The sequence below is a fragment of the Comamonas odontotermitis genome, from assembly GCF_014207855.1.
GTDB classification, from domain to species: domain Bacteria; phylum Pseudomonadota; class Gammaproteobacteria; order Burkholderiales; family Burkholderiaceae_C; genus Comamonas; species Comamonas odontotermitis_A.
The window spans coordinates 1-230686 of record NZ_JACHKZ010000001.1 but is presented as its reverse complement, the minus strand read 5'-3'; the positions used below and the strand labels follow the sequence as shown (position 1 = coordinate 230686).

Below are 230686 nucleotides of genomic sequence, written 5' to 3'. Positions count from 1 at the left end.
TACAATATGGCCCATGCCATTTATCGACCAGCTGCGCGCCGCAGCCACCCAAAACAACTCCATGCTGTGCGTGGGCCTGGATCCGGAACCCAGCCGCTTTCCAGGCGGAATGAAGGGCGATGCGTCCAGAATCTATGATTTCTGCGCCGCCATCGTGGATGCCACCCACGACCTGGTCAACAGCTTCAAGCCCCAGATCGCGTATTTTGCCGCCCATCGCGCCGAAGACCAGCTGGAAAAGCTGATGGCCCACATGCGTGCCGTTGCGCCCCATGTGCCAGTGATTCTCGATGCCAAGCGCGGCGATATCGGCTCGACCGCCGAGCAATACGCCAAGGAAGCCTTTGAGCGCTATGGCGCTGATGCCGTGACCTTGTCACCCTTCATGGGCTTTGACTCCATCACGCCCTACCTGAAGTACGAAGGCAAGGGCGCCTTCCTGCTGTGCCGCACCTCCAACCCGGGCGGTGATGACCTGCAGGCACAGGTTCTGGCCGATGTTCCTGGCAAACCTCGCATGTTTGAGCATGTGGCGCGGCTGGCCCAAGGCCCGTGGAACACCAATGGCCAGCTTGGCCTGGTGGTGGGCGCCACCCGCCCGCAGGAAATCGAGCGTGTACGTGCAGTTGCGCCTTCGCTGCCCTTGTTGATTCCTGGTGTGGGCGCGCAAGGCGGCGATGCGGTGGCCACGGTCAAGGCTGCCCGCATGGGCGGCGGCCCCATCATCATCAATTCCTCGCGTGCCGTTTTGTATGCATCCGGCGGTGACGACTTTGCGCAGGCGGCGCGCTTGGCAGCCATGCAGACCCGGGACGTGTTGAACGCAGCGGGCTGAGGCGCACTGTCCAGCGCCTGTCGGCTCTCTGTCGTGCGGATGGCGGGTCGCTGGCGTGGCGCTGCGCACCCGAGCTTGGCACATTGCAGTGGCGATGTTTCAGGAGAAATGACATGCTGGTTCAAAAACTGCGTTTGCAACGAGGGTGGTCCCAACAACAACTGGCCGAACTGAGCGGCTTGAGCGTGCGAACCATTCAACGTATCGAGCAAGGCAGTGGTGCCACGGTCGAAACCTGGAAATCGCTGGCGTCCGTCTTTGAGGTGGACTTTCAGCAATTACGAGGAGTTCCGGCCATGCACGCATCCGAACAGACAACGGGTATTCCAGACGTTGACGGCACTTTACCGCCAGCCCCAACGCCCATTACCGCTGCAAGCGACCAGCAGCGCGCGCAAGAGGAATGGCTGGCAATGCGCCATGTGCGCAAGCTTGGCCGCTTTTACCGGCAATTGATGCTGTATGTCGCCATCATTGCGATGTTGGCGGTGATCAACGCTTTTACGCAGCGCGATTACTGGTGGGTGGTATGGCCCGCATTTGGTTGGGGCCTGGCATTGCTTTTGCAGGCCAACCGGCTGTTCCAGTGGGTGCCGTTTCTCGGCTCGGATTGGGAGCGCCGTCAGGTGGAAAAACGGTTGAACCGGCCGCTATAGCGTCTGGGGCGCAATCCATCTTTTTGGATTGGCCTGCGACCCCTTTCTAGGCACAATGAGGGCCATGCATTACTTTTTGAAGCGTCGGCACATGATGCCGGTTTTCTGCGCTGCGGCGCTCGGCGCTCTGGCGATCCCGGCGCTGGCGGCAGACAACTACCCCAGCAAACCCATCACCATCGTGGTGGGCTACCCGCCCGGTGGTAGTACCGATCTGGTGGGGCGCCTCGTGGCGACCGAACTCTCCGACCGATTGAAACAACCGGTCGTGATCGAGAACCTGGGCGGGGCGGGCGGTGCAATCGGTGCGCAAAAAGTAGCCAAGGCCGCAGCGGATGGCTATACCCTGCTGGTATCGGCCAATAACGAGATGGCGATTGCGCCATTGATCAACAAGGCCGTCAAGTACGACGTGTTCAAGGATTTTGCGCCGATCGGCCTGGTGGCCACGCAGCCCATGGTGCTGGTGGCATCCCATTCCACCGGCGTCAAGAATGCGAACGACTTTATCCGCCTGGTGGCGGCGCACCCGGGCAAATACAGCTATGGCAGCTCGGGTGTGGGTACTGCATTGCACCTGGCCGGAGAAATGGTCAAGCAAAGCGGCGGTCTGGACATGATCCACGTACCCTACAAAGGCGTGGCTCCGCTCACAAACGATCTGGTGGGCAACAACCTGGAATTCGGTGTGTTCGTGCTCTCATCGGGTCTGCCGCACATCAAGGCGGGCAAGGTGGTGGCACTGGGCACCACCGAGGCGAAACGCTCCAGCGTGACGCCGGATATCCCGGCTCTCGCTGAAAACCCGCAGTTCAGGCATGTGGATATCAACAGCTGGTTTGCGCTGATGGGGCCAGCCAAGCTACCGGCACCGGTGGCTGCCAAACTCAAGGCTGCGCTGAATGACACCCTGCAATCGCCCGCCTTCCGCGCCAAGATGGAGGCAACCGGCAATGTGCTGTCATCGCCCAAGGTCGACATGACAGTCTTCCTGAAGACGGAAGTTGCCAAGTACAAGAAGATCGTCGACGCCGCCAACATCGAGGAGTGACGGAAAGGCGTGGAGCTGATAGCGTACGATTCGCTATAAAATAAATAGCATATTGCGTTTTATGGTCCAGCGCAGGAGGCTAGTTTACAGGCGCTTCCTGCGCGCGGCCTCCACCAGCCTTCCGCCCCAGATCACCACCACCAGCGCCAGCACCACCAGCACGGCGCCAGCCCATTGCCAGGGGGTCACCTTTTCACCCAGCATCAGCATGCCGGTAGACAGGCCGATCACCGGTACGCACAGGCTGAAAGGCGCTACACGATTGGCTGAATAGCGCTGGATCAACTGCGTCCACAGCCCATAGCCGATGGTGGTTGCAATCCAGCCCAGATAAGCGATGGATGCCCAGGCCAGCAGCGGAATCTGTTGCCAGGTCTGCAGCTGCGTCCACTTGCCAATATCACCGTCGTCCAACCAGGCCGAGAGCGCGATGAACGGAATGATCGGCATCAGGCTACCCCAGGTGATGAAGGCCACCGGGTCGTAGCTGGCGTTTTCTTTCTGTGCAAGGCGTACCACCACGTTGGAGCATGACCACGAAGTGGCCGCGCACAGCACCAGCAGCAGTCCCGCCAGTGTGGTTCCGCCCGTGCCATTGCTGCGCAATTCATTGATCAGCAGGCACCCCAGGCCCAGAGCAGCAATGCACATGCCTGCAATCAAAGGGCGTGCAGGCTTGCCACGCAATAGCACCCAGGTCCACACCGCTGTCAAAAACACCTGGGTCTGCAGAATTACGCTGGCCAGCGACGCCGTCATGCCCACCTTAAGCGCCGTGAACAGAAAGCCGAATTGCCCTACGCCTTGGAGCAGACCAAACAGTACCACCCAGCGCCAGTGCACCTTGGGCGGCTTGATGAACAGCACGAGCGGAAAAGCCGCGCAGATGTAGCGCATGGCGCCCAGCTCAAAGGGCGTGAGGCTGCGCAGGCCCCATTTCATCACCACAAAATTCACCCCCCAGATCACAACGACTGCCATGGCGAGCATCAAGTCCCGCGGGCTGAATGGGGGGGACGACGAAGAGGAAGAAGACATGGCGGCAGAGCTGTTGTTGTGCTGTTTTTGCCCAGTGTAGAGTGGGGTGCAGTGCCGTGCTGGCACTGCGGTATTGCTGCCAAAGGCGGTACTTGTGGGCACCTCGGCATGCGGTTGCTGGCGCTCCATGAACGCCTCGGCGCTTCTTGCGTTGCTGCGCCCCTTGGGTTTGCCGCTTTTCGCTGTTTCTACAGCTTTTGCGGTTGCTGCAGTCGCTGTGGCGACAGCGCGGCGGGCTGCACGCCCTGCTGCTGCAGCACGGGATCGAGTGGCTCGTTCAGGGCCAGGTTTCGTGCGAGCAGCGAATAGCCATACGCGCTCTGGATGCCATAGCCGCCCTGTGCGGCCACCCACAGAAACGCGGGCGCCTGGGTATCCCAGCCAATCACCATTTCTCCGTCGGCTACAAAGCTGCGCAGGCCTGCCCAGGTATGTTTGGGGCGGCGTATGTCGAACTGCGTGGCCTGCGTGATGCGGTCAATACCGATGGCAATGTCCAGCGCTTCGGGCTGTACATCGTGCGGCGTAGTGGCATCCGCATTGGCGGGAGAGCCGAGCAACTGGCCCGCATCGGGCTTGAAATACCACTGCTCATCGATATCGATCACGGCTGGCCAGGCGTGGCCGTCCATGCCATCGGGCATGGCAAAGGTAAAGGCGCTGCGCCGCTTGGGGGTCAGGCCAATGGCCGCGGCACTTGCCAACTGCCCCATCTCATCGGCCCAGGCACCGGCGGCGTTGACGAGGTGGCGCGCCTGCGCGCTGCGGCCATCGGCCAGCTGCACGATCCAGCGCTGCGCCTGGGTATTCCATTGCAGCGTTTGCACATCGGCATCGGTCCACAACTGGCCGCCGCGCTGGCGCAGACCGCGCAAAAAGCCCTGGTGCAGGCCGTGCACATCCATATCGCGGGCGCCATCATCGGTAAAACCGGCTACCAATACCTCGGTGTTCAGCGCGGGCAGCAAGGCCTTCAGGGCTGCGGCATCCCGCCAGCGGGCATTGGGGGAATGCCGCTGGGCGTTCTCAAATTCCTTGCGCAACTGCGGCAGTTGGTCGGTGCTTGCCACATACAGCACACCGCGCGGGCCCACCAAGGGCTGCTCGGCAAAGTCTGCTGGCGGCTGCTCGTAAAACGTGCGGCTGGCGCGTGTGAGCGCTTGTACCTGGGCAGGGCCGTAGTGCTCTTCAAAGAGTGCGGCCGAACGCCCCGTGGTGTGGTAGCCGGGCTGCGATTCGCGCTCCAGCACCAGCACGGATGCGCGCTCAGCCAACTGCCAGGCGGTAGCGCTGCCAGCCATGCCGGCGCCGATGACGATGAAATCCCAGAGAGGATCGGATGCGGTAGAAGGGGAACTGGGGTGCTGGTGCATGAGTGCCATGGTACTGTCTGGAGTCGACCAGGAGGAGCACCCATGGCACCAAAGTTCTTGTCACTGTCGCCTAAGCCACTGCGCTGGTGCATACCGCGCCAACTGGCGGTTTTTGCTGGTGTGTGTATGGCTGCGGGCGCGGCACTGGCGCAGGCTGCCTTACCCAAGCCCGAGGTGCTGGCAAGCGGCCTGGCCAACCCATGGGCGATTGCGCCTCTGCCCGACCAGCGCTGGCTGCTGAGCGAGCGCACCGGCAAGCTGTGGCTGCTGAATGCCCAGGGCGCAAAGCAGGCCGAATTGAAAGGCGTGCCTGGCGTGGCATTTGGTGGGCAGGGCGGTTTGCTGGACGTGGTGGCCGACAGCCAGTTTGCCAGCAACCGCCGCATCTATTTTTGCTACAGCGAACCCGGGCAAGACAGGGACACCAACAGCACTGCGCTCGCCAGCGCGCGTGTTGCAGCGGATGAGCGCCAGCTCGAAGATGTGAAGCAAATTTTCAGCCAGCGCCCCAAGGTCAAAAGCAGCGCGCATTTTGGTTGCCGTATTGCCCAGGCGCGCGATGGCACGCTGTTCCTGAGCCTGGGCGATCGCTACGCATACCGCGACGATGCGCAGAAGCTGGACAACCACCACGGCAAACTCGTGCGCATTGCAACAGATGGGAGCGTGCCCAAGGACAATCCCTTCGTCGGCAAGCCGGGCGTGCTGCCTGAAGTCTACAGCTACGGTCATCGCAACAGCCAGGGTCTGACGATGGGGCCTGATGGTCAGCTTTGGCAGCATGAGCATGGCCCCCAGGGAGGCGACGAAGTGAACCGCCCGCAGGCCGGAAAGAACTACGGCTGGCCCGTCATCACCTACGGCGAGGAGTATGGTGGCGGCAAGATTGGCGAGGGCACGCAGAAAACCGGAATGGAGCAGCCATTGCACTACTGGATGCCCAGCATTGCGCCATCAGGCATGGCCTTTGTCACCAGCGATCGATACGGGGCGGGCTGGAAAGGCAGTTTGCTGGTGGGCGGGTTGAAATCTCGCAGTCTCGCCAAGCTGCAGGTACAGGATGGCCGAATCACCGGCGAGCAGCGTTTGTACGAATCGCTGGGCGAGCGCATCCGCGACGTACGCCAGGGCGGGGATGGCTTGGTCTATCTGCTGACGGATGGGCCTGACGGCAAACTGATTCGCCTGGTGCCTTGAAGTAGTGGCTTACAGTTTGCGTTTGAAGCCCAGGTGGCTGGGCTCGAAGCCGAGCTTTTGGTAAAAGCGGTGCGCATCGGTGCGGCTTTTGTCGGTGGTTAGCTGCACGACTGAGCAGCCCCGCTCACGGCACTGCGCCACCGCCCACTCCAGCATCTGCTGGCCAGCGCCAATGCCACGCAATGCAGCAGCGATGCGTACCGATTCGATCTGGCCGCGCCATGCTCCGGTGTGCGACAGGCCGGGCACAAAGGACAGCTGCAGTGTTCCCACGACCTGGCCCTGTAGCTCGGCCACCACGAGGCGTTGATTCGGATCGGCACAGATGGCTTCAAATGCCGCCGTGTAGCGCGAATCTGGCGGGTCGGCCAGCACCTCGCGCTCGCGGCCCAGGGCATCGTCTGCCAGCAAGGCAATGATGGCGGGCAGGTCGGCAATGTGTGCGGTGCGAAAAATCAGGCTCGCGGACATAGGCGCAGTGTGGCGTTCCTGGGTATTGGTCATCGGATGGCAGGCTGCGTCTGAAAGTGATGGGCTCAGGCCTGAAGGTAAGGCGCCAGATACCGCCCGGTATGGCTTGCCGGGTTGGCTGCCACTTCTTCGGGGGTGCCCTGTGCTACCACCTGGCCGCCGCCTGCACCGCCCTCGGGGCCCATGTCGATGACCCAGTCGGCGGTTTTTATCACGTCCAGGTTGTGCTCGATCACGACGATGGTGTTGCCCGCGTCGCGCAACTGGTGCAACACCTTCAGCAGCAGGTCGATATCGGCAAAATGCAGGCCGGTGGTGGGCTCGTCCAGAATGTAGAGCGTGCGGCCGGTGTCGCGCTTGGAGAGCTCCTGCGCGAGCTTGACACGCTGCGCCTCGCCACCCGACAGGGTGGTCGCGCTCTGGCCCAGGCGAATGTACGACAGGCCGACATCCAGCAGGGTCTGCAGCTTGCGCGCGATGGTCGGCACATCCTTGAAGAAGGTGTGCGCATCTTCCACCGTCATGTCCAGTATCTGCGCGATGTTCTGGCCCTTCCACTGGACCTGCAGGGTTTCGCGGTTGTAGCGCTGGCCGTGGCACACGTCGCAGGGCACGTATACGTCGGGCAGAAAATGCATCTCCACCTTCACCATGCCATCGCCCTGGCAGGCTTCGCAACGGCCACCGGCCACGTTGAAGGAAAAGCGCCCCGGGCCATAGCCGCGTTCCTTGGCGGTGTTGGTTTCGGCCATCAGCTCGCGGATGGGCGTGAACAGGCCAGTGTAGGTGGCCGGGTTGCTGCGCGGCGTGCGGCCAATGGGGGACTGGTCCACGTTGATGACCTTGTCGAAGTAATCGAGCCCCTCGATTTCGTCATACGGCGCCACATCGCCTTGCGCGCGGTTGATCTTTTGCGCCGCCGCAGCGTATAAGGTGTCGTTGACGAGTGTGGATTTGCCCGAACCCGAGACGCCGGTCACACAGGTGAACAGGCCTACCGGAAAATCCACCGTCGCATGGTGCAGGTTGTGGCCGCTGGCGCCTGCCACACGCAGGGTCTGTACGGCGTGCGGATCGATGCTTTTGATAACGGATGCGTTGCTGGCGTTTGATTGGCGAGCGCTGGCTGCTCCTTTTTTGGGAGTTTTCTTGGCAAGAGAGGCTTCCACGGTCGGAAAATGCGATTCCGCCTTGGCCCCCACGGGCTTGCCCGCAGGCGCTCCCACCGTGCCCTCCAGCACCGGCAGCCAGGGGGTGCGGCGCTGGGGCACGGCAATGGTCTTTTTTCCGCTCAGGTACTGGCCGGTCAGCGATTGCGCATTGGCGCAGATGTCGGCATAGCTGCCCTGCGCCATCACGCGGCCGCCATGCACGCCAGCGCCCGGGCCCATGTCGATGATCTGGTCGGCCGCACGCATCATGTCTTCGTCATGTTCGACCACGATCACGCTGTTGCCGATGTCGCGCAGGTGCATCAGGGTGGCGATCAGGCGGTCGTTGTCGCGCTGGTGCAGGCCGATGGAGGGCTCGTCGAGCACGTACATCACCCCTGTCAGACCGCTGCCGATCTGCGATGCCAGCCGGATGCGTTGCGCCTCGCCGCCCGAGAGCGTTTCGGCGCTGCGGTCCAGGCTGAGGTAGGTCAGGCCCACGTCGTTGAGGAACTGCAGGCGCGTGCGGATTTCGTGGATCACGCGCGCGGCGATATCTGCCTTGGCGCCGGAGAGGTGCAGGTGGCTGAACCAGTCATAGGCTTCGGCCAGGGTGACATGGCTCACATCCTGAATGGCGCGGGCTTCGTCCCCTTCGCCCACGCGCACAAAGCGGGCCTCGCGGCGCAGGCGCGCGCCATGGCAATCGGGGCAGGGCTGCACGCTTTGGTAGCGCGAGAGCTCGTCGCGCACGATGCTGGAATCGGTCTCCCGGTAGCGCCTGGCCATGTTGGGCAGGATGCCTTCAAAGGGGTGTTTCTTGGTGATCAGCTTGCCTGCGTTTTCGCCGCTGGCCAGCTCGTACTTGAAGGCAATGTCTTCGCTGCCCGACCCGTACAGCACCACCTGGCGTACGTTCTCCGGCAGATCTTCGAAGGGCTGCTCGATATCGAACTTGTAATGGCGGCCCAGGCTCTCCAGCATTGCAAAGTAATAGCCATTGCGCCGGTCCCAGCCCTTGATCGCGCCGCTGGCGAGGCTCAGCGAGGGAAATGCCACGACGCGGTCAACATCGAACACCTCATGCACGCCCAGACCGTCGCACGATGGGCAGGCACCGTTGGGCGAGTTGAACGAGAACAGCCGTGGCTCCAGCTCCGCCAGCGCGTAGCTGCAGATCGGGCACGAAAACTTGCTGCTGAACAGGTGTTCCTTGCCGGTGTCCATCTCCATGGCCAGCACGCGGCCATTGCCTTCGTTGCCGCCTACGCGCAGCGCCGCCTCAATGCTCTCGGCCAGGCGCTGCTGTACATCGGGGCGGATCTTGACGCGGTCGATCACCACGTCGATATCGTGCTTCTCGTTCTTGGCCAGAGGCGGCAGCGATTCGTGTTCGTACATCTGCCCATCGACCCGAAAGCGCACATAGCCCAACGCCTGCATCTGCGCAAACAGCTCGACGAATTCGCCCTTCTTGCCGCGTGCCACGGGGGCGAGGATCATCAGCTTGGTATCCTGCGGCAGCGCCAGGATCGCATCCACCATCTGGCTCACGGTCTGTGCTGCAAGCGGCAGATTGTGGTCTGGGCAGAACGGCGTGCCGGCGCGGGCGTACAGCAGGCGCAGGTAGTCGTGGATTTCGGTGACTGTGCCGACGGTGGAGCGTGGGTTGTGGCTGGTCGCTTTCTGCTCGATGGAGATGGCTGGCGACAGGCCTTCGATCAGGTCGACATCGGGTTTGTCGAGCCTGCCCAGGAACTGGCGTGCATAGGCCGAGAGGCTCTCCACATAGCGGCGCTGCCCCTCGGCATACAAGGTGTCAAACGCCAGGCTCGATTTGCCCGAGCCCGACAGACCGGTGATCACCACCAGCTGGTGGCGCGGGATGTCGAGATCGATGTTCTTGAGGTTGTGGGTGCGTGCGCCACGGATGGCGATGCGGCTGTGCGCCAGGCGCGCACCCAGGTAGCGGCCGTCGTCCTGCGCCAGGGGTTCACCCAGTTCGGCGTGCAGATCGAGGGCGGCAGTGGGGATGGTCGGAGTGCGTGGTGGCATGGGCGGCGCGGAGAACCAAAACTCCCCATGATAGCCAGCCAGCAGGTTTTGTGTGTGATCGGCACACTTTGGCGCCAGGGTTGTGCAGGGCAAATGGGCCATGCCAAGGCGGGAAAAAGATGTTGATGTCGCGCAAGTACATTGATAAAAGATGGTGTTTGTATAAGCCAAATCAGCGCATGCAGCTATTGATTTGGAAGCGTGTTGTTTCCTGTTGTCTGTAAGGATTGCGGCGCCGCCCTACACTTGCCGCTGGCGATAATTCTTGTCGCGCTGCGGGCTGACTGTCCGCTTCCCCGCTTTTTTGGCCCATCTTCTGATTTCTCCCTTGCCGCGTTCCTCCCGCCCATCCTCTTCTTCATCCGCCATGCTGCCCGCCGAGCGGCGTGCCAGTGTGAGCCTGGCGCTGATCTTTGCGCTGCGCATGCTGGGGCTGTTCCTGGTGCTGCCCGTGTTTGCGCTGGAAGCGCGCAAGTACCCTGGTGGCGATGATCCGGCGCTGGTGGGGCTGGCCATGGGCATCTATGGGCTCACGCAGGCGGTGTGCCAGTTGCCGCTGGGCATGGCCTCCGACCGGTTCGGCCGCAAGAAGGTGATCGTGCTGGGCCTGCTGGTATTTGCTGCGGGCAGTCTGCTCGCGGGGCTGGCGGGCAATCTGCACACGCTGCTGATCGGCCGTGCATTGCAGGGTGCTGGCGCCGTGTCGGCTGCGGTGACGGCGCTCCTGGCCGACCAGACGCGCGATGCCGTGCGTACCAAGGCCATGGCGCTGGTAGGGGCCAGCATTGGCCTGATGTTTGCGCTGGCCCTGGTGATCAGCCCGCTGCTGGTGGTGCATATCGGCCTTTCGGGCCTGTTTCTGCTGACCTGTGGCCTGGCGCTGGCCGGGATTGCTGTGGTGCTGTGGGTGGTTCCGCCTGAGCCGGTGGTGCACCACGATGGCCCGCGCGGCGGCTTGCGCGATGTGTTTCGGCACGCCGATCTGCTGCGCTTGAACGGCGGCGTGTTTGTGCTGCACACCGTGCAGATGGCCATGTGGGTGGCGGTGCCTGCCATGCTGGTGCAGGCAGGCCTGCCCAAGGCGGAGCACTGGCATGTCTACCTGCCGGCAGTGGTGCTGTCATTTGTTGCCATGGGGGCGCTGTTTTCGATGGAGCGCAAGGGCAGGCTGCGTGCCGCCCTGCTGGGCGCCATCGCCTTGGTGCTGGTGGTGCAGGTGGGGCTGGGCATGCTGGCGGCTGGTGGCTCCATTCCCACCATCTGGTGCATGGCGCTGTTGATGTTTGTGTTTTTCTGTGGCTTCAATGCGCTGGAGGCCACGCAACCCAGCCTGGTTTCTCGCATGGCGCCAGCGCCGCTGCGTGGCGCAGCGCTGGGTTGTTACAACACCTTGCAGTCGCTGGGCCTGTTTGCAGGCGGCGCATTGGGCGGCGCGCTGGCCAAGTGGGCCGGGCCAGCGGATCTGTTTGCTGTCACTGCGGTGCTCACGCTGCTGTGGTTGGTGGTGACCTGGCCACTACGGCCAGTGGCGCGTGCAGACGACAGTGGCGACGCGGGAAAAGTGAGTGCTGGCAATGGTTCGGGCCGCTGAGTGGGCCAAGCCCTGTTTTTCTGTCGGCTCTGCCGCGCACCCGTGCTGCGCTTTGGGGTAGGATACGAACCTGTTTTTCACCAGTGATGGGCGTTTGAAGGCCGCAGGGCCAGCAAGGCTGCCAACGCATAGTAGGCGCTCATTTTTCAAGGACTCATTTCCACCATGGCATCCGTCAACAAAGTCATCATCGTCGGCAATCTGGGCCGCGATCCTGAAATCCGCACCTTCCCATCGGGCGACCAGGTCGCCAACGTCACCATCGCCACCACCGACCGCTGGCGCGACAAGAACACCGGCGAGAACAAGGAGGCCACCGAATGGCACCGTGTGGTGTTCAATGGCCGTCTGGCCGAAATCGTAGGGCAGTACCTGCGCAAGGGCAGCCAGGTGTATGTGGAAGGCAGCCTGCGCACCCGTAAGTGGACCGATCAGGCCACCGGCCAGGAGCGTTACGCCACCGAAATCCGCGCTGACACGATGCAGATGCTGGGCAGCCGCCAAGGCCAAGGCGGCCAGGGGCAGGGCGGTGGCGATGACTACGGCTATGGCGACAGCGGCTACGGCGATCAGGGCGGTGGTGGCCAAGGTGGCGGCCAAGGCGGCTACCAGCAACGCCGCGCACCGGCTCCTGCGATGGCCCCTCGCCAACAACAGGCGCCTGCGCCGCGCCCCGCGCCCGCACCCATGCCAGCACCGGCTCCGCGCGCGGCTTCGGGTTTTGACGACATGGACGACGATATTCCGTTCTGATCTGCGCCTGCCGCGCGCTCATCCATGAACGATCCAAGGCCTGCATTCCTATTTGGTGCAGGCCTTTGTTTTTGAAGAAAGCCTTGCCATGACTGCTGGTGCCGACATCGTTTCCGCCTTCGCTCCCACAGGCCGCGTGCGCGCTGCCATCAATGTGGGCAATCCGATCCTGGCGCGCCTGCAGGCCGATGGATCGCCTGCCGGTGTTTCGGTGGATCTGGCGCAGCGCCTGGCTGCACAGTTGGGAGTGCCGCTGGAGCTGCAGGTGTTCGAGGCGGCAGCCAAGTCGGTCGATGCGGTGACAAATGGTGAGGCCGATTTCGGCTTTTTTGCCATCGATCCGTTGCGCGGCGCAGGCATTGCGTTTTCTGCTGCTTATGTGCTGATCGAAGGGGCGTACATGGTGCGCAGCGATTCGCCGCTCACCGACAACGCGCAGGTCGATGTGCCGGGTCATACCGTGGTGGTAGGCCAGGGCAGCGCGTACGACCTGTACCTGTCGCGCGAGCTCAGGCACGCCAGCATCGTGCGCGCGCCCACATCGCCTGCGGTGGTTGATGTGTTTCTGGCGCCCACGGGCGATGTGGCCGCAGGCGTCAAGACCCAGCTGGAGGCAAGTGTGGCGCAGCGCGGTGGCCTGCGCATGCTGCCTGGACGCTTCATGGTGATTCAGCAGGCCATGGGCGTGCCAAAAACACGAGGTACGGCCGTGGCCCGATGGCTGTCCGATTTTGTGGAAGAGATCAAGGCAAGCGGCTTTGTGGCCGAGGCGCTGGCGCGCCACCAGATACAGGGCGCCATCGTTGCGCCAAGCAAGGATTGAGTGATGGTGTTTGATCAACTGGTGCAACTGCTTGATGGCCATGGCGCGCGCTACCGCGTGCTGGAGCACCCGGCAGAGGGCAAATCGGAAGAGGTGGCGCGCATCCGTGGCACTGCCCCGGGGCAGGGTGCCAAGGCCATGCTGTGCAGAACCAAAAATGGATCGGCAGGAGAGAACTGGGTGCTGGCCGTGCTGCCCGGCGACCAGAAACTGGATTTTCGCAAGCTCGCTGCCGCCCTCGGGTTGCCCAAGATGACACTGGCGAGCGCTGAAGAAGCCACGCAGCAGACCGGCTGCGTGATCGGCGCAATTCCTCCATTCAGTCTGGCGCCGCAGATCACGCTGGTGGTGGATCCGGGCCTGGTGGCGCGTTTTGGTGAAATCGCCTTCAATGCTGGCAGGCTGGACCGCTCGATGGTGCTGAACAGCGAGGACTATGTGCGCATCGCCCAGCCAGCGCAGCATGCGATCTGCACGGAGGCGGTTTAAGCAAAAGCGCTGCTGGCGACCAGTTCATAAGCGCAGCAACTCTCTTTTTGATAGCGAGCGTTGAGGTGAAGGGGCATTCGTGCCCCTGTCGGGTTGCGGAGTGAGGCGCAAAAATCCAACACTGTGGCTACTGCGCTGGCGCTGTTGACAGCGTCGCAGCCCTGCCAACGCACAATAGGCGCCATGTTCATCGCCATCCCCCTTGAAAACAAACCCTCCTGGCAGTCTCCACCATGGATGACCGTGCTGTTGATCGTCATCAACTGCCTGGTGTTCTGGGTCTGGCAGGAAGGCGAAGAGCGGGGCGCAGAGCGGGCCGCCAAAACCTACGCGCACACGGCACTTCCTGCGATGGAGGTGCCGGAGTTCGTGAAATACCTGGATGAGCAGAGCCAGAACAAGGACAGCCGTATCACCAAGCAACTGGTGCGCATGACCCAGGGCCTACAAAAATCCCATGATTACGAGCAGTTGTACATGCTCATGTGGCAGGAAGGCAGCTTTCGGCGCCAGTTGCTGGCGGGTGAGGTGATCAAGCCTGGCGATCCGGCCTATGCCGAATGGCAAGCCGCCCGCGCCCGCTTTGCGCCGCAGGAGCCCAAACCCTTCACATCACGCTGGGCCATGAGCTACGAGCCCGGCGCAGGTCTGCAGCCCGTGCAGGCCTTTACCTCCACCTTTTTGCATGGCAGCACCGGGCATCTGGTGGGCAACATGGTGTTTCTGTTTCTCTTCGGCTTCACGCTGGAGATGGCGCTGGGTGCGGGGCTGTATCTGTGCTTTTACGTGGTCTCCGGTATCAGTGCATCGCTGTTTGCGGGCCTGTTCTATGCGGGCATGGGCAGCTATGGTCTGGGTGCATCGGGCGCGATTGCCGGGCTGATGGCCATGTACGTGGTGCTCTACCGCATGCGGCGCATCCGGTTCTTCTACATGCTGGCGTTCTATTTCAACTACGCCACCTGGCCCGCACTGGTACTGCTGCCGGTGTGGATGGGATTCGAGCTGGCGCAGCACTGGATGGGCGGGCGTGGCGTGGCCTACATGGCGCACTTTGGCGGCCTGGTGGCGGGGGGCATTCTGATGGCGCTGTACCTGCAGTTGCGGCGCAAGGAGTCGGTAGTGGAGGAGGCTGCGCGCGACAAACAGGTGGCCAAGGCACAGGCCGATGCCTTGCAGGCTGCCGTGCAGCGGGCCCAGCAGCATACCGATGCACTGGCGTTTGACCGTGCGGCCCGTGCCTGGCGCGAGGCAGCCAAGCTGGCGCCCACCGATCCCAAGATTCTGCGCGCCTGGTTCGAGAGCGCACGCCATGCCCCTGCCAGCGATGATTTCCACCTGGCCGCGCGCGCCATTTTCAAGCTGCCCGCCAGGACCGATGCCGATCGTCAGTTGCAGCACCGCAGCTGGCGCACCTATTGCGAGCGCGCCCAGCCGGTGCCGCGCATCAGCAGCAACACACTCCATGCACTGGTGCTGTGCTTTGTCCGCCTGGGCGAATGGGACGACGCCCAGAAGCTGTGCCAGCAACTGGAAAAGGCTGCAGACCACCCGCAATGGCCGGGCACTCTGGCATTGCTGGCCAATGGCCTGACAAAAGCTGGCCGCATGGACGATGCGCGCCGCTGGCTGCCTGCACTGCAGCAGGCGGCACCGAACGAGCCGGTGACACGCTGGCTGGGTGGAGCCGTGCGGTAAAGCATGAGCCTCCGCCTGGGCTGTGTTTTGTAAAGAGATTGTGAAGTTATGGCTTATGATCGTTTCTGACAATACATAAAGTTGCGGACTGCCAGTTTCGCAATGGTCTACAGACAACAGGGGCGGCCATGGGCCTATCGCGTTCACAACCGGAAGTCGACAACGACAGCGCCAACTGGAACATTCCTCCTTTCTGGCACAAGCTCAACAGTTTTTTCCTGTTTCCCTTTCAGCGCACACCGTTCATGTATGCGGTGGTACTGTCGCTGTGTGCGTATGCCATGTTCATGGGGTTGCTCATCGGGATTGCGGTGTTTGTTGGTCTGATGCTGGCCGTCAGCCGCTATGCCTTCAAGGCCGCAGCCTATGCATCGCGCGGCGTGCTGGACAGCAGCGACTATGACCACTACCCGCTGGACGCCGATCTGAAGGTGCTGCCCTGGAAGTTCTTTGGCGTGCTCCTGGTGCATGGTTTTGTCATCGGCATGCTCGCCCAGGCCAGCCTCAAGCTTGGCGTGCTGGGCAACCTGGGGTCGTCATTCCTGATTCCCGTCACCTTGATGGTATTGATCAGCACGGGCAGTCTGTCGTCGGCCATCAATCCGTTCATTCTGCTGGGTACGATTGCCGGTATCGGGCTGCCGTACTTTCTGTTGTGCCTGTTCTTGTTTCTGCTGATGCAGGGCGCGCCCATGGCCATGGGGTTTTTGCTGGTGCTGGTGCCTAAGGCCATGCTGGCGCCGCTGATGGCCTTTGTCATCATCTACTTTCTGTGGGTGATTGCGGCCATGATCGGCTATGTGATGTACCAGAACCATGCGGAGTTCGGCATCGAGCCCGACAAGGCGCCCGAGGCCGAAGGCGGCAGCACGGTGCAGATCGACCCGCAGGCCGCAGAGGCCAAACGGCGCGATGCCGCTGTTGCCCAGCTGGTGCAGAACGGCGACATGCAGGCCGCGCAGGATGAGGCGCGCGAATGGCAGCGCCTCAACTACGACAATGTCGCCGACCAGCGGCGCTACCACCGCGTGCTCAAGCTCACCGACAAGACGGCTGAACTTGCGCGCCATGGCCAGCAGTTCATCGACTTGTTATTGCGCAAGCAGCAGGCCAGCGAAGCCTTGGAGGTATGGGGCAGCTGCTACAAGCGCATGCCGGGCTTCAAGCTGGAGTCCGCCGAGGCGACCCTGGCATTGGCCAGCACCGCCTGGAAGCGCCAGCAGGTATCGCACGCGCTGGCGGTGCTGCAGAATTTCGAGAAGAACTACCCCGGCAGCCCGGTGATCCCGCAGGCGCAGGAGTTGATCGTGCGCGTGCTCAAACAGGGACTGGGCAAGCCCGATCAGGCGGTGCGCGTTTTCATGCGCATGAAGATGCGCCACCCCGAGCACCCCAGCACGCAGGAGGCGGCATGGATTCTGCGCGACGAATTGCCGCAGGATTCCACCAAGCCAACAGCACCCGTTGCGCCAGTGTAGGCGCTCTAGAGAGCTGCGGCATGCGCCACCCCTGCCTCCGTCCCCACCTGGGCGATGATGCCGCCGCCCAGGCAGACCTCGCCGTCATACAACACCGCTGACTGGCCGGGGGTGACCGCCCATTGCGCCTCTGGAAAATCCAGGTGGAAGAGGCTGTTCGTTGCATCGGCGCCGATGATGGCTGGCGAATCGGGCTGGCGGTAGCGGGTTTTGGAGCCATAGGTGCCCGCAGCTGGCGGGTGGCCTGCGATCCAGCTGGTGTTGTCGGCATCGAGGGCATGCGACAGCAGCCAGGGGTGGTCGTGCCCCTGCACTACGCGCAGGATGTTTTTTTCCAGATCCTTGCGTGCCACAAACCACGGCGCATGGTCGCCCGCGCCGCGCGCGGCACCCTTTTCCTTGACGCCGCCGATGCCCAGGCCCGAGCGCTGGCCCAGCGTATAGAACGACAGCCCCACATGCTTGCCCAGCTTGCGGTTGCGGTCGTCCAGGATCAAGCCGGGCTCCTTGCTGATGTAACGGTTGAGGAAATCGCGGAATGGGCGCTCGCCGATGAAGCAGATACCGGTGGAATCCTTTTTCTTGGCGTTGGGCAGGCCAATTTCTTCGGCGATGCGGCGCACCTCGGTTTTCTGCAGTTCGCCCACGGGGAACATGGCCTTGGACAGCTGCGCCTGGTTCAGGCGGTGCAGAAAATAGCTCTGGTCCTTGGCGGGGTCGAGCCCCTTGAGCAGCTCGAACAGCCGGGTTTCGGGGTTCTGGCGCACGCGCGCGTAGTGGCCGGTGGCAATCTTTTCTGCGCCCAGGCGCATAGCGTGATCCAGAAACGCCTTGAACTTGATCTCGGCATTGCACAGCACGTCGGGGTTGGGCGTGCGGCCCGCCTGGTATTCGCGCAGGAACTCGGCAAACACGCGGTCCTTGTAGTCGGCCGCAAAGTTGACGTGTTCGATCTCGATGCCGATCACGTCAGCCACGGCGGCGGCGTCGACAAAGTCGATGTTCGACGAACAGTACTCGCTGTCATCGTCATCTTCCCAGTTCTTCATGAAGATGCCGACGACCTCGTGCCCCTGCTTCTTGAGCAAATACGCGGTGACGGCCGAATCCACGCCGCCACTCAGCCCCACTACGATGCGCTGTTTAACCATGGGCGTAATTATCCGCCCCGGCCGCTGGCGCTTGCTGCGCTAGGGCTATGGGATGCTTGCGCTCTATCGTTCATTTTTTTGAACGATGAATGCAAATTTAGGTGATTTATCTTTGATCGTTCCAAAATTAATATTCATTCCAGGCGTTAGGCACGAATCTTCGTTGCAGACGCTCCAGGCAGGTAGGCCTGCCCAATGATCTGAAAAGGAACGACCATGTCCCACAAGCCCTATGTTCGCCTCGACAAAGACAATGCCGCCGTGCTGCTGGTGGACCACCAGACGGGATTGCTCTCGCTGGTGCGCGATATCGATCCCGACAAGTTCAAGAACAATGTGCTCGCGCTGAGCGACCTGGCCAACTATTTCAAGCTGCCCACCATCCTGACCACCAGCTTTGAAGACGGCCCCAACGGCCCGCTGGTGCCTGAACTGGTGCAGGCACACCCCAAGGCGCCATTCATTCCACGCCCTGGCCAGATCAATGCCTGGGACAACGAAGACTTCGTCAAGGCCATCAAGGCCACCGGCAAGAAGCAACTGATCATTGCCGGCGTGGTGACCGAGGTGTGCGTGGCCTTTCCAGCGCTGGCGGCCATCGAAGAAGGCTTTGAGGTGTTCGTGGTGACCGATGCATCGGGCACGTTCAATGAAATCACCCGCGATTCGGCCTGGCGCCGCATGGAGGCAGCGGGTATTCAGCTGATGACCTGGTTTGGCGTGGCCTGTGAACTGCACCGCGACTGGCGTAACGATGTGGAAGGACTGGGCACCCTGTTCAGCAACCACATCCCTGACTACCGCAATCTGATGAACAGCTATTCGCGTGCCAGTGCCACCAAATAAAGCGCCAATGGATATTGCATAGATAGCAATACAAGCCAGCGCTGCAAGATGACCGCTGTCGAGTCTGCAGATGGCAAAAAGGCGATCCTGGGATCGCCTTTTTGCTGCCGCCCGAAGGCTGGGTTCATTGCGGTGTCAGCGCAATGCGCTCGCGCGTGGCCTTCTCTACTGCGCTGCGCGAATAGGCGAGCGGAAAGTACTGGCCTGCCGCCCAGGTGTTGGCCAGGTCACGGTAATGCGGGCTGGCAGGGTTGCCCGATTGGCCAGGCGTGTTGACCACGCGCGAGGCATCCCAGTTGCCCACATCCACCACCATGCGGAAGGACGCGCCGGATGTCAGCTGGTAGGTGTCCGCGTTGTAGCTGGTGGCCATGGGCGTGGCCGACGATCCGCCGATGCCGCCAGCCCCGACATTGAGCTTCTGTCTGGTGGCGCTGTCCACCACGCCCGCCAGTGGGTGCACGAAGATCGCCTGGTGCAGATCACCCCAGGCCCAGCTCTTGGCATCAGCCCCCAGCTTGCCCTGCAGCCACTGCATGGCAGGTGCAATGGAGGACAGCAGCACCTGGTCACGCTCGGTGGGGCTCATCCAGCCCTGGGGATTTTCCAGCACCGTGATCATGCGGGTGGGGCTGGTGTCCTTGGCAAAGCTGCGCTCGCCTGCGGCCAATACGCGGTCGGTGAGTGCTTTCTTCAAGGTGGCATTGCTCCAGACCTCGTACAGCGCAGCGGCGGCGCTGTCCTTGGCCATGGTGCCGTCCCAGCCCTGCAGCATGGCCAGGCCTTGCGCGGTTTGTGCGTCGCTGCTCTTGAGCGGTGCCAGCAGCTTGAGCAGGCGCTGAGCCGGCACGGCCACAATGTCGGTCTGCCAGGCTTCGGAGTCGGCAACGCTGAGCTTTCGGCCTTCCTTGGCCGCCTTTTCGAACAGCCCATGCAGGCGTTGCGCGCGGGCCGAGTCGGACCATTCGTAGCCAATGCCTTTCTGGTAGAGCGGATGGGCAGGCGGCACATTGTTTTCGTTGGCCGTCACCACATAGCCGCGCTGGGGGTTGAACTCCCAGGGCAGCTCGTCGCCATTGCGGTAGCCCGTCCATTCAAAGCGGCCGTCACCGGGCACGGGCATCAACCCATCCCAGTTGGGGCGGATGGGCGTCAGGCCGCCGGGAATCCAGCCAATGTTGCCACTGCTATCGGCGTAGACCTGGTTCTCGCCCGGTGCGCCCCAGCGGTTCATCGCCGCGCGGAACTGGTCGAAGTTCTGCGCCCGCATGTAATCCATCGAGCCGAAGTAGGGCGCCATGCCCAAGTCCAGCCAGGCTGCGCGCAGCGCGTAGGCTTTGTTGTTTTCGGCGGCCAGCACCGGGCCGTGGCGGGTGTACCAGTTCTCCACGATCACGGGCTTGGCCGCACCTTTGACAGGAATGGTTTCCGTGACGCGGGTCATGGGCTCCCAACGGCCCTGGTACTTGTATTCCTTGCTGTTTTGCGGGTTGGTCTCGTACACGTACAGGTCTTCCTGGTCCATGTAGAAGCGCGTCAGGCCAAAGGCAATGCGGCCGTTGTGGCCGATGGAGATACCGGGCAGAAACGGCTCGCCCGCGCCGATCACATCCATGCCGGGGGCCGAGATGTGCGAGATGTAGCGCAGGCTGGGCGCGCCGTGCGCGCGGTGCGGGTCGTTGGCCAGAATGGGGCGACCGGTCGTGGTCATGCCGGGCGCAATCGTCCAGTTGTTGCTGCCATAGCTGGCCAGGGTGTTGGCATCGGGCTGGTTCAGCGTGGATTCGGACAGGGCCTGCAACTGCTCGGGAGGCAGTGCCTGTGCCAGCACTTTCACGTTCTCCTTGGTAAAGCGCGGGCTGGCGGTGGCCAGCGCATAGGCGCGCTTGAGCTCCTTGCCGGGCAGGCCGCACACCTCCAGCCCCTCTGGGATCTGCGGTTTCACATCAGGCACCAGTTCGCGGCGCAGCCAGTCCACGCGGGCGCCGTTCTGCTTGCCATCGCAAAAGGCCTGGGCGCGATCCACCTCACCGGTGAAGTTCAGCGTGAGACCGTGGTGGCGGATGCGCACCGTGTCTTCTGCGGCCCATTTGGCAGGCTGGTAGCCCAGCAGTTTGAACTCCTCCGGCAGCAGGCTGGGGTCTGCCTGGGTCTGCGCCACAAAGGCATTCACCCCTGCGACAAAGGCTTCGGCCACTCGCTTGGAGTCCGAGCCATAGGCCAGCCATTCGCGGTACATGTCTCCGCGAAAGAGCACGGCCCGCGCCGCCTTGTCGCTCTCGACCCAGGCCGGGCCAAAGTCCCGGGCCATTTCGCCCAGGCCGCGCTTGCGCCACAGATCCATCTGCCACAGCCGGTCGCGGGCGGCCATGTAGCCCTGCACCACAAAGGCGTCGTAGGTGGTGCCGGCATAGATGTGCGGCACGCCCCATTGGTCGATCAGCACTTCAGCCGGTTTTTCCAGCCCGGCGATCTTGGCCTGGCTCTGCGAGGTGGGAGCGGTTCCCAGCGAGCTGCAACCTGTAGCCACAAGCGCGGCAGCAAGTGGCAGTGCCAGAAGCCGCGCGCGGCGCGGTATGGAGGAAGGGAAGGCAGGGTGTTGGCGTGGCACGGCGTCGTCTCCTCGTTGTGAGGCGTCCACATTGCCACGAGGCGGCATGCCGCGCTATCGCCTGCGCGGCAGTGCTGGCGTCAGGAGATCGTCAACACGTTTTAAGCGCCCGTCTCCGGCTCTACCAGTACTGACGCATCGGTGTAGATCAGCCCCAGCGGAAAGCGCTGCCCGGCCAGGTAATCGTTCAATGACTGCAGCACCAGCGGGCTGCGTAATTGACCCGCATCATGGGCAGCCTGTATCTCGTCCTGGGTCATCCATACTGTGCGGCGAATGCCATCGTCCAGCGGTTGGCCTTCGTGGAAGGTGCCCAGGGTGCCGGTGAAGGAAAAGCGCATATAGGTCGTGTCCGTGCCAGTCTTGGTGCGGACAAACCGGTTCATATAGATGCCTAGCAGGGCCGTGGGCTTGAAATCGAATGCGGTCTCTTCCAGCACTTCGCGGGCGCAGGCCTGGATGGGCGATTCGCCAGGGTCCAGATGCCCGGCAGGGTTGTTCAGGCGAACACCGTCCGAAGTGTCTTCTTCTACCAGTAAAAAGCGGCCATCACGCTCGATAACGGCGGCCACGGTGACATTGGGTTTCCAGCGGTGGGGCATGCGCGCATTATGGGTGAAGTCGAACGGGGCGCGCTGCCAGTGTGCGGTTTTTAAGGTAAAAACCAGAGCTGGCGCCTGTATATACAGCACGAATTGCTATTAAATTATGAGCGATGGTATTTACCCCAATTTCCGCAGGCGGGGCCGCGTTATGGCTGCAGGGCTTTGGGAGCAGCGCTAGGATAGAACCATGCAGAACAACAACGTCCCCGCCATCCCCGCCCAAGCCATTTATGCCGAGCGCCGCGCACAGGTTGCGCGCCAGCTGGGTGAGGGCGGCATTGCCATCATCCCCACGGCGCCGGAACACCCGCGCAACCGCGACAGCGATTATCTGTATCGCCACGACAGCTATTTCTATTACCTGACGGGTTTTACCGAGCCGCACGCAACGCTGGTGATCACGGCCGATGGCAAGAGCACCTTGTTCTGCGCGCCCAAGGATCTGGCGCGCGAGATCTGGGATGGCTACCGCCTGGGGCCCGATGCCGCCGTGCCCGCGTTGGGCGTGAGCGAAGCCTTTGCCATCAACGAGCAGGATGCGCGCATGGCCAAGATGCTGGAGAACCGCACGGTGGTGTGGTACCCGTTTGCCATCCATCCGGGGCTCGAAGGCGTGGTTGCCAAGTGGCTCAATGCGGTGCGCGCCCGCACCCGTTATGGCGCCCTGGTGCCCGAGCAGCAGCGCGATCTGTGTGCGATCCTGGACGAGATGCGTCTCATCAAGGATGCGCACGAGGTCGCCATCCTGCGCCGCGCCGGTGCCATCAGTGCGCGCGCCCATGTGCTGGCCATGCAGCGCTCCGCACGCATGCTGCGCGCGGGCAAGGATGTACGTGAATACCATCTGGATGCCGAGCTGCTGCAGGCCTTTCGTGAACATGGCTCGCAGTATCCGGCGTACGGCTCCATCGTGGCAGCAGGCGCCAATGCCTGCGTGCTGCACTACCGCGCAGACGCTGCGCCTGTCAAAAACGGCGATCTGGTGCTGATCGATGCCGGCTGCGAGCTGGACGGCTACGCCAGCGACATCACCCGTACCTTCCCGGCCAATGGCAGGTTCAGTGGCCCGCAGCGCGCGCTGTACGACCTGGTATTGGCCAGCCAGGATGCGGCCATTGCGCGCGCCATGCCCGGCAAGCGCTTCAACGACATGCATGACGCCACGGTGGCCGTGCTGGCACAGGGCATGCTGGACTTGGGCCTGCTGGACGGCAACAAGGTCGGCAATGCGCAGGATGTGATCGAGAACCGCAATTACTTCCAGTTCTACATGCACCGCACCGGCCACTGGATGGGCATGGACGTGCATGACTGCGGCAACTATGTGGAACCCAGCGAAGTCGGCCACATCAGCGAGCGGCGCGATCCGCTCTCGGGCGAGCTGATCATCAACCGCCCAAGCCGTATCCTGCGCGCGGGCATGGTCACCACCATCGAGCCTGGCATCTACGTGCGCCCCGCTGAAGGTGTGCCCGAGCAGTTCCACAACATCGGCATCCGCATCGAAGATGACGCACTGATCACCGAAACGGGCTGCGAGCTTTTGACGCGCGGTGTACCAGTGGCTGCCGATGAGATCGAGGCCTTGATGCGCGACGGCTGATCTGTAAACAGCCAGTGGCAAGCGCATGCATGCAATTCGCTATAGAAGAAATAGCTTATCGTGCATGCTACGCCTGCATAAGCAGGTGTTTATGCTTGCTGCGTGGCCAAAGTACATCAATTGTGCAGGCGCACATCGAATGAAACCCGTTGGTAACCGCAAACGGGGACTTTGGTGTCAGAATGGAAACTCGATTACAGAATGAAGCTGTATACAGTTACATGAAACAGCTCCAGCCTCCCGTTTGAGACAACCCCAACGCTCAGGAAAACATCCATGGCTTCCTCCAAGATTCGCCGCGCCACCAAGATTGTTGCCACCTTAGGCCCAGCCTCCAGCGATCCGGCGCTGCTAGAAGAGATGATCCGCTCGGGGGTGAATGTGGTGCGTCTCAATTTCAGCCACGGCAAGGCGCAGGACCATGTGGACCGCGCCCGCATGGTGCGGGATGCGGCCCAGCGCGCTGGCCGCGAAGTGGCCATCATGGCCGACTTGCAGGGCCCCAAGATCCGCGTCGGCAAGTTTGCTGAAGGCAAGGTGATGCTGGAGCCGGGCGCCAAGTTCGTGCTCGATGCCAGCCGTACCGAGCCAGGCGATCTCGACGGCGTAGGTCTGGATTACAAGGAACTGCCGCGCGATGTGCGAACGGGCGACGTGCTGCTGCTGAACGATGGCCTGATCGTGCTGACGGTGGACAGCGTGCGCGGCGATGCCGTCCACACCACGGTCAAGCTCGGCGGCGAGCTGTCCAACAACAAGGGCATCAACAAAAAGGGCGGCGGCCTGACGGCGCCAGCGCTCACGGCCAAGGACATGGAAGACATCAAGACTGCGATGAGCTTCCAGGCCGACTATGTGGCCGTCAGCTTTCCCAAGACTGCCACCGACATGGAAATGGCGCGCCAGCTGTGCATGGTGGCTGCGGCCGAATACCGCCACCGCCCCGGCCTGATTGCCAAGATCGAGCGGGCCGAAGCCATACCGCACCTCGAAGACATTCTGCGTGTGTCCGATGGCATCATGGTGGCGCGTGGCGATCTGGCCGTCGAAGTGGGCCACGCCGCCGTGCCTGCGCTGCAAAAGAAGATGATCAGCCTGGCGCGCGAGATGGACAAGGTCGTCATCACCGCCACCCAGATGATGGAGAGCATGATCACCAACCCCGTGCCCACGCGCGCCGAGGTGAGCGACGTGGCCAACGCCGTGCTCGACGGTACCGACGCGGTGATGCTGAGCGCTGAGACCGCAGCTGGCAAATTCCCGCTGGAAACCGTGCAGGAGATGGTTGCCATCTGCGCTGCTGCAGAGGCTTCGGCAGACTGGGCCGCGGACACCGATTTTGTCGGCAAGACCTTCCAGCGCATCGATCAGAGCATTGCACTGGGTGCGCTCTTCACCGCCACGCACCTGGGCGCCAAGGCGTTGGTGGCCATGACCGACAGTGGCTCCACGGCACTGTGGATGAGCCGCCACCGCACGCAGATCCCGATCTACGCGCTCACCCCCAAGGTAGCCACGCAGCGCAAGATGGCGCTGTACCGCAACGTTCGCCCATTGCTGATGGATACCAGCGCTGACCGCGATACCGCACTGGGCCAGGCCGAGGTACACCTCAAGGCGCGCGGTATTGTGCAAAGCGGCGATATCTACGCCATCACCTGCGGCGAACCCATGGGCTCACCCGGTGGCACGAACATGATGAAGATATCCCGGGTGGTGTGATACCGGGCGTGGCAAACGGCTTCAAAAGTGTTTGCTATTGAAAGATGAGCTGCTTGCGCCTGCCAAATGGGCGACAGTGGCTCTTTTTGTTGACGGGATGGTGACGGCCTGGGGCGCAGAAGCTGCGACAAGAATACCGCTTGCAGGCACAGCAAGCACCGACAGCTATTGACCCATACCGATATGCGTCAACCCTGCACGGCCTTGCGCCGCTGAACCACGGCATCCACGGCCAGGCCTGCTGTCCAGCACAACCAGGCAGTCCACAGCGTGTGGCTCATGTAATGGGCGCCGCGCATCTGCTGGCCAATGCCAAGGGCGAAGCCCACCACCAAGGCGATCGCCAGCCACCAGCGCGCAGCGCGCGGTGCATCGCGGTACAGCGCAAAGTAGCCGCCCAGGAAGGCAAAACCGGCGGCTGCATGGCCTGCGGGAAAGCAATGCCCGCCGCCGCCATCCCGCACTCCCCAGCGCCAGTGGGACACATACTCGGCCACGCCGCCAAACAGCTGCATGTCCCAGGGGCAACTGGTAGCGCTGCTGCGCTTGATGATGGCCACCACGGCCAGCGACACCAGAATGGCCACCACCAGCTGCACGCGACGGGCCATAGGCATGCGGCGCAGCGGGCCCCATGGAAACCACACCCCGATGCTGAGCAAGACCACGATGATCCAGCCAAGCATGCGCATCACCTCGTGCATGTAGTTCACCAGAAAATGGTTGTCGCGCAGCGCAAAACCCTGGGCGGTGCCCCACCAGCGGGCCATGGCGACATCCTGCCCGGCCAGATCCCAGAGGGAGGCGAGCACGAAGCCGATCAGGGAGATGACGATCCAGCGGGGAGAGGGTGTGGAACTGGTGTTGGCGGGGAGCGGAAGACGCGTTGGCGATGGCATGGCATGCAGCATGCGCGGTTGGGCTTAAGCATTTCTTAATGTAGAAGTGGGTTGCCCTCATGCACAATGGCTGGCATGCGAATACTTCTGGTTGAAGACGATGCCGGCATTGCCGAAGGGCTCAAAGCCAACCTGCAGCAACGCGGCCATGCGGTGGACTGGTGCAGCACCATTGCTTCGGCCTGGACGGCGCTGACCACGGAGGGTTTTGACGCGGTGCTGCTGGATCTGGGGTTGCCCGACGGTGACGGCACCAGCGTTCTGCAGCGGCTGCGCAACGCGCCTGCGCCCACGGGTCTGGCCAAGACGCTGCCAGATCCGGCAACGCCCGTGATCATTCTGACGGCGCGCGATGGCGTCCACGACCGTATCGAAGGGTTGGACCTGGGGGCGGACGATTATCTCTCCAAGCCATTCGATGCCCAGGAACTGCAAGCCCGCCTGCGGGCCTTGGTGCGCCGCGCAGCCGGACGCGCCAACCCGCTGATCCATTACCGCGACATGGTGCTCGACCCGGCGCAGCACCAGGTGCGCCTCCAAGGTGCGCTGGTGGAGATGTCGCCGCGCGCCTACGCAATTTTGCTCATCTTGCTGCAGGCCCATGGCCGGGTGCTTTCGCGCCAGCAACTTGAAGAAAAGCTCTACAGCTTTGATGCATCGATCGAGAGCAATGCGGTCGAGGTGCACATCCACCACCTGCGCAAGAAACTGGGCGCAGACTACATTCAGACGATGCGCGGCGTGGGCTACTTCATGCCGCAGGATGCCGGGGCATGAATGCATCTGCCGCATCGCAGCGGCTGCCGCGCCTGCAGACGCGTCTGCAGGTATGGATACTGGGGGCGCTGGTGGTGGTGTGGGCCAGCTTCGTGTTCTGGGGCTACCAGGCAGGCGTGGAAGAGGCCGATGAGTTGACTGATGGCCATCTCGCCAGCGTGGCGGCCCTGGTGCTGAACCTGCCGGTCTCCGACGCCTTTGCCCAGGGCAAGACAACGCCGCGAGTGGCGCTGCCCGGCCTGCGCGCCCACGATTACCAGCAATCCATGAGCATGCAGCTGTGGGACGACCAGGGCAATATGCTGCTCAATGTGGGCAGCGCGCCCCGGCTGAAGTTCGCTGATGAGCGCGAAGGTTTCTTCGATGCGCAGTTGGGCGAGAAAAAGCAGTCGTGGCGCACCTTTACCCAATGGAACGCTGAGCACACCCGCAAGGTGACGGTGATGGTGGCCCTGCAGGAGCGCGATGATCTGGCGGACGACATTGCTGGCCAGATGGTGCTGCCCGGCCTGTGGCTGCTGCCGGTGGTCACCCTGGTGCTGGGGCTGACGATACGCGCAGGCCTCAAGCCGCTGCACCAGCTGTCCCAGGATGTGGAAGAGCTGCAGCCCGAGCAGGGGCAGCGCCTGTCCACCGGCCACGACTGGCAGGAATTCCGTGCGGTCACCTATTCCATCAACACCTTGCTCGACCGCAACGACGAGGCCATGGAACACGAGCGCAAGCTTGCCAATGAAGTGGCCCACGAGCTGCGCACGCCGCTCGCGTCGATCAGCCTGCACGCCCAGGCCTTGCAGGGCGGCCTGCCGCAGCCGCAGCAGGCGCAGGCGGTGGAGCGCATCCGCAGCGATGCCCTGCGTGCTGGCCATGTGCTCAACCAGATTCTCGCGCTGGCGCGCAGCAGCCGGGTAGCGCTGACACAGCAGGCCCAGCCTGTGGATGTGGCCCAACTGGCGCGGACGGTTGCGGCAGAGTACGCGCAGGCTGCCTGGCAGCACGGCGGTAGTCTGGCGGTGGAAATGCCCGATGCCCTGTGGGTGAGGGGCCATGCGGTATTACTGGAAGTGGCGCTGCGCAATCTGGTGGAAAACGCCTTGCGCCATACGCCGCCCGGAACGCAGATCGAGGTGCAGGGCGGCCTGGACGTCTCGCCCGAGGGTGGCCGCTGCTGGCTGCAGGTGTGCGACGACGGCGGCCGCGCCGGGCAGGCCGCGGCCCCGGAGCCCGTAGACAGCCTGCACTTGGGGCATGAAATCACCCAGCGCATCATGGCTTTGCACCATGGCAGTTTTGGCCAGGTGGCAGCCCCTGCGCCCTATACCACTTGCTACCGCCTCGGTATGCCAGCCATGCCGGCCGTCTGAGCTTGTTAAAATAGGCAGTTACCAAGCGGTTACCGGCCTTGTTTTTGCCTTTTCACGGGCCTGTTGCCTGCCGCCTGGAGTTGCTGACATTGCCTTGAGACGCCGCCGAGCCTTGCCTGCCGGCCATTTGTCTTTTTCGCAAACCCTGCGTTTTGCGAGGCGGTGCTGGCAGTGATGAGATAAATCGAGGGTGCTGCAGCAGCGGCTGTGGCGCTTTTTCTTTGTATTAGAACGGACCCGACGACCATGCCTTTGATCTCGATGCGCGAAATGCTGGACCATGCTGCCGAAAACGGCTATGGCATCCCCGCTTTCAACGTGAACAACCTCGAACAGGTTCAGGCCGTGATGTCGGCGGCTGACGAAGTCGGCGCGCCCGTGATCCTGCAGGCCAGCGCTGGCGCCCGCAAGTATGCTGGCGAGCCCTTCATCAAGCACCTGATCCAGGCTGCGGCCGAGATGTACCCCCACATCCCCCTGGTGATGCACCAGGACCACGGCACCACGCCCGAGATCTGCCAGGGCGCGCTGAACCTGGGCTTTGGCTCGGTGATGATGGACGGCTCGCTGATGAGCGACGGCAAGACGCCTTCGTCCTTTGACTACAACGTGGATGTGACCCAAAAGGTCGTCGCCATGGCGCACAAGGTAGGCGCCACCGTGGAAGGCGAGCTCGGCTGCCTGGGTAACCTGGAAACCGGTGATGCGGGCGAGGAAGACGGCATTGGCGCCGTGGGCAAGCTGGACCACAGCCAGATGCTGACCGACCCGGAGGAAGCTGCCGTGTTCGTGAAGGCCACGCAGCTCGATGCGCTGGCCATTGCCATCGGCACCAGCCATGGCGCCTACAAGTTCTCGCGCAAGCCCACGGGCGACATCCTGGCGATCTCCCGCGTCAAGGAAATCAACGCCCGCATTCCCAACACCCACCTGGTAATGCACGGCTCCTCTTCGGTGCCCCAAGAGCTGCTGGCCATCATCAACCAGTACGGCGGCAAGATGAAGGAAACCTACGGCGTGCCCGTCGAGGAAATCCAGGAAGCCATCAAGTACGGCGTGCGCAAGATCAACATCGATACCGACATCCGCCTGGCGATGACCGGCGCCGTGCGCAAATTCATGGCCGAGAACCCCGACAAGTTCGACGCCCGCGAATGGCTCAAGCCCGCCCGCGAAGCCGCCAAGCTGGTGTGCAAGACCCGTTACATCGAGTTTGGCTGCGAAGGCCAGGGCGCCAAGATCAAGGGTTACAGCCTGGAGCAGATGGCCAAGAAGTACGCCGGTGGCGAGCTGGCCCAGCTGGTCAAGTAAATCCTGCTGTTTTCATAGCTGCTGGCGCATCTGTGATGAGCGCCAGGGCCTTGAGAGCCACCAAACCTGCAGCATGCTGCAGGTTTTTTTATGGCCTTTGCGGCTGTGCGGCTCGCTCTCCAGCGCACCCGATGTCCAAGGGGGCCGTATACCGGAGATGCCCCCGCACCGGCAGGCGCTTTGCAAGGCTTGCGGGCGGATTGGCGCGCTCTTTTGCCAGAATGGGGCAGTCATACGAAAACGCAAGGAGTGTCCCCATGCTGCCCCAGCACGAATGGAATTTTGATGTGATCGTCATCGGAGGCGGCTCAGGCGGCGTGCGTGCTGCGCGCATGGCTGCCAAGCGCGGCGCCCGGGTGGCGATGGTCGAATCGGGCGCCATGGGCGGAACCTGTGTCAATGTGGGTTGCATTCCGAAAAAACTCTACAGCTACGCCGCGGGCTACCACGACGCCTTTGCCGAAGCGCGAGGCTACGGCTGGCAGGTGCCCGATGGCATTGCGCTGGACTGGGCGCAGCTCAAGGCCGCGCGCGCCAAGGAGATCACCCGCCTCAACGGTATCTACGAAGGGCTGATGACCGGTGCCCAGGTGGAGCGGCTGAGCGGCCATGGCCAGCTGGCCGATGCGCATACGGTGGTGGTGCTCCAGGCGGGTGTTGAAGTGCGGCGCCTCACGGCGGCCCATATCCTGATCGCCACCGGCGGCACCCCTGCATTGCCGGATGTGGAAGGCAGGGAATGGGCCATCGTGTCTGACGACGTGTTCGATCTGCCCGTGCTGCCGCGCCGCATGGTGGTGGTGGGCGGCGGCTACATCGGCTGCGAAATGGCAAGCATCTTCCACGGCCTGGGCGTGGAGGTCACCTTGCTGTACCGTGGAGAGCAGATTCTGCGCGGTTTTGACGACGAGGTGCGCGCCTTTGTGGCTGAGGAAATGCGCAAGGCCGGTGTGGATGTGCGTGTGAACACCGATGTGGCGCGCATCACCGCAGATGCCGCAGATGGTGAGCGCGTGGTGCATTTGAACGACGGCAGCGTGCTGCGCGCAGACCAGGTGCTGTACGCCACGGGCCGCAAGCCCCATGTGGCCGGACTGGGGCTGGAGGCGCTGGGCATTGCACAGTCCAGGAATGGTGCCATTGTGGTCAATGAACATTTCACCACCAACCTGCCGAGCGTGCATGCCCTGGGCGATGTGGTGGGGCGGATGGAGCTCACCCCCGTGGCGCTGGCAGAGGCCATGGCCTGGGTGGACCATGTGCTGGGCCCCACGCCAGGCCAGCAAGCGCGGGTGATGGATTACGGCAACATTCCCACGGCGGTGTTCACGCACCCGCAAATCGGCACGGTGGGCCTGTCGGAAGCACAGGCGCGGGAGCGCTGCGGCAAGATTCGCGTCTACCGCAGCGATTTCAAGCCGCTGCGCCACACCTTGTCGGGCAGTAGCGAGCGCAGCCTGGTCAAGCTGGTGGTCGATGATGCGAGTGACCGCGTGGTCGGCCTGCATGTGGTGGGGGCCGATGCGGGTGAAATTGCCCAGGGCTTTGCTGTGGCGATGAAGGCTGGCGCCACCAAGGCGGTGTTTGACCAGACGATCGGCATTCATCCGACCATGGCCGAGGAGCTGGTGACCTTGCGTGAGCTTTCACGAACCTGACAGTTGTTGCGGTGCAACGCTGCTGCATCGCCCTGTTCTACCTTTTGTAACTTGATGCATGATGGCGCATCTTTACAAAGGAGAAACATATGGGGGACTTGGTGTACCCGCGCGAGAAATCACTGGGCCTGATCACCCTGGTGCTGGGGTTGATCGCCTGGCTGGTGATCATTCTCGCAACGCTTGGCACGGCGTTGATCTACCTGCTGTTCGGCTTCATCTTCTACCTGTTTGCGCAATCGGGCTTGATTGCCTGGCTGCGCGGCACCGGCGTGCGGCTGTCGGACGAGCAGTTTCCCGATCTGTACCTGCAGTACCTGCAGTGTTGCAAGAAGCTGGGCATGGTGGAGCCGCCCGAGGTCTACATCCTGCAAGGCGATGGCATCATGAATGCATTTGCCACGCGCTTTCTGGGCCGCAACTTCGTCATTGTGCTCACCGATACGCTGGACGCCATGCGCGAGCAGCCCGATGGCATCAATTTCTACTTTGGCCACGAACTCGGCCACATCAAGCAGGGTCATTTGACCGGCCACTTCTGGCGCATGCCGGTGCTGTGGCTGCCGCTGATCGGCGCCGCATATTCGCGTGCGCAGGAATACACCTGCGACATGCACGGCCGTGCCTGCTGCGACAACCCCGAATCGGCGGCGCGCGCGCTATCGGTGCTGGCTGCAGGTGCTGAAAAGTGGAAGAACATCAATCTGGTGCAGTATGCGCGCCAGACCATGAAGAACCGCGGCTTTCTGCCTGATCTGCATGAGCTTCTGAGCGGCTACCCCTGGCTCACCAAGCGCGTGGCGCGCATGATCAGCCCGACCACCAAGATGCCTGGCCGCAATTGGTTCAGCTATCTTTTTGCGTTGTTCGTTCCATACGGTGGGCGTGCTGGCGGTGCATTTGCAGGCATCATCATCGTGGTGGCCATTGTTGGCATCCTGGCTGCCATTGCTGTTCCGGCCATGAAAGGCGCGGGCACCATGGGGGGCGCAGGAGGCGGGGGCCTCACCGACATGCTGATGCAGGGCATGCAGGAGAAAAAGGGCAAGGAAGCCTTCAGCAAGGAGTGGAACCAGGCCGAGCAGGCGCGCAATGCACTCGCACGCTACTACGAGCAAAAGGAAGAAGTGCCCGATACGCTGGCTGAGGCTGCGGTGCCCGCGCAACTGGCGGCCAGTCTGAGCTATGACAGCAGTGACATGTCGCTCACGGCCATCACCCGCTTTGGCCGCTTGGGCATGACGCCATCGGTCGGTGATGACGGCAAGGTGCAATGGCACTGCGTGGCGGAAGGTAAGGCAGAGCGCTACTTGCCTGATTCCTGCCGCGAGGACTGAAACCCGCTGCCGCCTGCGCGTGGCTTCTGCAATGGGCAGGCGTGGTTGCGAAGTGAATACATCTGGAAACATGTCATGCCAATGTCTCCAGATTCGCGCAGGGCGGGGCGGTCAGAATTCAGGGCGCTCTTGCTATGATGCGGGGCTTGGCAGTGCCTTGGCTGCCGCCGCCTTCTGGATCCGTTCTATGTCTTTTTCCGCTGCCCGTTCCCCTTCGCTGGTCCTGCTGGCCTGCAGCGCCGCTGTTGCGCTGCTGACTGCATGCGCACCCCTGTCCCCCAACACGGCGCAGGTGGGGCGCACCCAGGTGTCGCTCGACAGCAACCCCGATATGCAATGGAAGTACTGGGGCACGGACAGCGAAATCCTGAACGTGCTGCCCGAGGACCTCTCCAAGAACAAGCCCCTGACGGCCAAGCTCTGGCAGATGCGCACCACGCTCGGCGAGCTGGTGGGCGTGATGTCGGTGCGCTCCAACGTGGACAGCCTGGACAACCGCAACACCGTCTGGACCGAGGACTGCCCCAAGCAGAAGGGTGTGCTGGTGGAGCGTACCCAGGGCCTGAATGTGGGCCGTGTGGACTGCCTGCGCATCAAGCGCACGGCCAACAGCATGGATTGGCTGGCTGCGAACGATCCGGCCATGGCTGCGCGCCTGGAGGCCGCTGGTGTGTTCTTCGCCCGGCCGGTGTCCTATGTCTCCTACCAGTACACCACCAGCAATGGCGGTTATGTGGAGGTGCAGGTGCTGGCAGACCATCGCCTTGTGCGTCCGCAAACGCGCAACAGTGTTGATTTTCTGGCTGCCGGCCGTCCGTTGGTGGATTGGTCGCAGGAGCTGGCGCTGTCCGTGCGGCAAAGCACGGGTTATCTCAACGGGGTGATGAACGTGCCCCCGTTTCCCTACGACATCGACACCAAGCCTTATTACGAAACCAAGACCGTGGATTCGGACGTGCTGATCAGCAAGGACACGTTCAAGAAGGATGCCCCTGCACCTGAGGCCGAAGCGCCAGTCAAGCCGTAACGCCGCTGAGGCGCAAGGGCAAGACCCATCTGCTTGAAAAAATGCCATGGCACAAACCATGGCATTTTTTTCGTCTGTTTCAGGGTATATCCAGACCCGCAGGCGCCGCAAACTCCGCACAATAGCGCAGATACCAATCAAAGACGGTGCGGTCAAACCGCATCCGCAGGAGACTTGTGCATGACAGATCGCCCCTGGCTGGCGGCCTATCCGGCCGAAATGCCAAAGGACATTGACCGGGACCATGTCCCCACCCTGGTGCAATTGCTGAACCAGGCATTCATCCAATACGCAGACCGCACGGCACTGCATTTCATGGGGGCGACCTTCAGCTACCGCCAGCTCGACCAGTGCAGCACGGCACTGGCGGCCTATCTGCAGACGCTGTCGCTGACCAAGGGCGACCGGGTGGCGCTGATGATGCCCAATGTGCCGCAATATGCGGTGGCCGTGGCGGCGGTACTGCGCGCCGGGCTGGTGGTGGTCAACGTCAATCCACTCTATACCTCGTCCGAGCTAGACCACCAGCTCAAGGACAGCGGCGCCAAGCTGATGATCGTGCTGGAGAATTTTGGCGCCACGGTGCAGAATTGCCCGGCCCACCGCCAGCTCGACAAGGTCATTGTCTGCAGCATGGGCGATATGCTGGGTTTCCTCAAGGGCAATATCGTCAACTGGGTGGTGCGCCACAGCAAGAAGCTGGTACCACCGTTCCAGATCGATCGCAGCATTGCCTTCAATGATGCGCTGCGCGAAGGCGAACGCCACCAGTTCTCGCCCGTGGATGTGGGGGCGGACGACATCGCCGCGCTGCAGTACACCGGTGGTACCACCGGCGTGGCCAAAGGGGCCGTGCTGCTGCACCGCAACCTGGGCTCCAACGTCATGCAGGTGCAGGCCTGGTACGGGCCGGCGCTCAAGACCATTCCGGCAGGCGAGCAGCCGCTGTGCGTCTGCGCACTGCCGCTCTACCATATCTTCGCGTTCACGGTCTGTTTTCTGCTGTCGATGCGCCTGGGCCACCAGGTGCTGCTCATCCCCAACCCGCGCGACATGAAGGCGGTGCTGGGCGAGCTGGGCAAGTATGAATTTCACACCTTGCCCGCCGTCAACACCTTGTTCAACGGCCTGATGAACCACCCCGATTTCGACAAGGTGAACTGGAAGAACTTGCGCGTGGTGGTGGGTGGCGGCGCCGCCGTGCAGCATGCTGTGGCAGAGCGCTGGCTGCAGCGCACCGGCCAGCCGATTGTCGAGGGCTACGGCCTGTCGGAAACCAGCCCCGTGGCCAGCTGCAACATCGTTGGCACTGGCAAGGAATCATCGGGCTCCATCGGTTACCCGATGCCGGGCACCGATCTGGCGATTCTGGACGATCTGGGCCATCCGGTAGCCCAGGGCGAGCGAGGTGAAGTCTGCATTCGCGGCCCGCAGGTGATGGCCGGGTACTGGCAGCGCCCGGACGAGACGGCCAAGGCCATGACCGAGGACGGGTTCTTTCGCAGCGGTGATATCGGCATCATGGAGGCCGATGGCATGTTCCGCATCGTGGACCGCAAGAAGGACATGGTGCTGGTGAGCGGCTTCAACGTCTACCCGAACGAGGTGGAAGATGTGGCAGCTGCCTGCCCTGGCGTGGCTGAATGCGCGGTGGTAGGCGTGCCGGACGAAAAGACGGGCGAGGCCATCAAGCTGGTGGTGGTGCGCAAGTCGCCAGACCTGACCGAAGCGCAACTGCGCGCCTTCTGCGCCGAGCGTCTGACAGGCTACAAGCGGCCCAAGTACATCGATTTTCGGGATGCCCTGCCCAAGACCCCTGTGGGCAAGATACTGCGCCGCGAACTGCGCGATGAGACCCCCAAGGCGTGAGCGCGTGAAAACGTTCTAAAAGCCAAGGCGGTTGGCAAAGCGGAGATTGCGGCGACAATCTCCGCTTTGTTTTTGCGTACTTCAGACGTGACCATCGCCATTCTCAGCGCCCTGCCGCAGGAGCAAGCAGGCATTGCCAACCTGTTGACCGAGCTGTCCATCACCGACCATGCCAGCCGCCGCTACACGTGCGGCAAGCTGCATGGCCACGCCGTGGTGCTGGCGCTCTCGGGCATTGGCAAGGTGGCTGCTGCCAGCACCGCTGCCACCTTGATGGAGCGCTTTGGCGTGCGGGCCATCGTATTTACCGGCGTGGCCGGCGGTCTGGGCGAGGGCGTGCAGGTGGGCGACGTGGTCGTGGCCAGCAGCTATGCGCAGCATGACATGGACGCCTCGCCGATCTTCCCGCGCTACGAGGCTCCGGGTTATGGCAGAGCGCGTTTTGATTGCGATGCGGCATGGAGCGCACAACTGGCCCGTGCTGTGCAGCGCTGCGTGGAGGAAGAGGCCGCGGCGTGGACTGCCGAGCTGGGGCTGCCCGCCCCGCGCATGCACCAGGGCCTGATCGTCAGCGGCGACCGCTTTGTCAGCAGTGCTGCCGAAGTGCGTGTTCTGCAAAGCAGCTTGCACGCCGCAGGGCTGCACGCCATGGCGGTGGAGATGGAAGGCGCCGCAGTGGCCCAGGTCTGCGCCGATCATGCTGTGCCGTTTGCTGCCATGCGCAGCATCTCCGACCGCGCCGACGACAGTGCGCATATGGATTTTCCACGCTTCATCAGCACCGTATCGAGCCGCTACGCCCAGCACATCATCGGCAGTCTTCTGCAGGATCTGCCTGCAGCCTGAACGCATGCAGCCGGTAGCGAGGGTGACTGTGCACGGCGGCCATGCCCGGCAAAATAGCGGGCTGGTTTGATGCGCGCCTATGCCGACAATGTCCCTTTTTTCGCCCAATCCCGGTGCTGAGCGGCCGGTGCTGACCACCTGCAAGCTCGGCGTGGGGCAGATGCTGTCGTGGGGTTCAGCGTTCTACCTGCCGGCCATCCTGGCGGGCGCGATGGGCGGGAGTCTAGGCGTGCCGGCATCCCGTGTGTTTGCCGCGTTTTCGCTGGCGCTGCTGGTGATGGCCTTTACCGGCCCGGTAGCGGGTCGGCTCATCGACCGCTGGGGCGGGCGCCCGGTGCTGATGGCGACCAATCTGCTGTTCGCCTTGGGCCTGGTGCTGCTGTCCCGTGTGCAGACGGCGGGCCAGTTGTTTGCCGCCTGGCTGCTGCTGGGGCTGGCCATGGGTGCCGGCTTGTACGAGGCTGCGTTTGCCACTGCCGTGCGCCTCTACGGTAAGGAAGCGCGCGGTGTGATTGTGGGCATCACCTTGTTCGGCGGCTTTGCCAGCACCGTGAGCTGGCCCATCACTACCTGGCTGTTGCAGTCCGTAGGGTGGCGCGATGCCTGCCTGGTCTGGGCCTGCGTGCAGTTGCTGGTGCTGTTGCCGCTGCATGCCACGCTGCCGCGCGCCCAACCCCGGCAGGCGATAGAGCCCGCGCCTGCGTTGGATGACGCTACCAGGGCCTCCGGCCCGCCGCCAGTGGTGGCCCTGCGCGGCCAGTTGGGCACGCTCGCGCTGCTGGCGCTGACATTTGCCTCCGTGTGGTTCATCGGCACTTCCATGATGTCGCACCTGCCGCGCCTGCTGGCCGTGAGCGGCGCCACCGCCACGGCTGCCGTCGCGGCTGCGGCGCTGGTGGGGCCTGCGCAGGTGGCGGGCCGCATTGCCGACTATGCATTCCTGCGCCGCGCGCACCCGCTGTGGTCGGCGCGGATCGCGGTCATGGGCTACCCGCTGGCAGCCTTGGTGCTGGTGGGGTTTGGAGCTGCTGGCGGCTGGGGCTATGCCGTGGCCTTCGGTCTGGGCAACGGCATCATGACGGTGGTCATCGGCACCCTGCCGCTCGCCATGTTCGGCGCGCAGGGCTACGGGCAGCGACAAGGCCTGCTGATGGTGCCGGCACGCATGGCGCAAGCCAGCGCGCCTTTCCTCTTTGGCCTTGCGCTGGAGCGCTGGCACCTGGGCGCGCTGTGGGTGCTGGTGGCCGCTGCCAGCACCGCTGCCACGGCACTGTGGTGTCTTCGCCCCAAACAGGCCTGATGGGTGACCGGTGGCAGCGCGCCCCGGACATATCACCCTGATTCGATAGCGGATCGCGCATACGCAGTGCGGTCTGCGGGCTGATTTCTATCGCCATTACCGCATTCGACGAGGCCAGGCTCCGCGTCATTTTCCGCTCCATTGAGCCCATTTCCTAGGGTTTCCCCTCTGAATTACCCCCCTGGAGTGATCGCTACACTTGCGTTGTTTCAGGAATTAATCATTGTTTCTTAGGTGAAACGAATCATGAACCTCACACCCATGCCGCAAATTGGCCAGTTGCAAGGCCGTCGCATTCTGGTGACCGGTGCCGCGCGTGGCCTGGGCTTTGCTTTTGCACAGGCCTTGTGCGAGCACGGCGCCCATGTGGCGCTGGCCGATCTGCGTGCAGACCTGCTGCCGCAATCGGTGGCTGCGCTGCAGGGGCGTGGCTTTTCTGCCATTGGCATTCGCGTCGATGTCTCCGATCCAGCTTCGGTGCAGCAATGCGCGGAGCAGGCGGTGCGCGAACTGGGCGGGCTGGACGGCCTGGTCAACAACGCGGCAGTGACCGATTCCGGCGGCAAGGGCATGGACGACATTGAACTGGCCAAGTGGGACCAGGTAATGGATGTGAATGTGCGCGGCACCTGGCTGATGACCCGCGCCTGCCGCCCCGCGTTGCGTGAAAGCGGCCGTGGCGCTGTTGTGCATCTGGCCTCTGACACCGCGTTGTGGGGCGCGCCCAACCTGATGGCCTACGTGGCCAGCAAGGGCGCCGTGATTGCGATGACGCATGCCATGGCGCGCGAGATGGGCGCCGACGGCATCACCGTCAACGCCGTGGCGCCGGGCCTGGTGCTGGTGGAGGCCACGCAGTACGTGCCCGAGGCGCGCCACCGGCTCTACATCGACCAACGCGCACTGCAGCGTGAGCAGATGCCCGAGGACGTGGCGGGCGCTGTGGTCTACGCCATGTCGGACGGGGCGCGCTTCGTCACGGGCCAGGTTCTTGCCGTCAACGGCGGCTTTGTCATGAATTAACCGCAAGGAGCGAACCATGAGCGAACAGCAGAATATTCCCCCCACCTGGGATCGTCCCGCAGGCGCAAGCCTCAAGGACTGGATGGAGACGCGCATCGCGCGCTTCTCCACCCGCAAGTACGATTTCGACGCGCTGAAGTTCCAGGCCGACTTCGACCCCAAATACCGCCGTGGCCAGATGCGCTACATCGGCACTGGCGGCACCGGTGTTGCCTCCGACAGCAACACCATCCCCTCCGAGCACTTCACCTTCTCCACGATGGTGATCCCCGCTGGCAATGAAGGCCCGCCGCATATCCATGTGGATGTGGAAGAGGTGTTCTTCCTGATGCGCGGCAAGCTCAAGGTGGTGCTGACCACGCCCGAGGGCGAGCGCTTCGAGACCGTGATGACCGACCGCGACGTGATCTCGGTGCCCCCGGGTGTGTACCGCGAAGAGATCAACATTGGCGACGAAGACGCGCTGATGTGCGTGATGCTGGGCGCCAAGAAACCGATCACGCCGACCTACCCGGCCGACCATCCGCTCGCCAAGATCAAGCGCTGATCCAGCAAGGCCTGCACCATGACGACCGACACCGCCACCCTCTGGAGCGAAGCGCTCATGCGCAAGGCGCAACAGCTGGAATCGCAGTTCGCGCAGCGCTCGGTAGCGCTGCCCGATGGCGTGCAGCTGGCTGTGCGCGAGCGCCCGGCCGCCGGTGTTGCCGCGCAGACCGTAGTGCTGCTGCATGGCATCAGCTCGTCGGCGGCCTCGTGGCTGGATGTGGCATTGGCGCTACGCCCTGACTGGCGCGTGCTGGCCTGGGATGCGCCCGGCTATGGTGCGAGCACAGCCCTGCCGCAGACCCATCCGCACGATACCGACTATGCCGCACGTCTGGGCGCCTGGCTGGCCGCAGAGGTGCGGGGCCCAGTGGTGCTGGTGGGCCATTCGCTGGGGGCGTTGATGGCAGCGGCCTGCGCTGCGCAATACGCACCCCAGGCGCTGGCAGGCGTGCTATTGCTCAGCCCTGCTGGCGGCTATGGCTCGCACGATGTAGCTGCCCGCGAAAAGGTGCGCAGCGAGCGCAATGCCTCGCTCGACACGCTGGGCGTGGCGGGCCTTGCGCAACGCATCGACCAGCGACTGCTCAGTCCTGGCGCGGACGCACTGGCGCGCGAGTGGGTGCGCTGGAGCACATCGCGCATGCACGATGGCGGCTACCGCCAGGCCGTGAACATGCTGTGCGACAGCGACCTGGGCAGGCATGCGCCGCTGCCCGTGCCTGTGCACATTGCTTGTGGCGAGCACGATGTGGTCACCACCCCTGCAGCCTGCCGCCGCTGGGCCGGAGCCTGGCAGGTGCCTTTTTCCAGCATCGCTGATGCAGGCCATGCCAGTCCGGTTGAAAAACCCGGCGCGGTGGCCGAATGGATCGAAGATAGAGCCTTCTTACTTTGAACCAGGAATACAGCAATGACACAGACCAACCCTTCCGAAACCGGCTCTGAAAAGTACGTGGTGCCAGCGCTGGAGCGCGGATTGCGCCTGCTGCAGGAGTTTGGCCGCGACAGCCGCACCCTGGGCGCCCCGGAGCTGGCGCGCCGACTGGAGCTGCCCCGTGCCACGGTGTTCCGCATGCTCAACACGCTAGAAGGCATGGGCTTTCTGGAGCGCATCGACGGCGGCACCGAATACCGTCTCGGCATGGCCGTGCTGCGCCTGGGCTTCGAGTACCTGTCGTCCCTGGAGCTGACGGAGCTGGGCCAGCCTGTCATCGCCCGCTTGTGCGACGAAATCAGCTACCCCTGCAATATCGTGGTGCGAGACAACCGCTCGATTGTCTACGTCGCCAAGGTCACGCCGCCGCGGCCTCTGGCCAGCGCCGTGCACGTAGGCACCCGGCTGGCGGCGCACGGCACGGTTTTCGGCCGTGTGCTGCTCCTGGACTTTTCATTGGCGGAACTGCGCGCGCTCTACCCGGAAGAGCATCTGGAAGCGTTCTCGCCGAACACCCCCAGAACCGCGCTCGACCTGTTCAACCTGATCGAGGTCGACCGCGAGCGCGGCTACGTCTTCGGTGAGGGCTTTTACGAAACCTCGATCTCCACCGTCGCGGCGCCCGTGCGTGACCACAGCGGTCGCATCGTGGCTGCGCTGGGCTCCACGATTCCGTCACCGCATGCGGGTCAGGCCAAGGCAGCAGGCGTCGCCGAGCGTGTATGTGCAGCAGCCGATGAGCTCTCGGGCCTGCTGAACTACCGCCGTGAGGCACAAGCCGGTGCCCGGGTTCTGTCCATGCCGGGACATTGAAGGAATATTGCAAATGAGTGCTTTCCAGATCAAGGATGTGGTGGCGGTGGTCACTGGCGGATCGTCCGGTATTGGCCTGGCGACAGTGGAGCTGCTGCTGGAGCAGGGCGCTACCGTGGCCTTCTGCGGGCGCAACGAGGAGCGCCTGCGCACTGCCGAAGCTGCCCTGCGCGAGCGCCACCCCAAGGCCCGTCTGCTGGCTGCCGTCTGCGACGTGCTGAATGCAGAAGACGTGCAACGCTTCGCCACCCAGGCGCAGCAGGTGCTGGGCACAGCAAGCATTCTGATCAACAACGCAGGCCAGGGCCGTGTGTCGACCTTTGCCGATACCTCCGACGAAGCCTGGAGCCAGGAACTGCACCTGAAATTCTTCTCCGTCATCCATCCCACGCGGGCCTTTCTGCCCCAGTTGCAGCAATCCGCCCAAGGGCGCGATGCCGCCATCGTCTGCGTGAATTCGCTGCTGGCATCCCAACCCGAGCCGCACATGGTGGCCACCTCGGCTGCGCGCGCTGGTCTCAAGAACCTGGTGCGTTCCATGGCCACCGAATTTGCGCCGCAGGGCGTGCGCGTCAACGGCATCCTGGTGGGTCTGATCGAGTCGGGCCAATGGCGCCGCCGCTTCGAGGCGCGCGAAGACAAGTCGCAGGACTGGGCCGCCTGGACCGGTGCGCTCGCCACCAAGAAATCCATTCCGCTGGCACGCCTGGGCCTGCCCCGTGAGGCCGCGCAGGCCATCACCTTTCTTGCCAGCCCCCTGTCGTCGTACACGACGGGCAGCCATATCGATGTGTCCGGAGGTCTTTCCAGACATGTGTAACACCCCCTGTGCGGCTGACGCCGCTTCCCCCTCTCTCGCTTCGCGGGAGGGAGACGACGCCCTCGCTGCGGAGCGGCCCTTGCTTGGCGTCCCGCCGATGAACTGCGCCGGTGGCATGCGCAGCGCCTGCTATCACTAATACGGATCTGACAAGACCATGACATCTACCGCACCACAAATCACTGTCGGCGCCGCCGTTGCCGAATTTCTTGAGCACTGCGGCGTGAAGGCTGCCTTCGGGGTGATTTCCATCCACAACATGCCGATCCTTGACGCGATGTTCGCGCGCGGCAAGGTGCGATTTGTGATGGCGCGCGGCGAGGCGGGCGCTGGCAACATGGCGGACGCCTGTGCCCGCTCCACTTCCAGCCTGGGCGTATGCATCACCAGCACCGGCCCGGCAGCAGGCAACATCGCAGGCAGCCTGGTGGAGGCCTACACCGCAGGCACTCCGCTGCTGCATATCACCGGCCAGATCGAGACCCAGTACCTCGACCAGAAGCTGTCCTATATCCACGAGGCGCCCGACCAGCTCACCATGCTGGGCGCCGTCTCCAAAGCCGCATTTCGGGTGCGCAGCGCCGAAACCTGCCTGTCCACCTTGAAGGCCGCGGTACAGGCTGCGATGACCGCGCCCACGGGCCCGGTGAGCGTCGAAATACCCATCGACATCCAGCAAAGCGTGATCGACATGCCCTCCGACTGGTCGCCTTTGCCGGTGGCTGTTCTGGCACCCAACGAAGCGGCACTGGACGCGCTGGCAGACACGCTGGCCAAGGCCCGACGCCCGCTGCTGTGGCTGGGCGGCGGTGCGCGCCATGCCGGTGCTGCCGTGCGGCGCCTCAAAGCCCTGGGCTTTGGCATTGTCAGCACGGGCCAGGGCCGCGGCATTGTGCCTGAAGACGATCCGGCCTCGCTGGGCGCCTACAACATCCAAAAACCTGTCGAAGCCTTCTACCAACGCTGCGACGCCATGCTGGCCGTGGGTACGCGCCTGCGCAGCAACGAGACGCTGAAGTACGAGCTCCAGCTGCCGCGCCCGCTGCTGCGCATTGATGTGGACGCTGCCCAGCAAGGCCGCTGCTACATCGACGATGGCTTTGTCTGCGGCGACTCGGCCCTGGCGCTGAACGGTCTGGCTGATCGGCTGGAAGCGCGCGGCTACCGGGCCGATCCCGAGCTGCTGGCCGATCTGCGCCAAGTGCACGATGAAGTTGTGGCCACCATGCGCGATGGCCTGGGCCCCTACAGCACTTTGGTGCAACAGCTGCAGCAGGTGGTGGGTCGCAACTTCAACTGGGTGCGTGACGTGACTGTCTCCAACAGCACCTGGGGCAACCGCGAGCTGCGGTTTTTCGAGCCCAACGCTGGTGTGCACGCCACGGGCGGCGGCATTGGCATGGGTATGCCCATGGCCATTGGCGCGGCCATCGGCGCGGCGCAAAGCGGCTCGGGCCGCAAAACGCTGGGCCTGGCGGGCGATGGTGGTTTCATCCTGAACCTGGGTGAGCTTGCCACGCTGGTGCAGGAAGAGTGCGACACGCTGATCGTGCTGATGAACGACCAGCGCTACGGCGTGATCCAGAACATCCAGGATGCCTCCTATGGCGGCCGCCGCTGCTATGTGGAGCTGCACACGCCTGACTATGCGCAGCTGTGCGCTTCGATCCACCTGCCCCATGCCCGGGTGCAGAACTTCGATGAGCTGCCAGCTGTGCTGGAGTCTGCATGGAGCAAAAAAGGGCCTTTCCTGCTGGAGATCGACATGCGCTCCATTGGCAGTTTCAAGACCGCATTCTCCGGCCCTCCGGTGAACAAGCTGGACCAGATTCCGGCCACCAAGACCCAGTAAGACCTGACAAGACCGGATAAAACCTGGAAGGACCCACACCATGCAGATTGCTCTGATCGGTTGCGGCGCCATTGGCACCGCCTTGCTGGAACTGGTGAAGGACGATGTCGGCCTGCAGATCGCTGCGGTCGTGGTGCCAGCTGAAGGCGCCGAGGCCGCGCGTGCCGTGGCCCAGCGCCTGGCGCCGGGTGCGCAGGTTGTACAGGCCGTGCCGGCAGATGGCATTGATCTGGTGGTGGAAGCAGCAGGTCACGCTGCCATCGAACAGCATGTGCTGCCTGCACTGCGCCGAGGCGTGCCCTGCATCGTGGCATCGGTGGGCGCGCTGTCTGCAGCTGGCCTGCCTGAGCAACTGGAGGCTGCTGCCCGCGAAGGCCGCACGCAGGTGCAACTGATTGCTGGCGCCATTGGCGGCATTGATGCCTTGGCTGCAGCCCGCATCGGCGGCCTCTCCACCGTGCGCTACACCGGTCGCAAGCCGCCACATGCCTGGAAGGGCACACCGGCTGAGCAGGGGCGCGATCTGGATGCATTGGCGAACGAGACGGTGATTTTCGAAGGCACGGCCCGGGAGGCGGCCGCGCAGTTTCCGAAGAACGCCAATGTGGCCGCCACCGTGTCGCTGGCCGGCCTGGGCCTGGACCGTACCACCGTGCGCCTGATTGCCGACCCGGCGGTGCGCGAGAACCTGCACCAGGTTGAAGCCGCAGGCGCCTTTGGCAGCTTCGAGCTGACCATGCGCAACCAGCCGCTGGCAGCCAACCCCAAGACCTCGGCCCTGACCGTGTTCAGCGCGGTGCGCGCGTTGCGCGGCAAGGTGGCACCTCTGGTGATCTGACAACGAAAGAGTTTCATCATGTCGAATCTTGAACTGCTCCCCATCAACATCGGCGGCGAATGGCGCCTGGGCGGTGGCGACGAATCTGCCACGCTGTATCCGGCCACCGGTGAGGTGGTGGGCCGCCTGCGCGCGCCCAGTCTGCAGGATGTGGAAGAGGCCATCCAGAAGGCCGACCACGCATTCCGTACCAGTGGCTGGGCACAGAAGAAGCCGCACGAGCGCGCCGCTGTGCTGCATCGCGTGGCGCAGCTGATCCGCGAGCGCGCCGAGCCGTTGGCCCAGTTGCAGCGCCTCGACAACGGCAAGCCCATCAACGAAACGCGCGCCCTGGTGGCCAGCGCCGCCGGTACCTTCCAGTATTTCGCCGCTGCCTGCGAAACCATGGAAGAGGCGATCACGCCGCCCCGTGGCGATTTCATGACCATGAGCGTCTACGAGCCCATGGGCGTGGTCGCTGCCATCACCCCGTGGAATTCGCCTATTGCGAGCGAAGCGCAAAAGCTAGCCCCCGCGCTGGCGGCTGGTAACGCCGTGGTCGTCAAGCCCGCCGAAGCCACGCCACTGCTGGCGCTTGAGCTGGCCAAGATCTGTGAAGAAGCCGGTGTTCCGAAAGGTATCGTCAGCGTGCTGCCCGGCCGTGGCTCGGTGATTGGCGATGCCATCACCAAGCATCCACTGGTCAAGCGCGTGTCGTTCACTGGCGGCACCTCCACCGGCAAGCACATCGCCCGCATCGCGGCCGACAAGATGATGCCCGTCTCGCTGGAGCTGGGCGGAAAATCGGCCACCATGGTGCTGGAAGACGCCGACCTCGACCATGCCGTCAACGGTGTGCTCTACGGCATCTTCAGCTCGTCGGGCGAATCGTGCATAGCGGGCTCGCGCCTGTTCGTGGCACGCAAGCTCTATGGCAACTTCATGGAGCGCCTCACGGCCAAGGCCGCTCAGCTGCGTGTGGGTGACCCGGCCGATGAGCGCACCCAGATGGGCCCGCTGATCACCGCCAAGCACCGCGAATCCATCGAAAGCTATGTGCAGCTGGGCCTGTCCGAAGGCGGGCAGTTGCGCACTGGTGGTCATCGCCCCGAGGGCGCACTGTACGAGCGCGGCTACTACTACCGTCCCACCATCCTCGAAGGCGTGCAGAACGACTGGCAGATCTGCCAGCAGGAAATTTTCGGCCCCGTGCTCGTGGCCATGCCTTTTGACAACGAGGAATCGCTGCTGGAGCAGGCCAACGACAGCGTCTACGCGCTGGCCGCCGGTATCTGGACGCGCGACTACAAGGCCGCATGGCGCATCGGCCGCGCGGTGCAGGCCGGCACCGTGTGGATCAACACCTATAAGCAATTCTCCATCTCCACACCGTTTGGCGGCTGGCGCGACAGCGGCCTGGGCCGCGAGAAGGGCCGCATGGGCATCCAGCAGTACATGGAGCAAAAGAGCCTGTACTGGGGCCTGAACGAATCACCCCTGGCCTGGGCCAATTGAGATGCAACACCCCCTGAGTCGCTTCGCGCCTTTCCCTCTCTCGCTGCGCGGGAGGGGGACGACACCTTCGCTGCGGGGCGGCCCTTGCTTGGCGTCCGCCGATGGGCCGCGCCGGTTGCAGGCGATGTGGGCAGCGCGTGGCGCGTGATCGGGTGAAGAAAGGATTTTTTATGAGCGTACTGGGCATTGACGAAATCAGCTACGGCGCAGGCGATCTGGCGGCCTGCCGCCAGTTCTTCATCGACTGGGGGCTGAATCTGGTGACAGAGCAGGCCGATCGGCTGGTGTTCGAGACCCTGAATGGCTGCCGCGTCATCGTGGCCGCCACCGACCACCCTGATCTGCCACCGGCCATCGAAACAGGCCCCACGCTGCGCGAGGTGGTCTGGGGCGTGGAGAGTGCTGCCGATCTTGCGCTCTACGAAAGCCGTATCGCACAGCTGCCGGGCTTTGTGAAGCAGGGTGCGCGCATCGGCTGCACCGATCCCAATGGCCTGGCTGTGCGCCTGCAAGTGACGAAAAAGCGTGATGTGGAGGTGCAGAGCGCTGAGTACAACACCTGGAGCCGCAAAGGTCGCATTGACCAGGCGAGCCCGGCCTACGAGCGTGCCCAACCCATCGAGGTCGGCCATGTGGTGTTCTTCGTCAAGGACGTTCAGGCCTGCGAGCGCTTCTATGTGGACAATTTCGGCTTTGCGGCCTCGGACCGCTACCCCGAGCGCGGCGCCTTCCTGCGCACCGCACCCGACGGCGGTCACCACGACATTTTTCTGCTGCAGCGCCCCGATAAGCACGCTGGCCTGAACCATGTGGCCTTCACCGTACGCGACATCCACGAGGTCTTTGGCGGCGGCATGCACATCTCGCGCTGCGGTTGGGATACCCAGCTGGGCCCGGGGCGTCATCCGGTGTCGTCGGCCTATTTCTGGTACTTCAAGAACCCGGCTGGTGCGCTGGTGGAGTACTACGCTGATGAGGACCAGCTGACGGCCGACTGGCAGCCGCGCGAGTTTGAGCCAGGCCCTACGGTGTTTGCCGAATGGGCGATTGATGGCGGCCTTGACGGCAATACCCGGCGCCAAAAGGGCGTGGGCGGTGCCGACGGCAAGTTTCTGACCGACAAGCGCCACTGATCCCATCCGATACGGAGTTCAACGCGATGCAACGACGCATGCTCATCCCCACGCTGCTGACACTGGCCGCAGCCGCTGCACTGCCTGCTGCCCGTGCGCAGACGCAGGATGCCCATCAGGCGCTGGCGGCGGGGCAGTTCACCATCATTGCGCCGTTTCCTCCCGGAGGGCCAGTCGACACGCTGGCGCGCATGCTCTCGAATGGTCTTGCCGCACAGTACAAGCAAGCCTCCATCGTGGACAACCGCACCGGCGCCAACGGCAATATCGGCATCGAGGCGGCCCGGCGCGCCAAGGCCGATGGCCATACGCTGCTGGTGGTGCCGCAGGGCAACCTCACGATCAACCCTACGCTGATGCCCAAGCTGCACTACAGCGTGGAAGGGGACTTCGTGCCGGTGGCCTCGCTCGCGCGCACCGCCAACGTGATTGCGGTGAACCCGGCTGTGCCAGCGAAGAACATCGCAGAGCTTATCGCGCTGGCCAAGAGCAAGCCCGGCACCGTGAGCTATGCATCGCCCGGGGTGGGCAGCAGCCTGCACCTGGCAGGCGAGCTGTTCGGCCAGCAGGCGGGTGCGGATTTTCTGCACGTGGCCTACAAAGGCACGCCCCAAGGTCTGAACGATGTGATGGGGGGCACCGTGCCGATGATCATCGGCAACCTGCCAACGCTGCTGCCGCACATCCAGTCGGGCAAGCTGCGTGCGCTGGCTGTTACCGACGCGCAGCGCACACCCGAGTTGCCACATGTGCCCACGCTGGCAGAGGCTGGCGTCAAGGGCGTGGCGCTGTCGTCCTGGTACGGCGTGATGGCGCCCAAGGGCACACCGGCACCCGTGCTGGCCCAGCTGCAGCACGACATCGCACAGATCTTCAACGACCCGGCAAGCAAGGCGCAGCTGCAAAAGCAGGGCCTCAGCGTCTGGATCGTGGAAGGGCAGAAATTCGGTGACCTGATCCGCACGGAGACGGCGGCTTGGGCGCCCATCATCAAAAGCCGCGGGATCGAGGCGCAATAGACGGCAGGCAGCCCGCTAAACCAACCACCCACCACCACAAGAGCCCACCATGAAAACCTCTCGCCGCCAGATTTGCCTGGCCGTTGCCCTGCTGGCCACTGCCTTCGCCGGCAGCGCCATGGCCCAGGCCTACCCGAACAAGCCCATCACCATCGTTGTGGCCTATCCGGCCGGCGGTGACACCGATGCCATGGCACGCCTGTATGCCGACAAGCTTTCGCAGCGGCTCGGCCAGCCCGTGGTGGTGGAGAACCGCCCCGGCGCCAGCGGCACCATCGGCACGGTGCATGTGGCCAAGGCCGCGCCCGATGGCTATACGCTGCTGCTGGCGCCCAGTACCTTCTCGATCGCGCAGTTCGTGCTCAAGACTTCGGCGGCGTCGAGCTATGACGTGTTGCGTGGCTTCGTGCCTGTGGTGCAGACCAGCGTGCAGCCGCTGTTCGTCGCCACCAGCCAGGCTTCGGGCATCAAGGATCTGGCAGGTCTGACCACCCAGGCCCGCAAGAGCGAGCTGACCTATGCCAGCCCCGGCAGCGGTTCGCCCATGCACATTCTTGGTGAAATGTTCAACAAGGCTGCAGGCGTCAAGCTCGCGCATGTGCCCTACAAGGGCGTGGCGCCCGCTGTCAACGACCTGATCGGTGGCCATGTACCCGCTACTTTCATGACCTGGGGGCCGATTGCTCCCTACGCTGGCACCAAGGCGAATGTGCTGGCTGTGGCCGACGCCCAGCGCAGCCCGCTCGCGCCCAACGTGCCCACACTGGCCGAGCTGGGCGTCAAGAACGTGGAAATGACCGCCTGGCAAGGCCTCTTTGGCCCCAAGGGCATGTCTGCCGAGACCGTGAAGCTGCTGAACACCCACCTCAACGAAATCCTGAAGATGCCGGAAGTGGCGACCAAGATGGCCACCTTCGGCGCACTGCCTGCCGGCGGCGATGCGGCCCGGCTTGAGAAAACCAATGCGGCCGACTACGAGCGCTTTGGCAAGCTCATCAAAGACCTTGGCATTCAGGCCGAGTGAACCGTTTTAGAAGGAGACCCCACCATGGCTGTTGACCGATACCTTGAACCGCACCAGGCACGCCAGCGCCCTGCAACCCTGTTTGAAGACCTGCTGGGCGATGCGATCGAGCGCGCCTTTGGCGAAGGGGTGCAGACGCTGCCCGAGCTGGTGGCCTACATCAACCGAAGTGGCCCCGCCGGAGAGAACGGCGAAGCCTGGACGGAGCAGAGCTTTGGCGCCCTGATGGCGCGCCTGGGCCATTGAAGCAGGAAAGGAGCACTCCATGAACGTACAAACCATCGCCATCGATCCCGTGGACCGCTTGCTCACCAAAGGCCTGAGCAACCTGTGGTACCCCGTCTGCCCGTCTGATTTCGTGCAGGAAAAGCCCATCTCGCTGCGCCGCTTTGGCTACAAGATCGCGCTGTGGCGCGACGCCGCAGGCCAGGTGCATGCGCTGGAAGACCATTGCCCGCACCGGGGTGCGCCGCTGTCGCAAGGGGTGATCCTGGGCGACCGGCTGGCATGCCCCTACCACGGTGTGGAAGTGCGCTGCGATGGCACGGTGACCAAGGTGCCCGGCAGTCCCGGCTGCAAGCTGGAAGGCTCGCGCGCCGCGCTGGATTTTCATGTGCATGAAGCGCACGGCGCCATCTTCCTCTTCAACAGCGACAAGCATGTGGATGCGCCGCCTGCGTTCTCCATGCCAGAGGAGCTGACCTCGCCCGAGTATTCGAGCTTTCTGTGCTATGCCGAATGGCGCGCGGATTACCGCTATGCCATCGACAACGTCATGGATCCGATGCACGGCACCTTCCTGCACAAGCAGTCGCATTCCATGTCCGAAGGCGACAGCAAGGCCACGTTCCAGGTGCGCGATACCGACACGGGCTTCGTCTTCGAGAAGGCAGGCCAGCGCGGCGTGAACTTCGACTGGACCGAGTGGGGCGAGACCGACATGCACTGGATGCGTCTGGAAATTCCGTATCCCAAGACCGGCGGGCCTGGCGGCAACTTTGCCATCATCGGCTGCGTCACGCCCATCAGCCCCGAGCTGTGCGCGGTGTTCTTCTGGCGGTGCCGCCGGGTGCAGGGCTGGATGCGCGATACCTGGCGCTTTCTGTACCGCAACCGCCTGGAGGCCCGCCATTGGGCGGTGCTGGAGCAAGACCGCGTGATGATGGAGCAGATGGAGTTTGACGCCAACGAGCGTGAAAACCTGTACCAGCACGATATTGGTCTGGTGCGCCTGCGCCGACGCCTGCGCAGCCTTGCACAGGAGCAGCTTGAGGAAAGCGCCGCACCATGAGCAACAGCTTGCAGGCCTTCGTGCACACGTTGCGCTTCGAGGCCCAGGACACCATCAGCGTAGAGCTGCGCCCGGTGGATGGCGGTGAGTTTCCGGCTTTCACAGCGGGCTCGCACATCGACCTGCACTTGCCCAACGGGTTGGTGCGCAGCTACTCGCTGTCCAACGACAGCAGCGAGCGCCACCGCTATGTGGTGGGCGTGCTGCGCGACCGCGCCAGCCGTGGCGGATCGCGCTGCGTGCATGAATCGCTGCGCGTGGGGCTGCCCATCACCATTTCCGAGCCGCGCAACCATTTCGCCCTCGACGAGGGCGCTGCGCATTCGGTGCTGGTGGCTGGCGGCATCGGCATCACGCCCATGCTGTGCATGGCGCGCAGGCTCCAGAGCCTGGGCCGCTCGTTCGAGATGCTGTATTTTGCGCGCGAGCGCAAGAGCGCGGCCTTTCTCGCCGAGCTGCAGGCCCTGGGCATGCCGCTGCATCTGCATTTCGATGCCGAGGCAGGCGGCCCGCCTGATCTGCGAGGCCTGCTGGCGCAGCGCACGCCCGATGCGGGCCTGCACCACTATGCCTGCGGCCCGACGCCAATGCTCGATGCTTTCGAGAAGTTCTGCGGCGAGCTGGGGCACGCCAACGCTCACATCGAGCGTTTCACACCGGTGGAGGTCAAGGCAGCGACCGATGCCCTCGCCAACTACACGGTGGAGCTCAAGCGCAGTGGCCGCTTCATTGCGATCACGCCCGAGAAATCACTGCTGGACACTTTGCTGGAGGCTGGCGTCGATGTCGACCACAGCTGCTGCGAAGGCGTCTGCGGCTCCTGTGAGACACGCGTGCTCGCAGGCGTTCCCGATCACCGCGACTCGGTGCTCAGCCCCAAGGAGAAGGCGAGCAACAAGGTGATGATGGTCTGCGTCTCCGGGTGCAAGAGCGAGACGCTGGTACTGGATCTTTAACGACACACAAAGAGAGACAACACCATGAAAAAAATCGTGATTGCCGCTGGCCTGGCCAGCCTGGCAGGGGCAGCTGCAGCCCAATCCAAGGTCGAGATCTTTGGGGTCATCGACACCAATGTCACCCGGCTTTCGGGCTCGGGCTCGTCCAGCAAGGTAGGCCTTGCCACGGGCGGCGCCAACATCAGCCGCCTGGGCTTTCGGGGCACCGAAGACCTGGGGGGTGACCTGAAGGCGGGCTTCTGGCTGGAGGCGGGCCTCGATTCGGACACTGGCGCAGGCAAGGCTGCGGGCACCAGCGGCCTGGGCTTCAACCGCCGCTCCACCGTCAGCCTGCTGGGCAACTTTGGGGAGCTGCGACTGGGCCGTGACGATTCCGCCACCTTTCTGAGCACGCTGATCTTCGATCCCTTCCTCACCAACGGCGTGGGCGGCACGGGCGCATTCACTATTCTGGGCATTCCCGGCTCCGGTACCGCCACGGGGGGCGCGCCGATCCAGATCAGCAATGCGGTCAGCTACTTTCTGCCGCACAACTTGGGCGGGTTCTACGGCCAGGCCCAGGTGGCATTTGGTGAGCACACCAAGAGCGAGCCCAACAAGAACCAGGGCGATTACCGGGGCCTGCGCGCGGGCTACCGGCAAGGCGCCTTCCATGGCGCGCTGGCCGTTGGCCGGTTCTACGGCGACAGCTCGGACAACAACATCACCGCCAGCAATGTGGGCCTGAGCTACGACCTGGGCATGGTCAAGCCGATGCTGCTGTGGGCCAGTGAAAAGCGCGGTTCGCTGAAAGTGACGGTGCTGCAACTGGGCGCCACGGCACCGCTGGGCAATGGCGAATTGCGCGCCTCTGTGGGCCACTACAACACATCGGGCAGCAATGCGGACTGGAACAAGATTGCCGTGGGTTACGGCTACAACTTCTCCAAGCGCACACAGGTCTACGGCACGCTGGCCTATCTCAAGAACAAGGACGGATCGAGCCGCGCCATCGGCGTGCAGGGTCTGAGCGCCACGGGCTCCACCTTGGGCGGCAAATCCACCGGCATGGAGCTGGGCATCCGCCATTTCTTCTGATCGCGGGCCATGCCCCACGCGCAGCCTTTGCGCGGCGCGCAGGGGCTGGCGCGAGCGTGCTCTTTTATCTCTTAGGAAAGTCGCACCATGAATGACTCCCGTTCAATGCGCTGGTGGGGCGTGATCACGCTGTTCGTGATCGTTGCCATCTCTTATGTGGACCGGATCAATATCTCGGTTCTGATCACGGACCGCGATTTCCTCTCGCACATCGGCCTGACGGCGGATGATCGCACGCGCCAGGGGTTGCTTGCCACCGCATTCATGGTGGGGTACGGGGTGTCGTCGCTGGTGCTTACGCCTTTTTGCGCGGCGCTGTTCGGCGTGCGGCGCAGTCTGATTGGCGGGCTGCTGCTGTGGGGTGTGGTGACCTTCCTGTCGCCCGCGATGAGCAGCTATGGGCTGCTGCTGGCTTCGCGCATTTTGCTGGGCGTGTCGGAAGGGCCGCTGTTTTCGCTGGCGGGCAGCTACATCAAGGCGCATTTCGAGAGCCGCGAAAACGGCAAGCCCAATTCGCTGGTCAACATGGGGACGGGGGTCGGGCTGGCTGTGGGTTATCCGCTGGTGGGGTATCTCGTGGCAGGGCACGATTGGGAAACGTCCTTCCATGTGCTGGGTCTCATCAATGTGCTGCTCGGCATTCCGCTGGTCTGGGCCTTCGTGCGCATGCCCAAGGTGGAAACCGGCATGCCCAAGCCGCAGTCTCTGGGCCAGGCTGTCGCTCAGGTGGGCACGATCGTGCGCGGCGCCATGCATACGCGCTATCTGTGGCTCATCACCATTCTGACGGCGGCCTTTCTGTCCTACCTGTGGGGCAGCAGCAATTGGCTGCCTGCCTACCTCAAAGAGTCGCGCGGCTTCTCGATGCGCGAGATGGGATGGCTGGCCTCGCTGCCGCAGTACGCCAGCGTGGCGGCGGTCTTTGTGGGTGGCATGATCATCGACCGCATTGCACGCCGCCAGGTGCCACTGATCTTCGTCTTTGGCAGCTTGGGTGTCGCTGCCGCCGTATGGCTGGCCATCCATATGGAAGACCGCTATGCGGCTGCGTATTGCCTGATTGCCGCCAATTTCTGCTGGGGGCTGATGAGCCCGGCCATCCCGAGCACCGTGCAGTACTGTGCGCGGCCCGAGCACATCGCCAGCGCCTATGGCGTAGTCAATGGCGCGGGCAGTCTGGTGGCAGGCTTCATGCCGGCCATCATGGGGGCTGTGATTGGTGCACTGTCAGCCCGTGGGGGCGTGGGCGCAGGCTTTTTTGCCGGTTTTGCGGCGCTGATCGGCACGCAGGTGGTGGTGATGCTGTGCGGCATCATTCTGTGGGTGCGCGAGCGCAACGCCACGCAGAAGTCATAAAAAATGAGCGCCTGGCGCTCATCTCTCGTCGATTCCAAGGTGATTCATGCTTGAAGTGCTTTTACAGCAGGTGCTTCAAGCATCTTTTTTTGATAGCGCCTGCTACTTCAGCCAGCCACGCTTGCGGAAGTACAGCATGGGTATGAGCGCGCTGCACACCATCAGCAAGATGCCGTAGGCATAGCCGTATTCCCAGTCCACTTCGGGCATGTACTTGAAGTTCATGCCGTAGACGCTGGCGATCAGCGTAGGGGGCAGCAGGGCGACGCTGGCCACGGAGAAGATCTTGATGATCTTGTTCTGATTGATGTTGATGAAACCGACGGTGGCATCCATCAGGAAGTTGATCTTGTCGAACAGGAAGGCCGTGTGGTTGTCCAGCGATTCGATGTCGCGCAGGATCTGGCGCGCATCCTCGAACTGGTCGGAGTTGAGCATCTTGCTGCGCATCATGAAGCTGACGGCGCGGCGCGTGTCCATCACATTGCGGCGAATGCGGCCGTTCAAGTCTTCCTGGCGGGCGATGGCCGACAGCACTTCGCTCGCGTGGGTGTCCGTCACATTGCCGGCCAGCACCTGGGTGCTGACTTTTTCCAGGTCGTCGTAAATGCCTTCGAGCGTGTCGGCAGAGTATTCGGCGTCTGCGTCAAACAGCTTGAGCAGTACGTCCTTGCTGTCCTCGATAAGCCCCGGCGCGCGGCGCGCGCGCAGGCGCAGCAGGCGAAAAACGGGCACATCCTCGTCGTGGATGGAAAACAGCACGCCGTAACTTTTGAAAGCGGCGTTGTTCAGGTTCATGATGAAGGCCACGCGCACGCTGCGCGGGTCTTCGTCGTCATCGATCAGAAAGTCGCTGCGAATGTGCAGATCGCCATTGTCTTCTTCATAGAAGCGGGCGGATTCCTCAATGTCCTGGTCCATCGCGTCTTCGGGGATGGACAGGCCGTAGTGCTGCTTGACCCAGCGCTTTTCTTCCAGCGTGGGCGATTCCAGATCGACCCAGATCGGCTGAAAGCGCGCAAGATCCTGCAGCGACTCGATCTCTTCCTGCACCAGGCGGCCATTGGCGAGCGTAAAGATGTTGAGCATAGGCTCACTTCCTTGTTGTTTTTGGTCTGCAAAAGGGGGAATGGGGCGCTTCCAACCCGTGTGCAACAACGCGCGGCCAGGGTGGAAGCTACCAACTAGGGTAGGGATCCAAGGAGATTGCTCCGATTGATGGAATGGGCGCCATTATGGCACTGCAGCATGGCCCGCGTACGGCGGTGCGCAATTACAGCCGGCTACCCGGGCGCCTGCGTTGCCATTGCCCCACGGCATGGCGAAGGCATGGGGTGGTGGCGGCTTTCAGCGGCCTGCGTGGGCCAGCGCCAGGCACAGATCGGCCCAGGTTTCGCCCTTGGCCTTGGGGGCGCGCAGCAGATGTGACGGATCGTAGGTAACTACGGCAGGCAGCTGGCAGGCGCCCACCTGGTGCAGTTGCTGGCGCAGGCGGGAAAAGGGTTGATCGCCTCCCAGCAGGTGGCGGGCCGCAGGCAGGCCCAGTACCAGGGCCATCGCGGCCCCCGTGTCCTGTACCAATGCGTCGATGCTGTGGCTGGGCGGTTCCTGCGCTTCGCCTTGCGCCGCATCCTGGCCAGGGGCCAGACGCTCCAGTGGTACCCAGTACACCAGGGTGTCGGTCAGGCGCATGGCGCGCAGCATGTTGATGACAAGCTGGCCCGCCTTGCCATGGGGCGGCGCGCCTTCGGGCAGCTCGGCCACCACCAGCCAGGCGGGTTGGCTGCTGGGGGTGGCGGGCTCGGCCTGCAGCTGGGCCTCTCGCAGATCAAGCGGCACCGGCGTGCGCAGCGCAAAGCGCACACGCGGAAAATCTTCTGGCATCGCCTGCGCCGCAGGTGCAACAGGTGCTGCCGAGGGGGCTGCCGCAGTGCGTGCAGGCCGTGGCGCGGGGGCGGGCACTGCAGGGGCTGGTGATGAGACCTCTGCGACAGAATGGGTTGCAGAGGGTTGATCTGCTCTGTTTTCAGGAGCTGCTGACGCTTTATGGACAGGTGCCTGAGGCTGTTCTTCTTCTAAAGCCTGCGCAGGCGCTGCCGGTGCTTCGGGTGCCTCGGTGGCTGGGGCCGCCACGGGCGCGGCAGACTCAGGCCACCACAGCGGGTGGCCCATCTCTTGCAGCATGGCGCGTTGGCGGGCATCCAGGTTCAGGCTCATATGGATCAGGCAGAAACAGGCAACAGGTAACGCATCACCATGGCGTCTTCGCGCTCCAGGTGAGACACCGGATAGTAACCCTTGCGCAGCCCCACGGCTTCAAAACCGAAACGCAGGTATATCTGCTGCGCGCGCATGTTGCCCTTGCGCACTTCCAGCCAGATGGTGCCAGCGCGCACGCTGGCGGCCCAGCTTTTGAGCTGCTCCAGCAACACCTTGGCCCAGCCCTGGTGCTGGTGGTGCGGGTTGACGGTGATATTGAGCAGATGCACTTCGTCCACACCCTGCATTGCAACAAAATAGCCCACCAGCTGGGAATCGATCCACAGCAGCTGTATGGCATAGCCCATGGCCATCGAGTCGATGAAGTTGCCCCGCGTCCATGGATGGCTGTAGCACTGGTTCTCGACAGCCAGCAGGGCATCGAGGTGGTCGATCTGCAGCGCAGACCAGCGCAGCTGCGGCTGCGCTGCGGGCTGCCTGTCCATTGCCAGTTTCGTACCTGGCGTCATGCCTGGGGCGCTGCCTGTTCGGGCACGGCGTGCTGGCTGGCCTTGATGGCTTCGCGCTCTGCCGTGGTTTTGGCGACCTTGTCGCGGATATAAAGGGGCAATGCATCCTGCGCCGCTACTGCGTGCCCCTGGGCGAGCAGCGCGGGCGCCAGGTTCAGCAAGGCGCTGGCGGTGGGCATGGCATGCACATGCGCCAGCGTGGGCAGCAGGCGGTCGCCATAAGGGGCCTGGGCGTTGCCCGCCACGGTAAAGCCGCTGATCGCTGGCACATCCTGGGGCGGGCCCACAGTCAACTCGGTCTGCAGCAGCCACTGCGCATCGGCATCCGCATAGGTATAGGCTGCGCTGTAGACCTCGTCCATGCGCGCGTCGATGCAGGCCAGCACCTGCGTGCAGCCATGCTGCAGGCGGGCCTCTTCGGCAACAGCCATCAAGGTATCCACCGGCAGCACAGGCACTTGCCGGCCCTGGCTGCTGGCGGCAAACGCCAGGCCCTGGCTGATGGCGCAGGCCGTGCGCAGTCCGGTGAACGAGCCTGGGCCCCGCCCAAACACGATGGCATCCAGCTCGGTAAAGGCAAGGCTCGCCTCTGCCATCAGTGCACGCACGGCGGGCAGCAACTGGCTCGACGACTGAGCGCCACCCGCACCGCTGTGCAGCCAACGCTGGCTGCCGCGCGCCACGGCGATGGAAAGGGTGTCGGTACTGGTATCGAGGGCAAGCAGATTCATGGGGAGGGAGGCGGCGCCATCAACCGGGCGCCACAAGGCAGGCCTGCAGGCACAAAGGCAGGCAACGGGCCATTATCGTGGCAAAGCCAAGGCTGCACGCTGGGCTTGGGCATAGCGGATAGACTGCTGCAATGCAACAGAACTGCAGCATAGCCAACAGATAAGCCGGAACAATGCAACACCAGGTTCGTACCGACACACGCCTCCGTTCACCCCTCCATTTCACAGGCAGCCCCAGCAATGGCAGCCGACCGTGGCTGCAATCCATCGCTGTTGGCGTGATTGCGCTGGGCCAGGTGGCCTGCGCGCAGACCACCGCCACGCAAGGCGCCGAGCGCACAACGCCTGCGGCAGTGGCAGTGCAAGTGGCTCCCAATCCCTCTCCTGCCGTCCGCGCACCGATTGCACAGTCTGCGCCTGCGGCGCCCATGCAGCCCGCCAGCACCATTGCCACGGGCCGCCTGCCCGCCGAGGTTGAGGCCGCGCTGCAACGCGGCAAGCTGGCGCCCGATGCCGTATCGGTGGTGGTGATGGATGCCAGTGGCACCCAGCGCCCCTTGCTGGATGTGCGCAGCGACGTACAGCGCAACCCTGCATCGGTGATGAAACTGGTCACCACCTTTGCCGCGTTGGAGCTGCTGGGTCCCGCCTACACCTGGGACACCTCCGTCAGCACCGATGGCAGCATTGCCAAGGGCGCGCTGAACGGCAACCTCTACATCCAGGGCTCGGGCGACCCCAAACTGGTGATGGAGCGGCTGTGGCTGATGCAGCGCCGCCTGCAGGACCGTGGCGTCAAAGTCATCGTAGGCGACGTGGTGTTGGACCGCAGCGCCTTCCAGTTGCCACCCATCGACCCGGCTTACTTTGACAACGAACCCTTCCGCCCCTACAACGCGGTGCCCGATGCTCTGCTGGTCAACTACAAATCGATGACCATGAGCTTCATGCCCGACGCCGCTGCCGGTGTGGCGCGCATCGCCTATGAGCCCGCCATTGCCAACATGAACCTGCCGGCCACCGTGCCGCTGGTGAACACCAAGGGCGGCTGTGGCAACTGGCGCGCCGCGCTGAAGGCCAATTTTGCCGTTGCAGGCCAGATCCAGTTCGCAGGCGGTTACCCCGCGGCCTGCGAGGAAAACAGCTGGTCCATCGCGCCCGCAGCACCGGAGAGCTTTGCTCCGCGCGTGTTTGAAGGCATGTGGCGCGAGGCCGGTGGCAAGATCACCGGCCAGGTGCGCTTTGGCACCGTGCCGCAGGGCGCCACGCCGCTGATGCGCTTTGATTCGCCCAGCCTCACCGAAGTGGTACGCGACATCAACAAATACAGCAACAACGTCATGGCGCAGCAGGTCTTCCTCACCCTGGGCAAGCAGCGCGCCGGTGTCGGCACCTTTGAAGGCGGCCGCCAGGCCGTGGCCCAGTGGTGGAGCGAGCGCATGGGCGGCATGAGTCAGCCCACGGTGGACAACGGCGCGGGCCTCTCGCGCGATGCGCGCGTCACCGCAGGGGGGCTGGCCAAAATGCTGTCCGTCGCGTGGACCAGCAATGTCATGCCCGAGCTGATGGCCTCCATGCCCATTGTGGGCGTGGACGGCACCATGAAAAAGAGCAAATCGAGCGCCGTGGGCGGCGCCCACCTCAAAACCGGCACCTTGCGCGACGCCTCAGCCATTGCAGGCTACGTCAATGGCGCCAACGGCCGCCGCTGGGTGGTGGTCGCCCTCGCCAACAGCGACAACGCCCCAGCGGCACGGCCCGCCTGGGATGCACTGATCGACTGGGTGGCGGCGCAGTGATTCTGTCGATGAAATAGTGCCAGCGTTTTTAGCCAAAGTACGAGCGGGCTGCTTGGTCGCATGGCCACTGTGCTGAGTGGCTGGGGTTGCGAGCGGACGTAAAGCCTGCAAACGACCCAAAGCGGCTATTGCACCTCATTAGTTATCAGTCCATCGGACGCAGATTGCTGCAAAGTTGGCGCAGACCTGACTCAAAGATCCCGGCGAATGAGTGCCCCCTTGAACAGCACTGGACCAGTCGGCCCCGTTGAGCTGGGTACGCCGCCTTTGGGCTCAAGACTGATAGCTAGCACCGGAATCGCTTTCACATCGGTTTCCTGCGCCGTGAGTTGCTCCAGTTTGCCCGCCCCCATGACGCCCAATGAACGCGGCGCGCCTTGTTGAGGCAATGCCCACAGTTGCAGGGATTTGTTGTCTGCCTCCTTAAAGCCGCTCACGCGCTGCAAAACCAACTGGTTATGCCGGGGGTCGAACGTCACCAGCATGGAGGCATCGGCTTTGACGTCGGCTAACACCGCTACATATTGGATCTGGGGCGCCTCCTGCAATGCAGTCTGCGCTATCTGGAGTTGGGTTTGCAGCGAAGCCAGTTGCTGCTGTGAGGCCTGTTGAAGCCCTTGATGGGCCCACAGGCCCACCGATATCGCACCCGCAGCGGTCAAGCTACCTGCCAAGGCCAATCCGCGCCACCATGCCAGCGCGCGCCCAGGCGATTTGGGCGCAGCATCGCGTTGCTGCGCTAACTTGGCGTTGTTCTTTTCGGCTTGCAGCAGGTTGTCGATGCGAATCCAGACTGCCTCATCGGGCGACACGGGTTTTTGCACCTCGGAGAAGGCAGACCAGCGGCCTTGCCACAACAGGGCAGCAGCCCGCACCTGGGGGAACTCGCGAGCGAGTTGCTCAAAGCGCCGACGAGCCCCTGCGCGCAGCGTACCGAGTGCGTAGGCTGCAGCCAGGCGGTCCAGCAGTTCAGGGTTTCGAGTCAGATTCATGGTAGGAACTCCTGACACTCAAACATGGCGCGCCATGCATTTGCGCAGTTGCTCCAGGCTGCGGCGCACCCAAGTTTTGACGGTCCCCAGCGGCAACTTCAGATGGCTGGCCAATTCACTATGGCTTAAATCCCTCAGATAGGCCAAGCTCACCACCTGGCGCTGGGGCTGCTCCAGCTTTTGTAGGCACTGGTGCAGTACTGCAGCTTGCTCACTGGCCTCCACCCATTGCATCGGGCTTTGCGCCTCCCTGTCCTGTAGCAACTCTTCAACGTCATCGATCGGAACATTGAGATGCAGGCGCTCGGCTCTGCGCCGACGCAGAAAGTCCAGCGCGCGGCTGCGTACCAGCATGCCCATCCAAGCCAGAGGCGGGCTGAGCGAGTCCCGGTAAGTTCCCGCGCTGCGCCAGATACCCAAAAAGCTGTCTTGCAGCACATCCTCGGCCCATTCCTTGTTGCCAACGATGCGCAAAGCAAGCCCATACAGCCGCGAAGCGGTCCGGTCGTACAAAAGCTTGAGAGCGGCTTGCTCTCGGGCTGCTATGCGGTCGAGTAGTTCCATCAGTTCACTGTCCGGTGTATTGGCGCTCATGCAGTCATTGTGATCAGAAGCACCTCCTTCATACGGTGCTGTTGGATAAATGCCAAGGCGTATTGCCCATCCTGCCTATTTACCTGTACGCAGCATCTCGGCTACTGGATGTGAGCACCCAATAAATTACCGAAAAAATCTTCAAAAACTTGAATCCATCGACTCAGCGGCTGCGTATTACAAGCGTCGGACACAGCAAATGGTCGACACAGCCCCACAGCTAATTAGGAGTTGTCATGAGTATCAATCTGTTTGAAGGTCGTTCTTCCCCCATGGCCTCGCGTCGTGGATTTCTGGGCACCACAGGCACCTTGTCAGCCGTGGCAGTTGCCATGCTCGCCGGCAACGAGGCCCTGGCACAGGGTATGGGCAACGATCCGGCCAAGGATGTCTCTATCCTCAACGTGGCCCTGGGACTGGAACACGAAGCCATCAATGCCTACCAACTGGGGGCTGGCAGCGGTCTGCTGCAAAAGCCTGTGCTGGATGTGGCCTTGCTGTTCCAGAGCCACCACAAAGCCCACCGAGATGCCCTGATCGCGACCATTCAGAAAATGGGAGGCAAACCGATAGCCGAAGCCTCCATGCAGACCTACGCTGAGTCTCTGAAGGCCGCCACCCTCAAAAGCCAAGCCGATGTACTGGCACTGGCAGCAAGGCTGGAGCTTGGGGCGACCAACGCTTACCTCGGCGTCATTCCCGCTTTTGAGAGTCGTGACCTGGCCAAGGTGGCAGGACGTCTGGCGGCCGACGAAACCATGCACTACACCGCACTGATTTCGGCTTTGGGCCGCACTTTGCCCAGCAACGCCTTGTCCTTTGGGGCCTGACGCGCACTAGCTTCGGGTACCGAGCACATCTGCTCGGTACGCTTCTTCTCCATTTTGGTCGAGGACATTCTCATGAAACATCTACCAACCCGCTCTCTGGCCGCCCTTTGCGTATCAGCGCTGGGCCTGACTGCCTGCTCATCCATGTCTACGCATTCCACCTACTCACAAGCCGAACTCCCAGCCACCGTGCAGGTGCCTGCTGGACACAAGGTGGCCATGGAAACCGTCGGCGTTGGCCAAATCACCTATGAGTGCCGAGCCAAGAAAGATAAGGCTACCGAGCACGAATGGGTGTTTGTCGGCCCTGATGCCAGGCTGCAAACGCGAAGTGGCACGGTCATCGGCAAATACTGGGGCCCACCAGCCACTTGGGAGAATCATGATGGCTCCAAAGTCACTGCGACACAGGTTGCAGTGGCTCCCGCTGGTACTGGCAACATCCCACTGCAGCTGGTCAAGGCCAATCCGGCCAGTGGCATGGGAGCCATGCAAGGTGTGACCTATATCCAGCGCGTAGCAACCAAAGGGGGTGTTGCACCAAGCATGGCTTGTGAAGCCAGCAATCTGGGCAGCAAACAGGTTGTGCAGTACCAAGCCGACTATATTTTCTGGAAAGCGGTCTGAAAGACTGACCGATGGTGCGCCCATCCTGCCGAAAGCGGGAGAGGGCGCCATTTTCAGAAATAGCCAGTCGGCGCTTCTCGACGAGCGCGCTCCATAGCGTCGTTAGAAGGCACAAACCCCAGCTTTGCAAAGAACGCAGGCGCTTGCGCGCGCGATGCGCGAAGGACCCAGGTGATGCTGTCGTCGTCTTTCACAATCTCGTCCACCAGGCTTTTGCCGATGCCCCGGCCACGCCATTGTGGGGCGACGACCACCATGGAGAGGTAGCCGTTGGAGAGACCATCGGTGATGGCGCGGGCAAAGCCGATGACCTGGCCCTGTGAGGTGGCGACAGCTACCCGCTGCGATGCGGTGATCAGGCGTTCCAGAAAGGGGCGGTTCGGTATGCGGTGGGCCCAGCCGTGGGCGGTCAACAGTTCAAATGCGCCTTCCAGATCGGTTGCGGCAAAGCTGCGGATTTGCACAGGGCGGTTTTTCATGGCGATGTATGCCTTTCATCGTTTTTCATCCGTGCCCAGCATTCTCCACAGCCCCGGATATTCTGATACTGCGCCGAAATCGGTGACTTCCAGCCTGGCGCGGTAGTGGTGCTCGGGGGATGCATAGTTGTAAGCGTGTGGGCTGACGCGGTGGTAGGTCTGGTACAGCCTTTTCACCTGCCAATCATCGGCGTCCAGCCACACGGCAATGGTTGACGCAGTCTCAGAGGTTGGCAGGTTCAAACGCCGTATGGCGTTGGTATTGCTGGCCGGGGTGAAGCCCAGGTCGATGTCGGCCAGTCCGTCAAGGGTGTGATCGGGTTGTGCGTTGATGAGCCATGTCCCGCCGGTACCGCGGGTGATGTGCAGATCAATGTTTCTGGTGCTCACCCAACCTTGCAGGGTTGCCTCCTGGCTGGCCCAGTTGCTGTCGCAGCGCAATTGGTAGCGCAGGTTTGCGGTATCGCCCTGGTGTTGGAATATGGCCGTGCCTTCGATCGTCCAGCCGTCTGGGCCTTGGGTGATGCGGCAGGCGTCCAGGCCTTCCTTGTCCAGGCATTTCCAAAGTACGTTGTACATGGGTGCACTCCTGTTTCTGGTGGTGGCGGCCTCCATGGTGAACGTGCCATTCGTTCGCCGCTTTCAACATTCCACCTTGGCAAATTCCACTGCCAGGTGGTCGATCAGTGCGCGCACGGCGGGCAGCATGCCGCGGCGGCTGGCAAATACGGCATGTACGGCTTCTTCGCGCGGGCCCCATTCGGGCAGTACGCGCACCAGGGTGCCAGCGGCAATCTGTTCGTGGATCATGATCATGGGCAGCTGCACGACGCCCAGGCCCGCCAGCGCGGCGCCGCGCAGGGCCACCATGTCGGTGGTGATGAGGCGGGGCTGGTGGGCAATGCTGATGGCCTTTTCCTCTGCGTGCTGCAGGTGCCAGACAAACTGCTGCTCGGGTGAGCCGAGCCACAGGCTGGGCCAGGTCGAGAGATCCTGCGGCGCGCGCGGCTGGGCCTGGCGGGCCAGCAGAATCGGGCTGGCCACGAGGTGCTGCTTGTGTACAGAGAGCATGCGCACGGACAGATCGCTGTCTTCGAGCGGCATGGTGCGCACGCGAATGGCCAAGTCCAGTCCTTCGCCGATGACATCGACGCGGCGGTTGGTGGCATCGAGCTGCACGGTCACATCGGGGTACATCACCATGAAGTCGGTGAGCATCTTGTGCGCCAGCTCGTGCAGCAGGGTGATGGGACAGGAGAGCCGCACCACACCGCGCGGCGTGGCCTGCACGGCTTCCACGCTGCGCTGGGCGGCATCGGCCTCCACCAGCATGGCCTTGCAGTGCTGGTAGTAGGTGTGGCCGATTTCGGTGACGGCAAATTTGCGGGTGGAGCGCAAGAGCAGGCGCACGCCCAGGCGCTCTTCCAGCAGGGCAATGCGGCGGCTGAGCTTGGATTTGGGCATGCCGAGCGCGCGGCCGGCCGGGGCAAAGCCACCGTGGTCCACTACCTGGACAAAGTAATACAGGTCGTTGAGGTCTTGCTGCATGAGGGTACTCTTTATCGTTCTTTAAATAGAACGAATTGGGCAAATTATGCCCTCTAGTGCAGGCAGTGTTCCATCTCCATAATTGGAATACGGCCTCCAGCACGATGGATTGGCAGGCCCTAGAAGGAAACACTCCCATGAAAAACGTTCTGCAGGTTCAAGACGCACCCCGCCAGCATTGGGTGGGCGATGGCTTTCCCGTGCGTTCGCTTTTTTTCTACCAGAGCCATGGCAAGGCGCTCAGCCCCTTTTTGCTGCTGGATTTTGCCGGCCCGGCCGAATTTGCGCCCGCCAGCACGCCGCGTGGCGTGGGCCAGCACCCACACCGGGGTTTCGAGACGGTGAGCATCGTCTACGACGGTGAAGTGGCGCACCGCGATTCGACCGGCCAGGGTGGCGTGATCGGGCCCGGCGATGTGCAGTGGATGACAGCAGGCGCTGGCATTCTGCATGAGGAGTTCCATTCGCCTGCCTTTACAAAAAAGGGCGGCCCGCTGCGCATGCTGCAGCTGTGGGTCAATCTGCCAGCCAAGGACAAGAGTGCGCCTGCGGGTTACCAGGGCATTGCCAATGCGCAGATTCCTGCGGTGGCGCTGCCCGGCGATGCGGGGCAGGTACGGGTGATTGCCGGCAGCTACGCAGGGCAAACGGGCCCGGCCCGCACTTTCACGCCGATGAATGTGTGGGATGTGCGCATCCGCGCCGAGCAGACGGCCACGCTGGAGCTGCCCGATGGCTGGAGCACGGCGCTGGCCATGGTGGAGGGCGTCGCACTGGTCAATGGCGAGCATGTGGCCCGCGAAGCGCAACTGGTGGTGATGGAGCAGTCCGGCACCACCGTCACCATCGAGGCCAACAGCGATGTGGTGCTGCTCTTGATGAGCGGTGAACCCATCGATGAGCCCATCGTCGGCTATGGCCCGTTTGTGATGAACACGCAGCAGGAGATCGTGCAGGCAGTGAACGATTTCAACAGCGGCAAGTTCGGCAGCATGCAGGCGTGACTGGGTTTTGCAGAAAATGGCTGCTGGCACTTGCCAGATAAGCGCTTGCAGCTATCAAAGCCCTAGAGCGTGATGGACACGCAAAAAAACGGACACCTCGGTGTCCGTTTTGCTGTGTGTGGCGCTTTGCCATGGCCTGGCTGCCTCTGACCATGGAAAGACGGCCAGCTTGCCCGCCGATTACCAGTTGGCCTTCATGCGGTCATAGACCCAGTCACCGAAGCGGCGATGCGCTTCGGGCGTGTAGTTGATCTTGTCCGAAAACACGTACTGCGAGATCTTGCTGCTGTCGACCACGGTGTCGATGGTGCACAGCGACGAATTGATCTGGCCAGCACCGATGCCGATGCCGTTGGTGGCATCCACGGTGGTGCACAGCGGGTCGGTGTTGTTGGTGAAGTTGAAGTTGCCGGGGTTGCCGGTCATGGAGTTGAAGTAGTACTGCACGTCGGAGTACAGCACCTGTGTGCCATCCAGATCGACCAGGGAGACCTGCATGGTCTGGTTGAACGCATTGGTGGCGTCTTCCAGTGTTTTGGTGGGCTGGGGGTCGGCCGCAGGGTTGGCAGTATCGAGGCCCTTGGCCCACAGGGTGCGCGAGACGTTGGGGGTGCCAATGGCCAGCACGCGCGGCGCGCCAGCCACGTGCAGGCGGCGTACCTGATCGGCCATCTGCTTGCCTGCGGTTCTCATGTTGGCCAGGTACTGGTCAACGGTGGTGGTGCCAGCCAGCACTTCGTTGTAGCCCGCAATCACATCGCTCATGCCGCCGCTCAGCAGCACAAACTGCTTGTCGGGGAACTTGGGGTTGGCGGCCAGGTAGCTGTCGATCTGCGAGGTGATGGACGGCGCATTGGTGCCGGTGGCATCGGGCAGCGCCACGCGGGCATTGCCTTGGGCGTAGGCCGTGCCGCCTGCTCGTGCTGCCGTCAAGGTCAGGTCATAGCGGTAGGCGATCTCGCGCGTCCAGTTGTTTTGGAGGCCGTCGGTGGTGGTGACGGAGTAGGGCCTGCCATTGGAGTTCTGGCCCAGATCGGACATTGCGTCGCCGAAGGTGATGATGCTGTCGGGGCGAACGCTGTTCGCTGTGGTGCTAGAGCCGCAAGCCGCCAGCAGAGCCACCGAGGCAGCTGCCGCGGCGGTCAACAGGGTACGGTGCATCCAGTTTTCTGCCATGTAGGTTCTCCAAATTTGTAGTGCGTAGTGTAGCGAGGCTGGGGGGGACCACCAAAGCACTGAGGTAAAGAGTGGTAAACCTGTATGGGCACCGCGGGGACGCAGTCGTACGCTTGGGTTCTAAGAACGTGTTTACGATCTCTACGCTGCCGCGTTGGAGTGCAATCGGGATGAGTTCGAAGCGATGGGACGCAGCTTGCACCGGGGTGCAAGCAAGGGCCAGCGCGCAGAAATTGCCCGATTTCGCTCCAACCCAGAGGGACAGTGGCATTGCGGGCGGTCTGCGTTGTTGCAAATCCTCGCAATAGCGGGGCTATTGCTGCGGTATTGCGCCTAGCATCCCCTCCCTAGCCGGGCGCCCCGCAAAGCCACTGTCGCGGCGCGAGGAGATCGTAAACACGTTCTTTCAACCAACAGCGACAGGAGACAGCATGCGCACGCAACGATTTCAAGCCGCCCGTTGGGCGCGGTGGGCCCTATGGACGGGGGCGGCCGCTGCCGCCGCATTGCTGAGCGCCTGCGGAGGGGGCGGCAGCGATGACGACGACACGCGGGTGACCGCCGTGAAGGTGATGGGCGACAGCCTGGCCGACAGCGGCACCTTTGGCTACAAATTCACCGTGCAGGCAGCGCAGGCGGTGGGCGCGGGATCGACCCCGCTATGGGTCGATCAGGTGGCCACGCAGTACGGCACCAGCGTGTGCGCGCACTACCGCTTCAATGGCAGCAGCTTTGCCGCGCAGGCCAATTGCACCAACTACGCCATTGGCGGGGGCCGCATCAACTATGTGCAGTCGGCCAGCTCACCGTTGTCTATTCCGCAGCAGCTGCGCGACGCGGCAGCGGCAGGCTTCGGCAAGGGAGACTTGTTGTTGATCGATGGCGGCGGCAACGATGCTTCGGATCTGGTGACCGCCTATCTGGGTGCAGCCTCCGATCAGGGGGCTGCCTACCGGGCCCTGCTGTCCACCCAGCTCGATGCCGCCACGGTGCAAGATTTGATGGGCAAGGGTGCCAGCGGGCTGGCAACAGCTGGCGGCGCCTATCTGCAGGCGCTGGCCAAGAACTGGGCAGGCACCATCCGCAGCCAGACGGTAGACAAGGGCGCGCTGCGGGTTGCGGTGCTCAATATGCCCGATGTGAGCCTGACGCCCAAGCTCCGCGTGGTGCTGCAGGCCGTGGCTGCGCAGCAGGGCGAGGCGGCTGCGCAGCAGTTGCAGGCGCTGATCTCGGGCTGGGTGCGCGCTTTCAACCAGCAGCTGGCCAACAGTCTGGCGGGCGATACCCGTCTGGCGGTGGTTGATTTTTACGCTGCCTTGAATGACCAGGTGAGCCTGCCGCAGAAGTACGGCTACACCAATGTGACGACGCCCGCCTGCCCCGCCAGTGGCGCAGATGCCAATGGCCTGCCGCAGTACGATCTGTCAACCTGCACGGCTGCAGGGCTCTCGGCCCGCATTCCCGCAGGCCAGACTTCGGCGGATTGGTGGCAGAGTTATGTGTTTGCCGATAGCTTTCACCCAACGCCGCGCGGCCATGCGCAGTTGGGAGCCGCCGTCAGCGCGCGTCTGGTGCAGGCGGGGTGGTAATTTAGCTATTGAAAAAAGAGCTGCTGGCGCCCTTTCAATAAGCGCCAGCGGCCTTTTTTATCAGAGGTTCCGTTGTGCGCCGTATCAGCCAGCTGCTGCGGCGCGTTGCAGCCGGTCGGCCACGCCTTCCCAATCGGCTGTCTCGGGCGGTGTCTCGATCCAGATCAGCTTGGCGCCCCAGTCGTCAAAATTGCGCAGCATGCCAAAGAGCTCGCGCGCCACGGCCAGCGGTGCGGTTGGCATGCGGCGCAGCAGCAGGTGCGTGCTACCGGCTTTCAGCGGGCTGCGGTGGTAGATGGCGATGTTCTTGCCATCGGCGCCCAGAATGTCGAGGGCCGATTGCAGCTGCTTGGCATCCATGAGCCGTACCTTGGCATTGGGCGCATAGTGGGCCAAAAGCGTTCCCGATGCACGAGGGGTATGTGCGGGTAGCTCTTCTTTGGAGAGCGGCTGCATGCCGCAGGCGCGTGCGATGTCGTCGCGCGTGATGGCGCCGGGGCGCAGCAGCACGGGCACACCGCGCGTGCAGTCGACGATGGTCGATTCGATGCCGACCTCGCAGGCGCCGCCATCGAGCACCAGAAGGTCGTCGCCGAACTCATCGGCGACATGGCGGGCCGTGGTGGGGCTGACGCGGCCAAACTTGTTGGCGCTGGGCGCGGAGACACCCCAGACGGGAGGATCGAGCTGCTGGCAGGCCTGCAGCACGGCATGGGCCACGGGGTGCGACGGGCAGCGCAGGCCCACGCTGTCCTGCCCGCCGGTCGAGGCCTTGGCGGCCTGCGGCAGGCGCGGCAGGATCAGCGTCAGCGGGCCGGGCCAGAAGGCGTCGATCAGCTGCTGGGCAAATACCGGCACTTCCTTGGCGTAGCGGGTGATGGCGTCTGCGCCCGCCACATGCACGATCAGCGGATGGTTGGCGGGCCGCCCCTTGGCCGCGAAGATCTGCGTAACGGCGGCATCGTTGTCGCTGTCTGCTGCCAGCCCGTAGACCGTTTCGGTGGGCAGGCCCAGAAGCTGGCCCGCCTGCAAGGCTGCGGCAGCGGTGCGGACCGAGGTGTCCAGCGTTCCATCCAGAATCACATCAAGTCCTTAAAACGCTTCGATACCCAGGATGGCGGTGGCCTTCAGCGCCGTCTCGCGCGCCTTCTCGGGCGTGGCGGCGGTGATGTTCAGGTGCCCCATCTTGCGCCCGGGTTTGGCATCGACCTTGCCATAGAGGTGCAGGTGGGCGCCGGGCAGCTGCAGAATCTCGTCCCAGGCTGGCGTTTTGGCCACACCGCCGCTGAACCACAGGTCTCCCAGCAGGTTGAGCATGATGGTGGCGCTGTGCTGGCGCGGCTGCACCAGCGGCAGGTTGGCCATGCAGCGTACCTGCAGCTCGAACTGCGACACATCCAACGCGTTCTGGCTGTAGTGGCCGCTGTTGTGCGGGCGTGGCGCAATTTCGTTGACCACCAGCTGGCCGTTTTCCAGCACGAAGAACTCTACGCAGAGCACGCCCACGTAGTCGAGGCCGATTGCTACTGATTTTGCAGCTGCAATCGCCTGCTCGGCTTGCACAGGGGGCACATTTCCTGCAAAAACCTCGGTCACGGCCAGAATGCCGTCGCGGTGCAGGTTGCGCTGCACGGGCAGGTTGACGATGTCGCCACTGCGGCTGCGCGCCACGATGACCGAGCATTCGTGCGCCAGAGGCAGCATTTTTTCGAGCACGCAGGCCACCTGCTTCAGCTCGTCCCATGCGGCCACCAGCTCGGCGCGGGTCTTGACGCGGATCTGGCCTTTGCCGTCGTAGCCCATGCGGGCGGTCTTCAAGATACCGGGCAGCAAGGCGTCGTTCACGGCCGCCAGCTGCGCTGCGGTCTCGATCACCGCATAGGGCGCGCAGGGCACTCCGCATTTCACGAAATGGGCCTTTTCTGCAGCGCGGTCCTGCGCAATCGCCACGGCAGAGCCTGCGGGCGATACCGGCAGGCTGGTTGCGAGCTGGTTCAGGGCACCTGCGGGCACGTTCTCAAACTCGGTGGTCACGGCGTCGCACAGGCGCGCCAGCTCTGCCAGGCCTTGCGGGTCTTCGTAGCCGGTGCGGATGTGGTGGTGGCTCACGAGGCCCGCGGGACTGGTTTCGTCCTTGTCCAGCACGGCGGTGAAGTAACCCATGGCCTGTGCGGTCTGCACGAACATGCGGCCGAGCTGGCCGCCGCCCAGCACGCCGAGGGTGGCACCCGGCAGGATGGGGGCAGTGTCCTTGGTGGCTTGCTTGGAGGTATGGCTCATGCGTTCACCGGCAAGGTCATGTTGCGGGCCGCTTCGGTCTGCTCGGCGCGGAAGGCGTCGAGTTTCTTGCGCAGCGCGGCATCTTCATTGGCCAGCAGGGCCACGGCAAACAATGCCGCGTTGGCGGCGCCTGCGTTGCCGATGGCAAATGTGGCCACGGGTATGCCCTTGGGCATCTGCACGATGGAGTGCAGCGAATCGACGCCTTGCAGGTGGCGGCTGGCCACGGGCACGCCCAGCACCGGCACGGTGGTTTTAGCGGCTATCATGCCCGGCAAATGCGCGGCGCCGCCTGCGCCTGCGATGATGGCCTTGAGGCCCCGGTCCGCTGCGCTCTCGGCAAAGCGGAACATATCGTCTGGCATGCGGTGCGCCGAGACCACCTGGGCTTCAAAGGCGATACCGAATTGCTGGAGAATGGCAACTGCGTGCTGCATGGTGTCCCAGTCGCTGCTGGAGCCCATGACCACGCCAACTTGGATGGGTGTCATAGTGTGCGTTGGCGGGTGCCCCAGGCAACAATGCCGGCCCCGCGCCAGGATGGAACCCGCCATTTTACTTTTTGCAGTGAAGCTGCCTGATCAACACGGATTTTTAGCGACATGATCGACGTCACCATTCAGACTTTTGAAGCCGAAGTCATTGCAGCCTCGATGCAGGTGCCAGTGCTGGTGGATTTCTGGGCGCCCTGGTGCGGCCCCTGCAAGACCCTGGGCCCGATCCTGGAAAAGCTCGAAATCGAGTACGCGGGCCGTTTCAAGCTGGTCAAGATCGATTCCGATCAGGAGCAGCAGCTGGCGGGCATGTTCGGCATCCGCTCCATCCCCACCTGCGTGCTGATGATCGCGGGCAAGCCGGTGGATGGCTTCATGGGCGCGCAGCCCGAAGGCAAGCTGCGCGAGTTTCTGGACAAGCATGTGCCCTCGGAGGCCGCGCTGGCCGCCGAGGCTGGTGCGGACGAGGCCCAGGCGCTGCTCGACAGCGGCGATGTGCAATCGGCCCTGCAGATGCTGCAGGAGGCGCTGGCTGCCGATCCGGCCAATGACGATGCGCGCTTTGACTATGTGCGCCTCTTGATCCAGACCGGCGCGCTCGATGAAGCCGAGGCCCAGCTGGAAGAGCCGCTCAAGCGCATCCAGCACCCGCTGCGCTTCGAGGCGCTCAAGGCCTGGGCGCAGGCCATCCGCTTTGTACACGAAGACGACCGAGGTGAATGGCCCCTGGAGCAGTTTGACGCCTTGATTGCCGCCAACAAGCGTGATTTTGACACCCGCTTTGCCAAGGCCCGCGTGCTGATGGCCGAAGGCCAGTGGATGGCGAGCATGGACGAGCTGCTGGAGATCATCATGCGCGACAAGACCTGGAGCGAGCAGGCGGCCCGCAAGCTCTACATTGCCATTCTTGAATTGCTCACGCCGCCCAAACCCAAGGACGCAGGCGCCGTACCGGGTAAAACGGCAGGTGGCATCGAGCTGACCGGCAAGGCTGGCAAGCAGGAAGACGAGCTGACGGCCATGCTGAGCAGTTACCGCCGCCGCCTGAGCATGGCGCTGAATTGAGCCCTTGCGGATGCTCCGCTACAGGGCCAACCCTACACCCCGTTGCAACTGCGGCGGCGTAGGGTTCTGGTTTGCACCTATACTGATAGCAGCAAAGCGGCAATGGGCGCGCGCAGGTGCCCTGTTTGAGCGTGCGATGGCCAGCAGGGATTGGCAGACACGGCGCTCGGTGCGCATGGGGCGCGCCGCGATCGCAGGAGAGCAAATACCATGGGACTGTGGCAAAAACTGTTCGGCTGGCTGAATCCGTCGGCGCCAACGGCTGCCCACACAGAGGCGGGCGCAGCATTGCAGACCGCACCGGGCGCGTCGCCGCCTGGTTATCAGGCTGCCCATGAGCCGGCATTCGACCCCCATGCCGAGCTGGTCGCCCCCACGCCTGTGGCGGATGAGCGCGAGATGCCCGGCAGGGCGGATGGCGCGCAATTCCAGGACGCAGAAGACGCCGCTGCGCAGGACTCCAACCAGCCCGATCTGTTTGAAGCTGCCGCGCAGGCCGAGGCGGCGCGCCTGGCTGCCATTCCCCCGGTCATCAACAACCCGGGCCTGCGCGATGCGCTGTCCACCTACGCCGGAATCGCCTGGGATCGGCAGATTGACTTTGCCGAAAAGGTGGGCGACCGCCCCTGGTCGGCCGACACCAGCCAGGGCCTGATCGCATTTGGCGATGATCTGCGCTTTCGCATGCAGGTGCTGGGCTCGTATGCGTTCGAATCCGGAACATGGCAATGGATCTGGGCCAACACCCAGGCCGAGGTGGCGCCTGCATTCACCGAGGTGGCCCGCCAACTGCTGGGTTTTGGCAATGCCCAGCAACTGGCGCTGTTCACCCAGCCGCGCTCTGCGCTGCGCGAGGAAGATCTGCATACCATCGGCCTGATTGCCGCTGGCGCCGACGAGAGCGCGGGCTATTACCTGGGCAATTACGGCGAAGGCATTCTGCTGGCGCTGATCGACCCCGGCCACGGCCTGCCTGCACCCGCAGCCAGCAAGCCCGAGCGTGTGCTGACCGTTGTGCCCCAGCTTATCAGCGAGTTTGAGCTGAACCACCGCCTGCTGCTGCGCCACTACCTGGAGGCCAAGGGCTTTGCGGTGCAGGACGAGGATGGGCAGATCACTGCGAGCCAGGGCGCCAACCGCGTGAACGCCAAGCTGGATGCGCAGGGCCGCATCACCGCCATCAACGGCAGTCTCCATTGATGTTTGATGCGAAAACGGCTGCTGGCGTTTACCCCACCAGCACACCGTTGTCAAAATAGATAGCAAATCTGCTGTGAGGCAGGTTGTCAGAAGCGGAAATCGAGCGATTTGCTGCTCGCGCCAACATCGACGGTCTGGCTTTTCTCGCGTCCATCCTTGGTGGTGGCCGTCACGGTGTACTTGCCTTGGGGCAACTGCAGCAGACAGACCGGGCCGGTGGCAGTGAACTCTGCCGTGCTGGCGCCGCTCAGGCGCACAGATAGATCGGCGAGGTATTCACCCCCTGCGGCGGCGAACAACAGGGCCAGCGGATAGCTGGGCATGGCGCTGCGCATGGCAGTGGATTCGTCCAGCCCAATGCCGCCGCAGCGGTATTGCACGGCACCGGCACTTTGCATGGGCGCCGGTTGCTGCGCCTGCACGGCGCCGCTGGCAGCCATGCCCATTGCCATGAGGACGAGGCCAACAAACGGCCGTGGAGAAGAGGAAAACCATTGCATGCTGAACTCCTGGAGACAAGGGCGCGGGTGATCCCTCCAACACGTGCTGCAGCTACGCGGCAAGCAGCATTGGTGCCATGGTGAGAGCTTTGCATGCCCAGGCACTGCACCCTGTCAGCCGCCGCGCATGCAGCAGGTCAGCCATGCCAGGGAATTGGCGGAGCAGGAGGGCGCGCGGGTGCCTCTCCGCGAGGGCTGCTGGCAATGCAATGAAAACGGCGCCCGAGGGCGCCGTTTGGTTGGAGGATCGCATCGTTGGGCGCTAGAAGCGTTCCAGTTCCGGGTGCTTGATTGCGCCGCCGCGCACCAGCATCTTGCCGTATTCGGCGCAGCGGTTGAGCGTGGGGATGACCTTGCCCGGGTTGAGCAGCCCCTCTGGATCGAATGCGGCCTTGAGGGCCAGCATCTGCGCGTTTTCCTCGGCAGAGAACTGTACGCACATGCTGTTGAGCTTTTCCACGCCCACGCCATGCTCGCCGGTCACGGTGCCGCCCATGGCCACGCTGGTCTCCAGAATGTCGGCGCCGAACTGCTCACAGCGGTGCAGCTGGTCGGGGTCATTCGCATCGAAGAGGATCAGTGGGTGCAGGTTGCCGTCGCCTGCATGAAAGACGTTGGCGCAGCGCAGGCCGTACTTCTTCTCCATCTCCTGAATCGATAGCAGGATATCGGCCAGGCGCTTGCGCGGAATGGTGGAATCCATGCACATGTAATCGGGGCTGATGCGGCCGCTGGCGGGGAAGGCGTTCTTGCGCCCGCTCCAAAAGCGCAGGCGCTCTTCCTCGTTGTTGCTCACGCTGATGGCTGTGGCGCCCGCCTGGCGCAGCACCTGGGTCATGTGGGCGATTTCTTCGGTCACTTCCTCGGGGGTGCCGTCACTCTCACACAGCAGGATGGCTTCGGCTGTCAGGTCATAGCCGGCATGCACAAAGTCTTCGACGGCGGCGGTCATGGGCTTGTCCATCATCTCCAGCCCGGCAGGGATGATGCCCGCAGCGATCACGGCGGCCACGGCGTCACCCGCCTTGCGCACGTCATCAAAGCTGGCCATGATGCATCGCGCCAGCTGCGGCTTGGGAATGAGCCTGACGGTCACCTCGGTTGCCACAGCCAGCATGCCTTCGCTGCCGATCACCGCGGCGAGCAGGTCGTAGCCTGCGACATCGAGCGCCTCGCTGCCGAATTCAATCGGCTCGCCCGCCACGGTAAATCCCTTGATCTTGAGCACGTTGTGCACGGTGAGGCCGTATTTGAGGCAGTGGACGCCGCCCGAGTTCTCGGCGATGTTTCCGCCAATCGTGCAGGCAATCTGGCTTGATGGGTCGGGCGCGTAGTACAGCCCGTAGGGCGCTGCCGCATCGCTGATGGCCAGGTTGCGCACGCCGCACTGCACCACGGCCGTGCAGGCAGCGGGGTCCACGCGCAGGATCTGGTTGAAGCGCGCCATCGACAAGGTCACGCCCAGCGCAATGGGCAGCGCGCTGCCCGACAGGCCAGTGCCCGCGCCGCGCGCCACCACGGGCGCCTGCAGCGCATGGCAGGTCTGCAGCACGGCTTGCACCTGCTCATACGTCTCGGGCAGGCAGACGACCAGCGGTCGCTGGCGGTAGGCCGTCAGGCCATCGCATTCATAAGGGGTGGTGTCCTCGTCGTGCCATAGCAGGCAGTCATCGGGCAGCACCTTGCGTAGCGCGGCAACAACTTCGCGCTGGCGCGCGGCGCGGTCTGCGGTCATGGATGGAGGAGCGGTAGAGGACATGCCCCAACTGTATCCCCATTGGCGCGGGCTGTGGGAGCGGGTGGCTGGATGGGTGAGTCAGGAAATCAAAAATACGGGCTGCTTGCGCCTGATGCGCGAGGCCGTCCACCAGAAATTACATCCGGCGGCCAGTGAACTGCATCTGCGGCGCAGCGATCATGACGCGGCAAGCTTGCTGATGTAGGCCATGGCGGCCTGCCCATGCGGCTGCAGGAACAATTCCACGTCCTGCCCCGACTGGGGGAGGCGCAGGCGGTGGATGCCTTCGGTGACCGGCTGGCTGCACTGGAATTTCAGCGTCCATTGGTCTATACGGCGGTCCACGGCTGCGTGGGTCACATTCACCAGTGTGAGCACCGTGCCATTTTCCAGCGTGAATACCGTCCCTGCGAATGCCACGGGGTTGTGCATCAAGGCGTCTGCGGAAGAGGGCTGCGATACCAGCGCGGCGAGCACGGGCGAGCCACTGGCTGCCACCGCCACGCCGGTCAACGCCCGCTTTGCAAAATTCCTGCGATCCATGGCGGCCTCCTTGAGCCTTGTAAAGAGTGAAAGCCGATGACCGGCTCTGCAGACATACATGCCATTTTGACAAAAAATGATGCAAAATGCTTCTAAATATTTCTTTGGTTGGTGTGTGCCTTGGACATGGCAGGCGTGATGCCTGATTGGAAGGAGATCCGATGAGCGATGTTTTTATAGGGCAAGTCATGATCTCTGGCTTCAATTTCGCGCCCAGGGGGTTTGCGCAATGCAACGGCCAACTGTTGCCTATTGCCCAGAACCAGGCCCTTTTTTCGTTGCTGGGTACACAATATGGCGGCAATGGCATCACCAATTTCGCATTGCCGGACTTGAGAGGCCGCACCCCCATTTTCTTTGGCAACGCTATGGGGGAGTCTTTCGTCATTGGTCAGACGGGGGGCGTTGAAAATGTCACGCTGCTGCCCAGCCAAATGCCACAGCATACGCATACCCTGCAGGCAACGACGGCGACGGGCACGACCCGCATCCCCAAAGGCAATGCATTGGCAAGCAGCGCTTCAACGGCCATTTACGCCGCAGCACAGTCCACGGTTTCCCTGTCGCAGCAATCTATTTCGCAGACGGGCAACACCCTGCCGCATGCCAACATTCAGCCCTATGCGACGCTGAACTTCTGCATTGCCCTGCAGGGAATCTTTCCGTCACGCAATTGAGCTGCATGATGCAGATGCCGAACTTTCAAGACGATTCACGAGGCCCTATCCATGAGTGAACCCTATGTTGGCGAAATACGCATGTTTGGCTTTGCGCGCACTCCAGAAGGCTGGTTTGCCTGTGACGGAAGCCTCAAGCCCATTGCCCAATACGAAACGCTTTACACACTTTTGGGCACTACCTATGGAGGTGATGGACAAAACACCTTCGCAGTCCCCGATCTGCGTGGGCGGTTGCCGATTCATCAGGGTACGGGGCTGGGGCTGAGTCCGTACTTCATCGGACAAACAGCGGGTACCGAATCCGTCACGCTGCTGTCTCAACAGATGCCAGCCCATACCCACACTTTGCTGGCAAGCACAGCCGCTGCTACGTCGCAGTCACCGGCATCCGACCGGGTGCTCGCAGCCATCAGTGGTGATGGACTGTATGCCACCGAGGTTGCGGGCAGTGCCATCGCAACCTATCCGCAGACAGTGTCTGCCGTCGGAGGCACCCAGCCCCACGAAAACTTGATGCCGACCCTGGCAGTGAATTTTTGCATCTCCTGGGCTGGCATTTTCCCTTCGCAGGGGTAAGTGGCAGTGCCCAGCTGTGCACCTGAGACCTTTCAGAGGTAATACACCATGTCTGAACCATATATTGGCGAGATCCAGATTTTCGGGTTCAACTTTGCCCCCCGTGGCTGGGCATTCTGCAATGGCGCCATAATGCCCATTCAGCAAAATACCGCGCTCTTTGCGTTGCTGGGCACCCAGTATGGTGGTAACGGGCAAACCACCTACCAGTTACCCGATCTGATGAACCGGGCAGCTTGCAGCCAGGGACAAGGGCCGGGCTTGACGCCTCGAACGATTGGCGAGACTTTTGGCTCCAGTACGGTCACCCTGCTGCAGCAGGAAATGCCCAACCATACCCATACTCTGCAGTTCTTCAACCAGGGTGATCCCGCCAAAAGGCTGTCCACACCGCAGGCGAATGCGGCGCTCAATCTGCCGTCGCAAGCTGCGTCCAAATTTTTTGCTCCGGCCGGGGGGATGACTGCGCTTGCGCCTACTGCGCTCCAGCCCGCGGGCGGCTCTCAACCTCATGAAAACCGCCAGCCCTACCTGGCCTTGAATTTCTGCATTGCACTGCAAGGGGTGTTCCCCTCATTCGGGTAATGGCGCAGTAGCAGCAAGGGCGGACGGGGGTGCAGCAGCTTCCATCATTTCCAAGCTCCCGGTACGCCATCCCACAACCTGCGGCATGGGCGGCGCGGGGCCTTTCACTGCGGCACGCCGGTGATGAAGACCTGCCCTGGCTACAGATGCTCTATGGCCAGTCACGCGAAGCCGAGCTGGCCGCAGTGCCTTGGCCTGCCGCCGTCAAGGCTGCTTTTCTGGAGAGCCAGTTTGCGCTTCAGCACCGGCACTTTGTGCAGGTGGGAACCAGCGGCGCCTGGTGGATCGTGTGCCGGGAGCAGGCAGGCACGGTTCAACCTATTGGCCGCCTGTACCTTGCCGAGGGTGTGCACACCGTCACGGTGGTGGATATCTGCCTGCTTGGCGCGTACCAGTCACAAGGCCTGGGTACGGCGCTGCTGCGCCAGGTGATGGATGAAGCGGCGCTGGCCGGGCGCTCGGTGGGCCTGCATGTGGCGCATGGCAATCCGGGTGCATTGCGGCTCTACCTGCGGCTGGGGTTTGCCGTACAGGAGGATATTGGCAGCCACCTGCGGATGCAGTGGCTGCCGCCAATGGCAGGTTCGGCGCTTTCCTAGTTGAAGACCGCCTGGTACAGAAAGCCCGAGGCATCGCGCGCAACGGGCACCACGAAGATGGCTTGCTCGCCCATGCCCGGATGCCGCATGGAATAGATTTGCTGCGGAAACAGAACGGCCGATTCGTTGCGAAACACCAGGGAAAATGGCTGGCGGTACTGTTGCGCCCCCGCTGACGATTGCAGAGGCTGCACCTCCACCAGCTGGAAAGGCACTTCGGAGTCAGCCAGCTGTCCCACGAATACGGTACCGACATGGGGCTGGAAATCTTCCAGCGTCAAGAATCTCACTCAGAGCTCCCGTTGTTTGTTGTGCATGGCGCTGCCCTTGCGGCGCGGCGCCTGGCGCCACGCCATCGCCGTTAGCAGCAGCGCGAGCAAGGCCAGCATCCATTCCGATTGGCTTGGGACTGGCACTGCCTCTGCGCTCGCTTGCGCAACACCAAATCCACCCGGATCGGCAATGACGCCGTTGGCTGCCAGATCGTCGTCGCCGGTCAGCCCGTCTGTCAGCGTGTAGGTGACGGTGTTGGCGCCAAAGGTCGCAGGGTATGCGTACCATGAAGGTGCCTTGTTGGGTTGTGGGCCGTATTTCCAGTACTGCGCGCCGGCGGGTATGGCCGTTGGGTAGGTCAATTCCACCGTGATGGCCGATCCCACATCGCAGCCCGTGGTCTTGAAATCGAACAGGCCATGGGGGAAGCTGACCCCTGCCAGGGGCGTGGCCATGTCGGATGCTGGCAGGTAGCGGCTCGTGTCGAATCCGCAACCGGCTCCGCCGCCGCTGAGCGTGGCGGTGATGATGCCAGTCCCGCTGGGCGATGGCGCAGAGTAGCTCTTCGCGCTGGGTATGCCGGTTTGCGCGGCAGACGCAGGGCCGGGCCCCACCTCATTGGTGGCGCTGACGGTGCAGCTGTATGTTGTGCCATTCGTCAGCCCCGTGATCTTCAAGGGAGAGCTGGTTCCGCTGACCGTGGCGGTACTTGCGCCGCACGAGGCGCTGTAGCCCGTGAGGGCGCTGCCGCCATCAGAGGCGGGTGGTGCAAAGGAGATGGACAGCTCTGCATTGCCCGCCGATATGGCTGTGATGGACGGTGCATCGGGCACGGTAGCCGGTGTAACGCTGACTGCCGCAGACGCCGGGCTGGGGCCGATGGCATTGCGTGCGGTGACGGAGCAGCTGTAGGCTGTGCCGTTGGTCAGGCCTTGCACCAGGATGGGGCCCGATGCAGCGGTGGCAGATACCGGGCCCGGCAGGCAACTGGCCGTGAAGTCGATCACGGCAAGGCCATTGGGGGCGGCGGGAGTGAAATCAATAGATGCCTGCCCATTGCCTCGCGTGGCGAGCCCGATGGTTGGCGCATCCGGCACGAGGCCTGGCGTCACGCTCACCGTGGCCGATGGCGCTCCCGGCCCAGCGGGGTTGCTGGCCGTCACGGCGCAGTCATAGGCGGTGGCATTGACCATGCCTGTCACCACCAGCGGCGAGCTGGGGCCGCTTTGCGTGCGGGTGGGAGCGCTTGCAGAGCTGCAGCTGGCGGTGTAGCTGGAGACAGGGCGGCCGCCATCCATGGCCGGGGCTGTGAATATGACCGTCGCCTGCGCATTTCCCGGCGTTGCACTGGAGATCGTGGGCGCTCCGGGCGGGCCAAATGGCGTGACCGATGCAGGGGTGGATTCGGCTCCAAAGCCCGCAGCATTCTGCGCTGCGACCGTGCATGCATAGGGGGTGCCATTGCTCATGCCGCCGACCTCGATCGGTGAGACCGGCCCGTTGGCAGTCAGGCCTGCGCTGCAGCTGACGCGGTAGCCGAGGATGGCAGAGCCTCCATCATTGGCCGGCGCAGTGAAGGCAATCGATGCTTTTCCGTTGAGTGGGTCTGCACTCGTGATGCTGGGAGCTGCTGGCGCGGCTCTGGGCGTCACGCTCAAGGCGTTCGACGATGTGCTTCCGAGCGAGTTGCTGACCGCCACCGTGCAGTTATAGGCCGTGCCGTTGATCAACCCTGTCACGGTGATGTTCGGCGGGGTGCCGCTGTGGACGGTCACGCCCTGGTCGCAGGTGGCTGCGTAACCGGTGATGGGATCGCCGCCATCGGATGAGGGCGCGCTGAATGTCAAGATCGCAGCAGAATCGGCAGGCTGAGCGCTGGTCAGCGAGGGCGCCAGCGGGGCGCCCTTGGGCATCACGGAAACATTGCCGGAGGCGACACTGGACCCGACGGCGTTGGCAGCCGTGACGGAGCATGTATATGTGACACCGTTGGTGAGGCCGGTCACCTCGATGGGCGATGCGGGGCCTGTCTGGCTGGCCGATCCACAGGTGGCGGTGTAGGACTGGATGGGGCTGCCACCATCGGAGCTGGGCGCTGTGAACGAGATCTGGGCTGTACCATTGCCGCCGATGGCGGTGCCGATGACCGGCGCGCCTGGCACGGTGGCATTGGCCACCACAATGGTCAAGGTGTGTATCTCGTAGTAGTCGGTATTGGGGGCGACAGGGTTCACCGAGGCGTCGCTCACCAGCAACTGCACGGCGTAGCTACCTGGCGCAGTAGGTGTTCCGGTGATGCTGCCGGTGGGCGAGAGCGACAGGCCTTGCGGCATCACATTGTTGGGTTGCAATGAAAGCGTCAATGGCGCTACCCCGCCAGGAACGGGCACTTGGGCAGAGGCCGGCATTCCAGTGGCGAGGTGAATCGTTGCGGGCGAAATCGATAGATTGGGGTTGGCGAGAATGCCGGCATAGGATTGGGTGCCGCTGGCTGACTGGCTGTCTGTTGACCTGACCGTAAAGCTGTAGTTTCCGCGCACGGTCGGGGTACCGGAGAGCAATCCGCCCGCAGATAGCGTCAATCCGCCAGGCAATGTGCCGGTACTGATCACATAGCTATAGGGCGCAGTACCGCCGATAGACGTGAGCGTGGTGTTGACGGCTGCGCCGGTTTGCAGAGCCAGGCTGCCTGGTGCAACGGTGATGCTGGAGCCGGAGGCGGTGATATTGATGTTGAAAACCAGCCAATCTCCTTGGGGGTCTTCCAGTGTGAAGGTGTCGGAGGATGTGGCAGAGCCGTCATGGCTGTAGGTCACAAACTGCTGGCCGTTGATGTCGGGGCCGACCACGGCCGTGCCATGCAGCGGGGCGACGGGTTGATTGGGCGGGGTTACCAGGCCTTCGCCAAAGCCAAAGTTGTCCGGGCCGTCAAACGTCGAGATATTGATGGCGATACTGCCACCGGATGCCACAGTAGCGGATTGCGGAGAATAAATGGAAGGCGCGGCCCAGAGCCGCGCGAGCGGCACCAGGCACAGGGCGCAAAGTAGAAAAAATCCCCATATCGGCTGTCGATAAAGTGGCTTCACGGCTGCGCTTTCCGAAGTAATGGATTGCAGGTGGCGCAGATGAGGCTGTTACGGGATATTACTCAAATGCGTCAAATTGTGAACCGAGTATAACAATGCGACAAATTGAGCGCGACTTATTTTTTCGCGGCTGCAGGCGCCATTGGGTGCCCATGCAAAAAAGCCAGCAGATGGCTGCTGGCTTGTTAGGGAGCGTTGGTGGTCAGCGGAAGACCACTGTCTTGTGGCCGTTCATCAGCACGCGGTGCTCGCTGTGCCACTTGACGGCACGGGCCAATACCTGGCTTTCGGTATCGCGGCCGATGGCCGTCAGGTCTTCCACGGTGCGTGAGTGGTCCACACGGGCCACATCCTGCTCAATGATCGGGCCTTCATCCAGGTCGGCCGTTACGTAGTGGGCGGTGGCACCGATCAGCTTCACACCGCGCTCGTGCGCCTGGTAGTAGGGGCGTGCGCCCTTGAAGCTGGGCAGAAAGCTGTGGTGGATATTGATGGCACGGCCTGAGAGCTTGCGGCACAGATCGTCCGACAGAATCTGCATGTAGCGCGCCAGCACCACAAGATCGGCTGATTCCGCCTTGATGATCTCGAACTGCTTGGCCTCCACCTCAGCCTTGTTGTCCCGGGACATTGGCAGATGGTGGAAGGGAATGTTGTAACTGGCCGCGAGTTGGTAGAAATCGCGGTGGTTGCTGATGATGGCGCGGATGTCGATGGGAAGCAGGCCTGATTTCCAGCGGAACAGCAGATCATTGAGGCAGTGGCCTTCGCGGCTGACGAAAATGACGGTGCGCATGGGCTCGCTGGCCGAATACAGGCGCAGCTTCATGTCCAGCGGCTTGGCAAACTCCGTCAGGGCGGCGCGCAGGGTGTCGTAATCGGCATTGGCGCAGGCAAAGCGCACACGCATGAAGAACAGACCCGTGGTGTGGTCATTGAACTGCGCGGCCTCTTCAATATTGCCGCCTTGCTCCAGCAGGAATCCCGACACGGCATGCACGATGCCGGTGCGATCAGGGCAGGAAAGCGTGAGGATGTAAGCGTTGGTCATAAGCTCGCCATTGTCGCAGGACTAGGGAATAACCCGGCAAACTCTGATATCCATTTTTACCTTGGTAGAAATGGTGCTGCCGGATGTAAATGAGTGTTAAAACAAAAGTTAAAAATCATAGCGTTTTTTCGATTGACGGTTGCGCGAGAAACAAAAAACTCCAACAAAATCAAGTGCCTTCCTGTTTTTGTGGAAATGCAAAAATGATAGCAAAGAAGCGAACTACAATAATGTCTCCGCCCCTTGCAAGGGGGCTCCGCAGGGGGCGTTGTGCTGCCATTGCGACAAGCCGGGCATCGGGCTGCGGCCACACAACAGTGGTGGTCTTCGCGGTTTTCAAGCCCGGCTTTTGACGTTAGATTTGAGTGTGCCGAGCCGATGCAAGAAAGTTTGTATCGGCCAATCGATTTCATAAAAATTCCCCTCATCCACGTGTTGACCAGCGCCCGGCGCAATGGCGCCCATGGTTGCGGGGAATTTGTCTGAAAAGCAGGTGAGACCCGCAGCGGTGTGCCTGTTTTTTGGGCAGGCATGCTGCCCGCTTGCCACTGCAGTACCGATTTTTTGAGGAAATACAACATGAAGCGCGACAACATCACCCAGCCACACCAGGCGCTGGCGCCCCAGGCCATCAGCATGGATGTGCTCAAAGAAAAATACTTCAAGGGCGATGAGTCGACGATTGATGACCTGTACGCCCGCGTGGCGCGTGCGCTCGCTTCGGTAGAGAAAAAAGAGATTCGCGCCGAATGGGAAGCCAAGTTTGCCGCCAATCTGCAGGCGGGCGCCATTGGCGCGGGCCGCATCATGTCGGCTGCGGGCACCGACATCCAGGCCACCCTCATCAATTGCTTTGTGCAGCCTGTGGGCGACTGCATCCAGGGGTTTGATGACGAAGGCTATCCAGGCATTTACGAAGCACTGCGCGAAGCGGCTGAAACCATGCGCCGCGGTGGCGGCGTGGGCTACGACTTCTCGCGCATCCGCCCCCGCGGCGCGGAAGTGAAGGGCACTGCCTCCATGGCGTCTGGCCCCTGCAGCTACATCAACGTGTTCGACCAGAGCTGCTCGACCGTCGAATCGGCTGGCGCCCGCCGTGGCGCGCAGATGGGCGTGCTGCGCATCGACCATCCGGATGTGATGGAGTTCATCACCGCCAAGCGCACGCAGGGCCGCTGGAACAACTTCAACGTCTCGGTCGGCGTGCCTGATGCATTCATGCAGGCCGTGGTGGACGATGCCGACTGGCAGCTGGTGCACAGCGGCCGCCCCAATGCCAAGCTGCGCGCTGAAGGCGCCGTGCAGCGCGAGGACGGCAAATGGGTCTACAAGACCGTGCGTGCCCGCGACATGTGGGACACGATCATGACGTCCACCTATGACTTCGCAGAGCCGGGCATCCTGTTCCTCGACCACATCAACGACGACAACAACCTGCGCTATGTGGAGCGCATTGCCGCCACCAACCCTTGCGGCGAACAGCCATTGCCCTCGTACGGCTGCTGCGACCTGGGCCCGATCATCCTGACCAACTTCGTGCGCAACCCCTTTGGTTTTGGCGGGCTGCCCAGCTTTGATTTCGACAGCTTTCAGCAGGTGGTGGCCACGCAGGTGCGCGCCCTCGACAACGTGCTGGATGTGACCTTCTGGCCGCTGGAGCAGCAACGCGAAGAGTCTGCCGCCAAGCGCCGCATTGGCGTGGGCTTTACCGGCATGGGCAACACCCTGGCCATGCTGACCCTGCGCTACTCCGACCAGGAAGGCCGCGACATGGCTCGCCGCATTGCCGAGTGCATGCGCGATTCGGCCTACCGCGCCTCGGTCGAGCTGGCCAAGGAAAAGGGCGCCTTCCCCAAGTTCGACGCCAAGGGGTATCTGGGCAAGGGCACCTTCGCCAGCCGCCTGCCCAAGGACATCCAGGACGACATCAAGAAGCACGGCATCCGCAACAGCCACCTGCTGTCGATCGCGCCCACAGGCACGGTCTCGCTGGCCTTCGCGGACAATGCCTCGAACGGTATCGAGCCGCCATTCTCGTGGACGTACACCCGCAACAAGCGCGAAGCCGATGGCAGCAAGAGCCAGTACCAGGTGGAAGACCACAGCTGGCGTCTGTACCGCGAGCTGGGCGGTGATGTGAACAACCTGCCTTCGTACTTCGTCTCGGCGCTGGAAATGTCCGCCACCGAACACCTGGCAATGATGGAAACCGTGCAGCCCTATGTGGACACCGCCATCTCCAAGACGGTGAACATTCCTGCCGACTATCCGTACGAGGACTTCAAAAACCTGTACCTGCAGGCATGGCGCGCCAATCTGAAGGGACTGGCCACCTACCGCCCCAACAGCATTCTGGGTGCCGTGCTCGAAACCACTCCTGCTCCCAAGGCAGAGACGCCTGCCGCAGAAGCTGCTGCTCCTGCTGCCGCCGCCATTGCCGATCCGATGAAGGTCGTGATCGAGCGCCGCCCTGAAGGCGAGCTGTCCGCCGTGGCAGACAAGGTCGAATACTGGACGCAGGAAGGCCAGCAGCGCCTCTACATCATCGTCTCCTTCCTGCCGGTACCAAGTGCAGACGGCAAGAGCATGGTCGAGCGTGCGGTCGAATTCTTCATGCCCGTGGGCCAAAGCGGCGAATCGCAGCAATGGATCACCTCCAGCATGCGCCTGCTGTCGCTGGCGGCGCGCGGCGGCTTCCTCGAGCGCGCTCTGGCAGACATGCGCAAGGTCGCCTGGGACCGTGGTCCGGTGCGCCTGGGCACCTACCAGAAGGCCGACGGCACCCATGTGCCGATGTGGCACGACTCGGAAGTGGCCGCCATCGCCTATGCGGTGCAGCAGATTCTGGAGCGCCGCCGCCAGCAGAACCTGCCCGGCGTGGCCAACACCACCTGGACCCCTGTGGCCGCAGCCCCCGTGGTGGCCACCGGCATGCAGACCATGGCCGGCAAGAAGTGCGCTGAATGCGGCGCACACGCCGTCATCCGCAAGGATGGCTGCGAGTACTGCACCTCCTGCGGTGCGGTAGGCTCCTGCGGCTGATCAAGCATCGGCAAGCCATGCTGCAAGCCAAGCCCGGCCCTGAAAGCCGGGCTTTTTTTCGCCTCAAACCGGATGCGGCGGTGAAAAATAAGTACTTGGGATAAACAGGCATGCATATGCCTGCGTGTGTGAAACGGATCTTTTTTGGGGAGAACGCGCCGTGCCGGTTTTTTTCAGATCACTCTGGCTGATGTGTCTTGGTTTCATGCTGGCAGGCTCGCCTCTGGCGCATGCGGCGTGCGAAAGCCAGTCGCAGACGCGGTACAACAAGGATGGCTCGCAGATGCGGCTGACGCAGACCCGGTGCGATACCGATGGAGACACCGCCGGGGATAGCGAGGCAGCGAAAGAGGACGGCTCCTCCACTTTCGTGCTCTCCATCAAGCTCAAGGGCGGCAACAGCTTCCGCACGGTGCTGACGCCGGACGCCTTGCCGGAGGGCTGGCGTATGGCCAAGCTGCGCGATCTGGAGGGAGACGGCAACTGGGTGCTGGAAGTGACGGGCACCAACTGCGGCGCCGGGCCCAATTGCCAGGGCTCCATCTACAAGCCCACCGCAGACCGCAAGGGCGTGTACCTGTTCTTTGACGGCGGCTACGCCGAGTTTCTGAGGATTCCCGGCTATTACGTGGAATCGGGCCGGGCCAGTTGCTGCAGCTGGGAATACCACCTCTACACACCACCGGCGCCCGGCAAGGCCATCACCCAGCAGAACTTCCGCTACCGAGTGGTGGTAGGCGGCATCAGTGACGAGACAGCCAACGCCTGTGTGATGACCGATGTGCGCCGCGAAAAGCGCGTGCCCATCCGCGACGCGCACATCCGCAAGCTATGCAAGGTGTATGACTGATGATTCACTCTCGAAAATAGAGCTATTGACGCTTTTGGGGCATGCACTAGCAGCCCTTCTACCAACTACTTGCGCCCCACCTTGGGCAGCAGCACCGCCACCATTCCCAGAAGCGGCAGGTAGGCGATGACCTGGTAGACGTAGGCGATGCTGGTGCGATCGGCCAGCACGCCCAGCACGGCGGCGCCCAGGCCCCCCATGCCGAAGGCGAAGCCGAAGAACAGGCCCGACACCATGCCGATCTTGCCGGGAATCAATTCCTGCGCATACACCAGGATGGCCGAGAACGCAGACGAGAGCACCAGGCCGATGATGATGGTGAGCATCACGGTCCAGAACAGGTTGGCATGCGGCAGGATCAGCGCAAATGGTGCGACGCCAAGGATCGATGCCCATATCACCGGCTTGCGGCCGATGCGGTCGCCCACCGGGCCGCCCGCCAGGGTGCCGACCGCCGAGGAGAACAGAAACACGAACAGCAGCAGCTGTGCGTTCTGCACGCCCACGTCAAAGCGCTGCATCAGGTAGAAGGTGTAGTAGCTCGACAGCCCCGCCACATAGAAGTACTTGGAAAAGATCAGCACCAGCAGCACCGCCACCGCGCCCAGCACCTGCTGGCGTGAGAGCCCGTTGCTCACGCGCGCAGGCGTCGTCTTGGCTGTACGGTGCTGCTGCATGTACCAGCGGCTCACATGTGAGAGCAGCACGATGCCCACCACGGCCGCCAGGCCAAACCAGGCGGCGCTGTGCTGGCCAAACGGCACGATCACGGCAGCCGCCAGCAGTGGGCCGAGTGCGCTGCCGGTGTTGCCACCCACCTGAAACAGCGATTGCGCCATGCCATGCTGGCCGCCCGAGGCCATGCGTGCCACCCGTGAGGATTCCGGGTGGAAGATGGACGAGCCGGTGCCAATCAGTGCAGCGGCTGCCAGCACAGTGGTGAAGTTGGGGGCAAACGCGAGCAGCAGCAGGCCGCACAAGGTAAAGCACATGCCTGCGGGCAGCGAATACGGCGTGCTGCGCCGGTCGGTGTACAGGCCCACCAGTGGCTGAAGGAGCGACGCTGTCAGCTGGTAGACCAGGGTGATCAGGCCGATCTGCCCGAAGCTGAGCTGGAAATTGCCCTGCAGCACCGGGTACATGGCCAGGATCAGCGACTGCATCATGTCGTTGATCATGTGGGAGAAGCTGATGGCGCCCAGAATGCCGAAGGCCGCGCGGGGCGCGGTGGCCTGTGGCGGGCTGACGGGGGGCGAAGAAGCAAGCGAAGGGTTCATGGCGGCGTGGCGCAAAGAGTCTGAATGCCAGCCATGCTACGGATGGCGTGCGTGCCTGTCTTGCGCATTTTGGGTTAGAGTCTTTGCAAAAAGGACATTGCATGCCCTATTACTTTCAAACCCTGGAGGACATGGAGCGCAGCCCCGTGCCGGTGGCATGCCATGCCACCGACTACGCTGCGGGTAGCACGACCGGCCAGCACCGGCACGCGTTTCATCACCAGCTGATCCATGCCTTGCACGGCGTGATGGTGGTGGTGGCCGATGCCGGCCAGTGGATCGTGCCGCCAACGCGCGGCATCTGGATGCCTGCAGGCACGGTGCACCAAGTGCGCCATATTGGCGATGTGCAGATGCGCAGCCTGTTCGTGCGCCCCCATGCCGCTCCCGGGCTGGCAACGCAGGCCCAGGTTGTCGGCATTTCACCATTGTTGCGTGAGCTGATCCGCGCTGCCATGGAGGTGGATCTGCCTTACCAGGAAGATTCGCGCGACGGCCGCCTGATGCGCTTTTTGCTTGACGAGCTGCATGCCTTGCCGGTGCTGCCCATGCACCTGCCCCGGCCTGCCGATCCTCGCCTGCAGCGCATCTGCAACCACATCCAGCAGCGTCCCGATGACAACGCGACCCTGTCCGACTGGGCGGAGCACCTGGGCGTAGACCCCAAAACCCTGCAGCGCCTGTTTGCGCGCGATACCGGCATGGGCTTTGCCCGCTGGCGGCAGCAGGCGCGCCTGCTCAAGGCGCTGGAGCTGCTGGCGCATGGCGAAAAGGTGATCGATGTGGCGCTGGCTTTGGGCTATGACAGCCCGGGTGCATTTGCCACCATGTTCAAGCGCCAGTTCGGCCAGACGCCGACCGGCTTTTACCGCTGAGATGCAAAAAAGCTGCCTGCGCGCAAACGCAAGCAGCTTTCGATGTTTTTGACGCCGGAGTGGCTCTGCGTGGCTTAATGCACGACCACGGGTTGCTGGGCCAGGCCGGTGTAGCGGTCGAGCGTGGCTTCCACTTCTTCTTCGGTGGGCGCGTTGGCCTGCCAGGCCTGGATCTGCTGGTGAAACATTTCGGCCCAGGCACCGTCCAGGTACAGTTCCTTGCCGCTGCGCTTGTCCACGATTTCAAAGCCTTGGCGCTGCAAATGGCGAAGGGGCTCGGTGACGGGTAGCGCACTTACGGTTGCTCCGTCGGTAGACAGGGGCAATTCTGGCGTCAGGTGCAACACCACAAAAGAGTCCGAGTCGTAAATCATTTGCATGATGTTCCTCCTTGTGAACCGTAGGTGGTGGCAGACCGCCGGTTTGCAAGCCTGCGTCCACAACTCCGTTGTAGCAGGTTTTGGTGGCAGGCAATGCAAACTAAGGCAGTTTTACGCAAAAAACGTAGCAAACGGGGGACAAAGAAGCGGGATTTTTCCGCAGCTTTACGTCCTCAAACATCTTTTTCTTACGGTTTGAACAAAGTGCTCATTGCGATGCCTTTTCGACCGTGGCAGATTGCAGCTGCAGATCGGCAAAGTCGCCATTGGCCTGCGAGATGCGAATACGCACGGGCAGGTACTGCATGGCCGGGTCGATCCACAGGTGGGCCACCTGGTCGTAGCGCTTGCGCGGCTGGCGCGTGAGGCGGATGGTCTGCCGGGTGCCTGCAGGCAGCTCCAGCGTGTCCGGACCATCGACGGTAAAGGTCCAGACGTCGGTGGTACGTGCGCTGGTCACATTGATGTGGATGAGGGTGCCCGGCGGGTAGCGCTCGGGGCCCGCCGCGATCATGCTGGCCAGTTGCAGAAAGATGGAGAGCCGGTCTTGCACGCCAGCGCTCGCGGCCTGGGGCTCATCATTGCCGCTGTAGGTGATCTGGCCTTTGTCCACATCCAGGTGCGCAGCCCGTTCGCTGCGGGCCTTGTCGCCAAAACGCTGGGGCGAGAGGCCATGTGGCGTGATGCGGCCTGTGCTGGTCTGCGAACGGCTTCCCACCAGAAAGGCCGAGACCTCTTGCCTGGCCTGGTAGGTGAGCCCATCGGTCTTGAAGCTGAGCTGCGCCTTGGCCGAGTACTGAAAGCCTTTGGCCGAGCCCTTGGCCTCGAATTCCAGATGGGCCGAGGGCGGCACGCGCACGGGGGGCATCGGGCCGTTGTAGCCGGGGCTGCCTATGCCGATGGGAGCCGGTGGCTCTTCGCTGCTTTTGGCGTCGGCGGGGGCTTGTCCATCGCCAGTGCCGCTGTTTTCTCCACCTGCCGTGGTCGCAGGCTGGCCCGCGTCAGAGGAGTCTTGCGCATCGGATGCAGTTGCGGCGGTATCGCTCTGCGCGGCAGGTGTGGAATCGCCGGGCCCATCGCCGGACAGCAGGCCGTCCAGTGCGGTGGTTCTGGGTTTGGGGGCCGGTGGGGTGGGGCCGATGACGGCAAGGCTCTCCGGAGCCTGCTCCGGCGGAGCCTTTTGAGGCTGCGCTTTCGGTGGCGGGGGCCGGGGTTTGGCGGGCTTGGGGGCCGCAGGCGCTGCCTTGATGCGCGGTGCCTCGGGCGCTGGCGGGGCTGGCGGCTCGGGCGTGATCTGGCGGGTTTCAAACCGCAGCTCTTGCGGGCTGCTGCCGGTAATGCGCGCGGTGCGCCATATTTCCTGCATGCCTGGTCCGGCCAGCAGCGCCACATGGGCGGCCAGAACGGCGGAGGTCAGCAGAATCAACGGGCGTTGGCGCATGGCAGATGGCGAAGATTGCCAGTGTAGCGCTGGCGCTGGGCCGCGTGGTCAACCTCGGGTAAAGCCTGTTGCGTCGCCTGCCTTGCGGTAGCCCAGGTCGTGCGACAGCTGCTGCGCCATGGCTTGCAGGCGCTGGTCCATGGCACCACCAAAGCTGGGATCGAATGTGGCAACGGTGCCCAGGGTGGTGATGGCGAGTACCAGCTGGCCACGCGCATCGAACACCGGGGCGCACAGCGCGACCACGCTGGGCAGCAGGGTATCGACCACGCGCGCAACGCCGTAGGCGCGCACATCGGCAAACAGCTGGGCGGCGGCGGCTTCGGTGTGGGGCAGATCCTGGCGCTGGGCGCGGCGGGCCTGCTCCAGCTCCAGCTGCAATGGCTGCGCAATGCGCCCTGCGGGCAGCCAGGCGCCAAAGCAGCGGCCTGTTGCGGAAGACAGCAGCGGCATTACATCGCCCAGACGCAGATGGCCGGTGGTGCCATGCGGAGGCTCTTCCCAATGCACCACGGTTGCGCCATGGTTGCCCCACACGGCCAGCGCCACGGTATGGCCGAGTGCGTCGATCCAGCCGGGCATGCGCTCGCGCGCCAGGCGCACTGCATCGGTACGGCGCAGCGCAGCCAGTCCCAGCTGCAGGGCCATCGGGCCCAGGTCGTAGCGGCTGGTGGCCGCATCCTGCCGAACCAAGCCGCTGCGCTGGTAGCTGACGAGATAGCGGTGCGCCTTGGCAGCGGGCATGCCGGCTGCGGCCGCCAGATCCTTGAGCGCCAGCGGCCCGGGCGCATCGATGAGCGCCTGCAGCAGCGCAAAGCCGACTTCCACCGATTGGATGCCAGCACGGTCTTTGTCCAGAGGGTTGTCCATTGCGGCAGTTTACGGTATTCTAAATAAAGGAATGAATTTCACTAATCGTAATTAAACGGTGTGGCACAGGCTCTGCAGCCAGGCCGACAAGGTCTGGCACGATAGAGGCATGTTTGACTGCGGAAACCCAGCATGAAGCTTGCAACCTACAAAGATGGATCGCGCGACGGCCAATTGGTCGTGGTGTCGCGCGACCTGCGCACCGCCCATTACGCCACCGGCATTGCCCACCGCCTGCAGCAGGTGCTGGACGACTGGGCGTTTTACGCGCCGCAGCTGCAGGATCTGTACGACGCGCTCAATGCCGACCGCGCACGTCACCCGTTCGATTTCAACCCTGCGCAATGCATGGCGCCGCTGCCCCGCGCCTACCAGTGGCTTGACGGCTCGGCCTACCTCAACCATGTGGAGCTGGTGCGCCAGGCGCGCGGCGCGGAGGTGCCTGCCTCGTTCAAGACCGATCCGCTGATCTACCAGGGTGGCAGCGACGATTTTCTCGGCCCTTGCGACGATATCGTCGCAGCCAGCGAGGCCATGGGCATCGATTTCGAGGCCGAGATCGCTGTCATCACCGGTGATGTGGCCATGGGCACCAGCCCCGAGGATGCACTCGATGAAGTGCGCCTTCTGATGCTGGCCAACGATGTGAGCCTGCGCAACCTCATTGCGGCAGAGCTCTCCAAGGGCTTTGGCTTTGTGCAGAGCAAGCCTGCCACGGCGTTCAGCCCGGTGGCGGTCACTCCTGATGAACTGGGCGATGCGTGGCGCGGCGGCCGTGTGCACCTGACCTTGCAGACCAGCTGGAATGGCCGCAAGGTTGGCATGTGCGAGGCGGGGCCGGACATGACCTTCCACTTTGGCCAGTTGATGGCCCATGTCGCCAAGACGCGCAATCTGCGGGCAGGCACGGTGGTGGGCAGCGGCACTGTCAGCAACCCGGGCGTGGAAAAGCACGGCCGCATGGATTGGCCCAAGGGTTACGGCTGCATTGCCGAAAAGCGCAGCATGGAAATGATCCAGAACGGAAAATCGACCACCGAGTTCATGCAGTTCGGCGACAGCGTGCGCATCGAGATGAAGGGCAAGGACGGCCACAGCATTTTTGGCGCCATCGACCAGAGCGTGGCATCGCTGCACGAAGCCCGCGAGGATGCGCAGCGCGAGGCCCAGGCGGAGGCGGTGCAGGGCACGGATGCCTCTGTGGGCACCGGAGAGGACGCCTGATGCCTGCGCTGCATGCGACCCATGGACATGTGCGTGCCAGTTGCACGCAAGGCCCGGAGCATGCAGCGATTGGTCTGAAGTTTGCTGCTGAAGTTATAGCATCTGGCGTGTGCCAGATGTGCGCCTGTGGCCCAAATGGCCCAAATCTCCTTGGGCGCGTGGATGCGGATGCACCCAGGCCGCCAATGGCTGGCGGCCCGGCACGTCCCTTACTCGGGCAGGCTGGTCTTGCGGGCGTGCTGCAGCAAACGGTCCAGCAGCACATCGAGCTGCGCCTGCTCATCGGCTGTGAGCCCGGCCAGGATTTCCTGGTTGCGGCGCGCCACCACCTCCATCACCTTGACCCACTGCTCCTGGCCCTTGGGCGTCAGCGTCAATACCACGCCGCGGCCATCCACTTCGCTGGCCAGCTTGAGCACCATGCCCTGGTCCACCAGGGCCTGTGTGGAGCGGCTGGCCTGCGCCTTGTTCAGGTTGGCGCGCATCGCCAGATCGTTGACCGACAGCGGATGGAACGCGCCGATGGCCGCCAGGCATCGGCCTTCGCTGATGGGAATGCCGACGTCTTCCTCGTATGCCTGTTGCGTGGCGCGGTCGGTGATCTTGGCCAGCGCATGCAGGCGATGGGTGTAGGTGCGATCCAGCGGCGTGTTCACCACAATTCCTTTGGTCAAAAAGTATCCCCAGCTTGCGCACGCGGGGCGGCAGTCGCTCGGCCCGGTGGCAATAAAAGCCGGGGAGAAAAACAAGTATCGCGACTATGTCACGGCCGTCCGCTTTTCGGAAGGGCCAACGTTGCGCACGCATCTAGTGCTTTCCCTAGCCTAGGGAAAACCCATGGCAGGCGCTTTGCACCATCTTCGATAATTGTTGCGCGTGCAACAAAATATCGCTCTCCAACGCTGCACGCACCATCCGATGGACCTGGTGCAGCGTGGCCGCAGTGCGGCTCTTTTTCTGGCAGCACCAGCTTTTGCACGAGGTTGTGATGTCTGCTGCTTACGAATTTGTTCCTTATCCTTTTACGGCGCGTACCTACGGCGCGAGCCTGCCGCCGCTGCACGATGGCCGCGATCCGCAGCGCCGCCCGGTGGTGGTGGTGGGCGGTGGCCCGGTCGGCTACTGCACGGCGCTGGGCCTGGCCAACCACGGTGTGCCCGTGGTGGTGGTGGAGGCCGATGATTCGGTGTGCTTTGGCAGCCGCGCCATCTGCATTTCGCGCCGCAGCCTGGAGATCGTGGAACGGCTGGGCGCGCTGCCCGGCTTTCTGGCCGAAGGCCTGCCGTGGACTGGCGGGCGCAGCTACTACCGCGACCAGGAGGTGCTGCATTTTCGGATGCCGCAGGACGCCCACCAGAAGCTGCCCCCCATGGTGAACCTGGCGCAGTACAGCATCGAACAGTTCCTGCTGGATGCATGCGAAAAGCGCTCCGACCTGATCGAGATCCGCTGGCAGAGTCGGCTTGTCGGCATCGACAGCCGCGATGACGGCGCGCGCCTGCAGGTGAGCACGCCCGAAGGCGATTACGCCATGGACGCCGACTGGGTGGTGGCGGCCGATGGCGGGCGCAGCTTTGTGCGCGACGCGCTGGGCCTCAAGCTCCAGGGCACCAGCTACGAAGGGCGCTACGTCATCGTCGATATCCAGATGGAAAGCAGTCGGCCCACCGAGCGCCTGGCCTATTTCGACCCGGACTGCAACCGCGGCTCCACCGTGCTGGTGCACAAGCAGCCGGGCAACGTCTGGCGCATCGACTACCAGCTGCAAGAAGGTGAAGACCCGGATGCGGCCATCCTGCCCGAGAACGTGCTGCCGCGCGTGCACAGCCTGCTGGCCATGATGGGCGAGACCGCACCCTGGAGCCCGATCTGGACGGGCATCTACAAGGCCAATGCGCTCACCCTGAACCGCTACCGCCACCAGCGCGTGCTGCTGGCGGGCGACGCCGCGCACCTGGTGCCCATCTTTGGTGTGCGCGGCGCCAATTCGGGCATCGACGATGCCGACAACCTGGCCTGGAAGCTGGCCTACGTTATCCAGGGCAAGGCGGGCGAAGGCCTGCTGGACAGCTACAGCGACGAGCGCGTCTACGCCACGCACGAGAACCTGAGCTACGGCACCAAGAGCACCGAATTCATGGCGCCGCCGTCCTTTGCCTTCGACCTGATGCGCCGCGCCGTGCTGAGCCTGGCGGTGGCACACCCGCAGCTTGCCAGCCTCATCAACCCGCGCCAGACATCGGCCATCACCTACCTGCGCTCGCCGCTGAACGCGCAGGATGACGGCGCACTGTTTGGCGCAGGCCCGGTAGCGGGTGCGCCGCTTGCTGAATGCCCGGTGCAGCTGGTAGCGCCGTCCACGTCCGCAGAGGGGCCGCGAATGTGGGCAGGCCATGTGACCGATGTAGTCCAGAACCGCTTCACCCTGCTGGCGTTTGCACCGCAGCCCACGCTGTTGCAGGCCCTGCAGCCGCAGGCCGAGGCGCTGCTGGCCAGGGGCATTCCCATCGTTGTGCTGCCGGTTCTGGATGCAGCGCCCGCTGGCGCAGCAGCGGTGGTGGATGCGGAGGGGCAGCTCGCCACTCTGTATGGCGCGCTGCCCGGAGCGGTGTATGTGCTGCGCCCCGATGGCCATGTACTGGGCCGCTGGCAAGGCGGCTTGCACGCACCGGCCGATCTGGCCGCCACCGTGCGCCACGCCATCGACAAGGCGCTGGCCTGATCGCACGCCCACACAACAGCCAAGGATTGCAGCATGAACACCACAGCCCCCCGCCTGACCGATACCGAACTTGACGCCGCCTACACCCAGTTTTGCCGCCATATGACGGCGCTGGGCGAAGCCCAAGCCCCTTTATTCATGGCTCGCTTTGCACTGTTGGCGATGCACCGCATTGGCGACGCCGCTGCGGTGCAGACGCTGATTGCGCAGGCAGCCGAGGACATGGCGCCTGCGCAGGCCGCATAGCGCCTTTTTCACCCAAGGAGACATCACCATGACCGACCCGCAGGCCAGCGGCGCAGCCAAGCCGCACGACACCCGGCATTACATGACCGGCTTTGCCAACGAATGGGCCACCGAGGCGATTGCCGGCGCCCTGCCCGTGGGGCGCAACTCGCCGCAGGTGGCACCGCTGGGCCTGTATGCCGAGCAGCTGTCGGGCACGGCCTTTACTGCGCCGCGCCACAGCAACCGCCGCAGCTGGCTCTACCGCATCCGCCCCGGCGCCATGCATGAGCCGTTTGCCGCCATGCAACTGCCGCTATGGAAAACCCATGCCATTGGCGGGTTTGATGAGGTGGCAACACCCCCCAACCAGCTGCGCTGGGACCCGCTGCCCATGCCGGCTGCGCCACGTGATTTCATCGAAGGCATGGTCAGCATGGCGGGCAATGCAGCCTGCGGCATCCACCTGTATGCTGCCAACCGCAGCATGGAGGGGCGCTACTTCTACAACGCCGATGGCGAACTGCTGATCGTGCCCCAACAGGGGCGCCTCACCATCGCCACCGAGCTGGGCGTGCTTGATGTCGAGCCGCAGGAAATCTGCGTGGTGCCGCGCGGCGTGCGCTTTGCCGTACACCTGCCCGACGGCACTGCGCGTGGTTATGTGTGCGAGAACTATGGCGAACTGCTCAAGCTCCCCGACCTGGGTGTGATCGGCTCCAATGGCCTGGCCAATCCGCGCGACTTTCAGACGCCCGTGGCCGCCTACGAAGACAAGGAGGGCGATTTCGAGCTGGTGGCCAAGCTGCGCGGCCATTTCTGGACGGCGCGCATCGGCCACTCGCCACTCGACGTGGTCGCCTGGCACGGCAATTACGCGCCCTACAAGTACGATCTGCGCCGCTTCAATACCATTGGCTCCATCAGCTACGACCATCCCGATCCGTCGATCTTCCTGGTGCTGCAGTCGCCCACAGCGGTAGCGGGCGTTGATTCGCTCGATTTCGTCATCTTCCCGCCGCGCGTGCTGGCCATGCAGGACACCTTCCGTCCACCCTGGTTCCACCGCAATTTTGCGAGCGAATTCATGGGCTTGATCGAAGGCGCCTACGATGCCAAGGCCGAGGGCTTTGTGCCCGGTGGCGCATCGCTGCACAACTGCATGAGCGGCCACGGGCCCGATGCTGATACGTTTGAAAAGGCCAGCCGCGCCGACACCACCAAGGCGCACTACATCACCGATACGATGGCGTTCATGTTCGAGACGCCTGCCGTCATCCAGCCAACCCGGTATGCGCTGGAGACCGTGCAGCTCCAGCACGAGTACTACCGTTGCTGGCAAGGGCTGAAAAAGCACTTCCAGCCGCAAGGCAAATAACCACAAGGCGCGCGCAGCCAACGGTGTACAACAGGCATCTGCGCCTGTAAAACGCCTTGCCTGCGCTGCAATTGTGGCAATCAATCATTAAATTGAATAGCTGCTGGCGCTTGATGAGTAAGCGCTGGCAGTTGTTTTTATCTGAAAGAGACAAAGCATGAGCATGCTGAACGAAACCCACGACCCCGCCCTGCAAAGCTGGGTGGCCAGCGCCAATGTGGCAGGCTGTGATTTCCCGATCCAGAACCTGCCGTTTGCCAGCTTCAAGCGCAAAGGCAGCAGCGAAGCCCTGCGCTGCGGCGTGGCGATTGGCGACCAGATACTGGACCTGAAGGCGCTGGCAGCGCTGGGCGCCCTGCAAGGCGAGGCCCAGCGGGCCGCTGAGGCAGGCGCCCAGACGCAGTTGAATACGCTGATGGGTCTGGGCCCGCAAGTCTGGAGCGCACTGCGTCTGGCGCTCTCGCGCGGCCTGCGCACAGGCGCTGCCCAGCAAGGCGTGTGGCAAGCGTGCTTGGTGCCGCAGGCCGAGGCCGAGTTTGGCCTGCCCGCACGCATTGGCGACTACACCGACTTCTACACCTCCATCTACCACGCCACCAACATCGGCAAACAGTTCCGTCCGGACAACCCGCTGCTGCCCAACTACCAGTGGATTCCGATTGGCTACCACGGCCGCTCGTCGAGCATCGTGGTCTCGGGCCAGCCCTTCAAGCGCCCGGTTGGCCAGACCAAGGCACCCGACGCGGCGCAGCCCACCGTCAAGGCCAGCGCGCGCATGGATATCGAGCTGGAGCTGGGCGTGTTCATCGGCACCAGCAATGCGCTGGGCGATCCGGTGGCCATCACCGAGGCCGAAGACCATGTGTTCGGCCTGTGCCTGCTCAACGACTGGTCGGCACGCGATATCCAGCCCTGGGAGTACCAGCCGCTGGGCCCATTCCTGGCCAAGAACTTTGCTTCGCACATCTCGCCCTGGATCGTGACGATGGAGGCGCTGGCGCCTTACCGCACCGCCTTTGTCCGCCCCGAAGGCGATCCGCAGCCGCTGCCTTACCTTAACAGCGCGCACAACCGTGAGGCAGGGGCGCTTGACATCCACCTGGCTGTCGATCTGCAAACCAGCCAGATGCGCGCGGCAGGCGACAAGCCCGTGCAGATCACCAGCACCAACTACCGCCACGCCTACTGGACCGTGGCGCAGATGGTGGCGCACCATACAGTGGGTGGCTGCAATCTGCAGCCCGGCGACCTGCTGGGCACCGGTACCTTGTCCGGCCCCTCGCTGGACCAGGCGGCCGCCCTGATCGAGCTGACCACCGGCGGCAAGAACCCCATCAGCCTGCCCAATGGCGAAACCCGTACCTGGCTGGAAGATGGCGACTCCATCGTGCTGCGCGGCTGGTGCGAAAAGCCGGGCGCCGCCCGCATTGGTTTCGGCGAATGCGAAGGCACCTTGCTGCCCGCGCGTAAGCTGTGAACTAGGAACTCCTGAAAGAAACGCGCCATGCAGCTTTTTACCGATGCCCAGTTTCTCAGTCCCTATGCCATGTCGGTCTATGTGGGGTTGCAAGTCAAAGCCGTGCCGTTTGCACTGAAGACGGTGGACTTGTCCGCCGGCGCCCAGCGCCAGAGTGCTTATGCCGCGGCTTCGCTGACCCAGCGCGTCCCGCTCCTGGAAGATGGTGATTTTCAGTTGTCCGAGTCCTCGGCGATCACCGAATATCTTGATGAACGCTTGGAGGGGCCAGCGCTTTATCCATCTGCTCCCCAAGACAAGGCCCGCGCACGCCAGGTTCAAGCCTGGTTGCGCAGTGATTTGCTGCCGCTGCGTGCGGAGCGGCCGACGACAGCAGTATTTCTGGGGCAAAAATTTCCAGCGCTGACTCCCGCAGGCCAGCAGGCGGCGGACAAACTGATCGCCGCAGCCAGTGCATTGCTGCCCGAGGAGGCCCCATCATTGTTTGGAGCCTGGTGTATTGCTGATGTGGACTTGGCCATGATGCTGCAGCGCCTGGTGCAGCACGGCGATCCGGTTCCGGCGTCTTTGGAGCGCTATGCCCGCGCACAATGGGAGCATTTTGCGGTCAAGCGCTGGTTGCAATTGCCGCGCTGACGATGGCTGATCTGATTGATAACGACCGGCGCCCTGTTGCGCCTCACTACACGATTCCACAATAAGGAGACACTTCATGTCCTTGCGTTTTTCTCTGCGCCACGTCGTGGCTGTGGCCGCTGTTGCGCTGCCTGCCGTCAGCTTTGCCGCCTATCCTGACCACCCGATCGAATGGGTGGTGCCCTATGCAGCCGGTGGCGGCTCGGACGTGGTGGCCCGCGTGGTGGCCGAACCCATGGCCAAGGCCCTGGGCCAGTCCATCATCATCATCAACAAGCCTGGTGCCGCCACCAATATTGGTGCCGACTACGCAGCGCGCGCCAAGCCCGACGGCTACACCGTGCTGACCGGCGACACTGGCACCCTTGCGGCCAACCCGTACCTGTACAAGAAGCTCAGCTACAGCGCCGAGAAGGATTTCTCCTCGGTCGGCCTGCTGGTGCGCTTTCCGATGATCCTGGTCGTCAACCCCAAGCTGCCGGTCAAGAACCTGCAGGAGTTCGAGGCCTGGGCCAAGGCGCAAAGCGGCGGCGTGAGCTATGCCACACCGGGTGCTGGCTCGCCTCACCATCTGGCCACCGAAATCTTCCGCGAGCGCGCCCATCTGAACCTGGTGCATGTGCCCTACAAGGGCGCGGCACCGGCCGTGCAGGACGTGATGGGCGGCCAGGTGCCGTTCATGTTTGTCGATTCGGTCACCGGCTACCAGAACATCCAGGCGGGCAAGCTGCGGGCGATTGGCATCGCCACGCCCAAGCGCTCCAAGGTCTTTCCCGACATTCCGACCCTGGATGAGCAGGGCGTCAAAGGCTATGAAGCCTATGCCTGGCAAGGCGTGGTCGTTCCCAAGGCAACGCCTGCAGATCGCACTGAATTGTTGAGCAAGCAACTACAGGCGACTTTGAAAGAGCCTGCCGTGACTAAGCGCCTTGAAGAGATGGGCCTGGAGGTGACGCCTTCGAACAGTGCCGAGATGGATAAATTCCTTGCCGCAGAGCGCGCCAAGCTGGGGCCTGTGATCAAAAGCAACAATATTCAACTCGATTGAGTAAAAAGTGAACAAATGCGATAAAATAGATTCGCCAGTAGGTTAACCATTCCATTGGTTGAAAAAGTTGAGTCACCAAGCGCGATGTCATAGACATCGCGCTTTTTTTGTGCCCAATAAACGCGGGAAGGCATCAAGACACCAGGGCGATAGGGCGGTGTTTCCTTTTGCGGCATGCTGCATCCATCGATCTTTTGCAAGGAATGGCGATGGCGGCTGCAGTTCTCCCAACTCCCCAGGTGTTGGCGTTCGATGTGTTCGGCACGGTTGTGGACTGGCACGGCTCCATCCTGCGCGAGATGGCGCAGCGTTATCCACAGGTCGATGGCGATGCCTTTGCCTTGGCGTGGCGCGAAGGCTACAGGCCTGCGATGGAGCAGGTGCGCAACGGCACTCTGGGCTGGATGCGGATCGATGCGCTGCACCGCCGCATTCTGGATGGCATCCTGCCGGAGTTTGGTCTGGGTCATATGCCCGAGGCCGAGCGCGCGGAGCTCAATCGTGTCTGGCATCGGCTCTCGCCCTGGCCGGATGCCGTAGCGGGCCTGCAGCGGCTCAAGAAGCGCTTTGTCATCACGCCGCTGTCCAATGGCAATATCGCGCTGCTCACCCACATGGCCAAAAACGCTGGTCTTCCCTGGGACTGCGTGCTGTCGGCCGAGGTTTTCAAGGCCTACAAGCCCGACCCAGCCGCCTACCTGGGCGTGGCCGATGTGTTTGAGCTGTCGCCCGAGGCGGTGATGCTGGTGGCCGCCCACCACAGCGATCTGGCAGGTGCGCGTGCCTGTGGCCTGCAGACGGCCTATATCGAGCGCCCGCAGGAGTTTGGGGCGGCGCGCCCCAAGGATGTATCGCCCAAGCCCGGCAACACCTACCACTGCCGCGATTTTCTCGATCTGGCAGAGCGCCTGGGTTGCTGAGAAGGGTTGGCACCGGGCCTCAGTGCGCCGCACCGTCGACCGAAGATGCAAAAACAGCGCCCGCAGGCGCTGTGGTCGTGATGCGGGCGCGGCTTATTTCTTGCCCTGTGCCAGCCATTTGGTGGCCAGTTGCACCCAGTAGGTGGCGCCCAGTGGAATCAGGTCGTCGTTGAAATCGTAGCTGGGATTGTGCAGGGTGCAGGGGCCGCCGCCGTGGCCGATAGCGCGGTGGTCGCCCTCGCCATTGGCGATGAAGCAGTAGGCACCGGGCTTGGCCTGCAGCATGAAGGAGAAATCCTCCGCCCCCATGGTGGGCTCCTGCACATTCACGCGGTCTTCGCCAACGATGTCGACCATCACCTGGCGGGCAAATGCGGCCTCGTCAGGGGTGTTGATGGTGGCAGGGTAGTTGCGGTTGAAGTAGAAATCGCACTTGGCGTTGTTCATCGCGCAGCAGCCTTCGGCAATCTGGCGCATGCGCGATTCGATCAGGTCCAGCACCTCCACGGTAAAGGCGCGCACCGTGCCTTGCAGCTCCACGCTGTTGGGGATCACGTTGTTGGCTTCGCCGCCATGGATCATGGTGACCGAGATCACGCCAGTGTCCAGCGGCTTCTTGTTGCGGGTGATGATGTTCTGGAACGCGGTGACGATCTGGCAGGCGATGGGCACGGGGTCGTTGCCCATGTGCGGCATGGCGCCATGGCCGCCCTTGCCGGTGATGGTGATCTTGAAGTCATTGCTCGACGCCATGACCGGGCCGGGGCTCACGGCCATCTGGCCAGCAGCCATGCCGGGCCAGTTGTGCATGCCGAACACGGCCTGCATGGGGAATTTCTCGAACAGGCCGTCCTTGATCATCTCGCGCGCGCCGCCGCCACCTTCTTCCGCAGGCTGGAAGATCAGGTACACGGTGCCTTCAAAATCGCGGTGCTTGGCGAAATGCTTGGCCGCCGCCAGCAGCATCGCGGTGTGGCCATCGTGGCCGCAGGCGTGCATCTTGCCGTGGTGCTGGCTGGCATGGTCAAACGTGTTGCTCTCCTGCATGGGCAGCGCGTCCATGTCGGCGCGCAGGCCCACGGCGTAGCCGCTCTTGCCGCCATCCTTGCCGTGCACGATGCCCACGACGCCGGTTGTTCCCATGCCGCGGTCGATAGGAATGCCCCACTCGGTGAGCTTGGCGGCTACCAGATCAGCCGTGCGTACTTCTTCAAAACACAGCTCGGGGTGGGCGTGGATGTCTTTGCGGATCTGGGCAATGCTGGCCGCATCGGCCACGATGGAGTCAATCAGCTTCATAGCGGGTATGTCCTGGTAAAACAAGCGCTGGCGCTCGTCTGTCGCCAATGATTGCTTGATTTTCGATAGCAAAATGGACGCTGGAGCGCCAAGCCTTCTATGGTGCAGCAAAGCGAATGACCGCTGGTGACAAATGGCCTGGGAATAACCCTCAAGAGGGGCTCCAACTGTCACCTTTGGCACTTCTGTTTCGATTGCTAAATCATCCGATGACTTGTCGGCTTCGGTCGCTGTGCGCCGCACGGTCATCACTTTGCCTTCACGTGCTCTGATGATGGACGGAATGGAATGTCGCCTTTGCAGCAGCGGGCGCACAGACGTGCCGATCCCGCGCTACGATGAGCGGGCAGATCGCCCGCCGATCCATCACGACTCCAAACCCGCCACCATGAACACGCCTACTGCCTCTTTGTCCGTCATCGGCGCCTGTCCGCATGATTGCCCCGACACCTGCTCACTCGTCACTACGGTGGTGGATGGCGTGGCCACCAAGGTCAACGGCAATCCGCAGCACCCGCAGACCGGTGGCGTGCTGTGCGCCAAGGTGAGCAAGTACACCGAGCGCACGTACCACGAGGGCCGTGTGCTCCGGCCGCTCAAGCGCGTGGGGCCCAAAGGAGCAGGCCAGTTCGAGCCAGTGAGCTGGGACGAAGCACTTTCAGACATTGCGGCCCGATTGCGCGCGATTGCTGCGCGAGACCCGCAGGCCATTCTGCCGTACAGCTATGCAGGCACCATGGGTTTTGTGCAGGCCGAAAGCATGGACCGGCGCTTTTTCCACCAACTGGGCGCCAGCCTGCTGGATCGCACCATCTGTGCGAGCGCGGGCAGCGAAGCGCTGCTGCATACCTATGGCGGCAAGCTGGGCATGCGCGTGCAGTTTTTCGCGGAGAGCCAGCTGATCCTCATCTGGGGCAGCAACAGCATCACCAGCAATCTGCATTTCTGGCGCTATGCGCAGGAGGCCAAGCGCAATGGCGCCAAGCTGATCTGCATTGATCCGCGCCAATCGGAAACTGCCGAAAAATGCCACGAGCACATCCAGATACTGCCCGGAACCGATGCGGCGCTGGCGCTCGCGCTGATGCATGAGCTGATCGTGCACGATTGGCTGGACCACGACTACATTGCCCAGCACACCCTGGGCTGGGACGCGCTCAAGGCCCGGGCGCTGGAATGGCCGCCCGAGCGTGCCGCATCGGTGTGCGGCATCACGGTGGAAGAGATCTGCAACCTGGCGCGTGATTACGGCACCACCAAGCCAGCCGCGATACGCCTGAACTACGGCATGCAGCGCGCGCACGGTGGCGGCAATGCCGTGCGTGCCGTGGCCTGCCTGCCAGCGCTGGTGGGGGCATGGCGCCACCGGGCTGGCGGTCTGCTGCTGTCCACATCGTCCACCTCGCCCGCGCGCCGCGCTGATCTGCAGATGCCGCAACTGTTGGGCGCGCGCCGCCCGCGCACCATCAACATGAGCACGATTGGCGATGCGCTTTTGCACCCGGGCGGAGCCGGTTTTGGCCCTCAGGTCGAGGCACTCATCTGCTACAACAGCAACCCGGTGGCCGTGGCGCCTGAGTCGGCCAAGGTGGCGGCGGGCTTTGCACGCGAGGATTTGTTCACCGTGGTGCTGGAGCATTTCATGACCGACACCGCAGACCATGCCGACTATGTGCTGCCAGCCACCACGCAGCTGGAGCACTGGGATATTCACACCACCTATGGCCACACCGATGTGCTGCTGAACCGCCCGGCCATCGCCCCGCAGGGACAGGCGCGTAGCAATGCGCAGATCTTCCGCGATCTGGCAGCGCACATGGCGCGGCACGACGCGGCGTTTGCCGCCGAGCACTTCCGCACCAGCGATGAAGACCTGTGCCGCGCGGCCACGGATGCCAATTGTGTGGATTTCGACACCTTGCTGGCGCAGGGCTTTGCTGTGCAGAACCTGCCCGATGCGCCTTTTGCCAAGGGCGGCTATGCCACCGCGTCGGGCAAGTGCGAATTTTTCAGCAGCGCTCTGGAAAAGCAGGGCGTGAGCCCCTTGCCAGACTATGTGCCCAATTACGAGACGCCGACCGCCGCGCACCCGTTGGCCATGATCTCGCCACCAGCGCGCAACTTCATGAATTCGACCTTTGTGAACGTGCAGAAGCTGCGCCAGGCCGAAGGCCGCCCCACGCTGGAGATGCATGCCGATGACGCGGCCGCGCGCCAGATCGCTGATGGCGATGCGGTGCGCGTGTTCAATGCGCGCGGCACCCATGTCTGTCACGCCAGCATCAACGGCCGTGCCCGGTCGGGGGTGGTGGTGGGCCTGGGCGTGTGGTGGCGCAAGGACGGTGCCAACGGCACCAATGTCAATGAGCTGACCCACCAGCAGCTCACCGATATGGGGCGTGCGCCGTCCTTCTATGACTGCGCGGTGCAGGTGGAGAGGCTGTCCGCAGCATGAAGTCTCGTGCTTTGCCAATTTGCTTCAAGAGCATCGCTTATCGCGCTCTTTGTGATTGATTTTTAATGCTAAAAGGTGTTGAAGTTCAATATGGCCAACTGCCATGCGCTCTCTTTTTTTGATGAAGATTGCCCAGCGCGACAGACGCCTCTTTCGGGTGCGCCGCGATCCGAAACCCGGTGAGGCGCGTTGAGGGCCATTTTTCCAACCACCACCAACAGGGGGCAGACATGATGGGTATCCGCGATGCGTTTTCCACCAGCTACGCGAAGGCGCGCGTTAAATTTTTGGAGGCCGCTGTGCTGGCGGGGTTGCAGGTCGAATCGCACAACCATCCCGAAGATGGCGCCGAAGACGAGACGCTGGCGATGGATGTGGCGCGCGCTGGAGTCCTGGATGCGGAGAGGCTGCTCATCGTCAGCAGCGCCTGCCATGGCATCGAAGGCTATTGCGGCAGTGGCGTGCAGGTGTATGCACTGCATGACGAGGAATGGCTGCAGAAGGCACGTGACGCGGGCGTGGCGGTGCTCTATGTGCATGCGCTCAACCCGCATGGCTTCTCGTATGGCCGCCGGGTCACGCATGAGAACGTCGACCTGAACCGCAACTTTATCGACTTCAACCAGCCCCTGCCCACCAATCCCGCCTATGACGAGGTGCAGGACCTGATCCTGCCCGCGCAATGGCCACCCACGCCCGCCGTGCAGCAGGCGATTGACCGCTATATCGCCGAGCGTGGCCAGCGTGCGTGGCAGGGCGCTGTCGGCCAGGGCCAGTACCAGCATCCGACGGGCGTCTTCTTCGGCGGCCATGCGCCTACCTGGAGCAACCGTACCATCCGTCAGGTGCTGCGCAAGCATGGTGGCCAGGTGCGTCAGCTGGCCTGGATCGATATCCACACCGGCCTGGGGCCCAACGGCTATGGCGAGCGCATCTTCACCGGACCGAATGACGCGCAGATGCTGGCGCGGGCGCGCCGCTGGTGGGATGGCGGTGGTGCCACGCCCGTCACTTCGCTGGACGATGGCAGTTCGTCATCGCCGCCTCTTACGGGCCTGCTGTGGAACAGTGCGGTGCAGGAATGCCCGCAGGCCGAGTTCACCGGCATTGCGTTGGAATACGGTACCGTGCCGGTGCTTGAGACCACGGGCGCCATCCGCGCCGACCACTGGGTGCACAACCACCCTGATGCACCGAGCGCGCAGCGCGTTGCCATTCACCAGCAGATGCGCGCGGCGTTCTATGACGAGCGCGAGGCCTGGATGGCCCAGATCGTGAGCCAGGCGCGGCAGGCAATGTTCCAGGCGGTGGATGGCCTGTCTGCCTGATTATCTGGCTATCTGGTGGCCTGGTCGTGGCTTTCCTCCAGCACTGCCAGGGTCTGCATGCCCCAGTGGTGCAGGCATTCGCGCACGATGATGAGCAAGGCAATCTGCGCATGGCTGAGTGCCAGGCCCCGCTGCGGGCCGCCCATGACCGTATCGGCGTAACGGTTAAACCAGGCCTCTACCGCATCGATGGAGTACAAAAGCAACGCCGCTGTTGCCTCGGAGACATCGGCAGGCGTGGCCAATTGCTGGACCAGTGACGCCATCTCGGGCGCGGTGCACAGCAGGCTTGTCTGGGGCAAGGGTGCAGGCCAGGCGCGTACCAGGGGCATCACCATGTCTTCCACGGTGGCGATCGCCGCTTCCACATCGGCATCATCGGGCGGGTTGTGGCGCAGGCAACGCCTTGCCAGGCTGGCGCTGCCAATGGGCAATGCGTGGGCAAGAGCGTCATCCCTGTGTTGGCGCCTGACCGTGCTGTGATCGGCACCGATGTCCAGCCAGACCCAGTCGCGCGTGGGCCATTGCGCCATGCAAAGCGCCAGCAGATCGTCGCAAGGGTGTGTGAATGAGGTCATGGCTGCAATGTAGCGTGGCAATGTCAGACAAATGCCATTGACGGGACATGTTTGCTCACCAAAATGAGGTGCCATGAACATGCTGCAGTCCCAATTGGAGGCGAAGCTGTCGGGCCTGCCCGTGGCAGTCGCCATTGCGCTTCCCTCGGGCGAGTGGATCGCCAATCCCCATGAAGCACAGCTGCGCCTGCATTGCCGCAGCGCCAAATCGCTCGCGGCGCTGGCGTCTGGCGATATTGGAATCGTAGGCTCTTATATCGTGGAAGGGGATGTCGAGATCGATGGCAGCATGCGCGATGCCATGGCTGCGGCCGTGGCGCTGATGCCGTCGGACCCGGTGGCGGCTCGCTCCACCTGGTGGAGCCGCCTGCTGGCGCGCTCACGCTCGGCGGCCCTGCACACCCTGACCAAGGATTCGGAGCAGATCCAGTTCCATTACGACGTCTCCGACGAGTTCTATGCGCTGTGGCTCGATCCGCGCCGTGTCTACTCGTGTGCGTATTACGCCCAGCCCGATTTCACTGTGGCGCAGGCCCAGGAGGCCAAGCTCGATCTGATCTGCCGCAAGCTGCGCCTGCAGGCCGGAGAGCGCTTTCTGGATGTGGGCGCGGGCTGGGGCGGCCTGCTGTTGTGGGCAGCAGAGCATTACGGCATTCAGGGCACGGGCATTACGCTGTCCAGAAACCAGCATGCCTACGTCAACCAGTTGATTGCACAGAAGGGCCTGCAAGACCGTGTGCAGATGCTGCTGATGGATTATCGCCAGCTCAAGACGACCGAGCCGTTTGACAAGGTTGCCTCGGTTGGCATGTTCGAGCACGTGGGCCGGGCCCACATGCACGAGTACTTTGCCACCCTCAAGAGCCTGATCAAGCCTGGGGGTCTGCTGATGAACCATGGCATCACCGCCGGTGGCACTGACAACGAACAGCTGGGCGCGGGCATGGGCGAATTCATCGAGAAATACATTTTCCCCGGCGGCGAGCTGCTGCATGTGAGCGTGGTGCAGCAGGAGATGGCCAATGCAGGCTGGGAGATGGTGGACGCGGACAATCTGCGCCCGCACTATGCCAAGACGCTCTGGGCCTGGTCCGACGCGCTGGAGGCGCAGCTGGAGTCGGCGCTGCAGGTGCTGTCGCAAAAAAGCAGTCCCGAGCAGGCCGCCAAAACCCTGCGCGCCTACCGCCTCTATCTGGCCGGTTGTGCGACGGGGTTTGAGCGCGGCTGGACGGCCCTGCACCAGATGCTGGCCGTTGTGCCGGACGGATCCATGACCACTGGTAGCATCCGTGGTGCACAATCGCATTACCCATTCACCCGGGACTATATGTACTGTTAAGAACGTGTTGATGATCAGGAGTGTGGGAGCGGATTGGGGCGGTTTGCGCCTGGCAGCCCATCCTGACCTGCACCCACACACCTTTACGAAAGATCGTGGGCTCGTTCCAAGGAGAAGAATTTGGTCTATAAATTTGTATCGCGTGCCACAGCCGACATGATCATGCTGGAAGCGGATGCGCAAAAAATCCTGAAGATCATTGGCAAGGACGCATCGCCCGCGGGCATCATCACCGTGGCGCAGATTCCGGCTGCCATCGGGGCCTTGCAGGCCGCCGTTGCGGCCGAGGATGAGCGCAGCAGGCAGCCCGCCGAACCAGTGGACAAGAACGCCGAGGACGAAGACGGCGACGATGTGAAGGCCACCGTGGGCCTCAAGCAACGCGCCGTGCCGTTCATCGTGATGCTGCAGCGCAGCGAGGCCGAAGGCGCTGATGTGGTCTGGGGTCACTAAGACCCGCTAACACAACCCTTGATACGTCGTTGCTTCTTCGGGGGCGCCTCCTCTCAACCGTAAATCTGCGATTTTGGGGTTTTGTTTGCGACGCCAAGCCTTTCACCCGCTGCTGCAAAAAAAGCGACTGCATGGCAGTCGCTTTTTTCATGGCCGCAGGCCTCAATCGGGCTTGACCTGCGCGTGCTTGAGCACCTTTTGCCAGCGCACCTGCTCCTTGGCGATGAACTGGGCAAACTGTTGCGGCGTGTCGCCAATGGGCTCGGCCGCATCGCCCTGCAGCCGTTTGACTGAATCGGGCGCTTTGACGGCCTTGGCGCATTCGGCAGCCAGGGTGTCCACATGGGCCTTGGCCATGGATGCGGGGGCCAGCATGCCGTACCACTGCGTCATCTCGAAGCCGGGGAAGCCCTGCTCTGCCACGGTGGGCACATCGGGCAACTGGGGCAGGCGCTGGGTCGAGCCGGTGGCAATGCAGCGCACTTTGCCCGATTTGATGAACGGCAGCAGCGCCGCTGCTCCCACTGATGCCGCGTCAAGCCTGCCCGAGAGCAGGTCGGTCATCATGGGGCCTGTTCCCTTGTAGGGTACATGCAGCATGAAGATGCTGGCGGTCATCTTCAGGTACTCGAACGCCAGATGGCCGGCGCTGCCATTGCCGGCCGAGCCGTAGCTCAGCTTGCCTGGCTTGCTCTTGGCGAGCTTGACCAGGTCCTGCAGGTTCTTGACGGGCAGGTCCGGGTGCACGACATACAGGCTGGGCACCTTGGCCAGCAGGCTCACGGGCCGGAAGTCCTTGTTCGGGTCATACGGCAGCTTGTCGAAGATATAGGGGTTGACGGCCAGGGTGCCGATATGGCCCAGAACGACGGTGTGCTGGTCGTCGGAGCGCGCCACTTCCTGCATGGCGATATTGCCTGCAGCCCCGGGCTTGTTTTCCACGAACACGTTCTGGCCCATGGTTTTGGAGAGTTCTGCAGCCGTGGAGCGCGCCACGATCTCGGAGCTGCCGCCCGGCGCGAATGGCACCACAAAGCGGATCGGCCGGTTGGGCCAGTCGGCCGCATGGGCAAAAGGTGGCAGGCCGGGCAGGGCCAGCGCGCCGCTGGCGGCCAGCCACTGGCGGCGGGTGAGTGAGTGCAAGGTCATGGGCATCTCCTGGAGGTCGTTATCGGTTGATGGAGGTGGTGGGTTGAAAATGGAAGTCGCTCAGCTTGTCTCTTCTGGAGCGGCGCATGGGCGCCATGCCGGGCAGCAACAAAAAAAGACTGCCGCAGCAGTCTTTATCTTGGGAATGGTAATGGCTGGCGGCGCCTGCATCACAAGCGCGACCAGCCATCAATACCAAAGCATTGGCCAAGTTATTCGGCAAAGGTGCCCGCGGCCTTGATGACAGGCGTCCACTTGGCGATTTCGGCTTGCACGAACGCCTTGTGGCCTTCAGGCGTGACACGGTTGTCATTGGCGACCACAGCGCTCAGGCCTTCGGATTTCTTGATGAACTCGGGGTCCTTCAGTGCCACTTTCAGCGCGTCATTGACCTTCTTGAGGATATCGGCAGGCGTGCCCTTGGGGGCGTACAGGCCGTGCCAGATGGTCACTTCAAAGCCCTTGAGGCCTTCTTCCTGCAGTGTGGGCAGGTCTTTGAGCGATGGGGTGGTGAGGCGCTTGCTGGTGGTCACGGCATAGGCCTTGACCTTCTTGCCTTCGATCTGGCCGGTGGTGTTGGTGGTCTGGTCGCACAGCACATCCACCTGGTTGCCCATCAGATCAGCGATTGCAGGGGCAGCGCCCTTGTAGGGCACGGGGGTCATCGGCACCTTGAGCGTGCTTTGCAGCAGCAGGCCGCACAGGTGCGAGGCCGAGCCGATGCCCGCATTGGCGAGGTTGACCTTGTCCTTTTCCTTGTTGATGAAGGCCGCCAGCTCCTTGTAGTTGTTGGGGGCCAGCGTAGGCTTGCCGATCAGGGTCATTGGCACGTCGTTGATGATGCCCAGGTATTCAAAATCCTTCATCACATCGAACGACAGCTTGCGGTACAGGATGGGGGCCGTGGCCACGCCAATGTGGTTGAGCAGCAGGGTGTAGCCGTCAGGCTTGGCGCGTGCTGCCTTGGCCATGCCAATGGTCGAGCCCGCACCATCGGCATTGTCGATCACGATGGTGACGTTGTTGCCCAGGGGCTTGCGCAGGGATTCCGCCAGATCGCGTGCCACGCGGTCGGTCGGGCCGCCCGCCGTGAACGGAACAACGATGGTGACGGGTTTATTGGGGTAGGAGGCATCGGCATGCGCGCCTGCTGCTGCAAAGGCGGCCAGCGCCACCACACTCCATTGCGCCATGGTTTTCATAGTCTCTTGTCTTTCTCTATATCAAAGGTGAAGCCTTTCATGTCCCCTGTTATTGGTAGTGGCGGCCCCTGCAGCTGATGCGGGAGCTGGCCTTTGTTCTGGGTCAGCTTGGCGATAAAAGAGTGCCATCCTAACGACACCGGAGGACGGTTTTTCCTAAGGTAAACCCTTGTTTTTCCGAAGTTTTCGCACGGGTGATTGACGGAGGATGCAGCGTAAGTTCAAGCCAAATTGGTTGTTGGCGCAATGGCTGCGTGTGCAATTTGCTATGAAATTTGATAGTCATAGCGTCTGAATTCTCATGCGATATGCATGATGGACGGTGCGGCGCAATGACGAAATTTTGCTTTCCGCAGGCCCAGGCTGCGGCCCACATCGCGGACTGTCTTGCGCTGCTCAGTACTTTTCAGCGCTTTTCGATGGGCGGCTTGCCCGGGCGGGCGGCTGCAATGCCGCGTGCCATGCGCGCGTTGCGCACGGCGGGAGCCGAGCGCCCCAGTTGCAGGGCCAGTTGCGCATCAGGGGCAGTGCCCAGCTGCACGATCTCGGCGTCGGTCCAGGGCTGCTGCGTTTCCTTACCCCGGCTGGCATCCAGCGGGGCAATGCCCAGCGCCCCACGTTTGGCCACCACGCTGGCCTTGCTGATGCTCCAGCGGGCGGCCAGCTCGGCATCGGTGCTGCGGCCCAACTCGTCCAGCATGGCCTGGGTCCACGCCACATGGCCAAAGGCGGCAATGCTCAGGCTGTTGCGCTTGAGGTTGACGGTCTTGGCTGTGGTGCCCCAGCGCTCGGCCAGCACTGCGTCCTTGTCCGTGCCCAGCTGGGCGATCATCTCGGCTGTCCACTCTATGCTTGCGCGGCCCATGGTTTTCTCAATAAAAATCGCAGTAACGGTGTACAGGAAAATTGCTGGCAGCTCTCATTCTTGTAGTAGCTGCTCGATGGCCGCCGCCATGGCCAGCAACTGGCGGTCCTGCATGCGCTGGCCCACTAGCATGATGCCCACGGGCAATTCCTTCGCTGCACGCGGTGCGGGCAACGAGAGGGCGGGCAGGTCGTAAAAATTGAAGATCGAGGTGTTGCGCAGGATCAGTCCGTTGGCGGCAAAGAATGCGTCGTCGTCTTCCAACAGATCGGCGATGCGGGGCGCGGTGATGGCAATGGTGGGCAGCAGGAGCAGATCTACATTCTGCATGGCGGCATCCATCTCCACCTGCAGCCGCTGGCGCTGCTGCAGCAGATTGACGTAATACGGCGCCGTCAGGCTGCGGCCCTTGTCCATGCGTGAGAGCACGCGCGGGTCAAAGGCATCGCGCTGGTGGGCGAGGGCCTCGCGGTGGATGGCGGCTGCCTCGGCAGCGATGATGGTGCCTTCGCTTTGCAACTGCCCGGGGGCCGCCATCAGGGCTTGCCAGGGCAGTTTGGTGAAAACAGCCCCTTGCGCCTGCAACGATTCAATGGCTTGTTCTGTTTTTTGCAGAACTTCGGCGCTGCACTGTTCCCACGGCAAGCCTTGAGGCAGTCCAATGCGCAGGCCGCGCACGCTGCGCGCGGGTAAAGGGGTGGGCGCTTCGCCCGCCATCACGGCATCGGCAGTGGCGCAGTCGGCTACGCTGCGCGCCAGCGGTCCCAGGCTGTCGAGTGTGAATGACAGCGGAAAAGCGCCCTCGCGCGACACCCGCGCCTGCGTAGGCTTGAAGCCCACCGTGCCGTTGAAGGCAGCCGGAATGCGCACCGAGCCGCCCGTATCCGAGCCAATGGCAATATCGACCAGGCCGCGCCCCACGCTCACCCCGGCTCCTGATGACGACCCGCCCGGAATGCGCTCTGCCTCCTGCGCATTGCCCGGTGTGCCAAAGTGCGGGTTGATGCCCACGCCGGAAAACGCAAACTCGGTCATGTTGGTCTTGCCGATGATGACGGCGCCTGCCGCGCGCAGCCGCTGCACCACGGGGGCATCGTGTGCGGCAGGGGTACTGCTGCGCCGCATGGCGGCGCCTGCGGTGGTGACTTCGCCCGCTACATCCAGCAGGTCTTTCAGCGAGACGAGCTTGCCGTCAATCGGCCCCAGCGACAGGCCGCGCGCTGCCCGCGCATCGGCTGCCTGCGCCGCCTCCCGGGCTGCATCGGCATAAATTTGGGTGAAGATGCGGTGGCCTTCGTCGCCCAGCGCTTTGAGGGCGTGCAGGGTGTGATCAAGGCGTTGGGTGGATGTGGGCATGGCAAGGTAAGCAGGCATTGGTACCTGTGCCATCGTAACCAAAAAAGGCCTGGGCCTAAGAACGTGTTTACGATCTCCTCGCGCCGCGACAGTGGCTTTGCGGGTGCGTAGAGGTCGTAGACACGTTCTAAGGCGTGGCGGCGGTAAAGCGCAATTGCCCGTCGTAGGAGCCGGCCGTGCGGCTGGCGCTGTTGGCGTAGGAGAAAGTCCAGTTGGCACTACGGATGGTGACCAGGCTGTTCACCGCGCCCGAGCCGCCGCCGTTCACATTTACCGAGGTGCCGTTGCCGCTGTTGGGAATAGGCGGCGCAGGCAGGTTGGTGCTGTCGCTGCTGGTGACCACGATTTCGCTCATCGGAATGGTGTTGGAGCCACTGGTGAGCGGCGTCGTAACAGTGGCGTACAGGCTCACCTGTCCGCCGTTGCTGCGCACTTCGACGGGCAATACGTTACCGCTTGCGGCCACCACAAAGCCAGGGGCTGCGCCGTTCCAGTTGACCGATGTATTGTTGCCGGCTGCGGGGGTGGTCGGTACGGCCGGGATGGATGGCGTCAGGGTGAACGCCACCTGCGATATGGTGCCGCCCGGCGTCGGCCAGGCGCCGTCACCAATGCGAAAGAAGAGGAATTTGTCGATCTGGATTGCGAAGTTGAGTGCCACGCGCGGGGTGGTACGCGGCAGGCTGCCGGTGCCCGATGTGGCACTGGCTGCATGCGCGCCGTTGTGGATGGCCAGTGCCGCCACCGCCAGCACTGCCGACAGCGCCACCCTCAGGGCAGCGTGGTAGAGGCGGGCGGGGCTGTTGTTCACTTGAACTCCGTATTCACTTTGAAGCTGCCCTTGTCCCAGTCCAGCAGGCCGCTTGCCTGCACGGGATAGCTGGGCTGGGGCACGTTCTGGCCGTCATCGCCCTTGGGCATCAGCACCAGGTTGCGCGTTTGGCCGGGCATGATCGGGGTGCCTTCCACGGCCAGGCTGAAGGTGCGGCCTTTGGCGTCCTTGGCGTCCAGTGTGCCTTCGAGGCGGCCATGGGCATCGCCGGTATTGGTCACGCTCACGGTGGGGGTGCGCTTGCCCGCTACGTCGCGCATGGTGAACTGGTGCATTTCCAGCTTGGGCTCGGCCCCACCCAACATCACGTAGACCGCCACGGCAATGCGCCCGGTGACCGGCAGGCTCAGGCTTGCGCCACCGCTGCGGATGATGCTTTGCTGCGCTGGCTCCACGCCTTCGATGGTGATCATGAACCGGCATTCGCCGCGGGGAGCATCGGCCGGGGGCGTGATTTGAAAACGGAAGCTGTTCTTGGTCTGCGCGGGCACTGACAGCGTGCGCCGCTCCAGCACCACCCAGGGGCGGCAGCTGCCGGACAGCAGCTCGTCGTGGTAGGTGATCTGACCTTCGGGCGAGTAGGTCCAGTCCAGTGTGCGGATCGATACGGCAGTGGGCGCGTTTCCCAGGTTGTGGATATCGATCGACTGGCCCAGCCGCTCGCCGCCCTTCGCTGTCAGCTCAAAACGCGATGGAGCCACAGCGATTTCGAAAGGCGCGGCATGTACGCAGGCTGCAAGCAAGGCCAGGCTCAGTGCGGCGGCATTGCGGACGAAGGGTGAAAAAAGTGGACTCATGGCTGTATCTCGATTTCGAAATAGGACTCGAAGCTGAGGCTGCCGCCCCGGCCCAGTTGCAGCTGGCGCGGGTCGATGCGCAGCTGCAGGTCAAAGGTGTCGGTGATCCAGGGGGCTCGAACCTCGCCATTCCACACCAGGACACGGTCGCCCGGGCGGCCCATGCCGCTTTGGAACAGGGCGCCGCGCCACTGTACCTGCAGACCGGAAGGCGAGCGCAACCCTGCCACGGCCAGCGGAATGACATAGTAGATGCGGGCGCGGCGCCCCACATACGGGGCGGTGGCGAGCCGGTATTCGACCCGGCCAAAGGGGAGCAGCAGGGTCTGGGCATCGATCATCTGCGCCTGACGGAAATCGGCCTGCACTTGCGCGCGCGGCGAGGCCGAGTCGTCCAGCCGCGCGATCTGTGCGTGTGCAGTGGCTACCCAGGCTATCGTGCAGGCAGCTAGCGCAAGCTTGGCTGGCAGGCGGTGCGAACTGTTGGGTTGCAAGCGCGGCATATGCATCCTCACTGCATCGATGCGGTGAAATACACCGTACCCTTGTAGGAGCCAGCGGGGTAGATGACGTCGTTGGCGTAGGTGAATGTCAGCCGCGTGGCATTCATGGTGTTGGATTGGTAGACCCAGCTCAGGCAAAAAATGATGATGGGAAACGAGCAATAGGTGGCATTGGCATTGAAGCTGGCGATCTGCTGGTTGGCCGCGCCGTTGAACTGGCCGTTCTGGATGTCGCCCGCGCTGCCGCCGCTGGAGTTGCTCACTGTCCAGCTGATCTTGTTGAACGGGATGATGGTGGTGCCACAGCTGGCGCTCTGGCAGGTAAGGCCGGCGGTGGAGTCCACCTGCAGGGTGACAGGGCGCGCGGCGCTGTCGGAGTTTGCCGGTCGCGTGGGAACCACGGAGATGTCGATCGCAGGTGTCCCTGTCACCGGCGCTGGCGTGAGGCCCACATTGTTGCCGGTGACGTTGAATTGAACAGTATCGATGGCCGAGGATGATCCCACCTGTAGCGAAATGGCGTAGGTGCTGCCAGTGTCGGTCACAGTGGTGATGACCGCATTGGCAGGGGCTGTGCTGCCGCATGCAAGCAGCGCCAGCCCCGCAGCCAGCGGAGCGCGGACCCGCTCCGGAGCTGCGGTCAAGAGGGCTGCGGCACGCATACGCATCAGACGCCGGTGGCCGTGTAGGTCACCTGGGCCGTGTAGGTGCCTGCTTTCCAGGTGGCAGCGGACGCACTTGCCAGGCTGTATGCCCAGGTACCCGTGGCTACCGAGTTCGAGGGGATGGTCGCGCTTGCAGCACCGCAGGCCAGGTTGGTTCCTGGATGAGGCAAAGAGCCCGTGACGGTCACGGTGAAGTCCGTGTTCGCTGGGCCGCCAGCAGCAGGCGTCCAGGTAGGCGCTGTGCAGGTGAGGGTGCCGGTACCTGCATTGGTCCATGCATAGACAGTCAGTGCTGCCGGTGTGTTCAGCGTCGAGGTTGGCGCTGCACCGCTCCAGTCCACATTGGTGTTGTTGCCAACCACAGGCGCCGTGGGGACGGCAGGAATGCTGAAGGTCGTGTTCCAGCTGAGGGTGTCGATCGTGGCGTTGGTCGAGCCCACACGCAGCAGGATCAGCTTGGGCACCGCCACCGACAGCTTGACATTGGCCTGCGCCGTGACATTGGTGCCGCTGGTGGAGTAGCCATATTGGCTGTCGGCCAGTGCATAACCTGCAGACGCAAGCATCAAAGCAGTGCCCAGCGCAATGGGATTGATAAGTTTGTTAATCATTTTCACAGTCCTTTTTATCAAAGGGATTGGCAAAAGCGCAGATGCGCTGGTGGAGGGCTGGCTCTCAACGTGCTCGGCAGCTCAGGGGTTTACTGCCGTTTACACATTTGTCAGCCCGTGGTCTGCTGCATGGCTACTCCCCCACCTTGATGACGGGAATCTCGGCGTTGGCTTCGCCACGCAGCGGAACATCGACGCTCACGCCGGCATCGTCCGCTGCACCCCAGGGCAGCGGCACGCTGTCGAGCGTGACAGTGATTCGGTGGCGGCCTTGGCCCACCATCGGGAATGAGAAACGGCCTTCGCGGTCGGTAACCGTGCGGTAGCGGCCATCCAGCACTACCTCGACACCAGTGACCCCGCCTTCGCCAATCTGCCGCTGGCCATCGCGGTTGGCGTCGTAGAACACATTGCCCGAGACACTGCCTGCCCCTGTGCCGGGCATTCCACCTGCCACGGCAAAGGGTCGGCCTGTGCTGCCATCCCAGCGCAGGTAGATGTAGGCGGTCTTGTCATTGCTGCGATAGACCAGGGGGCCGGTCCAGTTCGGCAGGGGCACCGTGGAGGCGCGCGCCTGGTTGATCAGTGCCGAAAAGCCCAGGCGCCAGCCGTGTCCCAGATCCTGCTCGGCCGAGAGGGTGCCCGACAGGCCTCGGCTGGTGTACAGGCCACCCGTTTGCGAGGTGTAGCGCAGGTTGCCCGAAAAGCTCAGTGAACTGCTGGCCCAGTAACGTACCTGCACACCGGCCGTGGGGTATTGGTGTGCCGTGCCGCCGCTGCGGTCGTCGGCCCAGCCCAGCGTGGTGGTGAGTTCGGGGCGCATGGTTTCGCGCCGCGCCGTGATCCAGTCCTGCTCCCATTGCACTTCGCGGCCCGTGGCGGCGCCATCGCCCAGGACGATCTGCTCATTGCGTCGCGCGGTCAGGCTCAGGCGTGTGCGGGGCCAGCCGAAAAAGCGGGTCTGGTAGAAGCCGTAGGCGTAAATGCTGCGCTGCGTGCCCAGCGCAGCCTGGCCATTGGCATTGGCATTGGCGCTTGCGTCATAGCGGGTCTGGTAGAGGTTGAGGTTGCCGCCAATGGAGCTGTCCCGGTTGATGAAATACTGCACATTGCCGCTGGCTCCCAGGCGGGAGGAGCCGGTCTGCGCCGTCTCGGAGCTGCTGCGAACGCGCTCGAAATCAAGCCCCCCGCCCCAGCTGAGGCGGCTAGCGCTGTGGTCCACGCGCCAATAGGCCCCTTGGGTGCCCGAAGGCAACAGGTAGTCGCCAAAGTACAGATTGGGCCGGGAAACGTAGGCGCCGAACTCATGGCGGAAGCGGCCGAGCTTTGTTCCCGCCTCCACGTACAGGCCCTGCGCGCCGCCTGTTGCCGTGCCGGGTGTTGCGCTGGAGGTATTGCTGCCCAGGACTGTCAGGCGCGCGCGCAGATCACCGTCTTGCCGCAATTCGCCTCCGTAGCCCACTGCCGCGGCCCAGCTCGATACAGTTTTGCTGCCCGAGCCCTCGCCGGTAAACAGGTTGTAGTAGCTGGCGGGAATGCGGTGTGCCTGCTCGATCTGGCCAGCGGCGTACCAAGAATCGCCCAGGCGCCGGGTGGCGCCCAGCCATGCAATGCTGCCTTGGCTCTTTTCGAAGCCTGGATACGGTCCGCCCAGGAGATCGCCACGCTCGCCCATGCCAGCGCGCAGATCGAAATCACTGCCGTAGATGCGGGTCGAGAGACCGCGCACCGTGCTGGTGCCGAGCGTGAGGCGGTAGTTGCGGCTGAGGCCTGTTGTCAGCTCGCTGTAGGCATCGCCCAGGGTAGTGTCGGCCAGCACGCCGGGCGTGAGGGGCATGCCCAGGTTGCGCAAAGTGATGCGCTGGCTGCTTGCCTCGCGGGCATAACCCAGGGCGCCAATGCCGTTTCCTGCATCCTGGTCTCCATGCTGCGAGCGTCCGTCGGCTTGCAGAACCCATTCGCCGTAGTTCAGGGTCTGCTGGCGGTATTCGATGCGCTGACCGTATTCGGTGGCCTGACGTTTTCCTGTGCCGGAGCTGTTGGATTGGGCGGCGCCGATGCGACCTTCCACGGACCAGCTGCGCAGGCCCTCTGGTTGAGACAGGGCCTCTTCTGCGCTGGCGGCCTCGCCGGAGCGCAGGGCGCTGACTTCGTCGGCGCTCATGAACCGGTCTTCATAGGCGGCAGGGGCCGCATCCATCAATTTCCGCAGCCGTACCTGCTCGGCTTCAGCGGGCGTCATCGCCTCAATGCCGGGCGCATTGCCCGCATTGGCGCTGGAGGAGGTGGCGGGCTGGGCCATGGCAGAAGAGACGCTGGCAATGAATGTCAGTAAATAGGCTGCCCTGGCCCTGTATGAAGCGGGTCGGGGGCAGATGATAGCAATTTGTAAATGAGATGCTTTCATTTGTAATATTGAGTGATTACATTTGAAACCATTTACATTCCAATTCTTTAATCGCCAAATGCAATTTGATACGTAACGATTAGTTTGTCAGAAAGGATGACAGGAGGATATGTGTGCTTATGTAAAGAAGAATGAAGCTTGCTTTTTCAATTAAGTTATTTGTAATTTTAATTATTGTTACAAATTCAGTTTTTGAAATAGATTTTTTATATAAGCAATAGAGGTGAATATTCGGCTCTTGAATCGCCAACCATGGCGCCCATATGACGGATTGATTTCTGTTGACACGAGACATCCTCATGACAAAACAAACCCACTCCTTTCAGGCCGAAGTAGCGCAGCTGCTGCACCTTGTCACACATTCGCTGTACTCCAACCAGGAGATTTTTCTTCGAGAGTTGATCTCCAACGCGTCAGACGCTTGCGACAAATTACGCTTTGAAGCACTGGGCGATGCCAGCCTCTATGGCGATCAGCCCAAGCTGGAAGTGCGTGTTTCCTTCGACAAGGCAGCCAAGACCCTGACGATCACGGATACGGGCATCGGCATGACGGAGCAGGAAGCCATTGAAAACCTGGGCACGATTGCCAAGAGCGGCACCAAGGCCTTCATGGAAAAGCTCAGCGGTGACCAGAAGGCCGATTCGCAGTTGATCGGCCAGTTCGGCGTGGGCTTCTACTCCGGGTTCATCGTTGCCGACAAGATCACGGTTGAATCGCGCCGTGCAGGCGTGGCTGCATCTGAGGGTGTGCGCTGGGTCAGTGGCGGAGCCGGTGATTTCGACGTGGAGCAGATCACCCGTGAAGAGCGTGGCACCAGCATCACCCTGCATCTGCGGCCCGAGGCGCAAGAGTTTCTCAATGGCTACAAGCTCAAGCAGATCATCGCCAAGTACTCGGACCACATCAGTCTGCCGATCCTGATGGAAAAGGAAGAGTGGAAGGAGGGCGAGAACGACCAGCCGGGGGACATGGTCAAGACTGGCGAGTGGGAGGCTGTCAACAAGGCCAATGCTTTGTGGACCCGCGCCAAGAAGGACATCAGCGACGAGCAGTACAAGGATTTCTACAAGGCGATCAGCCATGATTTTGAAGATCCGCTGACCTGGAGCCACAACCGCGTCGAAGGCAACACCGAGTACACGCAACTGCTGTACATCCCTGCCAAGGCTCCATTCGATCTGTACCAGCGGGACAAGCATGCTGGCATCAAGCTATACGTCAAGCGCGTTTTCATCATGGATGATGCAGAGGCGCTGATGCCTCAGTACCTGCGGTTTGTGAAGGGCGTGATCGATTCGGCCGACCTGCCACTTAATGTGAGCCGCGAGTTGCTGCAGGAAAGCCGCGATGTGAAGCTGATCCGTGATGGTTCGGTCAAGCGCGTACTCTCCATGCTGGAAGACCTGGCCAAGCACGACAGGCACGAAGCAGGCACGGATGCCGAAGTGACCGACGTGGTGAGCGAGGAAGACAAGGCCAAGGAGGGCAAATACAGCCAGTTCTACGCCGAATTTGGCGCTGTGCTGAAGGAAGGCCTGGGCGAAGACATGGCCAACCGCGACCGGATCGCCAAGCTGCTGCGTTTTGCCTCGACCACCCAGGACGGTGTCGTGACCTCGTTTGCCGATTACAAGACCCGCATGAAGGAAGGCCAGGACGCGATCTACTACATCACCGCCGATACCCTGGCCGCAGCCAAGAACAGCCCGCAGCTCGAAGTCTTCAAGAAAAAAGGCATCGAGGTGCTGCTGATGACCGACCGCGTGGACGAATGGGCACTGAATTTTGTGCACGAGTTCGACGGAACGCCGCTGCAGTCCGTGGCCAAGGGCGCGGTGGATCTGGGCAAGCTGCAGGACGAGACCGAGAAGAAAGCAGCCGAGGAAGCGGCCGAGGCCTTCAAGCCCGTGCTTGCCAAGCTGAAAGAAGCGCTCAAGGACAAGGCAGAGGATGTGCGCGCCACCAGCCGTCTGGTCGATTCGCCTGCGTGCCTGGTGGTGCAGGATGGCGGCATGAGCCTGCAGTTGGCCCGTATGCTCAAGCAGGCTGGCCAGGCCGCGCCTGAGTCCAAGCCGGTGCTGGAGGTGAACCCCGAGCACCCGCTGATCAAGAAGCTGGACGGCAGTGTCCATTTCCATGACTTGGCTCAAATTGTGTTTGACCAGGCAGTGCTGGCCGAAGGCGGCCTGCCGGAAGACCCGGCTGCCTACGTCAAGCGGGTGAATGCGCTGCTGGCCTGATCGTTCGCGCTGAACCTGTCACAACGACACAGAGGCAGCCCCGGCCCCGTTCATCAGGAGCCGGGGCTGCCTTTTTCTTTTTGAAGGGTGAGCAGCCAGCAAGGCGGCAGCGGTTGGTTTCTGGGCAGTGAACAGGTTCCAAGAGGCCGCCGGGTGTTGCATTGCTGCGCTGTAGCATGAGTTGTTAACAGGTGTATTGACACTGCAGACCGCTTTCGGGGCTATATTTACTCCCCAGAAGATGCTGCTGAGCGAGACAAGCGGCAGGTGCGCGCCGCTGGCCGGGATGGAAAGCCCGATTGCAAGGCTGGCCGCAAGGCAGGACCGCCGCCGCAGTGGACTCTTGCATTCTTGGCGCCACTGTCCCTGGGCACGGCAAAGCACGCGGCGCAGCAATATAGGATATGGAAAGCGTCCCCACTCCGGGTGAAGGCAGGCGATCACGATGGTTCGATTCTTTTTTGTTTTTCTGGGCATACAGCTCACCTTGTTTGGCCTCAACATGCTCAATTGGGTGCAAAAGCATCTGGTGGAGCCGTGGACGGCCATGCTGGCCAAGATCTGCGCGTTTTTGGTGACATGGTTCGACAAATCGGCCGTCGCCGAGGGCAAGGTGCTGTGGAACCATGCGTCCAATTTTGGCGTGTCCATCGAGGCAGGCTGTAACGGCATCGAGGCTTGCATTGTTCTGTTTGCCGCCATTCTTGCGTTTCCCTCCACCTGGCGCCACAAGATCATCGGAATGGTGCTGGGCTTTGTGGCGGTGCAGGCCATCAACATCGTGCGCGTGATCAGCCTGTTCTACCTGGGCCAGTGGAACATGACCGCCTTCAACTTTGCCCATGAATACCTGTGGCAGGCCCTCATCATGCTGGACGTGCTGGTGGTATGGCTGGTGTGGGTGCGCGCAGGCCAGCGCGCCAAGCGTGCCGATGATGGCTCGGACAGCCCGCCGCCTTCGGGCAGCATCGCTGCACCGAATGAGCCCGTGGCGGCCTGAATGCGAGCCAGCAGCAAAGCACTGCTGGCTTTGTTTTAACCGGGCAACGGTGTTTTCTGCCCAATCAGCAAGAGCAAGAGCCAGAGACCAGGAAGAGGGATGAAGCGCTTAAACCCCATTCAGCGATTTGCCGTGCTGGCTTTCGTCGGCATCATCGTGCTGACCACGGTGTGGACTCGGCTGTCTCCATGGATCAGCTATCCGGTGGCCATCATCTCCAAGGAGGGGCTGGAAGATCTGGCATCCGGCTGGGTCAAGCAGGTGCAGATTTCTCCGGGAAAGATGGAGGTGGATACCAATGTCGGCATCGCGAACGCCCAGACGGGCGGGCGATGGGTGGAGATTTCGGTGGACGCAGACCCGGGCCGCTATGCCTATGGTTTTCCCATCTTTCTGGCACTGCTGCTGGCCGCCTGGCGCAAGGGGCGGGTCTGGCGTGCCATTGTGGGCTATATCGTGCTCTTGCCGTTTCAGGCTTTCAGCATCTGCACCAGCCTGCTGATGCAGGTGGTGCTGGCAACCAATCTTGACCTGCGGTTGTTGAAAATCTCGCAGGGCCAACTCGAAGGCCTGGCCTATGGCTACCAGCTCGGCAGTCTGGTGCTGCCAACCCTGGTGCCGTTTTTGCTGTGGCTGTGGATGGATCGCCAGTTCGTCAATGATGTTCTGGTGGAAGCCTGGAAGAAGAACATCCAGCCCCGGATTGCCCCCAGGCCCATGATTGTGAAGCCGCCACCACCTCCGCCTCCTGAGCAGGTGATCCGCCCTGCAGAAACGGGGCCGGAGATTTCACACAGCGTCAGCATTACCTTGCCACCTCGCAATGACCGGTAAAGCAAACGCGGACATTGTTCTGCCAAGCGCTGGCTGCTATTTATTTTGATGTTGTGGAAGGCGGGCGTATCGCCAGCGCCGATCTCTTGCCGCTCCCTCACCAGCCTGGCAGTCCGCCAGGGGATGGAAAAATACCGTTCTATGCACAAACAGATTTTGGCGTTGCGTATTGCAGCCGTGGGCGCACTGGCCGCATTTTTTCTCTCTGGCTGCTCTCCCTACATAGGTGTTGGCGTTCCTGTCGGCCCGTTTTCGGTAGGCGTGGGGGTGGGTAGCGGTGGAGTCAGCGCAGGCGTGGGCACAGGTGTTGGCCCGGTGGGCGTGGGTGTGGGAGTCAACCAGAGTGGTCAGGTCACCGGCAATGCGGGTGTGGGTGTAGGCACCTCGGTGGGGGGAGCGAATGTAGGCGTAGGCGCGGGTACCGGCACGGTGCTTTACGACCCGGCTGCCGCATCCCCGGATGGTGCACGCGCACAGGCGCCGACTGCCGCGCCAGAGGTGGGGCGGGTTGTACCTGGGGTTTTGCCCTCGCAGCCTGCACCACCAGACGGCGAAGGTGGCGCCGTGCAATGGCGCGGAGCTGATGGCCAGCCGGTGCCAGACTGCAAATTCCGCAATGCGTGCTGAACCCGCGGATGATCCGTTTCAATAATTCGATGCGTCCGTAACGGTATGGCGGGCGGGTGCTTGTGGCGCATGGCCAGTCGCGCAGGGCCTTGCACAGGCAACCGGATGGGGGGCGGGTTTGCAGCACTATCAGATAGACAGCTGCTGGCGCTTGGTTATTTGGGCGCCTGCTGTCTTTCGGAACCTTGAATCAGTGGCCTATCCGGCTGCATCACACGTGCAGCGGTTCTTCATCCATCGCCTCGATTTGCGCATGCAGCAACTGGGTTTGCTCTTGCCAGTAGGCATCGCTGCCAAACCAGGGAAAGTGGATGGGAAAGATCGGGTCATCAAAGCGGCGAGCGAGCCAGGCGCTGTAGTGGATGAGGCGCAGCGTGCGCAATGGCTCGATCAGCACGAGCTCGCGCCGGTCAAAGGGGCGGAACTGCTCGTAGCCTTCAACCAGGGTAGAGAGCTGCGCTGTCTGCTGGGCACGGTCGCCTGACAGCAGCATCCACATGTCTTGGACGGCCGGGCCGGTGCGTGCGTCGTCCAGATCCACAAAATGGGGGCCGCCGCCGGCCTCATCGGGCGGCACCCACAGCACGTTGCCGGGGTGGCAGTCGCCGTGCAGGCGCAGGCTTTGGCAGGGGCCTGCGGCAAAGTGGCCGGTCGCATTGCCGGCGTCCATGATGTGGCGAATCTTGTCGATGGCCTGCAGGCAGGCGTTACTCCAGGCGGTGCGCTGCGAAGGCGCAATCGCATGGTGGTGCATCAGCCAGTCGTGCGGCTCCAGTCCGAAATCATGCACATTGATGTGCGGGCGCGCCACAAAGGATTGGGCGGCGCCTACGGTGTGGATGCGGGCAAGGAAGCGGCCCGTCCACTCCAGCACTTCCCAGTCGTCCAGATCGGGCTGGCGCCCGCCGCGCCAGGGCGACACCGAAAAGCTGAAGCCTGCATAGTGGTGCAGGCTGGAGCCGTTCAGGATGAGGGGCGCCACCACCGGCACTTCGGCATCGGTCAACTGCTGCGAGAACGCATGCTCTTCGTCAATCTGGGCATCGCTCCAGCGGCCGGGGCGGTAGAACTTGGCGACGACCTTGCGGCCGTCGTCCAGCCACACCTGGTAGACGCGGTTTTCGTACGAGGCGAGCGGGTTCATCCGTCCGTCGCCCATCAGCCCCACGCCCGCCAGCGCATCCAGCACCACATCGGGTGTGAGTGCAGCGTAGACATGGGGCGGCTGGCTGGCGCTTGTGGAGGATAGCGCGGCAGGCTGGGTGTCGTCGTCAAAATGGTGGGAGTGCATGGATGCCATTGTCTGCCGACTGGCTGCCGGTATCAGTAATCCGGGGTGTGATCCATGGTATTGCTAAAAAATATGCTTTTTGAGCAATATCTTCTATCGCAGATTGCTATTAATTTTGATGGTGTGGACGGTGGCAGCGCCGCATTCCACCTGCCAAAGCACGGCCTGCGCAGTCCGCCATTCCTGCCTGGCCGCGCGGATTCCGGAACAACCGCGTATCCTTGGCGGTTCTCTATGAACCAATTGCATTTGTTTTTGCCCTGCGCCGCTGGCGTCGAGGGCTTTTTGGCCGACGAAGTCCATGCCATCACCGGCGCTGCAGGGCAAGACCTGCTCGTGGGCCGGGGCGGCGTGATGCTGCGTGGCATGTGGCGCGATGCCATGCTGCTCAATCTGCACAGCCGCCTCGCGCAGCGTGTGCTGGTCGAGCTGTCGCACAGCATGTACCGCAACGAGAACGACCTGTACCGCGCCGCCAGTGAGGTGGCCTGGGAGATCTGGTTCTCCCCCCAGGAGACGTTCAAGATCGAAGTGACGGCCCAGCACAGCCCGCTGACCAGCCTGAACTTTGCTGCGCTGCGCGTGAAGGATGCGATCGCCGACCGCTTCCGCGCCAGGCGCAATGGCGTGCGTCCCAGCGTGGAAACGCACCACCCCGATGTGCGCGTGCACCTGCACCTGACCACAGACGGCGCCACCATCTATATCGATACCTCGGGCGAGGCGCTGTTCAAGCGCGGCTGGCGAGAGGACAAGGGCGATGCACCGCTCAAGGAAACACTGGCCGCTGCCATGATTGCTGCGAGCGGCTGGGATCCGCATGGCGATGATCCCCAGCCGCTGTACGACCCCTGCTGCGGCAGCGGCACCGTGGTGATCGAGGCCGCACAGATCGCGCGGCGCATTCCCGCTGGCATTCTGCGCCGCTTTGCGTTTGAAAAGCTCGTGCCGTTTCAGCGCCATGTCTGGGAAGCGATGCTGGACGAGGCCGAGGCGGCGATTCTGCCCGAGAGCCCGGTAGGCATCTACGGATCGGACATTTCCTTCCGTATGGTCGACTTTGCCCAGCGCAATGCCGAGCGCGCGGGCGTGGCGGGCTCCATCCAGCTGCGCGGCGGCGATGCGCTGCAGCGCATGCCCCCGAGTGATCAGCCCGGCATGATGCTGCTGAACCCGCCTTATGGCGAGCGCATTGCCGCTGCCGGCAGCGCAGGCCGCAATGCGCAGGAGCGCATGGGCCAGGTGGCGCGCGCAGGCCGTGAAACGGCGCAGACCGAGGACGGCGGCGAGTTCTTCAGCCAGTTGGCCAGCCACTGGAAGAAGAACTACAGCGGCTGGAGCGCCTGGATGCTCACGCCCGACCTCAAGCTGCCCGGCAAGATGCGGCTCAAGGAGTCGCGCCGCACGCCGATGTGGAACGGCCCCATCGAGTGCCGTCTGTTCCGCTTCGACATGGTGAGGGGCGCGGTCAAGCAGCGCAAAAATGAGAGCGATCAGGGCTTGCCGGAAGGCCCCAGCGCATGAAAATCGTGCTCAAGTGGCCTGCCTGCAATGATGGCTATGCAGGCCCGCTGCCGCGCCCGGTGGTGCTCGATACCAATGTGGTGCTGGACATGCTGATCTTCGACGACCCGCACATTCCGCCCATCCGCGAACTCGTGGCCCAGGGCCAGTTGCGCTGGATTGCCGACCAGGCCCAGCGTACCGAGCTGGAGCGCGTTTTGCATTACAGCCAGATCGCGCCGCGCGTCAGCTTCTACGGCAAGACCCCCGAAGGCGTGATGGCGGCCTTCGACGCCGCCGTGCAATACGTGGCAGAAGCGCCCAAGATCCGCTTTACCTGCACCGACCCGGACGACCAGCATTTCCTGGACCTGGCCAGCCAGCATCAGGCGCTACTCGTGAGCAAGGACAAGGCCGTGCTCAAGCAGCGCAAGCGAGTGGCGACCTATTACGGCGCGACGGTGGGCAATATCGTGCTGTTGGAGCCCGTACCTGTTGTGGCGTAGCTATTGCGCGGTCTTGCCGGCCGTGCACAGCTCGAATACGCTATTGCCAGTTGACCAAAGTCAGGAGTCTTGCATGAAGAAGCAATGGTTCATCGGTGCAGCAATGGCACTCATTTTTGCCGGGCCTTGCGTACAGGCCAAAAGTATTTCAAACAAGGCGGAGCGGGATGACATCACCCTGATGGCAGATGCCGACCCTGCCATGCAAAAGGCATTTGCCCTGGCACAAAAAACGCTGCCAGATTTTTTGCGTGAAGCTGCCAATCCGAAAGAAGGCACCAGTGGCTATGCGCTCAAGGTAGGTCTGACAGACGGTAGCGGTACCGAGTACTTCTGGATGAGCGACTTCGTACAAAAGGGTGATCAATTCACCGCGACGCTGGCCAACACCCCGCGCATGGTGCGCGGTTACCGCCCGGGCCAGAAAATCAGCTTCAAGCAGTCACAGATCGTCGACTGGATGTACATGGATGCAGGCAAAAGACGCATGATGGGCAACTACACCGCGTGCGCATTGCTGTCCAAGGAACCTGCTGCGGAGGCCGAAGCCTTCAAGAAGCAATACGGCCTGCGCTGCGACCATTGAGCGCACAGATCCCCGGAGTGTGCCGCTGTTGCGCGGCAACCACCCAGGCCATCGGCGGTTTTGGGGCCGCTGAGGGTGTGAATCTGGAAGTGGCGCTAGCATAGACACACTTTCGTGCACAGGGACGGCCCTGTAACAGCATCGCTGCGATGCGCACTACCGCCGGGACGGCCTGGCCATTCAGACCCGCTAACACAACCCTTGTACGTCGTTGCTTCGCCTAACGCGGCCCGGCGTCTCAGCTCAACCGCAAATCTGCGATTTGCTGGGTTGTGTTGTCGGTTCTCAACACGACAGGAGTGCAATATGGCTTGGTTTGCTTTGCTGGTGGCGGGTGTTCTGGAAGTGCTGTGGGCTTACACCATGAAGCAGTCACACGGCTTCTCCAACCTCAAGTACAGCGCCGTTACCTTGGTGGCGATGGCTGCCAGCTTCGGGCTTCTCGCCTATGCCATGCGCAGCCTGCCGCTGGGCACGGCCTACACCATCTGGACGGGCATCGGCGCGGTCGGCTCGTTCATCGTGGGTGTGCTGGTGCTGGGCGAAGCGCTGTCGGCCATGCGCATGACGGCGGCCGTGCTGATCGTGGCAGGATTGGTGCTGATGAAGATATCTTCCAGCTGAAACGGCGGATAGCGCTTTACCATAAAGCGCTTGTAGCTCTCTTTTGTATAGCAATTCCAAGAAGACTGGTGTATGGCCGCAGCTCCGATGCATGCGGTGCAAACCAGACGCAGGTTCGGTGCGATTGTGCGGGCTGCGACAATGGCGGGATGACTGACGCCTCTACTTCTGCAACGGCGGCGCAACGCAAGCATGCGTCGCGGCTGACCACTTTGGACAAAACCCGCATTGACGACACGCGCATCAAGATCGTGCGCCCGCTGCTCACGCCTGCGCTGCTGGAGGAGTGGCTGCCGATCCCCGATGAGGCATCCCATCTGGTGGAATCGAGCCGCGCCGCCATCTCGCGCGTTCTGCATGGACAGGACGACCGGCTGATCGTGGTGGTGGGGCCTTGCTCCATCCACGACCACGACCAGGCCATGGAATACGCCCGCCAGCTCAAGCTGCAGGCCGATGCGTTGAAGGACGATCTGCTGATCGTCATGCGCGTGTATTTCGAGAAGCCTCGCACCACGGTGGGCTGGAAGGGCTACATCAACGATCCATACCGCGATGGCAGTTTTGCCGTCAACGAGGGGTTGGAGCTGGCGCGCCGCCTGCTGCTTGATGTGCTCGCGCTGGGCCTGCCTGCGGGAACCGAGTTTCTCGATCTGCTCTCGCCGCAGTTCATCAGCGATCTGGTCAGCTGGGGCGCCATTGGCGCGCGCACCACCGAGAGCCAGAGCCACCGCCAGCTGGCAAGCGGCCTGTCATGCCCCGTGGGCTTCAAGAACGGCACCGATGGCGGCGTGAAGGTGGCAAGCGACGCCATTCTGGCTGCCCAATCCTCGCACGCCTTCATGGGCATGACCAAGATGGGCCAAAGCGCCATCTTCGAGACGCGCGGCAACCAGGATTGCCACATCATCCTGCGCGGCGGCAAGGCGCCCAACTACGACGCAACCCATGTGCAATCGGCCTGCGAACTGCTCGAAAAATCGGGCCTGCGTCCGCAAGTGATGATCGACCTGTCGCACGCCAACAGCAGCAAGCAGCACCGCCGCCAGATCGACGTGGCAGCCGATGTGGCACAGCAGGTGGCCGGTGGCGACCAGCGCATCACCGGCGTGATGATCGAGAGCCACCTCCACGAAGGCAGGCAGGACATTGTCGAAGGGCAGGAGCTGCAATATGGCGTGTCGCTGACCGACGCCTGCATCAGCATGGAGCAGACGATTCCCGTGCTGCAGCAGCTGGCGCAGGCGGTGCGCGCGCGTCGGACAATCTGAAAGTAGACGGGTTGTGGCGCTGGCGGAGAAGACACTGCCGTCTTCTCACTGGTATTGCTGGTATTGCGGTTACCGCTGGGCAGCGCCCACCATGATGATGGCCATGCCCGCCAGGCACAGCGCCACGCCTGCGGCATCCCAGGCACTGGGGCGCACGCCGTCCACCAGCCACAGCCAAGCAATGGCCACGGTGACATACACGCCGCCATAGGCTGCATAAACGCGGCCTGACGCCGTGGGATGCAAGGTCAGCAACCAGACAAAGGCGCACAGCGACAACGCCGCTGGCACCAGCACCCACAGAGGCGCCTTTTCCTTGATCCACAGGTAGGGCAGATAGCAGCCCACGATTTCGGCAACCGCAGTCAGGATGAACAGGGCGGTGGTGGTCAGAAGTTGCATGGCTTGCCAAAGTCTTGAAGGCGCGCGGCCAGCTCGGAATCGTGCGCAGCCAGCGTGTGCAATCGGGCAAATGCAGGTTTGGCCGCCACCGACACCTGCGGGCCGCAGGCCTGCTCGTAGGCGTCCAGAAAGGGCTGCGCCGTGTCGGCGAGGGCGAGCCACGCCGGGGCGCAGTCCAGCAGCGCATGGCATGCCATTTCGCAGCGGCCGAGTTGGCTGATGGCCCAGAGCGCCGATTGCGCTTCGACGTCGTCCAGATCGGCATGGTCCTGCACCAGCAGATCCAGTGCCTGTTGCCTGTCCGCATCAGGGACTGCGGGGTCGGCAAACAGGCGTCCCAGTTCGGCGATGACGGGTACGCGAGAGGGAAGGCCGTGGTTGTTCAGGCTCATGGGCAGAAATGAATGGAAGTGGCCGTGCCGCCATTGTGTGGCAGATCTGATCCGCACAGGCCCTGAACTCGCACTGGGCACATTCCCCTAGGGCAAGCCATGGGAATGGAGGTCACAAATACCGATTAGAATTTTTTGTGAGACAAAAGTCTCGTAATCGATAATTTTTTGACGGATTTATGAACTCTGACGCGGATGGAAAGCTGGTCAGCGCCTTGGTGCGCGGCATCAGCATTTTGCAATGCTTCAACAACAAGCGCCAGGAACTCAGCGGCAAAGAGCTGATGGATTTGACGGGTTTGCCCAAACCCACCCTGTTCCGGCTGACGGAGACGCTGTGCGAGCTGGGCCTGTTGCGCTATTCGGAGCGCCTGTCCAAATACGTGCCGGGCGTAGCGCTGCTCAACCTCGCCTCGCCCGTGCTGGCGCGCATGACGATGCGGCAGTTTGCCCGCACGCAGATGGAGGAGCTGGCCAACTACATGGGCGGCCAGATCCAGCTGAATGTGGGCAGCGGCCGCGAGCTGGTGCTGGTGGAGCTGGCCAAGGGCATTGAAGACAAGCTGTTCGCGCCCGAGATCGGTGTGGGCATTTCGCTCTCACGCACCGCCACGGGCCGCGCCTACCTGCTGGCCTTGCCGCAGGCGCAGCGTGAAAGCTATCTGGCCGATCTGGCAGCGCGCGATGCAGAGCGCGCCACGCAACTGCGTGCGCGCCTTGATGATGCCCGGCGCGACCTTGCCGAGCATGGCTTTTGCCGCAGCCATGGTGATCTGCACCGCGAAATCCAGTCGATTGCCGTGCCGCTCTCCAAGCCGCAGGATGGCGAGTACTGGGTCTTTGCTGCATCGGTGCCTTCGTACAACCCCAAGAGCAGCCAGATGGAAACCGACATCGGCCCGCGCCTCATCACGCTGGTGCGCTCCGTCGAAGCCGTGCTGGGCGGTACAGGCGTGTGAGCGCATGGTGCTATTGATTGGATATTTATTGCCTGCGCTCACCAAATGGGCGCTGCACGGTGGTTTTATAAAAATACGGAGACAGAATGAAAGTACTGGACAGCATCAAGGTTCTGGAAATCGGCGGCCTCGGTCCCGGCCCGTTCTGCGCCATGCACCTGGCCGATCTGGGAGCCGATGTGATCTCCATCGTGCGCGAGGAAAAACATGCCGCGCCCACGGGCAACCTGCTCAACCGCGGCAAGCGCTCGGTATTTGCTGATCTGAAGACGCCCGAAGGCAAGGCCCTGGTACTGGCCCTGGTGCAAGGCGCTGACGTGCTGATCGAAGGTATGCGCCCGGGCGTGATGGAGCGCCTGGGCCTGGGCCCGGCCGAATGCATGGCAGTCAACCCCCGGCTGGTGTATGGCCGCATGACGGGCTGGGGCCAGAGCGGCCCGCTCAGCCCCCGCGCCGGGCATGACAACAACTACGCGGCGCTGTCTGGCGCACTGTGGGGCTGCAGCCCCGCCGATGCGCGCCCCGTGTCATCGTTCGCCATGGTGGGCGATATCGGCGGCGGTGCGCTCTACCTGATGACGGGCTTGCTGGCGGGCGTCATCAACGCGCGCCAGACCGGCCGTGGCACTGTGGTGGACGCCGCGATTGTGGATGGCGCCGCCCACATGCTGAACCTGGCGCTGAGCGCCCGGCAAAAAGGTGTGGTCACCGACACACGCGGCACCAGCATCCACGACAGCGCGCCGTTCTACGAAACCTATGTCTGCGCCGACGGCGCGCACATCACCATCGGCAGCATCGAGCCGCAGTTCTACACCTTGTTGCTGCATACCTTGGGCCTGGCGGATGACGCCGATTTTGCGACGCCTCAATGGGACAAGGCCGCGTGGCCCCGGCGCCGCGCGCGCCTGCAGGCCATCTTCATCACCCAGCCGCGCAGCCATTGGCAGCAGGTTTTTGAAGGCACCGATGTATGTTTTGGCGCAGTACTGAGCCCGCTGGAGGCATCTCAACACCCCCACATGCAATCGCGTGGCGTATATGGCGAGCAGGGCGGCGTTCTGCAGGCCGCGCCTGCACCGCGCTTTGACGGCACCGCCTACGCCACCAACGCCATGTGCGCGGCAGGCGCGCATACCGAAGCGGTGCTGGCGGCGGTACAGGCCGGGGATGCGCGCGGGGGCTGGCGGTAGGGATGGGCCGATTGCTATCCACCTGCAATGCACCCCGTAATGCGGTACAACAGGCGCTTGAACACGTTCCTGCTGTTCTCACCCCTTGCATCGCCGCCGAACCATGAGCATCGCCGTCTTCTACCTGCACAACACCAACCCCGACACAGAGGGCGACGCCAGCTGGCAGCCCCGCTGCATTGCCTACACCGACCAGCAGATGAGCGAGGCCCTGGCGCAGTGCCAGACACTGCGCGGCGATGCGCGCAATGCGCATGTGGTGATTTCGTCGGAGCTGCGCGACATGGTGGGAAAGATTGGTGTGGCCGCAGTCGAAGACGGCCAGACGCCCGACGGCCAAACCTACGACTGGAGCAAGGCTGGCCGCGCCGGCAACAGCCGCAAGAACGCCATGGAGCCGCCCAAGCAGCGCAAGGACATGGATTCCTGAGTGTTGCCTCTCATCCCGTTTTTGCTATCAAAAATAAAGTAATGAATGTTGCAGGTATTGCGCAGGCGGTTGATTGATCATCTGATCGTGCACATCTTGCCGGGTGCGGCACGCCGCCACTCGGCTATCGCCACCCGGGCGTCACCCGAAAGCACTAAAATCAAGGGTTTTGACCGCTTTGCGGGCTAAGACCCTGTTCTAAGGCCGCAGTGCTTGCATGCAGCTGGGCCATGCCGCCATGTGCCGTAACGCATAGGCGCGGGGCGGCGCACTGTATCACCACCAGATTCTCATGTTGACCTTCCAACAAATCATCCTGAAGCTGCAGCAGTACTGGGCCGACCAGGGCTGCGCGCTCTTGCAACCCTATGACATGGAAGTGGGCGCGGGCACCTCGCACACGGCCACCTTCCTGCGCGCCATCGGCCCAGAGCCCTGGAAGGCTGCCTATGTGCAGCCCAGCCGCCGTCCCAAGGACGGCCGCTACGGCGAAAACCCCAACCGGGGCCAGCATTACTACCAGTTCCAGGTGGTGCTCAAGCCTGCACCGGCCAACATCCTGGATCTGTACCTGGGATCGCTCGAAGCCCTAGGCTTTGACCTGAAGAAGAACGACATCCGCTTTGTCGAGGACGACTGGGAGAACCCCACCCTTGGCGCCTGGGGCCTGGGCTGGGAAGTCTGGCTCAATGGCATGGAGGTGACGCAGTTCACCTACTTCCAGCAGGTGGGCGGCATCGACTGCAAGCCCGCGACCGGCGAGATCACCTACGGCCTGGAGCGCCTGGCGATGTACCTGCAGGGCGTCGAGAACATGTACGACCTGGTCTGGACGGTCGATACCGATGGCCGCAAGCTCAGCTATGGCGATGTGTTCCACCAGAACGAGGTGGAGCAATCTGCGTACAACTTTGAGCACTCGGATGCGGACTTCCTGTTCACCGCGTTTGCCGCGCACGAAAAGCAGGCCAAGCATCTGATGGAAGCGCAACTGGCATTGCCCGCCTATGAACAGGTGCTCAAGGCTGCGCACACCTTCAACCTGCTCGACGCCCGTGGCGCCATCAGTGTGACCGAGCGCGCCGCCTACATTGGCCGCATCCGCAACCTGGCGCGCGCCGTGGCGCAAAGCTATTACGACAGCCGCGAACGCCTGGGCTTCCCCATGGCGCCGCGCGAGTGGGTGGCGCAGATCCCCGCCAAGGCCGCAGCCTGATCTTTTAAGCCGCCGCCATGCCCACCATCTTCACGCATGTTGCCGTTCCGGTTGCTGCAGCGCTGGCGCTGGGCAGCCGCCGTGTGCCGCCCAGCATGCTGCTGGTGGGGTGCCTGGCTGCCATCGTGCCGGATTTTGATGGTATTCCCCACCAGTTTGGCTGGCAGGGACTGGGCATGTGGGGCCACCGTGGCTTTACCCACACCGCCTTGTTTGCCGCGCTGATGGGCATCCTCGGCCTGCTGCTGGCCAAATGGTGGAAGGTGCCGCGCATTGCCGGCTTTGCGTGGCTGTTCGCCTGCACGGTGTCGCACCCCCTGCTGGACATGATGACCACCGGGGGCAGCGGCATCGCGCTGTGGTGGCCTTTTACCAGTGAACGTTTTTTCAGTCCGTGGCGGCCGATTGCCGTGTCGCCCATCCTGGCGGACCGCTTTTTCTCGCAGCGCGGCGTGCAGGTGATGGTCAGTGAACTCTACAACGTATGGTTCCCACTGCTGACCATCGGCCTGTCCATCTTTGCGTTGCGCCATACCCGGAAATCCTGATGACTTCCTCTCCCAATCTTCTGGTCGAACTGTTTGTTGAAGAGCTGCCTCCCAAGGCGCTCAAAAAGCTGGGCGAAGCATTTGCCCAGGTGCTGCTTGCGCAACTGCGCGCGCAGGGCCTGGCAGGCGACGCCTCGCAGCTGACCGCCTACGCGTCGCCACGCCGCCTGGCTGCCCACATCACCGATGTGCTGCCCCGCGCTGCCGACAAGCAGGTGTCGCAAAAACTGATGCCCGTGACTGTGGGCCTGACGGCTGACGGCCAGGCGACGCCCGCGCTGCTCAAGAAGCTGGCCGCACTGGGTGCCGATGCGGCTGCCGTGCCACAGCTCAAGCGCGCGCCCGACGGCAAGGCCGAGGCGCTGTTCTACGACAGCACCGTCGCTGGCGCCACCTTGGCCGAAGGCCTGCAGAAAGCGCTGACCGAAGCGATTGCCAAGCTGCCCATCCCCAAGGTCATGACCTACCAGCTTGAAAACAACTGCGAGCTGCCCGGCTGGAGCAGCGTGCAGTTCGTGCGCCCCGCGCACGGCCTGGTGGCGTTGCACGGCTCGCAGGTGCTGGAATCCATCGAAGCCCTGGGCCTGAAGGCGGGCAACACCACGCACGGCCACCGCTTTGAAGCACTGGCCGACCCGGTGCTGATCGCCAACGCCGACAGCTATGCGCAGACCCTGGCAGAGCAGGGCGCTGTGATCGCCAGCTTCGATGAACGCAAGGCCACCATCGCCCGCCAGCTCAAAGAAGCTGCCGAGCGTGTGGGCGGAGGCGTCCGGGCCATCGAAGATGAAGCATTGCTGGACGAAGTGACCGCGCTGGTCGAGCGCCCCAATGTGCTGGTCTGCCAGTTCGAGAAGGAGTTTCTGGACGTTCCCCAGGAATGTCTGATCCTGACCATGAAGGCCAACCAGAAGTACTTTCCGCTGCTGGATGCTGCTGGCAAGCTGACCCACCAGTTCCTGGTCGTCAGCAACATCACCCCGGCAGATGCATCGGCGGTGATCGGCGGCAACGAGCGCGTGGTGCGCCCGCGCCTGGCCGATGCCAAATTCTTCTTCGACCAGGATCGCAAGAAGACACTGGAATCGCGCGCGTCGCTCCTGGCCAAGGTGGTGTACCACAACAAACTGGGCACGCAGGGCGAGCGCGTGCAGCGCGTGCGCGCCATCGCCAAGAGCATTGCCCAGCAACTGGGCGCCACGGCACTGGGCAAGCAGGTAGACCAGGCCGCATTGCTGGCCAAGACCGATCTGGTGACCGACATGGTGGGCGAGTTCCCGGAACTGCAGGGCACCATGGGCCGCTACTACGCGCTCAACGACAAGCTCGACGTGGCAGTGGCCGATGCCATTGAAGACCACTACAAGCCCCGCTTTGCTGGCGACGAGCTGCCGCGCGGCGAGGTGGGCGTGATCGTTGCGCTGGCCGACAAGCTGGAAACCCTGGTCGGCATGTTCGGCATCGGCAACCTGCCCACCGGCGACCGCGACCCGTTTGCACTGCGCCGCCATGCGCTGGGCGTGATCCGCATGCTGGTGGAAAAGGACCTGCCGCTGGATCTGGACACCTTGCTGGTGAGCACACTGCCTGCGTTTGGCGACAAGATCGAAGATGCTACGCCCGCGCTCTCCGACTTCATCTACGACCGCCTGGCCGGCAGCCTGCGTGAACAAGGTTTCAGTGCGCAGGAAGTGGATGCCGTGCTCGCCCACCGCCCACAGCGCCTTGCCGATGTGCAAAAGCGCCTCGAAGCCGTGCGCGCCTTTGCCGCCTTGCCCGAGGCGCCTGCGCTTGCCGCAGCCAACAAGCGCGTGGGCAACATCCTGAAAAAGGCGGACGCCCCCGTCAGCCCCAATGTCAGCGAAGCCGTGCTGCAGGAGCAGGCCGAAAAAGACCTGTACGCCGCCTTGCAGACCGTGGCCCCCAAGGCCAATGCCCAGTTTGCTGCGGGCGACTACACCGCCAGCCTGCAGACTCTGGCCGCCTTGCGCACCCCGGTCGATGCCTTCTTCGAGCACGTGATGGTGAACGCGGAAGACCCGGCGCTCAAGGCCAACCGCCTGGGCTTGCTGGCAACCCTGCACGATGCGATGAACCGCGTGGCCGATCTGTCCCGTCTGGTCGCCGCCTGATTCTCTGGGTACACTGGTTTCCAGCGGGTCAGACGCCTGCAGCCGTCCCTTGCGGCGGCAGGCAACAATGATGAGGATTTGCGCAAACGAGGGAGGCAGACCGAGCGCTCTGCTGGCGCCACGGGTTGCCAGGGCCGGATTTGCGGAGATCGGGACAATAAGGGGACGGTTATGAAACTCGCCATCATCGAGCGCGACGGTATCGTTGGTCAGCCGGTCACGGGACAGCTCACCGGCCACCACGACTGGCATGTACTGCCCGATGCCGCCAGCGGCATTGCGCGGCTCAACCTGTCGGGCTGGCATGTGGTGCTGGTGGCCAACCAGCCTGGCCTGGAGCGCGGTCTGTACGATTGCGCTGCGCTCAACGACTACCACCGGCAGATGTACAAGGACCTGGCCATGGTGGGTGCCAAGGTCGATGCCGTCTTCTTCTGCCCGCATGCCCCCGAGGACCATTGCGACTGCTGGGCACCGCAGGCCGCCTTGCTGCGTCAGATCACGGAGCGGTTCAATACCGAAGCCGGCAAGGTTGCCGTCGTGGCCCGCAGCACCGAGCTGCTGCAGGCAGCGGCCAGCCTGGGCGCCTGCCTGCACTGGATTGCACCTGCCGATGCGGCCGCACACCCGCAATGCCCTTCAGCGCAGGCCGCGCAGCACGCCACCCTGGCCCAATGTACCGAGGTCCTGCTGCACTGGCAGCCGCCCAGATCCCCGTCGCAGTTGGCCGCAGCATAAGCCTGCTGCTGTATCAAAGACCAAAAACAAGCCCCGCATGGCGGGGCTTGTTGCTGAAGCGGGCGCTGCTTTATCTGCGCATGGCGCGCGACTGGCTGTGCACCGCTTCAACGAGCGCCGCCACATGCTCGGGCGGCGTGAACTGGCTGATGCCATGGCCCAGGTTGAAGATGTGGGTGGGGCCGGTGGTGGCGCTATCGGTGTGCGGCTTGCCAAAGCTGCTGAGCACCGCCTGCACCTGCTCTGCAATGCGCTCGGGCGGAGCGAACAGCACGTTCGGATCGATATTGCCTTGCAGCGCCTTGCCCGGGCCGCCTGCTGCGCCACCAACGATGGCGCGCGCATGGCCTAGGTTGGCCGTCCAGTCGAGGCCCAGCACTTCGCAATCTAGTGCGTTCATGTCCTGCAGCCAGATGCCGCCTCCCTTGGTGAAGACGATGCGGGGCACATCCTGGCCATCGGTGCCGTGGCGCTTCAACTGGCTGAGTACGCGTTTGGTGTAGGCCAGACTGAATTGCTGGAACATGCCGTCAGCCAGCACGCCGCCCCAGCTGTCAAAAATCATCACAGCCTGCGCGCCCGCGTCGATCTGCGCATTCAGATACGCTGCCACGCTGTCGGCGTTGACTTCGAGAATGCGGTGCATCAGGTCGGGGCGCGCGTACATCAGCGATTTGACCTGGCGGTAGTCGTCGCTGCCCTTGCCCTCGACCATGTAGCAGGCCAGCGTCCAGGGGCTGCCGGAAAAACCGATCAACGGCACGCGGCCATCCAGCGCGCGGCGGATGCTGGTGACGGCATCGAACACATAGCGCAGCTTGTCCATGTCGGGCACGGCCAGTTCTGCGACTGCGGCCTCGTCGCGCACGTTCCTGGCAAAGCGCGGGCCTTCGCCTTCGGCAAACGACAGGCCCAGGCCCATGGCATCGGGGACGGTCAGGATATCGGAGAACAGGATGGCTGCGTCGAGCGGAAAACGCTCCAGCGGCTGCAGGGTGACTTCGGTTGCGTAGTCCACATTTGTGGCCAGGCCCATGAAGCTGCCCGCCTTGGCGCGCGTGGCCTTGTACTCGGGCAGATAGCGGCCGGCCTGGCGCATCAGCCACAGGGGCGTGTAGTCGGTGGCCTGGCGGCGGCAGGCGCGCAAAAAGGTGTCGTTCTGCAGGGGGGCGAAAGTCGTGCTCATGGGCTCGATTGTCGCCCAGCGGCACAGAGCGCCCAGGGGAGAACCTGACTGTGGGTACCGCCTTCATGGCATAGGGCTAATCGCCGTGGCCTGTACTTGGGGTGCCGCCGGGGCGAAAGGCCCATTTCAGCCAGGTGATAGAATTGCGCATCGCCCTGAGAATCATTTCTCCAGGGCGTTTCGTTTCGGAAGGTGCTCGCTTTGGCGAGTGAAACGGGAACAAGGTGCGGTCGATCGACCCAGGCCTTGGCTGCCCCCGCAACGGTATGCAGGAAAACACCCCAGGCGAGCGCTTTGTGCGCTTGCGGCCACTGGATCGGCGTGACCGTTCAAACATCGAACGCTACGCGCTACCGGGAAGGTGGGGTTCGGATCCAAGATGGATCGCCTGCGAGCCCGGAGACCGGCCCGCCGATGTTCACAGCGCATGCTTTGGGTGCATGCGCTGGCTTTCCACTGTCTGCGGGGTGCGGATGGCGTTCTCGGTACCAGTCTCGGTTCGTGGGTTCGGCCATCGCTTCAGGCAGTTGATGTTCTGGGGTGCGGCGTGATGCACGGCCTTCATTTTTTTTCCCCTGTCCTGCGGCGTACAGCCTGGGGCTTGCTGCTGTCTCCGGCAGCCGTTCTGGCACAACAGACCTTGAGCGAAGTGGTGGTCACTGGCAGCCGCAATGAGGCGCCTGCGCTCGATACCGCACGCCGCTCTGCAACGGCGACACACCTCGATGTACCCACGCTGGATCTGCCCGCCAGCGTGAGTGGCGTGTCTGCCGAGCAGATCGATGAGCGCGCCGACCGAGGTGCCGCTGAAGCGGTGACGCGCACCGTGGGTCTGTCGGCTGCGGGCACGCCGGGCAATGGCGGGCTGGCGTTTGCGAGCCGGGGCTTCTATGGTGTCAATTCGGTGGGTGTGGCCGAAGACGGCATCACGCTGGGCGTGGGCTCGGGAACCATCAACTATCCGTCGGACACCTGGGGTTATGAGCGCTTTGAAGTGTTGCGCGGCCCCGCATCGCTGATGTATGGCAGTGGCACCATGGGCGCCACAGTCAACGCCATCCGCAAGCAGCCCAGCCGCGAGCGCTCCACCGAACTCATGCTCTCGGGCGGCAACCATGGCACTGCGCGCATGGGTCTGGGCAGCACTGGCGCCTTGAGCGATACGCTGAGCTACCGCGTGGACGCCTATGGCGCGCGCAGCGACGGCGACCGCGCTTTCGACAACAGCAAGGGCGGCAAGCTGATGAGCGCGTTGCGCTGGCAGCCGCGCGGCGACTTCACACTCGATGTGACGGCCGACATCAGCAACCAGGCGCCATCGCGCTATTACGGCACACCGACAACCAATGGCCGTGTGGCGCGCGAGCTGATCGGCACGGGCTTCAACACCGAAGACAGCGACATCCATTACCGAGACAAACGCTTCAAGGCCAAGGCAACCTGGCAGGTCAACGACGCGCTGGCGGTGCGCAACGAGCTCTACCACTTTGGCGCCGACCGCCACTGGAAGAACATCGAAGCCTATGACTACAACGCGGCCGCAGGCACGGTGGCGCGCTCGGATTACCTCGAAATCGGCCATGCGCTGCAGCAAAACGGCAACCGCCTGGCGCTGGATTGGAAGGGCGGTGGGCACCAGGTGGCGATGGGCTGGGATGCGTCCCAGGCCAACTTCCGCAACACCAGCAATTCGCCGTACACGGGGAGCTCCGTCGTCTCTGCATTCGATCCGGTGCCAGGCACCTGGATCAGCCCCGATCCGTACCTGCCGCGCATGGGCTCGACCTTGCGGCAGAACGCACTGTATATCGAGGACGCCTGGAAGATCAACGAGCAATGGTTGCTGATGGGCGGCATCCGGCGCGACTGGTACGAATTCTCGCGGCAGGACTTTGTGGCCAAAACGGGCTTTGACAAGGACCTGAACGGCACCTCATGGCGCCTGGGTCTCACGCGCAAGCTGACTGCGCAATCAAGCGTCTATGCACAGATGACCACCGGGCACGATCCAGTCACCAGCCTGCTGTCGCTTGCGGCATCGCAGACCGGCTTTACGCTCAGTAAAGGCCGCCAGCAGGAAGTCGGCTTCAAGCAGCAACTGGCTGATGGCCGTGGCGAATGGACGGCTGCGTTGTTTCACATCGCCAAGGGCGACATCATCACGCGCGATCCGGCCAATTCGGCGCTGTCGATCCAGGGCGGCAAGCAATCCTCGCGCGGACTGGAGCTGGCTGGCGCATTGCAGGCGAGCCCGGCGTTTCGCGTGGAGGCCAACGCCGCCTATACCAGGGCCCGGTTTGATGAGCTGATCGAAGCTGGCGGCGCCGACCGCAGCGGCAATCGCCCGGCCAACGTGCCCAAGGTCACGGCCAACCTGTGGGGGCACTACCGCGAAGGCGGCTGGCGCACATCGCTCGGCCTGCGCTACGTGGGCAGCCGCTTTGGCGACAACGCCAACAGCGCCGGCAAACGCCTACCGGGCTACACCGTGCTGGACGCCGTCGTGAGCTGGAATGCAAGCCCCCAGACCACCGTCAGCCTGATCGGCCGCAACCTGACAAACCGCGTCTATGCCACGGCTGCCTACAACAGCCAATGGCTGGTGGGCGCCAGCCGCAGTGTGGAGCTGATGGCGCAGATGCGCTTTTGAACCATGCCACGAACCTTTTTACTGCTGCTGATCGCGCTGTGTGCCATGCCTGCATGGGCGCAGGATGCGAAGCGTTCCCCGATAACCGTCAATGTCTGCGGTCAGCCGCAGACCTATGCCTCTGTGCCCCGCCGTGCGGTGACGCATGACGTGAACATTACCGAGATGTTTGTGTTCCTTGGGCTGGCGGACCGGCTGGTGGGCTACTCCGGCATGTATGCAGGCAAAGATGCCAGCCCGCAGATCGTGCCCATGCTGGCAGGGGTGCCCAATCTGTCGCCCCAGGGCATGAACCTGGAGAACATCGTTGCTGCGCAGGCCGATTTCGTTTTTGGTGGCTGGAGCTATGGGTTTCAGCAGGGCGGTGTCACGCCTCAGCTGCTGGCGCGCTATGGCATTGCGTCCTATGTACTGACCGAGTCCTGCATTCGTGTGCAAAAGCGCGCGGACGTTGCCTTGGAAGATACCTTTGTCGACATGGACAACGTGGCCCGCATTTTTGGTGTGCAGCAGCAGGCCGCGCCGCGCATTCAGCAGCTGCGCGACGAACTGACGCTGCTGCGCCACCAGATGCGCGGCAATGCGCTGCAGCCCAAGGTCTTCGTTTTCGACAGCGGCGAGAAGATTCCTACCACCGTGGGCCGCTACGGCATGCCGCAGGCCATGCTGGAGGCGGCGGGTGCGCGCAACATCTTCGACGATATCGCCAGCAACTGGCCCAAGGGCAACTGGGAAGATGTGGTGCTGCGCGACCCGGAGTGGATCGTCATCATCGACTACGGCCAGCCCAGCGCCCAGGGCAAGATGGATTTTCTGCTGCAGAAAAAAGAGCTCCAGACGGTAAGCGCGATCCGCAACAAACGCTTTTTCGTGATGACCTATGCCGAGGCCACGCCCGGACCGCGCAATGTGGAAACCGCCCAGCGTCTGGCCGCTGCGCTGCACCCACAGCGGGGGATCACCATGACACCAGTGCGTTTTCAGCCATGAAGACCTCGGCCTTGCCCTGGATGCTGGTGCTGCCCGTGCTGCTGACCCTGGCGGTGCTGGCCGGCGTCACCTGGGGCTCGGCGCAGCTGGGCATGGGGCAGGTCTGGGCCATCGTGCAGCACCAGATGGCGCAGGCGCTGGGCATGCAGACGGCGGCGCCGGACTGGAGCATGCAACAGCACCAGATTGTCTGGATGATCCGCCTGCCGCGTGTGCTGATGGCGGCTCTGGTGGGGGCAGGGCTGTCCATCGTGGGTGTGGTGATGCAGGCCATGGTGCGCAACCCGCTGGCCGATCCGTACATGCTGGGCGTATCGTCCGGCGCATCGGTAGGGGCGGTGTCGGTGCTGGCCTGGGGGGTGTTTGCCGCGGTGGGGCTGTACGCGGTGGCAGCGGGCGCATTCATTGGCGCGCTGCTGGCTACTGTGCTGGTCTATCTGCTTGCAAGGCAGGGCGGGCGCATTCCTTCTGCGCGGCTCATCTTGAGTGGTGTGGCCGTGGGCTACATGCTCACCGGGTTGACCAGTCTGGTCACCCTCACCGCAGGCCAGCGTGACCTGGCCAATGCCCTGCTCACCTGGCTGCTGGGCAGCCTGGCTGGCACGCAGTGGCAGGCGCTGGGTCTGCCCGCTGGCATGGTGCTGGCAGGCATGCTGTGGCTGCTGGCGCAGGCGCGGCCGCTGAATGCGCTGCTGGCGGGTGACGAGGCCGCCGCGACGCTGGGTGTGGCAGCCGAGCGGCTGCGCCGGCAATTGTTTGTTGTGGTGTCGCTGCTCACCGGAACGATGGTGGCGGTGAGCGGCGCGATCGGCTTTGTCGGGCTGGTGATTCCGCATGTCACGCGCATGCTGGTGGGTAGCGACCACCGGCGCGTGCTGCCTGTTGCGGCGCTGATGGGTGCAGTGTTCCTGGTGCTGGTCGATGGCGCGGCACGCACATGGTTTGCACCCATGGAGATTCCGGTTGGTGTCATTACCGCCTTTGTGGGCGGGCCGTTCTTCATTGCTATGCTGTGGCGCGGCGCCGTGCGGGAGGAAGGCTGATGCTGCGGGCGCAAGGGTTGCACTTTGCCGTGGGTCAGCGCCCCATCGTGCAGGATGCCGCGCTGCAGGTGGGAACAGGCGAGTGTGTGGGCCTGATCGGCCCCAATGGCTGCGGCAAATCGACGCTGCTGCGCATGCTCTACCGCGTGCTGCCGCCGCACCGCGGCCAGGTGCTGCTGGAGGGGCAGGATGTCTGGCAGATGGATGCGCGTGCGTTTGCGCGGCAAGCCGCCGTGCTGGCCCAAAGCAGTACGCCAGCCTTCGACAGCACCGTGCAGGAAGCCGTGATGCTGGGCCGCTTGCCGCACCAAGGGCGCTTTGCCGCCGATAGCGAGCAGGACAGGTGCATCGTAGGAGAAAGCCTGGAGCGTGTGGGCGCGGCGCAGCTGGCCGGGCAAAGCATGGCCACGCTCTCCGGCGGCGAGCGCCAGCGGGTGCTGCTGGCGCGTGCGCTGGCGCAGCAGCCGCAGCTGTTGTTTCTTGACGAGCCCACCAACCACCTCGACATCCGCTACCAGCTGGAGCTGATGCGGCTGGTACGCAGCCTTCAGCTGACGGTGCTGGTCGTGCTGCACGACCTCAATATCGCCGCCCAGTTCTGTGATCGGCTGTACCTGATGCACGAGGGCGTGTTGGTGGCCAGCGGCCCGCCGCGCGAAGTACTCACGCCCGAAGCACTGGAGCGCGCTTTTGGCGTTCGCGCCGCCATTGATGACCACCCGGCCACCGGTCGGCCGCGCATTGCCTATTGGATGGAGTGGGATGAGCATGACAAGGGATGAATCCATTGCCATCGTACTGCTGGGGCGCGGCGGTGTCGCCAGATCGACCACCGGCGAGTTGGTGGAGTTGGCGCGGCAGCTGTTGGCGCAATGGCCGGGCGTACAGGTGCTGCCCGCCTTCGTCGATCGCTGGCAGCCCGACCTGCCTGCGGCACTCACCGCCAGTGCGGATGCAGGTGCGCAGACCATTGCCATCGTGCCGCTGATGCTGCCTGACGAAGCCGCCCTGCGCCGCTGGTTGCACAAGGTGGCCATGCGCTGGCTTGCCTGCCGGGGTGATGGCGGTCCTCGCCTCGTCTTTGCCGATCCGCTTTCGCAGACCGTGCCGCTGCCTGCACTGCTGGCCCTGGCTGTGCGCAGGGCGTTGGTGCACCAGCCCGATGTGCCTGCCATGGTTGGCGATGAAGACTGGCAGCACGACCCCAAGGGTTGGTCCAGCGTGCCGGAGCACACGCACCACGCGCTGTGGTGCATGGGGCCGCGCTGTGCGGCAGCCGGTGCGGTGGCGCTGTGGCCTGCGCTCACCAGTACCGTCAATGACACGCCTGCCTTGAAAAAATGCGTGCGTCCGCTGCAGACGAGCTGCCAGTATCCCTGCAACCATGGCCCGCTGATGATCGTCTACCCCGAAGGCGTGTGGTACGGGCCGCTGGATGCGGACGGCATCCGCCACGTGCTGACCCGCCATGTGCTGCAGCGCAAAGTGGATGCGACGCTGCGCGTGCATGGGCCTCCGCAGATTGATCAAACCATAGTGGTTGGCGATTGATGCGTCAGCATTTAAAAACCATTTGAAGCCCCCATCCATAGAGTGCCACCCGCTCTACAACCTCAACCCCCAAGAGTTCACACCATGCAAACCACCAAGATTCCCGCCACCATCGTCACCGGCTTTCTGGGCAGCGGCAAGACCACGCTGATGCGCCATATCCTTGAAAAAGCCCAGGGGCTGCGCGTGGCAGTCATCGTCAACGAGTTCGGCGAGCTGGGCATTGACGGCGAAATCCTGCGTACCTGCGCCATCGGCTGCAAGGACGAAGGCGGTGCCGACGCACCCGAAGGCCAGATCTACGAGCTGGCCAATGGCTGCATGTGCTGCACGGTGCAGGAAGAGTTCTTTCCGGTGATGAAGGCATTGGCAGAGCGCCGCGCCGATATTGATGTGCTGCTGATCGAGACCAGTGGGCTGGCCCTGCCCAAGCCGTTGGTGCAGGCTTTCCAGTGGCCGGAGATTGCCAGTGTCTTCACCGTGGATTCAGTGGTGACCGTGGTGGATGCTCCCGCAACCGCGGCTGGCCAGTTCGCCCACGATCCACATGCCGTTGATGCGCAGCGCCTGGCCGATCCCAATCTCGACCACGAAGCCAGCCTGCACGAGTTGTTCGAGGACCAGCTCTCTGCGGCAGACCTGGTGGTGCTCTCGAAGGCGGATCTGGTCTCGCCGGAGGAGTTGGCGCAGGTGCGAGCCCTGGTGGCCGAGGAGGTGCCGCCAGAAGTCAAAATGGTGGAGGCCGTGCAGGGCAGCGTGCCGCTGTCTGTGCTGCTGGGCCAGCAGCGCGCGGCAGAAGCCCATATCGATGCCAGGCATTCCAACCATGACCACGACGAGGAACATGACCATGACGACTTCGATTCGCTGTTCATCGACCTGGGGGCCGTGGACCGCGAACGCCTGATGCAGGCGCTGCAGGACATCGTGCAGCAGCACGCTGTGCTGCGCGTCAAAGGCTTTGCTGCGCTGCCGGGCAAGAAAATGCGGCTACTGGTGCAGGGCGTGGGGCGGCGTTTTGACGCTTACTTCGATCGTGCCTGGAGGGATGGCGAAGCCCAGGCAACGCGGCTGGTGTTCATCGGCAAGGGACTGGATGCAGCGCCGCTGCGCACGGCGCTGGCTGCGGCGGAAGTCTGAACCATGCACTTGCTCAGCACCCGCCCGGGCGGTTTTGTCGAAGACGACAGCATCATCACCCGGCTGGACCAGACGCCCGCCGAAATGGTGGTACTCAGCTCGGCCGACACCACGCTGTCCCTGCTGGCCGACGCCTACCGGCTGTGGCAACAGTCTGAAGCGCCTGGGGCCGTTCCCACCTTGCGCCTGGCGAACCTGCTGCACCTGCGCCAGAGTGCATCGCTGGATCTGTACATCGACGAGGTGCTGCAGCATGCCCGGCTGGTCATCGTCGATCACTTGGGCGCCGAATCGGCATGGCCCTATGGCATCGAACAACTGCGCAAGCTTGCACTGCAGCGTGGGCAGCAACTGGCCATGTTCTCGGGAGACAGCCAGGAGGATGCCGAGCTATTGGCCAAGGGCACACTGGCTCCCGCGCAAAGCCGCATGCTGTGGCAGTACCTGCGCGCGGGGGGGCTCGCCAATGCACGCGAGTTCTTGCGCATGGGCGCAGCCTGGGGCCTGGGCAACGCCATGGACGCTGCGCCGGTGCGTGTGCTGCCACCCGTGGCCGTGCATGTGCCCATGGCGTGGGCGAGCGCTGAGCCGGGCCACGGCAGACCAGGCCTGGGTCACATCGCTGGCCTGGATGATCTGCAGGCACATTGGGTGCCGGGCGCGCCGGTGGTCATGCTCGTGTTCTACCGCTCGCACCTGCTGGCGGCCAATACGGATGCCTTCGATGCCATGGCAGAGGCGCTGCTGGCCCAGGGATTGAACCCACTGCCGCTGGCCCTCGAATCGCTGAAGGACGCGCTGTGCCTGCAAACCCTGCGGGCGCTGTGCACGACCCATGGCGTGCAGCTCATCCTCAACACCACTGCGTTTGCTGCGCTGGGCGAGCATGCGCGTGTGGGCACAGAGGCTGATGCACTCGCGGGTGACATTCCGGTGCTGCAGGTGATTGCCAGTGGCGCCAACCGCGACGACTGGCTGGCCGACCACCAGGGCCTGCGCCCGCGCGATATTGCCATGCAGGTGGTGTTGCCCGAGATGGATGGCCGCATCATGACGCGCGCCATGAGTTTCAAAGGGCTGGCTCACCGCTGCGAGCTGACGCAGACCGATGTGGTGGCCTACCAGGCAGAGCCCGACCGGGTGCAGTGGGTGGCCGAATTGGCTCGGCGCTGGTGCACGCTGCGCCGCAAGCCCGCTGCCGACAAGCGTGTCGCACTGGTGCTGGCCAATTACCCTGGCAGCGAGGCGCGCATCGGCAGTGGCGTGGGGCTGGATACGCCCGCATCGGTGATCGCGCTGCTGGCCCAACTGGCGCGTGATGGTTGGAATCTCGGCGATCCTGCTGATCAGCCCGCAGACGGTCTGGCCCTGATGGAGCGCCTGCAGCAAGGCATTGCCAATGACCCTGCCAAGTGGCCGTTGCGCCGTGCACACCAGGGCTACTCGCTGCAGGCCTACCGCCAGCGCCTGGCGCTGCTGCCCGAGGCCATGGCCGATGCCATCGCCCAGCGGTGGGGCGCGCCCGAGCGGGATCCGATGCTGCGTGATGGCTGGTTCATGGTTGCCGGGGTGCAACTGGGCCATGTGTTCGTCGGCATCCAGCCCGCGCGCTCGCTTGATGGCAGCAACGATTACGCGCAGTACCACGACGCTGATCTGGTGCCGCCGCACCATTACCTGGCCTTCTATTTCTGGCTGCGCGATGGGTTTGCGGTTGACGCCTTGGTGCATGTGGGCAAGCACGGCAACCTGGAGTGGCTGCCGGGCAAGAGTCTGGCCTTGTCGCAGCAGTGCTGGCCTGATGCCATTCTGGGGCCGATGCCCCATGTCTATCCGTTCATCGTCAACGACCCTGGTGAAGGCGCGCAGGCCAAGCGCCGCAGCCAGGCCGTCATCATCGACCACTTGATGCCACCGCTCTCACGCGCCGAAAACCATGGCCCCATGCAGGAGCTGGAGCGGTTGGTGGACGAATACTACGACGCGCTCCTGGTGGACCAGCGCCGCGCCGCCATGCTGCGCAGCCAGATTCTGGAGACTGCCCGCAGCCAGGATTTGCTGCGCGAACTCGGGGCATCAGCCGGGCCGGGTGAGCAGGATGAACAGTTGCTGGAGCGCATCGATGCATATCTGTGCGAGCTCAAGGAAACCCAGATTCGTGACGGGCTGCACATCTTCGGCAGCTCACCCAAAGGAGCATTGCGCGACAGCACCCTGCTGGCGCTTGCGCGCTACCCGGCACCGGGAGAGCAAGGTTTACTCAACGCGCTGGCTGCCGATCTGCTGCCGGATTGCGACTGGAATCCGCTCGACATGGATGCTGCTGCCGCATGGAATGGGCCGCGCCCGCAGGTGCTGGCCGATCTGGATGCAAGCCTCTGGCGCCATGGCGGCGACACGCGCGAGCGCCTGGAGCTGCTGGCGCTGCGCGTGCTGCAGGATCCAGAGGTAGCCCATGGTTGGCCGCAGACGCAGCATGTGCTAGCGCGCATCCACGAGCAGATCGCGCCCGCGCTCGATGCATGTGGAAGGGAAGAACTGCGTCAATTTTCGCGCGCGCTGCAGGGGCGCTTTGTGCCACCGGGGCCCAGTGGCTCGCCTTCGCGTGGGCGCTGCGATACCTTGCCCACGGGGCGCAATTTCTACACCGTGGATACGCGCGCCATCCCCACGCAGACGGCATGGGCGCTGGGCCAGCAGGCCAGCGAGCGGTTGATTGCGCGCTACCTGCAGGAGCATGGCGAGTACCCTGCCGCCATTGGCATTTCGGTCTGGGGCACGGCCACCATGCGCACGGGTGGCGATGATATCGCCCAGGCTTTTGCATTGATTGGCGTGCGCCCCAAATGGGCGCCAGGCAGCCAGCGGGTGGTGGATTTCGAGCTCATCCCGCGCGTGGGCCTGCGCCGTCCGCGTGTGGATGTGACGCTGCGCATCAGCGGATTTTTCCGCGACGCGTTTCCTGGCGTCGTGCAGATGTTCGACGCTGCGGTGCGCGCCGTGGCAGCGCAGGACGAGGACGCCGAAGACAACCCCATTCGCGCCCGCGTGCTGCGCGATGCTGCCACATGGGTGGCGCAGGGCATGGACGAAGCCCAGGCCCGCGAGCAGGCCTTGTGGCGCGTATTTGGTGCGCCTGCGGGCAGCTATGGTGCCAGCATGCACGAGCTGCTGCGTTCGGGCCAGTGGAGCGATGCGGGCGACTTTGCACGTCACTACCTGCACTGGGGCGCATTTGCCTACGGCCAGCAGGCCGATGGGATTCCGGCACGCCAGGCGCTGGAGCGCCGCATGCAGGGGTTGGATGTGGTGCTGCAGAACCAGGACAGCCGCGAGCACGATCTGTTGGACTCCAGCGAGTACTACCAGCACCAGGGCGGCATGGTCGCCGCCGTGCGCCATCTGGGCGGTGGCGAGCCGGCCGTCTACCATGGCGACCACGGAAATCCGCAATCGGCCAGGATCCGGTCGCTCGCCGAAGAGATCGGCCGCGTGGTGCGTGCCCGCGTCACCAACCCCAAGTGGATCGCGGGCGCCATGCGCCACGGCTACAAGGGGGCATTCGAGATGGCGGCGACGGTGGACTATCTGTTTGGCTTCGATGCCACCACACAACTGGTGTCAGACGTGCACTATGCCTTGGTCACCGAAGCCTATGTGCAGAACGAGAGCGTGCGGCAATTCCTGCGCGATCACAATCCCCAGGCGCTGAGCGATATTGTGGGGCGGTTGCTTGAAGCCATTGACCGTGGCATGTGGGCGCAACCCGGCGCGCTGCACGATGCGCTGCTGGCACACATGCTGACGCAGGAGGAATTCATGGAAGGACGGGTACCGCAATGACACCGACATTTCCTTTGTCTGCGATCCGGGGTCAGCCGCAGCTGGTGCAGGCCCTGCTGCTCGCGGCCATCGAGCCCGCGCTGGGCGGCGTGCTGATCCAGGGGCCGCGCGGCACGGCCAAATCGACGGCGGCGCGCGCGCTGGCCGATCTGCTGGCGCCCGCGCCCTTTGTTACCTTGCCGCTGGGGGCGTCCATCGAGCATGTGGTGGGCAGTCTTGATCTGTCAAAGGCGCTGTCGGGCAACGAAGTGGCTTTTGCTCCCGGTTTGCTGGCCAGGGCGCATGGCGGTGTTCTATATGTTGACGAGATCAATCTGTTGCCCGACGCCATCGTCGATGTGCTGCTGGACGTGGCGGCCTCCGGCGTGACCCGCGTGGAGCGCGATGGCATCTCGCATGGCCATGCGGCGCGCTTTGTGCTGATAGGCACCATGAACCCCGAAGAGGGCATGTTGCGCCCGCAATTGCTGGACCGTCTGGGCCTGTGCGTGCAACTGGCAAATGCGCAGGACCCTGCGCTGCGCAGCGCCATCGTCAAGGCGCGGCTGCGCTTTGATCTCGATCCTGCCGGTTTTGTGGCGGCGCATGCCACCCAGCAGGCCCCTATGGCCGAACGCCTGCAGCAAGCTCGCACGCGTTGCGCCAAGGCGGCCGAGCTGCCATGGAGCGATGCGGTACATGAGGAAGTGGCGCGCCAGTGCATTGCCGCCTGCGTGGATGGCCTGCGCGCCGATCTGGTGATGCTGCGTGCGGCGCGCGCGCTGGCCGCCTGGGAGGGCAGCGACGCCATCGAAAGCCACCATGTGGCCGAGGTGGCGCCATTGGTGCTGCTGCACCGGGCAAACCAGACGTCCGGTGATGCCGCGCAACGGCAGGCCCTGCCTTCATTGCCTGCTTCCGCGCCGGTGTCTGAGCCATTACCCGAGCCATTACCAGCGCTTGCGGAAGCGGTGCCTGAACCATCGGCACCGCCGGCTCAATCCACCAGCCCAAGACAGAGCAACCCCCCGGCGCAGGAGCTGGAGCAGCCGCCACCCGATTGGGGTGCGCCCCGGCCCATGGCCAGCGCACCTGTCAGTGCGCTGCAGGCAGATGCGCTGGCGCAGGCCGCCATGGAGGCCCTGGCCGCAAAAAAAGCCCGCGCCCCCGGCCTGCCGCGCTGACGCCATCGGCATACCGCCCCGGTCGGGGGCAGGCATCGGCAGCCATGGCCAGTGCCGCACTCGCTGGCCATGCGCAGCCCGTGGCGCAGCGCGAGCTGGGGGCTGTGCTGGATTGGCCTGCGATATTGCGTGCTCGCCAGGGTCAGCCGCTGACAAGCGAGCATCTGCGCTGGCGCCGGAGCCTGGGCCAGCCTCAGGCGCTGCATGTGTTTGCCCTGGATTGCTCGGCCTCAATGCTGGAGAGCGGTGCTTTCGCAAAAGCCAAGGGCGTGCTGCTGCAATGGCTGCGCTGGGCCTATCTGCAGCGCGTGCCGGTGGCGTTGTTGTGCTTTGGCGCAGGGCAGTTGCAGTGGAAGCTGTTGCCGGGCAGGGCACCGCAGTGGAATGCAGGATTGATCGAGCCGTTGCCGGGAGGAGGTGGTACGCCCTTGGCGCTGGCCTTTCATGCGGCCTGGGCGCTCGTGGCCAAGCGGCCCGAGGCGCGCCCGCATTTTTGGGTGCTGAGCGATTTTCGCAGCGCCGATGTGCTGTCCTTGGTACAGGATAGCGCACCTGCGCTTTCGCACATTCTGGTCGATTGCGAACCCGCTGCCCGCTCAGGCCCGCGTTCCTTCGGGGGGGCAGAGCGGCTGGCCCAAGCCTGGCACAGCGCCGTGCGCTTACAGCCTTTTTGAAAGAGGGCAGCAACCATCTTGGGTGCTGCGCTTGGTACCTAAGGGAGAGGCAATTGCCGCAGGCACTGCACGATGCGCCGCGCTGCTTCATCAATGCGCGGGCCGGGGCGCACGAGTGCATCGAACTCCGCATTGGGAATACGGCAATAGCGTTGGTTGCGCAACGCGGCAATGCTGCTCCAGCCCTGGCGCTTGGGGGGCGGCACCGGCATGTCGGCCATGGTGATGATCACGTCGGGGTTGGCCCGCACCACGTATTCGGGGCCGAGCTTGGGGTACATGGGCAGATCGCGCCCGGCAATATTGACGAGACCCAGGCCATGCAGCGTCTGGCCGATGAACGAGGCTTCGCCAGCAGCTGCCATGCCGCTGTGCAGTTCAAAATACACCTTTTTGCCTTGCCACTGTCTGGGCATTTCGCTGCGCAGCAACGCCATGCGCTCGTGCATCTGCTGCCACAGCCGTGTGCCAGCGCCGGGCCGACCTAGCAGCGTGGCCAGTACTTCCAGCTCGCGCGCCATGTCTTCGTAGGTCTGGGCGTTCAGTGTCAGCACCTTGATTCCCAGGCTCTCCAGGCGCTCGTCCACCTTGTGGCCGGGACGCGCCAGCACGACATCGGGCTTGAGGGCTACGATGCGTTCGATATCCGGGTCGCGCAGGCTGCCTACCTGGGGCAGCAGGGCCACTTGCTGCGGCCAGGTGGAGAAACGGTCTACACCCACCAATGTGTCGCAACCACCCAGCGCACAGATGGCCTCGGTGAACGACGGTTGCAGCGAGACGATGCGACGGGCAGGTGCCGCAAAGGCAATGGTTCTTTGCTTGGCATCGACGAGCTGAACGGCAGTGCCCGCATTGGCGAGTGCGGCAGGCGTGAGCACGGAGATGGCCGAGGACAGCGCCAGTACCTTGAGATAGTCGTTCATCTTCTTGTTGCGATGGGGATGCCCCGATCGTGTATGACCGGTGGGCGCAAGATGCTCATATTTTAATAGTGGATTACTGCCGCTTGCCGGACTGGCGGGGCGGATAGATGGCGCGGGTGTCCGCGTCATCGCCATGCTCCAATGCGCTGGCCTGCGCTTGCAACAACTCCAGGCTGCGCTCCAGCTGTTGCTGCTGCTGGGGATCGAGCGCCGCAAGCAGCTGCAGGTTGATGGCACGCACTTGCGGCAGCAGTTCGTCGTGCAAGGCCTGGCCAGCAGCAGTCAGCTGCAGCGCGGCACTGCGGCGATTGGCGCTGGTTGTCTCTTTGTGCAGTAGGCCCTTGGCTTGCATGGATGCGATGGCACGCGAGATGCGTGCGCGGTCCAGCTCCAGGTGCGCGGCCAGCTCTGAAGGCGACAGGCCCGGTACGCGCGCCAGCCACATCAGCACACCCCATTCGCGCCGGGTGATGCCATAGCGCCGCTCCAGCATGCGGGTGACCAGGCGCCCGGCAGCGGACGAGAGCTTGTGCAGGCGGTACATCAACAGATCGCCCGGCTGCTGCGGATTGGCGAGCGTTGGTGTGCTGGTGGTGGCGGGCTGCGGCAGGCGCGGCATGCGGGTAAATCCTGTGAACAGTTGATTAGAACAATTGTGCCTGTGCTTTTTATATTGAGGTAACACGACCGAGCTGCAGCGGGTGGCACAAGCTTATTTCCGCCAGTCATCAAAACCTCGGCAACATAAGAGCAACTAGCACAACCCAGCAAATCGTAGATTTGCGTTTGAGACGAGGCGCGAAGCCGCGGGCAGTACAGACGTACGACAAGGCGAAGCAACGACGTATCAAGGGTTGTGGTAGTGGCTCCAAGCAGCATTGCTGTAACGATTCAAGGAGAGTTTCCCCATGGTTCAACGCCGTCAATTTCTCGGCCGCTCGGCGGCATGGGCCGCAGCGCCTGTTCTGGCCACTACGGCTGCGCTGTGGGCCGCCCCCGCACAGGCGCAGGAGGTGCTGCGCATCATCGTGGGTTACCCGCCCGGCGGCGCGACGGATCGCGTGGCACGCATCGTGGGTGACAAGCTGCAGGCCAAGATCGGCGCGAGCGTGGTTGTGGAGAACAAGGTGGGCGCAGGGGGCCGCGTGGCGGCGCAGTACGTCAAAAATGCCCCGGCGAGCCAGCCGATGCTGTTGCTGGCCAACCCCGCTGTGATGGTGGTGGCGCCCTTGGTGGTGAGCGATCTGGGCTACGACGCCGACAAGGATTTTGTGGCAGTGAGCGAGGTGAACAGCTATGTGTTTGGCGTGGCGGTGTCAAGCGCCGTTCCGGTCAAGGAGATGCAGCATCTGCTGGCGTGGCTCAAGGCCAATCCGGCCAAGGCCAACATCGGTGTGCCCGCGACAGGCAGCCTGCCGCACTTTTTTGCGTTGATGCTGGGCCAGCAGGCGGGTGTGCAGGCCGAGGCCGTGGGGTACAAAGGCTCGTCGCCGCTGCTGACCGATCTGATGGGTGGGCAGGTGCCGGTGGCGGTCGATACGCTCGATACCCTGGTGCAGCAGCACAACGCGGGCAAGCTGCGCATTCTGGCGGTGAGCGGCGATGCGCGCAACGCTGCCGTGCCCCAGGTACCGACCTTGAAGGAGGCGGGCGTGAATCTGGCCGCTGCAGGCTGGAACACCTTTTTTGCCCCCAAGGCGATGCCAGCAGCGCAGGTACAGCGCTATGGCGATGCAATCCAGAAGGTGATGAAGGATCCAGAGGTGCACAAGCAGTTTGCAGCCAACTACCTGGACCCGGTGGTCAGCAACATGGCGCAGACGCAGCAGCGCCTGGTTGCTTACAAGCAGCAGTGGGCTCCAGTGATTCAGGCATCTGGCTACAAGCCTTGATGGAGATATTGAGAGCCATACCGTAGGCGTTGGAGGCCAGTCTCTGGAGATGGGTGCTGATTGCTATTGTTTTTGAACGTCAGGCACCCACCAGGGGTGCGCGGACGGCTGATTTGATCTGAATGCTGTGTTGAAACGACCGAATATCATTTTTATCGTGGCCGACGACCTGGGCTACGCCGATCTGGGCTGCTATGGCGGGCGCGATGCCAGCTTTGGCGCCGTATCTCCCAACATCGATGCGCTGGCAGCGGCTGGCTTGCTGCTCACGCAGGGGTATTCCAACTCGCCCGTATGCTCGCCCACGCGCTTTGCGCTGATGACGGCGCGCTACCAGTACCGGCTGCGCGGGGCACTGGAAGAACCTATCCGCACGGCAACGCGCGGCAACCCGGATCTGGGCCTGCCACCCCAGATGCCCACCTTGCCCTCCTTGTTGAAGGAAGCCGGTTACCGCACTGCTCTGATGGGCAAGTGGCATCTGGGCTATCCGCCGCATTTCAGCCCATTGAAATCAGGGTATGAAGAGTTTTTTGGCCCCATGTCGGGCGGTGTGGATTACTTCACCCATTGCGGCGCGAACGGCCAGCACGATCTGTGGTTTGGCGAGGCCGAGCGTGCGCAGCAAGGCTACCTGACCGACCTGATCACCGATTATTCGCTGGACTACATCGAGCGCATGGCAGCAGGCGCACGGGGCGATACGCCTTTCTTCCTGAGCGTGCATTACACGGCGCCGCACTGGCCATGGGAGACGCGCGACGACGAAGCGCTCTCGCGCGAGCTGGTGGAGAACCAACAGGCCATCTACCACCTGCACGGTGGCAGCGTGGATACCTACCGCCGCATGATCCACCACATGGACGAGGGCATCGGCCGCATCGTGGCGGGCCTGCAGGCGCAGGGACTGCTGGAGGACACGCTGATTGTCTTCACCAGCGACAACGGTGGCGAGCGCTTTTCAGACAACTGGCCGCTGGTGGGCGGCAAGATGGACCTGACCGAGGGCGGCATCCGCGTGCCCTGGGTGGCGCATTGGCCGCGCCTGATTGCGCCGGGCAGCCAAAGCCGCCAGACCTGCATGACCATGGACTGGAGCGCAACCATGCTGCAGATCGGTGGCGCCAAGCCCCATACGGACTATCCGCTGGATGGCCAATCCTTGGTGGCGCTTTTGGAAGACCCGCTGTGGAGCAATGACCGCCCGCTGTTCTGGCGCATGAACCACCGCGGCCAGCGTGCCATGCGCCATGGCGACTGGAAGTATCTGCGCGTCGATGGCATCGACTATCTCTTCAATCTGAAGGCGGACGAGCGCGAGCGCGCCAACCTGGCCGCCGTGATGCCAGAGCGCCTGGCCAGCATGCTGCTTGCCTGGGAAAGCTGGAATGCCACGATGCCTGCCATTCCTGGCGACGCAACGGTAAGCCTGTGCTACACCGAAGAGGACATGCCGCAGCGTTGATAGAGCGGCAGTGGTGTTGCAGAAAACAAAGCTGCCAGCGCCCTTGACAGAGGCGCTGGCAGCTTTTTTATATGCGTAGTGGTGATGCGGCACGGGTGCCGCTGCGTTCGCGCTACTTGGTGGTTGCCGGAATTTTGCTCAGCTGCGTGGGTACGGGCTGGGGTACGCCATTGTTTTTGCAGCCTTTGGCTGCGTCCCAATCGGCGCCTACGGGAAAGCCGTCGCCCAGCAGCAGAGCCGAAGACAGTGGCTTGCCGTCAAAGTCAACGGCCTGGTCCTTGGCGGTGATGGCGCCCTGCAGGCCCGTGGGGTTGGGCATGGACAGCACTTCGCAGGTGACCTGCTTGGACAACTGCCCATTGTTGATACGTTGTACGAAATAGGCGGTAAAGCCTTCGGCATGGGTCACCGTGGATGCCAGCAGCGTTGCCGCTAGGGCCAGGGATGTGCGAATGTGCATCAAAGTCTCCTGAATCAATCTATGTTCAATGGGTGGGCGCAGAGGCGCCTCTCAACCCTGGGCCCGGCGGCGGCGCGCGCCCAGCGCAGCAAACCCTGCCAGCAATGCAGACAGCATACCCAACGCCCAGGTGCCCAGCGAAGGCACGGCAGTGGCAGTGGCTGGCGGCGTGGTGACCAGAGCCAGCATCAGTCCGCCATCCTGGCTGGACTGCAGGGCATAGGTCTGGCCGTTGATCACCAACGGTGCGGACAGCACAAAGCTGTTGGCGGGCACCGGTTGCGTGCTCTTGATGAGTTGCAGTCCGTTGAGGGTGACCGGGTCGATATTCTGCAGACCGGACAGGCTCAGCGTGGTCTGGCCGCTGACAGCGCCATTGATCACGATCGTATCCGGCACGACGGCGGCCTTGGTGGTGGCCGCAGCGCTTTTGGCAGCGGCAGCAGGCGCCAGATCGAGCTTGACGGTGCCTTGTTGTCCCACCCAGGGGCCGTTCACCGTCAAGGTCTGGCCGGCTATGCCATCTGCCAGATTGACGGTGCCGCCATTGCGGATACCCGCAACGCTTGCATTGCCGCTGGCCGTGATGTCGAGGGTTGCTCCGCTCGCAATGGCGATCTGGCTGGTGGCCAATGCGGTCTCCACACCTGTGCGCAGGCTGCCGGCATCAATGCGGGTACCTCCGGTGTGGGTCGCATTGGCGGCCAGCGTCAGGCTGCCCGCGCCGGTCTTCGCCAGTGTGCCCACGTAATCTGCATCGGTCTTGGCGGCCAACTGGTCGATACGGGCCTGCCAAGCGGCAAGGCCTGCGTCCACACTGATGTTGTTGTATTTGGCGTAGGACTGGATATAAGCCGCCATGGCAGCAAGGTCCCGTCCGTTGATAAATTTGTCGTAGGTGGTTTTGAACGTGGCATTGGTACGCCAGTCGGGGTACAGGTTCTGGTCTTCCAGTGCTGCCAGCAACGGTTTGCCGTAGGTCACATCGGCCAGCAACTCGTTGCGCAGATTGTCGGCGGCAGAGGCTGGCGTTGCTGGCAGATCGAATATGGCCTTGAGCTTGACCAGCGCGTTTTCGTAGCCAGCCAACACTTCGGGCGTGATGGCTGGAATGCTGAATTTCTCTTTCTGCAGCAGATCGCGGTTGGCGGGCCAGTCGGCAATTTCCTGCTGGTCGTCCATTTTGCGTTGCTTGAGGGCGGCTTCGCTGATCGGATTGGTCCACACATCTGTCGCGCCATCGGCAATCTGGGCCTCGAAGGTGCCCAGCAACTGGCTTGGGCCGGACATGGCCTTGTCCATATCTGGCACACCCCAGCCAAAGCGCGCATTGGGCACATCTTCAGGGCCATCGCCCAGGTGGCGAGAGGTCGTCAGCAGCACGGTACGCACGGCCTGGTTGGAGAGGGTTGGGTAGCGCTCCATCAACACGCCCAGCGCGCCGGTCACGTGGGGGGCGGCCATGGATGTGCCGCTGGAATTGGCGTAGGCGGTGGTCTGCGTGGCCTCGGTGATCGCACTGAGGCTTCGGATGCCGCTGCCTGGAGCGGAGACGCACCAGTATTTGGCCAGACCGCAGTGCTGCGAAAACGAGGCAAGCGTCAGCGGAGCGGTGTTGGCCAGTGCCGGCACGGCGATCCAGTTGGCTTCGATATCGGACTTGAAGAACGGTACCGCCGAGCGCAGGTTGACATTGGGGTACTGTGTATTGCCAGCCGCAAACACCTGCAGCGCCTGGGTTCCGCGGGTGACGTCAACGACCGCATCCAGCCAGGTCTTGTCCTTCGCATCGGGCTCCAGCCGCGCGTGGGTGGCCAGGAAATACTTGCCAAAGTTGCGCACCAGGCTGGTGAGCGTCGAAGTGTCGCGTGTCGTGCCGGGGCTGCCCCAGCTGCTGTTGGTGACACGCACGCCTTGCGCGATCAGGTCGCCGTAGGCAGCCTTGAAGTAGTTGTAATCCATGTTGGAGCCGTAGATTGCGGCGTCGGCCCCATTGGTATTGGCGATGTAGTACTTGCTGTTGAAGGCCACACCCATCATGCTGGTTGCATCGCCTGTCTTGGCCGCTGCAATGGTGCCCGAGACATGGCTGCCGTGGTTGTCGTTGACTCGCTCTGCCGAGGGCTTGGTGAAGTCGTAGTTGATGGCGCCATTCACGTTGAAAGCGTCGCCCGCATTCCACGCCCCTTTACGGGTGGGCGGCACAAGATAGCCGCTGTTCAGATACGTGCCCGAGATGGTGATGGCGACCGGGTCGCGGTTGACAAATTTGACGTGGTTGAGCCGCAGGCCGGAATCGACCGAGCCCACCTTCACATCCTTGCCCGAAAAGCCACGCGCGTAGGCAAATTGCGCGTTCATGGCCCCCAGCCCCCAATCGCCTTTGAACTCGCCGTGGTCGGCCCAGGTCTGGGCGGCTGCAGCCAGATCGGTATTGGGGCTGCCGTCGTAATTGGTATAGACCTGTGCAGTCGCGGATGCGGCCCACGCAGGAGCCAGCGCTACAAAAATGGCGCGCTGGATGGAATGCCACTGAGGTGCCCGCTTGTGGCGCGGACGGGGGAAGGGATAGGCTACCGCCATGTTGTCTCCTGGTAATTTATCTTTGTGATAGGCCTAGTTAACACCATAAAATGATGTAATTAAACCTATGAGGAATCACAATGTAGTCAGGTGGACAGCGGTAAAGGGTCTTGAAGTTGTATTTATTTGAAACTAAATGTTTCTTATTTGCGCTTCACAGAAGAGAGCAATGCCAGGCACTCGGGAAAACGATGAACGTGCCGACTGGTTATTGGCCTTTGCCAATGCAGGGAAGACCATGCCGTGTCACATTCATAAAAAATAGCTGCTGGCGCCTAGCAGATGAGCACCAGCAGCTATTGTTTTAGGAGTTATGGCTTATTGGCCTGACTTGTGGCGGCCTTCCTGTACATCCCGGCGCACCTCTTGCACAGTGGCCAGAAAATCCCAGAACTGGCGGGCCTGCTTTTTGAACTGGTAGTCCATCTCGCCCATCTGGTCTTCCACGAGATCGGCCATGCGGGTGTCGAGGCGGGCGGGAGGAAGCTTGAGGTAGGCCTCGGATTCGGAGCCATCACGCTCCACCGTTGCTCCTGCCTTGCGCGCGATCTTGAGCATGGCGGTGTTTTCCGAGAGCGCGTGGATGAATAGGAGGTGTACGCCCTTGGTACGTGCATCCATGGCTGCACGCTCAAACAGGCGGCTGCCCAGGCCTTTACCGCGGCCCGTCTTGAGTACCGACACGCCGAACTCGGCGCAGCTTTCCATGTCGGACGATGCTGGCGCATAGGCCACATGGGCCATGGCGATGAGTTTGAGGTTGCGGTTGTACACGCCGAAAATCTCGTCGCGCTCGAAATTCAGGTTGTCTACATAGCGCTGGATCTGCGCGTCGCTGGCGGCATAGCCAAAACGCAGGTAGCGGTCGTGCTCGTCCAGGCTCAGCAAGTGGGCAAGGATGCGAGGACGGTGTCGTTCACTGAGGGCGCGGATCGGAACCATAGAGGAAGAAGTGCTGCGCTTCTTGCCGTCAGGGTTCTGCTGGTTGCCATTGCCCATACGGCCAAAGAAGGGGAAAAAAGCCATCATGCCGTTGGCAACGGATGAGGGGAACCATTCTTTCGTCGTGATCATGATGCAAATATACGGGTTAACCCGTGTATTATCAATCATGTTGCAGTGCAGCATATACTGCCAAAAAACCTTACCCTCCGCTTACAAAGGATATTGAAGCCAGCATTGGCGCGGCTTTGCAGCCTTTTGGTGCCATAGGGCGGGCTTGTCAACAAAGGTCAGGGTACAGGGCAAACACTGCGCTGGCTCAAACAAAGTGCGGGAGAGAAAGTAACGTCGGAACAGCTTGCCTGCGTGCGCAGTTCCTTAGAACGTGTTTACGATCTCCTCGCGCCGCGACAGTGGCGTTGCGGGGCGCCCGGCTAGGGAGGGGATGCGAGGGGTGCGCCTAGCGGCGCAATACCGCAGCAATAGCCCGGCTATTGCGAGGATTTGCAACGACGCAGACCGCCCCTAGCCGGGCGCCCCTGACCGGGCGTCCCTAGCCGGGCGCCCCCAAAACCACTGTCCCTACGGGTTGGAGTGAAATCGGGCGATTTCTGTGCGCTGGCCCTTGCTTGCACCCCGGTGCAAGCTGTGGCCCATCGCATCGAACTCCTCCCGATTGCACTCCAACGCGGCTGCTTAGAGATCGTAAACACGTTCTTAGGACGATAGGCCCGGCTGCACCGGCAGGGCCGTGGTGACCTTGACGCGGTCCAGCACGAAACTGGTTTTGCAATCCTGTACGGAAGGGTGGCGCAGCAGGGTGTCCATCACAAAGCGGCTGTAGTGGGCCATGTCGGCTACCACCACGCGCAGCAGGTAGTCCATGTCGCCGGTCAGGGCCACGCATTCCACGACTTCCGGCCAGGTCTGCACGCTGGCGCGGAACAGGTCCAGCGGGTTGCGCTTGCTCGCCTCGGTGAATTTCTCCAGGCGCACATTGAGGTAGGCCGTCATCGACAAGCCCACCGATTCGGGTTTGACCAGGGCCACATAGCGTTCGATCACGCCCATTTCCTCCAGCCGCTTGACGCGGCGCAGCACGGCGCTGGACGAGAGACCTACCTGCTCGCCAATCACGTCATAGGTTTCGCGGCCGTTGTGCTGCAGGCGCTGGAGGATGGCGCGGTCGAGCTTGTCCAGAGGGTAGGGAGTGGAAGTCATGGCGGAGGCAGGTGGAAAACCGGCGATATTGCACTGCAACAGCGAATGCTGTGAGATTTAAGCAATTTTATTGCATGAAATCTTTTTTGCGTGCAAATAAACGGATGAAATTCGGGTAATTGGGCTTCAAATCGCCAAAAACATGCAGGTCAAAATCGGTACAGTGCGTTGTTAACAGCGCAGGGGAAATGCCCTTTGCGCCCCTCTCAAAGACAATTCACTGGAGACCTGCGATGACAGCCGCTACCCCCCACCAGACCATCGAATTCACCACCTGGGACAATCCCATGGGCACCGATGGCTTCGAGTTTATCGAATACGCTGCACCCGATCCGGTGGCCATGGGCAAGGTGTTCGAGTCGATGGGTTTCAAGCCCGTTGCGCGCCATCGCCACAAGAACGTCACCTTGTACCGCCAGGGCGATATCAACTTCATCATCAATGCGGAACCCGACAGCTTTGCGCAGCGCTTTGCCCGCCTGCATGGCCCCAGTGTGTGCGCCATTGCGTTCCGCGTGCAGGATGCCAAGGCGGCCTATGAGCGCGCGTTGAACCTGGGCGCCTGGGGTTATGCTGGCCAGGCTGGCCCCGGGGAGCTGAATATTCCCGCGATCAAGGGCATTGGCGACAGCCTGATCTATCTGGTGGACCGCTGGCGCGGCAAGAACGGCGCGCAGCCAGGCGATATCGGCAATATTGGCTTTTTCGACGTGGATTTTGAGCCGCTGCCTGGCGTGACGGCCGAGGAAGCGCTCAACCCCAAGGGTTTTGGCCTGACCTATATCGATCACCTGACGCACAACGTGCACCGTGGCCGCATGGACGAGTGGGCTGATTTCTATGAGCGTCTGTTCAACTTCCGCGAAGTCAAGTACTTCGACATCGAAGGTCAGGTGACCGGCGTCAAGAGCAAGGCCATGACCAGCCCCTGCGGAAAGATCCGTATCCCGATCAATGAAGAGGGCAAGGAAAAGGCTGGACAGATCCAGGAGTACCTCGATATGTACAACGGCGAAGGTATTCAGCACATTGCCATGGGCTCGAACAATCTGTACGACACCGTGGATCAGTTGCGCGCCGGAGGTGTGCGCCTGCTGGACACCATTGATACCTACTACGAGTTGATCGACAAGCGCCTGCCCGACCATGGTGAGAATGTGGCGGAGCTGAAAAAGCGCAAGATTCTGGTGGATGGAGCAGGCCGCAAGCTGCTGCTGCAGATCTTCAGCGAAAACCAGCTCGGCCCGATCTTCTTTGAGTTCATCCAACGCAAGGGTGACGATGGTTTTGGCAACGGCAACTTCAAGGCGCTGTTCGAAAGCATCGAACTCGACCAGATGCGCCGTGGCGTTTTGTAAGTTTATTGTAAGGATTTCTGGCGGGCGGTAGCTACTCTCTCTATACTCCGGGGCGTTCAACATAGTTACATTGGAAACATTGTGAAACGCTCTCTCGTATTCGCCGCGCTGCTGTGTGGCTCGGTTTTTGGCGCGCTGGCCCAGAATGCCGGCCAGCCATTGACCTTTGTCGTGCCCTATCCGCCCGGCGGTCCGCTGGACACCTCGGCCCACATGCTGGCCCAGGGTGCCAAGCAGGCGCTGGGCAACATCACCGTTACCAACAAGCCTGGTGCGGGCGGTGCCACGGGCGCCGCCCTGATCGCCCATGCCAAGCCCCAGGAAAATCTGGTGGTGATGGGTGCGGTGGCAACGCATGCGGTGCTGCCTTATTTGGGAACGCCTCCGGCCTATGACGCGCAGAAGGACTTCAAGCCGCTGATTCTGGTCGCGCGCGTTCCCAACGTATTGGTGATGAAGAAGGAACGTGCCGCGCAACTGGGAATCAAAAGCACATCGGATGCGGTGACCTATATCAAGGCCAACCCTGGTGTGCTGAAGATGGGTACTGGTGGCAATGGCAGCATTGGCCATATCGCCAGCGAGATGTTCAAGTCACTGGCCAACCTGCAATTGCAGAACCACCCTTATGCCGGCGCGGCGCCTGCGCAGAAGGCGCTGATGGGTGGTGAGGTGGACATGGTGTTCGACAACCTCGCCTCTGCGCTGCCGCTGATCAACAGTGGCGAGTTGGTGGCGCTGTCCGTCACCACGCCGGATCGCAATGTGGCCTTGCCCAAGGTGCCCAGCGTGAACGAGGCCATGCCTGGTTTTGATGTGGCCACCTGGTTTGGCGTGTTTGCACCGTCCAGCCTGCCCGATAAGGATGCGCAGCGCTATGCCTATGCATTCCAGACGGCGCTGGCCGATCCACAGTTCAAGGATGCCTATCGCAAGATGGGCATTGCGCCCGAAGACATGCGTTTGCAGGAGTTGTCGCACTTTGTCAGCCAGGAAGGCCGTAAGTTTCAATTTTTGATCAACACCATCAAGATCAAGGCCAACTGAGCGCTTGCGGTTCGCGGGTGCATGGTGGCCTTCTATAAATAAATAGGAGTACACAATGGGACAAGCACCTGTGGTTTATGGTCAGTCCGACCGTCCGCCGCGCGGCGACTACAGCCGCGCGAACAGCGACTACACCTGCGCGCAGGATTACGCTGCCTACACCGAGGCAGACCACGATACCTACCGCCGTCTCTATGCGCGCCAGAAGGCGCTGCTGCCCGGGCTGGCCAGCCAGGCGTTCATCGACGCCTTGCCATCACTGGGGGCGGAAGACCGCATTCCGCGTTTTGAAGACATCAACGCGCGCCTCAAGGCTGCCACGGGATGGGAGATTGTGGCCGTGCCGGGCCTGATCCCGGAGGTGCCCTTTTTCAGCCTGCTGGCCAACCGCCAGTTCCCTGTGACCGACTGGATCCGCAAGCCCGAGGAGTTCGACTACGTGGTCGAGCCCGATATCTTCCACGATCTGTTCGGCCATGTGCCCTTGCTCTTCAATCCGGTGATTGCCGACTTTATCCAGGCCTATGGGCAAGGAGGCTTGCGCGCCTCGGAGCTGGGCGCATGCGAGCTGCTCTCGCGCGTGTACTGGTACACGATCGAGTTCGGTCTGATCCGCGAGGCGGGCGGTGTTCGGGCCTACGGTGCTGGCATTCTCAGCTCATCGGGCGAGCTCGCTTACAGCGTAACGAGCCCCGAACCCCACCGCCTGCCACTGCAGCTGGAACGCGCCATGCGCACGCGCTACAAGATCGACACCTACCAGCAGACCTATTTCGTCATCGATTCCATGCAGCAGTTGCTGGATTTCGCGGCGACCGACTTTGCCCCGCTGTACGAAAAGCTGCGCGAGCAACCCACCATTGCTGCAAACGCCTTGCTGCCGGGCGAAACAACACTGGCCCCATAACAGCGGGCCGTTTTGCGCCGCTGAAGCGGATAGCCGGTATTCTGGCGCTCTGGCGCTCTGGCGCTTGATGGTGTGGTGCTAAACGCTATCAAAATAAAAGCATCTGCCGTTGCGAACCGGTAAATGCTTCTTGGGCGCGTGCCCCTTGGTCAGCCATTCCACCACGGTTCTGCCCGGTAGGGTGGGCAGGGCAGAGTGGCAAGCGCCCAGACCAACGCTGGTGGGTGTCTATGTCTCCTGACAGGTGCAGGGCAGATGCTGCCACCGCCATATGCGCATATTTGGCAGGTTGCGACGGATGCGGGGCAGGCGGCGTCTTGCAGCTCGCGGTCGGAAGTCAGTTTTTGGCATCGAGTCATTGATGAATTCGATGAGACTCTGATCAAGATATAGTCTGTTACCCGGATTTGTTACGCTTTTATCTATGTCGGATCCATTGCCACCAAGCCCCGCAGTTGCGCTGCCTCCTGGCCTTCAATTCATCGAGCGAGGCTGGCTGTCTGCCAACAACACGGTGTTTGTTGTCGGGATGACGGCTGTGGTGGATACCGGCTATTGCAGCCATGCCGAGCAGACCGTGGCGCTGGTGGAATCGGCGCTGCAAGGCGCCCCGCTGCAGTGCGTGGCAAACACCCACCTGCACAGCGACCACTGTGGCGGCAACGCGGCGCTGCAGCAGCGCTGGCCAGGCGCGCAGACCCTCATCCCACCCGGCCATGCCCAGGCGGTGATGGATTGGGACGAGGCGCAGCTGACCTACCGCCCCACGGGCCAGGACTGCCCACATTTCCGCGCCGATGGCGTGCTGCAGCCGGGCGCTGAGGTGCTGCTGGGCCTGCAGCATTGGCAGGTGCATGCTGCGGCAGGACATGATCCGCATTCGGTCATTCTGTTCGAGCCGCAATCTCGCACACTGATATCGGCAGACGCGCTGTGGGAAAACGGCTTTGGCGTGGTTTTTCCAGAAATTGAAGGCATTGCCGCGTTTGACGAAGTCGCCGCCACACTGGACGTCATCGAGCAGCTGAGGCCCGTCGTAGTGCTGCCAGGGCACGGCAGCGTGTTTGTCGATGTGGGCGCGGCGCTCGCCACTGCGCGGCGCAGGTTGGAGGGCTTCGCGCGCAGCCCCGAGCGCCATGCACTCTATGCTGCCAAGGTGCTGCTCAAATACAAATTGTTGGAATGGCAGCAGATGCCACTGGCCCAGGTGTATGCATGGCTGGCGGCCACGCCGTACTACGCCTTGCTGCATGCCGCATATTTTGCCGACCAGCCTGCCAGCGGCTGGTATGCCTCCCTGGTGGCCGATCTGGAACGCTCGGGTGCGGCTTCGCGCCAGGGCGGGCTGCTGGTGAACCAGTAGGGGGAGCGCTGACTGTGTGGAGTTCACTGCTTGCGCAGATTCAGACGCAGCCCTGGCTGCAGGCCTTGCTGACCGGAAGCGGCCTGTGTGCCCTGTTCTGGCTGATCGACCACGCGGGTGCGCATGCGATGGTGCGCTACATCCCCATTGGCACACCCGTCTACCGGCGCAACCTGACGGGTATTCTGCGGCGCGTATTGCTGCTGTGCGCAGCCGGGCTGCTGGCGGTGGGCGATTATCTGATCCTGTTGCCCAGTGCCTGGCAAAGCAGGCTCCCGCTGTTGCTAGTGGCATTGCCGATTGCGGCGGCCATTCTTGTGGTGTGGCTGCTCATCGAATCGCGCCTGGTACGCCATGTGATTGCAGGCGATACAGCACTGCGCAGCTGGTGGCAACAATACATGCAGACTCGCTCGCCCAGCACCATCGGGCAGGAGCCCTCCCTGGGGCTATTAGATTTCCTGCGCCTGACACGGGCGCTGAAACAGCGCATCTATGGCAGCGAGGCCTACGGCGGGCCATCGCAGCGGCTCAACCAGCTGTTGTACCTGCTGACCTGGGCACACCTCGTGGCTTGGGTGTATGCCCTGCGCATGCAGGCTTAGAATAAAAAGGGTTGCTGGAGCTTGATTGGTAAGCGCCAATAGCTATAAAAATGATAAAGAGTTGCATGAAAAAAGCGCCCAAGGGCGCTTTTTTTTACAGAAGCCTTCGCAGGCTGTGGGGCGGCTCAGGCCGCTTCCCAGCGCTTGAGCACCAGGCAGGCGTTGGTGCCGCCAAAGCCAAAGCTGTTGGAGAGCACCTGTTTGAGCTCGGCCATTCGCGCCTTGGTCACCAGCGGCATATCGCCCACGGCCAGGTCAGGCGTTTCCACATTGGCCGAACCTGCGATGAAGCCCTTCATCAGCATGATCAGGCTGTAGATGGCTTCTTGCACGCCGGTGGCACCTTGCGAGTGCCCGGTGAGCGACTTGGTGCTGGAGAACGGTGGAATCCGGTTGCCAAACACCTTGCGGATCGCATGCAGCTCGGGCACGTCACCCACAGGCGTGGAGGTGCCATGGGTGTTGATGTAGTCGATGGAGCCATCCAGCCCCTCGATGGCCTGCTGCATGGCAGCCACGGCGCCTTCGCCGGAAGGCGCCACCATGTCTTCGCCATCGGAGGAGATGCCAAAACCGACGATCTCGCCCAGGATGTTGGCGCCGCGCGCCTGGGCGTGCTCCAGGCTCTCCAGAACGAGTGCGCCGCCGCCGCCAGCGATGACAAAGCCATCGCGGTTGGCATCGTAGGGGCGCGACGCCTTTTCGGGCGTTTCGTTGTACTTGCTGGACATGGCTCCCATGCCGTCAAACAGCAGTGCCAGACCCCAGGAGAGCTCTTCACCGCCGCCGGCAAACATCACATCCTGCATGCCCCAGGCAATCTGCTGGGCAGCTGCGCCAATGCAATGCGCCGAGGTGGAGCAGGCAGAGGTGATGGAGTAGTTGATGCCCTTGATCCTGAAATTGGTGGCCAGGTTGGCCGACACGGTCGAGCCCATGCAACGTGTGACCTGGTAGGGGCCGACACGGCGGATGCCTTTTTCGCGCAGAGTATCGGCCGCTTCGATCTGGTTGGCGGGCGAGCCCCCGCCTGAGCCCATGATGAGGCCGGTGCGTGGGTGGCTGATCTGTTCAGGCTTCAGGCCCGATTGCTCGATCGCCTGTTGCAGCGAAATCTGCGCATAGGCAGCTGCATCGCCCATGAAGCGCAGCTGCTTGCGGTCGATGAACTCTTCCACATTGATCTGCGGAATACCGGCCACCTGGCTGCGCAGGCCCAGTTCCTTGAACACAGGCATGTGCTGGATGCCGGAGCGGCCTTCGCGCAGCGAAGTCTCCACGGCTTCCAGTCCAACACCGATACAGGAGACGATACCGGCCCCTGTAATAACCACCCTACGCTTCATGCTGCGTTTTCCTTGCCGTCACCGTCACGCAGGAACAGGCCCACGCGCAGATCGTTGGCTACATAGATTTCTTTGCCATCGGCCAGCAGGCGGGCATCGCCGATGGCCATGTTCAGCTTGCGCTTGATCACACGCTTGATGTCGATCTCGTAGGTGACCAGCTTCACATCGGGGCCGACTTCTCCGGTGAACTTCACTTCGCCCGCGCCCAGCGCGCGGCCGCGGCCTGGCAGGCGCAGCCAGGTCAGGTAAAAACCGATCAGCTGCCACATGGCATCCAGTCCCAGGCAGCCTGGCATGACGGGGTCGCCCTGAAAGTGGCACTTGAAGAACCACAGTTCCGGGTTGACATCCAGCTCCGCCACAATCTTTCCCAGCCCGTGCGCGCCGCCGTTCTCGTCAATGTGGGTGATGCGATCGAACATCAGCATCGGCGGCAGTGGCAGGCGGCCACTTTCAGGGGTAAACAACTTGCCCTCACCAGAGGCGATCAGTTGCTCGTAGGAAAAAGATTCAGCCATTGAATATCCAGTCAGTCCAACTCCAGGGATCCGGGGCGCAGTCATGGCTGCATCTTCCGGACGGCAGCTAAACGCTGCCACCATCCATTATCCAGCTTTATCGCGCAAATGCAGCCACACATAGCCGTGGGCTGCACTGTGCTTTGTCGAAAAAAAGCACGCTTTGCCCGTTTTTAACAGCACTTACATTTAGCGCTTGCCAGCGCCGAATATGCCCGGATAACAGTGCTCATGGCGCATGCCCAGGCTGTGTGGCATGCATCTGCATGCAGTTGCCGTCATCATCGGTGATCTTGCGTACCCCCGGTGCCGCGGGGTTAATCACTGGCGCTGCCGCGTCAGCATGGCACCTGCCAGCACCACAAAACCTGCCAGCCACAGCGGCCACAGGCCAAAACGGCTCGCCCAGCGTGCAAATAAGGTGGGGGACGCATCTACACCCTGTACCTGGGCTTGCAGCACCGCGCGGGTCTGGTGAGGCAAGGCATGCTCCACCTGGCCGCGGTGGTTGATGACGGCGGTGGCCCCGGTGTTGGTGGCGCGGATCATCGGGCGCGCCAGCTCCAGGCTGCGCATGCGGCTGATCTGCAGATGCTGATCAATCGCAATCGAGCCACCAAACCAGGCAATGTTGCTGGCATTGACCAGGATGGTGGGCGCTGTGGCCGCATCGACAAAGCGGGTGGCCAGCTCCTCGCCAAACAGATCTTCGTAGCAGATATTGGGCGCCCAGCGTTCGCCCGCCCAGGCGAGCGACGGCTGATTCATACCGCCGCGGTTGAAATCGCCCAGCGGAATCTGCATCAGATCGGTGAACCAGCGGAACATGGGCGGAATGAACTCGCCAAACGGGACGAGATGGTGCTTGTCGTAGCGGTAGGCGGCAGGCTGCCCGGGCGCCAGGCCCACCATCGAATTGGTGTAGCCCACTTCAAAATCACCCAAGGGCACGCCAATCAATGCAGCCTGCTTGCCGGTGGAAAAGCGCTCTTGCAGTGCGGGCCAGTAATTGTCCGGCGTCTGGCGCAGCAGTACGGGAATGGCGGTCTCCGGCGCAATCACCATATCCGCCTGACTGGCCTGCAGTTGCTCTGCATACCAGCTGAGCGCCTGCGGAATGCCTGAGCTGGGCTGGAATTTTTCACCCTGCGAGATATTGCCCTGCAGCAGTTCGATAGAGACGGGCGGGCGGTTGGTGCCGATGGCGGAATCCTGTTGCGGTTGATGGGTTATCCACAGCACTGCTGCAAACAGGGCCACAGCCCCATAGCTTTGCCACTGGTGTGCATGGCGTATCCGCAGGCCACCCAGCACCACGGCGATGGCCGCTGCCACCGCACCAATGCCGTACACCCCGACAAAAGGCGCAAGGCCAGCGAGGGGGCCATCGGTGTGGGCATAGCCACTCGCTCCCCAGGGAAAGCCTGTCCACCACTGCCCGCGAGCCAGCTCGCCCAGCAGCCATAACGCGGCAAACAGCAGTACGGCGCGGGTCAGGCGCTCGCCCTTATAGGCGACGAACAGTCCGCAGGCTGCGGCGTAATAGCTGGCAAGAAACGCGGCCAGCGCAAGAACGGCCAGTACGGCCAGCGGAGCCGCCAGCCCGCCGTATACATGCATTGATATGAACAGCCACCAGAATGTGGCGCACAGCCAGGCCGTGGCAAAACCCCAACCCAGCAGCGCACCATGCCAGGCTCGCCGCTGTCGGATGAGCATGGCAGGCAGCACGGCCAGCGATGCGATCTGCAGCCACCACAGAGGCTGGCCGTACCAGGCTTCATACCCGCTCAGCCGCCACGGCCAGGCCAGCGACCAGGCTTGCAGCACCCCGGCCACCAAGGCAAGCAACAGGAAAAGCCACGGAAAGCGGCGCGGCGTCTCATACAGCGAAAAGGATGCAGGCACGGTAGGGCAGCGATGGGGTTACGTCAAAACAAAAACGGCAGCGACGTCACCGTCTGCTGCCGCCTTGCGCACTATACGCGATGCGTATGGCGTCCCGTGCCGGGGCACCGCGGTCAGGCGTCTGCCTCCGGGTCTGACACGGGTGCAGCCCGCTGTACGCGGAACCAGCGCACGGCGCCACCCTTGGTCAGCAGCACTTCGAAGTGCAGACCACCCAGCATGATGTGTTCGCCGCGCTTGGGCACATGGCCCAGTTCATGGGCGATCAGGCCGCCAATGGTTTCGAAGGATTCATCTGCGTCGCTGCTCTCCAGCGTGACCTTGAACGCATCGGCAACACGTTCGACCGGGGTGTCGCCCGAGATGCGGAAGGTGTCGTCGGCCAGCGCGAAGATGTCGCCCTCTTCCTCTGGAAGATCGAACTCGTCCTCGATCTCGCCAACGATCTGCTCCAGCACGTCTTCGATCGTGACCAGACCCGCCACGCGGCCGAACTCGTCGATGACGATGGCCAGGTGGTTGCGGTTGCCGCGAAATTCACGCAGCAGGTCATTGAGGCCCTTGCTTTCCGGCACAAACACTGCCGGGCGCAGCAGGGAGCGGATATTGAGCTGTGGCGACCGCTGGAGCTTGAGCAGATCCTTGGCCAGCAGGATGCCGATGATGTTTTCCTGCTCGCCTTGGAATACCGGAAAGCGCGAGTGCGCGGTGTTGATGACGGTGTGCAGCACCGTCTCGAAATCGGAATCGATGTCCACCAGGTCCATGCGCGTCGCGGCAACCATCACGTCGCCTGCGGTCATGTCCTCCATCCGGATCACGCGTTCCAGCATGACGCGCGAGTCGGCATTGATTACATCGTTGTTTTCGGCTTCGGCCAGGGTTTCGATCAGTTCATCGGGTGAATCTGGCGCCGGGTGGATGAATTCCACCACCTTTTGCAAAAAGGTTTTTTTGTCTTCCTTGTCAGGGAATCGAGAAGGATGGGGGTCTGACACTGTCTTGGAATGCAGGACGTGCGGTAGTGAAACAAGCTGCCAGCATAACGGATTGAAAAATTCCTCCGATTTCGCTGTTGATTGCAGTTGCCTGGTTTCAGTGTGGGAGGGGAGGCAATTGGCACTGTCTGCTGTAGCAGACAGTGCGCAGATTGCTATTGAATGGTGAGTGGTTCGGGGCTATTCGCCTTGCGTAGCCGCGAGGCTTTCGAGAATGATCTTCAACTGCGGGCTCATCGGCAGGCCCAGGGTCTGGCCGGTGGGCAGTTTTTTCAGAAACCAGCGGTTGTACTGGCGCTCGATCTCTCTATCGGCTGCCAGGGCCTGGAATGTTTCCGTCACTAGTTGCGCCATGGGGGCGTCGCCCTTGCGGTACATCACCCCATACGGATCGTAGGACAGAAAATCGCCAACAACCGCATACTGCTCACGTCCCCCGGGCGTTTGCGCCACCAGGCCATACAGCAGCACGTCGTCGGTTGCAAAGGCATCGGCTGCGCCGCTTGTCACCTGCGCAAAGGATTCGGCGTGGTCGCGCATTGGCAGTATCTGCAGGTTCAGCTGGAAACGGGCAGACAGATCGCGCATGGTCTTCTCGTTGGTGGTGCCTGCGGTCACTGCCACCTTTTTGCCGGCGAGGCCCGTGTAATCGCGCACTGGCGATCCCTTTTTGACCAGCAGCTTGGTGCCCGAGACAAAAAAGGTGGGCGAAAACGCCACCGTCTGCTGGCGTTCCTTGTTGCTGGTGGTGGAGCCGCACTCCAGATCGGCCTGGCCGCTGGTGATGGCTTCCATGCGCGTTGCCGAAGTCACGGGCACCCAGCGGATGGTCAGCGGCTTGTGCACCGTCGCCTCCATGGCGTGTACGACGGCCTTGCACAGCTCGATGGAGTAACCAATCGGCTTGCCCTGCGCATCCAGGTACGAGAACGGAACGGAGCTTTGGCGGTAGGCCAGCGCCACTTCGCCTTTCTGGTGGACTTTGGCCAGGGTGCCGGTCAGCGCCACCGGAGCGGCGGGTGCCTGTGCATTGGCTGCCAGAGGGGCCCATGGCGCCAGCGCAGCCAGCATGAGCCATGGGCGCAGCGGACGCAGCATTGGGTTGGAGCGTATCAATCTTCGCATCATCAGCTGATATCTGGGGTTGGCAGGGGATGCGCCGCCAAGGCAGCCTCGGCATCGAGCTTGCGGGCCAGTTCCGCGGCTTCAGCTTCGGGCAGCAGCTCGCCTTCCCACTTGGCGACGACGGCGGAGGCAATGGAGTTGCCTACAGCATTGGTGGCGGAGCGGCCCATGTCGAGGAAGGTATCCACACCCAGGATCAGCAGCAGGCCGGCCTCTGGAATATTGAACTGGTTGAGCGTTGCGGCGATCACGACGAGCGACGCACGTGGCACGCCAGCCATGCCCTTGGATGTCAGCATCAGGATCAGCAGCATGGTGATCTGTGTGGACAGGGGCAACTGGATACCGTAAGCCTGCGCGATGAACAAGGTGGCGAAGGTGCAGTACATCATCGAGCCGTCGAGGTTGAACGAATACCCCATTGGCATGACGAAGCTGGAGATCTTGCGCTTGACGCCAAAGCGATCCAGGGCATCCAGAATTTTTGGGTAGGCCGCCTCGGAGCTGGCCGTGGCAAACGACAGCATGAAGGCTTCCTTGATCAGCACAATCAGCTTGAAGATGCGGGGGCCCAGGAACACGAAGCCTGCACCCAGCAACAGTGCCCACAGCAGGAACAGACCCAGGTAGAAATCGCCCATGAACACGGCAAACTTGAGCAGGATGCCCAGGCCGTTCACAGCCACGGTGGCGGCCATGGCTGCCAGCACCGCCAGCGGCGCCAGCTTCATCACATAGCCGGTGATCTTGAGCATGACGTGCGAGAGCTCGTCAATCGCGGCCACCAGGGTTTTGCCCTTTTCGCCCAGTGCCGACAGCGCCACGCCAAAGAACATCGAGAACACCACGATCTGCAGAATCTCGTTGTTGGCCATCGCCTCGGCAAAGGATTTGGGAATCAGGTGGTTCACAAATTCCTTCAGGGTGAACTTGCCGGTGGCCAGATTGGCGGAGGCGCCAATATCGGGCAGCGGCAGCCCCAGGTTATTGCCGGGCTGCAGCACATTGGCCAGAACCATGCCCAGCAGCAGCGATACCAGGGATGCTGTCAAAAACCACAGCATGGCCTTGAAGAACACCCGGCCGACAGAGGCTGCATCGCCCATGTGCGCGATGCCCACAACCAGAGTGGAGAACACGAGCGGCCCGATCAGCATCTTGATGAGCCGCAAGAACACATCGGAGACGATGGAGATATAGCCCGCAATATCCTTGGCGGCGCCCTTGTCGGGGAACTCGATGTAGATCAGGTAGCCGATCAAGATGCCCAGTACCATCGCGCCCAGGATCAGGAACGCGACCGGGATGCCTTTTTTGCCCGCTGCAGAAGCCATGGTCAGAATCCTTTTTTGCTATCGATTGTTTTCAATGCATAGCTTACATCCATGTCATGGCGGTCCGTGGTCTTCGAGCACCTCGGTTTTTACCTAGTTGACCTAGGTTATATAAACTGCCTTTAACGCTGCCGAGGCCGTAGCGCATGGTGGACAGCGCTCGCCATTCAGCAGCGGTCGTGGGGTGGCGTGAGCAGCATCTTCAGGCCGGGCTTTCGTTCTCATCATCCTTGGGCATGGCGGCAAAGCTGACTCCGCCCAGCAGCAGCATCACCAGGGCAAACAGATAGACGGCATTGGCGATACCCAGGCTCAGGCTGTAGCCCCATGCAATGGCCGCACACCACAGACTGTCGTTGTACAGGGCAGCGCATTGCGATTGCTGGGGCATATGCATGTACCAGATCACGGCCACTGCAGAAAAGGCGAGAGCTGCCAGCACCCCGAGCACATTGCGGTGAAAGCGCAGCATCACCAGCAGCGATACCGGCACCAGGGTGCCCCACACAAACATCATCAGCCAGCTGGCCATCGGAGCCTGTGCAAGCCAGTGCTCCAGGGGCTTCCAGTGCGCTTGCGACTGGATCAGATTGAGCGTATCGCGCACCAGCGGCAGCGCCAATGCTGCAATGCCGATGCACAGCAGCACGATGCCCAGACAAATGCGCCGTGCACTGAAGTGGGCGTGCCGGCCTGAGGGAGCAGGCTGGCTGGATGCGTGGGGATTTGCGTGTGTGATGACAGCCATGGTGGTCTCCTTGTGATGGCTGTCTTGCCTGGCCGCATACACGGTGTTGCGCACCTGCGGCGGGCGTTGCAGCCCTTGGGTGACTCCGCGCTTGCTTCCCGGCAGAAGCGCAACGCGGCATGTGGGCGCAGCAGTGGCCGGTTGGTGAGCCACCCCTGAGCCGTCGTTTCAATATAGACCCATTTGGTGGCGGAGGCTAGAGGCCAGGGACGCATGCGCGCATGGCTGGGTATGCGAAAAATTCATTAGTAATCATGTTTTTATTCGTTTTTGTTTTGTAGCCCGACGCCTAAATTGGTGGCTATACCCATCTTTTGAAGGAAAAGGCCACTGCGATGACAACCCTGGAAATCTCTCTTCCGCCCGCTCTGGAAGCCGCCTGGCAGCAGGCACAACTGCAAGGGCTGGGCTATGCGGGCGGTGTATCGCCCCAGCAGGCCTGGCAACTGGTGCAGCAGAACCTGGCGGTGCTGGTGGATGTGCGCTCGGCCGAGGAGCTGAAGTTTGTCGGCCACGTACCCGGCAGCGTGCATGTGCCCTGGGCGACCGGCACGGCGCTGACGCGCAATCCGCGTTTTGTGCGCGAACTGGAGTCAAAGCTTGCGGCGCACGGCGGAAAGGAGGCCGTTGCCTTGCTGTTGTGCCGCAGTGGCAAGCGCTCGGTGCTGGCGGCGCAGGCGGCTGCGGCAGCAGGCTTCACCCAAATCTTCAATGTGCTGGAGGGGTTTGAGGGCGAAATCGACGCCGCGCAGCACCGCGGCGGTGGTGATGGCTGGCGCTTTCACCATCTCCCCTGGGTGCAGGATTGAGGAGCATGCCATGACGACCAGTTCTTTCCCCATAGACGAAGTCAGCGCCGCGCTGGCCCAGGCGCGCCAGCAATGGCGACAGGCCCACCAGCGCACGCAGGAGCCCGGCGGGCGCGAGTTCCCCTCGCGTGACGCGCTGGCGCGGGTGGTGGCCCAGCTCAAGGGGGTGCTGTTTCCGATGCGGCTCGGGCCGCACGATCTGCTGCAGGAGAGCGAAAACCACTATGTTGCGCACACGCTGGATGCTGCCCTGCATGGCCTGCAGGCGCAGATCGCACTGGAGCTGCGCTACGGCAGGCGCGACCTGGCGGAAGCGGCCAGCCAGGCCCATGGGCTGACGCACCAGTTTGCGCTGACGCTGCCCGGCATTCGCCATCTGCTGGACACCGATGTGCAGGCCGCCTATGAGGGCGACCCCGCCGCGCGTACCGTCGATGAGGTGCTGCTGTGCTACCCGGGCGTGCTGGCGCTCATCCACCACCGCCTCGCACACCAGCTCTACCAGCAGGGCCTGCCGCTTTTGGCGCGCATCGTGGCGGAGCTGGCGCACAGCGAGACCGGCATCGACATCCACCCGGGTGCGCAGATCGGTGCGGGCTTTTTCATCGACCATGGCACCGGCGTCGTGATTGGGGAGACCGCCGTCATCGGCCGTAAGGTGCGCATTTACCAGGCGGTGACGCTTGGCGCCAAGCGTTTTGAGCAGGACGCGCAGGGCCATCTGCAAAAGGGCCTGCCACGCCACCCGGTGGTGGAAGACGGTGTGGTGATATATGCGGGCGCAACGATTCTGGGGCGAGTGACCCTGGGCGCGGGGGCCGTCATCGGCGGCAATGTGTGGCTGACGCAGGATGTGCCGCCAGGCGCCAGCGTGACCCAGGCTTCGTTGCAGGCGCAGGCAGTGTCCCAGGCCGAGCGGCGTGTGCGGCTGGCGGCGGAGGCGGCGCTATGAATGGGTTTTCTCAGCATTTCGGGCTGGCGGTGCGCCAATCGCGCGAAGCGTTGGGCTGGTCGCAGGAGCAGTTGGCGGCGCGCGCAGACCTGAACCGCTCTTACGTTGGCGAGGTGGAGCGCGGCAGGGTCGCGGTATCGCTGGCCACCGTGGGCAAGCTGGCGCGCGCCATGGATCTGGCGCAGTCTGCCCTGGTGCAGCGCGGCGAAGCCTTGCATCAGCATTACCTGGCGCGGTCTGCACAGATGCAGCACCTCTGCAGCCAAGCTCCAGCCGCTCTTTAGTCACTTGGCGGCTATAGCCGGTTGAGCGCGGCAAGGCGCTCGCCAACAATTTCGGCATCTCTCAACCTTCTTTTCGATCACAACGGAGTGCGTTATGACAGCAAATGTGGGCGGTACCACCGCTTTGGGCGATGTGGCAGCACGCCAGTTGGCCAATGCCACCAAGACAGTTCCCCAACTCGCCACCATCAGCCCGCGCTGGCTCACCCATCTGCTGCAGTGGGTGCCAGTGGAGGCGGGCATCTACCGGCTCAACCAGGTCAAGAACCCCGAGGCCATCAAGGTGGCATGCACCGCCAAGGAGCATGAGAACCAGCTGCCCCGCACTTTTGTCGAGTACGAGGAGGCGCCGCGCGAGTTCTACCTGAACGCCGTCAGTACCGTGCTGGATGTGCACACCCGCGTGTCCGATCTCTACAGCAGCCCGCACGACCAGATCAAGGAGCAGCTGCGCCTGACCATCGAGACGATCAAGGAAAACCAGGAAAGCGAGCTCATCAACAACCCCGACTACGGCCTGCTGGCCCAGGTGACGGACGAGCAGCGCATCTTTCCCTTGACCGGAGCGCCCACGCCCGATGACCTGGACGAGCTGCTGACCAAGGTGTGGAAGGAGCCCGCGTTCTTTCTGGCCCATCCGCTGACCATTGCCGCCTTTGGCCGCGAGGCCACGCGCCGCGGCACGCCGCCGCCGACCGTCAGCCTGTTTGGCAGCCAGTTCATCACCTGGCGCGGTGTGCCGCTGATCCCTTCGGACAAGGTGCCGGTGGCCGATGGCAAGAGCAAGATCTTGCTGCTGCGCGTGGGCGACAAGCGACAGGGCGTGGTGGGGCTGTTTCAGCCCGGCCTGCCGGGCGAGCAGGGGCCGGGGCTGTCGGTGCGCTTCATGGGCATCAACAACCATGCCATCGCCAGCTACCTGATTTCGCTGTACTGCTCGCTGGCCGTGCTCACGCCCGACGCGCTGGCGGTTCTGGACGACGTGGAAATCAACAAGTACCACGATTACCCCGATACCTATAAATAAGCGAAGGGGCAGCCATGGTTTCCACCGTCACGGGCGCGCCGGATCTGGCGGCCGCGCCCATTTCCCCTGAGGTGTTGGCGCAGATGGCCAGCGCCTTGTTCAGCGAGCGCCCGGGCGCTGGCGCTGTGCCGCCAGGCATACAGGCGCCCGTCAATGTCGCGCCGCCGGGTTCGCCCTTGGCAAGCCCCGCGGGCCTGGGCCCGAGCGTGCCGGGCACACCGATACCGCAGGGCGTGGCACCGGGTGCCAACCTGCTGCCAGCGTCGCCAACGCCCGTGCTGTCGCTCGCCCACCGGGCGCCTGCCTTGCTGCCGCATGCGCAGGCAGGCAATGGCGTGCCCGACAGTGTGCTGAGCAACCTGCCCGCCTACGAGCCGCGCCTGGGCGCCAGTGTGCAAGGCGTGCCGCAGGCGGTGCCGGCTTATGCCAAAACCGATGCATATGCTGATGCAGAAAGCGCAAGCAGCTATTATTTTTTACAACAGCAGGCAGATACGCCAGCGCCAGATGATGGCCTGCTGGCCTTGGCCCAGCTGGCCCGTGCCGCTGCGCCTGCCTCTGGCTTGGAAGGCATTGATCTGCGCGGGCCGCGCAGTGCAACTGCAGCGCCTGCGATACCGGCTTCTTCTGCTGCGCCGCAGTATTACTTTGCCCACGCAGTTCAACTGCCGAGCGGTTTTGTCACACCGGCCAAGCCCCATCCGCATGGCGAGCAGGGCAAAACCCCGCAATCGCAGGCAGACCGCCACCCGCCTTTTGATATCAACGCGGTGCGCCGGGATTTCCCCATTCTGGCCGAGCGCGTGAACGGAAAGCAGCTGGTCTGGCTGGACAACGCCGCCACCACGCACAAGCCGCGCCAGGTGATCGAGCGCATCCGTTATTTCTACGAACACGAAAACTCCAACATCCACCGCGCGGCCCATACGCTGGCGGCCCGCGCCACGGATGCCTACGAGCATGCGCGCGAAGTGGTGCGCCGCTTCATCCACGCGCCCGATGCGCGCGAGGTGATCTTTGTGCGGGGCACCACCGAGGCGATCAACCTGGTGGCCAAGGCCTGGGGTGGGCAGAACGTGGGCGAGGGCGACGAGATCGTCGTCAGCCACCTGGAGCACCATGCCAACATCGTGCCCTGGCAGCAGCTGGCGCAGGCCAAGGGTGCGCGGCTGCGCGTGATTCCGGTGGACGAGCAGGGCCAGATCCGCCTGGACGAATACCAGAAGCTGCTGAACGACCGCACCAGGATCGTCGCCATTGGCCATGTCTCCAACGTGCTGGGCACGGTGGTGCCGGTCAGGGAGGTGGTGCAGATCGCCCGCCAGCGCGGGATTACCACCTTGGTGGACGGTGCGCAGTCGATTGCGCATACGCCGGTCGATGTACAGGAGATTGGCGCGGATTTCTTCGTCTTCTCCGGCCACAAGATCTTCGCGCCCACCGGCATCGGCGTGCTGTGGGGACGGCGCGAAGTGCTCGAAGCCATGCCACCCTGGCAAGGCGGCGGCAACATGATTGCGGATGTGACCTTCGAGAAAACCGTGTTCCAGCCGCTGCCCAATACCTTCGAGGCGGGCACCGGCAATATTGCCGATGCCGTGGGCCTGGGCGCGGCGTTGGAGTACGTGGAGCGCATCGGCATCCATGCCATCAGCCAGTATGAGCATGCACTGGTTGACTATGGCATGCAGCAATTGGCAACCATTCCCGGCCTGCGCCTGATCGGCACCGTACCAGGCAAGGCGAGCGTGCTGTCTTTCACCCTGGCCGGTTACACCACAGACGAGGTGGGCAAGGCGCTGAACGACGAGGGTATTGCCGTGCGCACCGGCCACCATTGCGCCCAGCCCATTCTGCGGCGCTTTGGGGTAGAGACTGCGGTGCGGCCTTCGGTAGCCTTCTACAACACCTTTGACGAAATCGATCAATTGGTGGCTGTGGTGCGGCGGCTGGCCAGCCAGAGGCGTTGAATGGTGCGACGCAAAAAAGGAGCGTAGCGACGCTCCTTTTTTCCAAGCGGCCTGCCGCTGAAGAACTTGCAGTCACGCGGCCTTCAGCGGCAATGTCGCATCAGCGGGTGTGCTTGCGGCCGCGCCGCTGGCGCAGCAATGCCGCCATGCCGATCAATGCGCTCAGTCCACCCAAGGCCAGCGGCGTGTTGGTGGGCACAGGCGCGGGCGGGCGGGGCTGTGCTGTGTCTTTCACCAAGGTATTGACGATGGTTAAGGTTTGCGCGCCTGCAGATGCCATGGGCGCACTGGCCGCAGGCAAGGTGGCCGGGCCCCAGCGGTAGCCCGCCGGAGGGGTGGGCAACGCACCTTCTTCCACCGCGCAGGTGCTGCCAGCGGCGACAGTAATGGGGGCTGCGCTGCCCTGGTTGCTGGCGACTGCAATGCTGCCCGCCTGCGAGAAAGCAGGCGTGGAACACGTCAGCGTGAATGGAATGGCACCGCTGAAGGCGGGCGCATCGGCAGGGGCGTTCACCTGCTTGGCGACGGTGATGGTGCCAGTGCCAAGCTGCGATTGCAGATACCAGTCGTTGCCCACTTTCACCAGGCTGTAGACGTAGTTGCCCTGGGTGACGGCTCCGCCCTCCAGCGAGAAGACGGCGTTGGAGTTGCCTGTTACCTGCACCACAAGAATGCCTTTGCCATCGCCGGTGGTGGTGGTGTCGGCGCCGGGGCAGGCTGCATCGGTGAATGGCGTCACCTTCAGCACGGTAGTGCCGCTGGTGTCGCCCGCGACCCGGAGAATATCCGACGCCGCGCCGCTGCCTGCGAGGCAGGTATCTACCGCCAGCGCGGCGCCGTTGCTGCCGGTATAGCTGGGCTGCACGGTCAGCACGTCGTCGGGTGCGCCGTCCACCAGGTTGATGGTGGAGGCGTCCGAGCTCACCGGCCCGTTCATCACGAACGCGGCAGCTCCCGCCTTGAAGGCGTTGAGTGTCGACCCTGCCGTCATGCCGAATGTGGTGTAGGTGGATGTCTTGTCGCCGTTGCTTTTTTCCACCAGATTCCAGGTGGATGCATTGTTCACCGCCACATTCAGTGTCGATGTTGCATAGGACTGGTTGGTCAGGCCCTTGGCAATACTGCCGTGGTCCAGCGTCAGCGCCACGGAACTGGGATTCGTGGAGCTGCGGTATTTAATGATGTCGATCAAGTAGCCATTGCTCGCTGCCGTCAGATCGGAAGCGTTGTCAAACAGCATCTGCACGCCTTGCTGGCCGCTGTCGGCCATCAACAGCGGGGCCGTTGTGGATTGGGTCTTGACGGTGGCCTTGCTAAAGAGAGCCTGGATGCCTTGCGAATCCACATTGCTCCCCCAGTCGTCAATCCCAATGGCCAGTGCGGAGCGGCTGGCGTTGATGTTGGCGGAGCTGTTGGCGCCATTGGCAAGCAATTGCGAGCCGCTGACGGCCATTTTGATGGCCGGGCTCATGTACGGCTGGTAGGGGACGAGCAGCGGGCCTGTGCCAGATTGCCAGGCAGGATCCATGTCAATGCTCAAGGCACCGTTGGAGACAAGCAGGCCCTTGCCCGTGCCCACGGCCCGGGATTTGCCAACCTTGATGGCGCTGCTGTCCGTGGTTTGGGTACCGGTTTTCACCATCTTGATGGTGGTGTTGCCCAGGATAACTTGCGAGACGGCTTCGTTGCCATTGGTGTCGGTGCCTGCGCCCGAGACGTAAATGCCTTCGATGCGGCCACCCGTCAACGTCATGTTCAGCGCATTCTTGATCTCGATCTTGCCTGCACTGCCTCCATTGGAAGAACCAGCGCCTTGGATGGCTCGCAGGCCACTGTTCAGAATGGGTTGGGAGAAAAGACCTACGCCGCCTGCCGTAGTCTGGCTGATGGTTGCATTGTCAAGCGTGATGGTGGAGTACTTGCCGTTGTTGCTGGCTGGCTCGGCGGCGTCCACGGAGGAGCCTGCCAGCACGGCATAGGACGCTACCCCGCCGCTGGAGTTGCCGCCGGTATAGTTGCTGTTGGAGGTCAGGTTGAAGTTGGTGCCATTCATGGCTACCGTGGAGTGGGTGCCAATGCCACCGATACCGCCACCGCCGCCGCTGTTGGTCAGGTTGGCCGTCACATCGGTGAAGTTGATGCTGCCGTGGGTGAGAAATTGGTTGCCGATTGCCGAAAAGCCATTGGCGCCGGTATAGGAAATATTCGTTGCGCCGATGGTGACGACATCGTTGGGGGCTGTCAGGGCGCTGCGCGTCAATACATACCAACTGGCCGCAGGAGCCAGTACCGTCGGGGATGCAGTGGTTGCAGGTACCGTGTCGCAGTTGTTGGTGTAAGGATTCGGGGCGGGCTGAACCCAACCTGCAAAATAGGAGCCATTGGCATCGGGCGTGCAAGTCACAGCCCAGGCCGAACCGGTGGTCACCGCAGTCAGTGCCAAGGCAACCACGGTGGTTTTGCCCGCCCGCCGCGTGGCCTCCGAGCATGCCACCCAGGCGCCCCGCGCCGCATTCCACTTGTTGGTATAGACCTTGTTCATCTGCTCCCCTTTCGGAAATGAATACTCTGGCGTCAAATCGCTCAAGAATATTGAAGCTTTGATGTTTCTACAGAGTTTCTTATCGAAAGAATAGGAAATTTATCAATAAATGACAAATTATTAAATTATCGAATCACTGAATGGGGCAGACGCGGGTCTGCAGCAGGATGGCCTGCCTCCGCGCGGTGGCTACGCCAGCAATGTGATGAATATCGAGGCAATTTCCCAGTCTGCCCGAGCTGATGAAGTGCAGGCATTGGCCGAGCCCGAGCCTTGATTACGGCGCGCCGCAGAGCGAAAGACTCAGCCCTGGGTTGGCAGCGCCTGTACCGCGTCCACCACTTCCTGCACGCTCAGCACCTCACTCAGCACCACTGGTGCCTTGCCCGGTGCGTACAGTACATATACCGGCACGCCGCTGCGGCCCAGCTGGTTGAGGGCTGCTGTAATGGCAGGGTCCTGGCGGGTCCAATCGGCGCGCAGCAGGGTCACCTGCTTGCCGTCAAAGGCCTGCAGCACCTCGGGATTGCTGAGCGTGGTGCGCTTGTTGTACTGGCAGGTCACGCACCAGGCGGCGGTGAAATCCACGAACACCGGGCGGCCTGCGGCGGTCGTCTCTGCCACCAGCGCCGCCGACCACGGCTGCCAGCGTGCATTGGGTTGGGCTGCGCTGGCGATCTGGGGTGCTGGATTAGAAAGGTTTTTGCCTGTGGCGCTTATCAGATAAGCACCTCCAGCTATCAAAAGAATAGAAAGCACCCAGCGCGTGCGGCCCTGCAGTGTCAGCGCCCAGATCAGCGCGGCCAGCAGCACCAGCAAGGCCAGCAAGGTGGCTGCGCCGTCGATGCCGCTTTGCTGGCCCAGCACCCACACCAGCCAGACCACGGTGGCGAACATCGGAAAGGCCATGGCGCGGCGGAACGTGTCCATCCATGCCCCTGGGCGTGGCAGCCAGCGCACCACGGCTGGCACCCAGCTGGCCAGCAGGTAGGGCAGGGCCATGCCAATGCCCAATGCGGCAAAAATCAGCAGCGCTTGCGCTGCAGGCATGCTGATGGCCAGCCCCATGGAGGCCCCCATGAATGGCGCCGTGCAGGGCGAGGCAATCGCCACAGCCAGCACGCCGCTCAAAAATGCATTGGTGAGCGGATTGCTGGCCTGCTTGCCTGCCAGGCTGCTGGGCACAAAATGGCCAAACTCGAACAGGCCCGCCAGATTGAGGCCGATCACGGTAAACAGGGTTGCTAGCAGCGCCACCACCAGCGGCGATTGCAGCTGAAAGCCCCAGCCCAGCTGCTCTCCGGTGGCGCGCAGGGCCAGCAAAAGGCCGCCCAGTGCCAAAAACGACAGCACCACACCTGCGGTGTAGGCGAGGCCCGCCATGCGTTGCTCGCGCAACTGGTTGCCGTGGCCGGCGAAGCCGAGCACCTTGATGGCCAGGATCGGGAACACGCAGGGCATCAGGTTCAGGATGAGGCCGCCAACCAGGCCGCCCAGCAAAGCCAGCCACAGGCTGCCCGACGCTGCTGGCGGAGCCGCTGGGGCAGCGCCTTGCTGCTCAGCATTTTTGGCCAATGCGGCAGCCAGCTCGGGCGAGACTTGCGCTACGGCAGCGGCTTGCCATTGGCCGCTGATGGGCGCGACGGTGCGCCAGGCAACGGCGTTGCCTGCAGCGGTGCGGTCGGTGGTGGTCAGCACCAGTGGCAGTTCGGCGGGTGTGTCGCCACGGGCGTCTGACAGCGGTACGGTGGCAGTCCAGACGGCGCCGTCCCACTGCTGGGTGAAGTCCTTGCCTGCTTCCATCGCATGGTGCAAGGTATTGGCGCTTTCGGGCAGTACCTGCAGCGATTGGTTCTGCAGCGCAGCGGGCAGGCCGGAGATGCGCAACTGCAGCTTGCTGCCTTCCACGGTGGCGCTGCTCTCACCTTGCAGCGCAACAGGCTCCTGGGCATGTGCTGCAGCAAAGTCGGCGGCATACATGCCGGTGCTGCTCTTGGCCGGAATGGCCAGGCTGAAGCTGCCTTCCTCAGGAATGCATTCCACACGGCATACCAGCCAGCTCGCCTTGAGCTGCACGGTGGCGCTGGTGCTGTCTGCGGCGAAGGTGGTAGGAATCTGCACTTTGACCGGCAGCAGCACCTTGCCTTCATAGCCATAGTTGACCAGGTTGCCTATGCGGATGGGATGCGGCGTGGGCCAGGCGATTTCGGCGGCGTCCCAGCCTGGGGGCAGTTGCCAATCCAACTGCGTGGGCAGGCCGGAGTCGCCAGGGTTCTTCCAATAGGTGTGCCATTGCGGCTGGTGCTCGATCAGCAAGCCCAGTTCGATGGATTTGCCCGGCACGATGCCATCAGGCGCGTTGGCCACCAGCTCGGCGCGCACCCGGGGCGTGGTGACGACATAGCTGCCAGCGCCACTGCTGCTGCTTGCGGGGGTGTCCATGGCAGCCGTGTTGCCACTGCCGCCCATATTAAGTTTGATCTGGGCACTAGCGCCCGTCCACAGAGCGCTGGTAGCTATGAAAAGAAGAGTAAAAAACAGCGCCCGCAAAGGCAGGCGCTTGCCGTCATATGCCATGTAAAACCCCAAATCGCTCCAATGCCTGGCTGGTTCGTGCGCAGCCTGATGCCTCGCCGTTCAACCGTGTGGCCAATGCGCTAGCTTAGTCGACTGGCGCGCTGACCATGTTAGTCACTCCCTCTCGGAGCTGCAGTCAATGGGTTTGGTTCCCTTTCGGTGTTCCGATGCAAGGGGGAGCTGCGCAAAGGCTCAAAAGAAAAGGCTGCCGTTCGTAAGAACAGCAGCCTGCCGACGTGTTGATCTGGCAAAGAAAAACCGGACGGGGAGTGTGTACGCCGTCCGGTGGGTGGCTGGCAGAATCGTGGGCTGCCAGCGCTGAGAACGTAAATCCGTTCTTCGAAACGATTATTCGCCTTCAACGATCGAGCCATTGACCATGGCCTGGTGAGCAGCCTGGGTCACTTCAGCGCGGCTGAGTTGGCCCTTGCCCATTTCATAGGCGTTCACGGCCACTTTGTCGCCTTGCACCACCATGGTGTGGTTCTTCTGTGCGTCGGCCAGCTGGGCTTGCACGTCGGCGCGGCTCACGGCGCTGGTGGCAGTGGCGCGGGCAGCAATGGCTTGGTCGCCTTCAAAGGGGTTGGCGTTGGCAACGGTGGCACCCAGAGCCAGGGTAGCGGCGATAGCGAGAATACGTGCGTTCATTTTTTCATTCCTTTCAAAGTCGCGGCAGGTCACATGGCCGGCCGTATCGCCCGCTGTGCGTCTTTGCGCTGCAGCGTTTTGTTTAACGATGGAATGAAGTTTAGTTTTGGTACGAATGCAGATAAATCACTAAATTGAAGACGCATTGTTTCGTTTTTGAGTCCAATAAGCTCGGAACTTTTACAAATATGTGACAGATGGCCCTGGTATTTACCCTTGGTTGTGGGTTTTATCCGGGGCACAATTTCTCTGTGTTGATTCGCTGTAAAAACGATAGCTGAAGATGCCCGTTGTTCGTGCGCTACAGTGCAAATGCCAGGATCACGCGCCGGCTGTTGGCGCCTTTCTTCTCGGTCTTGCTGATGACGATGGCGCCGATCTCCGACGTATTGGCCAGATGGGTGCCCCCGCAGGGCTGAAAGTCCACAGCAGGCATGTCTCCCGTACCGTCGCCGCCAATGCGCACGGTGCGCACCCGTCCACTTCCGCGCGGTGGCTGAACGCTCATGCTTTTGACAAGGGCAGGGTTGGCGTCCAGTTCGGCATCGGTGATGGAGGAGATCTGCACCGGCAGCGCCTGGGCAACGATGGCGGCGAGGCCTGCGGTCACGGCGTCCTTGTCGACGGCTTCATTGGTCACAAAGTCGATGCGCGCCTGATCGGGTGTGATGGAGCAACCATTGACCAGGTGAGGCACCAGGTGGCAGAGCACGTGCGACGCCGTATGCAGGCGCATCAGCCGGTGGCGGCGCGACCAATCAATGGCGGCTGTGACCTGGTCGCCCGTTCGCAGTCCATGGTCTTGCTGCGCAGGCACATGCAGCACCAGGGGCAGGGGCTGGCCGTCTTCCGACTTGGCCTTGCGCGTATCGACAATGGCAATGCTGCGGCCATCTGCGCAGCGCAACAGCCCCGCGTCGCCAGCCTGGCCGCCGCCCAGCGGGTAGAACACGGTCCGATCAAGCACGATGCCGGCATCGGTCACGGCCAGTACGGTGGCGTCACAGGTTTGCAGGTAGCTGTCGGCGCGGAACAGCTCTTGGGTGGCAGGCAGCAGGGAGAGTGGCGAGAGTGCGGAAGATTCGGAATTCATTTCTGGCAGGGACGCAAAGAGACACATTGGAGACAGCCATGCTAGTGGGTTTGGCGTGCTCGGCTTGTCGCCTGTGCAAGCATGGCGGCGCAGGTAGCAGGCTGGTGCTGCTGGCTATAGCGAATACGTATCACAGCATTGGCGATTGATATTAGACAGCGCAGGTGGCACTACCCACAATCAGCCCAGAGTCGGCCCATAACCACCATTCGAGCATTAGGAGACAAAACCATGAGCGACATTCAACGCCGCCATTTTCTGACCACCCTGGCTGGCGCCGCCGCCACTGCGGGCTTGCCCCAATGGGCCCATGCGCAAGCGGCCTACCCGAACAAACCCGTGCGGGTGATCGTGCCCTTTGCGGCAGGCGGCACCACCGATGTGGTGGCGCGGCTGGTGATGCAGAAGATGGGCGAGCTGATGAAGGCCTCCTTCGTCATCGACAACAAGGGCGGCGCCAACGGCATGATTGGCACCGGCGAAGTAGCGCGTGCGCAAGCCGATGGCTACACCCTGCTGTTCAACACGGCGGGGGCGCAAACGCTCAGCCCGGTCATCTACAAGGCCAACTACGAAGCTGCCGCCAGCTTTGCCCCGGTGGCCAAGGTGTGCACGGTGGGTTTTGTCGTGATTGCACGCAAGGATCTGCCGGTCAATTCGATGCAGGAGCTGATTGCGCTGGCGCAGAACAAGGACAAGCCGCTCACCATCTCGTCGGGCAGCGCGATGATCAACCTGATCACCGAGCAGTTCAAGCATGTGATCAAGGCGCCGCACCTCATCAATGCGCAGTACAAAGGCACGAGCCCGCAGATGCAGGCCGTGGTGGCGGGCGAGGTGGATTTCTCGTTCGATTCGTTTGCCGCGGTGGAGATGATCAAATCCGGCAAGGTCAAGGCGCTGGGCGTGATCCTGCCGCAACGCGCTGCCTCCTTCCCCGATGTGCCCACGTTCAACGAGCTGGGCATCAAGGACATGGAGTTCAGCTCCTGGGCGGGCCTGCTGGCCCCCAAGGGCACGCCCAAGGAAGTCATTGCCGCCCTGTCGCAGAACATCGACAAGGTCATGCAGATGCCCGATGTGCTGGCCAAGCTCAAGCAGTACGACTACATCCCGGTCAAGACGACGCCAGAAGAGTTTGCCCAGCAGATCCAGGCCGAATCCGATCGTTGGAAAAAGGTGGTGAAGGACACCGGGTTCAAGATCGAATAAGCGCAGGCGCATGACTGGCAGGCGCGAGTTGCTATAAAAAAGAGAGTCGATGCCATTACGCTGACGCACCCAGCCCGGGTGCGTTTTATTTTGAGGCAGTTGCGCGCGGGACGGACTGGCGCGCCACACGAGCCCATAATCGCACCCCATATCTGTTCAAGGCCCCCTGCTGCGCTCAGGGCGCTTGCCTCTCTGGAGAACACCCATGCAAACCCCGATCAATACCTTCAAGCAAGCCATGGCGGCAGGCGAAGTCAAACTGGGCCTGTGGCTGGCGCTGGCCGACAGCTATGCAGCCGAGGTCAGCGCCGGTACTGGCTTTGACTGGCTGCTGATCGACGGCGAGCACGCTCCCAATGATTTGCGCAGCACGCTGGCGCAGTTGCAGGCCGTAGCCAGTGCCACGCAGGCTCTGCCGCCGGGCATACCCGCGCCGCACCCGATAGTGCGCGTGCCCACGGGCGATGCGGTGCTCATCAAACAGTATCTGGACATTGGCGCGCAAACCATTCTGGTGCCGATGGTCGATACCGCCGAGCAAGCCGCGCACCTCGCCCAGGCCATGCGCTACCCGCCGCAGGGTATTCGCGGCATGGGCAGTGCGCTCGCGCGCTCGTCGCGCTGGCAGGCCTATCCCAACTATCTGCACGAGGCCAATGCCCAGGTGTGCCTGCTGGTGCAGGCCGAAACGGTGGAAGCCATGAAGAACCTGGATGCGATTGCCGCCACGCCCGGGGTGGATGGTGTGTTCATCGGCCCGGCCGACCTGTCTGCATCGATGGGCCATGTGGGCAACCCCGGCCACCCGGAGGTGCAGGCCATGATCGCAGGCGCGATTGCGCGCATCCGCAAGGCGGGCAAGGCGCCCGGTATTCTGTCCACCAACAAGGCGCAGGGCGACAAATGGCTCGCCGCAGGCGCGCAGTTTGTGGCGGTGGGGGCCGATACCATGCTGCTACATGCCGCAGCCTGGCAACTGGTGGCCAGCTACCGGGGCACGGACGGCGCCGTCAAAAACACATATTGATAGGCTCAGCTGCGCTGTTGTGCGCATGAAAAAGCCACCGGCGCAAACCGGTGGCTTTGCTTTTTTTGCACTGCCCGTGCTCGTGCGTGTGCGCATGCGCGGGGCCAGCTTTTATTGCTTGCGTGCAGCAATGGCCTTTTCTGCCACTTCGACCAGATCGGCGCCCACTTGCTGCTTCCACTTGTCGTACACAGGGCGGGTGGCCTTCACAAAGGCATCGCGCTCGGCGGGGCTCAGCTGGGTCACGGTCACGCCGTTGGTGGCCAGTTCCTTGACCAGTGGCTTGTCGGCCTCGATCATGCCTTTGCGAGCGATGGCGATCTCTTCCTTGCCCGCCTCGATGGCGGCCTGGCGCACGATGTCCTGGTCGGCCTTGGTCCAGCTGTTCCAGATGTCCTTGTTGACGACGAAGATCAGCGGATCGTTGATGTAGCCCCACAGCGTCATGTGCTTCTGGCCCACGGTGTACAGCTTGGCAGCCTGGTACACGGCCACGGGGTTCTCCTGGCCGTCCACGGCGCCGCTGGCCATGGCAGGCTGGGCATCGGCCCAGCTCATCTGCGTGGGGTTGGCGCCCAGTGCGGTGAAGGTGTCTACAAACAATGGCGAGCCGACGACGCGGATCTTGAGGCCCTTCAGGTCAGCAGGCGTCTTGATGGCGTGCTTGGAGTTGGAGATTTCGCGGTAGCCGTTTTCACCCCAGGCCAGCGGCACCACACCGGCTTTCTCCAGGCGGGCAAACAGGCGCTTGCCGGGCTCGCCCTGCGTCAGCGCGTCGGCGGCAGCATAGTCGGGCATCAGAAAGGGCAAGGCGAACAGATTCAATTCCTTGATCTGGGGAGACCAGTTCAGCGTGGAGCCGACAGCCATGTCGATCACACCCTGGCGCAGCGCGGAGAACTCGCGCGTCTGGTCGCCCTGGATCAGCGACACGCCCGGGTAGAGCTTGATGTTGATGCGGCCCTGTGTGCGTTCGCGCACCTTGTTGGCCCAGATTTCGCCGCCCTTGCCCCAGGGGAAGGCGGTGCCCAGCACCAGCGACATGCGGTATTCGCTCTTGTAGTTGCCCTGTGCATGCACGGCAGGGGCAGCAAGGCAGAGCGCAGCAGCTGCGGCCAGCGTGGTGGCGAGGAATTGGCGGGTTTTCATCAGAAAGTCTCCTTGTTGAGATACAAAAAAGTGAGCGGCCAGCGCTTTTGGGATAAGCGCTTCCGCATGTTCTTATCAATAACCCAGCTTGGCGGGCAGCCACAGGGCGAGCTGCGGGAAGGCAATCACCAGCACCATCACGCAGAACATGGCAAACAGCATCCAGCCGACCCAGCGCACGGTAGATTCCATGCGCACGCCAGCGATGCGGCAGCTGACCATCAGGTTGACGGCCAGCGGCGGCGTGAACTGCCCCAGCGCCACCTTCAGGGTCAGGATCACGCCAAACCACACCGGATCCCAGTGGTAGTGCTGCATGATGGGCATGAGCAGCGGCACAAAGATCAGGAAGATGGAGATGCCGTCGAGGAACATGCCGACGGTGATCAGCATCAAGATCAGGAGCGCCATCACGCCCCATTCGCCCAGGCCCGAGTTGACGATGGCCGTGGTGATCGGATCGATCACGCCCAGCGTCGAGAGCGAGAAGGCAAAGATACCGGCGAGTGACACCACGATCAGAATGACGGCCGACAGCTCGCCCGCTTCGCGCAGGATCGGGAACAGATCGCGCAGGCCGATGGTGCGGTGGATCACCATGCCGACGAACAGGCCGTAGAAGACCGCGACCACAGCCGCTTCGGTCGGGGTGAACCAGCCCATGCGCATGCCGCCCAGAATCAGCACCGGCGCGGCCAGGCCCCAGGATGCTTCGCGCAGGCTCTTCCAGAATGGCGGGCGCGGCAGGCTCGACTCCAGCGCGCCCATCTTGTGCTTGCGCGACATCCACACGGCCGGAACGATCAGCGCCAGCCCTGCCAGCACGCCCGGAATCATGCCTGCGGCAAACAGCGCAGGCACCGAGGCGCCGGGCACCAGCACCGAGTAGATGATGAAGGCCACCGAAGGCGGAATCAGAATGTCCGTGGCCGCCGCTGCTCCCACCACGCTGGCGGAGAAGCTGCCGGGGTAGCCCGCGCGGCTCATGGCGGCAATCATCACGCCGCCAACGGCAGCCGCATTGGCAGGGCCAGAGCCCGAAATACCACCGAGGAACATGGCCACGGCAATCGCCACCAGCGGCAGCATGCCGGGGCCGCGGCCCACAATGGCAATCGCAAAATTGACCAGCCGCAGCGCAACGCCGGAGCGGTCAAAAATGGAGCCCACCAGCACGAACATCGGAATGGCGAGCAGCGGGTATTTGCCCAGGCCCGCATAGAAGTTCTGTGGCACGGCCAGCAGGCCGAACCATTGCGCGTCGGCATTGGCAAGCGCAATGGCCACAGCACCGGCCAACCCCAGTGCGGCGCCGATGGGAACGCCGATCAGCATCAACGCGATAAAGCCTATGAACAGGAGCGTGGCGATCATGCAAGCTCCTTGGTGGTGACCGTGCCTTCGCCGGTATCGTCCGCCGGCGCTTCAAAGCTGGCCTTGCCCTGGCGCGCGAACAGGCCGAGCGCGCGGAGCGTGATCAGCGCCGAAAAAATCGGCAGCCAGACGGAATACCACCACTGTGGCACGCCAATGCCAGGCGAGGTTTCTTCAAAGCGGTAATCGTCGTAGACCACACGGATGCTGAGCACGCAGATCAGTGCAAACAGCAACGCCACCATCAGCGCGCCAAAGCGGGCAAACGCCTTGCGGCGGCGAGCGTTGCCACGATCGGCAAAGTACTCGATGCGGATGTGCAGATCGCGTGCGACGGCGGCAGAACCCGCCACCATGGCCAGCAAAATCATCAGGAAGACGGAGATTTCCTCGGTCCAGGCAAAGGAGCCATCAGTGAAATAGCGCACGATGACATTGGCAAAGGTGATCAGCGCCAGCAGCGCCATGATGGCCACCGTGAGCCAGTCCTCCAGCCACAGGCCTTTGGCAGGTGGGGGCGTGGCGGGCGCAAGGGAAGAGGGGTCAGGCGCGGCGGCGCCGCCCGGACGGGAGGAGGAGGGTGGGGTCATAACAACCGGAATCCAAAAAGGCTCGGCAGAGCCAGACAAAACGCAGAGGCATGGAACACGAGCCGCCTTGTGGGCGAACCATCACAATCGGGTAGATCGGTTGCTGAACCAGCAAAAATTGTCTGGTGGGTAGACCAGTTGCCGCTGATTATGGCGCGGTTGCAGAGGGTGAAAGGCCATGAATTTCCCGCAAACGTTGCGCAGATGCACTGAAAGCACGGCACGCGTCGCCGCAGCGACCCATGGCGTCGCCGCAAAATGCGCCGCATCGACCGGGCCTGCGTGCGGCGTGTGGATAATGCGCGCATGGAAACCAAGTGGCTTGAAGATTTTGTGAGTCTGGCGGAAACGCGCAGTTTCAGCCGGTCGGCGCAGTTGCGCCATGTCACGCAGCCGGCATTCTCGCGGCGCATCCAGGCACTGGAATCCTGGGCCGGGGCAGACCTGGTGGATCGCAGCTCCTACCCGACGCGGCTGACGCCCGCAGGCAAGACCTTGTACAACCAGGCCATCGAAATCCTGCAGGCGGTGCAAAGCACGCGCTCCATGCTGCGGGTGCATGCCTCCTCCGGCAAGGACATCATCGACTTTGCCGTGCCACACACGCTGGCGTTCACCTTCTTTCCTGCATGGGTGTCGGGCCTGCGCAATGATTTCGGCCTGTTCAAGAGCCGCTTGATGGCGCTCAATGTGCACGATGCGGTGGTGCGTCTTGTCGAAGGCGGCTGCGATCTGCTGATTGCCTACCACCATGAATCACAGCCCATCCAGCTCGATCCGCAACGCTACGAAATGGTGAGCTTGGGCCGAGAAGCGATGGCGCCCTACTGCAAGCCGGGGCTTGACGGCCTGCCGCTGTTTCCACTGCCGGGCACTTCGGAGGTGCCGCTTCCATTTCTGGGTTATGCGCCTGGAGCCTACTTGAGCCGCGTGACCGATCTGGCGCTGAAGCAGGCCCCCGAGCCCGCCTATCTGGACCGGGTGTACGAAACCGATATGGCCGAAGGCCTGAAGGCCATGGCAATGGAAGGCCATGGCATTGCATTTCTGCCGCAAAGTGCGGTGAGGAAAGAGCTCAAGGCCAAAAAACTGGTGCGTGCCGACCACCCGAGCTCGGCGCAATGGGAAGTGGAGATGGATGTGCGCGTCTACCGCGAAAAACCAGTGTCCAGAGACTCGGTAAAAAGCAGCGCGCAGGCCCTGTGGGACTACCTGGCATCACGCAATCCTGCGCGCCATTCCTGATGTGGATGGCGCTATTTATTTTTCCGAATTGCAGGGTAATTTCTAATACGGTGCGCAGTCAATCTGTGCAATGCTTACGGATTGCTTACTTTTTGCAGGCCAGGTCTCAGGGTTTTCTTTGGAAAATGCTATGGATGATGGTGATGGGATTCAAATTGTTGAAGATATGTCAGCATGATCGCATCACATTAGCTTGGCCGGTGCACAATCGAGCGCGCGGGTTGTCGCATTGGTGTCTTCAGGGCTCTGATCGCGTGACTACAAACTGATTTTTCTGGAGGTCTGATGATGAAGAAACATTTGCTGGCTTTTGCAGTGGCAGCGGTAGCTGCAGGTAGCGCGTTTGCGCAAGCGGGTGACACCCTGGCGAAGATCAAGTCTTCCGGCAGTATCACCCTGGGCGTGCGTGAATCGTCGGGCCTGGGCTATACGCTGGGCAATGGCAAGTATGTGGGCTTCCATACCGAAATGTCGGAGCGCATTGCCGACGATCTGCAAAAGCAACTGGGCCTGGCCAAGCTGGAAGTCAAGTACCAGCCCCTGACCTCGCAGAACCGCGTTCCCCTGGTGCAGAACGGCACCGTGGATCTGGAGTGCGGCTCCACCACCAACAACCAGTCGCGTCAGAAGGATGCTGCTTTCGCATTCACCACCTACGTGGAAGAAGTGCGCATCGCCGTGAAGGCCAACTCGGGCATCACCGGCATCAAGGATCTGAACGGCAAGACCCTGGTGACCACCACCGGCACGACCTCGGTGCAGACCCTGCGCAAGAACAAGCGCGCTGATGGCCTGACCTTCAAGGAAATCATGGGCAAGGACCACGCTGACAGCTTCCTGATGCTGGAATCGGGCCGCGCCGACGCCTTCATCATGGACGGCTCCATCCTGGCTGCCAACATCTCCAAGTCCAAGTCGCCTGCTGATTACAAGATCGTTGGCGAAGTGCTGTCGGTCGAGCCCATCGCCTGCATGATGCGCAAGGATGACCCCGCTTTCAAGAAGGCGGTGGACGACTCCATCGTGCGTCAGATCAAGGACGGCTCGCTGGCCAAGCTGTACGACAAGTGGTTCATGCAGCCTATCCCACCTAACAACGTGAAGGTGGGCCTGCCACTGTCGGCTGCAACCAAGGATGCGTGGGAGCATCCAAACGACAAGCCGATGGAAGCCTACGAAGTCAAGTAAGCACACCTCACGGGTACCGCCCTTCCAACCCGCGGTTTGGAGGGGCGTTTTTGTTGGTACTGGTAATTGATAGTTGCGTGCCGGTGCCAAACATTGCTACAACGACAAAAAAAGAGGTGGTCCTATGAATTGGGATTGGCAAGTATTTTGTGAAGACACCATCGAGCGCCAGGTCGTGCAGGGCTGTTTCGGCAAGAACGGCGATATCACGTATCTGGATTGGTTGATGTCTGCATGGGGATGGACAGTCTCCGTGTCTCTGTGTGCGCTGGTGATCGCTTTGGTCGTCGGCTCAATCATCGGTACCCTGCGTACCCTGCCAGACCGGCCGTGGACAGTGCGTCTTGGCAATGCCTGGGTGGAGCTGTTCCGCAATGTGCCGCTGCTGGTGCAGATTTTCCTGTGGTACCACGTGGTGCCAGCCATCTTCCCCGCATTGAAGCAGGTACCCGGGTTCTTGCTGGTGGTGCTGGCGCTGGGCTTTTTCACCTCAGCCCGTATCGCCGAGCAATTGCGCGCTGGTATCCAGGCGCTGCCGCGCGGCCAGCGTTACGCAGGCATGGCGCTGGGTTTTACCACTTTCCAGTACTACCGCTATGTGCTGCTGCCCATGGCTTACCGCATCATCATTCCTCCGCTCACCAGTGAGGCGATGAACATCTTCAAGAACTCGTCCGTCGCGTTTGCCGTGTCGGTGGCAGAGTTGACCTTGTTTGCGATGCAGGCGCAGGAAGAAACCTCGCGCGGGATCGAGGTCTATCTGGCGGTGACGGGCCTGTACATGATCTCGGCCTTTGTGATCAATCGCATCATGGCTTTCATTGAAAAGAAGAGCCGCATTCCAGGCTTCATTGCTGCCGGCGGATCGGGAGGCCACTGAGATGAATCTGAATCTTGATTTTTCGTTCTACAACTGGGACCTGATCCAGAACTTCATCATCAAGGGTCTGGGTTTCAGCGTGATGCTGACGATCATTGCGACCCTGGGTGGCATCTTCTTTGGTACCTTGCTGGCGCTGATGCGCCTGTCGGGCAACAAGCTGCTCACGGTGCCCGCGACGATCTACGTCAACGGCATGCGCTCCATCCCGCTGGTGATGGTGATCTTGTGGTTCTTCCTGCTGGTGCCTTTGTTGATCGGCAAGCCGATTGGCGCTGAGCTGTCGGCCATCATCACCTTCGTGGCGTTTGAGGCGGCGTACTTCTCCGAAATCATGCGCGCTGGTATCCAGTCGATTCCGCGCGGCCAGGTGTATGCCGGCCAGGCGCTGGGCATGACTTACGGGCAGAACATGCGTCTGGTGGTGCTGCCACAAGCCTTCCGTAACATGCTGCCCGTGCTGCTGACGCAGACCATCATTCTGTTCCAGGATACTTCGCTGGTGTACGCCATCGGCGCCTACGACATGCTCAAGGGCTTTGAAGTGGCGGGCAAGAATTTCGGCCGTCCGGTCGAGGCCTATCTGGCTGCTGCCGTCCTGTACTTCATCATCTGCTTTACGCTGTCGTGGTTTGTGAAGCGTCTGCACAAAAAGATCGCCATCATCCGTTGATGCTGCAATACAAAGGATATCCAAATGATTGAAATGAAGAATGTCTCCAAGTGGTACGGCAGCTTCCAGGTGCTCAACGACTGCTCCACCAGCATCAGCAAGGGTGAGGTGGTGGTGGTGTGCGGGCCTTCGGGTTCCGGCAAGTCCACGCTGATCAAGACGATCAACGCGTTGGAGCCAGTGCAGAAGGGCGAAATCTGGGTCAACGGCACCGCAGTGCACGATCCCAAGACCGATCTGCCCAAGCTGCGCAGCACCGTGGGCATGGTGTTCCAGCATTTCGAGCTCTTCCCCCACCTGTCGGTGACCGAGAACCTGACCATCGCACAGATGAAGGTGCTGGGCCGCAGTGCAGACGAAGCCAAGACCCGTGGTCTGAAGATGCTGGACCGCGTGGGCCTGATGGCACACAAGGACAAGTTTCCTGGCCAGCTCTCGGGTGGCCAGCAGCAGCGTGTGGCCATTGCACGCGCTCTGTCGATGGACCCAACCGTCATGCTGTTTGACGAGCCCACTTCCGCGCTCGACCCCGAAATGGTCGGTGAAGTGCTGGATGTGATGATCGGTCTCGCCCACGAAGGCATGACCATGATGTGCGTAACGCACGAAATGGGCTTTGCCAAGAAGGTGGCCAGCCGCGTGATCTTCATGGATGTGGGTGGCAAGATCCTCGAAGACTGCAGCAAGGACGAGTTCTTCGGCAACCCCGATGCCCGTCAGCCTCGTACCAAGGACTTCCTCAGCAAGATCCTGCAGCACTGATTCTGCGCGGCTTCAAAAACAGAGCTGCCAGCGTTTATCTTGTTTGGGTTTTGGATGAAAATCATCAAAACTCATGACAGGAGCGCGCTGGCAGCTCTTTTTTTATGAGTGATTGGCGCTAGCCTGCGCGCAGGAGCGCATGGACGGGTGGTGCGCAGGGTTTGCGCATCTCACTGCGCAAAGCCATGGTCGCGGCGCGAGGAGATCGTGGACACATTCTCAGTTGTCGAACTTGTCGCTGGGGTAGCGCAGCATGTCGGTCAGCAGGTAAGACATCGGCGTATTGAGGTTGAAGCGCTTGCCCGGCAGCGGCGATTCAAACCATTTCTTGTAGAGGCGGGCGATCTCCTGGTTGCTCGCCATGGCCCGCATTTCTTCGTCAAACACCTTCTTCATGCGGGCGTCGCTCTCGCGCATCATCAGCGAGAGGGGCTCGATCGACATCAGCTTGCCGACGATCTTGAACTGCTCGGGCTTGGCCGCCTGTGCACGGTAGGCGGCCAGCAGCACGTCGTCCATCAACCAGACATCGGCTGTGCCGTTCTGCACCGCGTTGAAGCAGTCCTGGTGCTGCAGGCATTCGGAATGCGCTATCTTCAGGCCGCTGCTCAGTGCGCTGCCCAGGGTCTTGAAAGAAGTGGTGCCCTTGGTGGTAATTACGCGCTTGTTATGCAGGCCTTCCATATCGTTGATCTTGCTGCTGCCCAATGTGAGCATGCGAACGCCCGCCATGTAGTACGGAATGCTGAAAGCCACCTGCCGGGTCTCGCGTCGCTCCTTCGTGTTGGTGGTATTGCTGCAGTCCACATCAATATCGCCGCTGGCCAGATCGGTAAAGCGAGTCTGGCCGTTGATGGCGCGGTAGCGGATATCGAGCTGCGGCAAGCCCATGCTCTGCTGCAACCTGGCAATGAGCGCCTGGCAGATCTCGATGGCATAGCCCACCGGCTTTTTCGAGCCTTCCATTTCATAGGAGAACGGAAGGCCGTCAGGGCGGTAGCCCACGGTAATGGTGTGCGTATCTTTGATTTTGTCCCAGTTGCCCGATGCCGGGGCCTGGGCAAAACTGGTGCCGCCGATCGCCAGTAGCAAGATCGCAGGCAAGAGGTTTTTTTGGAACATTTTGTCAAAACTTTGACTAATTTTCACTGTGATGGATGATACGCATCGGCTGCAGTCACCTCATGAGAGCCTTCCCTAACTTTCGAGCAGAACTTCGGCAGCACGCATTCAGGTGCGATGCTCTGGTTTGCATGTGACCGGGATATGACCGATGCGACAATGTCGGGATGAGCACCGCACACCCCACCCTCTCCTTGACCCGCCCGGACGACTGGCATATCCACCTGCGTGATGGCGCGGCCCTGGCCACCACCGTGCCGCACGCGGCGCAGCAGTTTGCACGCGCCATCGTCATGCCCAACCTCAAGCCGCCGGTCACCACGGCCGCTTTGGCGCAGGCGTACAAGGAGCGCATCCTCGCGGCGGTGCCGCAAGGGCTGTCGTTCGAGCCGCTGATGACGCTGTACCTGACGGACAATCTGGCGCCCGAAGAGATTGCGCGCGCCAAGGCGGCAGGCGTGGTGGCCTGCAAGCTCTACCCGGCCGGCGCCACCACCAACAGCGACCATGGCGTGACCGATATCCGCAAGATCTACCCCACGCTCGAAGCCATGCAGCGCGCAGGCATGCTGCTGCTTGTGCATGGTGAAGTCACGAGCAGCGACATCGACCTGTTCGACCGAGAAGCGGCCTTCATCGATCAGCACATGATCCCGCTGCGCCGCGATTTCCCGGAGCTGAAAATCGTTTTCGAACACATCACCACCAAGGAAGCTGCGCAGTACGTGGAGGACAGCGACAGCCACACCGGCGCCACCATCACCGCGCAGCACCTGCTCTACAACCGCAATGCCATCTTTACCGGAGGCATTCGCCCGCATTACTACTGCCTGCCGGTCTTGAAGCGCGAGGTGCACCGCCAGGCGCTCGTGAAGGCAGCCACCAGTGGCAGTCCGAAGTTTTTCCTGGGTACCGACAGCGCGCCGCATGCCGCGCAGCTGAAGGAGGCTGCCACTGGTTGCGCCGGTTGCTACACCGCGCACGCTGCCATCGAGATGTATGCCGAGGTGTTTGACAATGCGGGTGCGCTCGACAAGCTCGAAGGCTTTGCCAGCTTTTACGGCCCCGACTTCTACAACCTGCCGCGCAACACGGACCGCATCACCCTGGCACGCCAGAGCTGGACGCCACCCGAGGCCTTTGCGTTTGGCGAAGCAGAGCTCAAGCCCCTGCGCTCGGGCGAAGCCTTGCCCTGGAAGCTCGTGACTGCCTGAGGCAGTTCACTACTAAAAGATGAGTTTCTGCGCTTGCCAGCCGTGCCTTGGCGGCCTGTTTATCCTCAGAGCGCTTTGAATCCGGCAGTGCAGTCCATCTGGTCGGCTCTGGACTGGAGTGCTCCCTGGCTGGCGCCATACCGTGGCTTGGCTTCGCGTGTGCAAATGCTGTCTGCCAACCCGGAAAACCGGGTAGCGGACGTGCTCAACCAGGTGGGAGACTGCGGCCGGCGTTTTGTGCCGCAGACCGATCTGCCCGATGGCGAGGCCTACGAAGCCTACATTGCCCGCACCGGCTGCGTGCCTACCCGCGAGCACCTGCACGACGCGCTCAATGGTCTTGTCTGGCAGCGCTTTCCTCGCACCAAGGCACGGCTCAATGCCTGGCAGGCGCAGGCCATTGCACAGCAGGGCGTAGGCGCGCAGCGCGGCGCATTGCGCGATGCGCTCACCCTGTTTGACGAAAACGGCGCTGTATTGCTGGCCCCGGAGCCGCTGTGGCAGGCGCTGCAGGCGCGCCAGTGGCGACGCCTCTTCGTGGAACTGCGGCCGCTGTGGTGCGATGCGCAACTGGTTCTGACGGGCCACGCGCTGCTTGAAAAACTGACCCAGCCGAGAAAACCAATCACCGCACATGTTTTTTGCCACCCGTTTGCCGCAGGCTTGGGGGACAATATCGACACAGCCATCGCACAAGCCCTGGACGCAGCGCCGCTCGCGACCAAACCATTTACACCACTGCCAGTGTTAGGTGTTCCAGGGTGGAGCCAGGAAAGCGAGAACTTTTCCTTCTACGATGACTCTTGCGTATTTCGCGCGGCACGACTGCCAAAACCTTGATAACAACACCAGTCGATGTCAGAAAAAGGCGGGTAAGGTCTTGAATTACCGAAACTTTGCCTCAATTAGCGATCAGTGCGTTCCCCATATTGGAGAAACCCCTCAATGAAACGAATTTTTCTATTTTTGCTGACCAACGTCGCCGTCGTGGTGGTGCTGGGTATTGTTGCCAGCCTGCTGGGCGTCAACCGTTACCTCACGGCCAACGGCTTGAACCTGGGCGCCCTGTTGGGCTTTGCCTTCATCATGGGCTTTGGCGGTGCCATCATCTCGCTGCTGATGAGCAAGCCCATTGCCAAGATGAGCATGGGCGTCAAGATCATCAACCAACCTGCCAATGCGGACGAAGCCTGGATTGTGGAAACCGTGCGCCGTTTTGCCGACACAGCAGGCATCAACATGCCTGAGGTCGGTATCTACGAAGGCGAGCCCAACGCCTTTGCCACGGGTGCATTCAAGAACTCCGCGCTGGTGGCGGTCTCCACCGGGCTGCTGCAGGGCATGACGCGCGAAGAAATCGAAGCTGTGATCGGCCACGAGGTGGCTCACGTTGCCAATGGCGATATGGTGACCATGGCGCTGATTCAGGGCGTGATGAATACCTTCGTAGTCTTCCTCTCCCGTGTCATCGGCTATGCGGTTGACTCCTTCTTGCGCCGCAACGACGAAGAAAGCTCCGGCCCCGGCATTGGCTACATGATCACCACCATCGTGCTGGACATCGTGTTTGGCTTCCTGGCTGCCATCATCGTGGCCTGGTTCTCGCGCCAGCGGGAGTTCCGCGCGGACGCCGGCGCGGCCCAACTGATGGGCCGCAAGCAGCCGATGATCAACGCGCTGTACCGTCTGGGCGGTATGCAGCCCGGTGTACTGCCTCAAAGCATGCAGGCCATGGGTATTACCGGCGGCCTGGGCAAGCTGTTCAGCTCGCACCCTCCTATTGAGGAGCGTGTTGCCGCACTGCAAAACAGCCAGGCGCAATAAGCTGCTCGCCAGCTCTTTCTCAAAAGCACTGCCAAGGCAGTGCTTTTTTTATGGCGCCGTAGCATCTGCTCATGATGAATGGCTGTGCGCAAGAGCGATGTGGACACTGGTGCCGGTCTGTAGGCTGCGGCTTTTACCAAGGGTTTACGCGCGGCTCACGCAGCGTTAAGGCGGGCTTTTTGTAATAGGCTTCATCGCAATGACTGAAGGTGCACCATGTCGCACACCCTTACCCCCTGGCGCTCGGCGGCGCTCTGCGCCGGAGCCCTGGCGGCCGCCACGTTGATGACCGGCTGTGTCGTGGCGCCTGCCGAGCCGCATTACTACGGCAATGCCGGAGCTGTGGTTATCTCTCCCGAGGCGCCTCCGCCCATGCAGTATGAGCCAGTGCCCGTGGCGGTAGCGCCGGTGGCCACCCAGATCTGGATTGGAGGCTTTTGGGATTGGAGTGGGGGGCGCTATGTGTGGCGCGAGGGCAGGTGGGCCACGCCGCCGCACCGTGGTGACCATTGGGTACCCCGCGAATGGGTGCGTGGCCCACGTGGCTGGCAGGCGCGCGGCGGACATTGGGAACGACGCTGAGCCTTTGCAAACCCAGACCATCAAAAAGACCTCAGCCAGAGGTGGTCAGCGGATCGAGTAGTTCAGCTGAAACATCAGTGCAGACTTGCCCAACAGATTAAGCTGGCCGCCCCAGTGTTCGTCGAAGTTCCAGCCCAGCGCGGGAATGGCTGTGAGGCCCCAGCCGTTCTTGTTGTTGAGCGGGATTTTCTTGTGGTACGGGTATTTGTAGCCGTGAATCACGCCGCCCGTCAGCTTGAAAAACAGCTGTGGCGTGCCAGACAGGGGTCTGAATTGCCAGCCGTAATAGGCATATTGGCTGGGTTGGCCAAATGAATTGCTGAAATATGCAAAACCTGCGACCTGGCGCTCATCGAGCTGTTTTTCGGCATTGACCAACCACACATATTTGTGTTTCTCGTCATCGGGCTCGTAATCGTGCTCTTTTTTGGCGTCAGAGAAGTGGTAGGTATAAGGCGCGTAGCCAAATGTCCACCCAGACAATGCAGAGCCACCGCCGGCGCTGAGGCTGTCTGTATCGGCGGCGCAGGCCATATTGGAGAGTGCACACAGGAGCGCTGCGCCCAGGCAGGAGTTCAACGTGCGTAGGATGGAGCCAGCCATGAAAAACCTTCAGCAATATCTTCAGTCAGAACAATCCAAAATTGTAGGATGGGCCTGCGAAGGGTGGTCAATATTTGTGGTGCAAAGGCTGCGATAGTGTAAAAAGCAGTTTTTTTAAGGAATTCTTAAGCCTGTTTGCGCGAGATTAATAAGTAGAAAATCCGCAACTTGCAAGCGCGTAGCATTCAATAAAAAAGCCACCCGAAGGTGGCTTTTTTCATATTATTAAATCTCTACACGATTTCTCTCAGAGAAAGCTGCTGCATTGATATTGGCGGCGCTTTTACCGTGCGGGGTGGCGGCGGCTCATCAACGCCCCCACGAGACCCATGATGAGGGCCGTGAGCAGCAGCGCAAAACCTCCGAGGCCGGGAACTGGCGCTGGTGTCTTGATCACCGGAGCAGTCCAGGAGACATTCAGCACGTTGGAGGTGATCGTATTGTTTGACGATACAAAGGATGCCTCTATGGCATCACTGCCAACGCCGCCGTTGCCCAGGTAGCTGAAGTTTGCTTTCCCATTGGCGTCGGTATTTGCCGTAAAGGTCTGGCCGGCATTGGGGCCGGAGGTGACCGTGAAGGTGACGCTGATGTTGGGCTGCGGTGTGCCATTGGCATCGGTAATGACTGCCTGTACTTCATGAGAAGTGCCCACAGCATGTGTGTCCACGGTCTGGCTCAGAGCAATCTGCAGCACTGGAGCGGTCCAGGTGACATTCAGCACGTTGGAGGTAATCGTATTGTTGGAAGAAACAAAAGATGCCTCGATCGCGTCGCTGCCTACACCACCGGTTCCCTGGTAGCTGAAGTTGGCTTTCCCATTGGCGTCGGTATTTGCGGTAAAGGTTTGGCCGGCATTGGGGCCGGAGGTGACCGTGAAGGTGACGCTGATATTGGGTTGAGGGACGCCATTGGTGTCGGTGATGACGGCTTGCACATCATGGGTAGCACCCACTGTGTGGGTGTCCACCAGCTGGCTCAGCAGGATGCCCGAACCAATGATCGCCGGGGTTGAGCTTTGGAAGTAGGCAAAGAAGATGTTGTCGTCCGAGGACGCGTTGACGGTGTAGGTAGAGATGGCCGTCGTGCTGGAGGTGAGGAACGGCAGCAACGAATACAGTTCGTCGTCGGAGCGGGCATTGGTTGCCAATGCGAGCGGATCTGCAGGGTTGTCATTGCTGTCGCCGATTCCGCCCACCGTGAGCAGTGCGCCATTGGCATGCTCGCCATCGTCATCACCTCCTGCAGAAGAGGTGAGGGTCTGGCCATTGATTTGCACCATGCTGTTCTGGTTTGTGGAATTTTCCTGATAGCCGAAGGAAATTCCCAACCCCATATCCAATTGGGCACCCGGCACGGTTGGGTCAATAGGACTTGCCAGTGTCACGTTGAAGGTATCGCCTGCAGATGATTGCGCCCCGAAGTTCAGCAGGACGCTGGAGTCCTTGGTCTGGCTCGGGTCATCAAACACCACAACGAGCACACTGCCGTCCACTCGGAAGCTCGTGGCGACGGACTCATTGACGACGATGTTGGACAGACCGACCGCAGCGGCGTCAATGATGGGCTTGACGACAGAAGTGACGTCTGCGCGGTAATTGCTGATGCCGATCACGTTGCTCAGAACGCTTTCGGTCCAGGCAATGGGCTGGCCTGCCAGCGAGATGCTGTTGTCGGCCAAGGTGGCTCCGGGGCTTCCAGCCGTCATCAGGAACGCGATCTTGACGGTGGAGGTTGCACTGGGTTTGTTGACGCGGATGTTGCACTCATCGGCTGAGGTGCCGCAACCGTCCACCGAGAGCCCGAGTTTGCCAGTTGCGCTATAGAAATTGACCAGCGCAGCATGGGCTGGCGCGCCTGCCATGCATGTTGCTGCGACAATAATAGCAATTAAATAAAATAATTTATATTTTATAAATTCCTTCAATTTGCCATTCGATGAAGTTGTTGTGATGGGCATGTTGCTCGGCTCCCTTGCTTGTGACTACTCACATTAAGTGTACATTCGCACACACTTGATCTAAATTCGATAGAGCTATTTGATCAACAACTAAAAAACATTAAATTTAATTTTGTGTTAGATATAACTAGTGACTTCTATTTCGTGTAGCGATTGAATGCGAAGACACGCCTTTGCCTGTCAGGCAAATTGCATGGAAGGGCAAGAGGCGAGATAACCCGGCAAGGCGTTGGACTGCCGCGGGATGGTTTGATGTGTGCCTTAGCGAGCAGGCCCGCTTCACTTGGGCCGATGTCAGCTTTTGTATTTGCTTAGGTAGCGATCAGTACCTGCAACGCACCCCAGGCGCGCCGCCTGAAGCGACGAGCATGAAAGCTGCTGGTTGGCTGGAACTATCAGAAAACAAGTCAATAGCAAGGCTGCATATGCGCGGGCACAGGGGGGAGCAAGGCGTGCAAGCCTGGCATATGGGTTGCGCCAAAGCGCCCCGGCATTGCACCGGGTTCGCGCGGCCTGGTTGCTGCAACTGTTTTTACAGAGCCCCGCCGGAGCCCCGCGCGCCCGATGAAGGCACAGGCAGGCCCAGAATGTCGCAGGCCACGGCCTCACCGACCTTGATGCCATCCACGCCCGCCGACAGGATGCCGCCCGCATAGCTGGCGCCCTCACCGGCCGGGTAGAGGCCGCGGGTGTTGTCGCTCTGAAAATCTGCCCCCCGGCCAATCTTGACGGGAGAAGAGGTGCGCGTTTCCACGCCGGTCAGCACGGCGTCTGCCATGTCGTAGCCGCGGATTTTCTTGCCGAACGCGGGCAGGGCTTCGCGCATGGCTTCGATGGCATAGGCCGGCAGGGCCTGGTGCAGATCGCCCAGGCTGATGCCGGGCTTGTACGAAGGCTGTACGGCTCCGAATTCAGTGGATGGATTGCCTGCCACAAAATCGCCCACCAGTTGGCCTGGCGCGCTGTAGTTGCGGCCCCCCAGCGCATAAGCTCTGGATTCCAATTGGCGCTGCAGCACAATGCCAGAGAGCGGATGATGCTCACCTTTTGGTAGCTTTTCCACGCCATAGGTCTTGCCGCCAAAGGCCCAGGCAAAGCTTTCGGCATCCTGCGGGTAGTCTTCCGGGGTAATGGCGCAGACCATGCCCGCGTTGGCATTGCGCTCTGCGCGCGAATACTGGCTCATGCCGTTGGTGACCACGCGCTCAGGTTCGCTGGTGGCCGCCACCACGGTGCCACCGGGGCACATGCAGAAGCTGTAGACAGCGCGGCCGTTTTTGGCATGGTGCACGAGCTTGTAATCGGCAGCGCCCAGCAGCGGGTGGCCTGCGTCTTTGCCCCAGCGCGCGCGGTCGATCACGCTTTGCGGGTGTTCGATGCGAAAGCCCACCGAGAAGGGTTTGGCTTCCATGGCCACGCCGCGCTCATAGAACATGGCGAACGTGTCGCGCGAGCTGTGGCCCAGCGCCATCACGGCATGGCGGGCGGGCAGGGTGTAGCTCTCGCCAGTGGCCTGGTTCAGCACCTGCAGGGCAGTGAGCTGTCGCTGTACGTCTTCGCCATGAGGGGCAGCATCAATCACCACATCGGTCACACGCTGTTCAAAGCGGATTTCACCGCCCAGGCGGATGATTTCCTCGCGGATGCCTTCCACCACCTTCACCAGCTTGAAGGTGCCGATGTGCGGATGGGCGGCGTACAGAATTTCGGGCGGCGCGCCGTGTTCGACAAACTCCGTCATCACCTTGCGGCCCAGGTGGCGCGGGTCCTTGATCTGGCTGTAGAGCTTGCCGTCCGAGAAGGTGCCAGCACCGCCTTCGCCAAACTGTACGTTTGATTCGGGCGTCAGCTCGCGCTTGCGCCACAGACCCCAGGTGTCCTTGGTGCGCTCGCGCACCTGCTTGCCGCGCTCCAGCACGATGGGCTTGAATCCCATCTGCGCCAGCACCAGGGCGGCAAAGATGCCGCAGGGGCCAAAGCCGACCACCACCGGGCGCTCAGCCAGATCGGCAGGCGCCTGGCCTGCGGGCTTCCAGGCCATGTCCGGGGTGGGGTTCACGTGCGAATCGTCCGCAAATTTCGCCAGCAGCTGCGCGTGCAGGGCTTCATCGGCCAACGTGACATCGACGATATAGACCGCCAGCAGTGCAGATTTGCGGGCGTCAAAGCTGCGCTTGTGCACATGCAGGCTGGCAATGGCCTGGGCGGGAATTCCCAGGCGCTCGCTCGCCAGCTGCGTGAGCTTTTCCGTGGGAGGGAATTCGGTGTGGTTCTCGGGGTGGTAGGGCACCGCCGCGAGGGGGAGTTTGAGTTCTGCGATCCGGATCATGGCTTGTACCTATCAAGCAAGGCTGGGGATGGTACGGCAAAGCCTGCATGGGCGGCGGCGGTGGCTCGCTTGGCCTTGGCGTGTGCTCGGAAAATCAGCATGAAATACTGCTTTTTTGTAGCAAAAAGCGCTTTATGTGTATGCGCAAAAGGCTTTTTTCATCCAGTTCCTGGAGGTAAGCTGCATTCTCTGGGGTCAAGGGTGCTTTTGGCCTGCCTGCCAGCGGACGAAGGGCTGCTATATCACCAGTCTGGAGTGGCCCACCCCCGCGCCTTTTTCCACGCGGATCTGCGCGGGGATGCGTTCCTTGAGCGCTTCCACATGGCTGATGATGCCGATCATCTTGCCACTGGCGTTCAGCGCGTCCAGGGCGGAGAGCGCCACCTCCAGCGTCTCGCCGTCCAGCGTGCCAAAACCTTCGTCCAGGAACAGCGAGTCGATCGAGGTCTTGTTGCTGACCAGATCGGACAGCGCCAGCGCGAGGGCCAGGCTGACGAGGAAAGCCTCGCCGCCCGAGAGCGTGCGTGTGTCGCGTGCCACATCGCCTTGCCAGCTGTCCACGATGTCGAGCTCCAGCTCGCCCGTGGGTTTGCGGCGCAGCAGGTAGCGGCCATGAAGGCGGGTGAGGTGGCGGTTGGCAAGCAGCAGCAGGTGGTCGAGCGTGAGCCCTTGCGCAAATTTGCGAAATTTGTCGCCCTTGGCCGAGCCGATGAGGCTGTCGAGCCGTTGCCACAGGTCGCTGTCCTGCTCTTGTTCGGCAATCTGTGCCAGCAAGGCCTGCTGGCCAGCGCGGCGTGCCTGGTCATCGGCCAGGCGTGCACGTTGGGCACCCATGTGTTCGGCAGTACTGGTTCGTTCGGCTTCCAGCGCCTGCAATTGCTCGGCAATGGCCTGCGGCGTCTCCTGCGTCAGAGCCTGCGCCTGCAATTGGCGGTGCTGCTGCTGTGCTTGATCGGCCAAGGTGACCGCGCGCTGCACAGCAGCGTGCAATGCATCGCTCCATGCGGAAAGCCGTTGCTGCTCGGCCTGCGGCAACAGGGCTTGCGCAAAAGCGTCCTCATCGCTGAAGGGGCTGGTTTGCAGTGCTGCATTCCATGCCGCATGCGCTTGTAACTGTGCCTCTTGCAGCTGCGCCAGGTGGCTGTGCGCTTGCTGGGCCTGGCCTTCCAGGCTGGCCTGCTGCTGGTTGGTGCGCTCCAGCACAGCGGTGCAATCGGCCAGTGTGGCGGGCAGGGCAGCTGGCGGAGAGCCAATCTCGGCCAAGGGCTGCAATTGCGCGGTACGGTGCTGCCATTGCCTCGCTTCCTCGGCGCATTGAAAGGCACGCTGCTGCTGCAGGGCCAGCTGCTGGGCCAGGGTCTGCAGTTGGGTGTTGTGATGCTGCCATTGCTGCCAGTCGTGCTGGCGTGCCTGCAGCCAGGCAGGGGTGGCTGCGCCGCCGGGTACTTCCAGACCCAAGGGTGCCATGGCCGCCTGCAGTGCTGCATCTGCGGCGGAGGCGCTGGCCTGCAGGCTTTGCACCGAGGCAGCCAGCCGCGTTTGCAATGCAGCATTGTCCTGCTGGGCCTGCAGCAGGCGCTCATGCTGGTGCTGCGCGCTTTGCTGCGCCTGTGTGGCTGCGTGGGCAGCATCCTTGGCGTTGTGCAGTTTGCGTTCGCCAGCTTCTGCATCGGCCAGTGCCTGTTGCAGGCTGCGGGCTTGCTCGGCAAGTGTTTGGTGGGCTTGCGCAATTACCGTTGGATGCTGCCAGGCGTCTGGCGGCAATTCGCCCGCAGTAGATTGGCGCAGTTGCTCCCACTGGTTGTTCCACTGGGCAGTGCGTGCGGCAAGGCCTTCGAGCTGGCTGTGCAGGCTGGCCTGCTGGCTGAGGCTCGCTGCGTGCCCTGCATTCAGTTGCTCTCCCTGGTGCTGCAGTGCTTCGAGCTCTGCCTGCGCGCGCTGCAGCGCAACTGCGGTGGCAGAGATGTCCAGCGCCGCGTATGCCGACAGGGCCGGATGCTCCTGCGATCCGCACAGCGGGCAGGGCTGGCCGGGCTGCAATGCATGGCGGTGGGCTTCCAGGCTTTGGATGCGTTCTTCCTGGGCCAGCAGCATTTGCTTGTCGGCCACCCGCTCTTTCTGCGCCTTGTACTGGCTGCGCATCGCGCCAAGGGCGGCCTGCTGCTGTTGCACCTGGGCAGAGCAGGCATCCAGCTCTGCTGTGAGCTGCAACTGTTGCTGGGCCAGCGGCTCGCGCTGGCTGGCATGGTGCTGCAGCTGTTGCCAGGCTTGCAGGTGCTGCTGGGCAGCCTGCCAGGCCGTGCGCAGCTGTGTCAGGCTGTCGCCATGGGCCGCGAGCCGGGCTTGCTGCACCTGTGCGGCATCGTGCGCTGCGGCTTCTGCCTGCTGCAGGGCCGCCTGGGCCCGCTCCAGCACGGCAGCCTGATCCGTGGCTTGCTGCTGCAGGGCCTGGCCCTGCTGCCGTGCATGTTGCAGCTCACCTTGTTCACGCTGCAGCTGTTGCAGGTGCTGCTGGCGCTGTTCGAGTTGTTCGCGCCAGCCGCTGAGGTGTTCGCCCAGCTGCGCGTGGGCTGCATGGCTATGCAGCCATTGGTTGGTATCGGTATGCTGCGCCTGCAGTTGCTGTAGTTGTTGCTCTTCTTTTTGTAGTAATTGTGTGGCCAGGTGGCTGGCTTGCTGGTGGATATGCCACCGCAGGCTGCGGGCCTCGTTCAGTGCGGCGTGCAGTTGCTGCTGCTGGGTGTGGCCCGCCGCACTGGCGGCCTGTGCCTGTTGCCAGCGCGCATGCAGCGGCGCAATGGTTTGCGCCGGGCCATTAGCTTGCAGGCGCTGCAAATCAGGTGCTGCAGCCTGCAGCGCTTGTTGGGCCTGAAACAGGGCCTGGTTGGCCTGGGTCTGTGCGTGGGCAGCTTGCGAGGTCTGGGCGTGCCAGTGCTGCAGGGCCTGCAAGGCGGCGTGGCGCGTGTGGAGCTCGCCCAGGGTGGTTTGCAGTTGTGCAGCGTGCGCTTCCAACTGGGCGCGCTCGTCTTCCGGCAGCAGTTGCATGCCGCCTGCATGGGCCTTGCTTTGATCCAGTGCCTGGCGCGCTTGGCGCGCGCGCTCGAACACGGCCTGCGAGATCTGGCTGTAGATGTCGGTGCCGGTCAGCTCTTCGAGCAGTTCGGCGCGTTCATTGGCGCTGGCTTCCAGGAACTTGGCGAAACCGCCCTGGGCCAGCAGCATCGATCTGGTGAAGCGTTCAAAGTCCAGCCCGGTGATCTGGGCGATCTGCCGGAGCTTGTCTGCACTCTGGGTGCTGAGGATGTGGCCGTCCGCCACGCGCGCGAGCTCGACCCGTGGTGCCTGGAGCGCACCGCTGGCCTTGTCGCGGGCGCGGCGCTGGCTCCAGAAGGCACGGTAGCGCACGCCTTTGACTTCGAATTCCACCTCTGCCTCGCAAGCCGCAGTGTGGCGCGTCATCAGGTCATTGTTGCTGGCGCTGATGGCGGACAGGCGCGGTGTCTGGTGGTAGAGCGCCAGGCAGATTGCGTCGAGCAGGGTGGATTTGCCCGCCCCCGTGGGGCCGGTGATGGCAAACAGGCTGTTGTCGGCAAACGGCGCGGCGGTGAAGTCGATGTCCCAATCGCCTTTGAGCGAATTGAGGTTCTTGAGGCGGAGCCTGAGGATTTTCATGCTGCGTCTCCCTCCGTGGCGGTGACCGTGCGCACGATTTCCTGGTAGCGCTCGGTGAGGGCCTGCTGCAAGGGTGGATCCAGCGTTTCCTGCGCCAGGCGGCGTGCAAATACTTCCTGCGCAGTGAGGTCGCCCAGCGATTCCATGGCGGCGCTTTGCAACTGCGCCGCAGCCGTGCCGCGCTGGCGCTTGATGCGCAGCACCCGCACGGGCAGTCCATCGGCCAGGGCCTCTACACGGGCGGGCAGGTCGGCGAGGTAGTCGTCTTCTTCTATGGTGATATCCACCCAGGTGGCGCGCTGTGCGTCTGCACGCGATGCAATATCCTGGAGTGCGCCTGGCAATGCTGCCAGATTGCAGCGGATGGTGGCCAGCGCCTGGAACGCCGGAATCGGCAGCGGTGTGACGGCCTGCAGGCCGGCTTCGCCCACGTCGACCAGCAGCACCTGTTTGGTCTGTCGCGCTTCGTCAAAGCCGAGCGCAATGGGTGAGCCGCTATAGCGGATGTGTTCCAGCCCGCCCACTTTCTGCGGCTGGTGGATATGGCCGAGCGCAATGTAGTCGGCAGGCGGAAAGGCGTTGGTAGGAAAGGCCTCCAGCGAGCCCACATAGATCTCTCGCACCGATTCGCTGCTGCTGGCGCCTACGGTGGTGAGATGCCCGGTGGCGATGATGGGCAGCTTGCGGCCCAGGGAATGCAGCAGCGCTGCCTGCTGGGTGAGCGCCGCCTCGTAGACCTGCTGGTAGGTAGACTGAATGGCGGCCTGCAGGGCCAGCTGCTTGTCGAGCGCGCTTTGTCCGGCCAGGCTTTGCTGCACATCGCGGGCGCGAATGAAGGGCAGGGCGCAGACGATGCAGCCGGGATCGCCAGAGCGGCGCAGCGGCAGGGTGATGGCATGCTGTGGTGGCGCGCCTGTCGCGGCAATCACCTGGGTGCCCAGATGACGCAGCAGGTCGCGGCTTTCATCGAGCACGCTGACCGAATCATGGTTGCCTCCCAGCACCAGCAGGGCAACCCCTGCCTGGTGCAGCCGGGCGATCAACTGGTTGTACAGCTCACGGGCATAGCTGGGCGGCGCGCCGGTGTCGAAGATATCACCGGCAATCAGCACGGCATCGACCCCCTGGGCATCGACCTGTGCCACCAGCCAGGCAATCAGCGCCCGGTGTTCGGCCTGGCGGCTCTGGCCCATGAAATGTTGGCCCAGATGCCAGTCGGAGGTGTGGAGGATGCGCATGTGGAGATTGGCGGGAACAACCACCTATCGTAGTGGCTGGGGCTGTGCTGTCAGGGATAGCCCGGCGGGAAAGCATACAAATAATAACAATGGTGTCATTGAAGTTAGGCTTTCAATTGATTCGTTCTATGAAGATGGCGGGTTCTATAATCCGCCGCACCATGATTGCGCCCATGGGGGGCAGCAACGTGACATGCGCAGCTGACGGGCACGGCGCCCGCTGCAATACGGAGAAGCATATGGCAAAGTTTGCAAATTGGATGGCAGTGGCTGCCGTGGTGGCCGGTGCCGGCCTGGTGGGTTGCGGCAAGAAGGAAGAGGCTGGCAATGCAGCTGCCCCTGCTCCTGCAGCAGCACCCGCACCAGCCGCAGCCCCAGCACCGGCTGCAGCACCCGCAGCCAAGGTTCAGGCTGGCAAGTGGAGTGCGACTACCGAGATGAGCGGGCCGATGGGTCAGCAGGCGCTGGCAGGTATGGAGCAGGCTTTCAAGAGCATGACGCCTGAGCAGAAGAAGGCGGCCAATCTGGAAAATGCCCGTATTGAAGGCGGCAAGCTGATTCAGGAGATGTGCATCACCGCTGATATGGCTTCCAAGACCTTGCAGGCGCTGGCTGATTCGCAGCTCAAGAACATGCCCGGCTGCAATGCACCCGACATCAAGACCAGCGGCAGCAAGGAAACCATGTCGTTCAGCTGTGGCGAGGGCAAGATGAGCATGGTGCTCGAAGCCGATTACAAGTCGCCTACCGAAAACGTGGTGACCACCAAGATGGACATGGCCGGTCAGAACATGCAGACTACCGTGACCAGCAAGCGCATCGGCGACTGCTGATTCCGCTTCGGATTTCTATTGCGAGGCCAAACGCAGCCACCTGGCGGGGTGGCTGCGTTTTTTTATGGGGCGCAGACTGAGGACGGAAGCGTTTGCAACAAAAATGGCTTGTTGCCCCGTCCGTTAATCGCTATTGCTTCTGATTTTGTAGCGCAAGCCGGGCAAGAAGCCCAAAAAGGGCCACTGCTGGGAGCAGCAGTGGCCGTCAAGAGCACGGCCTGAGAGCTGGGCGGCCCTATTGTCTTGCGACGTTCAAGCCGTGCTACGCACTTCATGCCGTGGTGGCGAGCTGTGCTCGCCACCGTCAACCTGCGTTTGATGTGAACAAAAGGCGGCTGGGTTCATGGCGGCCGCCTGGAGGAAGGGCTGCGTCAGCGCCGCCCGATTTCACTCCAACCCGTAGGGACAGAGGTTTTGCAGGCGGTCTGCGTCGTTGCAACGCTTGCCAATAGCTGGCTATTGGCTGCGCACTGCGCCTCGCATCTCATCCCGCAAAGCCACTGTCGCGGCGCGAGGAGATCGTAAACACGTTCTTACTCGCCGAAGGAGCCGTTGCCTTCAGGCAGCTTGCCTGCGATCAGTGCGTCATGGGCCGCTTGCATCACTGCGCCGCGTGACAGGCCCTGGCCTTGCTCATAAGGGTTGGCTTGCAGCTTGTCACCCTTGAGCAGCATCGTGCCATTCTTCTGGGCGTCGACCAATTGGGCCTGCACTTCGGCGCGGCTCAGGCTGCTGGTGGCTGCGGCGCGGGGTGCAATGGCCTGGTCGCCTTCAAAGGGGTTGGCCTGTGCAACACCGGCACCCGTGGCCAGAACAGCGGCGAGACCTGCAATCGAAAAAATACGTGCGTTCATCATTTTTAAATTCCTTTGAGATTCCGGCGGGTCACCATGGCCTGCCGGTTCGCTCAACGGGTGGCGGTGTGTCACCGCGTTTGCTTCTCGTTGATCGATGTATTCAGTGTATTTTTGCGACCGTCGTGGATAAACCCCTTGGTATGGGATTGATTGTTCCGAATATCGAATCAATTGATCGACGAAGCTGGTGCGCAATGACCTACCCTGGTGGCCTTTATCGGCGGTAGACAAATAAAAATAGCATCCAGCGCTTGCTGTGTAAGCGCTGGATGCTATGGTTTCAGGAATTAGAGGAAGCGACCTCAGGTGCTGCTTCCAACAGCGGCCTGCAGCAGTTTTACAGAGGCCCTTCCAGCGGCTCGGCCAGAAAGCCGCCACTTTGGTGGGCCCACAGCTTGGCGTAGATGCCGCCATGCGCCAGCAGCTGCTGGTGCGTGCCTTCTTCCACGATCTGGCCCTTGTCCATCACGATCAGGCGGTCCATGGCCGCGATGGTGGACAGGCGGTGCGCAATCGCAATCACGGTCTTGTCGTGCATCAGGTTGTCCAGGCTCTCCTGGATGGCGGCTTCAACCTCGCTGTCCAGGGCGCTGGTGGCTTCGTCCAGCAGCAGGATCGGCGCGTCCTTGAGCATCACCCGCGCAATCGCCACGCGCTGGCGCTGGCCGCCCGAGAGCTTGACGCCGCGTTCGCCAACCTGGGCGTCATAGCCCGTGCGGCCAAACCGGTCGGACAGGCTGCCAATGAAGTCTGCCGCTTCGGCGCGCTCGGCAGCGCGCAGCATCTCCTCCTCGGTGGCATCGGGCCGGCCGTAGAGGATGTTGTCGCGCATGGAGCGGTGCAGCAGCGAAGTGTCCTGCGTCACCATGCCGATGTTGCCCCGCAGGCTGTCCTGGGTGACATGGGCGATGTCCTGGCCGTCGATGCGGATCTGGCCGCCCGCCACATCGTGAAAGCGCAGCAGCAGGTTGACCAGGGTCGACTTGCCAGCGCCCGAGCGCCCGATCAGGCCAATGCGCTCGCCCGGGCGGATGGTGAGGTTGAGGTGATCGATCACCGGACGGCCCGCATCCTTGTACGCAAAGCTCACGTTGTCGAAGATGATCTCGCCGCGGCTCACCGCCAGTGGCTTGGCGTCCTGCGCGTCCACGATGGTGCGCGGCTTGGTCAGGGTGTTGATGCCGTCCTGGATGGTTCCGACGTTCTCGAACAGCCCGGTCATCTGCCACATCACCCAGTGCGAGTAACCCATCAGGCGCAGCGCCATGGCGATCACCGCCGCCACGACACCGGCCGTGGCCTGGCCATTGGTCCACAGGTACAGCGCTGTACCGGCAGAGCCCAGCAGCAGCAGGGTGATCATCAGGTGGTTGGTGATCTCGAACAGGCTCACCAGGCGCATCTGCGCATGGCCCGTCTGCTTGAAGGCATCCATGGCACTGCGGGCGTATTCAGCCTCGCGCCGGGTGTGGGCAAACAGCTTGACGGTGGCGATGTTGGTGTAGGCATCGGTCACGCGGCCGGTCATCAGCGCGCGCGCATCCGCCTGCGCCTTGCCGATCTTGCCCAGGCGTGGAACAAAGAACACACAGGCGCCGATATAGGCGGCCAGCCACAGGGCAAACGGGATCATCAGCCGCCATTCAAAGCTCGCGGCCAGGATCAGGATGCCGATCATGTAGACGCTCACGCCCACCAGCACGTCGACGATCATGAAGATCACCTCGCGCACGGACAGCGCCGTCTGCATGATCTTGGTTGTGATGCGCCCGGCAAATTCGTCGGCGTAGAACGACATGCTCTGCCCCAGCATCAGCCGGTGGAACACCCAGCGCAGCCGCATCGGAAAGTTGATGGCCAGTACCTGGTGCATCACCTGCGTATGCAGCGCCAGCAGCAACACGCTGCCCAGCAAAATGGCGATGATACCGATGACCGTGCGGCCCTGGTCCGCCCAGAACGTGGTGGGCGAGAACGTGGCCAGCCAATCGACCACATGGCCCATGATGGCAAACAGCACGGCCTCGTATACCGCCAGCAGTGCCGATGTGGCCGTGAGCAGACCGATCCAGCCGCGCATGCCTTGCGTACAGGCCCACATGAAAGCGAAAAAACCCTTGGGCGGAACTTGTGGCTCGGCCGTTGGGTAGGACGGCACACGCCGTTCAAACCATGAAAACATGCACAAATCTCCTGCGATGTGGTCCAGATGCAGCCGGAAAAGTGACGACAGGCAGAAGGTGTCGTGGGGACACCGTGGCCGCAAACGGGACAACCAGCGCAGCCGCTGTGTGCAAGCGGCTGATGGTGAAATGGGAAAAGCGGGAACAGGCCCGGTTCGCCGAGTCTAGCGGGCCTGTGGCAAGACGGGGGGCGCTCATGGGATAGCCCTTGGATGACGGAATGTTTTTTGGGGTTGTCGGTGTTTGCTGCAGTGCGTCAATTTATAGATTTGTGAAAAGCCATAGGGATGTTCACCAATGCGACTCATAGCCCGGCGTTTTTAAGATAGAGGTTTTATCTCAAGCCAAAGGCATCCGATGTCTTCCAACCCAACTACAACTTTGCATCACGTTCCTGCCACCCGCTGGAAACTGCCTGCCCTGAGCGCTATGGCGCTGGCCATCACCATGAGCCTGGGCGCCTGCGCAAGCAGCCCGCAAGCTGCCAGTGCTCCTGCAGCGGCAGCGCCTGTCGCAGCAGCCCCGGCAGCGGCTGCGCAACCGGCGCAGCAAGGTGCGCGCAATGTGGTGGTGCTGGCCACCGGCGGCACCATCGCGGGCGCAGGCGCGTCGGCCATGAACAGTGCAACCTACAGCGCGGCCAAAGTGCCTGTGGACAAGCTGCTGGCAGGGTTGCCCGAATTGTCCAAGGTCGCCAATGTGCGCGGCGAGCAGGTCTTCCAGATCGCCTCCGAGAGCTTCACCAATGACAACCTGCTGGTGCTCGCCAAGCGCGTGTCGGCCCTCGTCAAGCAGGCCGATGTGGATGGCGTGGTCATCACCCACGGCACGGACACCCTGGCCGAGACTGCTTATTTCCTGAGCCTGACGGTGCATACCAACAAGCCCATCGTGGTGGTGGGATCGATGCGCCCAGGCACGGCCCTGTCGGCGGACGGCGCTTTGAACCTGGTGAACGCCGTGAGCGTGGCCGCCGCCAAGGATGCCGAGGGCAAGGGTGTGGTCGTCACGATGAACGACGAAATCCAGTCGGGCCGCGATGTGAACAAGGACGTGAACATCAAGACCGGCGCATTCCAGAGCCAATGGGGCCCGCTGGGCATGGTGGTGGAAGGCAAGAACTACTGGTTCCGCGCGCCGGTCAAGCGCCACACGATGCAGTCCGAGTTCAATATCGACTCCATCACCAGCCTGCCGCCAGTGGAGATCGTCTATGGCTACGGTAATGTGCCGCGCACGGGCATCGATGCGTTTGTCGGCTCGGGCGCCAAGGCGATCATCCACGCAGGCACCGGCAATGGCTCAGTGGCCGACCGCATTGTGCCCGCACTGCAGGAAGCGCGCAGCAAGGGCGTGCAGGTGATCCGCTCGTCGCGCGTGCCTTACGGCTTTGTGCTGCGCAATGCCGAGCAGCCTGACGACAAGTACGACTGGGTGGTCGCCCACGACCTGCGCCCCGAAAAGGCACGCCTGCTGGCCGCGCTGGCCCTCACCAAGACCAGCGACCCCAAGGAAATCCAGCGCATCTTCTGGGAATATTGATGCGCCGCGCCCGGTGTTGCCGGGCCTGATTGCGCAAGCGCCATGAAAAAGGGACAGCCTGAACCGGGCTGTCCCTTTTTTCCATGGCGCAGATCAGAACGTGATGACCTTGTCGGCGGTCAATGTCCAGTCCGCCAACTCCGGCAGCGTGCCAATGCTCACGCCGTTGATCAACGTCAACTCGGCCAGGCCCCGCGCCAGTGCGCAGGTGCGGCACAGCCTGATGGTGACGCCTTCGGCCACCAAGGTTTCCACCATGGCCTGCAGGCCGGGGCCCGCGCCGTCATGCTGGTTCGGCAGGCCGACGACGGTGGCATCGGACATCAGGAACACCTTCACTTCCGGCTTGCTGTCGTGACCGGCCAAAGCGGTGGCCACACGCAGGGCCGACAGACAGCGCTCGCTACCGTAGGGTGCGGCATGCACGATGACGACGATCTTCTGGGTCATGGGAAATCCTTTGCAGAGAGGGGGTCACTTCCGGATCAGGTAGCGGATGGTCGGGCCATCCTGCTGGATTTCCAGCACCTCGTAGCCGTGGTTCTTGGCGTCCAGCGGAATGTTGTTGATCGACTGCGGGCAGTCGGAGATCACTTCCAGGATTTCGCCGGGCTGGAGGCTGGGCATCGCCTCCAGCGTGGCCACGGCTGGGTACGGGCAGGGCTCGCCCATCATGTCGAGGCGGTAATCGGGCGTGTAATTGGACATGGGAAGAACTCCTTACTGAACGGCAGGGCGCACGCTGGCCTGAATGGATTGCTGGCGCTGCTTGCGGTTGAAGAAATGGCGCTCCCACCACAGCACGAGCAGCAGCGAGATGGCCAGCATCACATAGGTGGTGAGCAGGCCCGCCTGCGGGCCCAGGGCCTTGAGCAGGTTGATCTTGTCATAGTTGATGGCGATGGCGGGAGCCAGGTCGTCCCAGACCAGCGCCAGCAGGGTAGAGCCGATGATGTTGCCCAGACCCACCCACCAGTAATGCACCTGGCCTTCGACGGCGCGGTACATCCAGCCGGTCTCGCACCCGCCTGCGAGCACGATGCCAAAGCCGAACAGCAGGCCGCCGATCACGGCATTGGGGCCCGCCCAGAAGATCTTGGGATCAAGCCCCAGTTGCACGTAGCTGTAGACGCCGATGGTGCCTGCGGCCATGCCGAAGATGATGGCCTTGGCCATCTGGGTGCGGCCAGTCAGCCACAGATCGCGGAAAGCCGAGGTGAAGCACACCTGGGCGCGCTCGATGATCAGGCCGAACATCAGCCCGAACAGGGCGGCAAAACCGAGCTTGGGCGCATCGAACACCTTGGCGACTGCCCAGCAGATGAAAGCGAAGAACAGAAACATGCCGATGCGAAAACGCTTCTTGGCCTGGGCTTCGCGCGCAGACAGCGGCTGGGCGGCGTTCACCTTCTGCAGTTTGACCGGAATGCGGAAGATGGGCAGCATGCTCACCTTGGCGCCAAACAGCGAGCCAATCGCCGTGGCGATGGCAAAGAACCAGGCGTGCAGCGAGAACTGCGGAATGCCGGTGAAGAACGCCGCCAGGTTGCAGCCCATGGCCAGGCGTGCGCCAAATCCGGCAATGATGCCGCCAACGATGGCCTGCACCACGCGGATGCGGTGGTTGGGCATGCGCAGCTTGACGTTGTTGGCCCAGAGCGCGGCCGAGAAGCAGCCGACGAACATGCCGATGATCATCACCCCGTCGATGCGGGTGAGCGGCGTTCCCTGCAGGCCGATGACCTTGAAGTAACCCCAATTCGAGAGATCGACCCCGAAGAACTGGAGCACATGGCCGCCCCACCGGGTGAACTCGCCCGTGACGGCCCAGAAGGTGCCGGTCAGGCCAAAGTAATACGCAGAGAGGACGCCTGCCGCAATCACTGCGGGCACGGGCGACCAGAAGCGCACCAGGTACTGGTGCTTGAAGTCTTGCCAGGTCATGTTTCTTCCTTGCTGCGCGGGCGTGCGCAGCGTCTGGCCCAGGCTCCCGGCGCGTGCTGCAGCAGCGTGCGCTGGGCGGTGGGTCTTTCAAATAGGTGCCTGCAACAGAGGCGAATCTTCCCGGCGGATGCACCGGGGTGGACGGGAGCGATTATGCTCCTTGTGATTTTTCCGGCCACTGCCACTGCTGCTGCTGTCACGGCGCTCGGCTGCCTGCACAATCTGCACCTGATACCCAAGAAGGAACTCCATGGACAACACATATGGCTGGGCGGCTCTCGTCTGGGAAGGTTTTCCCGCCTGGTACAAGCAATGGGCGGACGGCAGCAGCCTCGTCGTGGCAGAGCAGGGCGCGCAGGTGCTGTCGTGGAAAACGGCGGATGGCCGCGAACACCTGTACCTGAGCCCCGCCAGCGCGCGTGATGGCAAGACGGCCATCCGTGGGGGCGTGCCGGTGTGCTTTCCCCAGTTCAACACGCGCGGGCCGCTGCCCAAGCATGGCTTTGTGCGCAATCTGGGCTGGCAGGTGGCGGAGTGCGGCGCGCAGCACATTGCACTGCGGCTGCAGGATGGCCCGGCCACCCGCCAGTTCTGGCCGGAGGCTTTTGACGCTGTGCTGCGCGCTGAAGTGGGCGCCAACTCGCTGGTCATTACGCTGGACGTGCGCAACACCGGCAGCACGCCCTGGGCCATGACCTGCGCGCTGCACAGCTATCTGGAGGTGGATGACATCACGCAGACGCAGCTTTGGGGCCTGCAGGGCGCTGCGTGCTGGGATGCGCTGGCCGATACCCGCTTTGCCGAAGCGGCGGCGCAAATCGATTTTGGTGCCGCGCCAGGAGCAGGTTTTGATCGCGTGTTCTCGACACCGGGCGCTGGCGATAAATTGCTGCAAATTTCGCAGCAAACAACGCATAACGGACGGTCGATGACCATCCAAAACAGCGCAAATGCCAGTGAGGTGGTGGTGTGGAACCCGGGTGCGGCGCTGAGCCAGGAGCTGGCCGACATGCCCGATGATGGCTGGCGCCAGATGCTGTGTGTGGAGGCGGCCAGCATCGATGCCCCTGTCACCCTGGCGCCGGGGCAGCCATGGCGACTGGTGCAAACGCTAACTACGGCGGGTGCATAGACCTGGCTGGCGCCTATACCTATAGCAAGGCACCGGCGGCGGTTTAGCGCGGGCTCCCCGGCAGGGGTAGGCAGCTGCGTTGATAATGGCGCCCTTGTTTGTTGTGCGCGCAGCTATGGCTGCGCTGTTTCTATGCCGGGTACTGCCTCCCGTTCTTCTTCCTCTGGCGCCGCGACCGAGCTGCGCCGCGACCTCAAGGCCCGCCATCTGTCAATGATTGCCATTGGCGGCTCCATCGGCACGGGCCTGTTCGTGGCCTCTGGTGCCACCATTGCCCAGGCCGGGCCCGGCGGCGCGCTGCTGGCCTATGGCGTCATCGGCCTGATGGTGTATTTTTTGATGACCAGCCTGGGCGAGCTGGCTGCCTACATGCCGGTGTCGGGCTCGTTTGCCACCTACGGCGCGCGCTATGTCGACGAAGGCTTTGGCTTTGCGCTGGGCTGGAACTATTGGTACAACTGGGCAATCACGATTGCGGTCGATCTGGTGGCGTCGCAGTTGGTGATGACTTACTGGTTTCCCGATGTGCCGGGCTATTGGTGGAGCGCCCTGTTTCTGCTGCTGATGGTGGCGCTCAACGCCATTTCGGTCAAAGGCTTTGGCGAGGCGGAGTACTGGTTTGCCGCCATCAAGGTGACGACGGTGCTGGTGTTCATCGCGATTGGTGTCGCCATGATCATCGGCATTCTCCGTGGCGGCCCGCAAAACGGCATCTGGGGTGCTCTGGCTACGTGGCAGGTGGGCGACGCACCGTTTGCCGGCGGCTTTGCGGCGCTGATCGGCGTGGCGATGATCGTGGGCTTTTCTTTCCAGGGCACCGAGCTGATCGGCATCGCAGCAGCAGAGTCGGAAGACCCCGCGCGCAACATTCCGCGCGCGGTGCGCCAGGTGTTCTGGCGCATTCTGCTGTTCTATGTGCTGGCGATTGCGGTCATCAGCTCGCTCATTCCGTATACCGATCCGCAGTTGCTGCGCAACGAGGTGGGCGACATCAGCGTGAGCCCTTTTACCCTGGTGTTCCAGAAAGCCGGGCTGCTGTCGGCGGCTGCCGTCATGAATGCGGTGGTGCTCACTTCGGTGCTGTCGGCAGGCAATTCGGGCATGTATGCCTCCACGCGCATGCTCTACACGCTGGCCTGCCAGGGCATGGCGCCCAAGGCATTTGCGCGTCTGTCGGGCAACGGGGTGCCGGTGCTGGCGCTGCTGGCCACCACGGTGATGGCCGGGCTGTGCTTTTTCAGCTTTCTGTTCAGCCCCAAGACGGTGTACCTGTGGCTTTTGAACCTTTCGGGCATGACGGGTTTCATCGCCTGGCTGGGCATTGCCGTAAGCCACTACCGCTTTCGCAAGGGCTTTGTGGCGCAGGGGCATGATGTGTCGCAACTGCCCTATGTATCACCCTGGTTCCCTTTCGGGCCGATCTTTGCTTTCGTTCTGTGTCTCACCATCACGCTGGGCCAGAACTACGAGGCATTCCTGAAAGACCAGATCGATTGGGGTGGCGTGGTGGCTACCTATATCGGTCTGCCGGTGTTTTTGGTGATCTGGTGGGGCTACCGCATGGCCAAGGGTTCACGCACCGTGGCCTACCGCGATATGCGTTTTGACGGGCATGTTACTATCAAAAAATGAGCTTGAAACGTTTGATGGTTAAGCGCTATAGCGTGTTTTGACAGTAAAAAAGCAAGTCCGTGGACTTGCTTTTTTTTTGTGCGTGCTCCCGATCCCGCTGTTGGGGGCGCGCTTCAATGGCCCTTGGGCTGCACAGGCTGGCGGCCAATGGAGACATAGCCCAGGCCGTAGCTGGCTACCTGCGCCGGGTCGTACAGGTTGCGGCCATCGAACACCATGCGGTCCTTCAGGTTGGCGGCGAGTTGCTCGAAATCGGGCGCGCGGAAGATTTGCCACTCGGTGACGATTGCCAGGCAGTCTGCGCCCTGCACGGCTGCATCCACGTTGTCTACCAGCACCAGATCGCCGCGCTCGCCATAGATGCGCTGCGCTTCCTTCATCGCCACCGGATCGTAGGCCTGCACCCGGGCGCCTGCCGCCCACAGGGCTTCGAGCAGGTTGCGGCTGGGTGCCTCGCGCATGTCGTCGGTATTGGGCTTGAAGGCCAGGCCCCACAGCGCAATGGTCTTGCCCTGCAACTGCCCGCCATAGAAGGCGCTGATGCGCTCGAACAGCACGTTGCGCTGGGCTTCGTTGCGGGCCTCCACGGCGTTCAGCAGCAGGGGCTCGAAGCCGGTGTCCTGCGCGGTACGCACCAGGGCTTTCACATCTTTGGGAAAGCAGCTGCCACCATAGCCCGCGCCGGGGTAGATGAAGTGGTAGCCAATGCGCGGATCGCTGCCGATGCCGCGGCGCACAGCTTCCACATTGGCGCCCAGCCGTTCGGCCAGGTTGGCGATCTCGTTCATGAAGCTGATCTTGGTGGCCAGCATGGCATTGGCGGCGTACTTGGTCAGCTCTGCGCTTCGCACATCCATCACCACGATCCTGTCGTGGTTGCGGTTGAAGGGGGCGTACAGCTCGCGCAGCCTAGCTTCGGATGCCGGGTTGCTGGTGCCGATGATGATGCGGTCGGGCCGCTGGCAGTCGGCGACTGCGGCACCTTCCTTCAGAAATTCGGGGTTGGAGACCACGTCAAAGCCGTAGCTTGCACCGCGCGCGGCGAGGCCCTGCGCAATCACGTCGCGCACCTTGTCGGCGGTGCCCACGGGTACGGTGGATTTGTTGATGACAATGCGCGGCCCCGTCATGTGCTCGGCAATGGTGCGGGCCACCGCCAGCACGTACTGCAGATCGGCGCTGCCATCCTCATCAGGCGGGGTGCCCACGGCCAGGAAGATGACCTCGCTGTGCCGCACGCCTTCGGCTGCATCGGTGGTGAAGCGCAGGCGCCCGTTGGCGTGGTTGCTGGTCACGAGCTTGTCCAGGCCCGGCTCATGGATGGGTATCTGCCCGGCCTGCAGCGCGGCCACCTTGGCGGCGTCCACGTCCACGCAGAGCACCTGGTGGCCTACATCGGCCAGCACGGCCCCTTGTACAAGACCGACATAGCCGGTTCCAAAAACAGTGACTTTCATACGCGGTAGAACGAGCGGTACCAGTCCACAAAGCGCTGGACACCGTCTCTGACAGTGGTCGATGGGGCAAAGTTCACCCAGGCCTGCAGGGCGCGGGTGTCGGCCGATGTGCTGTGCATATCGCCCGGCTGTATGGGCAGCATACGCTTGTCTGCCGTGGTGCCCAAGGCCGATTCCAGCGCCGCGATGTAATCCATCAGCACCGTGGGATTGCTGTTGCCGATGTTGAAGATGCGGTAGGGCGCGGTGCTGGTGCCCGGGTTGGGCTGCAGCGCGTCATAGCTGGCATCGGGTGTGGCGGGCTTGTCCAGTACGCGCAGGATGCCTTCTGCGATATCGTCGATGAAGGTGAAATCGCGCACCAGCTGGCCATTGCCATACACGTCGATCGTCTCGCCCGCCAGAATGGCCTTGGTGAACTTGAACAAGGCCATGTCCGGCCGGCCCCAGGGGCCGTACACGGTGAAGAACCGCAGCCCGGTCGTGGGCATGCCATACAGGTGGGAGTAGGTGTGCGCCATCAGCTCGTTGGCCTTCTTGGTGGCCGCGTAGTAGCTGATCGGGTGGTCTACCGCATCGCTTTCGGCATAGGGCATCTTGGCGTTGCCACCATACACGCTGGAGCTGCTGGCATACACCAGGTGCGCCACCTGGTGCTTGCGGCAGCCTTGCAGAATATTGCCAAAGCCCAGCAGGTTGCTGTCGGTGTAATCGTCGGGTTGGTCGATGGAGTAGCGCACACCGGCCTGGGCGGCCAGGTGCAGCACGCGCTGCGGGCGCACTTCGTCAAACAGGGCGGCCATGCCTGCGCGGTCGGCCACATCCAGCTTCACAAAGCGGAAATGGGGGTGGCTTTGCAGCTGCGCCAGGCGTGCATCTTTCAGCGCCACATCGTAGTAGCTGTTGAGGTTGTCGATGCCCACCACAGCCAGCCCCTGCGCGAGCAGGCGCTGGGCGCAGTGCATACCGATAAAACCGGCGGCGCCGGTGACGAGAACAGTGTTCATGGGCTCACGGGGGCTGGCAGCCACACATACTGGTATTGCATGGGCGGCGTGCTGGCGCGCATATGGACAAAAGGAATGGTGAGGGACTGCGGCACAGCCCCGGGGTGGCTGGCGAGCACGGCGCTCCACCAATCAGGCGTGGCCTTGTCCATGCGTGCAATGTACAGCAGGCCTACGCCGGTATTGGCTGCCCGGGCGCGGCCATCGGCAAGGCACTCTGCCATGCGGCCCCATTCGGCAGTGCAGAACATGGCATAGGCATGCGGGTTGTGCGAGCGCAACATGGCGGCCACCATGTGGTCGGAGCCAACGATCAGGCCCTTGCCGTCGTAGCCAGCGTCCGCCAGCTGCTGGGCCAGTTGGGCAACCGGGTGGTTCAGCTCATCAGGGTCGTGGCGCCAGTCGGCCTGCCAGGGGCGGATGGTGGCGAGGGTCCAGAACACCAGCGCAAAAAGCACCACCGCCGTGGTGTAGCTGCGGCCTGTGCCCTCGGCCAGCAGAGCCGGGCGCCAGGCGTACAGAGCCAGCGGCGCAATGGCCGTCAGGGGCAGCACCCAGCGCTGCTTGAAGCTGCTGACATCTCCCACCACCACCATGGCGATCAGAATGAGGAACACCAGCGCCAGATAGCGGCGCAGCAACGGCCAGGCCCAGGCGCGCCAGTCGGGTGTGGTGCCTGCTGCAGCCTCTGCACGGTAAGCGGCCTTCCACAAGCGGCCGCGATAGGTTGCTAGCGCAACGATGAGCCACAGCCCCAGCGTGGAGAACACCGCCTTGGCCAGTGCACCCAGGCCTTTGAGGTGCGAGACCTGGGTCGAGATGTCCATCTTGTGGATGGTTTCCGTGGTGGCCTCACGCCAATGCTGCGCGAGCCACCAGGCGTGTGGCGCAAAGATCAGCAGGCCCACCAGCGGGGCAAGCCACCAGCCGTGGCCCAGTAAGGCGCGGCGCACCTGCGGCACCGTCAGCGCAGTCACAAACAGCACGCCAATCAGCATGGCAAAGCTGTATTTGGCCAGCATGCCCAGGCCGCAGAACACGCCCAGCCAGACGAAATGGACAGGGTTGGGCGTCTTGACCTGGCGCAGCACCATCCACCAGGTGCCAAAGGTCATGGCGGTCACGAGGATGGTGTGGGTCTGGTCGCGTACGCTGTCCCAGCCAAAGGGCAGCATCAGCAGCAGCCCGCCTGCCACCCAGAAAGCGCCCTTGGCGGGCAGCAGCACGCGCGCGGCCTGCCAGGCCAGCACATAGGTGAGCACGATCAGGCTGTGCTTGACGATGGAGAGTGCCAGCACCGACGGCCCCAGCACCTGGCCCACGGCCCATTGCAGCCAGCTGTAGGCGGGCGGTTGCGAGCCGTAGCCCAAGAGGAATTCTTGCGACCAGAGGATCTGCTCGGACTCATCCCATTTCATGCCCTCCGAGATCGTGACGCGCGAGATGATGTGCGCGCAGGCCAGCAGCAGTATCCAGGCCAGCGGGTGCTGGTAGAGGGGCTGCTGCCAGTCTTTGGCAGGAGCAGAAGGCGAAGACGTCATGGCGGAAACACGGATGCGCCATGCGCAAGTGGCCTGGGCACGGGCCTGGCCTGTCGCATCAGCAGCAGAGGAAAGGGCGGATCAGGTAGTATAGGCGACCGCTGTTTAAGCAAAATACCAAGCGCCGTGTCTTCTCCTGCTGTATCCATCGTCGTCCCCATCTATAACGAATTTGACAATCTGACCGCCCTGGTGGACCGGATCGATGCGGCCATGCGTGCGCAGCCGCTCAGCTACGAGCTGATCGCAGTGGACGATGGATCAAAGGACGACAGCGCCAGGCTGCTGCTGGAGCTGGCATCGACCCGCCCCTGGCTGCGGCCGGTGATTCTGGCCCGCAACTACGGCCAGTCGAGCGCGCTGCAGGCCGGGTTTGACCGCGTGCAGGGCAAATATGTGGTGACGCTGGATGCCGATCTGCAAAATGAGCCCGACGATATTCCGCTGCTGCTCAACCGCCTGGAAACCGATGCCAGCGTGGACATGGTGTCCGGCTGGCGCAAGGATCGCCAGGATGCAGCAATTTCGCGCAAACTGCCCTCAAAAATAGCCAACCGGCTTATATCCAACGCCACGGGCGTGCAACTGCACGACTATGGCTGCGCGCTGAAGGCCTACCGCCGCCACATCATCGACCGCATCCACCTGTACGGCGAGCTGCACCGTTTCATTCCGTCGCTGGCGCGTGATGCCGGGGCGCGCATCACCGAGGTGCCGGTGCGCCACCATGCGCGCACGGCAGGCGTGTCCAAATACGGCATTGACCGCACCTTCCGCGTCATCCTGGATCTGATCCTGATGGTGTTCCTGATGCGCTACCGCCAGCGCCCGCTGCACGCCTTTGGCGGCCTGGGGCTGTGGCTGGCAACGCCGGGCTTTCTCATCCTGGCCTATCTGTTCGTCATCAAGCTGATGGGCGAGAGCATCGGCGGCCGGCCGCTCCTGATCGTGGGCGTGATGCTGGTGCTGATGGGCATGACCTTTGTGGCGGCAGGCCTGATCGGGGAAATGCTGACCCGCGTGTACTACGAATCGGGCGGTGGCCGCCAGTACTACGCGGATGAATACCGTATCGACTCCACGGGTGAGACCCCGCAGATGGTGCGCGTGGAGGTGCCGCGCGCAGCAGCCGCTACCGCTGCATGAACGTGGCGCCCGCGTGAACCGAGTCCAGAAAGCCTGCCTCAAGGCCGCAAGCGGCGCCCTCCTGCTGGGCGCCGTTGCCTATTTTGCCGATCCTGCCGCACTGTGGGCGCGCTTGCGCGCAGCCAATGGCGGGTGGCTGGCAGCGGGCCTGTGTGCGGCAATCGCGTCCAACGTGGTTTCTGCATGGCGCTGGCGCGCACTGGCGCGTTGGCTGGGCGCGGAGATGCGCTGGCCCGATGCGCTGCGCTGGTACTTTCAGGCCATCGGCCTCAACGCCTTGTTGCCCGGCGCCGTGGTGGGCGGCGATGTATACCGCGCTGTAGTACTGCAGCGCACCGGGCAGAGCAAGGCGGCATCGTCGCTGTCGGTGCTGCTGGATCGGCTGAGCGGCCTGTGGATGCTGTGCGCGATTGGCGCCCTGGGCGCGGCCGTAGCGGCCCCTGTGCTGGCACCGGTGGTGCGGGTGCCGCAGGCCTGGTTTATTGCGGCCATGCTGGCAGGCGCGGTACTGTGGATTGCATTGCCCTGGGGGCTGCTGTGGTGGCTGGGCCGGCGTGATGCGGCCCGGCTGCCTGCGTGGCTGCGACCGCTGCTGCAGGCAGCGCAGCGGCCTGATTTTCACGTGCAGATGCTGGTGCAGGCGGCTTCGTCGGCACTGGTGCAGGTCTTGTCGGCAGGAGCCCTGGCGCTGGGCGGTCTGGCGCTGGGCATCCATCTGCCGGTGGCGGCGTGGGCCTTTGCCATGGCACCCATCTTTTTGATGGCGGCGCTGCCCGTGAGTGTGGGCGGCTGGGGCACGCGCGAGGCGGCCAGCGCTGCGGCACTGGCGCCGTTTGGCGTGCCAGCAGCCGTGGCGGTTGGTGTCGGCTTGGTCTATGGCGTGTATGCGCTGGTGCAGGGCGCGCTGGGGGCACTGGCCTTCGGTCTTCCAAGCCAGCGTGAAAGAGAAGCTGGTGTCGAAGGGCATTGAACAGCCCTTGAACAGCGCTTTTGTCAATGAATCAGGCTTGGACGCTTAAGGCATAAGCGCATATTGCTATCGAAGGCATAGCGTTTGATGGGTGGCGTTGCCTTTCCGCAATAAAAAAGCAAGCCCGAAGGCTTGCTTGTTTTTTTGGGGCCGAGCCAGGCAGGTACAGCTTAAGCAGCGGTAATCGACACGGCCTTGGCGTTGAGATACGCCTCCATCGCTTCGGGGCCACCTTCGCTGCCGTAGCCCGAATCCTTCACGCCGCCGAAGGGGAATTCGGCCGTTGGTGTGGCGGGCTGGTTGATCCAGACCATGCCAGCCTCGATCTGGTTGGACAGCATCTGCACGCTCTTGTACGAGCGTGTATAGGCATACGCGGCCAGGCCAAAGGGCAGGCGGTTCGCTTCGGTGATCGCGTCTTCGAGCTTGTCGAAGGTGCGGATGGCAGCAATCGGGCCGAAGGGCTCGTCATTGAACACCGAGGCGTTCATGGGCACATCGGCCAGAATGGTTGGGGCGAAGAAATTGCCTTCGCTGCCTACCCGTGCACCACCGGTAGCCACTTTGGCGCCCTTGGCGGCAGCATCTTCCACCACCTTGGCCATGGCGGTCAGGCGGCGGGCATTGGCCAGCGGGCCCAGGGTCGTGCCATCGGCAAGGCCGTCGCCCAGCTTGAGGCTCTCGGCGCGCTTGACAAAGGCCTCGACGAACTCGTTCTTGATGCTGCTGTGCACCAGAAAGCGCGTAGGGGAGATGCAGACCTGACCTGCGTTGCGGAACTTGGCTGCAGCGGTGGCCTTGATGGCCAGTTCCACATCGGCGTCTTCGGCCACGATCACCGGCGCGTGTCCGCCCAGCTCCATGGTCACGCGCTTCATGTGCGCGCCAGCCAGTGCAGCCAGTTGCTTGCCAATGGCGGTGGAGCCGGTAAACGTCACCTTGCGGATGATGGGGTGGGGAATCAGGTATTCCGAAATCTCAGCCGGCGAGCCATACAGCAGGCCCAGCACGCCCTTGGGAATGCCGGCATCCACAAAGCACTGCAGCAGCGCGGCGGGCGATGCGGGGGTCTCCTCGGGCGCCTTCACCAGGAAGGAACAGCCCGTGCCCAGCGCCGCGCCCAGCTTGCGCACCACCTGGTTGATCGGGAAGTTCCAGGGCGTGAAGGCAGCAATCGGGCCGACGGGCTCCTTGATCACCAATTGCTGCACATTGGCGACGCGGGCAGGAACGATACGGCCATACACACGCAGGCCTTCATCGGCAAACCATTCGATGATGCCGGCACCGGCCAGCACTTCGCCCTTGGCTTCCGCCAGCGGCTTGCCTTGCTCCTGCGTCAGCAGGCTGGCGATGGCATCAGCGCGCTCGCGCAGCAGGCCTGCAGCCTTGCGCATGATGCCGGCACGCTCGATTGCGGGCATGGCGCGCCAGGTGTTGAAGCCAGCTTGCGCGGCATCCAGCGCGCGGTCCATGTCTTTCTTGGTGGCGTGCGCCACCTTGCCGATGGTCTTGCCGGTCGCGGGGTTCACCACATCAATGGTCTTGCCATCCGAGGCATCACACCATTCATTGTTGATCAGCAGTCGGGTATCAGGATACGCGGTTGTCATTGCGATGGTTCCTTGCTTGTCTTGAGAATGTCTGGGGCCTGCCGGAGCCACCCGTGCGGGGTTCCGGTGGTCGCGCCGCAACACAGGCGGACGGGCGCATACATGCTAACCGCAAGCGTAAATACGCGGAGTCACCAACGTAATTCCAGGTTTGCAGGCGCGGTCGGGAAAGCGAGCACCCAGGTTTCTCCACAATGTGGCCGCGCGCTCATGGTAAAACATGGGGGTTGTGGTGCAACTGCCTCAGTGCTAAGGCCCGCTAACACAATCCTTGATACGTCGTTGCTTCGTCGCAGGGGCGCCCAGCCGGGGGCGCCAAGCCTTGTCGTACGCCTGTACGGCATGGGGCTTCGCCTGACGCGGCCCGCCGCCTCGTCTCAACCGCAAATCTACGATTTGCCGGGTTATGTTCGCGGCTCGCAAGAGCGCAGGCGGGTGCTCCTTGCCGTGTTTTTGCTCGACCTGCGCAAATTTGACCGGGGCACAGTGTTGCACCGATGGAAATGCCGATGATGCATTCCTGTTTGCGCAAGTTCTATTCTGGAAGTTCTCAGGCCATGTCTTTTATCCGTACCAGTTCTGCCGTTGTGACCATGTTTGCCGCCTTGCTGGCCGGTTGTGCCACGCAGGAAAGCGCCAAGACCACCGAAAAGGCCGATTCGGCTGCAACAGCGCCAGCCCCTGCGGAGCCGCTGCCCGCCGCAGGCTGTGCAGGCAATGCCTGCGACAGCGCGCCACAGCTGTTGACGGGAGCCTCTCCCCGTTATCCCTATCCCGCAGGTGCAATGGCCCAGCCAGCCAGCGTGCGCGTTCAATTTGTCGTGAATGTGGACGGCAGTGTGAGCGAGGTGAAGACCTTGACCACCACCTCCAAGGACATGGCCAGCGAAGTGGAGCGTGCCGTGCGCAAGTGGAAATACCGCCCGGCCATGAAGGCCAACCAGCCCATCAAGGTCATCCTGCAGCAGCAGTTCGACTTCAAGCCTTGAGTCGCTTTAAAGGCAGAGAGATTGGCGCTAGGCTTCAAGGGCGCGAAGATGAATTGCTTCAACGCCTAGAGTGGAGAGTGACGACCTCGGCGGCATTTGAGCGGTAACTGGCAGAACTTAACATCCGTGCTTCTCTTGTCAACCGATTTGCCGGGATGGGTACGCGGCAGACGGAGTCATGGCGTAACTCAGTCTGGTGCTTGAGATATTCGACTTCAGACTGATTTGAAAACGGAGGACTTCCCGCCATCTTGGCCTGTTTGATATGCAGTGTGACGATGGGGCGGCAAGCCAATTTCTTCGTCATTCATCAGGAGTCGTGCCATGCAAACCATCGTCCGTGTCGGGGTAGATCTCGCAAAGAATGTTCTGCAAGTCCATGCAGTCGATGCTCAAGGCAGGATGGTCACTAACCGATCCATCCAGCGCAGCAAGTTCTTGGCATGGTGCGCTCAATTACCTGCAGGGTGTCTGGTGGCCATGGAAGCTTGTGGTGGTGCGCACCACTGGTGTCGGCAGTTGCTGCGCATGGGCTTGGATGCACGCATGATGGCAGCGGCACTGGTCGCACCCTATCGCATGCAGGGCAAGAGCGGTAAAAACGATGCCAATGATGCGGCTGCCATTTGTGAGGCAGCCAGTCGCCCTCAGATGCGCTTTGTACCCGTGAAGACTCCACAGCAGCAGGGCATACTGTGTGTGCATCGGCTGCGTGAAGGGTTCAAAGAGGAGCGCACAGCATGCATTAACCGCATTCGAGGATTGCTCGCCGAGTTTGGCGTTGTGCTGCCGCAAAGCCCCAGAGCCTTGCGCACCCATTTGCACGATATCTTGGAAGATGCGACCAATGACATCGCAGGCGCAGCCCGCATTGCGCTGCAGCGTGCACTCATGCATTGGCAAGAGCTCAATGAACATCTTCACTGGGCTTTGTTGCACAAATCCGGGCCGCAGCGGTAGTAGGCTCGGATGATGGCTGGCTCCTGCGAGCGGCAAGCGTGGGCGCAACCAGACGTTCTCTGATGCCTCCATCCAGTTTTGCCTGACCATCAAATGCTTGTTTGGCCT

At 62.6% G+C, this 230686-nt stretch carries 203 protein-coding genes, 2 pseudogenes and 1 riboswitch; of the genes and pseudogenes, 122 read left to right on the top strand and 83 right to left on the bottom strand.

Annotated elements, in window-relative coordinates; genetic code table 11:
• Positions 1-13 precede the first annotated feature (13 nt).
• The 3 genes from pyrF (at position 14) to HNP33_RS01020 (ending at position 2542) form a co-directional block, all read left to right on the top strand.
• Positions 14-835, top strand: a complete 822-nt coding sequence (pyrF, locus tag HNP33_RS01030) for an orotidine-5'-phosphate decarboxylase (RefSeq protein WP_184704343.1) — start codon at positions 14-16, stop codon at positions 833-835.
• A gap of 113 nt (positions 836-948) precedes the next feature.
• Entirely contained in the window at positions 949-1491 is a 543-nt protein-coding gene (locus tag HNP33_RS01025; protein WP_184704341.1) for a helix-turn-helix domain-containing protein, read from the top strand.
• Positions 1492-1555: 64 nt separating this feature from the next.
• Positions 1556-2542, top strand: coding sequence for a Bug family tripartite tricarboxylate transporter substrate binding protein (locus tag HNP33_RS01020; protein ID WP_233464195.1), 987 nt, complete (start codon positions 1556-1558; stop codon positions 2540-2542).
• A gap of 84 nt (positions 2543-2626) precedes the next feature.
• On the opposite strand, the gene HNP33_RS01015 is transcribed toward HNP33_RS01020, so the two are convergent.
• Together HNP33_RS01015 and HNP33_RS01010 are read right to left on the bottom strand one after the other, a co-directional pair.
• The gene (locus HNP33_RS01015) at positions 2627-3580 is read right to left on the bottom strand and encodes an EamA family transporter (RefSeq protein ID WP_184704337.1); all 954 of its coding nucleotides are present in this window, start codon (positions 3578-3580) and stop codon (positions 2627-2629) included.
• A gap of 188 nt (positions 3581-3768) precedes the next feature.
• Complete coding sequence (locus HNP33_RS01010; protein ID WP_233464193.1) at positions 3769-4962, bottom strand: NAD(P)/FAD-dependent oxidoreductase; 1194 nt, start codon at positions 4960-4962, stop codon at positions 3769-3771.
• 33 nt (positions 4963-4995) lie between these two features.
• Between HNP33_RS01010 and HNP33_RS01005 the strand changes: the two genes are divergently transcribed.
• Positions 4996-6150, top strand: coding sequence for a PQQ-dependent sugar dehydrogenase (locus HNP33_RS01005; protein WP_418903810.1), 1155 nt, complete (start codon positions 4996-4998; stop codon positions 6148-6150).
• 9 nt (positions 6151-6159) lie between these two features.
• Here the strand turns inward: HNP33_RS01005 and HNP33_RS01000 are convergent, their stop codons facing one another.
• Together HNP33_RS01000 and uvrA are read right to left on the bottom strand one after the other, a co-directional pair.
• Complete coding sequence (locus tag HNP33_RS01000; RefSeq protein WP_184704335.1) at positions 6160-6621, bottom strand: GNAT family N-acetyltransferase; 462 nt, start codon at positions 6619-6621, stop codon at positions 6160-6162.
• 65 nt (positions 6622-6686) lie between these two features.
• Entirely contained in the window at positions 6687-9827 is a 3141-nt protein-coding gene (gene uvrA, locus HNP33_RS00995; protein WP_184704334.1) for an excinuclease ABC subunit UvrA, read from the bottom strand.
• Between the two features lie 367 nt (positions 9828-10194).
• Here uvrA and HNP33_RS00990 point away from each other — a divergent pair, with 367 nt between their 5' ends.
• From HNP33_RS00990 to HNP33_RS00965, 6 genes are all read left to right on the top strand, one after another.
• Entirely contained in the window at positions 10195-11418 is a 1224-nt protein-coding gene (locus HNP33_RS00990; RefSeq protein ID WP_184704733.1) for an MFS transporter, read from the top strand.
• Between the two features lie 165 nt (positions 11419-11583).
• Positions 11584-12171 (top strand): single-stranded DNA-binding protein, encoded by a 588-nt coding sequence (ssb, locus tag HNP33_RS00985; RefSeq protein ID WP_184704332.1) that lies wholly within the window; start codon positions 11584-11586, stop codon positions 12169-12171.
• 88 nt (positions 12172-12259) lie between these two features.
• Positions 12260-12994 carry an ABC transporter substrate-binding protein gene (locus tag HNP33_RS00980; RefSeq protein WP_184704330.1) on the top strand — a complete coding sequence of 245 codons (735 nt, stop codon included), beginning with the start codon at positions 12260-12262 and terminating at the stop codon, positions 12992-12994.
• Between the two features lie 3 nt (positions 12995-12997).
• Positions 12998-13483, top strand: coding sequence for a YbaK/prolyl-tRNA synthetase associated domain-containing protein (locus HNP33_RS00975; RefSeq protein ID WP_184704328.1), 486 nt, complete (start codon positions 12998-13000; stop codon positions 13481-13483).
• 183 nt (positions 13484-13666) lie between these two features.
• The gene (locus tag HNP33_RS00970) at positions 13667-15181 is read left to right on the top strand and encodes a rhomboid family intramembrane serine protease (RefSeq protein ID WP_184704326.1); all 1515 of its coding nucleotides are present in this window, start codon (positions 13667-13669) and stop codon (positions 15179-15181) included.
• A gap of 128 nt (positions 15182-15309) precedes the next feature.
• Complete coding sequence (locus HNP33_RS00965) at positions 15310-16659, top strand: tetratricopeptide repeat protein (protein WP_184704324.1); 1350 nt, start codon at positions 15310-15312, stop codon at positions 16657-16659.
• A 5-nt stretch (positions 16660-16664) separates the two neighbouring features.
• Here the strand turns inward: HNP33_RS00965 and mnmA are convergent, their stop codons facing one another.
• The gene (gene mnmA / locus HNP33_RS00960; protein ID WP_184704322.1) at positions 16665-17810 is read right to left on the bottom strand and encodes a tRNA 2-thiouridine(34) synthase MnmA; all 1146 of its coding nucleotides are present in this window, start codon (positions 17808-17810) and stop codon (positions 16665-16667) included.
• A gap of 216 nt (positions 17811-18026) precedes the next feature.
• Between mnmA and ycaC the strand changes: the two genes are divergently transcribed.
• Positions 18027-18656: an isochorismate family cysteine hydrolase YcaC gene (gene ycaC / locus HNP33_RS00955; RefSeq protein WP_184704320.1), complete on the top strand. Its 630-nt coding sequence runs from the start codon at positions 18027-18029 to the stop codon at positions 18654-18656.
• Positions 18657-18780: 124 nt separating this feature from the next.
• Here the strand turns inward: ycaC and HNP33_RS00950 are convergent, their stop codons facing one another.
• Together HNP33_RS00950 and HNP33_RS00945 are read right to left on the bottom strand one after the other, a co-directional pair.
• Positions 18781-21234: a penicillin acylase family protein gene (locus HNP33_RS00950; protein WP_418903814.1), complete on the bottom strand. Its 2454-nt coding sequence runs from the start codon at positions 21232-21234 to the stop codon at positions 18781-18783.
• 134 nt (positions 21235-21368) lie between these two features.
• Positions 21369-21869: an NUDIX hydrolase gene (locus tag HNP33_RS00945; RefSeq protein ID WP_184704317.1), complete on the bottom strand. Its 501-nt coding sequence runs from the start codon at positions 21867-21869 to the stop codon at positions 21369-21371.
• Positions 21870-22059: 190 nt separating this feature from the next.
• Here HNP33_RS00945 and HNP33_RS00940 point away from each other — a divergent pair, with 190 nt between their 5' ends.
• Positions 22060-23475 (top strand): aminopeptidase P N-terminal domain-containing protein, encoded by a 1416-nt coding sequence (locus tag HNP33_RS00940; RefSeq protein ID WP_184704315.1) that lies wholly within the window; start codon positions 22060-22062, stop codon positions 23473-23475.
• Between the two features lie 276 nt (positions 23476-23751).
• Positions 23752-25197 (top strand): pyruvate kinase, encoded by a 1446-nt coding sequence (gene pyk, locus HNP33_RS00935; protein WP_184704313.1) that lies wholly within the window; start codon positions 23752-23754, stop codon positions 25195-25197.
• Positions 25198-25385: 188 nt separating this feature from the next.
• On the opposite strand, the gene HNP33_RS00930 is transcribed toward pyk, so the two are convergent.
• Positions 25386-26096 (bottom strand): phosphatase PAP2 family protein, encoded by a 711-nt coding sequence (locus HNP33_RS00930; RefSeq protein ID WP_233464191.1) that lies wholly within the window; start codon positions 26094-26096, stop codon positions 25386-25388.
• Between the two features lie 75 nt (positions 26097-26171).
• Here HNP33_RS00930 and HNP33_RS00925 point away from each other — a divergent pair, with 75 nt between their 5' ends.
• The 25 genes from HNP33_RS00925 to HNP33_RS00805 all read left to right on the top strand — a co-directional run bounded on the left by HNP33_RS00925 (position 26172) and on the right by HNP33_RS00805 (position 53767).
• On the top strand, positions 26172-26873 hold the full coding sequence (locus HNP33_RS00925; protein ID WP_184704309.1) for a response regulator transcription factor: 702 nt from the start codon (positions 26172-26174) through the stop codon (positions 26871-26873).
• Complete coding sequence (locus HNP33_RS00920) at positions 26870-28237, top strand: histidine kinase dimerization/phospho-acceptor domain-containing protein (protein WP_184704307.1); 1368 nt, start codon at positions 26870-26872, stop codon at positions 28235-28237. Before HNP33_RS00925 ends, HNP33_RS00920 begins: the two co-directional genes overlap by 4 nt.
• Before the next feature lie 246 nt (positions 28238-28483).
• Complete coding sequence (gene fba, locus HNP33_RS00915) at positions 28484-29548, top strand: class II fructose-bisphosphate aldolase (protein WP_184704305.1); 1065 nt, start codon at positions 28484-28486, stop codon at positions 29546-29548.
• 257 nt (positions 29549-29805) lie between these two features.
• Positions 29806-31206 carry a glutathione-disulfide reductase gene (gorA, locus tag HNP33_RS00910; protein WP_184704303.1) on the top strand — a complete coding sequence of 467 codons (1401 nt, stop codon included), beginning with the start codon at positions 29806-29808 and terminating at the stop codon, positions 31204-31206.
• Positions 31207-31295: 89 nt separating this feature from the next.
• Positions 31296-32543, top strand: coding sequence for a M48 family metallopeptidase (locus HNP33_RS00905; protein WP_184704301.1), 1248 nt, complete (start codon positions 31296-31298; stop codon positions 32541-32543).
• Between the two features lie 187 nt (positions 32544-32730).
• Positions 32731-33570 carry a hypothetical protein gene (locus tag HNP33_RS00900; protein WP_184704299.1) on the top strand — a complete coding sequence of 280 codons (840 nt, stop codon included), beginning with the start codon at positions 32731-32733 and terminating at the stop codon, positions 33568-33570.
• A 180-nt stretch (positions 33571-33750) separates the two neighbouring features.
• On the top strand, positions 33751-35439 hold the full coding sequence (locus tag HNP33_RS00895; RefSeq protein WP_184704297.1) for an AMP-binding protein: 1689 nt from the start codon (positions 33751-33753) through the stop codon (positions 35437-35439).
• An 87-nt stretch (positions 35440-35526) separates the two neighbouring features.
• Positions 35527-36285 (top strand): 5'-methylthioadenosine/adenosylhomocysteine nucleosidase, encoded by a 759-nt coding sequence (locus tag HNP33_RS00890; protein ID WP_184704295.1) that lies wholly within the window; start codon positions 35527-35529, stop codon positions 36283-36285.
• An 88-nt stretch (positions 36286-36373) separates the two neighbouring features.
• On the top strand, positions 36374-37585 hold the full coding sequence (locus tag HNP33_RS00885; RefSeq protein ID WP_184704294.1) for an MFS transporter: 1212 nt from the start codon (positions 36374-36376) through the stop codon (positions 37583-37585).
• A 246-nt stretch (positions 37586-37831) separates the two neighbouring features.
• Positions 37832-38608 carry an SDR family oxidoreductase gene (locus HNP33_RS00880; protein ID WP_184704292.1) on the top strand — a complete coding sequence of 259 codons (777 nt, stop codon included), beginning with the start codon at positions 37832-37834 and terminating at the stop codon, positions 38606-38608.
• 16 nt (positions 38609-38624) lie between these two features.
• On the top strand, positions 38625-39155 hold the full coding sequence (locus HNP33_RS00875) for a cupin domain-containing protein (protein WP_184704290.1): 531 nt from the start codon (positions 38625-38627) through the stop codon (positions 39153-39155).
• An 18-nt stretch (positions 39156-39173) separates the two neighbouring features.
• Positions 39174-40052 (top strand): alpha/beta fold hydrolase, encoded by an 879-nt coding sequence (locus HNP33_RS00870; RefSeq protein ID WP_184704288.1) that lies wholly within the window; start codon positions 39174-39176, stop codon positions 40050-40052.
• A 15-nt stretch (positions 40053-40067) separates the two neighbouring features.
• On the top strand, positions 40068-40904 hold the full coding sequence (locus HNP33_RS00865; RefSeq protein ID WP_184704287.1) for an IclR family transcriptional regulator: 837 nt from the start codon (positions 40068-40070) through the stop codon (positions 40902-40904).
• A gap of 13 nt (positions 40905-40917) precedes the next feature.
• Complete coding sequence (locus HNP33_RS00860) at positions 40918-41724, top strand: SDR family oxidoreductase (protein WP_184704285.1); 807 nt, start codon at positions 40918-40920, stop codon at positions 41722-41724.
• Positions 41725-41881: 157 nt separating this feature from the next.
• Positions 41882-43576 carry a thiamine pyrophosphate-binding protein gene (locus HNP33_RS00855; RefSeq protein ID WP_184704284.1) on the top strand — a complete coding sequence of 565 codons (1695 nt, stop codon included), beginning with the start codon at positions 41882-41884 and terminating at the stop codon, positions 43574-43576.
• A 40-nt stretch (positions 43577-43616) separates the two neighbouring features.
• Positions 43617-44414 (top strand): aspartate dehydrogenase, encoded by a 798-nt coding sequence (locus HNP33_RS00850; RefSeq protein WP_184704282.1) that lies wholly within the window; start codon positions 43617-43619, stop codon positions 44412-44414.
• A gap of 18 nt (positions 44415-44432) precedes the next feature.
• A complete protein-coding gene (locus HNP33_RS00845; protein WP_184704279.1) occupies positions 44433-45908 on the top strand; it encodes an aldehyde dehydrogenase in 1476 nt (491 codons plus the stop codon).
• A gap of 170 nt (positions 45909-46078) precedes the next feature.
• A complete protein-coding gene (locus HNP33_RS00840; protein WP_184704277.1) occupies positions 46079-47041 on the top strand; it encodes a VOC family protein in 963 nt (320 codons plus the stop codon).
• A 26-nt stretch (positions 47042-47067) separates the two neighbouring features.
• On the top strand, positions 47068-48060 hold the full coding sequence (locus HNP33_RS00835) for a Bug family tripartite tricarboxylate transporter substrate binding protein (protein WP_233464189.1): 993 nt from the start codon (positions 47068-47070) through the stop codon (positions 48058-48060).
• A gap of 49 nt (positions 48061-48109) precedes the next feature.
• Positions 48110-49084 (top strand): Bug family tripartite tricarboxylate transporter substrate binding protein, encoded by a 975-nt coding sequence (locus tag HNP33_RS00830; protein ID WP_184704275.1) that lies wholly within the window; start codon positions 48110-48112, stop codon positions 49082-49084.
• Between the two features lie 24 nt (positions 49085-49108).
• Entirely contained in the window at positions 49109-49330 is a 222-nt protein-coding gene (locus tag HNP33_RS00825) for a recombinase-like helix-turn-helix domain-containing protein (protein WP_184704273.1), read from the top strand.
• Between the two features lie 19 nt (positions 49331-49349).
• Positions 49350-50375 carry an aromatic ring-hydroxylating oxygenase subunit alpha gene (locus HNP33_RS00820; RefSeq protein WP_184704271.1) on the top strand — a complete coding sequence of 342 codons (1026 nt, stop codon included), beginning with the start codon at positions 49350-49352 and terminating at the stop codon, positions 50373-50375.
• Complete coding sequence (locus tag HNP33_RS00815) at positions 50372-51331, top strand: PDR/VanB family oxidoreductase (RefSeq protein ID WP_184704269.1); 960 nt, start codon at positions 50372-50374, stop codon at positions 51329-51331. Before HNP33_RS00820 ends, HNP33_RS00815 begins: the two co-directional genes overlap by 4 nt.
• Before the next feature lie 24 nt (positions 51332-51355).
• On the top strand, positions 51356-52411 hold the full coding sequence (locus HNP33_RS00810) for a porin (protein WP_184704267.1): 1056 nt from the start codon (positions 51356-51358) through the stop codon (positions 52409-52411).
• 87 nt (positions 52412-52498) lie between these two features.
• The gene (locus HNP33_RS00805) at positions 52499-53767 is read left to right on the top strand and encodes an MFS transporter (protein ID WP_184704265.1); all 1269 of its coding nucleotides are present in this window, start codon (positions 52499-52501) and stop codon (positions 53765-53767) included.
• 102 nt (positions 53768-53869) lie between these two features.
• On the opposite strand, the gene corA is transcribed toward HNP33_RS00805, so the two are convergent.
• From corA to tsaB, 4 genes are all read right to left on the bottom strand, one after another.
• Positions 53870-54856 carry a magnesium/cobalt transporter CorA gene (gene corA / locus HNP33_RS00800; RefSeq protein ID WP_184704263.1) on the bottom strand — a complete coding sequence of 329 codons (987 nt, stop codon included), beginning with the start codon at positions 54854-54856 and terminating at the stop codon, positions 53870-53872.
• 258 nt (positions 54857-55114) lie between these two features.
• On the bottom strand, positions 55115-55984 hold the full coding sequence (locus tag HNP33_RS00795; RefSeq protein ID WP_184704261.1) for a hypothetical protein: 870 nt from the start codon (positions 55982-55984) through the stop codon (positions 55115-55117).
• A gap of 5 nt (positions 55985-55989) precedes the next feature.
• Positions 55990-56472 carry a ribosomal protein S18-alanine N-acetyltransferase gene (gene rimI / locus HNP33_RS00790; protein ID WP_184704729.1) on the bottom strand — a complete coding sequence of 161 codons (483 nt, stop codon included), beginning with the start codon at positions 56470-56472 and terminating at the stop codon, positions 55990-55992.
• 20 nt (positions 56473-56492) lie between these two features.
• Positions 56493-57227: a tRNA (adenosine(37)-N6)-threonylcarbamoyltransferase complex dimerization subunit type 1 TsaB gene (tsaB, locus tag HNP33_RS00785; RefSeq protein WP_184704259.1), complete on the bottom strand. Its 735-nt coding sequence runs from the start codon at positions 57225-57227 to the stop codon at positions 56493-56495.
• Positions 57228-57655: 428 nt separating this feature from the next.
• Here tsaB and dacB point away from each other — a divergent pair, with 428 nt between their 5' ends.
• Positions 57656-59026 carry a D-alanyl-D-alanine carboxypeptidase/D-alanyl-D-alanine-endopeptidase gene (gene dacB, locus HNP33_RS00780; protein ID WP_184704727.1) on the top strand — a complete coding sequence of 457 codons (1371 nt, stop codon included), beginning with the start codon at positions 57656-57658 and terminating at the stop codon, positions 59024-59026.
• Positions 59027-59217: 191 nt separating this feature from the next.
• Here dacB and HNP33_RS00775 read toward each other — a convergent pair whose 3' ends face one another.
• Both HNP33_RS00775 and HNP33_RS00770 read right to left on the bottom strand, forming a co-directional pair.
• On the bottom strand, positions 59218-60018 hold the full coding sequence (locus tag HNP33_RS00775) for an anti-sigma factor (protein WP_184704257.1): 801 nt from the start codon (positions 60016-60018) through the stop codon (positions 59218-59220).
• A gap of 18 nt (positions 60019-60036) precedes the next feature.
• Positions 60037-60612, bottom strand: coding sequence for an RNA polymerase sigma factor (locus HNP33_RS00770; protein WP_184704255.1), 576 nt, complete (start codon positions 60610-60612; stop codon positions 60037-60039).
• A 236-nt stretch (positions 60613-60848) separates the two neighbouring features.
• Here HNP33_RS00770 and HNP33_RS00765 point away from each other — a divergent pair, with 236 nt between their 5' ends.
• Positions 60849-61442, top strand: a complete 594-nt coding sequence (locus HNP33_RS00765) for a ferritin-like domain-containing protein (RefSeq protein WP_184704253.1) — start codon at positions 60849-60851, stop codon at positions 61440-61442.
• A 72-nt stretch (positions 61443-61514) separates the two neighbouring features.
• Entirely contained in the window at positions 61515-62069 is a 555-nt protein-coding gene (locus tag HNP33_RS00760) for a DUF3455 domain-containing protein (protein WP_184704251.1), read from the top strand.
• 53 nt (positions 62070-62122) lie between these two features.
• Here the strand turns inward: HNP33_RS00760 and HNP33_RS00755 are convergent, their stop codons facing one another.
• From HNP33_RS00755 to HNP33_RS00745, 3 genes are all read right to left on the bottom strand, one after another.
• Positions 62123-62548, bottom strand: a complete 426-nt coding sequence (locus HNP33_RS00755) for a GNAT family N-acetyltransferase (protein ID WP_184704249.1) — start codon at positions 62546-62548, stop codon at positions 62123-62125.
• 15 nt (positions 62549-62563) lie between these two features.
• Positions 62564-63127 carry a putative glycolipid-binding domain-containing protein gene (locus HNP33_RS00750; RefSeq protein WP_184704247.1) on the bottom strand — a complete coding sequence of 188 codons (564 nt, stop codon included), beginning with the start codon at positions 63125-63127 and terminating at the stop codon, positions 62564-62566.
• Positions 63128-63190: 63 nt separating this feature from the next.
• The gene (locus HNP33_RS00745; protein ID WP_184704245.1) at positions 63191-64096 is read right to left on the bottom strand and encodes a LysR family transcriptional regulator; all 906 of its coding nucleotides are present in this window, start codon (positions 64094-64096) and stop codon (positions 63191-63193) included.
• A 137-nt stretch (positions 64097-64233) separates the two neighbouring features.
• On the opposite strand from HNP33_RS00745, the gene HNP33_RS00740 reads away from it, so the two are divergent.
• A complete protein-coding gene (locus HNP33_RS00740) occupies positions 64234-65100 on the top strand; it encodes a pirin family protein (protein WP_184704243.1) in 867 nt (288 codons plus the stop codon).
• 180 nt (positions 65101-65280) lie between these two features.
• Here HNP33_RS00740 and HNP33_RS00735 read toward each other — a convergent pair whose 3' ends face one another.
• A complete protein-coding gene (locus HNP33_RS00735; RefSeq protein ID WP_184704241.1) occupies positions 65281-66276 on the bottom strand; it encodes an SGNH/GDSL hydrolase family protein in 996 nt (331 codons plus the stop codon).
• 431 nt (positions 66277-66707) lie between these two features.
• On the opposite strand from HNP33_RS00735, the gene HNP33_RS00730 reads away from it, so the two are divergent.
• A complete protein-coding gene (locus HNP33_RS00730; RefSeq protein WP_184704239.1) occupies positions 66708-67865 on the top strand; it encodes an SGNH/GDSL hydrolase family protein in 1158 nt (385 codons plus the stop codon).
• An 84-nt stretch (positions 67866-67949) separates the two neighbouring features.
• Here HNP33_RS00730 and HNP33_RS00725 read toward each other — a convergent pair whose 3' ends face one another.
• Genes HNP33_RS00725 through purE form a run of 3 tightly spaced genes read right to left on the bottom strand, consistent with a single transcriptional unit; the run spans position 67950 to position 70636 of the window.
• Positions 67950-68948 carry an L-threonylcarbamoyladenylate synthase gene (locus tag HNP33_RS00725; RefSeq protein ID WP_184704237.1) on the bottom strand — a complete coding sequence of 333 codons (999 nt, stop codon included), beginning with the start codon at positions 68946-68948 and terminating at the stop codon, positions 67950-67952.
• A 9-nt stretch (positions 68949-68957) separates the two neighbouring features.
• Positions 68958-70145 (bottom strand): 5-(carboxyamino)imidazole ribonucleotide synthase, encoded by a 1188-nt coding sequence (locus HNP33_RS00720; protein WP_184704235.1) that lies wholly within the window; start codon positions 70143-70145, stop codon positions 68958-68960.
• Positions 70142-70636 (bottom strand): 5-(carboxyamino)imidazole ribonucleotide mutase, encoded by a 495-nt coding sequence (purE, locus tag HNP33_RS00715; protein WP_184704233.1) that lies wholly within the window; start codon positions 70634-70636, stop codon positions 70142-70144. The genes HNP33_RS00720 and purE overlap by 4 nt, the downstream gene beginning before the upstream one ends.
• A gap of 111 nt (positions 70637-70747) precedes the next feature.
• Here purE and trxA point away from each other — a divergent pair, with 111 nt between their 5' ends.
• Entirely contained in the window at positions 70748-71704 is a 957-nt protein-coding gene (gene trxA, locus HNP33_RS00710) for a thioredoxin (protein ID WP_184704231.1), read from the top strand.
• Positions 71705-71914: 210 nt separating this feature from the next.
• On the top strand, positions 71915-72904 hold the full coding sequence (locus HNP33_RS00705; protein ID WP_184704229.1) for a DUF6882 domain-containing protein: 990 nt from the start codon (positions 71915-71917) through the stop codon (positions 72902-72904).
• Positions 72905-72990: 86 nt separating this feature from the next.
• On the opposite strand, the gene HNP33_RS00700 is transcribed toward HNP33_RS00705, so the two are convergent.
• A complete protein-coding gene (locus tag HNP33_RS00700; protein WP_184704227.1) occupies positions 72991-73404 on the bottom strand; it encodes a hypothetical protein in 414 nt (137 codons plus the stop codon).
• 262 nt (positions 73405-73666) lie between these two features.
• Positions 73667-75163, bottom strand: a complete 1497-nt coding sequence (locus tag HNP33_RS00695; RefSeq protein WP_184704225.1) for an FAD-linked oxidase C-terminal domain-containing protein — start codon at positions 75161-75163, stop codon at positions 73667-73669.
• Between HNP33_RS00695 and HNP33_RS00690 the strand changes: the two genes are divergently transcribed.
• Positions 75162-75347, top strand: a complete 186-nt coding sequence (locus HNP33_RS00690; protein WP_184704223.1) for a hypothetical protein — start codon at positions 75162-75164, stop codon at positions 75345-75347. The genes HNP33_RS00695 and HNP33_RS00690 overlap by 2 nt on opposite strands.
• On the opposite strand, the gene HNP33_RS00685 is transcribed toward HNP33_RS00690, so the two are convergent.
• Positions 75320-75685, bottom strand: coding sequence for a hypothetical protein (locus HNP33_RS00685; RefSeq protein WP_184704221.1), 366 nt, complete (start codon positions 75683-75685; stop codon positions 75320-75322). The two genes, HNP33_RS00690 and HNP33_RS00685, sit on opposite strands and share 28 nt — an antisense overlap.
• A 161-nt stretch (positions 75686-75846) precedes the next feature.
• Here HNP33_RS00685 and HNP33_RS00680 point away from each other — a divergent pair, with 161 nt between their 5' ends.
• Genes HNP33_RS00680 through HNP33_RS00665 form a run of 4 tightly spaced genes read left to right on the top strand, consistent with a single transcriptional unit; the run spans position 75847 to position 78125 of the window.
• Positions 75847-76362, top strand: coding sequence for a phage tail protein (locus tag HNP33_RS00680; protein ID WP_184704219.1), 516 nt, complete (start codon positions 75847-75849; stop codon positions 76360-76362).
• 51 nt (positions 76363-76413) lie between these two features.
• Positions 76414-76941 (top strand): phage tail protein, encoded by a 528-nt coding sequence (locus HNP33_RS00675; RefSeq protein ID WP_184704217.1) that lies wholly within the window; start codon positions 76414-76416, stop codon positions 76939-76941.
• A 48-nt stretch (positions 76942-76989) separates the two neighbouring features.
• Complete coding sequence (locus HNP33_RS00670; RefSeq protein ID WP_184704215.1) at positions 76990-77526, top strand: phage tail protein; 537 nt, start codon at positions 76990-76992, stop codon at positions 77524-77526.
• Positions 77527-77555: 29 nt separating this feature from the next.
• Positions 77556-78125 carry a GNAT family N-acetyltransferase gene (locus HNP33_RS00665; protein ID WP_221451954.1) on the top strand — a complete coding sequence of 190 codons (570 nt, stop codon included), beginning with the start codon at positions 77556-77558 and terminating at the stop codon, positions 78123-78125.
• Here the strand turns inward: HNP33_RS00665 and HNP33_RS00660 are convergent.
• The 3 genes from HNP33_RS00660 to purU form a co-directional block, all read right to left on the bottom strand.
• Complete coding sequence (locus HNP33_RS00660; RefSeq protein WP_184704213.1) at positions 78122-78415, bottom strand: DUF6916 family protein; 294 nt, start codon at positions 78413-78415, stop codon at positions 78122-78124. The genes HNP33_RS00665 and HNP33_RS00660 overlap by 4 nt on opposite strands.
• Positions 78416-81370 (bottom strand): fibronectin type III domain-containing protein, encoded by a 2955-nt coding sequence (locus HNP33_RS00655; RefSeq protein WP_184704211.1) that lies wholly within the window; start codon positions 81368-81370, stop codon positions 78416-78418. It abuts the gene before it with no gap.
• Between the two features lie 319 nt (positions 81371-81689).
• Positions 81690-82538, bottom strand: coding sequence for a formyltetrahydrofolate deformylase (gene purU / locus HNP33_RS00650; RefSeq protein ID WP_184704209.1), 849 nt, complete (start codon positions 82536-82538; stop codon positions 81690-81692).
• A 579-nt stretch (positions 82539-83117) separates the two neighbouring features.
• Between purU and HNP33_RS00645 the strand changes: the two genes are divergently transcribed.
• Positions 83118-85580, top strand: a complete 2463-nt coding sequence (locus tag HNP33_RS00645; RefSeq protein ID WP_184704207.1) for an adenosylcobalamin-dependent ribonucleoside-diphosphate reductase — start codon at positions 83118-83120, stop codon at positions 85578-85580.
• Between the two features lie 160 nt (positions 85581-85740).
• Positions 85741-86430, top strand: coding sequence for a hypothetical protein (locus HNP33_RS00640; RefSeq protein ID WP_221451953.1), 690 nt, complete (start codon positions 85741-85743; stop codon positions 86428-86430).
• Positions 86431-86495: 65 nt separating this feature from the next.
• On the opposite strand, the gene HNP33_RS00635 is transcribed toward HNP33_RS00640, so the two are convergent.
• Positions 86496-87707 (bottom strand): MFS transporter, encoded by a 1212-nt coding sequence (locus HNP33_RS00635; RefSeq protein ID WP_184704203.1) that lies wholly within the window; start codon positions 87705-87707, stop codon positions 86496-86498.
• A 101-nt stretch (positions 87708-87808) separates the two neighbouring features.
• Here HNP33_RS00635 and HNP33_RS00630 point away from each other — a divergent pair, with 101 nt between their 5' ends.
• Positions 87809-88582, top strand: coding sequence for an AraC family transcriptional regulator (locus tag HNP33_RS00630; RefSeq protein ID WP_184704201.1), 774 nt, complete (start codon positions 87809-87811; stop codon positions 88580-88582).
• Positions 88583-88656: 74 nt separating this feature from the next.
• Here HNP33_RS00630 and HNP33_RS00625 read toward each other — a convergent pair whose 3' ends face one another.
• From HNP33_RS00625 to HNP33_RS00615, 3 genes are all read right to left on the bottom strand, one after another.
• Complete coding sequence (locus tag HNP33_RS00625; RefSeq protein ID WP_184704200.1) at positions 88657-88962, bottom strand: DUF3567 domain-containing protein; 306 nt, start codon at positions 88960-88962, stop codon at positions 88657-88659.
• A 208-nt stretch (positions 88963-89170) separates the two neighbouring features.
• Complete coding sequence (locus tag HNP33_RS00620) at positions 89171-90403, bottom strand: DUF3108 domain-containing protein (RefSeq protein WP_184704198.1); 1233 nt, start codon at positions 90401-90403, stop codon at positions 89171-89173.
• Between the two features lie 48 nt (positions 90404-90451).
• Complete coding sequence (locus tag HNP33_RS00615; protein WP_184704724.1) at positions 90452-91261, bottom strand: IclR family transcriptional regulator; 810 nt, start codon at positions 91259-91261, stop codon at positions 90452-90454.
• Positions 91262-91405: 144 nt separating this feature from the next.
• On the opposite strand from HNP33_RS00615, the gene HNP33_RS00610 reads away from it, so the two are divergent.
• Positions 91406-92497, top strand: a complete 1092-nt coding sequence (locus HNP33_RS00610; RefSeq protein ID WP_184704196.1) for a fumarylacetoacetate hydrolase family protein — start codon at positions 91406-91408, stop codon at positions 92495-92497.
• Between the two features lie 209 nt (positions 92498-92706).
• Here the strand turns inward: HNP33_RS00610 and HNP33_RS00605 are convergent, their stop codons facing one another.
• Positions 92707-93171 carry a MarR family winged helix-turn-helix transcriptional regulator gene (locus HNP33_RS00605; RefSeq protein ID WP_221451952.1) on the bottom strand — a complete coding sequence of 155 codons (465 nt, stop codon included), beginning with the start codon at positions 93169-93171 and terminating at the stop codon, positions 92707-92709.
• Positions 93172-93485: 314 nt separating this feature from the next.
• Here HNP33_RS00605 and HNP33_RS00600 point away from each other — a divergent pair, with 314 nt between their 5' ends.
• The 7 genes from HNP33_RS00600 to HNP33_RS00565 all read left to right on the top strand — a co-directional run bounded on the left by HNP33_RS00600 (position 93486) and on the right by HNP33_RS00565 (position 100903).
• Complete coding sequence (locus HNP33_RS00600) at positions 93486-95219, top strand: FAD-dependent monooxygenase (protein ID WP_184704194.1); 1734 nt, start codon at positions 93486-93488, stop codon at positions 95217-95219.
• A gap of 33 nt (positions 95220-95252) precedes the next feature.
• Positions 95253-95465, top strand: a complete 213-nt coding sequence (locus HNP33_RS00595; protein WP_184704192.1) for a DUF2783 domain-containing protein — start codon at positions 95253-95255, stop codon at positions 95463-95465.
• Between the two features lie 28 nt (positions 95466-95493).
• Positions 95494-96822 (top strand): homogentisate 1,2-dioxygenase, encoded by a 1329-nt coding sequence (hmgA, locus tag HNP33_RS00590; protein ID WP_184704190.1) that lies wholly within the window; start codon positions 95494-95496, stop codon positions 96820-96822.
• Positions 96823-96979: 157 nt separating this feature from the next.
• Positions 96980-98299 carry a fumarylacetoacetase gene (gene fahA / locus HNP33_RS00585; RefSeq protein ID WP_184704188.1) on the top strand — a complete coding sequence of 440 codons (1320 nt, stop codon included), beginning with the start codon at positions 96980-96982 and terminating at the stop codon, positions 98297-98299.
• A gap of 27 nt (positions 98300-98326) precedes the next feature.
• Positions 98327-98935 (top strand): glutathione transferase, encoded by a 609-nt coding sequence (gene yfcF / locus HNP33_RS00580; RefSeq protein ID WP_184704187.1) that lies wholly within the window; start codon positions 98327-98329, stop codon positions 98933-98935.
• A 76-nt stretch (positions 98936-99011) separates the two neighbouring features.
• On the top strand, positions 99012-99983 hold the full coding sequence (locus HNP33_RS00575) for a Bug family tripartite tricarboxylate transporter substrate binding protein (protein WP_184704185.1): 972 nt from the start codon (positions 99012-99014) through the stop codon (positions 99981-99983).
• A 209-nt stretch (positions 99984-100192) separates the two neighbouring features.
• Positions 100193-100903 (top strand): haloacid dehalogenase type II, encoded by a 711-nt coding sequence (locus tag HNP33_RS00565; protein WP_233464186.1) that lies wholly within the window; start codon positions 100193-100195, stop codon positions 100901-100903.
• Positions 100904-100996: 93 nt separating this feature from the next.
• Here HNP33_RS00565 and HNP33_RS00560 read toward each other — a convergent pair whose 3' ends face one another.
• The gene (locus tag HNP33_RS00560; RefSeq protein ID WP_184704181.1) at positions 100997-102202 is read right to left on the bottom strand and encodes a M20 aminoacylase family protein; all 1206 of its coding nucleotides are present in this window, start codon (positions 102200-102202) and stop codon (positions 100997-100999) included.
• Positions 102203-102590: 388 nt separating this feature from the next.
• On the opposite strand from HNP33_RS00560, the gene HNP33_RS00555 reads away from it, so the two are divergent.
• Both HNP33_RS00555 and HNP33_RS00550 read left to right on the top strand, forming a co-directional pair.
• Positions 102591-104657 carry a molybdopterin-containing oxidoreductase family protein gene (locus HNP33_RS00555; RefSeq protein WP_184704178.1) on the top strand — a complete coding sequence of 689 codons (2067 nt, stop codon included), beginning with the start codon at positions 102591-102593 and terminating at the stop codon, positions 104655-104657.
• 230 nt (positions 104658-104887) lie between these two features.
• Complete coding sequence (locus HNP33_RS00550) at positions 104888-105985, top strand: M14 family metallopeptidase (RefSeq protein ID WP_184704176.1); 1098 nt, start codon at positions 104888-104890, stop codon at positions 105983-105985.
• 8 nt (positions 105986-105993) lie between these two features.
• On the opposite strand, the gene HNP33_RS00545 is transcribed toward HNP33_RS00550, so the two are convergent.
• Positions 105994-106563, bottom strand: a complete 570-nt coding sequence (locus tag HNP33_RS00545) for a hypothetical protein (protein WP_184704174.1) — start codon at positions 106561-106563, stop codon at positions 105994-105996.
• Positions 106564-106636: 73 nt separating this feature from the next.
• Between HNP33_RS00545 and HNP33_RS00540 the strand changes: the two genes are divergently transcribed.
• Both HNP33_RS00540 and HNP33_RS00535 read left to right on the top strand, forming a co-directional pair.
• Positions 106637-107902 (top strand): class I SAM-dependent methyltransferase, encoded by a 1266-nt coding sequence (locus HNP33_RS00540; protein ID WP_184704172.1) that lies wholly within the window; start codon positions 106637-106639, stop codon positions 107900-107902.
• Between the two features lie 120 nt (positions 107903-108022).
• Positions 108023-108355: a DUF1840 domain-containing protein gene (locus HNP33_RS00535; RefSeq protein WP_184704170.1), complete on the top strand. Its 333-nt coding sequence runs from the start codon at positions 108023-108025 to the stop codon at positions 108353-108355.
• Between the two features lie 162 nt (positions 108356-108517).
• Here HNP33_RS00535 and HNP33_RS00530 read toward each other — a convergent pair whose 3' ends face one another.
• The 10 genes from HNP33_RS00530 to HNP33_RS00485 form a co-directional block, all read right to left on the bottom strand.
• Positions 108518-109504, bottom strand: coding sequence for a Bug family tripartite tricarboxylate transporter substrate binding protein (locus tag HNP33_RS00530; protein ID WP_233464177.1), 987 nt, complete (start codon positions 109502-109504; stop codon positions 108518-108520).
• A gap of 212 nt (positions 109505-109716) precedes the next feature.
• Positions 109717-110706: a tripartite tricarboxylate transporter substrate-binding protein gene (locus HNP33_RS00525; protein WP_184704167.1), complete on the bottom strand. Its 990-nt coding sequence runs from the start codon at positions 110704-110706 to the stop codon at positions 109717-109719.
• Between the two features lie 406 nt (positions 110707-111112).
• Positions 111113-111571 (bottom strand): hypothetical protein, encoded by a 459-nt coding sequence (locus tag HNP33_RS00520; protein WP_184704165.1) that lies wholly within the window; start codon positions 111569-111571, stop codon positions 111113-111115.
• 54 nt (positions 111572-111625) lie between these two features.
• Entirely contained in the window at positions 111626-112927 is a 1302-nt protein-coding gene (locus HNP33_RS00515; RefSeq protein ID WP_184704163.1) for an amidase, read from the bottom strand.
• 127 nt (positions 112928-113054) lie between these two features.
• Entirely contained in the window at positions 113055-113738 is a 684-nt protein-coding gene (locus HNP33_RS00510; RefSeq protein ID WP_325064889.1) for a hypothetical protein, read from the bottom strand.
• Positions 113735-114556: a hypothetical protein gene (locus HNP33_RS00505; protein ID WP_184704161.1), complete on the bottom strand. Its 822-nt coding sequence runs from the start codon at positions 114554-114556 to the stop codon at positions 113735-113737. The genes HNP33_RS00510 and HNP33_RS00505 overlap by 4 nt, the downstream gene beginning before the upstream one ends.
• A complete protein-coding gene (locus HNP33_RS00500; protein ID WP_233464175.1) occupies positions 114553-115059 on the bottom strand; it encodes a hypothetical protein in 507 nt (168 codons plus the stop codon). The genes HNP33_RS00505 and HNP33_RS00500 overlap by 4 nt, the downstream gene beginning before the upstream one ends.
• Before the next feature lie 8 nt (positions 115060-115067).
• On the bottom strand, positions 115068-115721 hold the full coding sequence (locus HNP33_RS00495) for a hypothetical protein (protein WP_233464173.1): 654 nt from the start codon (positions 115719-115721) through the stop codon (positions 115068-115070).
• A 5-nt stretch (positions 115722-115726) separates the two neighbouring features.
• Positions 115727-116335 (bottom strand): hypothetical protein, encoded by a 609-nt coding sequence (locus tag HNP33_RS00490; RefSeq protein ID WP_184704159.1) that lies wholly within the window; start codon positions 116333-116335, stop codon positions 115727-115729.
• 133 nt (positions 116336-116468) lie between these two features.
• Positions 116469-118637, bottom strand: a complete 2169-nt coding sequence (locus HNP33_RS00485; protein WP_233464172.1) for an SdrD B-like domain-containing protein — start codon at positions 118635-118637, stop codon at positions 116469-116471.
• Positions 118638-119041: 404 nt separating this feature from the next.
• Here HNP33_RS00485 and htpG point away from each other — a divergent pair, with 404 nt between their 5' ends.
• The 4 genes from htpG (at position 119042) to HNP33_RS00465 (ending at position 123446) form a co-directional block, all read left to right on the top strand.
• Complete coding sequence (gene htpG, locus HNP33_RS00480) at positions 119042-120985, top strand: molecular chaperone HtpG (protein WP_184704155.1); 1944 nt, start codon at positions 119042-119044, stop codon at positions 120983-120985.
• A gap of 445 nt (positions 120986-121430) precedes the next feature.
• Positions 121431-121985 carry an exosortase H gene (gene xrtH / locus HNP33_RS00475; RefSeq protein ID WP_184704153.1) on the top strand — a complete coding sequence of 185 codons (555 nt, stop codon included), beginning with the start codon at positions 121431-121433 and terminating at the stop codon, positions 121983-121985.
• A gap of 99 nt (positions 121986-122084) precedes the next feature.
• The gene (locus HNP33_RS00470; RefSeq protein WP_184704151.1) at positions 122085-122819 is read left to right on the top strand and encodes an exosortase H-associated membrane protein; all 735 of its coding nucleotides are present in this window, start codon (positions 122085-122087) and stop codon (positions 122817-122819) included.
• A 141-nt stretch (positions 122820-122960) separates the two neighbouring features.
• A complete protein-coding gene (locus HNP33_RS00465) occupies positions 122961-123446 on the top strand; it encodes a hypothetical protein (protein ID WP_184704149.1) in 486 nt (161 codons plus the stop codon).
• A 211-nt stretch (positions 123447-123657) separates the two neighbouring features.
• Here HNP33_RS00465 and HNP33_RS00460 read toward each other — a convergent pair whose 3' ends face one another.
• Positions 123658-124737: a serine/threonine protein kinase gene (locus HNP33_RS00460; RefSeq protein WP_184704147.1), complete on the bottom strand. Its 1080-nt coding sequence runs from the start codon at positions 124735-124737 to the stop codon at positions 123658-123660.
• A 234-nt stretch (positions 124738-124971) separates the two neighbouring features.
• On the opposite strand from HNP33_RS00460, the gene HNP33_RS00455 reads away from it, so the two are divergent.
• The 5 genes from HNP33_RS00455 (at position 124972) to HNP33_RS00435 (ending at position 129227) form a co-directional block, all read left to right on the top strand.
• Entirely contained in the window at positions 124972-126261 is a 1290-nt protein-coding gene (locus HNP33_RS00455) for a THUMP domain-containing class I SAM-dependent RNA methyltransferase (RefSeq protein WP_184704145.1), read from the top strand.
• Complete coding sequence (locus HNP33_RS00450) at positions 126258-126746, top strand: putative toxin-antitoxin system toxin component, PIN family (protein WP_184704142.1); 489 nt, start codon at positions 126258-126260, stop codon at positions 126744-126746. Before HNP33_RS00455 ends, HNP33_RS00450 begins: the two co-directional genes overlap by 4 nt.
• 73 nt (positions 126747-126819) lie before the next feature.
• Complete coding sequence (locus tag HNP33_RS00445) at positions 126820-127332, top strand: YegJ family protein (RefSeq protein WP_184704140.1); 513 nt, start codon at positions 126820-126822, stop codon at positions 127330-127332.
• Between the two features lie 306 nt (positions 127333-127638).
• Positions 127639-127956, top strand: a complete 318-nt coding sequence (locus tag HNP33_RS00440; RefSeq protein WP_184704138.1) for a DMT family transporter — start codon at positions 127639-127641, stop codon at positions 127954-127956.
• A 149-nt stretch (positions 127957-128105) separates the two neighbouring features.
• Positions 128106-129227, top strand: coding sequence for a 3-deoxy-7-phosphoheptulonate synthase (locus HNP33_RS00435; RefSeq protein ID WP_233464166.1), 1122 nt, complete (start codon positions 128106-128108; stop codon positions 129225-129227).
• A 69-nt stretch (positions 129228-129296) separates the two neighbouring features.
• On the opposite strand, the gene HNP33_RS00430 is transcribed toward HNP33_RS00435, so the two are convergent.
• Together HNP33_RS00430 and HNP33_RS00425 are read right to left on the bottom strand one after the other, a co-directional pair.
• Positions 129297-129629 carry a YnfA family protein gene (locus HNP33_RS00430; RefSeq protein WP_184704136.1) on the bottom strand — a complete coding sequence of 111 codons (333 nt, stop codon included), beginning with the start codon at positions 129627-129629 and terminating at the stop codon, positions 129297-129299.
• Complete coding sequence (locus tag HNP33_RS00425; RefSeq protein ID WP_184704133.1) at positions 129617-130021, bottom strand: hypothetical protein; 405 nt, start codon at positions 130019-130021, stop codon at positions 129617-129619. The genes HNP33_RS00430 and HNP33_RS00425 overlap by 13 nt, the downstream gene beginning before the upstream one ends.
• 179 nt (positions 130022-130200) lie before the next feature.
• On the opposite strand from HNP33_RS00425, the gene HNP33_RS00420 reads away from it, so the two are divergent.
• From HNP33_RS00420 to HNP33_RS00390, 7 genes are all read left to right on the top strand, one after another.
• Complete coding sequence (locus tag HNP33_RS00420; protein WP_184704131.1) at positions 130201-130980, top strand: IclR family transcriptional regulator; 780 nt, start codon at positions 130201-130203, stop codon at positions 130978-130980.
• Between the two features lie 86 nt (positions 130981-131066).
• A complete protein-coding gene (locus HNP33_RS00415; RefSeq protein WP_184704129.1) occupies positions 131067-132173 on the top strand; it encodes a CaiB/BaiF CoA transferase family protein in 1107 nt (368 codons plus the stop codon).
• 103 nt (positions 132174-132276) lie between these two features.
• Entirely contained in the window at positions 132277-132603 is a 327-nt protein-coding gene (locus HNP33_RS00410) for a hypothetical protein (RefSeq protein ID WP_184704128.1), read from the top strand.
• A 292-nt stretch (positions 132604-132895) separates the two neighbouring features.
• On the top strand, positions 132896-133819 hold the full coding sequence (glyQ, locus tag HNP33_RS00405) for a glycine--tRNA ligase subunit alpha (protein WP_184704126.1): 924 nt from the start codon (positions 132896-132898) through the stop codon (positions 133817-133819).
• Positions 133820-133836: 17 nt separating this feature from the next.
• Positions 133837-134367 carry a metal-dependent hydrolase gene (locus tag HNP33_RS00400; protein WP_184704124.1) on the top strand — a complete coding sequence of 177 codons (531 nt, stop codon included), beginning with the start codon at positions 133837-133839 and terminating at the stop codon, positions 134365-134367.
• Positions 134367-136499: a glycine--tRNA ligase subunit beta gene (glyS, locus tag HNP33_RS00395; protein WP_184704122.1), complete on the top strand. Its 2133-nt coding sequence runs from the start codon at positions 134367-134369 to the stop codon at positions 136497-136499. The genes HNP33_RS00400 and glyS overlap by 1 nt, the downstream gene beginning before the upstream one ends.
• Before the next feature lie 171 nt (positions 136500-136670).
• Positions 136671-137237 (top strand): histidinol phosphate phosphatase, encoded by a 567-nt coding sequence (locus HNP33_RS00390; RefSeq protein ID WP_184704120.1) that lies wholly within the window; start codon positions 136671-136673, stop codon positions 137235-137237.
• Positions 137238-137307: 70 nt separating this feature from the next.
• On the opposite strand, the gene hemE is transcribed toward HNP33_RS00390, so the two are convergent.
• Entirely contained in the window at positions 137308-138423 is a 1116-nt protein-coding gene (hemE, locus tag HNP33_RS00385) for a uroporphyrinogen decarboxylase (protein ID WP_184704117.1), read from the bottom strand.
• Positions 138424-138596: 173 nt separating this feature from the next.
• A riboswitch (cobalamin riboswitch) is annotated at positions 138597-138850 on the top strand.
• Positions 138851-139024: 174 nt separating this feature from the next.
• Between hemE and HNP33_RS00380 the strand changes: the two genes are divergently transcribed.
• From HNP33_RS00380 to HNP33_RS00340, 9 genes are all read left to right on the top strand, one after another.
• Complete coding sequence (locus HNP33_RS00380) at positions 139025-141073, top strand: TonB-dependent receptor (protein WP_233464159.1); 2049 nt, start codon at positions 139025-139027, stop codon at positions 141071-141073.
• A gap of 3 nt (positions 141074-141076) precedes the next feature.
• On the top strand, positions 141077-142063 hold the full coding sequence (locus tag HNP33_RS00375) for an ABC transporter substrate-binding protein (protein WP_184704113.1): 987 nt from the start codon (positions 141077-141079) through the stop codon (positions 142061-142063).
• Positions 142060-143106, top strand: a complete 1047-nt coding sequence (locus tag HNP33_RS00370; protein WP_184704111.1) for a FecCD family ABC transporter permease — start codon at positions 142060-142062, stop codon at positions 143104-143106. The genes HNP33_RS00375 and HNP33_RS00370 overlap by 4 nt, the downstream gene beginning before the upstream one ends.
• Positions 143106-143888, top strand: a complete 783-nt coding sequence (locus HNP33_RS00365; RefSeq protein ID WP_184704109.1) for an ABC transporter ATP-binding protein — start codon at positions 143106-143108, stop codon at positions 143886-143888. The genes HNP33_RS00370 and HNP33_RS00365 overlap by 1 nt, the downstream gene beginning before the upstream one ends.
• Positions 143875-144657 (top strand): (2Fe-2S) ferredoxin domain-containing protein, encoded by a 783-nt coding sequence (locus tag HNP33_RS00360; protein WP_184704107.1) that lies wholly within the window; start codon positions 143875-143877, stop codon positions 144655-144657. The genes HNP33_RS00365 and HNP33_RS00360 overlap by 14 nt, the downstream gene beginning before the upstream one ends.
• A gap of 84 nt (positions 144658-144741) precedes the next feature.
• Positions 144742-145797: a cobalamin biosynthesis protein CobW gene (cobW, locus tag HNP33_RS00355; protein WP_184704105.1), complete on the top strand. Its 1056-nt coding sequence runs from the start codon at positions 144742-144744 to the stop codon at positions 145795-145797.
• Positions 145798-145800: 3 nt separating this feature from the next.
• Positions 145801-149640 carry a cobaltochelatase subunit CobN gene (cobN, locus tag HNP33_RS00350; RefSeq protein ID WP_184704103.1) on the top strand — a complete coding sequence of 1280 codons (3840 nt, stop codon included), beginning with the start codon at positions 145801-145803 and terminating at the stop codon, positions 149638-149640.
• The gene (locus HNP33_RS00345) at positions 149637-150803 is read left to right on the top strand and encodes an ATP-binding protein (protein ID WP_184704101.1); all 1167 of its coding nucleotides are present in this window, start codon (positions 149637-149639) and stop codon (positions 150801-150803) included. The genes cobN and HNP33_RS00345 overlap by 4 nt, the downstream gene beginning before the upstream one ends.
• A 44-nt stretch (positions 150804-150847) precedes the next feature.
• Positions 150848-151477, top strand: a complete 630-nt coding sequence (locus tag HNP33_RS00340; protein WP_233464152.1) for a vWA domain-containing protein — start codon at positions 150848-150850, stop codon at positions 151475-151477.
• Positions 151478-151515: 38 nt separating this feature from the next.
• Here HNP33_RS00340 and HNP33_RS00335 read toward each other — a convergent pair whose 3' ends face one another.
• Together HNP33_RS00335 and HNP33_RS00330 are read right to left on the bottom strand one after the other, a co-directional pair.
• Positions 151516-152403, bottom strand: a complete 888-nt coding sequence (locus HNP33_RS00335) for an ABC transporter substrate-binding protein (RefSeq protein WP_233464149.1) — start codon at positions 152401-152403, stop codon at positions 151516-151518.
• Between the two features lie 73 nt (positions 152404-152476).
• Complete coding sequence (locus HNP33_RS00330; protein WP_184704097.1) at positions 152477-153022, bottom strand: MarR family winged helix-turn-helix transcriptional regulator; 546 nt, start codon at positions 153020-153022, stop codon at positions 152477-152479.
• A gap of 289 nt (positions 153023-153311) precedes the next feature.
• Between HNP33_RS00330 and HNP33_RS00325 the strand changes: the two genes are divergently transcribed.
• Positions 153312-154295: a Bug family tripartite tricarboxylate transporter substrate binding protein gene (locus HNP33_RS00325; protein ID WP_184704095.1), complete on the top strand. Its 984-nt coding sequence runs from the start codon at positions 153312-153314 to the stop codon at positions 154293-154295.
• Positions 154296-154422: 127 nt separating this feature from the next.
• Complete coding sequence (locus HNP33_RS00320; RefSeq protein ID WP_184704093.1) at positions 154423-155760, top strand: sulfatase; 1338 nt, start codon at positions 154423-154425, stop codon at positions 155758-155760.
• A 112-nt stretch (positions 155761-155872) separates the two neighbouring features.
• Here HNP33_RS00320 and HNP33_RS00315 read toward each other — a convergent pair whose 3' ends face one another.
• From HNP33_RS00315 to HNP33_RS00300, 4 genes are all read right to left on the bottom strand, one after another.
• Positions 155873-156220 (bottom strand): hypothetical protein, encoded by a 348-nt coding sequence (locus HNP33_RS00315; protein ID WP_184704091.1) that lies wholly within the window; start codon positions 156218-156220, stop codon positions 155873-155875.
• Between the two features lie 51 nt (positions 156221-156271).
• The gene (locus HNP33_RS00310; RefSeq protein ID WP_184704089.1) at positions 156272-158803 is read right to left on the bottom strand and encodes an IPTL-CTERM sorting domain-containing protein; all 2532 of its coding nucleotides are present in this window, start codon (positions 158801-158803) and stop codon (positions 156272-156274) included.
• 318 nt (positions 158804-159121) lie between these two features.
• Positions 159122-159877 carry a GNAT family N-acetyltransferase gene (locus HNP33_RS00305; RefSeq protein WP_184704087.1) on the bottom strand — a complete coding sequence of 252 codons (756 nt, stop codon included), beginning with the start codon at positions 159875-159877 and terminating at the stop codon, positions 159122-159124.
• A gap of 585 nt (positions 159878-160462) precedes the next feature.
• A complete protein-coding gene (locus HNP33_RS00300) occupies positions 160463-160966 on the bottom strand; it encodes an Lrp/AsnC family transcriptional regulator (protein WP_184704084.1) in 504 nt (167 codons plus the stop codon).
• A 233-nt stretch (positions 160967-161199) separates the two neighbouring features.
• Here HNP33_RS00300 and hppD point away from each other — a divergent pair, with 233 nt between their 5' ends.
• From hppD to HNP33_RS00275, 5 genes are all read left to right on the top strand, one after another.
• A complete protein-coding gene (hppD, locus tag HNP33_RS00295) occupies positions 161200-162324 on the top strand; it encodes a 4-hydroxyphenylpyruvate dioxygenase (RefSeq protein ID WP_184704082.1) in 1125 nt (374 codons plus the stop codon).
• A gap of 81 nt (positions 162325-162405) precedes the next feature.
• Positions 162406-163371 carry a tripartite tricarboxylate transporter substrate binding protein gene (locus tag HNP33_RS00290; protein WP_325064888.1) on the top strand — a complete coding sequence of 322 codons (966 nt, stop codon included), beginning with the start codon at positions 162406-162408 and terminating at the stop codon, positions 163369-163371.
• A gap of 55 nt (positions 163372-163426) precedes the next feature.
• On the top strand, positions 163427-164278 hold the full coding sequence (gene phhA / locus HNP33_RS00285) for a phenylalanine 4-monooxygenase (protein ID WP_184704080.1): 852 nt from the start codon (positions 163427-163429) through the stop codon (positions 164276-164278).
• Positions 164279-164702: 424 nt separating this feature from the next.
• Positions 164703-165641: an MBL fold metallo-hydrolase gene (locus HNP33_RS00280; protein WP_184704078.1), complete on the top strand. Its 939-nt coding sequence runs from the start codon at positions 164703-164705 to the stop codon at positions 165639-165641.
• A gap of 14 nt (positions 165642-165655) precedes the next feature.
• On the top strand, positions 165656-166246 hold the full coding sequence (locus tag HNP33_RS00275; protein ID WP_184704076.1) for a hypothetical protein: 591 nt from the start codon (positions 165656-165658) through the stop codon (positions 166244-166246).
• Between the two features lie 125 nt (positions 166247-166371).
• On the opposite strand, the gene fabB is transcribed toward HNP33_RS00275, so the two are convergent.
• From fabB to HNP33_RS00240, 7 genes are all read right to left on the bottom strand, one after another.
• The gene (fabB, locus tag HNP33_RS00270) at positions 166372-167592 is read right to left on the bottom strand and encodes a beta-ketoacyl-ACP synthase I (RefSeq protein ID WP_184704074.1); all 1221 of its coding nucleotides are present in this window, start codon (positions 167590-167592) and stop codon (positions 166372-166374) included.
• Complete coding sequence (gene fabA / locus HNP33_RS00265; RefSeq protein ID WP_184704072.1) at positions 167589-168113, bottom strand: bifunctional 3-hydroxydecanoyl-ACP dehydratase/trans-2-decenoyl-ACP isomerase; 525 nt, start codon at positions 168111-168113, stop codon at positions 167589-167591. Before fabA ends, fabB begins: the two co-directional genes overlap by 4 nt.
• Positions 168114-168434: 321 nt before the next feature.
• Positions 168435-170021: an apolipoprotein N-acyltransferase gene (gene lnt / locus HNP33_RS00260; RefSeq protein ID WP_325064887.1), complete on the bottom strand. Its 1587-nt coding sequence runs from the start codon at positions 170019-170021 to the stop codon at positions 168435-168437.
• A gap of 113 nt (positions 170022-170134) precedes the next feature.
• Entirely contained in the window at positions 170135-171019 is an 885-nt protein-coding gene (locus HNP33_RS00255; RefSeq protein WP_184704070.1) for an HlyC/CorC family transporter, read from the bottom strand.
• Positions 171020-171199: 180 nt separating this feature from the next.
• On the bottom strand, positions 171200-172117 hold the full coding sequence (locus tag HNP33_RS00250; protein WP_418903809.1) for an amino acid ABC transporter substrate-binding protein: 918 nt from the start codon (positions 172115-172117) through the stop codon (positions 171200-171202).
• Between the two features lie 29 nt (positions 172118-172146).
• The gene (locus tag HNP33_RS00245) at positions 172147-173478 is read right to left on the bottom strand and encodes a dicarboxylate/amino acid:cation symporter (RefSeq protein ID WP_184704066.1); all 1332 of its coding nucleotides are present in this window, start codon (positions 173476-173478) and stop codon (positions 172147-172149) included.
• A 202-nt stretch (positions 173479-173680) separates the two neighbouring features.
• The gene (locus tag HNP33_RS00240; protein ID WP_184704064.1) at positions 173681-174226 is read right to left on the bottom strand and encodes a hypothetical protein; all 546 of its coding nucleotides are present in this window, start codon (positions 174224-174226) and stop codon (positions 173681-173683) included.
• Positions 174227-174561: 335 nt separating this feature from the next.
• Here HNP33_RS00240 and HNP33_RS00235 point away from each other — a divergent pair, with 335 nt between their 5' ends.
• From HNP33_RS00235 to HNP33_RS00215, 5 genes are all read left to right on the top strand, one after another.
• The gene (locus HNP33_RS00235) at positions 174562-175035 is read left to right on the top strand and encodes a rhodanese-like domain-containing protein (RefSeq protein ID WP_184704062.1); all 474 of its coding nucleotides are present in this window, start codon (positions 174562-174564) and stop codon (positions 175033-175035) included.
• A 10-nt stretch (positions 175036-175045) separates the two neighbouring features.
• Entirely contained in the window at positions 175046-175987 is a 942-nt protein-coding gene (epsC, locus tag HNP33_RS00230; RefSeq protein WP_221451951.1) for a serine O-acetyltransferase EpsC, read from the top strand.
• On the top strand, positions 175984-176271 hold the full coding sequence (locus tag HNP33_RS00225; protein ID WP_184704058.1) for a helix-turn-helix domain-containing protein: 288 nt from the start codon (positions 175984-175986) through the stop codon (positions 176269-176271). The genes epsC and HNP33_RS00225 overlap by 4 nt, the downstream gene beginning before the upstream one ends.
• Positions 176272-176365: 94 nt before the next feature.
• Entirely contained in the window at positions 176366-177298 is a 933-nt protein-coding gene (locus HNP33_RS00220) for a family 2A encapsulin nanocompartment shell protein (protein WP_184704056.1), read from the top strand.
• Positions 177299-177312: 14 nt separating this feature from the next.
• On the top strand, positions 177313-179268 hold the full coding sequence (locus HNP33_RS00215) for a family 2A encapsulin nanocompartment cargo protein cysteine desulfurase (RefSeq protein WP_267906690.1): 1956 nt from the start codon (positions 177313-177315) through the stop codon (positions 179266-179268).
• A 100-nt stretch (positions 179269-179368) separates the two neighbouring features.
• On the opposite strand, the gene HNP33_RS00210 is transcribed toward HNP33_RS00215, so the two are convergent.
• From HNP33_RS00210 to HNP33_RS00195, 4 genes are all read right to left on the bottom strand, one after another.
• On the bottom strand, positions 179369-181810 hold the full coding sequence (locus HNP33_RS00210; RefSeq protein WP_184704054.1) for an ESPR-type extended signal peptide-containing protein: 2442 nt from the start codon (positions 181808-181810) through the stop codon (positions 179369-179371).
• Positions 181811-182113: 303 nt separating this feature from the next.
• Entirely contained in the window at positions 182114-184252 is a 2139-nt protein-coding gene (locus HNP33_RS00205; protein WP_325064886.1) for a protein-disulfide reductase DsbD family protein, read from the bottom strand.
• A gap of 483 nt (positions 184253-184735) precedes the next feature.
• Positions 184736-185035, bottom strand: coding sequence for a hypothetical protein (locus HNP33_RS00200; RefSeq protein WP_184704050.1), 300 nt, complete (start codon positions 185033-185035; stop codon positions 184736-184738).
• 301 nt (positions 185036-185336) lie between these two features.
• Positions 185337-186128 carry an alanyl-tRNA editing protein gene (locus HNP33_RS00195; RefSeq protein WP_184704048.1) on the bottom strand — a complete coding sequence of 264 codons (792 nt, stop codon included), beginning with the start codon at positions 186126-186128 and terminating at the stop codon, positions 185337-185339.
• 231 nt (positions 186129-186359) lie between these two features.
• Between HNP33_RS00195 and HNP33_RS00190 the strand changes: the two genes are divergently transcribed.
• Together HNP33_RS00190 and HNP33_RS00185 are read left to right on the top strand one after the other, a co-directional pair.
• Positions 186360-187340, top strand: coding sequence for a Bug family tripartite tricarboxylate transporter substrate binding protein (locus HNP33_RS00190; protein ID WP_184704046.1), 981 nt, complete (start codon positions 186360-186362; stop codon positions 187338-187340).
• A gap of 205 nt (positions 187341-187545) precedes the next feature.
• On the top strand, positions 187546-188367 hold the full coding sequence (locus HNP33_RS00185; protein ID WP_184704044.1) for an aldolase/citrate lyase family protein: 822 nt from the start codon (positions 187546-187548) through the stop codon (positions 188365-188367).
• A gap of 111 nt (positions 188368-188478) precedes the next feature.
• Here HNP33_RS00185 and HNP33_RS00180 read toward each other — a convergent pair whose 3' ends face one another.
• The 3 genes from HNP33_RS00180 to HNP33_RS00170 form a co-directional block, all read right to left on the bottom strand.
• The gene (locus tag HNP33_RS00180; protein WP_184704042.1) at positions 188479-189516 is read right to left on the bottom strand and encodes a DctP family TRAP transporter solute-binding subunit; all 1038 of its coding nucleotides are present in this window, start codon (positions 189514-189516) and stop codon (positions 188479-188481) included.
• A 75-nt stretch (positions 189517-189591) separates the two neighbouring features.
• Positions 189592-190890 (bottom strand): TRAP transporter large permease, encoded by a 1299-nt coding sequence (locus HNP33_RS00175; protein WP_184704040.1) that lies wholly within the window; start codon positions 190888-190890, stop codon positions 189592-189594.
• A complete protein-coding gene (locus HNP33_RS00170; protein WP_184704038.1) occupies positions 190887-191480 on the bottom strand; it encodes a TRAP transporter small permease in 594 nt (197 codons plus the stop codon). Before HNP33_RS00170 ends, HNP33_RS00175 begins: the two co-directional genes overlap by 4 nt.
• A 306-nt stretch (positions 191481-191786) precedes the next feature.
• On the opposite strand from HNP33_RS00170, the gene HNP33_RS00165 reads away from it, so the two are divergent.
• The 5 genes from HNP33_RS00165 to HNP33_RS00145 all read left to right on the top strand — a co-directional run bounded on the left by HNP33_RS00165 (position 191787) and on the right by HNP33_RS00145 (position 196228).
• Positions 191787-192725, top strand: a complete 939-nt coding sequence (locus HNP33_RS00165; RefSeq protein ID WP_184704037.1) for a LysR substrate-binding domain-containing protein — start codon at positions 191787-191789, stop codon at positions 192723-192725.
• 288 nt (positions 192726-193013) lie between these two features.
• The gene (locus HNP33_RS00160; RefSeq protein ID WP_184704036.1) at positions 193014-193913 is read left to right on the top strand and encodes a transporter substrate-binding domain-containing protein; all 900 of its coding nucleotides are present in this window, start codon (positions 193014-193016) and stop codon (positions 193911-193913) included.
• A gap of 124 nt (positions 193914-194037) precedes the next feature.
• The gene (locus tag HNP33_RS00155) at positions 194038-194793 is read left to right on the top strand and encodes an amino acid ABC transporter permease (RefSeq protein WP_184704035.1); all 756 of its coding nucleotides are present in this window, start codon (positions 194038-194040) and stop codon (positions 194791-194793) included.
• 1 nt (position 194794) lies between these two features.
• Entirely contained in the window at positions 194795-195466 is a 672-nt protein-coding gene (locus tag HNP33_RS00150; protein ID WP_184704034.1) for an amino acid ABC transporter permease, read from the top strand.
• 24 nt (positions 195467-195490) lie between these two features.
• The gene (locus HNP33_RS00145) at positions 195491-196228 is read left to right on the top strand and encodes an amino acid ABC transporter ATP-binding protein (protein WP_184704033.1); all 738 of its coding nucleotides are present in this window, start codon (positions 195491-195493) and stop codon (positions 196226-196228) included.
• Between the two features lie 219 nt (positions 196229-196447).
• On the opposite strand, the gene HNP33_RS00140 is transcribed toward HNP33_RS00145, so the two are convergent.
• Positions 196448-197350, bottom strand: a complete 903-nt coding sequence (locus HNP33_RS00140; RefSeq protein WP_184704032.1) for an amino acid ABC transporter substrate-binding protein — start codon at positions 197348-197350, stop codon at positions 196448-196450.
• Between the two features lie 167 nt (positions 197351-197517).
• On the opposite strand from HNP33_RS00140, the gene pyrC reads away from it, so the two are divergent.
• The 4 genes from pyrC to HNP33_RS00120 all read left to right on the top strand — a co-directional run bounded on the left by pyrC (position 197518) and on the right by HNP33_RS00120 (position 200970).
• Positions 197518-198564: a dihydroorotase gene (gene pyrC, locus HNP33_RS00135; protein ID WP_184704031.1), complete on the top strand. Its 1047-nt coding sequence runs from the start codon at positions 197518-197520 to the stop codon at positions 198562-198564.
• A 96-nt stretch (positions 198565-198660) separates the two neighbouring features.
• Positions 198661-199404: a DUF3025 domain-containing protein gene (locus HNP33_RS00130; protein ID WP_184704704.1), complete on the top strand. Its 744-nt coding sequence runs from the start codon at positions 198661-198663 to the stop codon at positions 199402-199404.
• A gap of 105 nt (positions 199405-199509) precedes the next feature.
• Positions 199510-200388, top strand: coding sequence for a protease HtpX (gene htpX, locus HNP33_RS00125; RefSeq protein WP_184704030.1), 879 nt, complete (start codon positions 199510-199512; stop codon positions 200386-200388).
• Positions 200389-200604: 216 nt separating this feature from the next.
• Positions 200605-200970, top strand: a complete 366-nt coding sequence (locus HNP33_RS00120; protein WP_184704029.1) for a YXWGXW repeat-containing protein — start codon at positions 200605-200607, stop codon at positions 200968-200970.
• Positions 200971-201015: 45 nt separating this feature from the next.
• Here the strand turns inward: HNP33_RS00120 and HNP33_RS00115 are convergent, their stop codons facing one another.
• The 5 genes from HNP33_RS00115 to sbcD form a co-directional block, all read right to left on the bottom strand.
• On the bottom strand, positions 201016-201573 hold the full coding sequence (locus HNP33_RS00115) for a hypothetical protein (protein ID WP_184704028.1): 558 nt from the start codon (positions 201571-201573) through the stop codon (positions 201016-201018).
• Between the two features lie 283 nt (positions 201574-201856).
• A complete protein-coding gene (locus tag HNP33_RS00110; RefSeq protein ID WP_184704027.1) occupies positions 201857-203437 on the bottom strand; it encodes an Ig-like domain-containing protein in 1581 nt (526 codons plus the stop codon).
• A 628-nt stretch (positions 203438-204065) separates the two neighbouring features.
• Complete coding sequence (locus HNP33_RS00105) at positions 204066-205862, bottom strand: NAD(P)/FAD-dependent oxidoreductase (protein WP_184704026.1); 1797 nt, start codon at positions 205860-205862, stop codon at positions 204066-204068.
• A 237-nt stretch (positions 205863-206099) separates the two neighbouring features.
• The gene (locus HNP33_RS00100; RefSeq protein ID WP_184704025.1) at positions 206100-209534 is read right to left on the bottom strand and encodes an AAA family ATPase; all 3435 of its coding nucleotides are present in this window, start codon (positions 209532-209534) and stop codon (positions 206100-206102) included.
• Positions 209531-210772: an exonuclease subunit SbcD gene (sbcD, locus tag HNP33_RS00095; RefSeq protein ID WP_184704024.1), complete on the bottom strand. Its 1242-nt coding sequence runs from the start codon at positions 210770-210772 to the stop codon at positions 209531-209533. The genes HNP33_RS00100 and sbcD overlap by 4 nt, the downstream gene beginning before the upstream one ends.
• Before the next feature lie 239 nt (positions 210773-211011).
• Here sbcD and HNP33_RS21155 point away from each other — a divergent pair, with 239 nt between their 5' ends.
• The gene (locus HNP33_RS21155; RefSeq protein ID WP_184704023.1) at positions 211012-211605 is read left to right on the top strand and encodes a DUF3617 domain-containing protein; all 594 of its coding nucleotides are present in this window, start codon (positions 211012-211014) and stop codon (positions 211603-211605) included.
• 533 nt (positions 211606-212138) lie between these two features.
• Here the strand turns inward: HNP33_RS21155 and HNP33_RS00085 are convergent.
• Positions 212139-212459 (bottom strand): DUF4148 domain-containing protein, encoded by a 321-nt coding sequence (locus HNP33_RS00085; protein ID WP_184704021.1) that lies wholly within the window; start codon positions 212457-212459, stop codon positions 212139-212141.
• A gap of 340 nt (positions 212460-212799) precedes the next feature.
• Complete coding sequence (locus HNP33_RS00080) at positions 212800-214644, bottom strand: ABC transporter ATP-binding protein (protein ID WP_184704019.1); 1845 nt, start codon at positions 214642-214644, stop codon at positions 212800-212802.
• 448 nt (positions 214645-215092) lie between these two features.
• Between HNP33_RS00080 and HNP33_RS00075 the strand changes: the two genes are divergently transcribed.
• Positions 215093-216187 (top strand): type II asparaginase, encoded by a 1095-nt coding sequence (locus HNP33_RS00075; protein ID WP_221451962.1) that lies wholly within the window; start codon positions 215093-215095, stop codon positions 216185-216187.
• Positions 216188-216280: 93 nt separating this feature from the next.
• On the opposite strand, the gene HNP33_RS00070 is transcribed toward HNP33_RS00075, so the two are convergent.
• The 3 genes from HNP33_RS00070 to yedE are packed head-to-tail and all read right to left on the bottom strand — an operon-like array spanning position 216281 to position 218161.
• Positions 216281-216637 carry a DsrE/DsrF/TusD sulfur relay family protein gene (locus tag HNP33_RS00070; RefSeq protein ID WP_184704018.1) on the bottom strand — a complete coding sequence of 119 codons (357 nt, stop codon included), beginning with the start codon at positions 216635-216637 and terminating at the stop codon, positions 216281-216283.
• Positions 216638-216661: 24 nt separating this feature from the next.
• Positions 216662-216895 (bottom strand): sulfurtransferase-like selenium metabolism protein YedF, encoded by a 234-nt coding sequence (yedF, locus tag HNP33_RS00065; RefSeq protein ID WP_184704016.1) that lies wholly within the window; start codon positions 216893-216895, stop codon positions 216662-216664.
• 12 nt (positions 216896-216907) lie between these two features.
• Positions 216908-218161 carry a selenium metabolism membrane protein YedE/FdhT gene (yedE, locus tag HNP33_RS00060; RefSeq protein WP_325064893.1) on the bottom strand — a complete coding sequence of 418 codons (1254 nt, stop codon included), beginning with the start codon at positions 218159-218161 and terminating at the stop codon, positions 216908-216910.
• 220 nt (positions 218162-218381) lie between these two features.
• Here yedE and HNP33_RS00055 point away from each other — a divergent pair, with 220 nt between their 5' ends.
• Positions 218382-219263: a D-hexose-6-phosphate mutarotase gene (locus HNP33_RS00055; protein WP_184704012.1), complete on the top strand. Its 882-nt coding sequence runs from the start codon at positions 218382-218384 to the stop codon at positions 219261-219263.
• Between the two features lie 132 nt (positions 219264-219395).
• Positions 219396-220895: an amino acid permease gene (locus tag HNP33_RS00050; RefSeq protein ID WP_184704010.1), complete on the top strand. Its 1500-nt coding sequence runs from the start codon at positions 219396-219398 to the stop codon at positions 220893-220895.
• A 113-nt stretch (positions 220896-221008) separates the two neighbouring features.
• On the opposite strand, the gene HNP33_RS00045 is transcribed toward HNP33_RS00050, so the two are convergent.
• Genes HNP33_RS00045 through HNP33_RS00035 form a run of 3 tightly spaced genes read right to left on the bottom strand, consistent with a single transcriptional unit; the run spans position 221009 to position 224900 of the window.
• A complete protein-coding gene (locus HNP33_RS00045) occupies positions 221009-222352 on the bottom strand; it encodes a UDP-glucose dehydrogenase family protein (protein ID WP_184704008.1) in 1344 nt (447 codons plus the stop codon).
• Positions 222349-223359 (bottom strand): NAD-dependent epimerase, encoded by a 1011-nt coding sequence (locus tag HNP33_RS00040; RefSeq protein ID WP_184704006.1) that lies wholly within the window; start codon positions 223357-223359, stop codon positions 222349-222351. Before HNP33_RS00040 ends, HNP33_RS00045 begins: the two co-directional genes overlap by 4 nt.
• On the bottom strand, positions 223356-224900 hold the full coding sequence (locus tag HNP33_RS00035; protein ID WP_184704004.1) for an ArnT family glycosyltransferase: 1545 nt from the start codon (positions 224898-224900) through the stop codon (positions 223356-223358). The genes HNP33_RS00040 and HNP33_RS00035 overlap by 4 nt, the downstream gene beginning before the upstream one ends.
• Positions 224901-225026: 126 nt before the next feature.
• On the opposite strand from HNP33_RS00035, the gene HNP33_RS00030 reads away from it, so the two are divergent.
• Positions 225027-226046 (top strand): glycosyltransferase family 2 protein, encoded by a 1020-nt coding sequence (locus tag HNP33_RS00030; protein ID WP_325064885.1) that lies wholly within the window; start codon positions 225027-225029, stop codon positions 226044-226046.
• Positions 226047-226059: 13 nt separating this feature from the next.
• The gene (locus tag HNP33_RS00025) at positions 226060-227016 is read left to right on the top strand and encodes a lysylphosphatidylglycerol synthase transmembrane domain-containing protein (RefSeq protein ID WP_325064884.1); all 957 of its coding nucleotides are present in this window, start codon (positions 226060-226062) and stop codon (positions 227014-227016) included.
• A 170-nt stretch (positions 227017-227186) separates the two neighbouring features.
• On the opposite strand, the gene HNP33_RS00020 is transcribed toward HNP33_RS00025, so the two are convergent.
• Entirely contained in the window at positions 227187-228629 is a 1443-nt protein-coding gene (locus tag HNP33_RS00020) for an NAD-dependent succinate-semialdehyde dehydrogenase (protein ID WP_184704000.1), read from the bottom strand.
• Positions 228630-229186: 557 nt separating this feature from the next.
• Between HNP33_RS00020 and HNP33_RS00015 the strand changes: the two genes are divergently transcribed.
• From HNP33_RS00015 to HNP33_RS00005, 3 genes and pseudogenes are all read left to right on the top strand, one after another.
• Positions 229187-229618: an energy transducer TonB gene (locus tag HNP33_RS00015; protein WP_184703998.1), complete on the top strand. Its 432-nt coding sequence runs from the start codon at positions 229187-229189 to the stop codon at positions 229616-229618.
• A gap of 324 nt (positions 229619-229942) precedes the next feature.
• A pseudogene (locus tag HNP33_RS00010) lies at positions 229943-230545 on the top strand (IS110 family transposase); the annotation flags it as partial.
• Between the two features lie 46 nt (positions 230546-230591).
• Positions 230592-230686 (top strand): annotated as a pseudogene (locus HNP33_RS00005) (transposase); the annotation flags it as partial.

Bases quoted from the DNA above. Each gene is read 5' to 3' on its own strand.
- pyrF (WP_184704343.1), top strand. From the start codon at position 14: ATGCCATTTATCGACCAGCTGCGCGCCGCAGCCACCCAAAACAACTCC.
- HNP33_RS01025 (WP_184704341.1), top strand. From the start codon at position 949: ATGCTGGTTCAAAAACTGCGTTTGCAACGAGGGTGGTCCCAACAACAA.
- HNP33_RS01020 (WP_233464195.1), top strand. From the start codon at position 1,556: ATGCATTACTTTTTGAAGCGTCGGCACATGATGCCGGTTTTCTGCGCT.
- HNP33_RS01015 (WP_184704337.1), bottom strand. From the start codon at position 3,580: ATGTCTTCTTCCTCTTCGTCGTCCCCCCCATTCAGCCCGCGGGACTTG.
- HNP33_RS01010 (WP_233464193.1), bottom strand. From the start codon at position 4,962: ATGGCACTCATGCACCAGCACCCCAGTTCCCCTTCTACCGCATCCGAT.
- HNP33_RS01005 (WP_418903810.1), top strand. From the start codon at position 4,996: ATGGCACCAAAGTTCTTGTCACTGTCGCCTAAGCCACTGCGCTGGTGC.
- HNP33_RS01000 (WP_184704335.1), bottom strand. From the start codon at position 6,621: ATGTCCGCGAGCCTGATTTTTCGCACCGCACACATTGCCGACCTGCCC.
- uvrA (WP_184704334.1), bottom strand. From the start codon at position 9,827: ATGCCACCACGCACTCCGACCATCCCCACTGCCGCCCTCGATCTGCAC.
- HNP33_RS00990 (WP_184704733.1), top strand. From the start codon at position 10,195: ATGCTGCCCGCCGAGCGGCGTGCCAGTGTGAGCCTGGCGCTGATCTTT.
- ssb (WP_184704332.1), top strand. From the start codon at position 11,584: ATGGCATCCGTCAACAAAGTCATCATCGTCGGCAATCTGGGCCGCGAT.
- HNP33_RS00980 (WP_184704330.1), top strand. From the start codon at position 12,260: ATGACTGCTGGTGCCGACATCGTTTCCGCCTTCGCTCCCACAGGCCGC.
- HNP33_RS00975 (WP_184704328.1), top strand. From the start codon at position 12,998: ATGGTGTTTGATCAACTGGTGCAACTGCTTGATGGCCATGGCGCGCGC.
- HNP33_RS00970 (WP_184704326.1), top strand. From the start codon at position 13,667: ATGTTCATCGCCATCCCCCTTGAAAACAAACCCTCCTGGCAGTCTCCA.
- HNP33_RS00965 (WP_184704324.1), top strand. From the start codon at position 15,310: ATGGGCCTATCGCGTTCACAACCGGAAGTCGACAACGACAGCGCCAAC.
- mnmA (WP_184704322.1), bottom strand. From the start codon at position 17,810: ATGGTTAAACAGCGCATCGTAGTGGGGCTGAGTGGCGGCGTGGATTCG.
- ycaC (WP_184704320.1), top strand. From the start codon at position 18,027: ATGTCCCACAAGCCCTATGTTCGCCTCGACAAAGACAATGCCGCCGTG.
- HNP33_RS00945 (WP_184704317.1), bottom strand. From the start codon at position 21,869: ATGCCCCACCGCTGGAAACCCAATGTCACCGTGGCCGCCGTTATCGAG.
- HNP33_RS00940 (WP_184704315.1), top strand. From the start codon at position 22,060: ATGCAGAACAACAACGTCCCCGCCATCCCCGCCCAAGCCATTTATGCC.
- pyk (WP_184704313.1), top strand. From the start codon at position 23,752: ATGGCTTCCTCCAAGATTCGCCGCGCCACCAAGATTGTTGCCACCTTA.
- HNP33_RS00930 (WP_233464191.1), bottom strand. From the start codon at position 26,096: ATGCCATCGCCAACGCGTCTTCCGCTCCCCGCCAACACCAGTTCCACA.
- HNP33_RS00925 (WP_184704309.1), top strand. From the start codon at position 26,172: ATGCGAATACTTCTGGTTGAAGACGATGCCGGCATTGCCGAAGGGCTC.
- HNP33_RS00920 (WP_184704307.1), top strand. From the start codon at position 26,870: ATGAATGCATCTGCCGCATCGCAGCGGCTGCCGCGCCTGCAGACGCGT.
- fba (WP_184704305.1), top strand. From the start codon at position 28,484: ATGCCTTTGATCTCGATGCGCGAAATGCTGGACCATGCTGCCGAAAAC.
- gorA (WP_184704303.1), top strand. From the start codon at position 29,806: ATGCTGCCCCAGCACGAATGGAATTTTGATGTGATCGTCATCGGAGGC.
- HNP33_RS00905 (WP_184704301.1), top strand. From the start codon at position 31,296: ATGGGGGACTTGGTGTACCCGCGCGAGAAATCACTGGGCCTGATCACC.
- HNP33_RS00900 (WP_184704299.1), top strand. From the start codon at position 32,731: ATGTCTTTTTCCGCTGCCCGTTCCCCTTCGCTGGTCCTGCTGGCCTGC.
- HNP33_RS00895 (WP_184704297.1), top strand. From the start codon at position 33,751: ATGACAGATCGCCCCTGGCTGGCGGCCTATCCGGCCGAAATGCCAAAG.
- HNP33_RS00885 (WP_184704294.1), top strand. From the start codon at position 36,374: ATGTCCCTTTTTTCGCCCAATCCCGGTGCTGAGCGGCCGGTGCTGACC.
- HNP33_RS00880 (WP_184704292.1), top strand. From the start codon at position 37,832: ATGAACCTCACACCCATGCCGCAAATTGGCCAGTTGCAAGGCCGTCGC.
- HNP33_RS00875 (WP_184704290.1), top strand. From the start codon at position 38,625: ATGAGCGAACAGCAGAATATTCCCCCCACCTGGGATCGTCCCGCAGGC.
- HNP33_RS00870 (WP_184704288.1), top strand. From the start codon at position 39,174: ATGACGACCGACACCGCCACCCTCTGGAGCGAAGCGCTCATGCGCAAG.
- HNP33_RS00865 (WP_184704287.1), top strand. From the start codon at position 40,068: ATGACACAGACCAACCCTTCCGAAACCGGCTCTGAAAAGTACGTGGTG.
- HNP33_RS00860 (WP_184704285.1), top strand. From the start codon at position 40,918: ATGAGTGCTTTCCAGATCAAGGATGTGGTGGCGGTGGTCACTGGCGGA.
- HNP33_RS00855 (WP_184704284.1), top strand. From the start codon at position 41,882: ATGACATCTACCGCACCACAAATCACTGTCGGCGCCGCCGTTGCCGAA.
- HNP33_RS00850 (WP_184704282.1), top strand. From the start codon at position 43,617: ATGCAGATTGCTCTGATCGGTTGCGGCGCCATTGGCACCGCCTTGCTG.
- HNP33_RS00845 (WP_184704279.1), top strand. From the start codon at position 44,433: ATGTCGAATCTTGAACTGCTCCCCATCAACATCGGCGGCGAATGGCGC.
- HNP33_RS00840 (WP_184704277.1), top strand. From the start codon at position 46,079: ATGAGCGTACTGGGCATTGACGAAATCAGCTACGGCGCAGGCGATCTG.
- HNP33_RS00835 (WP_233464189.1), top strand. From the start codon at position 47,068: ATGCAACGACGCATGCTCATCCCCACGCTGCTGACACTGGCCGCAGCC.
- HNP33_RS00830 (WP_184704275.1), top strand. From the start codon at position 48,110: ATGAAAACCTCTCGCCGCCAGATTTGCCTGGCCGTTGCCCTGCTGGCC.
- HNP33_RS00825 (WP_184704273.1), top strand. From the start codon at position 49,109: ATGGCTGTTGACCGATACCTTGAACCGCACCAGGCACGCCAGCGCCCT.
- HNP33_RS00820 (WP_184704271.1), top strand. From the start codon at position 49,350: ATGAACGTACAAACCATCGCCATCGATCCCGTGGACCGCTTGCTCACC.
- HNP33_RS00815 (WP_184704269.1), top strand. From the start codon at position 50,372: ATGAGCAACAGCTTGCAGGCCTTCGTGCACACGTTGCGCTTCGAGGCC.
- HNP33_RS00810 (WP_184704267.1), top strand. From the start codon at position 51,356: ATGAAAAAAATCGTGATTGCCGCTGGCCTGGCCAGCCTGGCAGGGGCA.
- HNP33_RS00805 (WP_184704265.1), top strand. From the start codon at position 52,499: ATGAATGACTCCCGTTCAATGCGCTGGTGGGGCGTGATCACGCTGTTC.
- corA (WP_184704263.1), bottom strand. From the start codon at position 54,856: ATGCTCAACATCTTTACGCTCGCCAATGGCCGCCTGGTGCAGGAAGAG.
- HNP33_RS00795 (WP_184704261.1), bottom strand. From the start codon at position 55,984: ATGAGCCTGAACCTGGATGCCCGCCAACGCGCCATGCTGCAAGAGATG.
- rimI (WP_184704729.1), bottom strand. From the start codon at position 56,472: ATGGACAGGCAGCCCGCAGCGCAGCCGCAGCTGCGCTGGTCTGCGCTG.
- tsaB (WP_184704259.1), bottom strand. From the start codon at position 57,227: ATGAATCTGCTTGCCCTCGATACCAGTACCGACACCCTTTCCATCGCC.
- dacB (WP_184704727.1), top strand. From the start codon at position 57,656: ATGCAGCCCGCCAGCACCATTGCCACGGGCCGCCTGCCCGCCGAGGTT.
- HNP33_RS00775 (WP_184704257.1), bottom strand. From the start codon at position 60,018: ATGAATCTGACTCGAAACCCTGAACTGCTGGACCGCCTGGCTGCAGCC.
- HNP33_RS00770 (WP_184704255.1), bottom strand. From the start codon at position 60,612: ATGAGCGCCAATACACCGGACAGTGAACTGATGGAACTACTCGACCGC.
- HNP33_RS00765 (WP_184704253.1), top strand. From the start codon at position 60,849: ATGAGTATCAATCTGTTTGAAGGTCGTTCTTCCCCCATGGCCTCGCGT.
- HNP33_RS00760 (WP_184704251.1), top strand. From the start codon at position 61,515: ATGAAACATCTACCAACCCGCTCTCTGGCCGCCCTTTGCGTATCAGCG.
- HNP33_RS00755 (WP_184704249.1), bottom strand. From the start codon at position 62,548: ATGAAAAACCGCCCTGTGCAAATCCGCAGCTTTGCCGCAACCGATCTG.
- HNP33_RS00750 (WP_184704247.1), bottom strand. From the start codon at position 63,127: ATGTACAACGTACTTTGGAAATGCCTGGACAAGGAAGGCCTGGACGCC.
- HNP33_RS00745 (WP_184704245.1), bottom strand. From the start codon at position 64,096: ATGCAGCAAGACCTCAACGACCTGTATTACTTTGTCCAGGTAGTGGAC.
- HNP33_RS00740 (WP_184704243.1), top strand. From the start codon at position 64,234: ATGAAAAACGTTCTGCAGGTTCAAGACGCACCCCGCCAGCATTGGGTG.
- HNP33_RS00735 (WP_184704241.1), bottom strand. From the start codon at position 66,276: ATGGCAGAAAACTGGATGCACCGTACCCTGTTGACCGCCGCGGCAGCT.
- HNP33_RS00730 (WP_184704239.1), top strand. From the start codon at position 66,708: ATGCGCACGCAACGATTTCAAGCCGCCCGTTGGGCGCGGTGGGCCCTA.
- HNP33_RS00720 (WP_184704235.1), bottom strand. From the start codon at position 70,145: ATGAGCCATACCTCCAAGCAAGCCACCAAGGACACTGCCCCCATCCTG.
- purE (WP_184704233.1), bottom strand. From the start codon at position 70,636: ATGACACCCATCCAAGTTGGCGTGGTCATGGGCTCCAGCAGCGACTGG.
- trxA (WP_184704231.1), top strand. From the start codon at position 70,748: ATGATCGACGTCACCATTCAGACTTTTGAAGCCGAAGTCATTGCAGCC.
- HNP33_RS00705 (WP_184704229.1), top strand. From the start codon at position 71,915: ATGGGACTGTGGCAAAAACTGTTCGGCTGGCTGAATCCGTCGGCGCCA.
- HNP33_RS00700 (WP_184704227.1), bottom strand. From the start codon at position 73,404: ATGCAATGGTTTTCCTCTTCTCCACGGCCGTTTGTTGGCCTCGTCCTC.
- HNP33_RS00690 (WP_184704223.1), top strand. From the start codon at position 75,162: ATGCCCCAACTGTATCCCCATTGGCGCGGGCTGTGGGAGCGGGTGGCT.
- HNP33_RS00695 (WP_184704225.1), bottom strand. From the start codon at position 75,163: ATGTCCTCTACCGCTCCTCCATCCATGACCGCAGACCGCGCCGCGCGC.
- HNP33_RS00685 (WP_184704221.1), bottom strand. From the start codon at position 75,685: ATGGATCGCAGGAATTTTGCAAAGCGGGCGTTGACCGGCGTGGCGGTG.
- HNP33_RS00680 (WP_184704219.1), top strand. From the start codon at position 75,847: ATGAGCGATGTTTTTATAGGGCAAGTCATGATCTCTGGCTTCAATTTC.
- HNP33_RS00675 (WP_184704217.1), top strand. From the start codon at position 76,414: ATGAGTGAACCCTATGTTGGCGAAATACGCATGTTTGGCTTTGCGCGC.
- HNP33_RS00670 (WP_184704215.1), top strand. From the start codon at position 76,990: ATGTCTGAACCATATATTGGCGAGATCCAGATTTTCGGGTTCAACTTT.
- purU (WP_184704209.1), bottom strand. From the start codon at position 82,538: ATGACCAACGCTTACATCCTCACGCTTTCCTGCCCTGATCGCACCGGC.
- HNP33_RS00645 (WP_184704207.1), top strand. From the start codon at position 83,118: ATGAAGCGCGACAACATCACCCAGCCACACCAGGCGCTGGCGCCCCAG.
- HNP33_RS00635 (WP_184704203.1), bottom strand. From the start codon at position 87,707: ATGAACCCTTCGCTTGCTTCTTCGCCCCCCGTCAGCCCGCCACAGGCC.
- HNP33_RS00630 (WP_184704201.1), top strand. From the start codon at position 87,809: ATGCCCTATTACTTTCAAACCCTGGAGGACATGGAGCGCAGCCCCGTG.
- HNP33_RS00625 (WP_184704200.1), bottom strand. From the start codon at position 88,962: ATGCAAATGATTTACGACTCGGACTCTTTTGTGGTGTTGCACCTGACG.
- HNP33_RS00620 (WP_184704198.1), bottom strand. From the start codon at position 90,403: ATGCGCCAACGCCCGTTGATTCTGCTGACCTCCGCCGTTCTGGCCGCC.
- HNP33_RS00610 (WP_184704196.1), top strand. From the start codon at position 91,406: ATGAAGCTTGCAACCTACAAAGATGGATCGCGCGACGGCCAATTGGTC.
- HNP33_RS00600 (WP_184704194.1), top strand. From the start codon at position 93,486: ATGTCTGCTGCTTACGAATTTGTTCCTTATCCTTTTACGGCGCGTACC.
- HNP33_RS00595 (WP_184704192.1), top strand. From the start codon at position 95,253: ATGAACACCACAGCCCCCCGCCTGACCGATACCGAACTTGACGCCGCC.
- hmgA (WP_184704190.1), top strand. From the start codon at position 95,494: ATGACCGACCCGCAGGCCAGCGGCGCAGCCAAGCCGCACGACACCCGG.
- fahA (WP_184704188.1), top strand. From the start codon at position 96,980: ATGAGCATGCTGAACGAAACCCACGACCCCGCCCTGCAAAGCTGGGTG.
- yfcF (WP_184704187.1), top strand. From the start codon at position 98,327: ATGCAGCTTTTTACCGATGCCCAGTTTCTCAGTCCCTATGCCATGTCG.
- HNP33_RS00575 (WP_184704185.1), top strand. From the start codon at position 99,012: ATGTCCTTGCGTTTTTCTCTGCGCCACGTCGTGGCTGTGGCCGCTGTT.
- HNP33_RS00565 (WP_233464186.1), top strand. From the start codon at position 100,193: ATGGCGGCTGCAGTTCTCCCAACTCCCCAGGTGTTGGCGTTCGATGTG.
- HNP33_RS00560 (WP_184704181.1), bottom strand. From the start codon at position 102,202: ATGAAGCTGATTGACTCCATCGTGGCCGATGCGGCCAGCATTGCCCAG.
- HNP33_RS00555 (WP_184704178.1), top strand. From the start codon at position 102,591: ATGAACACGCCTACTGCCTCTTTGTCCGTCATCGGCGCCTGTCCGCAT.
- HNP33_RS00550 (WP_184704176.1), top strand. From the start codon at position 104,888: ATGATGGGTATCCGCGATGCGTTTTCCACCAGCTACGCGAAGGCGCGC.
- HNP33_RS00545 (WP_184704174.1), bottom strand. From the start codon at position 106,563: ATGACCTCATTCACACACCCTTGCGACGATCTGCTGGCGCTTTGCATG.
- HNP33_RS00540 (WP_184704172.1), top strand. From the start codon at position 106,637: ATGAACATGCTGCAGTCCCAATTGGAGGCGAAGCTGTCGGGCCTGCCC.
- HNP33_RS00530 (WP_233464177.1), bottom strand. From the start codon at position 109,504: ATGACCTTGCACTCACTCACCCGCCGCCAGTGGCTGGCCGCCAGCGGC.
- HNP33_RS00525 (WP_184704167.1), bottom strand. From the start codon at position 110,706: ATGAAAACCATGGCGCAATGGAGTGTGGTGGCGCTGGCCGCCTTTGCA.
- HNP33_RS00520 (WP_184704165.1), bottom strand. From the start codon at position 111,571: ATGGGCCGCGCAAGCATAGAGTGGACAGCCGAGATGATCGCCCAGCTG.
- HNP33_RS00515 (WP_184704163.1), bottom strand. From the start codon at position 112,927: ATGCCCACATCCACCCAACGCCTTGATCACACCCTGCACGCCCTCAAA.
- HNP33_RS00505 (WP_184704161.1), bottom strand. From the start codon at position 114,556: ATGAGTCCACTTTTTTCACCCTTCGTCCGCAATGCCGCCGCACTGAGC.
- HNP33_RS00500 (WP_233464175.1), bottom strand. From the start codon at position 115,059: ATGCCGCGCTTGCAACCCAACAGTTCGCACCGCCTGCCAGCCAAGCTT.
- HNP33_RS00495 (WP_233464173.1), bottom strand. From the start codon at position 115,721: ATGCGTGCCGCAGCCCTCTTGACCGCAGCTCCGGAGCGGGTCCGCGCT.
- HNP33_RS00490 (WP_184704159.1), bottom strand. From the start codon at position 116,335: ATGATTAACAAACTTATCAATCCCATTGCGCTGGGCACTGCTTTGATG.
- HNP33_RS00485 (WP_233464172.1), bottom strand. From the start codon at position 118,637: ATGGCCCAGCCCGCCACCTCCTCCAGCGCCAATGCGGGCAATGCGCCC.
- htpG (WP_184704155.1), top strand. From the start codon at position 119,042: ATGACAAAACAAACCCACTCCTTTCAGGCCGAAGTAGCGCAGCTGCTG.
- xrtH (WP_184704153.1), top strand. From the start codon at position 121,431: ATGGTTCGATTCTTTTTTGTTTTTCTGGGCATACAGCTCACCTTGTTT.
- HNP33_RS00470 (WP_184704151.1), top strand. From the start codon at position 122,085: ATGAAGCGCTTAAACCCCATTCAGCGATTTGCCGTGCTGGCTTTCGTC.
- HNP33_RS00465 (WP_184704149.1), top strand. From the start codon at position 122,961: ATGCACAAACAGATTTTGGCGTTGCGTATTGCAGCCGTGGGCGCACTG.
- HNP33_RS00460 (WP_184704147.1), bottom strand. From the start codon at position 124,737: ATGCACTCCCACCATTTTGACGACGACACCCAGCCTGCCGCGCTATCC.
- HNP33_RS00455 (WP_184704145.1), top strand. From the start codon at position 124,972: ATGAACCAATTGCATTTGTTTTTGCCCTGCGCCGCTGGCGTCGAGGGC.
- HNP33_RS00450 (WP_184704142.1), top strand. From the start codon at position 126,258: ATGAAAATCGTGCTCAAGTGGCCTGCCTGCAATGATGGCTATGCAGGC.
- HNP33_RS00445 (WP_184704140.1), top strand. From the start codon at position 126,820: ATGAAGAAGCAATGGTTCATCGGTGCAGCAATGGCACTCATTTTTGCC.
- HNP33_RS00440 (WP_184704138.1), top strand. From the start codon at position 127,639: ATGGCTTGGTTTGCTTTGCTGGTGGCGGGTGTTCTGGAAGTGCTGTGG.
- HNP33_RS00435 (WP_233464166.1), top strand. From the start codon at position 128,106: ATGACTGACGCCTCTACTTCTGCAACGGCGGCGCAACGCAAGCATGCG.
- HNP33_RS00430 (WP_184704136.1), bottom strand. From the start codon at position 129,629: ATGCAACTTCTGACCACCACCGCCCTGTTCATCCTGACTGCGGTTGCC.
- HNP33_RS00425 (WP_184704133.1), bottom strand. From the start codon at position 130,021: ATGAGCCTGAACAACCACGGCCTTCCCTCTCGCGTACCCGTCATCGCC.
- HNP33_RS00420 (WP_184704131.1), top strand. From the start codon at position 130,201: ATGAACTCTGACGCGGATGGAAAGCTGGTCAGCGCCTTGGTGCGCGGC.
- HNP33_RS00415 (WP_184704129.1), top strand. From the start codon at position 131,067: ATGAAAGTACTGGACAGCATCAAGGTTCTGGAAATCGGCGGCCTCGGT.
- HNP33_RS00410 (WP_184704128.1), top strand. From the start codon at position 132,277: ATGAGCATCGCCGTCTTCTACCTGCACAACACCAACCCCGACACAGAG.
- glyQ (WP_184704126.1), top strand. From the start codon at position 132,896: ATGTTGACCTTCCAACAAATCATCCTGAAGCTGCAGCAGTACTGGGCC.
- HNP33_RS00400 (WP_184704124.1), top strand. From the start codon at position 133,837: ATGCCCACCATCTTCACGCATGTTGCCGTTCCGGTTGCTGCAGCGCTG.
- glyS (WP_184704122.1), top strand. From the start codon at position 134,367: ATGACTTCCTCTCCCAATCTTCTGGTCGAACTGTTTGTTGAAGAGCTG.
- HNP33_RS00390 (WP_184704120.1), top strand. From the start codon at position 136,671: ATGAAACTCGCCATCATCGAGCGCGACGGTATCGTTGGTCAGCCGGTC.
- hemE (WP_184704117.1), bottom strand. From the start codon at position 138,423: ATGAGCACGACTTTCGCCCCCCTGCAGAACGACACCTTTTTGCGCGCC.
- HNP33_RS00375 (WP_184704113.1), top strand. From the start codon at position 141,077: ATGCCACGAACCTTTTTACTGCTGCTGATCGCGCTGTGTGCCATGCCT.
- HNP33_RS00370 (WP_184704111.1), top strand. From the start codon at position 142,060: ATGAAGACCTCGGCCTTGCCCTGGATGCTGGTGCTGCCCGTGCTGCTG.
- HNP33_RS00365 (WP_184704109.1), top strand. From the start codon at position 143,106: ATGCTGCGGGCGCAAGGGTTGCACTTTGCCGTGGGTCAGCGCCCCATC.
- HNP33_RS00360 (WP_184704107.1), top strand. From the start codon at position 143,875: ATGACAAGGGATGAATCCATTGCCATCGTACTGCTGGGGCGCGGCGGT.
- cobW (WP_184704105.1), top strand. From the start codon at position 144,742: ATGCAAACCACCAAGATTCCCGCCACCATCGTCACCGGCTTTCTGGGC.
- cobN (WP_184704103.1), top strand. From the start codon at position 145,801: ATGCACTTGCTCAGCACCCGCCCGGGCGGTTTTGTCGAAGACGACAGC.
- HNP33_RS00345 (WP_184704101.1), top strand. From the start codon at position 149,637: ATGACACCGACATTTCCTTTGTCTGCGATCCGGGGTCAGCCGCAGCTG.
- HNP33_RS00340 (WP_233464152.1), top strand. From the start codon at position 150,848: ATGGCCAGTGCCGCACTCGCTGGCCATGCGCAGCCCGTGGCGCAGCGC.
- HNP33_RS00335 (WP_233464149.1), bottom strand. From the start codon at position 152,403: ATGAACGACTATCTCAAGGTACTGGCGCTGTCCTCGGCCATCTCCGTG.
- HNP33_RS00330 (WP_184704097.1), bottom strand. From the start codon at position 153,022: ATGCCGCGCCTGCCGCAGCCCGCCACCACCAGCACACCAACGCTCGCC.
- HNP33_RS00325 (WP_184704095.1), top strand. From the start codon at position 153,312: ATGGTTCAACGCCGTCAATTTCTCGGCCGCTCGGCGGCATGGGCCGCA.
- HNP33_RS00315 (WP_184704091.1), bottom strand. From the start codon at position 156,220: ATGCACATTCGCACATCCCTGGCCCTAGCGGCAACGCTGCTGGCATCC.
- HNP33_RS00310 (WP_184704089.1), bottom strand. From the start codon at position 158,803: ATGGCGGTAGCCTATCCCTTCCCCCGTCCGCGCCACAAGCGGGCACCT.
- HNP33_RS00305 (WP_184704087.1), bottom strand. From the start codon at position 159,877: ATGATCACGACGAAAGAATGGTTCCCCTCATCCGTTGCCAACGGCATG.
- HNP33_RS00300 (WP_184704084.1), bottom strand. From the start codon at position 160,966: ATGACTTCCACTCCCTACCCTCTGGACAAGCTCGACCGCGCCATCCTC.
- hppD (WP_184704082.1), top strand. From the start codon at position 161,200: ATGACAGCCGCTACCCCCCACCAGACCATCGAATTCACCACCTGGGAC.
- phhA (WP_184704080.1), top strand. From the start codon at position 163,427: ATGGGACAAGCACCTGTGGTTTATGGTCAGTCCGACCGTCCGCCGCGC.
- HNP33_RS00280 (WP_184704078.1), top strand. From the start codon at position 164,703: ATGTCGGATCCATTGCCACCAAGCCCCGCAGTTGCGCTGCCTCCTGGC.
- fabB (WP_184704074.1), bottom strand. From the start codon at position 167,592: ATGAAGCGTAGGGTGGTTATTACAGGGGCCGGTATCGTCTCCTGTATC.
- fabA (WP_184704072.1), bottom strand. From the start codon at position 168,113: ATGGCTGAATCTTTTTCCTACGAGCAACTGATCGCCTCTGGTGAGGGC.
- HNP33_RS00250 (WP_418903809.1), bottom strand. From the start codon at position 172,117: ATGCTGCGTCCGCTGCGCCCATGGCTCATGCTGGCTGCGCTGGCGCCA.
- HNP33_RS00245 (WP_184704066.1), bottom strand. From the start codon at position 173,478: ATGGCTTCTGCAGCGGGCAAAAAAGGCATCCCGGTCGCGTTCCTGATC.
- HNP33_RS00240 (WP_184704064.1), bottom strand. From the start codon at position 174,226: ATGGCTGTCATCACACACGCAAATCCCCACGCATCCAGCCAGCCTGCT.
- HNP33_RS00235 (WP_184704062.1), top strand. From the start codon at position 174,562: ATGACAACCCTGGAAATCTCTCTTCCGCCCGCTCTGGAAGCCGCCTGG.
- epsC (WP_221451951.1), top strand. From the start codon at position 175,046: ATGACGACCAGTTCTTTCCCCATAGACGAAGTCAGCGCCGCGCTGGCC.
- HNP33_RS00225 (WP_184704058.1), top strand. From the start codon at position 175,984: ATGAATGGGTTTTCTCAGCATTTCGGGCTGGCGGTGCGCCAATCGCGC.
- HNP33_RS00220 (WP_184704056.1), top strand. From the start codon at position 176,366: ATGACAGCAAATGTGGGCGGTACCACCGCTTTGGGCGATGTGGCAGCA.
- HNP33_RS00215 (WP_267906690.1), top strand. From the start codon at position 177,313: ATGGTTTCCACCGTCACGGGCGCGCCGGATCTGGCGGCCGCGCCCATT.
- HNP33_RS00210 (WP_184704054.1), bottom strand. From the start codon at position 181,810: ATGAACAAGGTCTATACCAACAAGTGGAATGCGGCGCGGGGCGCCTGG.
- HNP33_RS00205 (WP_325064886.1), bottom strand. From the start codon at position 184,252: ATGGACACCCCCGCAAGCAGCAGCAGTGGCGCTGGCAGCTATGTCGTC.
- HNP33_RS00200 (WP_184704050.1), bottom strand. From the start codon at position 185,035: ATGAACGCACGTATTCTCGCTATCGCCGCTACCCTGGCTCTGGGTGCC.
- HNP33_RS00195 (WP_184704048.1), bottom strand. From the start codon at position 186,128: ATGAATTCCGAATCTTCCGCACTCTCGCCACTCTCCCTGCTGCCTGCC.
- HNP33_RS00190 (WP_184704046.1), top strand. From the start codon at position 186,360: ATGAGCGACATTCAACGCCGCCATTTTCTGACCACCCTGGCTGGCGCC.
- HNP33_RS00185 (WP_184704044.1), top strand. From the start codon at position 187,546: ATGCAAACCCCGATCAATACCTTCAAGCAAGCCATGGCGGCAGGCGAA.
- HNP33_RS00180 (WP_184704042.1), bottom strand. From the start codon at position 189,516: ATGAAAACCCGCCAATTCCTCGCCACCACGCTGGCCGCAGCTGCTGCG.
- HNP33_RS00175 (WP_184704040.1), bottom strand. From the start codon at position 190,890: ATGATCGCCACGCTCCTGTTCATAGGCTTTATCGCGTTGATGCTGATC.
- HNP33_RS00170 (WP_184704038.1), bottom strand. From the start codon at position 191,480: ATGACCCCACCCTCCTCCTCCCGTCCGGGCGGCGCCGCCGCGCCTGAC.
- HNP33_RS00165 (WP_184704037.1), top strand. From the start codon at position 191,787: ATGGAAACCAAGTGGCTTGAAGATTTTGTGAGTCTGGCGGAAACGCGC.
- HNP33_RS00160 (WP_184704036.1), top strand. From the start codon at position 193,014: ATGAAGAAACATTTGCTGGCTTTTGCAGTGGCAGCGGTAGCTGCAGGT.
- HNP33_RS00155 (WP_184704035.1), top strand. From the start codon at position 194,038: ATGAATTGGGATTGGCAAGTATTTTGTGAAGACACCATCGAGCGCCAG.
- HNP33_RS00150 (WP_184704034.1), top strand. From the start codon at position 194,795: ATGAATCTGAATCTTGATTTTTCGTTCTACAACTGGGACCTGATCCAG.
- HNP33_RS00145 (WP_184704033.1), top strand. From the start codon at position 195,491: ATGATTGAAATGAAGAATGTCTCCAAGTGGTACGGCAGCTTCCAGGTG.
- HNP33_RS00140 (WP_184704032.1), bottom strand. From the start codon at position 197,350: ATGTTCCAAAAAAACCTCTTGCCTGCGATCTTGCTACTGGCGATCGGC.
- pyrC (WP_184704031.1), top strand. From the start codon at position 197,518: ATGAGCACCGCACACCCCACCCTCTCCTTGACCCGCCCGGACGACTGG.
- htpX (WP_184704030.1), top strand. From the start codon at position 199,510: ATGAAACGAATTTTTCTATTTTTGCTGACCAACGTCGCCGTCGTGGTG.
- HNP33_RS00120 (WP_184704029.1), top strand. From the start codon at position 200,605: ATGTCGCACACCCTTACCCCCTGGCGCTCGGCGGCGCTCTGCGCCGGA.
- HNP33_RS00115 (WP_184704028.1), bottom strand. From the start codon at position 201,573: ATGGCTGGCTCCATCCTACGCACGTTGAACTCCTGCCTGGGCGCAGCG.
- HNP33_RS00110 (WP_184704027.1), bottom strand. From the start codon at position 203,437: ATGGCAGGCGCGCCAGCCCATGCTGCGCTGGTCAATTTCTATAGCGCA.
- HNP33_RS00105 (WP_184704026.1), bottom strand. From the start codon at position 205,862: ATGATCCGGATCGCAGAACTCAAACTCCCCCTCGCGGCGGTGCCCTAC.
- HNP33_RS00100 (WP_184704025.1), bottom strand. From the start codon at position 209,534: ATGAAAATCCTCAGGCTCCGCCTCAAGAACCTCAATTCGCTCAAAGGC.
- sbcD (WP_184704024.1), bottom strand. From the start codon at position 210,772: ATGCGCATCCTCCACACCTCCGACTGGCATCTGGGCCAACATTTCATG.
- HNP33_RS21155 (WP_184704023.1), top strand. From the start codon at position 211,012: ATGGCAAAGTTTGCAAATTGGATGGCAGTGGCTGCCGTGGTGGCCGGT.
- HNP33_RS00085 (WP_184704021.1), bottom strand. From the start codon at position 212,459: ATGAACGCACGTATTTTTTCGATTGCAGGTCTCGCCGCTGTTCTGGCC.
- HNP33_RS00080 (WP_184704019.1), bottom strand. From the start codon at position 214,644: ATGTTTTCATGGTTTGAACGGCGTGTGCCGTCCTACCCAACGGCCGAG.
- HNP33_RS00075 (WP_221451962.1), top strand. From the start codon at position 215,093: ATGAGCCTGGGCGCCTGCGCAAGCAGCCCGCAAGCTGCCAGTGCTCCT.
- HNP33_RS00070 (WP_184704018.1), bottom strand. From the start codon at position 216,637: ATGACCCAGAAGATCGTCGTCATCGTGCATGCCGCACCCTACGGTAGC.
- yedF (WP_184704016.1), bottom strand. From the start codon at position 216,895: ATGTCCAATTACACGCCCGATTACCGCCTCGACATGATGGGCGAGCCC.
- HNP33_RS00055 (WP_184704012.1), top strand. From the start codon at position 218,382: ATGGACAACACATATGGCTGGGCGGCTCTCGTCTGGGAAGGTTTTCCC.
- HNP33_RS00050 (WP_184704010.1), top strand. From the start codon at position 219,396: ATGCCGGGTACTGCCTCCCGTTCTTCTTCCTCTGGCGCCGCGACCGAG.
- HNP33_RS00045 (WP_184704008.1), bottom strand. From the start codon at position 222,352: ATGAAAGTCACTGTTTTTGGAACCGGCTATGTCGGTCTTGTACAAGGG.
- HNP33_RS00040 (WP_184704006.1), bottom strand. From the start codon at position 223,359: ATGAACACTGTTCTCGTCACCGGCGCCGCCGGTTTTATCGGTATGCAC.
- HNP33_RS00035 (WP_184704004.1), bottom strand. From the start codon at position 224,900: ATGACGTCTTCGCCTTCTGCTCCTGCCAAAGACTGGCAGCAGCCCCTC.
- HNP33_RS00020 (WP_184704000.1), bottom strand. From the start codon at position 228,629: ATGACAACCGCGTATCCTGATACCCGACTGCTGATCAACAATGAATGG.
- HNP33_RS00015 (WP_184703998.1), top strand. From the start codon at position 229,187: ATGTCTTTTATCCGTACCAGTTCTGCCGTTGTGACCATGTTTGCCGCC.